Genomic DNA, 205,800 nt, shown 5'->3' on the forward strand with positions numbered 1-205,800 from the left:
GCCCCGGCCCCCCGCCCCCCCCCGCCCCCCCCCCCCCCCCCCCCCCCCCCCCCCCCCCCCCCCCCCCCCCCCCCCCCCCCCCCCCCCCCCCCCCCCCCCCCGCCGGGATCAGATGGGGAACTCGACGCCCTGCGCCAGCGGCAGCTCGCCGGAGAAGTTGACCGTGTTGGTGGCCCGGCGCATGTAGCCCTTCCACGCGTCCGAGCCCGACTCCCGGCCACCGCCGGTGGCCTTCTCGCCGCCGAACGCGCCGCCGATCTCCGCGCCCGACGTGCCGATGTTGACGTTGGCGATGCCGCAGTCGGAGCCGTCGGCGGCGAGGAACCGCTCGGCCTCGGCCTGGTCGGAGGTGAAGATGCTCGACGACAGGCCCTGCGGCACGTCGTTGTTGAGCGCCACCGCCTCCTCGAGCGTGCGGTAGGTGAGCACGTAGAGGACCGGCGCGAAGGTCTCCTGCCGCACGATGTCGGTCTGGCCGGGCATCCGCACGAGCGCCGGCTCGACGTACCAGGCGTCGGGGGCCTCCTCGGCCAGCCGCCGCCCGCCGCCGACGACGACCTCGCCGCCCTGCTGGCGGGCGGCCTGCAGCGCGTCCTGCATGCCCTTGTAGGCGGCGTCGTGGATGAGCGGGCCCACGAGCGTGCCGGCCTCCAGCGGCGAGCCGATCGGCAGGTTGCGGTAGGCCGCGGCGACCCGCTCGACGAGGGCGTCGGCGACGTCCTCGTGCACGATCACGCGGCGCATCGTCGTGCAGCGCTGCCCGGCGGTGCCGGCCGCGGAGAAGACGACGCCGCGGGTGGTGAGGTCGAGGTCGGCCGACGGCGTGACGATCGCGGCGTTGTTGCCGCCGAGCTCGAGCAGCGAGCGGCCGAAGCGGTCGGCCACCCGCGGGCCCACGGCGCGGCCCATGCGGGTGGAGCCGGTGGCCGACAGCAGCGCGATCCCGGGCGAGTCCACGAGCGCCTCGCCGACGTCGGCGCCGCCGATGAGCACCTGGCTGAGCCCCTCGGGCGCGCCGGTCTCGGCGATCGCCCGGTCGAGCAGCGCGGCCGACGCCAGCGCCGACAGCGGCGCGAGCTCCGAGGGCTTCCACACCACCGGGTCGCCGCAGACCAGCGCGAGCGCGGTGTTCCACGACCAGACGGCGACCGGGAAGTTGAAAGCGCTGATGACGCCGACGACGCCGAGCGGGTGCCAGTTCTCGGTGAGCCGGTGGCCGGGCCGCTCGGAGGCGATGGTGCGGCCGTAGAGCTGCCGGGACAGGCCGACGGCGAACTCGCAGATGTCGATCATCTCCTGGACCTCACCGGCCGCCTCGGAGGTGATCTTGCCGACCTCGATGCTCACCAGGGTGGCCAGGTCGGCCTTGTGCTCGCGCAGCAGCTCGCCGAGCCGGCGCACCAGCCCGCCGCGCACCGGCGCCGGCACGGTCCGCCACTGCCGGAAGGCCTCCCCCGCCCGCTCGACGGCGGCCTCGACGTCGGCCGCCGTCTGCCGGCGCACCGACAGCAGGTGCTGCCCGTTGACCGGGGAGGTCACCGGGTGGTCGCCGGCGACGGCGCCGAGGTCGACCCCGCAGCGGCGGGCGGCCTCCTCGGCGAGTCGGCGGAGCTCCTCGGCGGTGGGCAGGCTGGTCACGGAGCGGTTCTCCCTCAGGTCAGGATGCAGTTCGAGTGAGGTTCTCACGGCCGCCCTGCAGGGTCCCGCTGCGAGCGTGCGAGGAGCGGGGGGCAGGGTGGTCCTTCGTCTAGACGACGTTCAGCTCGGGCCGGACGGCCGCGCCCTCGAAGCGTCCCGCATCGAACACCGACACGTCGACGAGGGGCTCCCGGCCCAGGTACAGGTCGCGCACCACCTCCCCGACGGCCGGCCCCATGAGGAACCCGTGCCCGGAGAAGCCGGTGGCGTAGAGGAACCCCTCGACGTCGCGGGCGCGGCCGATGAGCGCGTTGTGGTCCGGCGTCATCTCGTACAGCCCGGCCCAGCCGCCGGAGACGCCGACGCCGGCGAGCGCGGGCGCGCGCCGCTCGATGGCCTCACCGAGCCGCGGCAGCCACGCGTCGGAGCGGGTGAGCCGGAAGCCGGGCGTCTCCTCGGGGTCGGACATGCCCATGAGCAGGCCCCGGCCCTCGCGGTGGAAGTAGAAGGAGGTGGCGAAGTCGATGGTGAACGGGGTGTGCGGGTCGAGGTCCGGCACCGGCTCGGTCACCAGGATCTGCCGCCGCAGCGGGGTCACCGGCAGGTCGACGCCGGCCCAGGCGCCCACCTCCGCCGACCACGGGCCCGCGGCGCAGACGACGGCACCGGTGCGGATGCTGCCCGCGGCGGTGTGCACCGCGGTGACCCGCCCGCCGGTGACCTCGATGCCGGTGGCCGCGCGGCCGGGCAGCAGCGTGGCGCCGGCCCGGCGGGCGGCCGAGGCGTACCCGAGCACCACCGACTCCGGGGTGCAGTGCCCGTCGGTGGGCGAGAACGCGGCGGCGAGCAGCCCGTCCGTCGCGATCAGCGGGGAGAGCCGCTGCGCCTCGGCGACGTCGACCATCCGGCTGGGCACGCCGAGGGAGTTCTGCAGCGCGACGGCCTCCTCGAAGGCGGTGACCGCCTCGGGCGTGGACAGCAGGAACAGGTAGCCGACCTCGGCGTAGTCGATCTCCTGGCCGAACCGGGCCGGGAAGTCGCGGAAGGTCTCCAGGCTGCGGGCGCCGAGGGTCACGTTCACCGGGTCGGAGAACATCGCCCGCACGCCCCCGGCCGCGCGGCTGGTGGAGCCCGACCCGAACGTGTCCCGGTCGAGCAGGACGACGTCGGGCACCCCGGCGCGGGCGAGCTCGTAGGCACTGGCCAGGCCGGTCAGCCCGCCGCCGATGACGACGACCGACGCCTCCTCCGGCAGCGCCCCGCTCACGCCGCACCCCCGAACGCCGCGACGACGTCGGCGGTGGAGCAGCGGTGGCCGAGCAGGCTGTGGTCCGGGCTCGCCAGGGACCGCCGTGCCGCGTCCTCGTCGACCACCCCGCAGGCGTCGTCGACCACCACCGGCAGCAGGCCGGGGTCGGCGGCGTGCCGCGCGGTCGGCTCGATGCCGATCTCGCGCACCGCGCCGACGACGACCAGCGTGGTGACGCCGCGGTCGCGCAGCGCGGCCTCCAGCGGGGTGCCGACCAGCGCCGACATGCCCAGCTCGTCGACCACCGGCTCGCCGTCGGCCGGCGCGAGCGCGGGGTCGAGCTGGGTGTGCGCGGCGTCGGGCGGGAAGGACGCGGGGACCTCGTCGGCCCGGTCCCCGCGCTGCCAGGCCATCGCGGTGCGCAGCGCGGCCACGCCCAGGTGCGAGGGCGGCAGCGACACGTGCCCCACGCAGGAGACGGGGACGCCGGCGCCGCGGGCCGCGGCGAGCACGGCGGCGGTCCGCGCGGTCCGCCCCTCCCGGTCGCGGACGGCGGCGAGGATGCCCACCTGGGCGTCGTGGACCAGGACCGCGGCCGCACCCGGGCGGCCCATCTCCGCCACGGACTCGGGCACGTCCGGGCCGAAGGCACGCTGCATGGCGGCAGCCTCTCAGCCGCGACGCGGTGCCACCAGGCCCGCCACGCCATGGCGTGGGGCCGCAGGCGACGGCCGGGGAAGCGACGTGCGGGCGGTCCTCATCGGGTCCACCGGCGGACCCGAGGTGCTCTCGGTGCGCGACCTGCCCGACCGGAGCCCGCCGAGGCTCAGGTGCTGGCGAGCTGCTGCTCCCCTGAGGCCGCTGGCGCCGGCCGGGCCGGCCGGGCCTCAGACCAGCCCGTGGGCGTGCACCGCCTCGGCCACCTGGAGGAAGCCCGCCACGTTGGCCCCGAGGACGAGGTCGCCGGGCGAGCCGTACTCCTCCGCGGTGTCGTGGCAGCGCCGGTGGATGCCGCGCATGATCTCCTCGAGCCGCGCCTCGGTGTGCTCGAAGGACCAGCGGTCCCGCGAGGCGTTCTGCTGCATCTCCAGCGCCGACGTCGCCACCCCGCCGGCGTTGGCGGCCTTGCCCGGCGCGAAGGCGGTGCCCGCCTCCCGGAAGACCCGGACCGCCTCCGGGGTGGCCGGCATGTTGGCCCCCTCGACGACGTAGCGGCAGCCGTTGCGGGCGAGCACGGCGGCGGCGTCGCCGTCGAGCTCGTTCTGCGTGGCGCTGGGGACGGCGACGTCGCACGGGACGTCCCAGATGCTCCCGCCCGGCACGAACGACGCGGACGGGACCCGCTCCGCGTACTCGCCGATCCGGGCTCGCTCGACCTCCTTGACCTGCTTGAGGACCTCGAGGTCGATGCCCTTCTCGTCGACGACGTAGCCGCTGGAGTCCGAGCACGCGACGACGGTCCCGCCGAGCTGGTGGACCTTCTCGATGCCGTACACGGCGACGTTGCCCGAGCCGCTCACGGTGACGCGCTTGCCGTCGAAGGACTCCCCCGCGGCCTCCATCATCGCCTGCGCGAAGAAGGCCGCCCCGTAGCCGGTGGCCTCGGTGCGCACCAGGGCGCCGCCCCAGCCGAGCCCCTTGCCGGTGATGACGCCGGACTCGTAGCGGTTGGTGATCCGCTTGTACTGGCCGAACAGGTAGCCGATCTCGCGCGAGCCCACGCCGATGTCGCCGGCGGGCACGTCGGTGTACTCGCCGAGGTGCCGGTAGAGCTCGGTCATGAAGGACTGGCAGAAGCGCATGACCTCGGCGTCCGAACGGCCCTTGGGGTCGAAGTCCGAGCCGCCCTTGCCCCCGCCGATGGGCATGCCGGTGAGCGCGTTCTTGAAGACCTGCTCGAAGCCGAGGAACTTCACGATGCCGAGGTTCACCGAGGGGTGGAACCGCAGGCCGCCCTTGTAGGGGCCGAGCGCGGAGTTGAACTCGACGCGGAAGCCGCGGTTGATCTGCACCTCGCCGGAGTCGTCCTGCCACGGGACGCGGAAGATGACCTGCCGCTCGGGCTCGCAGATCCGCTCGATCGTCTTCATCTCGGTGTACTCGGCGTGCCGGTCGAGGACCACCGCCAGCGACTCGAGGACCTCGCGGACGGCCTGGTGGAACTCCGGCTCCGCGGGATTGCGCCGCAGGACCTCCTCGTGGATGCGTTCCACCACGGCCGGGACGTCGGTGTGCACGCTGGCTCCTCGGGGTCGGCCGGATCCGTTCCGGATCCGGGCTGCCGTCATGATGCCCGCCGAGGTCCGGGTGCACGCCCGGCGGGAGGGTCCCAGCGGACGCACAGCCGGTGCCCAGGGCGCGCACCGGCGGGACACCGAGCGTGGACGGCGACCCCGCACCGCCGTCCGCCAGGAGTACCCGTGCCACTGCAGGACCCGCCCGTCCCCTCCTACGAGGGCCGCCCCCTGCCCCGCCCCGCGGAGGAGGTGGTCGACCAGGGGCTGGCCTTCGACATCGGCACCCTCGTGAGCCGCCGCCGGCTGCTCGGCCTGTTCGGGATCGGCGCGGCGACCGTCGGCCTCGCCGCGTGCGGCGGCTCCACGTCGTCGTCCTCCTCGTCGTCGCCCTCGTCGTCGTCCTCGTCGTCGTCCTCGTCGTCGACGGCCGCCGCGGCGGGCGGGGAGATCCCCGACGAGACCGCCGGCCCCTACCCGGGCGACGGCTCGAACGGGCCGGACGTGCTCGAGCAGTCCGGCGTCGTCCGCAGCGACATCCGGTCCAGCTTCGCCGACCACAGCGGCACCGCCGAGGGCGTGCCGATGACCCTGCGCCTGACGGTCACCGACCTCGCGAACGGCGGCGTCCCGTTCGAGGGCGTGGCCGTCTACGTCTGGCACTGCACCCGGGAGGGCGGCTACTCGCTGTACTCCGAGGGGATCACCGACCAGAACTACCTGCGCGGCGTGCAGGTGGCCGGGGCCGACGGCACGGTGACCTTCACCAGCGTCTTCCCGGCCTGCTACGACGGGCGCTGGCCGCACGTCCACTTCGAGGTCTACCCCGACCAGGCCTCGATTCCCGACTCCGGCAACGCCATCGCCACCTCGCAGGTCGCGCTGCCGCAGGACGTGTGCGAGGCCGTCTACGCGACCAGCGGGTACGAGGCCTCCGTCGCCAACCTGGCGCGGGTCTCGCTCGACGGCGACAACGTCTTCGGCGACGACGGCGGCGCGAGCCAGCTGGCCACGGTCACCGGCGACGTCACGAACGGCTACACGGTCACGCTGACCGCCGGCGTGGACACCACGACGACGCCCAGCGGCGGCGGGGCGGTGCCGGGTGGCGACGGCGCCCCGTCCGGTGCGCCACCCGGCGGCCCCGGGGGCACCCCGCCGGGCCCGCCGGCCTGACCCCCGCCGTCCTGACCGGGAAGGAGACCCCGTGAACCCGGGACCGGCCGAGATCGGCCTCGTCGTCCTCGCCGTCATGCTGCTGTTCGGCTACCGGAAGCTGCCCGACGCCGCGCGCTCGCTGGGCCGCTCGGTGCGCATCCTCCGGAGCGAGGTGCACGCCGCCCCGGAGCCGGCGTCCCCGCCGGAGGGCGTGCCGCTGCCTCAGGCGTCGACCGCCGCGTAGAGCCCGGCGTCGGCGCTGCGCCCGGTGGTGACCAGGTCGGCCACGACGCGGGAGGCCACCCACGCCTGCACGTGGCCCGTGCCGTTGTAGCCGCCGAGCGCCAGCACCCGCCCGTCGGTGCCGGGCACCGGGCCGCACCGGGGCAGGGGGTCGTCGGCGAACCCGACGACCCCCGCCCACCGGTGCGTCACCGGGGCGGTCACGCCGAGCTCCTCGGCCAGCCACCGGTCCAGCCGCGCCTGCACCGGCGCGGACACCTCGGCCCGGTCGGTCCAGCTCGCCGGCCCGTCGAGGTCGGAGAACCCGCCGAGCGCGATCCGGCCGTCGGCGGTCTGGTGGGCGTACTCGTAGCCGTGCCGCACGTAGACGGGGAACGGGAGGACCGTCTCGGCCAGGGGCGCGGTGGCCAGCATGTTGAGCCGGCGCGGCCGCACCGCCGCCGCGGACGGGACCAGCGCCGCGAGGTCCCCGTCGGCGGCCACGACCGCCCGGTCGCAGCGCACCTCGCCGGCCGCCGTCGGCACCCGGACGCCGTCGCCGTCCACCGTCGGCGGCGCGACGACCGGGGTGTGCTCGAAGAACCGCACCCCGTCGCGCTCCCGCGCGGCGGCGAGCGCCCGCAGCCAGCGGACGGGGTGCACCGACCCGTCGTGCGGGAATAACAGCCCCGCCCGGTCCGGCCGGGCCAGGCGGCCGGGGAGGTCCTCCCCCGCCACCGGGTCGCCCGGGAAGCCGTCCTCGGCGAGCGCCGCCGCGTCCGCGCGCACCTCGGCGGCCTCCGCCGCGTCGGCGGCGACCCGCACCAGCCCCTCGACCCGGAACGCGCCGCGGGCACCCACGGCCCCGGCGACGTCGAGCATCTCCCGCTGGGCGGCCAGCGTCGCCGCGTGCACGGCCGCGGCCCGCTCCCGGCCCCACAGTGCGCGGGTCTCGCCGTACGCCGGGGCCGCGCCGGCGAGGAAGAAGCCGCCGTTGCGCCCGCTGGCGCCGGAGGCGACCTCCGCCCGGTCGACGACGACGACCGACAGCCCGGCGGCCGACAGCCGGTGCGCGGTGGCCAGGCCGCCGGCGCCCGCGCCGACCACGCAGACGTCGGCGGTCACCGCGCCCTCCAGCGGCGGCCGGGGGCGGTACGGCTCGTCCTGCCAGAGCGGGACCGTGCTCACGGGCTCCTCCTCGGTCAGGCTCGTCCGTCAGGCGGCGGTCGGCGCCGGCTGCGGGAACAGCCGGCGCAGCACGTCGGCCAGGGTGACGACGCCGGCCACCGCGCCGCCGTCGGTGACCAGCGCGAGGTGGTTGCGGGTCTCGCGCATGGCCTTGAGGGCCGCGTGCACGGTGGTGTCGGCCTCGAGGGTGAAGACCGGCCGGGCGAACGGGGCGGCCGGGGCGTCGTCGGGCGCGGTGAGGGTGTCGCGGACGTGGACCACCCCGGTGACCTCCTCGCCGTCGACCGCGCCGAGCAGGATCCGCAGGTGACCGGAGGCCCGGGTGGCCGCGCGCACCTCGCCGGCGGTCGCGGCCGTCCGCACACCGGCCGGGCGCGAGCCGGTGCCGAGCAGCTCGCGGACGGTCAGCCGCTCCAGCTCCAGCGCGCCGGAGATCTGCGCGGAGAAGCTCGCGTCCAGCGCGCCCACGTTGGCCGAGTGCTCGACCAGGTGCCGCAGCGCGTCGGGGCTGTGGCCGACGGCGACCTCGTCGACCGGTTCCACGCCGACCCGGCGCACCAGCGCGTTGGCCGCGGCGTTGAGCAGCCGCAGCAGCGGCCGGAAGACCGCCAGGAAGGCCCGCATCGGCCCGGCGAGCAGCGTGGCCGAGCGCTCGGGGTGGGCGATCGCCCAGGACTTGGGCGCCATCTCGCCCACCACGAGGTGGATGAAGGTGACGACCAGCAGCGCCAGCACGAAGCCGGTGACGTCGGCGGCCACCAGCGGCAGCCCCCACGACTCGAACAGCGGCGTCAGCCAGTGGTGCACGGCCGGCTTGCTGACCGCGCCGAGGGCGAGGGTGGCCGCGGTGATGCCCAGCTGCGATCCGGCCAGCAGCAGGGTCAGCTCCGAGGAGTTGCGCAGCGCGGCGCGCGCCGAGCGGCTGCTCGGCGCCGCCTCCTCCAGCCGGTGCCGCTTGGCGGCCAGCGCGGCGAACTCGACGGCGACGAAGAACGCCGACAGCGCCACGATCAGGACGGTGACCGGGACGATCACCCACGGGTCGTCGGTCATCGGGAGGTCTCCTCGGCGGCGGGAGCGGCAGCGGGGCCGGCGGTCGCGCTGTGGTCGGGGGCCGCGCCCTCGGCGCGGCCGGGCAGCTCGAGGCGCACCCGGGAGGGCACGTGCCGCTCCACGGCGAGCACCTCGACGTCGAGCGCGCGGGCGGCGGGGGTGTCCTCGTGGACCAGGTCGCCGGGGTCGGGCGGGAGCTCGACCGTCAGCGTCGTGCCCGGCTCGGGCAGGTCGCCGTGGGCGGCGATCACCAGGCCGGCGATCGTCTCGTAGTCGCCGCGCGGCAGGTCCACCCCGAGGGCGCGCTCCACCTCGTCGACGTGCACGTCGCCGGCCATCTCCCACACGCCGTCGCCCTCGACCGGCACGTACTCCGGGTCGACGTCGGCGTCGTGCTCGTCGGTGATCTCCCCGACCAGCTCCTCGGCGAGGTCCTCGAGCGTGACGACGCCGGCGAACCCGCCGTACTCGTCGACGGCGCAGGCCAGCTGGTTGCGGGACTCGGTCAGCTGGCGCAGCACGTCGGGCAGCGAGGCCAGCGTCGAGACCACCAGGGGCGGGCGGGCGATGGCGGTCACCGGCGCGGTGTCGGGCACGGACGTGGTCAGCAGGTCGGCGAGGTGCACGACGCCGACGACGTCGCCGGTGCCCGACTCCAGCACCGGGTAGCGCGAGTGGCCGGAGGCCATCAGCCCGCGCAGCCGGCCGACCGTGTCGGTGTCGGACACGGTGCCCACCCGGGGCCGCGGGATCATCGCGTGCTCGACGTCGCGGTCGGGGAAGTCGAGGATCCGGTCGACCATCATCGACAGCTCGGCCGGCAGGTCACCGCTCTCCCGGGACTCCTCGACGATGTGCTCGAGGTCGCGGGCGGTGGCGGCGTGCTCGACGTCGTGCACCGGCTCGATGCGCAGCGCGCGCAGCAGCAGGTTCGAGGCCTGGTCGAAGACCCGGATGAGCCAGCCGAGCACCGTCAGGTAGGCGGTGGTGGAGGCGGCCAGCCGGCGGGCCACGGGCTCGGGCCGGGCGATGGCGAGGTTCTTCGGGAACAGCTCGCCGAAGAGCATCTGCACCAGCGTGGAGAACAGCAGCGCGAGGACGGCGCCGACGCCGATGCCGACGGCGGTCGGGACGCCGACGCCGCCGAGCAGCGTGCCGAGCGACTCCCCGATCAGCGGCTCGGCGACGTAGCCGACCAGCAGGCCGGTGACGGTGATGCCGAGCTGCGCGCCGGACAGCATGAACGACGTGCGGCGGGTGACCGCCAGCGCACGCTTCGCCGCACCGTCACCGGCCTCGGCGCGGGCGGCCAGCGTCGAGCGGTCGACCGCCATGTAGGCGAACTCCTGCGCGACGAAGTAGCCCGTGGCGGCGGTGATCGCGAGGACGACCAGGACGCCCAGGAGCAGAGACAGGACCTCGGTCACCGGCCACGCACCCCCTCAGCGGATCCGGGGGACGTGGCCTGGGGACTGTGATACGGGCTCATGGCTCTCTTCGACGGCGGGGATCGGCGCACCGATGCTGTCCCCGGGCAACGGAGCAGCCCCCGCGAGCGTTCCGGGGGCTCCCCGCCGGGGCGGGTCAGAGCGCGGCGTACAGGGCGCCGAGGTAGGCCTCCGACCGCGGCGAGCCGACGATCCCCGGCGCCATCCGGTTCATCATGTAGCTCGTCGTCACCCGGCGGTCGAGGTCCATCACGATCATCGAGCCGCCCCAGCCGCCCCAGAACGCGACCCGCCCCTCCGGCAGGTAGGGCACGGCCGCCGACGGCGAGAGCCCGAAGCCGATGCCCATCCGGAAGGGCACCCCGAGGACGAGGTCGACGCCGTCGGCCTGGACCTCGAAGACGCGGTCGACCGTCTTCTCCGACAGCAGCCGGACCCCGCCGGCCTCCCCGCCCAGCGACAGCACCCGCATGACGTCGAGGACGCCGCGGGCGTTGGAGTGCCCGTTGAGCGCGCCCATGTCGGCGGCCCGCCACTCGGGGGTGTTGGCCCGGCTCGCGTCGGCGACGGGGCCGGTGAAGCAGCGGACCATCGGGCTGGCCGGGTCGAGCGCGGCGAGGTCCATCGGCAGCGGCGGGGGCGGGACCACCGGCGCGATGCGACCCTCGTCCTCGGGCCGCGCGCCGATCTGGAAGTCGGCGCCCAGCGGCCCGGCGAGCTCCTCGGCCACGTACCGCTTGAGCGACCGGCCGTCGACGCGCCGCAGCACCTCGCCGAGCAGGTGACCCTGGTCCTGCGCGTGGTAACCCGATGCCGTCCCCGGCTCCCACCACGGCGCCTGCGCGGCCAGCCGGGCCACCGAGGTCTCCCAGTCGTACATGTCCTCGAGGGCGAACGGCGGGTCCCAGCCGGCGACCCCGGAGGTGTGGGCCATCAGGTGCCGGACGAGGACGCCGGCCTTGCCGTTGGCGGCGAACTCCGGCCAGTACTCGGCGACCGGCGCGTCGAGGTCGAGGCGGCCCTGGTCGGCCAGTGTGAGGACCGCCAGCGCGGTGATCGTCTTCGTCGTCGACCAGACGTTGACGATCGTGTCCCGCGTCCAGGGCGTGGTGCGGGCCTCGTCCCGCCAGCCGCCCCAGACGTCGACGACGGTCTCGCCGTCGACGTCGACGGCGATCGAACCGCCGAGCTCGTCGCCCTCCAGCTGGGCGGCGAACGCGTCGCGCACCCCGCGGAACCGGTCGTCGAACGTGCCGTGGACCTCGGCCATGAGCCCTCCCGGGGCGCCCGCGCGACCCCGGTGTCGCGCCGGCCGGATCACACCACGGTGCCCGCGGCGGGGGCAACGAGCGCGGGCACGAGGGCGTCGTCCGTGGTCATCCCACCGGCGGGGCCGTCCACACGACCCCGGACCGACGTCGACGACGGCGGGCACCCCGCCGCGCTGGAGCAGCCGGAGAGCCTGGTCGCCGACCTCCGCGCCTCCGTCCGGGAGCTCGGGCCGGCCCGACCGCGGCCCTCGTCGCCGGGAGGCCCGTCGTCGTGGGGGCCCGTCAGGCCGTGCTCGACGAGGGCGGCCTCCCCCGCCCCAGGACGTGCAGCAGCTGCTCGGGCCGGTCGGTGATGACCGCGTCCACGCCCAGCGACAGCGCGAAGCGCATGTCGTGCGGCTCGTTGACCACCCACACGTGCACCTGCGCGCCGGCCCGGTGCAGCCGCTCCACCAGGGAGGGGTGCTGGCGCAGCAGGGCCAGCGACGGCCCGACGATGCGGCCCGCCGGCCGCGGCCGCTGGGCGGACATCCACGGCCGCACCTGCCCGATGAGCTGCACGGTGGGGAGGTCGGGCGCCAGCAGGTGGACCCGCCGCAGCGCCGTCGGGGAGAAGCTCATGACGCGGACCGCGGCCTTCCCCGACCACTCCAAAGGACGGCCACCGGTCAGCAGGCCGAACCGCCGCAGGCTGGCCAGCAACGCCACCTCGACCTGCCCGGCGTGGCGCGTCGGGTGCTTGGTCTCGATCGCGAGCCGCACCCGCCCGGGTGAGGAGGTGACGTACTCCAGCAGGCGGTCCAGGGTCAGCACCCGGCCCGCGTCCTCGTCGGCCTCGACGTCGTCGTCCTCCACCGCGGCGGCGGTCGGCGCCGTGGCGCCGCGGCCACGTCGCGGGCGGCGGTGCACCACGCGGTGCTGCTCGAGCTCGGCCAGGTCGAGCGCCGAGACCACGCCCCGGCCGGTCGAGGTCCGGTGGATGCGGCGGTCGTGGACGCAGACGAGCACGCCGTCCCGGGTCATGCGCACGTCGCACTCGACGGCGTCCGCGCCGAGTGCCAGCGCCTGCCGGTAGGCCGCGAGGGTGTGCTCCGGCGCGGTCGCCGAGGCGCCGCGGTGGGCCACGACCTCGACGTCGACCTCGCGACGATCGGACGGCAGGGTGCTCAACTCGCCTCCGCCGGGACGCCGCTGGGAGCCGGGTCACTACCCGGCGCCCGCCCGGTCACACCCCGAGCCGGCGCCGGGGGGTCCGACCGGTCGGACGACCCCGGCACGGGTCCGCGACGACCCGTCGCTGCCGGGATCCGGTGGTCGTGAGGCGGTCGTGGCGCCCGGTGCGGGCGGCCTGCCGGCCCGCCGAGGAGCGGTGGTGCTCCCCCGATTGGACTCGAACCAATAACCCTGCGATTAACAGTCGCATGCTCTGCCAATTGAGCTACGGGGGACGGGCGGGTACGACCCGCGCGCCCGTCGAGAGTACCGCACGCCTCCGGGCGTCCCGCGGAGGCTCCTCCGATCGCGGACGACCGAGTCCGCCCGTAGCGTGATCACCCGGTCCGTGTCCGTCTCGAACCCGGAGGTCCCCGTGGCCAAGTTCTCCTTCCTGCTCGGCTTCGGCGCCGGCTACGTGCTCGGCGCGAAGGCCGGCCGCGAGCGGTACGAGCAGATCCTCGGGCTGTGGTCCGACGCCAAGGACAACCCGCAGCTGCAGGGCCTCGCGGGCATGGCGCAGGCCCGCGCCGACGACGTCGTCAGCTCGGTGAAGTCGAAGATGGGCCGCGACACCGGTGACGGCGACGGCGCGGCCGGCGCCCGCAGCACCGGCACGACGACGATCCCGCCGGCGACCACGACCGAGTCCCCCGACCTGACCGCGCTGCCCGCGGACCCGCCGCCCGTCGGCTGAGCCACCGCACCGGGCGGCCGGGCGCTCAGCCCGGCCGCTCGGCGGCGAGCGCCTCCTCGAGCTTGTCGCGCGCGGCCGCCCGCGCGCCCGGGTCGGCGCGGTCGGCGTCGTCGTCGAACACGACCGTCCACTCCCGCGCCGCCTGCCCGGGGACCCGGCGTGCCACCAGCAGCACCCCGCCCCCGCCCGGCAGCGGCGAGCGGCGGCTCGCGACCACCGTCTCGTCCACCCGGCGGCGCACCACGGCGGGCAGGTCGCCGGCGTCGGCGAGCGCGTACCGCTCGGCCGGCTCGCGCGCCTGCACCCCCGGCTCGACCTCGGTCAGCGCGGTCACGGTGAACGACCCGCCGCCGTCGTTGGTCGCCGCCCAGCGGGCCGCCCCGACCTCGTGCCAGCGCAGCATACCGACGTCGCCGGCCTCGGCCAGCGGCAGGCCGGCGGGGACCACGCGCAGGCCCCGGCTGGTGGCCACCAGCCAGCCCTCGTCGCGCACCAGCGCGCCCCACGCCAGCACCCGCTCGTCGGGGTCCGGAGAGGCCTGGACGACGGCGCGCACCGGCTCCGGCGGGCGGGTGAACCGGCGGCGCAGGTGCGCGGTCAGCCTCACTCGCCGAGCCCGCCGATCGCCCGCTTGCGCAGCGAGATGGCCTTCTGCTCGAGCTCCATCAGCGAGGAGAACAGGCGCATGTACTCGTCGCCCTGCTCGACCGGGTTCATCCGCTGCAACCTGCCCTTGATCCCCGCGACCTGCCGGTTGGTGTGCATCTCCTCCAGCCGGGCGAGCACCGCCGCCACGTAGCCGGCGTCGGCCTCCCCCACCGACCGCAGCGGCTCCACCGCCAGCGCGGTGAGCTGGGCGCGGGCGGTCTCCCGGTCGCAGTGCGCGGCCACCTCGTCGAGCCACGCCGGGCCGGTGACCGTGGCCGCCGCCGCTCCCCCGGCCTGCGCCACGGCCGCGGCGACGGCGGCGTGGTCGGGGTCGGTGAAGGCCTCCACCGGCACCGCGTCGAACGACGGGCCGGCGACCTCGGGCACCTGCAGCGCGGCCTTGACCGCCTCCCGCTCGACGGCGAGGGCGGCGTCGTCGGGCGTGCGCCGCGGCGTCCGCGGGCGGCGCGGGGGCGCGGTGTCGCCGCCGGTGACCCGGCGCACCCGCTCCAGCACGTCGGCCTCGTCGGTGTCGCCGATCAGGCCGGCCAGCCGCCGGGCGTAGGCCGGGCGCAGCGCGTGGTCCTTGACCTGGGCCAGCAGCGGCGCCGTCCGGTCCAGCGCGGCGACCCGCCCCTCGACGGTGTCGAGGTCGTACTCGGCGAGCGTGGTGCGCAGGACGAACTCGATCAGCGGCGTCCGGCGGGCCACCAGGTCGCGGACGGCGGCGTCGCCGTGCGCCTGCCGCAGCTCGCAGGGGTCGCGCCCGTCGGGCTCGACGGCCACGAAGGTCTGCGCGACGAAGCGCTGGTCCTCCTTGAACGTCTTCATCGCCGCGGCCTGGCCCGCGGCGTCGCCGTCGAACGTGTAGACGACCTCCCCGCGGAACTCGTCCTGGTCCATGAGCAGCCGCCGCAGCACGCTGATGTGCTCGGGCCCGAAGGCGGTGCCGCAGGAGGCGACGGCGGTGGTCACGCCGGCCAGGTGGCAGGCCATGACGTCGGTGTAGCCCTCGACGACGACGGCCTGGTGCTTCTTCGCGATGTCGCGCTTGGCCCGCTCGATGCCGTAGAGCACGGTGCTCTTCTTGTACAGCGGCGTCTCGGGGGTGTTGAGGTACTTCGGCCCGGGGTCGTCGTCCATGAGCTTGCGGGCGCCGAAGCCGATGACGTCGCCGGTGATGTCGCGGATCGGCCACACCAGCCGCCGGTGGAAGCGGTCGATGAGCGTGCCGCGCGAGCTCTCCTTGGCCAGCCCTGCGGTGACCAGCTCCTGCTGGCTGTAGCCCCGCGCGCGCAGGTGGCGGGTGAGCGCGTCCCACCCGGCGGGCGCGAAGCCGCAGCCGAAGTCGAGGGCCACCTGCCGGTCGAAGCCGCGGTCGGCGAGGAACTGGCGGGCCGGCGCGGCGTCGGGGCTGCGCAGCTGCTCGGCGTAGAAGGCGGCGGCCTCGGTGTTGGCCGCGACGAGCCGGGCGCGCTGGCCGGCCTGCGCGCGGTCGGGCGCCGCGGTCGGCCGGCCACCGTCGTCCTCGTACTTGAGGTCGATGTTGGCGCGCGCCGCGAGCCGCTCGACGGCTTCGGTGAAGCTCAGGTGGTCGATCTGCTGGACGAAGCTGATGACGTCGCCGCCTGCCCCGCAACCGAAGCAGTTGCCGGTCAGGATGTTGTCTTCCAGCGTGAAGGCGTGGGTGCCGGGCACCTCCGCGCAGTAGACCTCCTCCACGCGGTCGCTCCACTCGACCGACCGGACGACCCAGCGCTTGCGCTCGTACTTCTTCCGGTTCCCCAGGATCCGGTCACGGTGGTGCGAGAGGAGGAAGAACGAGTCGGGCAGACCCTTGGTCATGAAGCGGACGTTGTAGATGTCGCTCATGACGCCGTCGATGCCGAGCCGGGTCTGCTTGGCCACGCCGTAGGTGCCGATGCCGAGTCGCGTGCAGACCATGCGGACGTACTCGAGGTCGTCGACACGTGCGGAGTTGAGGATGGCGTCGCCGTCCTCCGCCACGCAGCCGTCGGCCGCGAAGTAGCCGGCCAGCCAGCCGAGCAGGTAGGAGGCGTCCTCGTCGAGCGACGGACGCTGCTCCTTGAAACAGGCCGGCAGGCCGTAGTAGCGCGTTCCCCGGTCCTCGGACCAGCTGCGGCATCCCTCGGAGAAGCCGGCCAGTTCGGCGTCCTTCTCGCCGTACAGGACCGCGATGGAGCCGGCTCCGGACCGGGTGCCGTCGCCGTAGACGAGACCACGGGCGATGCCGAAGGGGGATGGCCGGGTCGCCGGGTTGAGCACCCGGCTCATCGGGAACGACGCCGACAGCTGGTCACCCGGCCGCAGGTCCCTGGTCAGCTTCTCCCGGCGGTCCTGCCGCAGCTTCCCCCAGGGGACGAACCAGCGGTGCTCGTCGGTGGCGAAGAGCTCCTTCTCACGGCCGTTGCGGGACAGGACCACCCGCATGAGCCGCTGCACGCCGTAGGACCGGAACGGGGCCTCCACCCAGCCGCCGTCCCCGTTGAGCACCCGGACCGTCCGTCCCGCCAGCTCGGCGATCGGGACCACGCCGTCCTCGGTGAGGACGCCGGTCTCCCCTGCCAGGCAGTGGAAGAGGTTCCTCGCCGGCGTGACGTGGAACGACGGCGACTTCTCGTCGTGGAACGGGCACAGCCCCTTGAGGCTGCCGCCCCCGGCGCGCTTGAGCTGCAGGTGCTCGCCGACCACCTCGTCGATCCGGCTGCGCTCGCGCACCAGCGCGATGTCCGCTGCGCGGATGCGTCCCCGGCCGGCCATGGGCCCCCTCCGTCGTGCTGCTGCCGGGACGCCGGTGCGCGCCCCGGCACCGATCATCCCCTCCCGCGACGACGGGGCGGGAACCGTGTGGACTCAGCTGCTGCCCGCCGCCGCCCCGCCGGCGACCGCGGCCCCGATCGCCGCGCCGTAGGTGCGCCGCTGCAGCACCAGGACCAGCCACAGCAGGAACACCTGGGCGTCGAGGGGCAGGTCCTCGCCGGCGGTGAGCGTCGGGCGCGGCGACCAGCCGCCGGTCGTCCCGCTCTCGGCGACGGTGCGCTCCCCCGCCGTGAACCGGTAGGTGCCCCGCCACCACGAGGCGGGGGCGACGTCGACGGCGGTGCCCTCCAGGTCGGCGCGCCAGGTGCCCCGCCACACCGACACCTGCTCCGCGCGCAGGCGGGCCGCGTCCTCCGGCTCGGTGGCCCAGCGGCCGGCCAGCGCACCGCCCCGCCGCCGCTCGAGGACCCACTGCCGGTCCCCCACGACGGCGACCGAGCCCTCCTTCCAGAAGTCCGTGGACCGCAGCCGGCCGACCGGCTCGCCGTCGCGCAGGACGGGCACCTCGCCCTTCGCCGCGCCGGCGGTCCCGGCCCTCCCCAGCTCCAGCACGCTGCCTCCCGCGGTGTCAGCCGATGCCCGGCGCCCCGGCGACGCTCTCCCCGGTCACGCGGTAGAGCAGGTAGGCGGCGGTCTCCCTGAGGATGTACCGGAACTGCGTGCCGCGCGTCTGCACCGCCGGGCCCTGCCGGGTGGGCGAGCTCTCGGCGCTCATGCCGGCGTCCTCGGCCATCCGCTCGGCGCGCATCGCGTGCCACGGGTCGGTGACCAGCACCGCTCTGGACCACCCGCGGCCGGCGAACTCGGCACCGACGGCGCGCATGCTCTCCAGCGTGTCCACGCCCTCGGGCACGGCGAGCAGCGCGTCCCCCGGGACGCCGGCGCGCAGCAGGTAGTCGCGGCCGGCCTCGGCCTCGGTGAACTGGTCGCCGGCGGCCTTGCCGCCCACGGTGACGACGACGGGCGCGACGCCGTCCTCCCACAGCGACAGCGCGTGCTCCAGCCGCGCCTCGAAGATGGACGAGGGGACGCCGTTGTACTGCGCCGACCCCAGCACCACGATCGCGTCCGACGCCGGCCGCGCGTCCTGCCGGGCGGTCCACCAGATGGCCACCGCCGTCGACACGACCAGGAGCAGGCCGGCCAGGACGGCCGCGGCGAACACCCGCGTCACCAGTGCCCCGGCCCGTGTCACCGGTCGAGGATGACACGGCTCCCGCGACGCCCGTGGCAGCTGGGACAGGCGTGGCGCGCGGCTACCCCACCCCGGGTCGCACAGCCGCCAGCCGGACTCGTCGACGACGACGGCGAACAGCAGCACCGCGGCGCGGACGGCGATACCGACGTACAGGCCGGTGCGGTCGACGGGCGAGGGTGGCGGCGGGACGTGGCGCGGGAAGCCGCTGGCGAGCGGTCCTCGACCGGTCCGCTGCGGCGGCGCGTACTGCGGCTGCCGCGGCGCGGACTGCGGCTGCGGCGACGGCGGCTGCGACGACGCGGGTCCTCTCGGGACGGGCTCGAGGGGGCTCCGTCCGGGCGAGGCACGGCGTGCCGGCCCGGACGGCGCCTCGTCAGCCGACCGGTCGGCCGGACGGTCAGCCGACCAGCACGAACCCGATCACGGCGAACAGCACGGTCAGGACCACGACGAGGATCCCGACGTAGAGGCCGGTGCGGTTGACCGGCGACGGCGGGGGCGGGACGTAGTGCGGGAAGCCCGTGGCCGGCGCGGAGTGCCGGGCGGCCGCCTGCTGGGGCGCAGGCGCGTACTGCGGCTGCGGCGGCAACTGCACCTGACCCGGGTACGCGACCTGGGTGGGCGCGGCCGGGGCCGGGACGGCGGGAGGCGCTGCCGGGGCCGGGACGGCGGGGGGCGCGTACGGGGCCTGCGGGGCGGCGGGCGCGTACGGCGCGGGCGGCGGATACGGCTGCGACAACGGAGTTCCTCTCGAGCGGGCCCGGGCGGTCTCCCCCGGCCGGGCGGCGCACATCGTGGCAGCCCCGCCGCGGGCCGGGAAGGGATCCCGGCGCGGCTCGGAGGTCAGTCGCCGGAGCCGGTCCCGCAGACCCGCGGGCCGTCCTCGAGCACGACGAGGAGCGTGCTCTCGCTGCCGTCGTCCCAGCGCACGCCCACCTGCTGCGCGTCCTTGCCGTCGAGCTCGCCGGGCTCCACGCCGGTGACCTCGGCGCCGTCCCCGGCACCGCCGGCCGGGGCGTAGGCGACGGCCAGCTCCTCGGCGGTGCGTCCCTCGGCGTCGGCGCGGTCGCGCTCGGCCTCGCAGAGCAGGTCGCCGGCGGTCTCGGTGTCACCGGCGGCGAGCGCGGCGGTGAAGACGCCGACCGCCTCGCGCGCCTGCTCCTCGCCCGAGCCCTTCACCAGCGGCAGCGCGACGACCATGCCGACGCCGACGGCGAGGGTGGTGCCGAAGACGGCGAGGATGAGCCCGTTGCGGCGGCGTGGGGTGCCGGTGTGGAGGTCCTCGGGACCCTCCTCGTACAGGTACGGGCCGGTCATCCGCCGCTCGTCTCCAGCTCCGCGCCGGCCGGCGGCCGCGGGTCGTCCCGGTCGTCGAGCCAGCCCTCGGGCAGCGCCACGGGGCGGGGGCTGCTGGTGCGCCCGCGCGGGCCGCCGAGCACCGCCGTCGGGTAGGGCTGGTCCTCGATGCGGGCGAGCAGGCCGGCCAGCTCGTCGAGCGAGCTCACCATCGCCAGGGCGCGGCGGACGTCGGACCCGACGGAGAAGCCCTTGAGGTACCAGGCGACGTGCTTGCGGAAGTCGGTGCAGCCGTGCAGCTCGCCCTGCTCGGCCGACAGCAGCTCGGCGTGCCGGTACATCACCGCGGCGACCTCGCGCAGCGTCGGCAGCGCCCGCCGGGACCCGCCGCCGAAGGCGGCGGCGAGGTCGCCGAACAGCCACGGCCGGCCCAGGCAGCCCCGGCCGATGACGACGCCCGCGCAGCCGGTCTCGGCGACCATCCGCAGGGCGTCGTCGGCCTCCCAGACGTCGCCGTTGCCGAGGACGGGGATGTCGACGGTCTCCACGAGCCGGGCGATCGGCGCCCAGTCGGCGGTGCCGCTGTAGAGCTGGTCGGCGGTGCGCCCGTGCAGGGTGATCGCCGCGGCGCCCTCGTCCTGGGCGATCCGGCCGGCGTCGAGGTAGGTGACGTGGTCGGCGTCGATGCCGATCCGGGTCTTGACCGTGACGGGCACGTCGCGGGCGGCGCGGACGGCGGCCCGCACGATGTCGCGGAACAGCACCCGCCGCCACGGCAGCGCCGACCCGCCGCCCTTGCGGGTCACCTTGGGCACCGGGCAGCCGAAGTTGAGGTCGACGTGCGCCGGGCGGGTGCCGGCCACGCCCTCGTCGACGAGCATCTCCACCGCGCGCCCGACGGTGGCCGGGTCGACGCCGTAGAGCTGCACGGAGAACCCGGCGTCCGCCTCCTCGGGCGTGGCCCGGATCATCCGCAGCGTCTTCTCGTTGCGCTCCACCAGCGCCCGCGTGGTGATCATCTCGCAGACGTAGAGGCCGGCGCCGAACTCGCGGCACAGCGTGCGGAACGCGGGGTTGGTGATGCCGGCCATCGGCGCGAGCACGACGGCGGGGTCGACGGTGAGCGGGCCCAGCCGCAGCGGGGCGACCGCCGGCGCCAGGGTGCTCGTCACGCCGTCCAGGGTAGGTGGCCGCGCCCGGTGGCCGGGGTCACCCGGGCGGACGGCACGCACGGACACCGCGGTGAGGACACCGCGGCACGGACACCGCCGTCCCCGTGCGTGCCGGCCGCCGTGCTGGGCATCCCGGGTGCACCCGCCCACCGCCCGCGCCGGGACGCGGGCGGTCCCGACCCCGAGGAGGACCCGTGCGGATCACCGCAGCCGTCGTCGAGGAACTGCACGGACCCTTCGTCGTCCGGGAGGTGGAGATCGACGACCCCGGCCCCGGCGACGTGCTCGTCGAGGTGGCCGGCACCGGCTTCTGCCACACCGACGGCATCGCGCGCGACGGCGACCTGCCGTTCCCGCTGCCGGGGGTCCTCGGCCACGAGGGCGCGGGCACCGTCGTCGCGGTCGGCGACGGGGTGACCGGCGTGCGGGAGGGGCAGGCCGTCGTCCTCGGCTGGCCCTCCTGCGGCGCGTGCCGCAACTGCCAGGCCGGCCAGCCGCGCTACTGCCTGCGCATGGGCGAGCTGGTCGGCGGCGGGCACCGCCTCGACGGCGCCTCCGCGCTGCGCACGACCGGGGGCGACCCGCTGTCGAGCCACTTCTTCGGGCAGTCGTCGTTCGCCACGTACGCGATGACCACCGCGTCCTCGCTCGTCCCCGTGCCCGAGGGCCTCCCGGTCGAGCTCGCGGGCCCGCTCGCCTGCGGTCTGGCCACCGGCGCCGGGGCGGTGCTCAACACCGTCCGCCCGGAGCCCGGCACGTCGATCGTCGTGTACGGCGTCGGCACGGTCGGGCTGGCCGCCGTCATGGCGGCCCGCAACTCCGCCGCCACCACGGTCATCGCCGTCGACCGGCACGCCTCCCGGCTGCGGCTGGCGGGGGAGCTCGGGGCCACGCACACCGTCGACGCCACCGACACCGACGCCGTGCAGGCCGTCACCGAGATCTGCGGCGGCCCGGCCGACGCGGCGCTGGAGTGCACCGGCGTCCTCCCGGTCATCCGGCAGGCCATCGACTCGGTCGGGATGCTCGGCACCGCCGTCCTCATCGGCGGGGCGCCCGCGGGCGCGGAGTTCACCGCCGACCACCTGACGACCCTGTGGGGCAAGACCATCCGGGGGACCCTCGGCGGCAGCGGCCACGGTCAGGCGCTGATCGCGGCGCTGATGGACCTGCACCTGCAGGGCCGGTTCCCCTTCGACCGGCTCGTCGAGTTCTTCCCGCTCGAGCGCATCGAGGACGCCGTCGAGGCCTCCTACAGCGGCGCGGTGGTCAAGCCGGTCATCCGCATGGGCGGCTGAGGCCCGGCGCAGGTTCGGGGAACGGCGGGTGCGGGCAGGGAGGGTCGTCCCCACACAGCCCAGGAGGGTGCGCGTGCCCAGGTCGTCCCCCGTCGCGCTGACGGCCGGCGGTGCGCCGCTGCCCGGCGTCACGAGGATCGCCGTCCTGCGCGCCAACTTCCTCGGCGACCTGGTGCTCACCCTGCCGGCGCTGGAGGCGCTGCGGGCGGCCTACCCGGACGCGGAGATCACCGTCCTGGGCGCGCCGTGGCACCCCGTCCTGCTGGAGGGCCGGCCAGGGCCGTGGGACCGCGTCGTCGTCGTCCCGCCGTGGCCGGGGGTGCGCGACGAGCCGGGCGCCGACCGCGGGAGCCTCGCCGTCCGCCGCTTCCTCGCGGAGCAGCGGGCGGAGGGCTACGACCTGGCGCTGCAGCTGCACGGCGGGGGCGGCAACTCCAACCCGCTGGTCGCCGCACTCGGCGCGCGGGTGACCGCCGGCGCCCGCGACACCGGCGCCCCGCCGCTGGACCGCTGGCTGCCCTACGCGCACGACCAGCACGAGGTGCTGCGCTGCCTGGACGTCGTGGGGCTGGTCGGCGCCGCGCCGGTCACCCTCGAGCCGCGCCTCGCGCTCACGCCCGGTGACGCCGCCGCGGCCGCCGCCGTGCTGCCGGCCGGGCCCGCGCCGCTGGTGGCCCTGCACCCCGGCGCCCAGGACCCGCGCCGCCGCTGGCCGGCCGGCTGCTTCGCCGCCCTCGCCGACGCGCTGGCCGGCGCCGGCGCGCGCGTGGTCCTCGTCGGCTCCGGCGACGAGGACCGGCGGGCGGCCGACGCGATCCGGGCGGCGTCGTCGGCCCCGCTGCTGGACCTGGTCGGCGCGCTGTCTCTGCCCGCGCTGGCCGGCGTGCTGGCCCGCTGCCGGCTCGTGGTGGCCAACGACTCCGGCCCGCGGCACCTCGCCGGGGCGGTGGGGACGGCGACCGTCGGCATCTTCCTGGAGCGCAACCTGCTCAACGCCGGGCCGCTCACCCGGCACCGGCACCGGGTCGCCGTCTCGGCCCGCACCGACTGTCCGGTCTGCGGCACCGACCAGCGCGTCGCCCGCTGCGGGCACGACCGGTCACTGGTGGCCGGGGTGTCCCTGGAGGCGGTGCGGGCCGCCGCCCTCGATCTCCTCGAGGACGACGGCCCGGCGGTGGCGTGCGGTTCGGTGCCGGACCCGGTTCAGCAGCCGGGCAGGCGGGCGGCCAGGTAGGACTCGACCTGCGCCAGCCCGATGCGCTCCTGGCTCATCGAGTCGCGCTCGCGCACGGTCACCGCGTCGTCGGTGAGGGTGTCGAAGTCGACGGTGAGGCAGAACGGCGTGCCGATCTCGTCCTGGCGGCGGTAGCGGCGGCCGATCGCGCCGGCGTCGTCGAAGTCGACGTTCCAGTTGCGGCGCAGTGTCGCGGCCAGGTCCCGCGCCTTGGGCGAGAGGTCGGCGTTGCGCGACAGCGGCAGGACGGCGGCCTTGACCGGCGCCAGGCGTGGGTCGAGCTTCAACACCGTGCGGGTGTCGACGCCGCCCTTGGCGTTGGGCGCCTCGTCCTCGGTGTAGGCCTCGACGAGGAACGCCATGAGCGAGCGGGTGAGCCCGGCCGCCGGCTCGATGACGTACGGCGTCCAGCGGGTGTTGCTGGCCTGGTCGAAGTAGGACAGGTCCACGCCGGAGTGCTGGGTGTGCGTGGACAGGTCGAAGTCGGTGCGGTTGGCGATGCCCTCGAGCTCGCCCCACTCCGAGCCCTGGAAGCCGAAGCGGTACTCGATGTCGACGGTGCGCTTCGAGTAGTGCGACAGCTTCTCCTCCGGGTGCTCGAAGTGCCGCAGGTTGTCCGGGGAGATGCCGAGGTCGGTGTACCAGCGCGTCCGCTCGTCGATCCAGTACTGGTGCCACTCCTCGTCGCTGCCCGGCTCGACGAAGAACTCCATCTCCATCTGCTCGAACTCGCGGGTGCGGAAGATGAAGTTGCCCGGCGTGATCTCGTTGCGGAACGACTTGCCGATCTGGCCGATGCCGAACGGCGGCTTCTTGCGCGCGGCGCCCATGACGTTGGCGAAGTTGACGAAGATGCCCTGCGCGGTCTCCGGGCGCAGGTAGTGCAGCCCCGACTCGTCCTCGACCGGGCCGAGGTAGGTCTTCAGCATCATGTTGAAGTCGCGCGGCTCGGTCCACTGGCCGGTGACGCCACAGTTGGGGCAGGTTATCTCCGCCAGCCCGTTCTCCGGGAGCCGGCCCTTCTTCTCCTCGAAGGCCTCCTCGAGGTGGTCGGCCCGGAAGCGCTTGTGGCAGTTCTGGCACTCGGTCAGCGGGTCGGTGAAGACGCCGACGTGACCGGAGGCCACCCAGGTCTGGCGCGGCAGGATCACCGAGGAGTCCAGGCCGACGATGTCGTCGCGGCTCTGCACCACGGTGCGCCACCACTGGCGCTTGATGTTCTCCTTGAGCTCGACGCCCAGGGGCCCGTAGTCCCAGGCGGAGCGGGTGCCGCCGTAGATCTCGCCGGAGGGGAAGACGAACCCCCGGCGCTTGCAGAGGTTGACCACCTTGTCGAGGCGGGCGGGGTCGTGCGTGGTGCTGGCGCTCACGGGCGGGGTGCTCCATCCGGCTGGCGGTCGGCGGTCGACCCGTCAACGGTAGTCGCCGCCGCCCCGCCCTCCTGACGCCGGTCAGGGCTGGGTGTAGCCGCAGACGGTCGGGCCGTTCTCGTCGGCCACGGTGACCACGAACGTGGTCTGGCCGCCGGTGTCGAGCGTGACGTCGAAGGTGACCTCGTCGACGTCACCCGCGGGCGCCGCGTCGGTGGCGCTGCCCTCGGTGATCCGGCCGCCGAGGAAGGCGTCGAAGTCGGCGAGCAGCGCGTCGGCGTCGGCGAACTGGGTCCGCCCGTCGGCGCACAGGCCCTCGTAGGCGGCCGCGCCGTCACGGTCGACGACGGACTGCACCCACGACGCCGCGAACTCCGGGCTGTCGGGGAGGTTGAGCTCCTCTCCCCCGGTGCCGCCACCGCCGCCCCCGCCGGTGGGCGTGGACGCGCCGCCGCCGAAGCCGCCCTCGTCGCCGGGCTCCGCCGACGACGGCGCGGACGAGCTCGTCGACGACGAGGCCGAGGAGGACGCCGACGTGGACGGCGTCGGCGCGGCCACCGGCGCCTCGTCGTCGCGGCCGAGCAGGAGGAACAGCAGGACGCCGCCGCCGACGAGCAGGACCGCGAGGGTGGCCAGCGCCGCGATCAGCGGGCCCCTGCGGCGCTTCTGCGGCGGGGGTGCCGGGTAGCCGTAGCCGGGGCCGCCCTGGCCGGGGCCGCCCTGGCCGGGGCCGCCGTAGCCCGGTGCCCCATGGCCCGGTGCCCCGTAGCCCGGTGCGCCGTAGCCCGGTGCGCCGTACCCGGGCTGGCCGGGCGGGCCGTAGCCCGGGGCGCCCCAGGGCGGCTGCTGCCCGTACCCGGGCTGGCCCTGGCCGGGCTGCCCGTACGGCTGCTGCGGCTGCCCGCCGTACGGCGGCGGCTGCTGGGACGGCACCGGGCCGCCGAGGCGCAGGGTGGGGTCGCGCTGCTCGGGCGGGCCGCCGGCGAGCCGGTCGGTGGGCTGGTCCGGCGGCACCGGCGGGCGCCCCGCGGGCGGCGGTGGCGGGAGGCGCACCTCGCGGGTGCGGTCCGGCGGTGTCCCGTCCTGCGGCGGCTGGGTCATCGCGCCCGTCCTCCCTGCTGGTGCTGTCCGACGCAGGCTACGCACCCGGGCGCGGGCGGGCGCGGCGGTTCACCCGGGCGGCAGGAAGGCGCCGGGCTCGTCGACGGCGTGCACCCAGACCGGCGCCCCGGCGATCTTCACCTCGGCGGCCGACAGCGCCCGGCGGTAGGAGCCGACGCCGTCCCAGCGGGTCACCAGCGCCCACAGTCCCGGGTCGTCGGCGCAGCGGCCGGCCTCGCCGCCGAGCCAGCCGGGCCGGGCCGCGAGCGCGGCGAGCAGCCGGTCGAGCTCGGCGGGCAGTCCGGCCGCCGCCTCCGGGGACACCCGCAACCGGGTCACCGCGAACACCGGCCCATCGTGCCCGGGCCGGTGTCCGCGGTGCTCGTCAGTAGAAGTCGCAGACCGTCAGGGTCTGGTCGACCCACAGCTCGACGACCTGGGTGGCGCCGCTCTCCAGCGTCAGCTCGAAGGTGGCGACGTCGACGGCGTTGGCCGCGTCGTGCTCGAGGGCGACCAGGGTGCCCGCGGTGATGCCCTCGCCGCCGAGGGTCTGCGTGTAGAAGTAGTAGGTGAGGTACTCGTCGGGCGTGTAGTCGGTGCCCGCGGAGCCGGCGATCGCCGCGGCCTGCAGCGTCGAGCAGGACAGGTCGAACACGGTGGCGGTGTCGAGGTCGTAGACCGCCTGCACCCAGGCCAGGGCGACGTCCCCGGAGCCGGGGATCTCGCTGGTGTCGCTGCCGCCGCCGGTCTGCTCGGTCATCCCGCCGCCCGAGCCGGTGCCGCTCCCGGTGCCGCTGCCGGAGCCGCTGCCGGAGCCCGACCCGCTGCCGGAGCCGCCGGTTCCCGGGGTGCCGGCCCCGCCGGGGACCTCCACGGGGCCGCCCATCTCCATGCCGGACCCGCCCTCGGAGCCGGACTCCGACCCGCTCTCCGGAGCGGACTCCGACGCCGACGCCGAGGTGGTGGCCGAGGCGGCCTGCGGCTCGGCGTCGTCGTCGCGGCCGAGCAGCAGGAACAGCAGGACGCCGACGCCGGCCGCCACCACGACGATCGCGGTGATCACCCAGGGCAGCACGCTCTTCTTATGCGGCGGCTGCCCGTACCCGCCGGGGCCGCCCGGCCCGAAGCCGCCGGGGGCACCGTACTGACCGGGCACGCCGTACTGCCCGGGAGCGCCGTACTGCCCGGGGACGCCGTACTGACCGGGCGGCGCGGAGGGAGCAGGAGCGCCGTAGGGGCCGGGGGGCTGGGACATCGTGGGGTTCCGTTCCGGGAGGGTGCGGGCGCAGGGGCCCGTGAGCGGGAGCAAGCTAGTGACGCCCCGGCGTCCCGGCCACAGGTTCGCGCGCGCCTGTGGTCACGTCCCGGTCACGGATCGGAGCGGTCGTTCCCGCGCGGCGACGGCGCTGGTCGGGTCCGGTCGGCGTCCCTACACTCCGCCGACGACCCGCAAGCGCCGCCCGGAACCCGGCGGGCGCCCGCGCTGCGGCACACGGAGGACGACCGGTGGAGTTGCAACAGTTCGGCCCGTATCGCATCGAGGCGCTGCTCGGCCGCGGCGGGATGGGCGAGGTCTACCGCGCCTTCGACACCGAGCACGACCGCACGGTCGCGCTCAAGGTGCTCAGCGAGCACCTCGCCGCCGACAGCGGCTACCGCGAGCGGTTCCGGCGCGAGGCGCACCTGGCGGCGCGCCTCAACGAGCCGCACATCGTGCCCATCCACCGCTACGGCGAGATCGACGGGCGGCTGTTCCTCGACATGCGCCTCGTACCCGGCCGCGACGTCGCCGCCGCGCTCGCCGAGGACGGGCCGATGAGCCCCGAGCGCGCCGTGTCGATCATCAGCCAGACGGCCCGCGCGCTCGACGCCGCGCACGCCGACGGCCTGGTGCACCGCGACGTCAAGCCGTCCAACGTGCTGCTCAGCGGCAGCGGCGACGACGAGTTCGTCTACCTCGTCGACTTCGGCATCGCCCGGTCCACCACCGACGGACAGGGGCCGGCGCTCACCCAGACCGGCGCGGCCCTGGGCTCGTTCGACTACATGGCGCCCGAGCGGTTCCTCGAGAAGCCGATCGACCGGCGGGTCGACGTCTACGCGCTGGCGTGCGTGCTCTCCGAGTGCCTGACCGGCCGCCGCCCCTTCACCGGCGACGGCCTGGCCACGCTCATGTACGCGCACTTGAACACCACGCCGACCCCGCCGTCGCAGCTGCGCCCGGGCCTGCCCTCCGCGCTCGACGACGTGGTCCTCAAGGGCCTGGCCAAGGAGCCCGACGAGCGGTACGCGACGTGCGGCGAGCTCGCCGCGGCCGCCCGGGCCGCGCTCACCTCCGCCGGCGTGACGCCGCGCGCGGAGGCCGCGCCCCCGACGTCGGTGTCCCCGCTGTTCCGGCCGCAGACCGTCGGCTTCTCCAACCCCGGCCCGCCCGGCGGCTACGGCCCGCCGTCGAACCCGGGCGGCTACGGCCCGCCGTCGAACGCCGGCGTGCCCGCGGCCTACGGCCCGCCGTCCCAGCCCGGGTACCGGCCGCCGTCGCACCCGGGCGCGCCCGGGTACGGTCCGCCCTCGAACCCCGGTCCGCCGGCCGGCTTCGTGCAGGGCCCGCCCGGGGGCTTCCGCCCGCCCACGGGGCCGGCTCTCCCGCCGCCCGGCGGGGGCGCGACGCCGTCGGGGAACAAGCAGCCCAACCGGATCCCGCTGGTGCTGGCCGGCCTCGCGGTGCTGCTGGTGGTGGTCGTCGTCGGGGTCATCGCGCTGACCAGCGGGTCGGGTGGCGGCGACGTCGCCGACGACACGACGTCGTCCTCGTCCTCCTCGTCCTCCTCGTCCTCCTCGTCGTCGAGCGGCACGACCGGGGACCCGGTCTCGCCGGAGGAGCAGCTGCGCGCCGCGCTGCCGGCCGGCTTCGACGCGGCGTCGTGTGTGTCCGAGCCGCTGGCCGGCGACGGCGACCTCGCCGCCCTCGAGTGCGGCCCGGCCACCTCGCAGCCCGGCCCCCAGGTGGCGTTCTTCTACCTGTACGAGGACGCGGCCGCCGTCGACGGGGTGTTCCTGTCAGACGTCAACCGGATCGGCCTGGCGCCGCTCACCGGCGAGAACGGCTGCCCCGGCACCCAGGGGCACCAGCCCTACCGCGACGGCGACGGCCAGCAGGCCGGCCGCGTCGCCTGCTGGGTGGACACGGAGGGCGACGCGAACGTGGCCTGGACGCAGGACGACGTCGGCGCCGAGGCCGTCGTGTCGATCCCCGGCGGGGGCGAGGCCGGGCTGGCCGACCTGTACACCTGGTGGCGGGACCCGGCCAAGAGCGACTTCCAGACGCCCTGACGGGGCGCCGCCCCACATGGCCCCGACATGCGACGGGCCCCGTTCCTCCGGCTGGAGGAACGGGGCCCGTCGTGTGTGGTGCGGTCAGGCGGTGGCGGCCAGCCGGTCGAGGCGCTCGGCCACCTGCAGCGCGGTCACCGGGCGCTGACCGACCGGGGCGAGGCAGGCCGACACCAGGGCGGCCTCGTCGTCGGTCAGGCCGGGGCTGATCGCGGGTTCCGCGCTCATCACCCGGCGGATGGCCAGCAGCGGTTCGCCGTCGGGCAGCTCGCCGTAGAGACCCGTGCCGGTGAGCGCCCGGTTGAGCGTGGCGCCCAGCGCGAAGACCTCGGTGGCGCGGGAGGGCCGGTCACCGCGCAGCAGCGCCGGGTCGAGGTACTCCACCGATGCGGCGCTGGCCATGCCGGTGAGCGTGACCCCGGGCGCCAGGTAGCGGGCGAGGCCCAGGTCGGAGAGCTTGCCGCCGTCCTCGGTGAGCAGGATGTTGGCCGGCTTGATGTCGCCGTGGGTGAGGCCCGCCTCGTGCAGCGCGTGCGCGGCGTGGGCGGCGTGCGCCACCGCGCGCAGCACCTCGCCGCGGCTCAGCGGCCGGGCCGGGGCGGCGAGGCTGCCGAGCGGGCAGTACTCCATCGCGTACAGGAAGCTGTCCTGCAGGACGGCGTCGTACACCTTCACCAGGTACGGCGAGGCCACCTGCGCGAAGGCCCGCAGCTCGCGGACACCCCGCTCGTACGCCTGCTCGCTGTGCGTCCCCGTGAAGACCTTCACCGCCACGTACTCGTCGGGCAGGCCGAGCCGTGCCGGCGGCCGCGCCAGGTAGAAGCGGCCGTTGTTGCCCTCCCCGAGCACACGGACCACCTGGTAGTCCGCGATGGTGGCGGGCGCCGCGCCCACCAGGCCGACGGCATCCATCCTGAGTCCTCCTGAAGCTGCAGTTCCCCCCGGGCGACCCGGGACGCCGCCGGTGCGGCAGCGCGACAGTGTGCCCCCCGGCCCGCCGTCCGGGAACCCCGATCGCCCCCGTCGCACGCCGCGCGCGGAGGGGTCCCGCGTGGCGCGAGGCGCCGATACAGTCCGCGCCCGGTGCGGTGCCGGAAACGGCACGCACCCCATCCCCCGCGCTGTGCCGCGCGGCTCGCGACGAACCCGGAGACACCCAGTGGAAGCGCACTCCGTCGCGGAGATCACGGCCTACGTGTTCCTCGACCTCGCCGTGATCATCGTGATCGCCCGTCTCATGGGACGACTGGCGGTGATGGTCGGCCAGCCCGCGGTCATGGGCGAGATCGTGGCCGGCATCCTGCTCGGCCCGACGCTGCTCGGCGCCCTCCCGGGCGACCTGGACACCGCACTCTTCCCGCCCGACGTCCGCCCGTACCTCAACGTGCTGGCGCAGCTGGGCCTCGTGCTGTTCATGTTCCTCGTCGGCCTCGAGGTCGATCTGTCGTTCATCCGCGGTCGCGAGCGGATCGCCGTGTCGGTGTCGGTCGCCTCGATCGTCCTGCCGTTCGCGCTGGGCGTCCTGCTGGCCACCTACCTGCACGAGGCGCACGACGTCTTCACCGCCGACGACGGTGCCACGTCGACGATCTCCTTCGTCGGGTTCGCCCTGTTCATGGGCGTGGCCATGTCGATCACGGCCTTCCCGGTGCTCGCCCGGATCCTGGCCGAGCGGCAGATGCACCGGATCCCCACGGGCGTGCTGGCGCTGGCGTGCGCCGCCGTCGACGACGTCCTGGCGTGGGCGCTGCTGGCGGTCGTGGTCGCCGTCGTCTCGGCCGGGTCCTTCAGCGGGGTCCTGCTCATCCTGCTGTGGTCGGTCGTCTTCGCCCTGGTCATGTTCCTGGTGGTGAAGCCACTGCTCAAGCTGCTGGTCAGCCGCTACGAGCGCTTCGGCCAGCTCACGCCGGAGATGCTCGCCCTCGTACTCGTCGGCATCCTCGGCAGCGCCTGGGTGACCGAGGAGATCGGCATCCACTTCATCTTCGGCGCCTTCGTCTTCGGCGTGGTCATGCCACGGCAGGGCGCCGGCGCCCTGAACCACGAGATCATCGACCGGCTCGAGCAGGTGAGCGTCCTGCTGCTCCTGCCCGTGTTCTTCGTGGTCACCGGGCTCAACGTCGACGTCGGCGCGATCGACCTGACCGGCGTCGGCGAGCTGGGGCTCATCCTCCTCGTGGCCATCTCGGGCAAGTTCATCGGCGCGTTCACCGCTGCCCGCGCGCAGCGGGTGCCCCGCCGGCAGGCCACTGCCCTCGGCGTGCTCATGAACACCCGCGGGCTGACCGAACTGGTCATCCTGAACCTCGGCCGCGAGAACGGCGTGCTCGACGACACCATGTTCACGCTGATGGTGATCATGGCGATCGTCACGACGGTGATGACCTCGCCACTGCTCAACCTCGTCTATCCCAAGCGGGTCCTCGCCCGGGACATCGCCGCGGCCGAACGGGCGGCCATGGGGCTGACCGACGCCTACACGGTGGTCGTCGTCGTCGACGACCCGGTGCGCGACGCCGGGCTGGTCGACCTCGCCTGCGACCTGGCCGGCCGCGAGCGTCCCGCCCAGGTGGTGCTGACCCGGGTGGTGCGGCGCTCCCGGCCCAAGCCGGAGGTCGCCAGCGGCCTGGGTGCCGACCTCGCGCTCATGGCCACCGTGGCCGGTGAGCTGCGCGCCCTCGCCCGCCGTGTCGAGGAGCGGGGCATGCAGGCCTCGGTGGCCTCCCGTTTCAGCGAGGACCCCTGGGCCGAGGTCGCCGACCTGGCCGGCAGCAGCGAGGCCGACGTCGTCCTGGTGCGCAGCGGCTGGGGCATCGCCGAGGGAGCCCTCAGCGCCGACGACCCCGCGGGCACCCCGTGGCCGGCGTCCCTGCACGGGTCCGTGGTGACCGTGTCCGGGGAGCTCGGCGAGCCGGGTCTGGCGCCTCGCGGCGCGGTCGCGGTGGTGCAGGACGGCGGGGCCGACGGCCGGGCGGCGCTCCGGCTGGCCGCGCACGTCGCGCTGGGCCGTTCGGCGCCCCTGCAGCTGCGCGCCGGTGAGGGCCGGCGCGGCCTGCGCCGCGGGGTGGCCGACTCGCTGCGCAAGGCCGGGGTGAGCGTCGAGCCGGAGAGCACCGCGCTGCCCTCGCTGCTGGTGGCCCCCGCCGGCGCCGGCGCGCTGCCGCCCGCCGACGACCTGACGCCGATCCTGCTGGTGCACGCCGGCACCGCCGACGCCGACCGCGACATGGACGAGACGCTGGCCGGGCTCGCCGCCGGCAGCGCGGCCCGGCCGGGGAGCGCCTGAGCCGCCGGTCCTCCCCCGCGGCGGAGCCCGCGTCCCGTGCGAGGGGACGCGGGCTCCGTCGCGTCCGGGGCCCCGCTCCCCGTGGCGGGTCCGGGGGCACCTCTCCACCGCGGCGGCCCGTGCTCTGCCCCGCTCCGGTGGGCAGTGCACGAGCAGTGCCGGCGCAGGTCCTCGTGCTCTGCCCCGCTCCCGTGGGCAGAGCACGACCCGGCTCCCGAGGACACCTGTCCCCTCCAGGCGGGTCGTGCTCCGAGTCCGCTGCGGGCCCAGAGCACGAGACGGTCCCGGGACAGCCCACCGCTGCGGTGGAGACCCCGGGAACGCGACGGCGCCCGCCTCCCCGGAGGGAGACGGGCGCCGGAGGTGCAGCGGTCAGAAGCCGCCGTGCGGGGACTCGAACGCGAACTGGCGGCCGCCCATCCGCACGGCCATGCCCGGGGTCAGCCGCACCGGCTGGTGCGGCACGAGCGACGACCAGCCCGGCGCCCCGCGCGGGGCGACCAGGGTGCCGTTGGCCGAGCCCGTGTCGACGAGGAGCACGTCCCAGCCCTCGAGCCGGATCTCGGCGTGGTGCCGGCTGACGCCGCCGGTGTGGTCGACGACGAGCAGCGGCCGCAGCAGCCCGGACGCGACCCGCTCGTCGGTCTCGGGCTCGCGGCCGAGCAGGTAGTCCATGTCCAGGCTGACGGTGGCGCCGTCGTCGAAGACCAGCAGCCCCAGCGGTGGGCGGACGCCCTCCACGAGGACGGCGGTCTGCTGGGTGGTGCGGATGCCGCACAGCGCGCAGAAGCCGGCGCGGGGGTCGTTGAGGTGCCCGTTCTTGCAGAGGATCCCCTTGACCGTGGCGCGGCCGTCGTCGGGCTCCTCCGCCCCGGCGGAGGCGGGCTCTGCGCCCGGCGTCGGCAGCGGCTCGCGGGCGGGCTCGGCGTCCGCCGGCCCGCCGAAGAGCAGCGTGGACTTCTTCGGCGCCGGCAGCTCCACCACCGGGGCCGGCGGCTCGGCGGCCACCGGGGCGGGGTGCCCGTGCCCGGCGTGGTCGTGACCGGCGTGGTCGTGACCGGCGTGGTCGTGACCGGCTGCGGGCTCCGCCACCGGCGGGGTGGGCTGCGCCGTGCCCGCCACCGGGGTGCGCGCGGGGGCAGGCCGCGGCGGGACGAGCGGCAGGCCCGGCTTGGGGGCGTGCGGCGCGGGCAGCCGCACCATCGTCGTGCCCGACGGCGGCGGCGCGGGGGCCGCCGACGGCGCCGGGGCCGGCGAGAGCACCGCGGCCGCACCCGGGACCGCGCCGGCCTCGAGGTCGGCCAGCGGGTGCGGCGCGGAGTCGGGCGGCGACCCGGCCGACAGGTGCAGCGCCGCGGGCGGCCAGGTGACGAAGCGGTCGAGCACGAGGGTGCCGTTGTCGAGCTTCTCCCCCTGGGCCGGCGTCAGCCGCAGGCCCAGGTCGGGCACCTCGGCGGTCCCGCCGCCGGCCAGCACGAGCGCCAGCCCGTCCTCGGTCGCGGCGGCCACCGCGAACGACGGCGGGTCGGTGACCGTGCCGAGCCAGCTGCGCAGCTCCTCGTGCAGCCGCGTGCCGGGAGCCCGGCTGCCGGCCGCCGACACGCGGCGGCACAGCGCGACGAGCTCGCCGACCTGGGCGTCCCCGGCCGGGGCGGCCACCGGCGGCGCCGGCACCGGGGCGGGCCCCCAGCCGACCAGCGCCGGCCGCGCGGGCACCGGGGCGGCGCCGGCGGGCCGGGGCGTGACGCCGACGACCAGCAGCACGCCGGGCACCCGGACGACGAGGTCGGGGCCCGGGGCCACGCGGACGGCGACCTGGTCGAACGGCGGCACCGTGGCGGGCGCCCCGCTGGTGCCGGTGAGCGGTGGGGTCGGTGCCGACATCAGATGAGCCTCCCACCGTTGATCCGCCAGTGGATGAAGGGGACGCGCATCGGGCCGTTGGCCACCAGCCACACGATCAGCCAGGTGCTGGCGAAGTGGATGGCGAACGCCGGGCCGGGCAGGGAGTCGATCCAGGTGACCCCGCCGGCGAACAGGAACCACACCAGCAGGCCCTCGGGGATGCCGGTGAGCAGGCCGAACAGGGTGGGCCAGTCCTTCTCCCACCGGAACTGCTGGATGCCGTGGTAGAGGAACTCCCACAGCACGCCGAGCACGAGGGTGACCAGCAGGACGGAGAAGGTCGCGCCGTAGGACGCGGCGAGCGTCGTCCCGGTCGGCAGGACGGGCGTGATGATCAGGGTCCAGATCGAACCGACCACGGCCAGCAGGAAGACCCTGGTCTGGATGCGGCCGTTGAGGGTGGGCAGCACGGTTGTCTCTCTCGGTCGTCGCGGGTGTCGGGGGCGGGTGCGGTCAGATCTGCTTGTTGCGGACCCACTTCCACCACTGGCTGGTCGACCGGCCCGGGCCGAGCCTCTGCGCGAAGCCCTGCCGGATGAGGTCGTCGGCGATCTCCTGGGCGGCGATCTGCAGGCCGAAGAAGGTGTCGACGCCGGGGAAGGGGCCGCCCAGGGTGGCGCTGCCGGAGGCGTACATCTTGCCGCCGTTGCGGGTGCCGGTGACCTCGAAGTCGCGCTGGACGTCGAGCCGGCCGACCGGGTTGCGCTGCGCGTTGGAGTGGTCGAGCAGGTCGGCGAGCAGCCGGTGCTCGCGGATGTCGGCCTCGAGGCCGGTGCAGTCGATGACGGCGTCGAAGGTGCCCACGTGGCGGCCCTGGTCGGGCGTGGTGACGGTGACCTCGACCAGGTCGCCGACCGGCTTCATCTCGTCGATCTGGCCGATCATCACGCGGTACCAGCCCTCGGTGCGGCCGCGCTTGAGCTGCTCCTGCCAGTCCCGCCGGACCGGCGTGTTGGTGCCGCCCATCTCCTCGTAGAGCCTCTTGCGCTCGGCGCCCTCGCTCTTGCGGACCTGCTGCTTGAGCTGCCCGCCCCACACCGACTTCGGGTAATTGAAGCCCTGGTAGGCCCAGCCGTCGGCGCCCTTGCGGCGCTTGAGGATGCCGGTGCCGTGCGGCTTGTCCACGTAGGTGCGGAACAGGTGCACGATCTGCGTCTGCAGGCCGCGGGCGTCGCGGTCGTCGATGAGCCGCTGCAGCACGCGCGAGGCCACGATGCCGCCGCCGCGGATGAGGATCGTGCCGGGGCGCTGGTGCAGCCGCTCGTAGACGTGCTCGTGCCGCTCGTAGGCGTTGACCACCTTCGAGTAGTCGTTGTACTCGCTGCGGTAGCGCTGCAGGTCGGGCAGGAACTTCAGGCCCGGGTAGCCGACGGCGACGTGCACCCACTGGCTGCGGTAGGCGATCCGCTTGGTCGGCGTCGCCCCCTCCGGCGGGGTCAGGATCGTGAAGTACCCGCCGCCCGCGCGGCGCCGGACCATCCGGACCTGGCCGTGCACGACCATCTCCGGGTACCGGATCCGGTACATCTCCTTCTCCATCGACTCGAACGCGTGGCCGGCCTTCGGCGTGTAGTAGTTCGCGAAGATCGGCTCGACCAGCACGTTCCAGGCCTGCTTGACGTTGCCCTGCAGCGCCTCGCGGATGGCGTAGCTCGGGAAGCCCCAGATGTTGTCGGGGCACGACGAGGAATCCGACCGCAGCCGCTCACCCCGCGGGATCTGCGACACCGTCGTCAGGTACTCGTAGCTCTCCCACGGCGTGCGCAGCGGGGTGAGCACCCGCATGGCGCTGGTGGGGACGCCGCAGATGCGCAGGTAGTCGACGGTGACGAAGGAGCCGATGCCGCCGCCGACGGTCACGAACGGGACGTCGACGATCGGGATGCCGGCCTCGGCGAGCATCTGGTCGGTCCAGACGTCGGTGGCGACGAGGGCGTCGGTGAGGTCACCAGGCTGCGCCGGGGCGGGGGCGTGCTGGGGGGAGATGGTGCGCTCGCTCACGGGGGTTCTTCCGTCCTCTGTGGGGAGCCGCCACTGTCGGGGGACCTCGCGGCAGTGTCAACGGATTCCGGCGCGGGTCCCGCGGCCCGTCCGCGCAGGTCCGGGCGGCGTCCGCGGCGGCCCCGCGCAGGCACCCGCCGCCTACACTCCGCGACGTCCGTCGTGGCCGGCCCCGGGGGCCGCCACCGCCGCGGGGAGGCCAGGGTGGAGCAGCGCCAGTTCGGTCCCTACCGGCTCGAGGAGGTCATCGGCCGGGGCGGCATGGGCGAGGTCTACCGGGCCTTCGACACCGAGCACCGGCGGACCGTGGCGCTCAAGGTGCTCACCGAGAGCCTTGCCTCCGACCGCGCCTACCGCGAACGCTTCCGCCGCGAGGCGCACGCCGCGGCCCGGCTGTCCGAGCCGCACGTGGTGCCCATCCACCGGTACGGCGAGTTCGACGGGCGGCTGTTCCTCGACATGCGCCTGGTCCGCGGCCGCGACCTGGCCACCGTGCTCACCGAGGAGGGCCCGCTCGCGCCGGCCCGCGCCGTGTCGATCGTGGGGCAGGTGGCGCACGCGCTCGACGCCGCGCACGCCGAGGGCCTGGTGCACCGCGACGTCAAGCCGAGCAACGTGCTCGTCTGCTCCACCTCGGGCGAGCCGGCCGAGGACGACGACGAGTTCGTCTACCTGGTCGACTTCGGCATCGCCCGCTCCGTCGGCACCGACGGCGGCACGACCGCGCTCACCCAGGTCGGCTCGGCGGTCGGGTCCTTCGACTACATGGCGCCCGAGCGCTTCCTCGAGCGGCCGGCCGACGCCCGCGCCGACGTCTACTCCCTGGCCTGCGTGCTGTTCGAGACGCTGACCGGGCGCCGGCCCCACCTGGCCCGCGACCTCGCGCCGCTGATGTGGGCGCACCTCAACGACACCCCGCCGCCGGTGTCGCGGCTGCGGCCCGGGCTGCCGGCCGGCCTCGACGACGTCGTCGCCCGCGGGCTGGCCAAGGACCCCGACGACCGGTGGCCCTCCGCCGGCGCGATGGCCTCCGCCGCCCGGCGCGCGCTGGCCGCCCCCGCTCCTGCGCTGGCCGCCCCGCCCGCCGCCCCGCGCGCGGGCACCGCGCCGGTCCCGCCGCCGGCGCAGCGGCCCGTGCCGCCACCCGCCCCTCCGCGCGCGCAGCCGCCAGTGCCCCCGCCCGCCCCCCGGCCGCTGCCCGTCGCGGGGGCGGTACCCACGCCTGCGCCGGCCCGGCGCCGCCCGGTGCTGCCCGCCCTGCTGCTGACGGCGGCGGCGCTGCTGGCCGCCGCGGTGCTCGTCGTCGCGCTGGTCGCCTCGTCCGGGGGCGCGGCCGCGGCGGACCCGCCGCAGCGGCCGACCGCCGGGCCGCAGCACGACGCGCTGCTGGCGATCGTGCCCGCCGACTTCGACCCGTCCTCCTGCCGGCCCGCGCCGTCGGCCGGCGACGGCGACGTCGCCGCGGTCGACTGCGGGCGGGCGGCCAGCGAGACCGGCCCACGCACCGCCCGGTTCTTCCTCTACCCCGACGGCGAGACCGCCGACGAGGTCTTCACCGGCGACGTGACCGACCTGGGGCTGCCCGCGCTGGAGAACGGCGCGAGCTGCCCGGCGTCGCAGGGCTACCAGGACTGGACCGTCGACGACGTCGTCATGGGGCAGGTGGCCTGCTACGTCGACGAGACCAACACCGCGGTGCTCATCTGGACCGAGACCGACGACGCCACCGAGGCGGTGGTGACCGTCCGCAACGGCGGCACCGCGGGCCTCGCCCGGCTGGTCGAGTGGTGGAACGAGGCCGACCTGTCGGGCTTCGGCGCCTGAGCCCGCTGGATCAGGCCTTGCCGAACCGCCGCTGGCGGGAGGCGTACTCCTCGCAGGCCGCCCACAGGTGCCGGCGGTCGAAGTCGGGCCAGAGCGTGTCGAGGAAGACGAACTCCGCGTAGGCCGACTGCCACAGCAGGAAGTTGCTGGTGCGGTTCTCCCCGGAGCTGCGGACGAACAGGTCGACGTCGGGCATGTCGGGCTCGTCGAGGAACCGGGCGACGGTGTCCTCGTCGACCTTGCCCGGGTCGAGCCGGCCGGCGGCCACCTCGCGGGCGATCGCGGCGGCGGCGTCGGCGATCTCGGCCCGCCCGCCGTAGTTCACGCACATGGTGAGGGTGAGGACGTCGTTGTCGCGGGTGAGCTCCTCGGCGACCTCGAGCTCCTTGATGACGCTGCGCCACAGCCGCGGCCGGCGGCCGGCCCAGCGCACCCGCACGCCGAGCTCGTGCATCTCGTCGCGGCGGCGGCGGATGACGTCGCGGTTGAAGCCCATGAGGAAGCGGACCTCCTCGGGGCTGCGCCGCCAGTTCTCCGTGGAGAAGGCGTAGGCGCTGATGGCCTTCACACCGAGCTCGATGGCGCCCTCGACGCAGTCGAAGAGCGAGGACTCCCCCGCCTCGTGGCCGGCCGTGCGGGGCAGGCCGCGCTCCTTGGCCCAGCGGCCGTTGCCGTCCATGACGATCGCGACGTGGCCGGGCACCCTGTCGGCGGGGATCGCCGGCGGGCGGACACCGGAGGGGTGCGGGTTCGGGGCCTTCACCTCACGCCTCACGGAGCAGGTCCACCTCCCGCCGCGGGGCGACGTCGGAGCGGTCGACCAGCGGCAGCGAGCGCAGCCCGCGCTCGAGGTGCCACTGCAGCAGCGCGGCGACCAGGCCGCTGCCCTCACGGCGCTGCGCCTTCTCGCTGGCCTCGGCCGTCTCCCAGTCGCCGGACAGCAGGGCCTCCAGGTGCTCGATGGTGACCGGGTTGGGCATCGCCGACCCGGTGGGCCGGCACTCGCGGCACACCGAGCCGCCGGCGGGGACCGAGAAGTGCCGGTGCGGGCCCTCGACGCCGCAGCGGGCGCAGTCGCCGAGCGCGGGCTCCCAGCCGGCCACCGACATCGCGCGGAGGAGGAACGCGTCGAGCACCAGGCCGGCCGGGCGGGAGTGCTCCGACAGCGTCCGCAGCGCGCCGACGACGAGCAGGAACATCCGCAGCGAGGGCTCCTTCTCCTCCGCGGTGAGCCGGTCGGCGGTCTCCAGGACGGCGGTGCCGGCGGTGTAGGCCGGGTAGTCGCCGACGATCGCCGGGCCGTAGGAGCGGATGGACTCGGCCTGGCTGACGATGTCGAGGGTGCGGCCGGTGTAGAGCTGCAGGTCGACGTGGCTGAACGGCTCGAGCCGGGCGCCGAACTTGCTCTTCGTGCGGCGCACGCCCTTGGCCACCGCGCGCACCTTGCCGGTGCGGCGGGTGAGGACCGTGACGATCCGGTCGGCCTCGCCCAGCTTCTGGGTGCGCAGGACGATCCCCTCGTCGCGGTACAGCGACTTCGGCGTGGTGCTCACTCAGTACCCCAGCCGGTTGAGCTTCTTGGGGTCGTCCTGCCACTCGCCGAGCACGGTGACGTGCAGGTCGAGGTGGACGCGCGCGCCGAGCAGCTGCTCCAGGCCCGCGCGGGCCTCGGTGCCGATGGCCTTGATGATCGACCCGCCCTTGCCGAGCAGCATCGGCTTCTGGCTGGGCCGCTCGCAGTGCAGCAGGGCGTGCACCTCGACGAGCTCCGCGCCCGCCCGCTTGGGGTCGGGCCGGCGGTTGAGCTCCTCGACGGTGACCGCGAGGGAGTGCGGCACCTCCTGGAACACCTTCTCCAGCGCCGCCTCGCGGATGAGCTCGGCGATCTGGCGGTCGGTGTCCTCGTCGGTGACCTGCTCCTCCGGGTACAGCGGCGGGCCCTCGGGCAGCAGGCCGACCAGCAGGTCCTCCAGCAGCTCGACCTGGTCGCCCCGCACGGCGCTCACCGGCACGACCTCGGCGGCCTCGACGAGCTGGCTGGCGGCCACGAGCTGCTCGGCGACCTGCTTCTTGCTCGCGGCGTCGGTCTTGGTCACCACGACGACGACGGGCGCCGTCACCTCGCGCAGTTGCCGGGCGATGAACCGGTCACCGGTGCCCACCGGCTGGTCGGCCGGGATGCAGAACACCACGACGTCGACCTCGGACAGCGTGTCGCGGACGACGTCGTTGAGCCGGCGGCCGAGCAGGCTCTTGGGCTTGTGCAGGCCGGGGGTGTCGACCAGCACGAGCTGCCCGGCGGGCCGGTGGACGACGCCGCGGATGGCGTGCCGGGTGGTCTGCGGCCGGTTGCTGACGATGCCGACCTTCTCGCCGACCATGGCGTTGGTCAGCGTGGTCTTGCCCGCGTTGGGGCGGCCCACCAGACAGGCGAAGCCGCTGCGGTACGGCTGGTCCGGCGTGCTCACCGGACCAGTCTCCCACCGCCGACCGACAGGAGCGGCGCCCCGCACCGAGACCTGGCTCGCCTCCCCGCGCGGACGGCGGGTCAGACGGTGGCGCGCAGCGCGCCGTCGGGCCCGGCGAGGTGCACGGGCGCCGACGGGGTCAGGTCGTGGACCGCGGCCAGCCCGTCGGCCTCGACGGCGCCGGCGTCGGACACCACCGCCGCCGCCTCCAGGCCCTCGACGCCGCTGGACACCGCCGCGGCGACCGCGGCCTGCAGTGCGGACAGCCGCAGCGAGGGCAGCGCGACCGAGGCGGCGACGTACGTGCGCCCGTCGGTGTCGCGGACCGCGGCGCCCTCCGGGGCGCCGGTGCGGCCGCGCGCGGAGCGGGCGAGGGTGACGAGCTTGGCGTCCTCGGGCTGCAGGTCGGGCACGGGCGACGAGCTTTCCACGTCAGCTCTCGGCGCCGGCCGGGACCTCGGCCCGGGTGGCCCCTGACTGGGCGTCGGGATCGGTGTCGGGCACCTTCGTGACGACGATCGTGTCGATGCGGTTGCGCCGCCCGCCGGTGCTCTCGGCGACCAGCCGCAGCCCGGCCACCTCGGCCGACGAGCCCTCGATCGGCACCAGGCCGAGCTCGCGGGCGAGCAGGCCGCCGACGGTCTCGACGTCGTCGTCGGAGGGCAGCTCGACGTCGAACAGCTCGGCGAGGTCCTCGACCGGCAGCCGGGCGGTGATCCGCACCGAGCCGTCGTCGAGGTGCTCGACCGGCGGGCGCTGGACGGCGTCGTGCTCGTCGGCGATCTCCCCGACGATCTCCTCGAGGATGTCCTCGATGGTGACCAGGCCCGCGAAGCCGCCGTACTCGTCGACGACGATCGCGATGTGCGTGCGGCGGGCCTGCATGTCGCGCAGCAGCTCGTCGACCGGCTTGGACTCCGGCACGAACGCCGGCGGGCGCATGAGCTCCTCGACCCTCGGGCCGCGGCCGTCGCCGAGGTTCTGCGACCGGCGGACGAGGTCCTTGAGGTAGACGACCCCGACGACGTCGTCGACGTTCTCGCCGATGACCGGGATGCGGCTGAAGCCGCTGCGCAGCGCGAGGGCGAGGGCCTGCCGGACGGTCTTGGTGCGCTCGATCCACACGACGTCGGTGCGCGGCACCATGACCTCGCGGGCGATGGTGTCGCCGAGCTCGAACACCGAGTGGATCATGTTGCGCTCGCCGGACTCCACGACGCCGCGCTCCTCGGCGAGGTCGACGAGCTCGCGCAGCTCGACCTCGGTGGAGAACGGGCCGTCGCGGTAGCCGCGGCCGGGCGTGATGGCGTTGCCGAGCAGGATGAGCAGCGTCGCGACCGGGCCGAGCAGCCGCACCAGGAGCCGCACGACGCCGGCCGTGGCCAGCGCGATCGGGTAGGCGTGCTGGCGGCCGAGCGTGCGCGGGCCGACGCCGACCAGCACGTAGCTGACCACCACCATGACGCCGGCCGCGGCGAGCACCGCCTGCCAGCCCGTGCCCAGGGCCCGGACGAACAGCACCGCGACCAGCACCGCCGCGACCATCTCGCAGGCGATCCGCAGCAGGAGCAGCAGCGCCACGGCGCGGGCGCGCTCGCCGAGCACCTGCTCCAGGCGCGGCGCGCGGCGGACGCCGTCGCGCCGCAGCTCCTCCACGCGGGCCAGCGACACCCGCTGCAGCGCGGCGTCCATGGCGCCGAAGGCACCCGCCAGCGGCACCAGGCAGACCGCGACCACCAGCAGGGTGACCGCGCCGGCGCTCATCGGGACCCGGGGCCCCGTTCCGCCGGCTCGCCGGTGACCGGCTGCCGCGGGGCCGAGCGCCAGCCCTCGAGCAGGCGGGTCTGCAGGCCGAACATCTCCCGCTCCTCCTCCGGCTCCATGTGGTCGTAGCCGAGCAGGTGCAGCACGCCGTGCGTGGCGAGCAGCAGCAGCTCGTCGTCCATGGAGTGGCCGGCGGCGCGCGCCTGCCGGACGGCCACCGAGGGGCACAGCACGACGTCACCGAGCAGCGCGGGACCGGGCTCGGGGTCGTCGGGCCGGGCGGTGTCGAGCTCGTCCATGGGGAAGGCCAGGACGTCGGTCGGGCCCTTCTCCCCCATCCAGCGCTCGTGCAGCACCGACATGTAGTCGGGGTCGACGCACAGCACCGACAGCTCGGCCATCGGGTTGACGCCCATCTCGGCGAGCACGTACCGGCAGATCCCGGTCAGCTCCGCCTCGTCGACGGCGATCTCGGACTCGTTGGCCACCTCGACCGGCACGGCGCTCAGCTCCCCTGCCGGCGCGTCGGCCGGCCGGGCCGCGCGGGGACGGCGGGACGGCCGGCGCCCTGCTGGTGCGCGGCGTCCCAGCGCTCGTAGGCGTCGACGATGTCGCCGACCAGGCGGTGGCGGACGACGTCGGAGCTGGTCAGGTTGGCGAAGTGCACGTCCTCGACGCCGTCGAGGATCTCCCGCACCACCTTGAGGCCGCTCTGCGCGCCGCCGGGCAGGTCGACCTGCGTGACGTCACCGGTGACGACGATCTTCGAGCCGAAGCCGAGGCGGGTGAGGAACATCTTCATCTGCTCGGCGGTGGTGTTCTGCGCCTCGTCGAGGATGACGAACGCGTCGTTGAGCGTGCGCCCGCGCATGTAGGCCAGCGGGGCGACCTCGATCGTGCCGGACTGCATGAGCCGTGGGATCGACTCCGGGTCGACCATGTCGTGCAGCGCGTCGTAGAGCGGCCGCAGGTAGGGGTCGATCTTCTCGCTGAGCGTGCCGGGCAGGTAGCCCAGGCGCTCGCCGGCCTCGACCGCGGGCCGGGTGAGGATGATCCGGTTGACCTGCTTGGTCTGCAGCGCCTGCACGGCCTTGGCCATCGCCAGGTACGTCTTGCCGGTACCGGCCGGGCCGATGCCGAAGACGATGGTGTGCTGGTCGATCGCGTCGACGTAGCGCTTCTGGTTCAGCGTCTTGGGCCGGATGGTGCGGCCCCGCCGGCTGATGATGTCGAGGCTCAGCACGTCGGCCGGGCGCTCGGAGCCGCCGGTCTTGAGCATGCCGATGACGCGGCGCACCGAGTCGGGCCGCAGCGCCTGGCCGGTGCCGAGCAGCGCGATCAGCTCGTCGAAGACGCGCACGGCGAAGGCGTTGTCGGCCGGCTGGCCGGTCACGGCGATCTCGTTGCCGCGCACGTGCACGTCGGCGTCGAGCTCGCCCTCGACCAGGCGCAGCAGCTCGTCGCCGGAGCCGAGCAGGGCGACCATCGAGACGGAGTCCGGGACGGTGATGGTGGCGCGGACCGCGGCGGGGGCGGCGCTCGCGAGGGTGCTGGCGCTGTCCGCGGCGACGGCCTGGGCGGAGGCCTCGCGGGACGTGGGGGCGCCCGGCACGGGGACGTTCGGGGAGGTGTCGGGCAAGAACCCTCGACCCTGCCTTCCTGGCACGGGGATGAGACCCCTGGACTCTACCCGCGCGCGTCGAGCGGGAATCCCGCCCGGACGGGCGTCACCGCCCGCGGTAGGTGGCCTTCCCGGGGCCGTCCTCGAGGAAGGAGACGACGGCGCCGCGCAGGTCCTCGGTGGCGAACAGCGGGCCGGAGACCTGCGGCGTCACGTCGTCGGCGGCGCGGGCGCCGTGGCGGACGGCGGTGGCCACCAGCCGCTTGGTGGCCGCGTGCGCGAGGGTCGGGCCGGCGGCGACCCGGGAGGCGTACTCGCGGGCGGCCTCGGCGAAGCCCTCGTCGGGCAGCACCCGGTTCACCACGTCCCAGCGCTCGAGCACCGCGGCCGGGTAGCGCTCGCCGGTGAAGACCAGCTCCTTGGCCCGCGCGGGGCCGGCGCGCTCGGCCAGCCGCTGCGGCCCGCCCATCGACGGCGTCAGCCCGACGACGATCTCGACCAGCCCGAACGACGCCCGCTCGGCGGCCAGCAGCACGTCGCAGGCGAGCGCCAGCTCGAACGCGGCGGTGAGGGTGAGGCCGTGCGCGGCGAACACCGTGGGGACGGGGAGGTCCTCGACCGTCTGCGCCACCCGCAGCAGCCGGGCCCACAGCGCCGCGCCCTCCCCGGCCGGGTCGGGGCCCTCGGCGATGGCCCGGAAGGCGGTGACGTCGACCCCGCCGGAGACGACCTTCCCGCGGGCCTCGACCAGCACGGCGCGGGCGCGGTCGGCGCGGCCGGGGGCGGTGAGCGCGACCAGTTCGGCGGCCACCTGCTCCAGCGCGGCGAACACCGACTCGTCGAACAGGTTCAGCGGCGGCCGGTCCAGCACGACGACGGCGACGTCGCCGTCGCGCTCGATCCGGACGGGGGCGACGGCGCTGTCGGTCATGCCCGCCACCCTGCCAGCCCCGGCCGGGGCCCTCTCCGGCGGCTCAGCCGGGCGGCCAGCCCAGGGAGCGGCCGCCCAGGACGTGGAGGTGCAGGTGGTGGACGGTCTGCCCCGCCGCGGGGCCGGTGTTGGCCACCAGGCGGTAGCCGGGCTCGGGTCCGTCCTGCGTCGCGAGGCCCTCCTGGACGGCGACGGCGTGCGCGGCCGCCACGACCTCGGCCAGCAGCTGCGGGTCGGCGCCCACGAGCAGCCCCGCGGTCGCGTGGTGGTCCTTGGGGATGACCAGGACGTGCGTCGGGGCCTGCGGGTTGACGTCGCGGAAGGCCAGCGTGCGGTCGGTCTCGTGCACGACGTCGGCCGGGATCTCCCTGGCGACGATCCGGCAGAAGAGGCAGTCGCTCACCTCCCCGACCCTAGGGGGCGGGGGCGGGCACCGCGGGCCAGGATGGGCCGGTCAGCGACCCGGCGGGGCGCCGTGCTCTGTGGCCGCGCACGATCAGCCGGGATCAGCGCACCGCGTCCTGGCTCAGCGCGGGAGGTGAGCCAGGACGCGGCACGACCAGGCAGCCTGATCGTGCTGCGTCGCTCAGGCCCAGCGGGTGCGGACCGACAGGGCGGCGAGCGCGGCGGCGCCGGCGGTGGAGGTGCGCAGCACCTCGGGGCCGAGCCGCACGGGCTGGGCGCCGGCGGCGCGCAGGGCCACCACCTCGCCGTCGGTGAGCCCGCCCTCGGGGCCCACCACCACGGCCACCGTGCCGCTCTCCGGCACGGCGACGCCGGACAGCGGGCGGCGGGCCTGCTCGTGCAGCACCAGGGCGAGGTCGACGTCGGCCAGCTCGCCGCACACCTGCCGGGTGGTCATCAGCTCGCCCACCTCGGGCACCCGCGGCCGGCGCGACTGCTTGGCCGCCGCCCGCGCCGCCGCCCGCCACTTGGCCAGGCCCTTGTCGACCCGGTCCTCGCGCCAGCGGGTCACGCAGCGGGCCGCGGCCCACGGGACGATCCGGTCGACGCCGAGCTCGGTGGCCAGCTCCACGGCCAGCTGCCCGCGGTCGCCCTTGGGCAGCGCCTGCACGAGCAGGAACTCCGGCTCCGGCGCGGGCACCTCGTGGCGGGCGGTCACCTGGACGCGCAGGCCGCGCGCACCGGCGTCGAGGACGGTGCCCTCGACGACGGTGCCGCGCCCGTCGCCGACCCGCACCGGCTCCCCGGCCGCCAGCCGGAGGACGTCGACGGCGTGCCGGCCCTCGGCGCCGTCGACGAGGACCTCGGCCGCCTCGGGCAGCTCGTCGAGCAGGAACAGCGGCGAGCCGTCCTGCACCGGGTGCTGGTCGTCGGTGGCCGGGGCCGTCACCGGAACGGCTTCCGGACGCGGGAGAACAGGCCGCCGTGGCCCTCCGCGGCCGGCTCGCGGCGGTCCTCCCCGCGCAGGGCGGCGAGCTCGCGCAGCAGCTTCTCCTGCTCGGCGTCGAGCTTGGTCGGGGTCTGCACGTCGACGTGCACCTGCAGGTTGCCCCGGCCGGTGGCGCGCAGCCGCGGCGCGCCCTTGCCGCGCAGGGTGAGCACGGTGCCCGCCTGCGTGCCCGGGCGGACGTCGACGTCGGTCTCCTCGCCGTCGAGGAGCGTCAGCGGCAGCGTGGTGCCCAGTGCCGCGGCCGTCATCGGCAGCGCCACGTGGCAGTGCAGGTCCTCGCCGTCGCGGGTGAAGACCTCGTGCGGGCGCTCCCGGATCTCGACGTAGAGGTCGCCGGCCGGGCCGCCGCCGGGACCCACCTCGCCGCGGCCGGTGAGCCGGATCCGCATGCCGTCCTCGACGCCGGCGGGCACCTTGACCGGGATGGTCCGGCGGGCGCGCACCCGGCCCTCGCTGCCGCACTCGGGGCACGGGTCGGGGATGACCTGGCCGGTGCCGGCGCAGGTCGGGCACGGACGGGTGGAGACGACCTGGCCGAGGAACGAGCGCTGCACGCTCTGCACCTCGCCGCGGCCGGAGCAGGTGGTGCAGGTGGTCGGGTGGGTGCCCGGGGCGGTGCCGGCGCCGCTGCAGGTGCCGCACAGCACCGCGGTGTCGACGGTGATGTCCTCGGTCGTGCCGAAGACCGTCTGCTCCAGGTCGAGCTCGAGCACGATGAGCGCGTCGTCACCGGCGCGCACCCGGCTGCGGGGGCCGCGGCCGCCCACCCCGCCGCCGAAGAAGGCGTCCATGATGTCGCCGAGCCCGCCGAAGCCGGCCCCGCCGAACGGGGAGCCGGCGCCGGCCCCGGCGCTGCTGTCGAACGGGTCGCCGCCGAGGTCGACGATGCGGCGCTTGTCCGGGTCGGTCAGCGCCTGGTAGGCGCGGCTGACCTCCTGGAAGCGCTCCTTGGCCTCGGGGTCGGGGTTGACGTCGGGGTGCAGGTCGCGCGCCAGCCGCCGGTAGGCCTTCTTGATATCGGCGTCGGACGCGCCCCGGGCGAGCCCCAGGACGCCGTAGTAGTCGGTTGCCATCAGGTGTACTGACCTCAGCTCTCGGCCAGCAGGTGGCCGACGTAGCGGGCCACGGCGCGCACCGCGGCCATGTTGCCCGGATAGTCCATGCGGGTCGGGCCCACGATGCCGAGCCCGCCCAGTGCGCGGTCGCCGGTGCCGTACCCGACGGAGACGACCGACGCACCCGCGAGCGCCTCGTGGGCGTTCTCCTCGCCGATGCGCACGAGCACCGTGCCCCCGGCGTCGACCTCGCTGATCAGCTTGAGCACCACGACCTGCTCCTCGAGCGCCTCGAGCAGCGGCCGCAGGCTGCCGGGGAAGTCGACGGCGACCCGCGCGAGGTTCGCCGTCCCGCCGACCACCAGCCGGTCCTCCCCCGGCTCCACCAGCGTCTCCACCAGCGCGGCGCTCACCGCGGCGACCAGGGCGCGCAGGTGCGGCGGGGCGGTGTCGAGCAGCTCGGGCACCTTGCCGCCCGCGTCGGCCAGGCGCGCGCCGGTGAACGCGGAGTTGAGCAGCGCCCGCAGGTCGGCGACGTCGTCGCGGGCCACGTCGGCGGGGCACTCGACCACCCGCTGCTCGACCCGGCCGGTGTCGGTGATGAGCACCAGCAGCAGCCGCGAGCCGGTCAGCTGCACCACCTCGAGGTGCCGCACGGCGCTGCGCGACAGGGTCGGGTACTGGACGACGGCGACCTGGTGGGTCAGCTGCGCGAGCAGCCGCACCGTGCGGCCGAGGACGTCGTGCAGGTCGACGGCGCCGTCGAGGAACCGCTCGATCGCCTTGCGCTCGGCGCCCGACAGCGGCTTGACCGACGACAGCCGGTCGACGAACAGGCGGTAGCCCTTGTCGGTGGGCACCCGGCCGGCGCTGGTGTGCGGCTGGGTGATGTAGCCCTGCTCCTCGAGCACCGCCATGTCGTTGCGGATGGTGGCGGGCGAGACGCCCAGGTCGTGGCGGTCGGCCAGCGCCTTGCTGCCCACCGGGTCGTTGGTGGAGACGTAGTCCTGGACGATGGCCCGCAGGACCTGGAGCCGGCGTTCGTCGTGCGCCACGGTGACACCTCCCCGTACCGGTCGACGTCTGCCGTGCGGGCCGCCGCGGGGAGCCCCGGCGGCGGCGCCGGCGGCCCGGAGGGCTGGCACTCGCACGGACTGAGTGCCAGCCCAGCATACGACCGGCGGGGCGTTCCGTCGCGGAGCCGGACGCACGCCACACCCTCCGGGGGGCGGCGGCGGGCTCCCCCGGCGGTGGATAGGGTGGCCGCGGACGGTGCCGGTGCGGGGTGGTCGGACGGAGGTCGGGCCCTGATCTTCAAAGCGGTGCGCAACGGGCGTCCCTATCCCGAGCACGGCCTGTCCACCAAGGACTGGGCGATGATCCCGCCCCGTCAGATCCGGCTCGACACGCTGGTCACCACCAAGAGCGAGCTGGCGCTGGACACGCTGCTGGCCGACGACTCCACGTTCTACGGCGACCTGTTCCCGCACGCCGTCCAGTGGCACGGCGACCTCTACCTCGAGGACGGGCTGCACCGGGCGCTGCGGGCGGCGCTGCAGCAGCGCACCGTGATCCACGTGCGGGTGCTGGACCTCGACGCGCTGATGCCCGCCGACCCGGGCCGGCCCCTCTGAGCGCTCCCCTGGCCGACCTCGGCAGCGGCGTCGTGCTGCGCCGCGCGGTGGCCGCCGACCTGCCGGCCGTCGTCGCGCTGCTGACCGACGACGTGCTCGGCGCCGGCCGGGAGAGCACCGACCCGGCGCCGTACGAGCGGGCGTTCGCCGCCGTCGACGCCGACCACGCGCACCTGCTCGTCGTCGCCGACGGCGGTGGCACGGTCGTCGGCACGCTGCAGCTGTCGTTCCTGCCGGGGTTGTCCCGGGGCGGGGCGCTGCGCGCGCAGGTCGAGGGCGTGCGGGTGGCCGCGGCGGCCCGCGGGCAGGGGCTCGGCGAGGCGATGCTGCGCTGGTGCGCCGCGGAGGCCCGCCGCCGGGGCGCGGCGCTGCTGCAGCTCACCACCGACGTCCGCCGTCCGGACGCCCGCCGCTTCTACGAGCGGTTGGGCTTCGAGGCCTCGCACGTCGGGATGAAGCTGGCGCTGTAGGCCGGCCCGGGCGGGTCCTCCTGCTCTGTCCGGCGGGGTCGGCCGCTCCTAGCGTCGGCGCATGAGTCGCAGACCACTGCGGTGCCGGTTCGGGATGCACTCCTACGTCCGGCGCCACCCCGACGGTGAGCGGCCCTCCGGGCCGGACGACGAGGTCTGCCGGCACTGCGGGAAGCAGACCGGCGCCCCGTTCGGCAGCGCCCCGTGGGTCCTCCCCGGCTGACCGTCTAGAGCCAGCCCTTGTCCGCGGCGACGCGGGCGGCCTCCACCCGGGTGCGCGCGCCGGTCTTGCCGATCGCCGAGGACAGGTAGTTGCGCACCGTGCCCTCGGACAGGAAGAGCCGCCGGGCGATGTCGGCGACGGTGGCGCCGTCGGCGGCCTCCCGCAGCACGTCGGCCTCCCGCCCGGACAGCGGCGTCGCCCCGATCGCCAGTGCCGCGGCGGCGAGGTCGCGGTCGATCACCCGCTCCCCCGCGACGACGGCGCGGATCGCCTTCGCCAGCTCCGCCACGGGGGCGTCCTTGACGAGGAACCCGGCGGCGCCGACCTCCATGGCGCGGCGCAGGAAGCCCGGCCGGCCGAAGGTGGTGAGCACGACCGCGCGCACGCCGGGCAGCTCGGCGGCGAGCTCGCGCGCGGCCTCGATGCCGTCCTGCCCGGGCATCTCGATGTCGAGCAGGGCGACGTCGGGCCGGTGCGCGCGGGCGGCGGCCAGCACCTCGTCGCCGCGGCCGACCTCGGCGACGACGGTGAGGTCGGGCTCGAGCTCGAGCAGCGCCCGCAGCGCGCCGCGGACCATCGACTGGTCCTCGGCCACCAGCACGCGGATCACCCCGCCGGTCGTCCCGCCGCTCCCTCCGTCGCTCACCCCGTCGCTCACGAGGCGGTCCCGGCCGGGACGGGCGCCAGCGGGAGGACGGCGCGCAACTCGTAGCCGCCGTCGCGCCCGGCGCCGCCGGTGAGCGCCCCGCCGAGCTTGCCGACCCGCTCGGCGAGGCCGGCCAGCCCGGAGCCGGGCTCGGTGTCCTCGGCCGGGCCGCGGCCGTCGTCGGTGACGGTCAGGACCGCCTCGACGCCGTCGTCGGTGAGCGTGACGGCGACCGCGCGGGCGCCGCTGTGCCGCAGCACGTTCGTCGTCGCCTCGCGGACCACCCAGCCCAGCGCCGCGTCGACCGGCCCGGGCAGCGCGGGCACGCGGGAGGGCGACCGGACGGCGATGCCCGCGCCGGACAGCGCCGACCGGGCCTCGGCGAGCGCCTGGGCGCAGCCGACCTGCCGGTAGCCGCTCACCGCGTCGCGCACCTCGGCGAGGGCCCGGCGGGCCACCCCCTCGACGTCGGCCATCTCGGTGCGGGCGCGCGCCGGGTCGGCCTCGGCCAGCCGGCCGGCGAGCTCGCTCTTGAGCGCGATGAGCGACAGGCTGTGGCCGAGCAGGTCGTGCAGGTCGCGGGCGAAGCGCAGCCGCTCCTCGGCGACGGCATTGCGCGCCAGTTCCTCGCGCGCGGCGGCCAGCTCGGTGTTGACCGAGATCAGGTGCCGGGTGCCGCGCATCGCGAACGCGGTCAGCAGGCACATCACCGGGAGGATGAACAGGTTGGCGAGCATGCCGTCGGCGGCGACGACGGCGGCGCACACCGCGGCCGCCGCGAGCACCGCCGGCCACACCCAGCGCTCCGGCAGCGCCGCCGCCGAGGCCGCCGAGACGTAGATCATCAGCCCGGCCCAGGACGGTCCCATCCAGACGGCGAGCGCGACGCCGAGCGCCGCGACCACCACCAGCCGGCCCAGGGTCGGCTCGGTGCTGCAGCTCGTGAACGACCGGCGGAACACGTCGAGGTAGACGACGGTGAACGCCAGCAGGGCGGCGCCGGCGACGACCTCCACCACCGCGGGCCGGTCGGTGGACACGAGGTCGGCGACGGGGAAGAACTGGAACAGCAGCCAGGGCAGGGACCAGCCGATCTGCCGCCACCGGTTGCGCACGTCCACGGGGACGGACCGTAGCCGGATCAGCCGGCGACGGCGGTCAGCGGGCGACGGCGCGCGACCCCGACCGCGAGCGCGGCGAACGCGACGGCGAAGCCGGTGAGCAGCACCAGCGGCAGCGGCGCGGGCACTCCGCCGGCGGCGACGTCCCGGCCGGCCTCGGCGTACCAGTACGAGGGCAGGACCTGCGCGAACGCCCGCAGCCCCGACGGGAACAGCTCGACCGGCACCCACAGCCCGCCCAGCGCGGCGAGCACGGTGGTGAGGATGCCGATCGCGCCGCCGGCCGCCTTCTCCTCCAGCGCCCAGCCGAGCAGCAGGCCGAGCGCGACGAACACCGCCGAGCCGAGCCACAGCACGCCGACCAGCCCGGCCCACTCCGCGGCGCCGAGCCGCACGCCGTTGACGAACCGGCCGACCCCGGCCACCACGAGCAGCGGCGGGAGGGTGAGCAGCATGCCGACGGCCACGTCGACGGCGACCACGGTCGTCTGCGGCACCGGCGTCACCCGCAGCTGGCGCAGCCATCCCGAGGCGCGGTCGAACGACAGCCGGACCGTCGCGCCGAGGGCCGCCCCGATGGCGCCGTAGGCCATCATCGAGACCATCGTGGCGGCGGCCTGCTCCTGGCTGACCCCGCCGGGCGCCCCGGCGAAGACCTGCGTGAAGAAGACCGTGAACGCCGCCGGCAGGACGACGGTGAACAGCAGGTACTGCCGGTTGCGACCGACCCGGCGCAGCTGGAAGGCGAACAGCGGGCTCATCGGGCGGCTCCCGTCGTGAGGCTGAGGACGGCGTCCTCGAGGCTGGCGCCGCGGACCTCGAGGTCGGTCAGCGGGATCCCGGCGTCGAGCAGGCCGCGCAGGGTGGCCTCGACGTCGGTGGTGGCGAGGGTGACGACGCCGCCCTGCCGCGTGGTGGCGGTGACGCCGGGGACGTCGCCGGGCAGGTGAGCGGCGGTCAGCCGGACGCTGCGGCCGGACACCGCGGAACGCACGGCCGCCGAGGACCCGTCGGCGACGACCCGGCCGCCGGCGAGGACGACCACGCGGTCGGCGACGGCGTCGGCCTCCTCGAGGTGGTGGGTGGCGAAGACGACGGTGGTGCCGCGCGCGGCGAGGTCGCGCATCGTGGCCCAGAACGCGCGGCGGCCCTCGACGTCCATGGCCGAGGTGGGCTCGTCGAGGAGCAGCAGCGGCGGCTGGCCGGCGAGCGCGAGGGCCAGCATCACCCGCTGGCGCTGACCGCCCGACAGCGCGTCGACCGGCCGGCCGAGCAGCCCGTCGATCCCGGTGGTGGCGACGAGGTCGTCCAGCGGCCACGGGTCGGGGTAGCTGCGGCGGACCAGGTGCACGACCTCCCCGACGCGCGCCTCGCCGGGCAGCCCGCCGTGCTGCAGCATCGCGCCGACGCAGCCGGCGCGGACGGCGTCGGCCGGGGCGCGGCCGAGCACGCGGACGGTGCCGGCAGCCGGGCGCACCAGCCCGAGGACGGCGGAGACGGTGGAGGACTTGCCGGCGCCGTTGGGGCCGAGCAGCGCGACGGTCTCGCCCCGGCCGATGCGCAGGTCGAGGCCGTCGACGGCGAGCACGTCGCGGTGGCGGACGGTGAGACCGGTGACGTCGAGGGCGTTCGGGGGCATGCGGCGAGCCTGGCCGCGGCGCCCGGGTGCGCAGTAGTGCGGGACGTCGCCGGTCCGCCCTGACATCCGTCAGACCGGCCCTCGGGGAAGCCCCCTGTCAGTCCGTGAGGTCGCGGACGACGGCGTCGGCGAGCAGGCGGCCGCGGTCGGTGAGCACCGCGCGCCCGGCCTCGTGGGCACCGGGCTCGAGCAGGCCGCGGGCGACGGCGTCCGCGGCGCGCAGCCGGCCGGCGTCGGACAGCGCGGTCAGCGGCAGGCCGTCGCGCAGCCGCAGGCCGAGCATGACCGTCTCGAGCACCCGGTCGGCGGGCTCGAGCACCTCGCGGTCGGCGATCGGGCTCTCCCCTGCTGCCAGCCGCTGCGCGTAGGCGGCCGGGTGCTTGACGTTCCACCAGCGCACCCCGCCGACGTGGCTGTGCGCGCCCGGGCCGATCCCCCACCAGTGGGCGTTGGCCCAGTAGAGCTCGTTGTGCCGGCAGCGGGCGGCGTCGCCGCGCGACCAGTTGCTGACCTCGTACCAGTCGAACCCGGCGCCGCGCAGCACGGTGTCGGCCTGCACGTAGCGGTCGGCGAGGACGTCGTCGTCGGGCACGGGCAGCTCGCCGCGGGAGATCCGGCGGGCGAGGCGGGTGCCGTCCTCGACGATGAGCGCGTAGGCACTCACGTGGTCGACCGGCGCGGCGAGCACGGCGTCGAGCGAGGCGGCCCAGTCGGCGTCGGTCTCGCCCGGGGTGCCGTAGATGAGGTCGAGGTTCACGTGCTCGAAGCCCGCCGCGACCGCCTCGCGCGCGGCCTGCACGGCCCGGCCGGGGGTGTGCCGGCGGTCGAGGACGGCGAGCACGTGCTCGGCCGCGGACTGCATGCCCAGGCTGAGCCGGGTGAAGCCGGCCGCGCGCAGCGTCGCGAGCGACGCGGGGGTCACCGACTCGGGGTTGGCCTCCGTGGTCACCTCGACGCCGGGGGCGACGGGGAACAGCTCCCGGACGGCGGCCATGACGGCGGCGAGGTCCTCGGCGGGCAGCAGGGTCGGGGTGCCGCCGCCGACGAAGACGGTGGAGACCGCAGGCAGGTCGGGGCCGAGCACCTCCGCGGCGCGGCGCAGCTCGGCGATCGCGGTGCCGGCGTACTCGGCGCGGTTGGCGCCGGGGCCGAGCTCGTCGGAGGTGTAGGTGTTGAAGTCGCAGTAGCCGCAGCGCGTCGCGCAGAAGGGCACGTGCACGTAGAGGCCGAAGGGCGTCGTCGTCAGGTGCTCGCGGGCGTCGTCCGGCAGCGCGTCGTCCGCCGGCGGCCGCGCCGGCAGCAGCGGCAGGGTGGTGGTCATCTGCTCCCAGTGTGCCGCGCCGCCGCCACCCCGGGCAGGATGCCCGGGTGAGCTCTGCACCCGTGGGTGAGGACCGGCTGCTGCAGGTGACCGTCGCGGGGGGCGTGGCCCGGCTCGTCCTGGACTCCTCCGCGAACCGCAACGCGCTGTCCCGGGCGATGCGCGCGCAGCTGCGCACGGCGCTCGACGACGCGCTGGCCGACGACGCCGTCCGCGTCGTGGTGCTCGACCACACCGGGCGGGTCTTCTGCTCCGGGATGGACCTCTCCGAGGCGGCCGGCGCCGGCGCCGGCGACCAGGGCGTGCGCGAGCTGCCCGACCTGCTGGAGACGATCTGGACGTCGCCCAAGCCGGTGCTGGCCGTCGTCCGCGGGCCGGCGCGGGCCGGCGGGGTGGGGCTCGCGGCGGCCTGCGACGTGGTGGTGGCGGCGTCCTCGGCGACGTTCGGGATGTCGGAGGTGCGGCTCGGGCTGGTGCCCGCGGTCATCTCCGCGGTGGTGCTGCCGCGCATGCTGCCGCACGTGGCGCACCGGCTGATGCTCACCGGCGAGGTGTTCGACGCGCCGACCGCGGCCGCGGGCGGGCTCGTGGACCTCGTGGCCGCCGACGACGAGGTCGACGCCGCCGTGGACGTGCAGGTGCGGGCGCTGGCGGCCGGCTCGCCGTGGGCGCTGGCCGAGACCAAGCGGCTGCTGCGCGCCGGCGGGCTGCGCGGCTCGTTCGACGACCTGCTCGAGCTCTCGGCCCGGGCCTTCGCCGGGGAGGACGGGCAGGAGGGCATCGCGGCGTTCCGTGAGAAGCGCCCGGCCCGCTGGGTGCCCTCGCTCTAGCGCCCGGGCCGTCGCCGCGGGACCCTGCCGCCATGACCATCCCGCCACAGGGTCCGCCCGAGGACCCGCGCGAGCGGTTCCGCACCCTGCCCGAGCCGGTGCGCCCCGAGGACACCGTGACCTCGCTCGACACCGACGCGCGACCGCTGCTCGACGACGGCGACGCGCGTGACGTGCTGCTCCGCGAGGCCGGCGGCTGACCTCCCCGGCGGGTGTCCTCCCCGGCTGGCTCGTGCTCTGCCCCGCCCCCGTAGGCAGAGCACGACCGCCCGCCGGACACCGGTCGCCCTCTCCTTCGTGCTCTGCCCCGCCCCCGTGGGCAGAGCACGACCGCCCGCCGGACACCGGTCGCCCTCTCCTTCGTGCTCTGCCCCGCCCCCGTGGGCAGAGCACGACCGCGCTCGGGACAGCTCAGGCCCTCCGGGCGCGGGGATCAGCGCAGCCGGCGTGAGGCGTCGGGCAGCCGCTCGGTCACCCCGCGGGCGTCCAGCCACTCCATGAGCGGCACCGCCACCCGCCGGGTCGTGCCCCACGCCGACCGCGCCTGGCTCAGCGTGAACGGCGACGGCACCGCCGCCAGCCGCTCCCGCGCCACCGCCTCCACCCCCGGCGCCAGGTAGACCCCCTCGGCGATCCGCACCAGCTGGCCGTCACGCACCGCCGCCGCCAGCTCGCGGGGGCCGAGGCGCGCGGTGCGGAGCTCCTCGGCGTCCGGCGCGGCGAACGGGTCGGCGGCCAGCCGGGCGCGGATCCCGTCGACCGCGCGCTGCACCGCCGGCGGCAGCCCCGCCGCGGCCACCACCACCCGGCCCTCGCGCAGGGCCAGCGGCGGGCGCACCACCAGCGGCACCAGGTCGTCGGCCGGCAGCTCCAGCTCGCGGCGCACGACGGCGATCGGCGGCCCGGGCTCCAGCGGGTGCGCCTGCCGGTGCGCCGCGACCAGCCCCGGCACCCGGCGGGCCAGCGTGTCCACCAGGCCCGGCGCCAGCAGCCAGGGCCCGGCCCGCACCGCGTCCTCGGGCACCGGCCAGCCCATCGCGGTGAAGTCGCCGGCCCGCACCACCCGGCGGCGGGCGAGGTCGGCCGCCGCACCGTCCGGCCCCGCGGACTGCGCGGAGAGGTCGGCGGCCCGCTGCCGCGCGGCACCGCGGCGGCGCAGCTCCGGTGGGGCGACGTCGCGGACGTCGGCGCCGAGCACCCGCCGGGCGCCGGGGTCGCGCAGCAGCACCCGGTCGCCCACGCGCAGCGGCAGCGGCGCGGCCAGCCGCAGGCGCACCGCCGTCCCCTCGAGCGGCCGCAGCCGCACGGCCACCGCCGCCGACCCCACGTGCAGCACCGCCTCGGCGGGCAGCCGGTCGGCGGGCTCGCGCGCCAGCGTGACGTCGACCTCGGCGGTGTCCCGGAACGCGCCGGGCGTGAGCAGCGCGTCGCCGCGGGAGAGGTCCTCGACGGCGACGCCCCGCAGGTTCAGCGCCACCCGCGCGGTCGCGCGGGCCCGCTCCACCGGCCGGCCCAGCGACTGCACCCCGCGCACCGTCACCTCCCGGCCGCCCAGCGCCAGCCGGTCCCCGGCCGCCACGGAGCCCGCGGCCAGCGTCCCGGTGACCACCGTGCCCGCCCCGCGGATCGGGAACGCCCGGTCGATCCAGAGCCGCACCGGCGCCGCGGGGTCGGGCGCGGGCAGGCGGGCGAGCAACGCCTCCAGCGCGGCCGCGAGCTCGGGCACGCCCCGGCCCGACGGCGCGCTCACCGCCACCCCCGGCACGGCGCCCATCGACGTGGCCGCCAGCCGCTCGGTGGCGTCGGCGAGCACCGGCTCCGGGTCGGCGAGGTCGGCCTTGGTGACGGCGAGCAGCGCGTGCCGCACGCCGAGCGCGTCGAGGACGGCGACGTGCTCAGCGGTCTGCGCCGACCAGCCGTCGTCGGCCGCCACCACCACGAGCGCCGCGGGCACCGACCCGACGCCGGCGAGCATGTTGCCGACGAACCGCTCGTGTCCCGGCACGTCGACGACGGCCAGCACCCGGCCCGACGGCAGCGTCGTCCAGGCGAACCCGAGGTCGATGGTCAGCCCGCGGCGGCGCTCCTCCTCCCACCGGTCGGGCTCCATCCCGGTGAGCGCGCGGACCAGCGTGGACTTGCCGTGGTCGACGTGCCCGGCGGTGGCGATCACGTCCATGCCGCTCACGTCCGTACCGCTCACGTCCGTACCGCTCAGGTCCGTGCCGGTCAGGTCCACCGGCGGGCCACCTCCAGCACCGCGGCGGCGAGGTCGTCGTCGGCCGACGGCGGGACGCTGCGCACGTCGAGCAGGGTGCGGCCCTCGGCCACGTACCCGACCACCGGGCGCGCGCCGAGCCGCAGCGGCTCGGCGAAGGCCTCCGGCAGCGAGACGGCGGCGCTGCTCAGCGGGTGCTCGGGCGCTCCCCCGCCGCCGACCCGCGCGGCGGAGTCGACGGCGCGGGCGTCGATCCCCGCGGCGGCCAGCCGGGCGGCCAGCGCCTCCGCCCGGGCGCGCAGCCCGGCGACGTCGGCGGCGAGCATCCGCGGCACCGGCGGCAGCGGGCCGCGCAGCGTCGCCTCGAGGGCGGCCAGCGTCGTCTTGTCCACGCGCAGCGCGCGGTAGAGCGGGTGCCGGCGCAGCCGCTGGACGAGGTCGGCGCGGCCGAGGACCAGCCCGGCCTGCGGGCCGCCGAGCAGCTTGTCGCCGCTGGAGAGCACGAGGTCGGCGCCGTCGGCGAGGGTCGTCTGCAGGTCCGGCTCGTCGGGCAGCGCCGGGTGCGGGCGCAGCAGCCCGGAGCCGACGTCGGCCACCAGCGGGACGCCGGTGCCGGCCAGCCCGGCAGCGAGGTCGGCGACCGGGACGGCACGGGTGAAACCGCGGACGACGAAGTTCGACGGGTGCACCTTGAGCACCGCGCCGGTGCCCGGTCCGACCGCGCGCGTGTAGTCCTCGAGCGCGACGCGGTTGGTGCTGCCCACCTCGCGCAGCCGGGCGCCGGTGGACTCCAGCAGCTCGGGGATGCGGAAGCCGTCGCCGATCTCGACCAGCTCGCCGCGGGCGATGACGAGCTCACCGCCGAGCGCGGTCGCCACGAGGGCGAGCGCCGCCGCGCAGTTGTTCACCACGAGCGCGCCCCCGGCGGCGGGCACCGCGCCGAGCAGCGCCGCCAGCGCCGCCTCCCCGCGCGGCCCGCGGCGGCCGGTGCGCAGGTCGAGCTCGACGTCGGTGGTGCCACTGGCGGCGACCACCGCCTCGACCGCGGCCGGCGACAGCGGCGCCCGCCCGAGGTTGGTGTGCACCAGGACGCCGGTGGCGTTGAGCACCGGCCGCAGCGACGCCGCCGTCGACGGCAGGCCGGCCAGCACCGCGGCGACGGCGTCGTCCGGCGCGAGGTCGCCCGCGCGGACGCGGGACTGGACGGCGCGGACGGCGTCCTTCACCAGGTCGCGGCCCAGCCGGTCGGCGGCCTCGGCCAGCGCCGGGTCGGCCAGCAGCGTGTCGGTGCGGGGCACTGCCCGCCGCGGGTCGGCGCTCATCGCTGTCGCAGCGTATGCGCGCCGGCCCGCGGGGCGGCTGGCGGAGGCGGACGGGAATCGAACCCGCCTGACCGAGCTGCTCGGCCACGTCGGCTTTAGAGGCCGCGGGGGCCACCAGGCACCCTGACGCCTCCGCCGGGCAGCCTACGGCCCGCTCACTCCCCCGCGCAGATCGCGGCCATCTCCTCCAGGTAGTGCGCCCAGGGGTCCAGGCCGGCGTCGGCCCGCAGCTGCTCGACGGCGGCCTCGTCGGCCAGCGGCACCGCCGGCTCGGGGCCCTCCGGCGTGCACGCCACCTGGGTGCCGTAGGTCTGCGGCTGCCCGGTGTTCGCCGCCACCCGGTCGGTCAGGTGGGCGAGATCGCCCGGCGAGGCCCGCCCCTCCGCGACCGCCGCGCGCAGCAGCTCCAGCGCCCGCTGCTGGAAGGCCGGGTCGAGGTCGGAGTGCTGGGCGATCGCCCACGCCGCCTCCGCGCCGTCCTCCCCCACCAGGTCGCGGCCGGGCCAGCCGTGCTCGTCGAGGATCTGCGCGAGCCGCTCGGTGCGGGCGGCGTCGCCCTCCGGGTCCGGGCCGCCGCTGCGCCCGCTCTGATCGCGTTCGAGCATGGCCAGCAGCTCCGCGCGCAGCGCCGGGTCCGAGCCCGTGGGCGCCGGCGTGGCCGCGGTGGGAGCGGCGGACCCGGTGGCCGAGGCCGCCGCGGCGGCGGGCGGCGACGCCGTGGCCGCCGCCGGGGAGGGCCCGGCGTCCGTCGCGCAGCCGGCCGCGAGCAGCACCAGCAGCGCGGCGGGCAGCAGGCGGGTCACGGGCGGCCTCCCGGGGTCTGCCGCGAGCGTCCTCGCGCGCGCCCGACGTGTCCACCCGCGGCGGACTAGCGTCGGCCGGGTGACCAGCGCGCCCGCCACCGTCCGCCTCACCCAGTACGCCCACGGGGGCGGCTGCGCCTGCAAGATCCCGCCCGGCGAGCTCGAGGCCGTCGTCGCGGGCCTCACCCGCACCGGCCCGGCCGACCCCGCCGCCGAGCTGGTCGTGGGCCTCGACGACGGCGACGACGCGGCGGTCGTGCGGATCCCCGGCGGCCAGGGGCTGGTGCTCACCACCGACTTCTTCACCCCGGTCGTCGACGACGCGTACACGTTCGGCCGGATCGCCGCGGCCAACGCGCTCTCCGACGTCTACGCCATGGGCGGCACCCCCGTCGTCGCCGTCAACCTGCTGGGCTGGCCGCGCGACGTGCTGCCCGCCGAGCTCGCCGCCGAGGTGCTGCGCGGCGGGCTGGAGGTGGCGCAGGAGGCCGGCTGCCACGTCGGCGGAGGGCACTCCATCGACGACCCCGAGCCCAAGTACGGCATGGCGGTCACCGGACTGCTCGACCTCGACCGGGTCATCCGCAACGACGCCGCCGTCGCCGGCACGCCGTTGTCGCTGACCAAGCCGCTGGGCGTCGGCGTGCTCAACAGCCGCATGAAGGCCACCGGCGAGGTGAGCGAGGAGGCAGTCGCCTCGATGACGGCGCTCAACCGGGACGCCGCGCGGGCCGCGGTCGCCGCGGGCATCCGCGCCGGCACCGACGTCACCGGGTTCGGCCTGCTCGGCCACCTCTACAAGATGGCCCGGGCCAGCGGGGTGACCGCGGTGGTGGACGCCGCCGCCGTCCCCTACCTCGCCGGCGCGCGGCAGGCGCTGGCCGACGGGTTCGTCTCCGGTGGCACCCGGCGCAACCTCGACTGGGTGCGGCCGCACACCGACCTGTCGGCGGCCGGCGAGGACGAGGCGCTGCTGCTGGCCGACGCGCAGACCTCCGGCGGGCTCCTGCTGGCCGGCGAGGTGCCCGGTGCCCCGGTGATCGGCGAGTTCGTGCCGCGGCAGGACGCGGTCGTCGTCGTCCGCTGACCCCGGCGCGTCCCCGGCGACGCGCCGTCCCCCGTCGGTCCCGCGCCCGGATCCGTTCCGCCCGCCGCGCGCCGCTGCCACCCTGCCGCCCGCGCCGGACCCGGAGGGCCCGGGCGGCGCCGAGGAGGACGGGATGAGGACGAGGACGGCCGCGGCACTGACCCTGCTGCTGGCTGCGGGGACCCTGGGCACGCTGACCGGCACGGCGACGGCGGCACCGCCCGGGAACACGACGACGGGGTCGGCCAACGCCTTCCCGCTCGTCGGGGACGCCGGGGTGTTCCTGAGCGCGTGGGCGCCCGACGGGGAGGCCGCCTTCGCGGTCCCCGAGGTCTTCGCCGGCGCCTACGAGTGCCTCACGGAGGAGCGGCTCCCCGCGGACTTCCGCGGGCTCGGCTCGGTCAGGACGTCCGGGACCGTCACCGTGACCTGCGGTGGGGATGGGCTGCCGGAGGCCACCGGAACGGTGACCGTGGACGTCGAGTGGCGTGGGGAGGGACGGGCCACCGAGCAGCCGGAACCTCCGTTCCCGACGCAGTGCGACCTCCGCGTGCTCATCCGCCAGGCCGTGCTCACCGGCTCGATCCGGCTCGACGTCCCGGCCCTGGGGATCGACACCACGGCCACCCTGGCGGACGTGCCGGGCGACATCCGGACGGCTCTGTCGAACTGCGCGGCACCGCACTGACCGCGTGAGCGCTCCGTCCGGCGGGCGCGGTGTCGCCCGCCGGACGGGGGTGTCCTAACGTCCGGTCATGCGCGCCGTCTTCGTGTCCTCGCCCTCGTCCGACGACCCGCTCTCCGTCCTGGAGGTCGGCGACCGCCCCGAGCCCGAGGTCCCCGACGGCTGGACGACGGTGCAGGTCAAGGCCGTCTCGCTCAACCACCACGACCTGTTCAGCCTGCGCGGCATCGGCCTGCCGCAGGAGCGGATGCCGATGGTCCTCGGCACCGACGCGGCCGGCCTGGACGAGGACGGCAACGAGGTCGTCGTCCACGGCGTCATCGCCAGCCCCGGGTGGACCGGTGACGAGACGATGGACCCGAAGCGCTCGCTGTTCTCCGAGGTCCACCAGGGGACGATGGCCGAGCGGGTCGCCGTCCCCCGGCGCAACGTGCTGCCGAAGCCCGCGGAGCTGTCCTTCGCCGAGGCGGCCTGCCTGCCCACCGCCTGGCTGACCGCCTACCGGATGCTGTTCGTCCGCTCCGGCCTGCGCCCCGGCCAGACCGTGCTCGTGCAGGGGGCGAGCGGCGGCGTCGCCACCGCGCTGGTCGTGCTCGGCCGGGCCGCCGGCTACCGGATGTGGGTCACCGGGCGCAGCGAGGAGAAGCGGGCCGCCGCGCTGGAGCTCGGCGCCGAGCAGGCCTTCGAGACCGGCGCCCGGCTGCCCGAGCGGGTCGACGGCGTCATGGAGACCGTCGGCAAGGCGACCTGGAGCCACAGCGTCAAGTCGCTGAGGCCTGGTGGCGTCATCGTGACCTCCGGCGCGACCACCGGCTTCGACCCCGGCGCCGAGCTCAACCGGGTGTTCTTCACGCAGCTGTCGGTGGTCGGCTCCACCATGGGCACCCGCGACGAGCTGGAGTCGCTGATGCGGATGTGCGCGGTCACCGGCGTCCGCCCGGTCATCGACGTCGAGCTGCCGCTGGCCGAGGCCCGCGAGGGGTTCGCCCGCATGCTCGAGGGCCGCACCGCCGGGAAGATCGTCTTCACGCTCTGACGGGGCGCTCCCGCAGCAGCACCAGCGCCGCGAGCGCCGCCAGCCCGGCGGCGACCGCGGCGCCGGCGAAGACCGTGTGCAGCTGGGTGAGGACGGCGGCGTTCGCGGCCGCGTCGTACGCCGGGCAGTCGGCCGGGGTGTCCGGGCAGACGGTCAGCGGTGAGCCGATCGCCTCCACCTCCGCGGTGAACCGGCGCAGCGCGACGGCGGTGAGCAGCGACAGCCCGACGAGCATCCCCACGGTCCGGGCGACGACGGCGAGCGCGCTGGCGCTGCCGTGGACCTCCGGTCCGGTGACGGCGAGCAGCACCGCGTTGACCGGCGCGATCGCCAGGCCGAAGCCGAGGCCCGCCGCCAGCAGCACGACGGTCGACCAGGCGCCGTCGAGGGAGGTCTCGCCCCACCCGGTCATCGCCCACAGCGCCAGCGCGGCCAGCGCCATGCCGGCCGCGGCGACCAGCCGGGGCGCCACCCGGCGGCACAGCCACCCGCCGGCCACCGCGCCCACCGGGACGGCGACCAGCAGCCGCAGCAGCACCAGCGCCGCGCCGAGCTGGTCGCCGGGCGTGGTGGTGGCCCGGGCGAACAGCGGGACGTCGACCAGCGCGGCCACCAGCGCCACCCCGGCCAGCAGGTTCACCAGCAGCGCACCCCACGCGCCGGCCGGGCGCAGCGCCCCCAGGGGCAGCACCGGGTCGGGTGTGCGCCGCTCGTGCAGCCAGAACGCGACGGCGGCGGCCGCGGCCACCGGCAGCAGCACCGGCCCGTGGGCGACGATCTCGGTGGCGGGGTCGGCCGCGGCGAAGGACCACACCAGGGCCCCGAGCGCGACGACGGCCAGCAGGGAGCCGCCGACGTCGACCTCGCGCACCAGCCGGGGCACCCCGCGCAGCGGCAGCACGGCGCCGTCGGGCGCGGCGAGGCTGCGGGCCACCAGCGCGGCCCCGGCGACGACGGCGGCGAGGACCAGCGGCGTCGTCGCGGGGACGCCGTCGAGCAGCGGCACCCAGGCGAGCCCGAGGGTGACGTCCTCGGCCAGCGCGGCGGGCTCGGCGAGCTGCAGGCCTCCCGCGGCCCCGGCCACGGCGAGCAGCGCCAGCCCCAGCGGGTCGGGCCGACGTTCCCCGGTGGCCACGACCCCGGCGGCCAGCGCCAGCCCCAGCAGCAGGTTGAGCCAGAAGACCGCGCGCCAGTCGGCGACGGCGAGCACCGCGGCGCCGGCCAGCGGCCCGAGCACGGCGCCGGCCTCCTGCACGGCGCCGACGACGCCCAGCGGGACGGCGCGGCGCTCCGGCGGCCACCGGTCGGCGACCAGCGCGAGCGTCGCGGGCACCAGCCCGCCGGCGCCCACGCCCTGCAGGCCGCGGCCGGCGACCGCGAGCCCGAGGCCGTCCGCCGTCGCGGTCAGCAGCGAGCCGAGGGCGAACAGCAGCAGGCAGCCGGCCAGCACCGGGACGCGGCCGCGCAGGTCCGCCAGGCGGCCCAGCAGCGGGAGCGTGGCCGTGTAGCCGAGCAGGAACCCGCCGATGATCGGCGTCGCCCGCTGCAGCTCGTCGATGCCGACGCCGACCCCGACGAGGATGTCGGGCAGGGCCAGGACGACGACGTAGGTGTCGGCCGCGGTGACCAGCACCGCCAGCGTCGCGAGGACGACCAGCGGCAGCCCCGGGACCGGGCGGGCGGCCTCCCGCGGCTCAGCCGGCAGGCGGTGCGGTGATCTCGACATCGGCGCCGAAGTCGGACAGCTCGATCGTGAAGGTCGCGTCCTGGCCCGAGGCGTAGAAGGGGCCGGTCAGCTCGGCGCGGCGCAGCTCGCCGCTGTCGGTGGCCACGGAGAAGCGTGCGGCGACCGGCTGGCTCGGGTCCTCGCTGGTGAGCACCTGCTCGACCAGCTCGCCGGGCAGCTGCGCGGTCACCTCGCGCACCACCTCGCCGTCGACCCGTCGCTCCTCCCCCAGCTGCGCGGAGTCGGCCTCGGCGAGCAGCTGGGAGATGCCGGTGTCGGGGTCGAGCAGGGCGCCGGGGTCGCCGAAGCCGAACTGCGCGGGGTCGACCTCGCTGTAGCCGCTGGTGAACGGCAGCTGGGCGTAGACGGTGCCGTCGACGGAGACCACGGCCAGGTCCAGCGAGGAGCCGGCGGCCAGGACCTGCAGGGTGCCCTCGAAGGAGGCCGGGCGCAGGACGTCGCCCTCGCCGCCGGTCAGCGCGGTGCCGGTGGTCGGGGCGCCCTCGCTGGTGAGCACGAAGTGCAGGCTGCTGGTCTCGTCGAGCGTCGTCTTGGCGCGCTGCAGCAGGTCGCCCGCCGACTCCTCGGGCTCACCGCCCCCGCAGCCGGCCAGCGCGACCACCAGCCCGGCCCCCAGCGCGGCGCCGAGCGCGGCAGAGCGGCGCATCCCCATCCCGACCTCCCCGTTCGTGCCGGGTGCGCCCGGCGCGGGCACGGTAGCGCGCCGGTCGGCTCAGCTCCGGACGGCGGCGGCCGTGGCGCGCGCGATCCGCTCGGCGAGCTTCGGCCGGTCCTTCACCGGGAACGACGCGAGCGCCGGCTCCAGCTGCGCGATGCGGTACCGCTGGGTGGTCAGCGCGCGGAACGCGAGGCCGGTGGTGACGCCGTGGCCGGGCCGGGAGACGACGGTCACCTCGTCGCCCGCGCCGACGCCGCCGGTCCCGAGCACACGGAGGTAGGCGCCGGTGGCGCCGCGCGCGGTGAAGCGCTTGACCAGGTCGGGGACGTCCCAGAAGCGGGCGAAGTTGGCGCACGGGATGCGCGGCGCGGTCACCTCGACCAGCGCCGTCCCGATCCGCCAGCGCTCGCCCACCTCGGCGGCGGTGAGGTCGACGCCCGCCGTCCGCAGGTTCTCCCCGAACCGGCCCGGCGGCAGGTCGCGGCCGAGTTCGGCGGCCCAGACGTCGGCGTCCTCCTGGGCGAAGGCGTAGACCGCCTGCCCCTCCCCGCCGTGGTACTTCCGGTTGACCTGGACGTCGCCGTCGAGCCCCAGCTCGTGCACGGCGACGCGGCCGGGCACCGGCCGCTTGTCGATGCCGCTGCGGTCGGGTCGGCGCCCGGGCAGCGGCAGCAGGTCGGGGCCGGAGACGCAGACGGCGAGGAGCCGGCCGCTCACTTCTTGGCGGCGGAGGGCTCGTTGGTGGACAGCGCGGCGACGAACGCCTCCTGGGGGACCTCGACGCGGCCAACCATCTTCATCCGCTTCTTGCCCTCCTTCTGCTTCTCCAGCAGCTTCCGCTTGCGGGTGATGTCACCGCCGTAGCACTTGGCGAGGACGTCCTTGCGGATGGCGCGCACCGTCTCGCGGGCGATGACCCGGGAGCCGACGGCGGCCTGGATGGGCACCTCGAACTGCTGCCGCGGGATGAGCTCGCGCAGCTTCCCGGCCATCATCACGCCGTAGCTGTAGGCCTTGTCCTTGTGGACGATGGCGCTGAACGCGTCGACGGCCTCGCCCTGCAGCAGGATGTCCACCTTGACCAGCGAGGACTCCTGCTCGCCCGCCTCGGCGTAGTCGAGGCTGGCGTAGCCGCGGGTGCGCGACTTCAGGGCGTCGAAGAAGTCGAAGATGATCTCGCCGAGGGGCAGCGTGTAGCGCAGCTCGACGCGGGACTCGCTCAGGTAGTCCATGCCGCCGAGCTGGCCGCGCCGGCTCTGGCACAGCTCCATGATCGCGCCGGTGTAGTCGCTGGGCGCGATGATCGTGGCGTTGACGATCGGCTCGAAGACGCGGTCGATCTTGCCCTCGGGCCAGTCGCTGGGGTTGGTGACGGTGTGCTCGGTGCCGTCCTCCATGACCACCCGGTAGACGACGTTGGGGGCGGTGGAGATGAGGCTGATGCCGGCCTCGCGCTCGAGCCGCTCGCGCACGATCTCCAGGTGCAGCAGGCCGAGGAAGCCGACGCGGAAGCCGAAGCCGAGCGCGGCGGAGGTCTCCGGCTCGTAGGTGAGCGCGGCGTCGTTGAGCAGCAGCTTGTCGAGGGCCTCGCGCAGCAGCGGGTACTCGCTGCCGTCGATCGGGTAGAGCCCGGAGTAGACCATCGGCTTGGGGTCGCTGTAGCCGCCGATCGGCTCGGCGGCCGGCTTGTGCTGCAGCGTGACGGTGTCGCCGACGCGGGACTGGCGCACGTCCTTCACGCCGGTGATGAAGTAGCCGACCTCGCCGACGCCGAGGCCGTCGACCGGCTTGGGCTCGGGCGAGATGACGCCGATCTCGAGCAGCTCGTGGGTGGCCCCGGTGGACATCATCTTGATGCGCTCACGGCTGGCGATCCGGCCGTCGACGACGCGGACGTAGGTGATGACGCCGCGGTAGATGTCGTAGACGGAGTCGAAGATCATCGCGCGGGCCGGGGCCTCGGCGTCGCCGACCGGGGCGGGGATCTGGGCGACGATCGCGTCGAGCAGCTCGGGCACGCCCTCGCCGGTCTTGCCGCTGACCCGCAGCACGTCCTCGGGGTCGCAGCCGATGATGTGCGCGATCTCGGCGGCGTACTTCTCCGGCTGGGCGGCCGGCAGGTCGATCTTGTTGAGGACCGGGATGATGGTGAGGTCGTTCTCCAGGGCCAGGTAGAGGTTGGCCAGGGTCTGCGCCTCGATGCCCTGCGCGGCGTCGACGAGCAGCACCGCGCCCTCGCAGGCGGCCAGCGACCGGGACACCTCGTAGGTGAAGTCGACGTGGCCCGGGGTGTCGATCATGTCGAGGACGTACTCGGCGTCGCCGACCTTCCAGGGCAGTCGCACGTTCTGCGCCTTGATGGTGATGCCGCGCTCGCGCTCGATGTCCATCCGGTCGAGGTACTGCGCGCGCATCTGCCGCGCCTCGATGATCCCGGTCACCTCGAGCATCCGGTCGGCCAGCGTCGACTTGCCGTGGTCGATGTGGGCGATGATGCAGAAGTTCCGGATCCGGGCGGGATCGGTGGCAGCGGGAGTCGTCACAGTGCCGCCATCGTCCCACGACCTCGCCGCCCTGCCGAGCACCCGCCCCGGTCCGGGTCCGACGCGGGTTGGGGTGCCGGTCCCGGCGCTGGTAACCTGGCAGGCCGGTCCGCCGACGCATGCCGTCCGGACGCACTGACAGACTCCCTTCCTGCGAGACACCGAGGCTCACGCGTGGCGAACATCAAGTCCCAGATCAAGCGGAACAAGACGAACGAGAAGGCGCGGCAGCGCAACGTCGCCGTCAAGTCCGCCCTGAAGACGGCCGTCCGCCGCTTCCGCGAGGCCGCCGCTGCCGGCGACACCGAGGCCGCGACGACCGCCCTGCAGAAGGCCGGCAAGGCCCTCGACAAGGCCGCCAGCAAGGGCATCATCCACAAGAACCAGGCCGCCAACCGCAAGTCGGGCATGGCCAAGCAGCTGACCAGCCTCTGAGCTGCGCCCAGCGCTCCTGCGACGAGCCCCGTCCCCGTGAGGGACGGGGCTCGTCGCGTCCCGGGGCTCGTCGCGTCCCGGGGCTCGTCGCGTCCCGGGGGCCTCGCGCCCTGGCTCCTCGTTCCGGACGGGTCCGTGCCCGCGGTCGTCGGCGCCGGTCCGCGGCCGGTGCGGTCAGCGCCGGCTGCGGGCCCGGGCGTCGCGGCCGGTCGTGGCGCGGATGTCGACGATCCGGCGCACCGCCCGCTCCAGGGCGTAGTCGGCGCTGGCGGCGACGCCCTTCACGTCGGCGTTGAGCTCGGCGGCCACGCCGATCGCCTGCTGCAGCCCGTCGATGCTCCAGCCGCGCGCCTGCGTCTGCGCCTTCTTCACCTTCCACGGCGGCAGCTTGAGCGCGCGGGCGAGGTCGCCGGTGTTCGTGGTGTTCAGCGAGGTCACCCGGGCCGCGGTGCGGATGCCGTCGGCGATCGCGTCGGCGATGAGCACGTGGGCGACGCCGCGGTCCAGCGCCCAGCGCAGCATCTCCAGCGAGCCCGTGCGGTCGCCCACGAGCACCCGCTCGGCCACGGTGAAGCCGGTGACCTCGGCCTGGCCGCGGTGGAAGCGGGCGACGGCGTCGGCGTCGATGGTGCCGCCGAAGTCGGCGACGAGCTGGGTGGCCGCCGACGACAGCGCCCGCAGGTCACCGCCGACCGCGTCGACCAGCGCGGTGATCGCGTCCGGGGTGATCCGCCCGCCCGCCGACCGCACCTCGTTGCGCACGAACGTCGCCCGGTCGCCCGGTGAGGAGATCTTGGGGCACTCGTCGACGGCCGCCCCGGCGGCGGTGAGCGCCTTGATGAGGGCGTCGTTGCGCTTGCCGCCGTGGTGGACGACGACCAGCGTCAGGTCCGGGTCGGGGTCCTTGCAGTAGGAGGTCAGGGCGTCGACCAGCGCGCCGGCCGCCTCGTGCACGCCGGACACCACGACCAGGCGGTGCTCGCCGAACAGCGAAGGCGCCAGCACGTCGGCCAGCTGCCCGACCGGCAGGCCGAGCGCGGTCAGCTCGTGCAGCTCGGCCTGGGGGTGGCGCTCGAGGACAGCGGTGCGCACCGCGGCCACGGCGCGGGAGCGCAGCAGCTCCTCCTCGCCGACGACGGCCCGCAGGCGGGAGGTCGGTGCCGGGGGTGCCGCTGCCACGTCCCGATGGTGTCACGCGGTGCCGACGGGACCGGCTCCCCGGCGGGGCGTGCCGGGCGGCGCCGTCCCCGGCCGGCCCGCTCCCGTTCGCCTCGGCCGCCGAGGCGCCGGCACCCGGGGCGCCCCGCGCCGCGACGCCCCACTCCCCCGCCGACCCGACGACGGCCAGGTCGCCCTCCCGGTCGGTGCGGTGCACCTGCATGCCGGCGCGGGCCAGCCAGGTGAGCAGCCGCGGCGCCGGGTGCCCGTAGGTGTTGTCCGCGCCCACGCTGACCAACGCCACCCGGGCACCCGACGCGGCGAGGAACGCCGGGTCGGCGTCCGCGCTCCCGTGGTGCGGCACCTTGAGGACGTCGGCGCGCAGGTCGACCCCGCGGTCGAGCACCCGCGCCTCGGCCGCCGCGCTCAGGTCGCCGGTGAGCAGCACACGCACCCCGCGCACGGTGACCCTGACGACCAGCGAGAGGTCGTTGGGCTCTGCGGCCGCCGACGCGATCTCCGCCGGCGGCGCGAGGACCTCCAGTGTCGCGTGGCCCACGGTGCGGACGTCACCGGGGACGAGCACCTCCCGGTCCGCGCCGGTCCGGGCGGTGAGCGCGTCCAGGGCGGACAGGCGGTCGTCGGCCGGCGACAGCGTGCCGGTGGCGACCGTGCCGACCTCCCGGCCCGCGAGCGCACCGGCCAGCCCGCCGGCGTGGTCGGCGTCGAGGTGGGACAGCAGCACCAGCGGCAGCGCGTCGATGCCGAGCCGGTCGAGGCAGCGGTCGATCGGCCCGACCTCGGGGCCGGCGTCCACGAGCACGCCCTCGCCGGGCCCGGTGGGCACCACCAGCCCGTCGCCCTGACCGACGTCACAGGCGACGAGGACGGGATCGGCCGGTGGCCAGCCGTCGGCCGCCTGGCGCAGCGGCCAGCCGAGCACCACCAGGCCGACCGCCGCGGCGAGAGCCAGGGCGCGCAGCCGCCGGAACCGCCACAGGAGCAGCCCGGCGGCCAGCAGCAGCACGGTGAGCAGCAGCGCGCCGCGGGCGCCGGCGGGCCAGCCGACCGCCCCGTCGGGGAGCCCGGCGGCCACCCGGGCGACGGCGACCAGCCACCGCACGGGCCAGCCGGCGAGCCAGGTGAGGGCGTCGCCCATCGGCGGCACGACCGCACCGGCGAGCGCCGCGAGGAGGCCGAGCACCGTCGCGGGCGGCACGGCCGGCGCGGCGAGCAGGTTGGCCGGCAGCGACACCGGGCTCACCAGGCCCGAGAGACCGGCGACCAGCGGTGCGGTCGCCAGCCCCGCAGCCCCCGCGACGGCGACGGCGTCGGCGACCGGCCCCGGCCAGCCGCGGTCGCGCAACCGGCGGGACCAGCCCGGCGCGAGCAGCACGATGGCCGCGGTGGCGCCCACCGACAGCGCGAAGCCGGCGTCGCGGGCCAGCCCGGAGTCGAGCAGCAGCAGGACGGTCACCGCGGCCGCCAGCGCCGGCACCGCGACCCGCGACCGTCCCGACGCCAGCGCCAGCAGGCCGACCCCGCCCATCGCCGCGGCCCGGACGACGCTCGCGCTCGGCCGGGCCAGCAGCACGAAGCCGGCGAGCGCGACCAGTGCCACCACCGCCTGCACGCGCCGGTCGACCGCCCGGCGGCGCAGCGGCGCCAGGACGCCGGCCAGCACGATCGCCACGTTGGCCCCGGAGACCGCGGTCAGGTGGGCCAGCCCGGCCCGGCGGAAGTCCTCGGCGAGGACCGGGTCCATCGCCCGGGTGTCCCCCACGACCAGGCCGGGCAACAGCCCCGCCGCCGGGTCGCCGAGCACGCGGGCGGCCGAGCCGGCCAGGCCGTCGCGGAGGCCGCCGGCCCACTCCTGCACCGGCGGCACCGCGCCGACGGTGTCCGGCGGCCCGCGCGCCGACAGCCGGGCGACCACCCCGTCGACCGCCGAGGCGGCACTGACCGCTGCGCGGGCGCGTACCTGCTGGCCGGGCAGCAGCCTCTCCCAGCCCTCCACCGGCGCGAAGACGACCACATCCGCGTCCAGGTGCACCCGGCGGTCGGCGTGGTCGAGGACGAGGACGGTCGCGTCGAGCGCCAACCGCGGGGACGCGGTGGCACCTACGCGCCGCGGATCGCCGTCGAGCTCCAGGACCACCGCCACCGGGCCCTCGCCCGCCACCTCCAGCAGCGGCGAGGCCGCGCGGGCGGCGCCCCGGACCGTCGCCGCACCGGCCGCCGTGGCCACCGCGGCGAGGACGGCCAGCGCCACCAGGACCCGCGGCCGGTCGCGGGCGCGCAGCAGGACGCCAGCGGTGAGGACCGCGCCCGCGGCGACCAGTGCCGGCACGAGCGGCGGCAGCGGCCCGGCGGCCAGCGTCACCGCCCAGACCGCGACCGCGACCGGCACGAGCCGGAGGTCCACCCACGTCCAGCGGCCCTGCGGCGCCCCGCTCACACCCGCACCCGGTCGGCGAGGTCGGCGTAGATGGCCGGGCCGATGCCCGGGACGTCGTCGAGCTGCTCGACGCTGCTGAACCGGCCGGCGCTCTGCCGGTGGTCGACGATCCGCTGCGCCAGCACCGGGCCGATGCCGGGCAGCGCGTCGAGATCGGCCACGGTGGCGGTGTTGAGGTCGACGGGACCGGCGGGTGCGGTGTCGCCGGCCGGCGCGGCCGCGGGCGCGGCGCCCGGCACGCCGACGGCCACCTGCGCCCCGTCGGCGACCAGCGCGGCGAGGTTGACCGACGCCGGGTCGGCCTCCGGGAGCAGGCCACCGGCGGCGGCGACCGCATCGGCGACGCGCGAGCCCGCCGGCAGCGTGACCAGGCCGGGACGCGCGACGAGCCCGACCACGGAGACGACGACGGTGGGCTGCGCGTCGGCGGCCTCCCCTCCCGGCCCGGCGGCGGGCGACGGGGACGAGGGCGACGGGGACGAAGGCGCGGACGAGGGCGCGGCCGACGCCGTCGGCGGCGCGAGCTCGACGGCCGGCCGGTCGAGCCACGTCCAGCCGGCGAGCGCCATGGCGGCCAGCAGCCCGGCGGCCCACAGCGCCCGGCTGCCGCGCCGCCCGGGGTCGACGCGGACCGTCCGCGCCGGTGCGCGGTGGCGGCCGAGGCCGGGAGGCAGCCCGTCGGAGGGGTCGTCGTCGGGGGCGGCCGCGGCGGCCCGCTCGGGATCCTCCTCGGGCTCCTCGTCCCAGCGGTCCCCGTCGGAGACGTCGTCCGGGTCGTCGAGGTCGTCGGGGTCATCGGGCAGCCAGCCCGACCGCCGGCCCTCCGCCAGCAGCACCCGGAGGCGGGCGCGGATGACGTCGGCGTCGTCGTCGCGGCGGGAGGTCAGGCGCACGCGGCGGACGCTAGGTACGCAGCCCGGCCAGCGAACCGGTCCCGGCGGGGCTGTGGACACCGAGCGGCCTGTGGACGCGCGGAGCCGCTCCAGAGGTCCCCGGGTGCACCCTGCGCCCGTGCCCGCCCTCCGCTCAGTCCTCCCCGGGAGCCTCCCGGGCGTCCTCCGCTCGCTCCGTCGCCGCCTCGGCCGGCGCCACGTGGGCCGTCGCCGCCTCGGCCGGCGCCACGTCGGCCGGCGCCACGTCGGCCGGCGCCACGTCGGCCGGCGCCACGTCGGCCGGCGCCACGACGACGCCCACCGCCCCGGGTCCCACGTGCGCGCCGATCACCGCGCCCAGCTCGCTGACGTGCATCTCGCGGATCCCGGGGAGGGCGTCCCGCAGCTGCCCGGCCAGCTTCTCCGCGCGCTCGGCGGCGGCCAGGTGGTGCACGGCGACGGACGCGCCGGGCCCGCCGGCCGCCTCCACGGCGCGCTGCACCAGGCGGGTCATCGCCCGCCCGGTCGTGCGGACCCGCTCGAGCGGCACCACCTTGCCGTCGACGACGTGCAGCAGCGGCTTGATCGACAGGGCGGTGCCGAGCAGCGAGGCGGCGGGGCCGATGCGCCCGCCGCGGCGCAGGTGCTCGAGGGTGTCGACGACGAACAGCGTGCGGGTGCGGGCAGCGGTGCCGTTGGCGACCGCGGCAACCTCCTCGGCGGTGGCCCCCTCGGCGGCCGCTCGCGCGGCCGCGAGGACGGCGAAGCCGGTTCCCATGGCGGTGGAGCGGGTGTCGACGACGGTCACCACGTGCTCGCCGACCTGCCCGGCGGCCAGCCGCGCGGCGTCCCAGGTGCCCGAGAGGTCCGCGGACAGGTGCACGGACACCACCCGGTCGGCGCCGTCGGCCAGCCGGCGGCGGTAGGCGGCGACGAAGTCCCCGGGCGTGGGCCGCGACGTGGACACCCGCTGCCCGCGGGTGCCGAGCGCCCGGGCGACGTCCTCGGGGGTGATCTCCTCGCCCTCGCGTCCCGACCGGCCGGCCAGGACGACGTAGCAGGGCACCACCTCGATGCCGTACCGGGTGACGACGTCCGGGGGCAGGTAGGCCGTGGAGTCGGTGACCACGGCGACGGACACCAGGCGAGGCTAGACCGCCCGCCGACGCGGGCGTGTCGCGGAGGGATCCGCCGGGCGTCCGGCGGGTGTCCTCAGGACAGCGCGTCGGCGTCCGAAGCGGGCGGCGGTGCGCCCTCGGGGGTAGCGCCGTCGGCGGGCCGGGGAGCACGGCCGTCGCCGTCGGCCGCGGGCACGGCGGCCACCGTGCTGTTGTGGCGCATCAGCCGCCAGCGGTCGCCCTGCCGCACGACCTCGCTCCAGCCGCAGTTCGACAGCGGGCCGAAGACCCGGCGGTGCTCGGGGCCGAGCCTCAGCAGCGCCTCGATCAGCCGTCCGGCCGTGCCACCGTGGGTGACGACGACGGCGACCTCGACGGGCGGGAGGTCGGCGAGCGCGGCGAGCGCCCGGGCGACGACCGCCGCGTTCTCCTCCCCGCCGCGGCCGTGCACCGGCCGGCCGGCGAGCCAGTCGGCGAACTGCTCGGGGTACCGCTCCGCCACCTCGTCGCGGGTCAGGCCCTCCCAGCAGCCCAGCCCGTGCTCGCGCAGCCGTTCGTCGATCCGCAGGTCCACACCGAGCAGGCCGGTGAGGGCCAGGGCGGTGTCGGAAGCGCGCACGAGGTCGCTGGAGACGACGACGACCGACCCAGCGCGCAGCCCGCCGGCCACCAGGTGCGGCGCGGTACGGGCGGCCTGCGCGCGCCCCTCGGCGTCGAGCGGCGGGTCCATCTGCCCCTGGAAGCGGCCCGTGGCGTTCCACTCGGTCCGGCCGTGGCGCCAGACGACCAGGCGCGGGACGGGCAGGGCCGGCGGCTCGGGCGGCGTCATCGGGAGTGGGTGGCCGTCACCGGCCGGACGCCTCCGGGGCCCCGGTCGCGCCGTCGCCGCCGGACTCCCCGTCCAGCAGCGGGTCGGCCTCCAGCAGGTCGTCGTCGAGGAGGTCCTCGTCGGTCGCGCCGTCGGCGTCCGTCCCGGCGTCCGGGTCGGGTGCGAGGAGCACGGGCGAGCTGCCGGCCGGGTCGACGTCGTCGCCGGAGACCACACCACCACCGGCGGTGCCGCCGTCGGCGGGCAGCGCCCGGTCGACGAAGGGGATGGTCGGGCAGTCCTTCCACAGCCGCTCGAGCGCGTAGTACGCCCGCTCCTCGGTGTGCTGGACGTGCACCACGACGTCGACGAAGTCCAGCAGCACCCAGCGCGCCTCGGCGACGCCCTCGCGGCGCACCGGCTTCACGCCGTGGCGGCGCAGCCGCTCCTCGACCTCGTCGACGATCGACTGCACCTGGCGCTCGTTGGGCGCGGAGGCGAGCACGAAGGCGTCGGTGATGGCCAGCCGGTCGCTGACGTCGACGATCGAGACGTCGGTGGCGAGCTTGTCGGCGGCGGCCTGGGCCGCGAGCAGTGCGGTCTCCCGCGCCTCGGCGGAGGCGGTCATCGGGGCACCTCCCGGAGGTGGTCAGTGGGTGGGTCGGCGGGGCCGGCGGCGGGCCGGCCGGTGCGCGGGGCGCCGGGACGGCGGACGGTCTGCCCGGTCCGGTACAGCCCGCGCTTCTCGATGTACTGGACCACCCCGTCGGGCACGAGGTACCAGACCGGCATGCCACGGGCGACGCGGTCGCGGCAGTCGGTGGAGCTGATGGCCAGGGCCGGGATCTCGACGAGGCTCACCGCACCCTCGGGCAGGTGGCCGTCGGCGAGCGCGTACCCGGGCCGGGTCACCCCGACGAAGTGCGCCAGGCGGAGGAAGCGGTCGCTGTCGCGCCAGCTGAGGATCTGGGCCAGCGCGTCGGCGCCGGTGATGAAGAACAGCTCGGCGTCGGGGCGCTGGGCGTGCAGGTCGGAGAGGGTGTCGATGGTGTACGTCGGCCCCTCGCGGTCGACGTCGACCCGGCTGACGGAGAACCGCGGGTTGGAGGCGGTGGCGATGACGGTCATAAGGTAGCGGTCCTCGGCGGGACTGACCTCGCGCTCGGTCTTCTGCCAGGGCTGGCCGGTGGGGACGAAGACGACCTCGTCGAGACCGAAGAGGCCGGCGACCTCGCTGGCGGCCACCAGGTGGCCGTGGTGGATGGGGTCGAACGTCCCACCCATCACCCCGATCCGCGTCCCGGCCACCGATCGAGCCTAGCCGGGCGCGGCGATCCGGGCCGGACCGGTCCGGCCCCGCGGCGGCACCCGCCGGAGGGCCCCCGCCCCGGACGGCCGGGCGCGGTCGTCGCCGCACCCGGCCGCCGGGGCCGGGGTCCGGTCACGACCGGCACCCCCGTGCCGTCGGTCGCTCCCCCGGCCCGCCGCCGGGGCGGAGGAGCCGAGGTGGCGCCGGACCGGACCCGGCACCGCGCTGACCAACGGAACGAGCGCGATCCGGTTACGGCCAGGGCGCCGATCTGCGACCCCGGGCGTGTCGGACGCGCGTGCCGCCACGGAGCGCGCCGCGGCGGTCACGGGGTCAGAGGGTGGTGACGAAGTCCGCGAGCTGGGTGGCGTTGCGGCACTCGACCATGTCGATGACCTCGCCGTAGCGGTCGGCGGCCGAGTCCCCGCTCCCCCACAGCCGCCGCGGCTCGGGGTTGAGCCAGTGCGCCGAGCGGGCCCGGCGCACCAGGTCGGCGAGCACCGGCAGGCCCGGCTGGCGGTAGTTCGTCCGCCCGTCGCCGAGCACCAGCAGCGACGTCTTCGGCCCGACGGCGGTGGGCCACCGGTCGGCGAAGACCTCGAGGGCGTTGCCGTAGTCGCTGTGCCCGTCGAAGGCCACGACGTCGGCCTCCCGGCCGATCCGCGCGATCGCCCCCGTGACGTCGGCGCCGGGGCGGAAGAAGCGGGTGACCTCGTCGGTGGCGTCGACGAACGCGAACGCCCGCACGCCGGAGAAGTGCTCGCGCAGCGCCTGGGTGAGCATCAGCGTGAAGTGGCTGAACCCGGCCACCGACCCGCTCACGTCGCAGAGCACGACCAGCTCCGGCTTGTGCACCTTGCGCGGCCGGTGGTGGGTGACCACCGGGACGCCGCCGGTGCCGAGCGAGGCGCGCACCGTCTTGCGGAAGTCCAGCCGGCCCTCGCGGCCCATCCGGCGCCGCGCCGACAGCCGCACCGCCAGCCGGCGGGCCAGCGGGGCCACCGCCCGCCGCAGCTCGGCGAGGTCGGCCTGCTGCGCGCGGAGGAAGTCGACCTGCTCGGCCAGCGGCCGCACCGCGCTCTTCGCCACGCGCTCCCGGCCGCGCTCGGCCGCCGCCCGCCGGCGCACCTCGGCGTCGACGGCGGCCCGGAACGCCTCCAGCCGCTCGCGCACCGTCTGCCGCGCCACCTGCTCGGCGAGGCCGCCGCGGCCGCCGTCGCCGAGCAACCCGGCGAGCAGCTGGGCGACCAACGTGTCCGGCGAGAGCGCCCGCATCACCCGGTAGCCGAAGAAGGACTGCCCCGACGGCGACGCCGGCGCCCGGCCGAGCTGCTCCACCGCCTTCCGGGCGAAGCGGCGCAGCGCCTCGTCGTCGCCGTCGGCGAGCAGCCGGGCCAGCTCGGCGCGCATCCGCTCGGCGATGTCGCGCTCGTCGCCGTCGCCGTGCCCGTCGGGCAGGTCGAGCGTCGAGCCGTCGTCGGCGTCCTCGGCGGTGTCACCGTCGAGGTCCCCGCCGGCGTCGGCACCGGAGCCGGGGCGGTCGGACAGCGGCCACCACAGGTCGAACAGCACGTCGTAGGCCGGCCGCTGCGACGCCCGCTGCAGCAGCACCGCCGCCAGGCCGTGCCGCAGCTGCTCGCGCTCGAGCAGGTCGACGACGGTGAGGATCTCGGCGGCGTCGACGGCCTGGCTGATCCCCACCGGGATGCCGGCGTCGCGCACCGCGCGCACGAACCCGTCGAGGTGCCCGGCCAGGCCGCCCGGGGCGGCCGGGCCGACCGACGGCGTGCTCATCAGTTGAGCCGCAGCTCGGCGGCGGCCCGGTCCTGGTCGCTGGCGTGCTTGAGCACCACGCCGAGCGTCGCGCGGACCGCCGTCTCGTCGAGGGTGTCGAGGCCCAGCTCGAGCAGGGTCTGCGCCCAGTCGAGGGTCTCCGAGATCGACGGCGACTTCTTCAGCTCCATCGCCCGCAGCGCCCGGATGGTGCGCACCAGCTGCTCGGCCAGCGCGGGCGCGAGGTCGGGCACCCGGGAGAGCACGATCTCCCGCTCCCGCTCGGCCGACGGGTAGTCCAGCGACAGGTACAGGCAGCGCCGCTTGAGCGCCTCGGACAGCTCACGCGTGGCGTTGGAGGTGAGCACCACGGTGGGCCGGCGGGTGGCCGTGACGGTGCCGAGCTCGGGGATGGTCACCTGGAAGTCGCTGAGCACCTCGAGCAGCAGGCCCTCGACCTCGACGTCGGCCTTGTCGGTCTCGTCGATGAGCAGCACGGTGGGCTCGGTGCGCCGGATCGCGGCCAGCAGCGGACGGGAGAGCAGGAACTCCTCGCCGAAGATGTCGTCGTGGACGGTGTCCCAGTCGGCGCCGCCACCCGAGGGCCCGCCGCCCTGCGCCGCCTGGATGCGCAGCAGCTGCTTCTTGTAGTTCCACTCGTAGAGCGCCCGCGCCTCGTCGAGGCCCTCGTAGCACTGCAGCCGGATCAGCTCCGAGCCGGTCGCCGCGGCCAGCGCCTTGGCCAGCTCGGTCTTGCCGGTGCCGGCCGGCCCCTCGACCAGGAGCGGCTTGCCCAGCCGGTCGGCGAGGAAGACCGTCGTCGCGATCCGCTCGTCGGGCAGGTAGCCCGCCGACGACAGCCGCTTCCCGACGTCGCTGACGGAGGAGAACTGCGGCAGTTGCGTCGGAGGGCGGGGCATGGGCGCTCCTGGCTGGGGCGGTGGGGTGGGGGAGCTCGGGGGTGCCGGGGTCAGCGCGTGTGGCCGTTCCCGGTGACGACGTAGGTGGTGCTGGTCAGCTCGGGCAGGCCCAGCGGCCCGCGCGCGTGCAGCTTCTGCGTGGAGATGCCGATCTCGGCGCCGAACCCGAACTCGCCGCCGTCGGTGAACCGGGTGGAGGCGTTGACCAGGACGGCGGCCGCGTCGACCCCGGCGGTGAACGCGGCGATCGCGGTCGCGGAGTCGGCGACGATCGCCTCGCTGTGCCCGCTGCCCCACCGCGCGATGTGGTCGAGGGCCTGCGGCAGGTCGTCGACCACCCGCACGGCCATGTCCATCGACAGGTACTCGGTGGCCCAGTCCTCGTCGGTGGCCGGGACGACGGCGTCGTGCGCCGCCCGGGCAGCGTCGTCGCCGTGCAGCGTCACACCGGCGTCGGCGAGCGCGGCCAGCAGCCGCGGCAGGAACGGCGCGTCGCGGTGCACCAGCAGGGTCTCCGCGGAGTTGCAGACGCTGACCCGGTGGGTCTTGGAGTTCAGCACGACGGCCTCGGCCATCGCGGCGTCGGCGGAGGCGTCGACGTAGACGTGGCAGTTGCCGACGCCGGTCTCGATGACCGGGACCTGCGCCTCGCGGACCACCCGCTGGATGAGCGAGGCGCCGCCGCGCGGGATGACGAGGTCGACCAGGCCGCGCGCGGAGAGCAGTTCGCCCACCGAGGCGCGGTCGGCCGGCAGCAGCTCGACGGCGCCCTCGGGCAGCCCGGCCTTCTGACCGGCCTCGGACAGGACGGCGACCAGCGCGGTGTTGGTGCGGAAGGCCGATGCCGAGCCGCGCAGCAGCGCCGCGTTGCCGCTCTTGAGGCACAGGCCCGCGGCGTCGACGGTGACGTTGGGCCGCGCCTCGTAGACGATCCCGATCACACCGAAGGGCACCCGGACCTGGCGCAGCTCCAGCCCGTTGGGCAGCCGGGAGCCGCGGACGACGTCGCCCACCGGGTCGGGCAGCGCGACGAGCTCGCGCAGCGCCGCGGCCACCCCGGCGACGCGGCCGGCGTCGAGGCGCAGCCGGTCGAGCACCGACGCCGGCGTGCCGTCGGCGGCCGCGGCCTCGACGTCGAGCGCGTTGGCGGCGAGCACCTCGTCGGTGCGCTCGACCAGCGCGTCGGCCATCGCGGACAGTGCGGCGTCCTTGACGTCGGTGGGCAGCGTGCGCAGCACCCGGGAGGCGGCGCGGGCGCGCGTGACGGCGGCCCCGATCAGCGGCAGCTCGGCGGCGTCGGACACGGCGCTCACGCTACCCGCCGCCCCTCCCTGCCGGGCGTGTCGCCGGTGTGTGAGAATGGTTCTCATGCCCACGATCTCGACGCGCGTGCTCGCCGCGACCGCCGCCTCGGCCACGGCCCTCCTGCTGACCGCCTGCGGCTCCGGCGACGACGCGGCCGCGGCGTCCGACGGCGTCGGCGTCGTCGCGGCCTTCTACCCGCTGCAGTGGGCGGCCGAGCGGGTCGGCGGCGACCGGGTCGACGTCACCTCGCTGACCCCGCCGGGCGCCGAGCCGCACGACCTCGAGTTGACCCCGCGCGACGTCGCCTCCCTCACCGAGGCCGACCTCGTCGTCTACCTCCAGGGCTTCCAGCCGGCGCTCGACGACGCCGCGGCCGAGGCCGGTGACAACACCTGGGACGCGGGCCAGGCGGCCGACCTCTCGCTGACCACCGAGGAGCACTCCCACGAGGGCGAGACGGAGGAGGAGCACGCCGAGCACGCGGAGGGCGAGGAGGAGCACGCCGAGGAGGAGCACGCCGAGGGCGAGGAGGTCACCGACCCGCACTTCTGGCTCGACCCGACCCGGCTGGCCGACGTCGGCGACGCGCTGGCCGAGCGGCTGGCCGAGACCGACCCCGACGGCGCCGCCACCTACGAGGAGAACGCCGCCGCGCTGCGCGCCGACCTCGAGGCCCTCGACGCCGAGATGCAGGAGGGCCTGGCCGACTGCGCGGTGAGCACCCTGGTCACCTCCCACGACGCCTTCGGCTACCTCGCGGACCGGTACGGTCTGGAGGTGGTCGGCATCAGCGGCCTGAGCCCCTCCACGGAGCCCAGCCCCGAGCAGCTCGCCGAGATCTCCACCCTGGTGCGGGAGACCGGCGTGACCACCGTCTACACCGAGACCCTCGTCGACCCCGCCGTCGCCGAGACCGTCGCGCAGGAGGCCGGCGTGCGGACCGCCGTGCTCGACCCGCTCGAGGGCCTCACCGACGAGTCGGCCGGCTCGGACTACCTCGAGGTCATGCGCGCCGACCTGGCCACGCTGCAGGAGGGACAGGGCTGCGCATGAACGACCCCGCGCTACGCCTGGCCGGCGCCACCATCGGCTACGGCGACGTCGCGATCGTCCGCGACGCCGACCTGACCGTGCGGCGCGGCGAGGCCCTCGCGGTGCTCGGCTCCAACGGGTCGGGCAAGACCACCCTGTCCCGCGGGGTCCTGGGCCTGGCCACGGTGCTCGGCGGCACCGTCGAGGTGCTCGGCGCCCCGGTCGGCCGGCTGCGCGAGCGCGGGCGGGTCGGGTACGTGCCGCAGCGGCACACGGTGAGCGGCGCGATGCCGGCGACCGTCCGCGAGGTCGTCACCGTCGGCCGGCTGCCCCGGCTCGGGCTGTTCCGCCGACCCGGCCCGCGCGACCGCGCCGCCGTCGCGGAGGCCGTGGACGCCGTGGGCCTCGCCGACCGGCTCGAGGACCCGGTCGCCGCCCTGTCCGGCGGGCAGCAGCGGCGGGTGCTCGTGGCCCGCGCACTGGCCGCCGAGCCCGAACTGCTGATCATGGACGAGCCGACCGCCGGCGTGGACGCGGCCAGCCAGGCGGCGCTGGCCGGCGTGCTCGCCCGGGTGTCCGCGGGCGGCACGACACTGGTGGTCGTGACCCACGAGACCGGCCCGCTGGCGGGGGTGCTCACCCGCGCGGTCGTCGTCGACTCGGGGCGGCTGACCTACGACGGGCCGCTCGCCGGCGCCGGCGCCCCGGCCGGGCCGGACTGCCACCACCCCGCGGAGGCCGCCGAGCGGCCGGCCCGGGGCTACTCCCTCGACCAGCCCCGCCCGGCGCCCGACGCCGTCCGGGTCCGCGACGGGAGCCGCTGACGTGGAACTGCTCGAGTACGGCTTCATGCAGCGGGCGCTGCTCGCCTCGCTGATGGTCGGCCTGGTCGCGCCCGCCGTCGGCGTCTTCCTCGTCCAGCGGCGGCTGTCGCTGCTCGGCGACGGCCTCGGCCACGTCGCGCTCACCGGCGTCGGCGTCGGGGTGCTCACCTCCAGCGCGCCGGTGGGCACCGCGCTGGTGGCCGCCGTGCTCGGCGCGGTGCTGATCGAGCTGGTCCGCGCCCGCGGGCGCACCAGCGGCGACGTCGCCCTCGCCGTCCTGTTCTACGGCGGCATCGCCGGCGGTGTGGTGCTGCTGTCGCTCGCGCCGCGCGGGCAGGCCACCAACCTCGACGCCTACCTGTTCGGCGCGATCACCACGACGACGGCCGCCGACGTCGCGGTCTTCGGCGTCATCACCGTCGTCGTGCTGGGCGTCGTCTGGCTGCTCGGGCAGCGGCTGTACGCGGTGAGCGACGACGAGGAGTACGCCCGCGCGGTCGGCCTGCCGGTGCTGGCGCTGAACACCGTGCTCGCGGCGCTGGTCGCCTCGACGGTCGTGCTGTCGATGCGGGTGGTCGGCCTGCTGCTGATCAGCGCGCTCATGATCCTGCCGAGCGCCGTCGCGCAGCTCGTGGGCCGCAGCTTCCGCAGCACGCTCTACCTGGCGTGCGCGATCGGTGTCGTCGTCAGCGTCTCCGGCACCGCCGGCTCCTACTACACGGGCACCCCCTCGGGCGGCACCATCGTGCTGCTGGCGATCGCGCTGTTCCTGGCCGTCACCGCCGGGGTGGCCCTGCGCGACGCGACGGCGCGGCGGCGGCACGGGCGTAGGGTCGTCGTCCACGCCGCCCACCCGCACGAGCACGGCACCGGCTGCGGGCACCGGGCGGTGCCGCACGGCGACCACGTGGACTACGACCACGACGGCCACCTGCACGCGCCGCACCGGACCGGCAGCGGCGTGCACTACGACGAGCACACGGACGAGCACACGGACGAGCACACGGACGAGCACACGGGCGACCCGGTGGGGACGCCCCCGGCGGGGAGGACGGAGCGCGCGTGAGCAGCCCGGAGACGACCGAGGTGCCCGCCCGCCGGCAGACGCGCCAGCGGACGGCGGTGCTCGCGCTGCTCGAGCAGCAGGACGGCTTCCGCAGCGCGCAGGACCTGCACGCCCTGCTGCGCGAGCGCGGCGACGCCGTGGGTCTCGCGACCGTCTACCGCGCGCTACAGGCCCTGGTCGACGACGGCCTGGTCGACGTCCTGCGCAACGACGACGGCGAGGCGTCCTACCGGCGCTGTTCGCCGGTGCACCACCACCACCTGGTCTGCCGCTCGTGCGGGACGACGGTCGAGGTCGCCGACGCGCCGGTGGAGCGCTGGGCCGCCCGCGTCGCCGCCGAGCACGGGTTCGCCGACGTCTCCCACCAGGTCGAGGTCTTCGGCACCTGCGCGGCCTGCGCCGCCGCTCAGCGGTAGGGGTCGGTCACCTCGCGCAGCCGGGTGAGGGCCGCGCGCAACTGCGCGGTGGCCTCCTCCCCCAGGTGGGCGGTCCACTCGGCCTCCACCTGCGCCTCCACCTCGCGGGCGAGCGCGATGACGGCCCAGCCCCGCTCGGCCATCTGGACCAGCCGCGCCCGGGCGTCGGTCGGGTCGGGGACGCGGCGCACGTAGCCGGCACGCTCGAGCTGGTCGACGAGGTGGCCCGCCGTCTGCTTGGTCACCAGCGCCTGCTCGGCCAGGTCGGTCAGCCGCGTCCCGTGCGGGCCGATGCGTGCGGCGATGCGCCCCTGGGCGGCGGTGATGTCGCCGAACCCCTTCTCGGCCATCGCCGCGAGCAGCCGGGCCTCCATGGCGCGGTGCGGGTAGAAGCAGAGCAGGCCCAGGTTCTGGGAGTCGGGCTCGGTCACGGGACCCCTTGACGATGGTCAGATGCTCTGACTGAATGGTCAGGACATCGTACCAACTCCGCGGAGACCGCCATGGACACCGACGACGTCTGGCGCACCATCGACTCCGAGCGGGCGAGCCTCGCCGACCTGCTCGACGACCTCTCCCCCGCCGAGTGGGAGACGCCCTCTCTCTGCGGCGGCTGGCGGGTCCGCGACGTCGCCGCGCACCTCACGCTGGCGCAGATGGGGCCGTGGCCCGCGACGGTCGCCGCCGTCCGCGCCGGGGGCAGCTTCAACCGGATGATCCGCGACACCGCGCTCCGCCTGGGGCCGCTGCCCGACGCGGAGTACGGCCGCCGGATCCGGGCGATGGTGGGCTCCCGGCGGCGGGCGCCGTTCGTCTCCCCCGTCGAGCCGCTCACCGACGTCCTGGTGCACGGCCAGGACATCGCGCTGCCGCTGGGGCGCACGCGGCCGGTCCCGCCGGCCGCCGCGGCCGTGTCGGCCCGGCGCGCGTGGGCGATGAGCTTCCCGTTCGGCGTGCGGAGGCGGCTGGCCGGCCTGCAGCTGCGGGCCACCGACAGCGACCTCGTGCTGGGCGAGGGCGCTCCCGTCGAGGGCGCGACCGGCGACCTGCTCCTGCTGGTCACGGGGCGCACCGCGACGGTGCACCGGCTCTCCGGCGAGGGCCTGCGACGGCTGCCGGCGGCGCAGGGCCGCCGGCAGGACACGAGGAGGACGCCATGACGTTCGCCGTCACCATGGACGTGGCCGAGCCGGTGGAGCTCTACGACGCCGTCCACCGGGCGCTGCTCGAGCGCACCGGTGGCGTCGTGGACGGACTCCTGGTGCACCTGGCCCGGGCGACCGACGCCGGCTTCCAGGTGGTCGAGGTGTGGGAGTCGCGCGAGGACTTCGAGCGCGTCAGCGCTCAGGTGGTCGGACCGGCGGCAGCCGAGGTGCTGCAGGGGCGCCCCCGCACCCCCACGGTGCTGACCGAGTTCGAGGTCCGCGGCCTGGTGCTCCCCCGGGCCGGCGTCACCGTCTGAGCCCGGGCGCCCGCCTCAGCCCCCCCAGGCGCATCGGCGGGCCGAGTCCCGCGACGGCGGGCACGAGCGGGACCGGGAGGCCGGCGTCGGGGTCCTCGTCCGGCGCCGGCCCTCCCGCGCCGATCCAGCCGGCCAGCGCGTCGGCCCGCTCGCCCTCGTGGACGCCGGCGAGCCAGACGGTCCGCCCGGAGCACCCGTTCTCGCCGTCGCGGTGGGCGACCGCGCCCACGGCGGCCAGGGCGCACGGGCCCAGGCAGCCGGCGGTCACCAGCACGGCGCCGCGGGTGCCGGCGACGGCCGCCCCCAGCGCCTCGACGGTGCCGGACGTGCCGGAGAGCGCGCGCAGCGCGGAGCAGCGGCGCCCCAGGCACAGGGCCAGGACCGGCCCGCCGGGGTCGGGCCCGCCGGGGTCGGCGACGCGCGGCCGGACCGGGGCGGCCACGTCAGCCGCGCCCGTGGTCGCCGTAGCGGCGGCGGAACCGCTCGACCCGGCCCGCGGTGTCGAGCACCCGCTGGTTGCCGGTCCAGAAGGGGTGCGAGGCCGCGCTGGTGTCGACGACGACCAGCGGCAGCACCTCGCCGTCGACCTCGACGGTGGCCGACGACGTGATCGTCGACCGGGTGCGCCAGGTGGTGCCGGTGGAGGCGTCGCGGAAGACGACGGTGCGGTACTCGGGGTGGATGCCGGGACGCATCAGGAGTGCTCCTCTCGGGTGGTGGCGTGGGTGCTGTCGTCGTCGGCCGGGGTGGACGCCTCGCAGGGGTCCTCGTGCCAGCCGCCGAAGGGGTCGGGGAGGTCGCGCCAGCCGTCGGGGCCGAGCGCCAGCTCGTCGTCGGTCAGCTCCGCCGCGGCGAGCGCCGCGACGATCTCCTCGCCCGGCTGTCGGTGCGTGAGCACGACGACCTCGGTGTGCCGGTCGCCGAACAGCGGGTGCCAGCGCAGCGCGGCCGCCACCCGCCGTTCGGCGTCGACCTCGTCCCAGGCAGGGTCGTCGAGCGCGGCGAGCCACGGCCCGGCGTCGGCCACGCGCAGGCCCTGGCCGGCCGACTCCAGCCAGACCGCCCGGTCGTGCCGGGTGGCCAGCCACAGGCGGCCGCGGGAGCAGACGACCCCGTCGAGGAGGACGTCGAGGGCGTCGTGGAGGCGGCCCGGGTGCAGCGGGCGGCGCGGCGTGAAACGCACCAGCCGCACGCCGGCGTCCTCGTGCAGCGGCGGCTGACCGGACAGCAGCGGGTCGTGCGCGGAGGTGATCCGGCCGCGCCGGGCACCGTCCGGGACGGCCGCGAGCAGGACCTCCGGCGAGGTGTCCAGCCCCGCCCGCGGGACGCCGGGTACGAGGCGGTCGAGGACGGCGGCCAGCCGCAGGTCGTCCCACGGGCCGGCGGCCTCCCCCGCGACCAGCACCGCGTCGGCGAAGGCGACCTGGTCGACGGCGACCTGGGCGAGGGTGCGGTCGTCCTCCGCGGTGGCGGCGAGCCCGCGGTCGGCGAGCTGCTCGCCGCCCGTCGCGTCGTCGAGCCAGGTGGCGGCGTCGACCACCGCGAGGACGGCCTCGACCCGGACCGCGTCCCCGGCCGTTCCCGACCCGTCCTCGAGCACCACCTGCTCGATCGCCCAGCACAGGTGCTCGGGCTCGAGCGCCGGGTCGAGGTGGAGGACCACCCGGTCGACGTCGGGGCGACCGGCGAGGTCCCGCAGCAACGGCAGCAGGTCCAGCCGCAGCGTGCACGACAGGCAGCCGTGGGCCAGCTCGAGCGCCGTCGTGGCCCCGCGCCCGGGACCCGGGCCGAGGACGGTGCGGATCACGACGCCCTGGCCGAGCTGCCCGACGTCGTGGTGCACCACGACCACCCCCGGCCGGTCGAGCAGGGCCCGCGCGGCGGTGGCCCCGAGGTGGCGGGACAGGGACGGCACCAGGACGACGGGGGTGCGGCGGTCGCTCATGCCCCCACCCTAGCGCTAACGACAATCGTTCTCGTTAGTGTGCTCCCGTCCACCCCCGACGAGAGGACCCCATGGCCACCTACTGCGAGGTGACCGGCCGCCGCCCCGGCTTCGGGAAGGCCGTCAGCCACTCCCACCGCCGCACGTCGCGCCGGTTCGACCCGAACCTGCAGGACAAGCGCTTCTTCCTGCCCGGCGAGAACCGCTGGATCCGCCTGACCGTCTCGGCCAAGGGCATCAGGACGATCGACGCCCGCGGCATCGAGTCGGTCGTCGCGCGGATCCGCGCCACCGACCCCGAGGCGCGCCGGCGCCTCGGCCCGGGGAGGCGCGGCTGATGGCCCGCGCCACCGACATCCGGGCGGTCGTGCGCCTGAAGAGCACGGCGGGCACCGGCTACACGTACGTCACCCGCAAGAACCGCCGCAACGACCCGGACCGCCTGGTCCTGCGCAAGTACGACCCGGTCGTGCGGCGACACGTCGACTTCCGCGAGGAGCGCTGAGATGGCCAAGACGTCGAAGGTGGTCGCCGACCGGCGGCGGCGCGAGGTGGTCGCCCGGTACGCCGAGCGACGCGCGGAGCTGAAGGAGGCGGCCCGCACCGCCCCCGCACCCGAGGAGCGCGACGCCGCGCGCGCGGCCCTGCAGCGGCTCCCCCGGGACGCCAGCCCGACCCGGCTGCGCAACCGCGACGCCGTCGACGGCCGACCGCGCGGCCACCTGCGCGACTTCGGCCTGTCCCGCGTGCGGTTCCGGGCGATGGCGCACGCCGGCGAGCTGCCGGGCATCCGGAAGTCCAGCTGGTGACCCCGCAGCGCCGCACCCGGTCGCGCCGGCCCCGCCGGATCGAGGGGCCGGTCTCCTACCGCGACGTCGACCTGCTGCGGACGTTCCTGTCCGACCGGGGGAAGATCCGCGCCCGCCGGGTCACCGGCCTGTCCGCCCAGCAGCAGCGGCGCGTCGCGCGGGCCGTCGCGACGGCGCGGGAGATGGCCCTGCTCCCGTACCCGTCGTCGCGACGCCGCTGAGTCGCCCGGGACGGGGACCCGTAGGCTCCCGCCCGATAACGATTGTCGTTAGCGTTACACGGGAGGCCGGATGTCCGAGCACGGGAGCACGACCAGCAGGCGCACCGGGGGCACCGCCCACCTGCTCCGCAAGGCCGCCGGCACCGTCGGCACCGGCGTGGTCGGCGTGCTCGTCGTCCGCGCCGCCGAGCGCGGCGAGCCGGGGAGCCTCCCGCGCAAGGCTGCCGTCGCGCTGACCCGCTGGGGCATCGTCGGCTCGCGGCGGGCGAACGCGGCGGTCGAGCGGATGCGGCTGTCGGCCGGCGACGTGCGCGCCGAGGCCTACGCCGGGCTCGGCGAGCAGGTGCCCCCGCCGGCCGACCGCTCCGCGGACGGCCACGACCACAGCCACTGATGCCGGCGACCGTCGTCGCCGACGCGGCGGGCCGCCTGCGGCTCTCCGCGCCGGCGCTCACCGGGTCCCCCGCCCGGGCGGTCCTCGCCGAGGAGGCCCTCGACGAGCTGCCCGGCGTCCTCGCGGTGCACGCCTTCCCGGTCACCGGGCACGTGGTCGTGTGGCTGTCCGACGACGCCGACCGGACGGCGGTCCTGGCCGCGGTCGACGCGGCCGGGCAGCGGCCGGCCGACGCGGAGGTGTCTCGCGCTCCCCGCTCGGCCGACGTCGCCAACGCCGAGCTGGTGCGCATCGTCGTCGGCGGGGCCGCGCTGGTCCTGCTCGGCGTCCGACGCCACGGCCTCGGCCGGCCGCCCGTCCTCTCCGGCCGCAGCCGCCTGGCCGTCACCGCCCTGACGGTCTTCACCGGCTACCCCTTCGCCAAGGGCGCCGTCGGCACGCTCGCGGGCCGACGGACCGCGGGCACCGACGCGCTCGTCACCGCGGCCACGTTCGCCAGCCTGCTGCTGCGGGAGAACGTCGTCGCGCTCACGGTGCTGTGGCTGCTCAACATCGGCGAGTGGCTGCAGACGCTCACCCTGCGCCGCACCCGCCGGGCGATCTCCGACCTGCTCGCCGGCAGCGGGACCAGCGCGTGGGTCCGCCAGGACGACGGCAGCGAGCTGCAGGTGGACCTGCGACGGCTGCGCGTGGGCGACCTCGTCGTCCTGCACGAGCAGGTCACCGTGCCCGTCGACGGCGAGGTCGTCGAGGGCGAGGGCGTCGTCGACCAGGCCGCCATCACCGGCGAGCCGCTGCCGGTCGCCGTCGCGCCGGGCGCCCGGGTGCACGCCGGCTCGATCAGCCTCCGCGGGCGGATCGTGGTGCGCGCGTCGGCCACCGGCTCCGACACCGCGATCGGCCGGATCGTCGCCCGCGTCGAGAAGGCGCAGGACGACCGCGCGCCGATCCAGACCGTCGCGGAGAACTTCTCCCGCCGCTTCGTGCCCGCCTCCTTCGCGCTGGCCGGCCTCACCTGGCTGGTCACCGGCGACGTGCGCCGGGCGATGACCATGCTGCTCATCGCCTGCCCGTGCGCGGTTGGGCTGTCGACGCCCACGGCCGTCAGCGCCGCCATCGGCAACGGCGCCTCCCGCGGCGTGCTGGTCAAGGGCGGCGCCCACCTGGAGGCGGCCGGCCGGGTCGACGCCGTCGTCTTCGACAAGACCGGGACGCTGACCGTCGGGCGCCCCGTCGTCACCAACGTCGTCTCCTTCTCCCCCGCCTGGGAGCCCGAGCAGGTGCTCGGCTACGCCGCCAGCTCCGAGATCCACTCCCGGCATCCGCTGGCCCAGGCGGTGATCCGCTCCACCGAGGAGCGGCACGTGTTCATCCCGCCGCACGAGGAGTGCGAGGTGCTGCTCGGCCTCGGCATGCGCACCCAGGCCGACGGCCGGGTGCTGCTCCTCGGCAGCGAGGCGCTCATGGCCGCCGAGGGCGTGGCGGTCGGGCCCGAGGCGCTGGCCTGGCTGGCCGATCTGCGCGCGGCCACCGAGACCCCGCTGCTGCTCGCCGTCGACGGCGACCTGGTCGGGCTCGTGAGCCTGCGCGACGAGATCCGCGCGGAGTCGCCGGAGGTGCTGTCCGCGCTGCGCACCTCCGGGGTCCGCCGGATCGTGATGCTCACCGGCGACCACGCCGTCACCGCGGCCGCCGTCGCCGGCCGGCTGGGCATCGACGAGTGGCGCGCCGAGGTGCTGCCCGACGAGAAGCAGGACGTCGTGACGGCGCTGCAGGCCGAGGGCCACACCGTGGCCGTGGTCGGCGACGGCACCAACGACGCCCCGGCGCTGGCCGCGGCCGACATCGGCGTCGCCATGGGCGTCTCGGGCACCGACGTCGCCGTCGAGACCGCCGACGTCGCCCTGGTCGGCGACGACCTGCGACGCCTGCTGGACCTGCGTGATCTCGGCGACCGCACGCTGCGCGTGGTGCGCCAGAACTACGGCGTCTCCATCGCGGTCAACGGCGTGGGCCTGCTGGTCGGTGCCGGCGGGGCGCTGTCGCCCGTGCTGGCCGCGGTGCTGCACAACGCCTCGTCGGTGGCCGTCGCGCTCAACTCCGCGCGGCTGGTGCGCACCCGCGGCGTGCCGCGCGGCAGCGGCGACGCCGCGAGCTGACCGGGCAGGATCCACGGTCGTGACCGGCCCGACCACCACCGCGGAGGCGCCCGCCGCGCCGCCGCGACGCCGGCTGCTGCCCACCGACGTCCTGGTCGCCGCTTGCCTGGCCGTCGTGGCGGTGCGGTTCCTCGCGCCGGGGGCGTTCACCGCGCCGGCACTGCAGGCGTGGTCGACGGTGTTCGTCGCCGTCTGCCTGCAGGCGCTGCCCTTCCTGGTCCTCGGGGTGCTGCTGTCGGCGGCGATCACCGCGTTCGTCCCGGCCGACTTCTTCGAGCGGGCGATGCCGCGGCGGGCCGGGCTGGCGGTGCCGGTGGCGGGGCTCAGCGGCGCGGTGCTGCCCGGCTGCGAGTGCGCGGCGGTGCCGGTCGCGGGCAGCCTCGTGCGGCGCGGGGTCGCCCCCGCCGCAGCCCTCGCGTTCCTGCTGTCGGCGCCGGCGATCAACCCGGTCGTCCTCGTGGCGACGGCCGTGGCGTTCCCGGACGAGCCGTTCATGGCCGCCGCCCGTTTCGCCGCCTCGCTGCTCGTCGCGCTCGTCATGGGCTGGCTGTGGGCGCGGTTCGGCCGCGGTGAGTGGCTGCGGCTGCCCGCCCGCGCCGGCGCCCCCGCCGGAACGCCCCGGGCAGCGGTCTTCCGGGAGGCGGCGCAGCACGACCTCGTGCACGCCGGCGGCTACCTCGTCGTCGGCGGCCTGACGGCGGCCACCCTCAACGTCGCCGTCCCCCGCGAGTGGCTGGACTCGGTGGCGGGCTCCGCGGTGCTGTCGGTGCTCGTGCTCGCGGTGCTCGCGGTGCTGCTGGCCGTCTGCTCGGAGGCCGACGCGTTCGTGGCGGCGAGCCTGACCTCGTTCAGCCTGACCTCGCGGCTGGTCTTCCTCGTCGTCGGCCCGGTCGTCGACGTCAAGCTCGTCGCCCTGCAGTCGGGGACCTTCGGCCGGCGGTTCGCGCTGCGCTTCGCGCCGGTCACCTTCGCCGTCGCCGTGCTCGCGGCGCTGGCCGTCGCGGAGGTCGTGTGGTGAGGAGCCGGCCGTGGACCGCCTGACCGCCTCGCTCGTCCTGCTGCTGCTCGGCGGCGTGACGCTCCGGGTGTCGCTCACCGACGCCCACCTCGCCTACGTGCAGGCCGGCTTCCGGCCGTTCCTGCTCGCCGCCGCGGTCGTGCTGCTCGTGCTCGGCGTGATCGGGGCGGTCCGGGAGCGGCCCGGCCGCCCCCGGACCCCGGGGACCGACGACCACGGGCACGACCACGACCACGACCACGGCCACGGCCACGGCCACGGGCCCCGGGTGGCCTGGCTGATGCTGGCCCCGGTCGCCGTGCTGCTGCTCGTGGCCCCGCCGGCCCTGGGGTCCTTCACCGCCGCCCGGCAGCCGCAGCAGGTGGTGGCCGACCAGCCGGTCGCGGTGGGCATCGGCCCGGACGACCCGGGCGAGGACTTCCGGACGCTGCCCCTGTCGGCCTACGCCATCCGCGCGCTGGCGCAGGACACGTCGGCGTTCGAGGGCCGGCGCGTGCGGCTCACCGGCTTCGTCACCCCGCGCGAGGGCGGCGGCTGGTACGTCACCCGCATCGCCATCCAGTGCTGCGCCGCCGACGCCGTCGCCCACACCGTCGTGGTCGACGGCCCGCAGGGCGACCTCGCGGCCGACCAGTGGGTCGACGTCGTCGGCACCTGGGCGCCGCCGCTGCCCCACCCCACCCGCGGCTGGCCCGAGCCGGTCATCGCGCCGGAGTCGGTGACGCCGGTCGACCCGCCGGCCGACACCTACGCGGACTGACCCCTCCCGGTGAGGTGCTGGAACGGCCCCCGTGCAGGGGCCCGCCCCGAGCCTGCGAGGGAGCGTGGGGCACGGGGGTCCTCCCTCAGTTGAGCGCGCGGGTGCCGGGCGGGAGCACCCCGCCGCCGACCATGTCGACGACGGCGTCCTGCAGCGCGGTGAGTGCCACGCGCTGGGTGAACGGGCCGGTCGAGACCCGTGCGACGCCGAGCTCCTGCATCTCGCGGGCCGGCAGCGCGGCACCGGGCGGGCTGATCAGCGTCAGCCTGTTCGGGCCGAGCCCCTCGACCACCTGCGCGATCTCGTCGCGGTCGACCAGGCGCGGCACGAAGACCACCGGGGCACCGGCCTCGAGGAACGCCTTCCCGCGGCGGACCGCCTCGGCCACCAGCTCACCGCGGTCGGCGCCCTCGGCGGCCTGCAGGAACACGTCGGTGCGGGCGTTGAGCACGAAGTCGATGCCGGCGTCGCGCCCGGCGCGGACCACGGCCTCCACGGCGGCGACGGCGTCGTCGAGCGGCTTCATCTGGTCCTCGAGGTTGCCCCCGACGACGCCCTTCTCGATGGCCCGGCGCGCGGTCTCGCCGGCGTCGCCGTAGCCGGCCTCCATGTCCATGCTCACCGGCAGGTCCACGGCGGCGGTGATCCGGCCGACCATGTCCAGGTGCAGGTCGAGCGGGATGTTCTCGCCGTCCTCGTAGCCGAAGGTCGCGGCGATGCCGTGGCTGGCGGTGGCGAGGGCCCGCACGCCGTCGGTGGCGGCGACCACCCGGGCGGAGGCGACGTCCCACACGTTGGTGAGGACGAGGATCTCGGGGGCGGTGTGCAGGTCGAGGAGGGTGCGGGCGCGGGTCGCGAGGTCGGTCACGAGACCTGACCGTAAGGCCTCGTCCAGGGGCTCGCCCCCGAGCTCGCGAGGGGTGAGGAGGACGAGGTCCTCCATCAGCGGTCGCGCAGCGCCCGCAGGGCCGCCTTGCGGGCGTCCCCGGTGAGCCGGTCGAGGAAGACCTTCCCGTCGAGGTGGTCGACCTCGTGCTGCAGGCAGCGCGCCATCAGCCCCGAGCCCGACAGCCGCAGCGGCTCGCCGTGCACGTCGAACCCCTCGACGACGGCGTGCATCGCCCGCACCGTCGGCGCCCAGATGCCCGGGATCGACAGGCAGCCCTCGTCGCCGTCCTGGGTCTCCTCCGACAGCTCCACGACCCGCGGGTTGACCAGGTGACCGATCTCGCCGTCGACGTTGTAGCTGAACACCCGGGCGCTCACGCCGATCTGCGGCGCGGCCAGCCCGGCGCGGCCGGGGTGGTCGACGGTCTGCTCGAGGTCGCGGACCAGGGCGGCCAGTTCCCGGTCGAAGGCCCGCACCTCGTCGGCGGGGGTGCGGAGCACGGGATCGCCGAGCTCGCGGATGGGGCGGATCGTCACCCGGGCAGTCTCCCAGCCGCCCGCGGGCGCCCGACCAGCACCATCTCGTCGCGGTGCACCACCTCGCGGCGGTACTCCGGGTCGAGGTCGGGCGTGCGCCGGCCGAGCAGGCCGGGCAGCTCGCGGGCGTCGTAGGCGACCAGCCCGCGGGCGACGACGGCGCCGTCGGGGCCGACCAGCTCCACCGGGTCGTCGGCGAGGAAGTCGCCGTCCACCCCGGTGATCCCCGCGGCCAGCAGCGACGCCGACCGCTCCCGCACCGCGCGGACCGCGCCCTCGTCGAGCTGCAGCCGCCCCCGCGGGCGGCTGGCGTAGCGCAGCCAGAACTGGCGGCCCGACGGACGGCGTCCCGAGGGCTCGAACAGCGTGCCCACCCGCTCGCCGGCGAGCGCGGCGGCGGCCTGCGGCGTGGACGTGACGACGACGGGCACGCCGGCGCCCGACGCGATGAACGCCGCCTCCACCTTCGTCGCCATGCCGCCGGTGCCCACGCCGTTGCGCCGGGCGGTGCCGAGGGTGACCGCGGCGAGGTCGGCCGGGCCGGTCACCCGGTCGACGAGCTGCGCCGGGCCGGTGCGCGGGTCGCCGTCGTAGACGCCGTCGACGTCGGAGAGCAGCACCAGCGCGTCGGCGGCGGCCACGTGCGCGACGAGCGCGGCGAGGCGGTCGTTGTCGCCGAAGCGGATCTCCTCGGTGGCGACCGTGTCGTTCTCGTTGACGATCGGCAGCGCGCCCAGGGTGAGCAGCCGCTCCAGCGTCTGGCGGGCGTTCCGGTAGTGGCCGCGCCGGGTGAGGTCGTCGGCGGTCAGCAGCACCTGCCCGACGGTGATGCCGTGCCGGTCGAAGGCGTCGGCGTAGGTCTGCACCAGGCGCAGCTGGCCGACGCTGGCCGCCGCCTGGGCGGTGGCGAGGTCGCGCGGCCGGCCCTCGACGCCGAGCGGCGCCAGGCCCGCCGCGATCGCGCCGGAGGACACCAGCACGACCTCCCGCCCCTGCGCCCGCACCGCGGCGAGGACGTCGACCAGCGCGGTGAGCCGGGCGGGGTCGAGCCCGCCGGGCAGCGTGGTGAGCGAGGAGGAGCCGACCTTGACGACGACGCGGCCCGCCCCGGCGATCCCCGGGCGGGCGGTCACGCGTCGTCCTCCTCGCCGGGCAGCTCCTCGTCGGTCCAGGTCTCGGTCATCTCGTAGGGCACCCGGCGGGCCTTCTTGGCCGCGAGCCGCTCGGCGGCGCGCACGCGGTGCGGCGCGTCGATCCGGCTGTCGGTGCCGCGGCCACCGAGGCCCGCGGTCTCCTCCGCCAGCGGCGTGCCGGCGGGCAGGCTGGGCTGGAAGTCGAAGGCGACGTCGCCGATGACCACGGTGTCGCCCTCCTGCGCGCCCAGGCGGGTGAGCTCCTCCTCGACGCCCAGCCGGTTGAGCCGGTCGGCGAGGTAGCCCACGGCCTCGTCGTTGGTGAAGTCGGTCTGGCGCACCCAGCGCTCGGGCTTGGCGCCGCGGACGACGAAGGTGTCCTCGTCCTCCGCCGTGACGGTGAACCCGGAGTCGTCGACGGCGCGCGGCACGATCGTCACGCGGGCGGGCTCCGGCGCCGGCAGCGCGGCCCGGTAGTCCTCGACGGCGGCGGCCAGCGCGTAGCCGAGCGCGTCCAGCCCCTCCCCCGTGGCGGCGCTGACCGGGAACACCTGCAGCCCGCGCGCCTCCAGCGCCGGGCGCACCAGGTCAACCAGCTCCCGCCCGTCGGGGACGTCGATCTTGTTGAGGACGGCGACCCGCAGCCGGCCCACGAGGTCCAGCTCGTGGCCGCCGGCCGTGTCCTCCGAGTACATGGCGAGCTCGTGCGTCAGGGCGTCGATGTCGGTCTCGGGGTCGCGGCCGGGCTCGAGGGTGGCCATGTCGACCACGTGCACCAGCACCGCGCACCGCTCGACGTGCCGGAGGAACTGCAGGCCCAGCCCCTTGCCGGTGGCCGCGCCGGGGATGAGCCCGGGCACGTCGGCCATCGTGAAGACGGTGTCGCCGGCCCGCACGACGCCGAGGTTGGGCACGAGCGTGGTGAACGGGTAGTCGGCGATCTTGGGCCGCGCCGCGGACATGGCGGCGATCAGCGAGGACTTGCCGGCCGAGGGGAACCCGACCAGGCCGACGTCGGCGACGCTCTTGAGCTCCAGCACGGCGTCGAACGCCTCGCCCGGCTCGCCGAGCAGCGCGAAGCCCGGCGCCTTGCGGCGCGGGTTGGCCAGCGCCGCGTTGCCGAGGCCGCCCTTGCCGCCCTGGGCCAGCACGACCCGGGTACCGGCGCCCACGAGGTCGGCGACCACCTCGCCGTCGACGCTGACCACGGTGCCCTCGGGGACGCGCAGCACGCGCTCCTCGCCGTTGGCGCCGTGGCGGTGGCTGCCGGCGCCGGGGCGGCCGTTGCCCGCCTTCTGGTGGGGGCGGTGGTGGAAGTCCAGGAGGGTGTGGACGTTGGGGTCCACCTCGAGGACGACGTCGCCGCCGTTCCCCCCGTTGCCGCCGTCGGGGCCACCGAGGGGCTTGTACTTCTCGCGGTGCACGGACGCGACGCCGTGACCGCCGTTGCCCGCGGCGACGTGCACGACGACGCGGTCGACGAACGCGGCCATGTCTGCTCTACCTGCTCACTGCCTGCTCAACGCCGACGAGCGCACGGGCCGTGCGGCCCGTGCGCTCGTGGCGGTACGTGTCTGTGGTGGCGACCTGAGGTCGGCCCTGCCGCAGGGGCCCGCCGCGAGCGTGCGAGCGGTGGGGAGCGGCGGGGTCCTCCGTCAGGCGTCGACCGTCGTGATCGAGACGGTCTTGCGGCCACGGCTGGTGCCGAAGGTGACCGCGCCCGGGGTCAGGGCGAACAGCGTGTCGTCGCCGCCACGGCCGACGCCGAGACCCGGGTGGAAGTGGGTGCCGCGCTGGCGCACGATGATCTCGCCGGCCTTGACGACCTGGCCACCGAAGCGCTTGACGCCGAGGCGCTGGGCGTTCGAGTCGCGGCCGTTGCGGGAGGACGAGGCGCCCTTCTTGTGTGCCATGTCGTCGTCAGCCCTTCGTGATGTCGCGGACGACCACGTCGGTCAGCGGCTGACGGTGGCCCTGACGCTTGTGGTAGCCCGTCTTGTTCTTGAACTTGTGGATGCGGATCTTCGGGCCCTTGCCGTGCCCGACGATCTCGCCGGTCACGGTCACGCCGGCCAGCGCCTGCGCGTCGCTGGTGACGGTGTCGCCGTCGACCAGGAGCAGGGCCGGGAGGGTGACGGAGTCGCCCGCCTCACCCGCGAGACGGTTGACCGTGAACCGGTCGCCCACGGCCACCTTGTGCTGCCGGCCACCGGCCTTCACGACTGCGTACACCACTGAACTCCTCGATCGCTGCTGTCTGTCCCGCGATGCGTCCCGGTCGCACCCCGGCGCGGGCTCCGGGTGCTGGACGGGCCGCACCGCCTCATCGGCCCCGGGAGGGAGCCCGGTCCGGGGCGGTGCAACCCGACCAGCGTACCCGAGCGCCCGGGGCCGGGTCGAACGCGGCCCCGGGCGCCCGGCGGTCAGCTGGCGGGCGGGCCCGCCGGGCGGCTGGCGGCACGGCGACGGCGCGGCCGGGGCGCCGGCACGGCGGCGTCCGCGGGGCCGGTGGTGTCCCCGGTGCCGTCGACCGCGACGCCGTCGGCGGGCACCGGCTCGTCGTCGCCGGGACCCGCGTCGTCCGGCCCGGCACCCGGGGGCACGTCCTCGTCGTCCCCGGCCGCGGCGGCCTCCGGCTCGGGCCCGGTCGCGGCGGGCTCGGGCTCGGGCTCGGTGACCTCGGCCCCCGGGACCTCCGCGCCCAACTGCACCGTGACGTCGACCTCGGCCGGCCCGGCGACCGCGTCGGGCGCGGGCAGCTCCGGGGTGGCGTCGTCGGGGACGGTGACCTCGGTGGCGACGTCGGCGGGCGTGGGGTCCTGGGCCGGAGGGTCCTGGGCCGGGGGGTCCTGGGCCGGAGCGTCCTGGACCGGGGGGTCCTGGGCCGGGGCGTCCTCGGCCGGCGCGACGTCCTGGGCGGCGTCGGCGGCGGTGTCCTCGGCAGCGGTCACGTCGGCCGTGTCCTCCGGGGCGTCGTCGCCGCTGGAGGCCGCGGCGAGCACGGCGGCGTCCTCGGCGGCCCGCTCCTCACCGGACTGGCCGCGGTTGCGCCGTCCGCGGTTGCGGCGGCCACCCGTCCGCTGTCCCTCCCCCGGGGCGGAGCCGTCGCCTGAGCCGTTGCCCGAGCCGCTGCCCGGAGCGTTGTCGGCGTCCGCGGCCGGCTGCTCGGCCACGGCGGTCCCGGCGCGCTCGGCGTCCTTCCGCTCGGCGTCCTTGCGCTGGTCCCCGCGCTGGTCGTCCTTGCGCTGGTCGCCACGCTGGTCCCGCCGGCCGTTGCCGCCGTTGCCCCCACCGGAGCTCCCGGAGGCGGAGCCGCCGCGGCGCTTGTCGTCCACCGGGTCGGTGTGCACGAGCACCCCGCGGCCGCGGCAGTGCTCGCACGGCTCGGAGAACACCTCGAGCAGGCCCTGGCCCACGCGCTTGCGGGTCATCTGCACCAGGCCCAGCGAGGTCACCTCGGCCACCTGGTGCTTGGTGCGGTCGCGGCCCAGGCACTCGGTGAGCCGGCGCAGCACCAGGTCGCGGTTGCTCTCGAGCACCATGTCGATGAAGTCGATGACGATGATGCCGCCGATGTCGCGCAGCCGGAGCTGGCGGACGATCTCCTCGGCCGCCTCCATGTTGTTGCGCGTGACGGTCTGCTCGAGGTTGCCGCCGCTGCCGGTGAACTTGCCGGTGTTGACGTCGACGACGGTCATCGCCTCGGTGCGGTCGATGACCAGCGAGCCGCCCGAGGGCAGCCACACCTTGCGGTCGAGCGCCTTGGCGAGCTGCTCGTCGATGCGCAGGTCGCGGAAGACGTCGCCCTCGCCGGTGTGCCGGGTCAGCCGCCCGGTCAGCTCCGGGGAGACGTGCGCGACGTAGGCCTCGACGGTGTCCCAGGCCTCGTCGCCCTGGACGACGAGCTCGCTGAAGTCCTCGTTGAAGACGTCGCGGATCACCCGGATGGCGAGGTCGGGCTCGCCGTAGAGCAGCGCCGGGGCGTTGCTCGTGGACTCCGACTTCTGCTTGATGACCTCCCACTGCGCCTGCAGCCGGGCCACGTCGCGGGTGAGCTCCTCCTCGGAGGCGCCCTCCGCGGCGGTCCGGATGATGACGCCGGCGTCCTCGGGGACGATCTTCTTGAGGATGTCCTTGAGCCGCTGCCGCTCGGTGTCGGGCAGCTTGCGGCTGATCCCGGTCATCGAGCCGCCGGGCACGTAGACGAGGAACCGGCCGGGCAGGTTGACCTGCTGGGTCAGCCGGGCGCCCTTGTGGCCGATCGGGTCCTTGGTGACCTGGACCAGCACCTTGTCGCCGGACTTGAGCGCCTGCTCGATGGAGCGCTGCTTGCCGGTGAGGCCGGCGGCGTCCCAGTTGACCTCGCCGGCGTAGAGGACGGCGTTGCGCCCCTTGCCGATGTCGACGAACGCCGCCTCCATGCTGGGCAGCACGTTCTGCACCCGGCCGAGGTAGACGTTGCCGGCGAAGGACGTCGCCTGCGCCTGGGTGACGTAGTGCTCGACGAGCACCCCGTCCTCGAGGACGGCGATCTGGGTGCGCTCACCGCGCTGGCGGATGACCATGCGGCGCTCGACGGCCTCGCGGCGGGCGAGGAACTCGGCCTCGGTGAGGATCGGCGCGCGGCGGCGGCCGGTGTCGCGGCCCTCGCGGCGGCGCTGGCGCTTGGCCTCCAGCCGCGTGGAGCCGGCGACGCCCCGGACGTCGTCGTCGCTGGTGGCGCGGCCGTTGCGGCCGGCGCGCTCGGGACGGTCGTCGTCGTCCTCGGTCGCCGTCTCGCCGGCGGACTCCCCGCCCCGGCGGCGACGACGGCGGCGGCGCCGGGTGGTCGAGCCGCCCTCGGCGTCGTCGCCGTCGGCGTCCTCGCCGGTGTCGGCGTCCTCGTCGGTGTCGTCGGCGTCCTCGTCGGCGGCGCGCTCACCGGCGCGGTCGGCGTCGTCGTCCGTGTCGGCGTCACCGTCGGCGTCGGCGGACTCCTCACCGCTGCGGCCCCGGCCGCGGCCGCGGCGCCCGCGGCGACGGCGGCGGCTCCCGCCGGCCTCCTCGCGGTCGCCGTCCTCGGCGTCGTCCCGGTCTGCCTCGTCGGCGGTCTCGTCGGCGTCCTCGTCCCGGCCCACGTCCCGGCCCGTCTCGGGGGTGTCCTCGAGCGGGGCCTCTTCGGCGGGCGCCTCGGCGTCCGCGCCGCCACGGCGGCGGGAGCGGCTGCGGCGGGAGCGCGGCGCGGGGGTCTCCTCGTCGTCCTCCACCGGCGCGGCGACGTCCTGCAGGTCCTCGACGTCGGGCGACTCGGGCAGCGGCCGGCGGCTGCGGCGGCGCGGCGCGGGTGCGACCTCGGCCTCGGGCGGGGCCACGAAGCTGACGAAGGCCGGCCGCACCGGAGGCGGCGGCGGAGCCGGGACCTCGACGCTGCCGGGGTCGGCGGCGCCGGCCGGGCGGGTGGCCCGGCGGCGGGGCCGCGCGATGACGGCGGTGGGCTCCGGGGAGCTGAACTGGGCGCCGAAGCGGGGGCCGACGGGCTCCTCCTCCTCGGCGGGCTCCTCGGCGGGCGGGGCCTCCGCGACGGGGGCCTCCGCGACGGGGGCCTCCGCGACGGGGGCCTCCGCGACGGGGGCCTCCGCGACGGGGGCCTCCCCGAGGGAGGCCTCGTCGGCGGGGGCGTCGGCCTCCGGCTCGGGGTCCGGCTCCGGCAGCGGCTCGCCGCCGCTCGCGCCGGTGGCCGCCTCCCCGGTGAGGACCTCCGCGGCCGCGGCGTCGCCGGGCGGGAGGTCGGGGGTGCCGCTGCCGGCTCCCCCGGGCGTGGTGGTGGTGTCGTCGTCCTGGTCGGCCACGAGGGCTCGCCTCCTGTGTGGTGCTCCCGGGCGCCGGTCCCCGGTGGGGACAGGCGGCCGCGCAGGAGCACGGGTTGGGCGGGCCGGGCGGCCGCACTGGGTACGGCGGGCACGCCCGGCCTGCGAAGTCTGTGGGTCGGTCCCGGTCGGCGGTCGCCGTGGCCGGGGCCGGACTGCAGGTGGTGCGGACTGCAGGTGGTGCGGTGGTGCCGGTGGTCTCGGGTGGTGCCGGTCGGGTGCGGCACGTCTGGCAGCCGTGTCGCGCGGCGGCGGGTGGCTCCCGGGCTGCTCCGGTCAGACCGGGGCGTGCTCCCCCTGGCAGCGGGTGCGCGCCTCTCGGTCGGGACCGAGCGGATCGGCCACGGTCCCGCTGCCGTCGAGCCGGCCCTGCGCCTCACGCACGGCCCGTGGGGGCGACGGCGGGCGCAGGTCGGCGACGGCAGCCAGAGCGGCCACCACGTCGTCGGGTCGAACGGCGGGCGTCACCTGCCGGACGACCACGTGCAGTATGGCACGTCCCGCCGCACCGCCCACGGACGCCGACGCCACGGGGCCGCGCGCATCGACGTCGCGCAGGCCGTTCTTGGTGCGCTTGGCCACGGTCACCTCGTCGCGGGCGAGGAACTCCGCGACCACCGCGGACAGGTGCTCCGGCTCGATCCCGGGCAGCTCGATGCTCCACCGCGCGGCGTCGATCCGGTCGGCCAGCGACCCGCCGCCCTCGGCCGCCTCGACGCACTCGAGGACGTCGATGCCGGGCGGCAGCGAGGCGTCCAGCGCCGCCCGGACCTCCTCCGGGTCGCGCCGCTCGGCCAGGCCGATCTCCAGGTACTCGGCCTCGCTGGCCGCCCCGGTGGGCGCCGCCCCGACGTAGCTGATCTTCGGGTGCGGGGTGAACCCGGCCGAGTAGGCCATGGGCACCCGCGCCCGCCGCAGCGCCCGCTCGAGCGCGCGGGCGAGGTCGCGGTGGGAGGCGAAGCGCAGCGGGCCGCGCTTGGCGTAGCGCAGCCGCAGCTTCTGCACGGTCGGCGGCGGGGGCGGGCCCTCCGGGGAACGGGCCACGGTCAGCGGCCCATCTCAGCGGCCATCTCGGCGGCCATTTCAGCGGCCATCTCAGCGACCCACGACGGTGAGCGGCAGCAGGCTGCGCCCGGTCGGGCCGATCTGGATCTCGGTGCCCATGGTCGGGCAGACGCCGCAGTCGTAGCAGGGCGTCCACCGGCAGTCGGCGACCTCCTCCTCCGAGAGGGCCTCCTGCCAGTCGTCCCAGAGCCACTCCTTGTCCAGCCCCGAGTCCAGGTGGTCCCAGGGCAGGACCTCGTGCTGGGTGCGCTCGCGGGTGGTGAACCAGTCGAGGTCGACGCCGAACGCGGCCAGCTCCTCGGCCGCGGCGGCCGTCCACCGCTCGTAGGAGAAGTGCTCGCTCCAGCCGTCGAAGCGGCCGCCCTCGCGCCACACGCGCTCGATGACCCGGCCGACGCGGCGGTCGCCGCGGGACAGCAGGCCCTCGATCACGCCGGGCTTGCCGTCGTGGTAGCGCAGGCCGATGGAGCGGCCGATGCGGCGGTCGGCGTTGATGGCCTGCCGCAGCACCCGCAGCCGGTGGTCGATCGTCTCGGCGCTGGCCTGCCCGGCCCACTGGAACGGGGTGTGCGGCTTGGGCACGAACCCGCCGATCGAGACGGTGCAGCGGATGTCCTTGCGCCCGCTGGCCTCGCGGCCGGCGCGGATGACCTCGACGGCGAGCTCGGCGATCTCGAGCACGTCCTCGTCGGTCTCCGTGGGGAGGCCGCACATGAAGTACAGCTTCACCTGCGTCCAGCCGTTGGCGTACGCGGTGGTGACCGTGCGGACCAGGTCCTCCTTGGACACGGTCTTGTTGATCACCCGGCGGATGCGCTCGCTGCCGCCCTCGGGCGCGAAGGTCAGCCCCGAGCGGCGGCCGTTGCGGGACAGCTCGTTGGCGAGGGTGACGTTGAAGGCGTCGACGCGGGTGGAGGGCAGCGACAGGCCGGTGTTGGTGCCCTCGTAGCGGTCGGCGAGCTCCTTGGCCACCTGCGCGATCTCCGAGTGGTCGGCGCTGGACAGCGAGAGCAGCCCGACCTCCTCGTAGCCGGTGGCGCGCAGCCCCTGGTCGACCATCGAGCCGATGCCGGTGATCGTCCGCTCCCGCACGGGGCGGGTGATCATCCCGGCCTGGCAGAACCGGCAGCCGCGGGTGCAGCCGCGGAAGATCTCCACGCTCATCCGCTCGTGCACGCTCTCGGCGAGCGGCACCAGCGGCGTCTTCGGGTACGGCCACTCGTCGAGGTCCATGACGGTGCGTTTGCCGACGCGGGCCGGGACGTCGTCGCGGGTGCGGGTCACCGACGCGATCGTGCCGTCGGCGCCGTAGGAGACGGCGTAGAAGCGGGGCACGTAGACGCCGTCGACGCGGGAGAGGCGGGCGAGCAGCTCCTCGCGGCCGCCGGGGCGGCCCTGCTCCTTCCACGCCCCGACGACGTCCGTGACGTCGCCGACGACCTGCTCGCCGTCGCCGAGGACGGCGCAGTCGACGAAGTCGGCGATCGGCTCGGGGTTGAACGCGGCGTGCCCGCCCGCGACGACGACGGGGTGCGTCTCGTCGCGGTCGCGGGCGTGCAGCGGGACGCCGGCGAGGTCGAGCGCCTCGAGCAGGTTGGTGTAGCCGAGCTCGGTGGCGAAGCTGACGCCGAGGACGTCGAAGTCGCGCACCGGGCGGTGGGCGTCGACGGTGAACTGGCCGACGCCGTGCTCGCGCATGAGGGCGGCGAGGTCGGGCCAGACGGCGTAGGTGCGCTCGGCGAGGGCGTCGGGGCGCTCGTTGAGCACCTCGTACAGGATCATGAGGCCCTGGTTGGGCAGCCCCACCTCGTACGCGTCGGGGTACATCAGCGCCCAGTGCACGGCCACGTCGTCCCAGGCCTTGACCTGGGCGTTCAGCTCACCGCCCACGTACTGGATGGGCTTCTGCACCTGGGCCAGCAGGGGCTCGAGACGGGGGTACAGGCTCTCTCCGCTCATGACCGGTCCAGGGTAGACGCCGTCCGGCCCGGTTCCGGCCGCCTCCGTCGGGAGGCGGCGATGCGTGATCGCCTCTACACTGACCGTGACCAGCGGGGGCGGTTCCGAGGGGGAGCATGACCCAGCCGGCCGGGATCACCGGTACGCAGACCGACGCCGGGAGCGGCGTCCCGACCCGACCCCGCGGCTGGGTCCGGGCGGCGCTCTCCTCCCTCCCGCACGGCCGCGCGATGCCGGCCGAGCAGTGGGACGCCCACCACGCCTTCGTCCTGCGCGCGCTGGCCGTCCTCGTCGCCGCGGTGCCGGTGTACGCGCTCCTGCGCGGCGCCGGGCCGGGGCCCGCGCTGCTGGGCACCGCTCCCCTCCTGGCGCTCGTCCTGCTCGCCCGGCTGCCGTCGCTGCACCGCAGCACCCGCGCGGGCGCCGCCGCCCTGGCGCTCATGGCCACCGCGGCCGTGGTGGTGTACCTGTCCGACGGCGCCACCGAGGCGCACTTCCTGTTCTTCGCGCTGCTGCCGCTGGCCGCGCTGTACGCCGCGCGGGCGCCGTTCTTGCTCGCCGTCGGCTTCGTCGCGGCGCACCACCTCCTGCTCGGCACCCTCGCGCCGCACGCCGTCTTCTCGCACTCCGCCGCGCCGCTGCCGATGGCCGCCCTGCACGCCGGGTTCGTGCTGCTGGAGAGCTGGGCGTGCCTGGCGGCCTGGCGCCGCTTCGACGACCGGCGGGAGCAGATCGAGCAGGTGGTCGCCGAGCGGACCGGCGAGCTGCGCGCCCAGCGCGACGAGCTGGCCCGGCTGGCCGCCGTCGTGCAGTCGACCGACGACGCCGTCGTCACCACCACCGTCGACGGGACGATCACCAGCTGGAACCCCGGTGCCGAGCGGCTGTACGGCTGGCGGGCCGAGGAGGTGCTCGGACAGCACGCCTCCCTGCTGTCCGGCGGCGCCCCCCTGCCCGCCGACCTGACGACGCTGCCGTCCGGCGCCCAGGAGCGGGTGCACCGCCGCCGCGACGGCTCGGTGTTCGACGCGCTGGTGACCTTCTCCGTCATCCGCGGCGACGACGGCCGAGCCACCGGCGTGGCGGGCATCAGCCGCGACATCACCGGCGCCAAGCGCCGCGAGGCCGAGGCCAGGGCGACCGCCCGCCAGCTGGAGGCGCAGGCCGGCGAGCTGGCCCGCCGCGCCCTGCACGACCCGCTCACGGGCCTGGCCAACCGCGCGCTCATGCAGGACCGGCTGGAGCACGCCCTCGCCGACCGGCGGGTGCGCCGGCACGCCGTGCTGCTGCTCGACCTCGACGACTTCAAGACGGTCAACGACGAGTTCGGCCACGAGGCCGGCGACGCCGTCCTGGTCGCCGTGGCCCGGCGGCTGGAGTCGCACGTGCGCCCGGCCGACACCGTGGCCCGGCTCGGCGGCGACGAGTTCGTGGTGCTCATGGAGGACGTCGAGGGCCGCCGCGACGTGGTGACCGTGGCCGAGCGGCTGCTCGCGGCGCTGCGCGAGCCGGTGCCGTGGGGCGGCGAGCGGTTCACCGTCGGCGGCAGCGTCGGCGTCACGCTCACCGACCCCACCGACCGCCGCGGCATGGACGCCCTGCTGCGCGACGCCGACCTCGCGATGTACGTGGCCAAATCCGGCGGGAAGAACCGGGTGCGGGTGTTCGAGCGCGGGATGCGCGAGGAGGTCGCCGCGCAGGACGAGCTGGTGCGCGACCTGCGCGCCGCCGTCGACGGCGGGGAGCTGCGGGTGCTCTACCAGCCCCAGGTGGACCTGCGGACCGGCGCGGTCACCGGCGTCGAGGCGCTCGCCCGCTGGCAGTCCGGCAGCCGCGGCCTGGTCGAGCCGGCCGGGTTCATCCCGGTCGCGGAGGCCACCGGCGTCATCGACGCGATCGACGACTGGGTGATCGGCCAGGCCTGCGGTCAGCTGCGCGCCTGGGACGACGCCGGCCTGCCCGAGCTGCGGATGGCGGTCAACGTCTCGCCGCGGCGGCTGGCCACCGGCGACCTCGCCGTCACGCTGGCCGCGGCCACCCGCGCCTCCGGCGTCGACCCCGCCCGGCTGGAGATCGAGGTGCCCGAGGCGGTGGCGTCCGGCCCCGACGCCGCGGCCGGCATCCGCGACGTCCGGGCGCTCGGCGTGCACGTGGCGATCGACGACTTCGGCACCGGCTCCTCCTCGCTGGCCCGGCTGCAGGACCTGCCGCTGGACCGGCTGAAGATCGACTCGTCGTCGGTGGCGCTGCTCGCGGCGGGCCAGGCGGCCGGGTCGCTGGCCGACGCCGTGATCGCGCTGGGCAACAGCCTGGGTCTGCAGGTCGTCGCCGAGGGCGTGGAGCAGCCGGGCCAGCTCGCGGCGCTGCGGTCGCTGGGGTGCGACGCCGCCCAGGGCCACCTGTTCGGCTCGCCGGTGCCGGCGTCCGCCGTGGAGCACATGGTGCGCTCGGGCCGGCCGCTCATCGCGGTCGCCTGATCAAGGACCCCCTCGCCCCCCGCCACTCGCGAGCTCGCGACGGGCCCCTGCGAGGGGGCCTTCTCACCGGAACACCACCTCCCTACCGGAGCAGCAGCCGCTCCAGGCGGCGGGCGCCGACGGCCAGCCCGGCGACGCCCATGACCACCAGGTAGGCCGCCGAGCCGAGCAGGCCCCAGCGGACGTCGCCGGTCACCAGCCCCCGCACCAGCTCGATGCCGTGGTACAGCGGCGTGCACTCCACCAGGGCCTGCAGCGGCCGCGGGTAGGTCGACAGCGGGTAGAAGGTGGTCGAGAACAGGAACAGCGGCAGGACGGCGACCTGCACGAACTCGAAGTCCTGCCAGCCGCGCAGCCAGGTGGTGGCGGCGAGGCCCACCGCGGCGAAGGCGAAGCCGATGAGCACCGCGGCGGGCAGCGCGAGCAGGGCCCACCACGAGCCGACCAGGCCCATCGCGAGCATCACCATCAGGAACGCCGTCGAGTAGACCGCGCCGCGCAGCAGCGCCCAGACCGTCTCCCCCACCGCCGTGTCGGCCGCCGACAGGGGCGTGGCCAGCACGGCGTCGTAGGTCTTGGCGTGCCTCAGCTTGAAGTAGAGGTTGAACACGGCGTCGTAGACCGCGCCGTTCATCGCCGCCGAGGCGAGCAGGGCCGGCGCGACGAACTCCTGGTAGGTCAGCGCCGCGCCGGTGTCGGTGACGACGTCGCCGACCAGGCCGCCGATGCCCACGCCGATGGAGAGCAGGTAGAAGAACGGCTCGAAGAAGCCGGAGACGAACACCAGCCAGCTGCGCCGGGCCACGAGCAGGTTGCGGTACACGAGCTGGCCGGCCCGGCGGGGCGAGAGCGGGTACAGCGGCACGACCCGCAGCAGCAGGGCGACCGGGGCGGGGATCGCGGGGGTCGGGGGCGCCGTCACCGGACCAGCCGCCGCCGCAGCGCCCGGGCCGCCAGCGCCGCCCAGGCCGCCGTCCACACCAGCAGGTAGCCCAGGTGCAGCAGCGCCGAGCCGCCGTCGACCGTGCCCAGCGCCAGCTCCCGGGCGAGGGTGACGCCGTGCCACAGCGGGGTGGCGTACGCGAACCACTCCAGCGCCGCCGGCAGCTGGCTCACGGGGAAGAACGTGCCGCTGAACAGGAACAGCGGCACGACGAGGAAGCGCTGGAGCGCGGCGAACGCGGCGTCCTCCTCCAGCCGGGCGGCCATGGCGGTGACCGGCGCGGCGAACGCCAGTCCGGTCAGCAGCGCGACCGGCACCGCGAGCACCACCAGCGGGCTCTCCGCGGCGCCGAACAGCAGCAGGACGACGAGGAATGCGGCGGCCGACGTCGCCACCCGGAACGCGACGTAGAGCAGGTGCCCGGCGAGCAGGTCGACGGCGCGGGCCGGGGTGGCCAGCACCGCCTCGTAGACCCGGTCCCACTTGATGGCGCCGAGCACCGGGTAGCTCGACTCGCCGGTGGCGGTCTGCATGGCGGCGGCCACGAGCAGGCCGGGCGCGAGGAACGCGAGGTACCCGGCGCCGCCGGGCACGCCGGGGCCGCGGTCGACCAGCGAGCCGAGGGTCAGGCCCATCGCGGCGAGGAAGAGCACCGGCTCCAGCACGCTGCCGATCGCGCTGCTGCGCCAGTAGTGGCGGTGCGCGGTCAGGCGCTGGCGGAAGAAGGAGACCGCGGCGGCGCCGGGCACGGTCAGTCCACCAGGCTGCGGCCGGTGAGGCGCAGGAAGACGTCCTCCAGCGAGCTGCGCCGCACCAGCGAGGAGACCGGCTGCAGCCCGTGCGCCAGCACCGCCGACAGGGCCGCGTCGCCGTCGGCGGTGTAGAGCAGCAGCCGGTCGGGCAGCACCTCGACCCGCTCGGCCAGCCCGCGCGCGACCAGCGGCGCCAGGGCGTCGGCGTGCGCGGCCGGCCCGGGGCCGCCCTCGGTCAACGGGAAGCGCAGCTCGCACACCTCGCGGGTCGACCAGGTGGCGATGAGCTCCGCGGGGCTGCCCTCGGCGGCGATCCGGCCGCGGTCCATGACCACCAGCCGGTCGCAGAGCTGCTCGGCCTCGTCCATGTAGTGCGTGGTGAGCACGAGGGTGACCCCGCGCTGCTTGAGCCGGTAGAGCCGCTCCCAGAGCACGTGGCGGGCCTGCGGGTCCAGGCCGGTGGTGGGCTCGTCGAGCAGGACGACGTCGGGGTCGTTGACCAGCGCGCGGGCGATCGTCACCCGCCGGCGCATGCCGCCCGACAGCGGCTCGACGCGGTCGCCGGCCCGGTCGGTGAGCTGGACGAAGTCGAGCAGCTCCGCCGTCCGCTCGCGCACCACGGCCCGCGGCAGGCCGAAGTACCGGCCGTAGACCAGCAGGTTCTCGGCGACCGTGAGCTCGAGGTCGAGGTTGTCGGTCTGCGGGACGACGCCGAGTCGGGCGCGGATGGCCGGACCGTCGACGGCCGGGTCCATCCCGAGGATGCGCAGCTCGCCCGCGGTGGGCGGGGAGACCGCACCCACCATCCGCATGGTCGTGCTCTTGCCGGCGCCGTTGGGCCCGAGGAAGCCGAAGGCCTCCCCGGGCGCGATGTCGACGTCGATCCCGTCGACGGCCGTGTACGTGCCGAAGCGCTTGACCAGCCCCCGGGCCCGGACGAGCGGCTCTCCCATGCTGCCCATGCTCACCCGGGCCCCAGGGGCGCGGTCCACCCGATCACAGGTCGGGGAAGAACAGCCCGATCTCGCGCGCGGCGGACTCGGCGGAGTCCGAGCCGTGGACGATGTTCGACTGCACCTCGAGGGCGAAGTCGCCGCGGATGGTGCCGGGGGCGGCCTTCACCGGGTCGGTGGCGCCGGCCAGGGCGCGGAACGCCTCGACGGCACGCGGCCCCTCGACGACGAGGGCGAGCAGCGGGCCGCCGGTGATGAACTCGACGAGCGAGCCGAAGAAGGGCTTCTCGCGGTGCTCGCCGTAGTGCTCCTCGGCGACCTCGCGGGTCAGGGTGCGCAGCTCGGCGGCCACCAGGCGCAGGCCCTTGGCCTCCAGCCGCGAGACGACCTCTCCGACCAGGCCGCGGGCGACGCCGTCGGGCTTGACGAGGACCAGGGTGCGATCAGTCACGAGGCGGCACCCTACGGGACGCGGCGTGTCAACTCGGGTTGACATCGGCCGTGGTGTCAACGATGGTTGACACATGGCCACCCACACCGACGTCACCACCGCCGCCGCGGCCGACGACCCGGACACCGGCCTGCGCGCCGTCCGGGCGCTGCGCGAGCTGGCCGAGCGCCTCGAGGTGCTGCAGGTCGGCAACGCGCGGGCGCGCGGCTGGTCGTGGCAGCAGATCGCCGGGGCCCTCGGCGTCAGCCGGCAGGCCGTCCACAAGAAGCACGCCCGGAGCAGGAAGGACGTCTGAGGTGTTCGAACGCTTCGCCCAGGAGGCCCGCACCGCGGTGGTCGTGGCCCAGCAGGAGGCCCGCGACCTGCGGGCCGGGCGCATCGAGCCGGTGCACCTGCTGCTCGCGCTGGCCCGCGACCCCGGCCGCGGCGGCACGGCCCTGCGCGCCGCCGGCCTCGACCACGCCACCGTCCGCGACGCGCTGGGCCGGACGGCCTGCCCGCTGGACGCCGACGCCCTGGCCGCGGTCGGGATCGACCTCGACCGGGTGCGCGCCGCGGCGGAGTCCGCCTTCGGCCCCGGCGCGCTCGACCGCGGGCGGGGGCGGCGCACCGGGCACCTGCCCTTCGCCGACGGCGCCAAGGGGGCACTGGAGGGCGCGCTCCGGCACCTGCTGGCGCAGCCGCGCCGGCGCCGCGAGCGGGTCATCGACACCGGGCACCTCGTCGTCGGCGTCCTCGCCGTCGCCGACCCGGTGGTGGGGCGCGTGCTGCGCTCGCTGGGCACCGACGTCGTGCGGCTGCGGGAGGAGCTCGAGGCTCGCCCGGCCGCCTGAGCTCAGGCCCCGCGGGACTCGGCCACCCGCCGCATCCAGTAGCGGAACCAGTCGGCGCCGTACGGCACGTAGACGCGCGTCGGGATCCCCCGGCCGGCCAGGTCGTCGAGGACCTCGGGCCGCACGCCGAGGAGCTGCTCGACGGTCACCGGGCCGCCGGTCAGCAGCAGCGCCTCGCGCAGCCGCCCGTCGTGGGTGGCCATCGACCAGGCCGCGCCCCGCTCCGCCAGCTGCACCCCCAGCCGCAGGTAGGCGACGTCGGTGGGCTCCCCGTAGCGGTGCACCCCGGCCCGCTCCACGTAGGCGCCCTTGACCAGCCGGACGTGGACGCGGGCGGCGACGAGGGCGTCGGCGTCGGCGGGTGAGCGCAGCAGGTTGGCCTGCACGGTGGCGCCGAGCCGGTCGGCCAGGCCGCGGCCGGCGACGTCGAGGACGCAGGACAGCACCGCGTCGGTGCGCCCGGCCTCCTCGGCGCCCACCTGCACCCGCCGCCCCGGGGGCAGGGCGCCCGCGATCGCGGCGAGGCGGTCCGCGGTCCCGGCCGGGTCGGTGTCGAGGGCCAGGTGGCTGAGGTCGACCGAGAGCCAGGCGTCGGCCGGCGGCGGGGGCAGCGCGGCGGCGAGCGACCGGTACTCCCCGGTGACCGCGTCGGCGGTGCCGACATCGGTCACGTGCTCGCCGAAGAGGTCGACGCTCACGCCCCGCCCGGCGGCCAGCAGCCGGCCGGCCACCGCCAGGGCCTCGGCGCGGCTGCGGCCGGCCACGTAGCGGGACGCGGCGGACCAGGTCAGCGCCTCGCCGCCGGGCACCGCGCGGACGGCGCGCTCCAGGCGCGTGCTCGTGGCCAGCCGGAACAGCACCGCGCGGTCGAGGCCCACCGGGCCACCCTGGCAGAACCGGGGCTCAGGCGGGCGGGGCGTCGCGGTCCGGGGGCGCGGTGGGCTCGCGGAACGGTGAGCCCAGCAGGTCCTTGCGGATCTGCAGCATGTACAGCCAGATCAGCACGAACACGCCGCCGACGAACCACATCGAGGCGTCGATCAGCCCGGTCAGCAGGAGCGGGACCTGCAGCGCGGTGCCGATCTCCAGGCCGCGCGGCCGGCGCTGGACGCCGCTGGCGAGCACCAGGAGGAGCGCCAGGACCAGCAGGAGCGCGAGCCGGACGCCGCCGAGCCCGGCCTCGGTCTGCGCGATGGCCCGCGGGACGAACAGCACCGCGATGCCCTCGAGCAGCAGCACGGCGGCGGCCGCGCCGCGCAGCGCCCGCGCGGCGCGGACCGGATCGGGTGCCGTCACGCCGAGCCGCCGAGCACGGTGCGGGCCTCCCCCGCGGTGATCACGCTGCCGGTGACCAGCACGCCGGAGCCGCCGAGGGCGTCGTCGGGACCGGCCTCGGCCAGCTCGATCGCCTCGGTGATCGCCTCGGGCAGCCGCGGCGAGACGCTCACCCGGTCGGCGCCGAAGACGTCGACGGCGAGCGCCCCGAGCTCGTCGGCCGGCATCGACCGCGGCGAGCTGTTCTGCGTCACCACCAGCTCCGCGCAGACGGTCTCCAGCTCGCGCAGCATCCCCTCGACGTCCTTGCCGCGGACGCAGCCGACGACGCCGACGAGCCGGGTGAAGTCGAAGGACTCCCGGATCGCCTCCACGGTGGCGGCCATCCCGGCCGGGTTGTGCGCGGCGTCGACGAGCACGCTGGGGCTGGTGCGCACGCGCTCCAGCCGGCCGGGCGAGCGCACCGCGGCGAACGCGGCGCGCACCGTCTCGACGTCGACCGGCCCGGTGGCCGCGCCCGCGCCGAGGAACGCCTCGACGGCGGCCAGCGCGGTGGCGGCGTTCTGCGCCTGGTGGGCGCCGAACAGCGGGAGGTAGACGTCCTCGTACTCGCCGCCCAGGCCCTGCAGCCGCAGCTGCTGCCCGCCGACGGCGACCTTCCGGTCGAGCACGCCGAACTCGGTGCCCTCGCGGGCCACCACGGCCTCGACCTCGACGGCTCGGCGCACCAGCGCGTCGAGCGCGCCGGGCTGCTGGCGGGCGAGGACGGCGATCGCGTCGGGCTTGATGATCCCGGCCTTCTCGCCGGCGATGGTGGTGACGTCGGGTCCGAGGTACTCGGCGTGGTCCAGCGACACCGGCGTGACGACGGCGACCCGCGCGTCGACGACGTTGGTGGCGTCCCACGTGCCGCCCATGCCGACCTCGATGACGGCGACGTCGACCGGCGCCTCGGCGAACAGCGCGTACGCCATGCCCACCGTGACCTCGAAGAAGCTCATCGGGTGCTCGCCGGCGGCGTCGACCATCTGCACGTAGGGCGCGATGTCGTCGTAGGTCTCGACGAACCGCTCGGCGTCCACCGGCTCGCCGTCCAGGACGATCCGCTCGCGCACCGACTGCAGGTGCGGGCTGGTGAACCGGCCGACGCGCAGGCCGAACCCGCGCAGCAGCTCGTCGACCATCCGCGCCGTCGTCGTCTTGCCGTTGGTGCCGGCCACCTGCACCACCGGGTAGGCCCGGTGCGGGCTGCCGAGCAGGTCGACGAGGGCGGAGATGCGGCCCAGCGAGGGCTCCAGCCGCGTCTCCGGCCAGCGTGCCAGCAGCTCCTTCTCCACGCGTGACAGGTCGCTGCTCATCCTCCCCAGGATGCCAGCCGCCGGGTTCCTAGGATGGAGGCCATGGTCGCCGATCCCCTCACCCCGGTCAGCACCGCTCCGGGAGCCGGAGCGGGCGTACCCGACAAGCCCACCCTCGACGGTCTCGAGGACACCTGGGTGGCCCGCTGGGCCGAGCAGGACACCTACGCGTTCGACCGCGCCGCGGCGCTCGCCGCCCCGCGCTCCCGGGTGTACTCGATCGACACCCCGCCGCCGACCGCGAGCGGCTCGCTGCACGTGGGCCACGTGTTCAGCTACACCCACACCGACATCGTCGCCCGCTACCAGCGCATGCGCGGCAAGCACGTCTTCTACCCGATGGGCTGGGACGACAACGGCCTGCCCACCGAGCGGCGGGTGCAGAACTACTACGGCGTCCGCTGCGACCCGGCCCTCCCCTACGACCCGTCCTTCGAGCCGCCGGCGAAGCCCGGCAAGGACCAGGTCCCGGTCTCGCGGCGCAACTTCGTGGAGCTGTGCGAGCGGCTGACCGAGGAGGACGAGCGCGCCTTCGAGCAGCTGTGGCGCCGGGTGGGCCTGTCGGTGGACTGGTCGAACGTCTACCGGACCATCTCGGCCACCTCCCGGGCCACCGCGCAGCGCATGTTCCTGCACAACCTGGCCCGCGGGGAGGCCTACGCGCAGGAGGCGCCGACCCTCTGGGACGTCACCTTCCGCACCGCCGTCGCCCAGGCCGAGCTCGAGGACCGCGAGCGGCCCGGCGCCTACCACCGGATCGCGTTCGCGGGCCCCGAGGGCCCGGTCTTCATCGAGACCACCCGGCCCGAGCTGCTGCCGGCGTGCGTCGCGCTGGTCGCCCACCCCGACGACGAGCGGTACCGGCCGCTGTTCGGGCAGACGGTGCGCACGCCGCTGTTCGGCGTCGAGGTGCCGGTGGTCGCCCACCGCCTGGCCGAGCCGGACAAGGGCTCGGGCATCGCGATGATCTGCACCTTCGGCGACCTCAACGACGTCACCTGGTGGCGCGAGCTGCAGCTGCCCACCCGCGCCGTCGTCGGCTGGGACGGCCGCTTCGTGGCCGACGCCCCCGACGGCGTGCCCGCCGACGTCTACGCCGAGCTCGCCGGGAAGACGGCGTTCAGCGCCCAGCAGCGGATCGTGGAGCTGCTGCGCGAGTCCGGCGACCTGCAGGGCGAGCCGAAGGCCATCACCCACCCGGTGAAGTTCTTCGAGAAGGGCGAGCGCCCGCTGGAGATCGTCACCACGCGGCAGTGGTACATCCGCAACGGCGGGCGGGACGCGTCGCTGCGGGACGCGCTGGTCGCCCGCGGCCGGGAGATCCAGTGGGTGCCCGAGCACATGCGGCACCGCTACGAGAACTGGGTCGAGGGCCTCAACGGCGACTGGCTGATCAGCCGGCAGCGCTTCTTCGGCGTCCCGTTCCCGGTCTGGTACCGGCTCGACGAGGCCGGTGACCCGGTCTACGACGAGCCGATCCTGGCGCCCGAGGCGTCCCTGCCGGTGGACCCGGCCTCCGACGTGCCCGAGGGCTACGACGAGTCGCAGCGCGGCGTCCCGGGGGGCTTCATGGCCGACCCCGACGTCATGGACACCTGGGCGACGTCGTCGCTCTCGCCGCAGGTGGCGTCGGGCTGGGACACCGACCCGGAGCTGTTCGCGCACGTCTTCCCGATGGACCAGCGCCCGCAGGCGCACGACATCATCCGGACCTGGCTGTTCTCCACCGTCGTCCGCTCGCACTTCGAGTTCGGCGCGGTGCCGTGGACGCACGCCACCATCTCCGGGTTCGTCGTCGACCCCGACCGCAAGAAGATGTCGAAGTCCAAGGGCAACGTCGTCACCCCGGTCGACGTGCTCGAGCGCTACGGCACCGACGCCGTCCGGTGGCGCGCCGCCGGCGCCCGCCCGGGCGCGGACTCGCCGTTCGACGAGGCACAGATGAAGGTCGGCCGCCGGCTGGCCATGAAGATCCTCAACGTCGGCAAGTTCGTGCTGGGCCTCGGCGTGACGGCGGGCCTGTCGGCCGAGCAGGTGACCGAGCCGATCGACCTCGGGCTGCTGCGCCGGCTGGCCGGCGTCGTCGACGAGGCCACCGCGGCGATGGAGGCCTACAACTACACCCGCGCGCTCGAGGTCACCGAGTCGTTCTTCTGGTCGTTCTGCGACGACTACGTGGAGCTGGTGAAGTCCCGCGCCTACGGCACCGGGGCGGCCGCCGAGTCGGCGCAGGCCACGCTGGCGCTGGCGCTGTCGGTGCAGCTGCGGCTGTTCGCGCCGGTGCTGCCGTTCGTCACCGAGGAGGTCTGGTCCTGGTGGCAGGCCGGCTCGGTGCACCGCGCCTCCTGGCCCGCCGCCGACGAGCTGCCCGCGGGCGGCGACCCGGAGGTCGTGCCGGTGGTGGCCGCCGCGCTGGCCGGCGTCCGGAAGGCGAAGTCCGACGCGAAGGTGTCGATGCGCGCCGACGTCGAGTCGGCCACGGTGACCGCGCCGGAGGCCCAGCTGCCGCTGCTGGAGGCCGGCCGCGCCGACCTCGTCGACGCCGGGCGGATCGCGTCGCTGTCGCTGGTCGCCGGTGAGGGCCCGCTGGCGGTCGACGTCGTGCTGGCCCCGCCCGCCGAGGGCTGATCCCGCTCCGTTCGAGGCCCCGTCCCGGTCCGCCGGGGCGGGGCCCCGTCGTCTCCGGGCGGCGTTCCCAGGGCGACGGCTCCAGGGCGACGGCTCCAGGGCCACGGCTCCAGGGCGACGGCTCCCGGGCGACGGCCGCGCCGCCGCTAGGCGGCGTCCTCCTCCGCCCAGGCCGGCGCGGGTCCCATCCCGAGCCGCCAGCGGGCCGCCTCCTCCGACGGGCTGTGGCTGCCCAGCGCCAGCCGCAGTCCGCGCAGCTGTGCCCGGGCGACGGCGATCTGCGCGGCGCCGCCGCGCCCGCGGCCGGGGACGCCGGCGCACCCGGCGAGGGCCGGCGACACCAGGTGCGCCGCGGCGCCGGACAGCCCGCGGTAGAAGACCCGCTCCGGGGTGCTGAGCCCGGGCGGGGCGGCGAGGAAGGCGCGCAGCGAGTCGGGGACGGGCGCGAGCTGCGGGCGGTACGCGGCGAGCGCCTCGGCGAGCTCGGCGGCGCTGCGCGGGAGGTCGGTGGTGCCGAGCCGCTCGGCGCTGCGGGCCCAGTCGCGGACGTAGGCGTCGGGCCAGCCGCGGCCGAAGCGGGCGGTGAGGTCGGTGCCGACGGCCTGTTGGGCGGCGAGGAAGGCGTCGGTGAAGGCCAGGTGCACCCAGCGCAGCAGCGCCGGGTCGGAGGCGGAGTAGGGGCGCCCGCGCACCCTGCCGCGGACGGTGGCGTGCATGCCGCGCACCCGGGCGGCCTCGCGCTCGGCCAGCTCCTCCGACCCGAAGGTGCTCACCACCAGCCAGCGGGCGGTGCCGGCGAGGCGCTTCCACGGGTCCTCGCGGTAGGCGGAGTGCTGCTGGACGCCGGCGAGCGCGAGCGGGTGCGCCGCCTGGCCCAGCAGCGCCGCGACGCCACCGACGAGGGTGGACAGGTCGCCGTGCACCCGCCAGACGACGCCGTCGGGCTCGAACCAGCCGGGGCCGCTGCCGACGCGAGCGATGTCGCGCACCCAGTCCGGCGCGCCGGTCGGGTCCCCGGAGACCCGGGAGCGGAACGCCTCGCGCGCCATCTCCGGCAGGGACGTCAGCGCGCGCACCCCTCCGAGGGTGCCAGCCGCGCGCTCCCCCGGCCCGCCGGACGCCTCGACCTCGACCTCGACCGGCGTCGGTGTTGTGCGGTGCCGGCGCATTCCCGCGCCGAGGTGCGCCGCAGGTGCACATCACCCCCGCGCTTCCACAGTCCGCCGGACCCTCCACAGACCGGCGGACGGCGCCCGAGCCCCTACCGGTGGTCGGCCACCGTGACCGGATGACCCGAGACCTGCGCCCGCTCCTCGGCCCGTTCGGCGTCGGCCGCACCGCCGACCTGGCCGGCCGGGTCGACCGCCACACCCTGTCCCGGCACGTCGCCGACGGTCGGCTGCTCCGTCCGCACCGGGGCGTCGTCGCGGTGCCGGACTCCTGGAACGACTGGCGCACCCGGGCACTGGCGGGCGCGCTCGCCACCGGCGGAACGCTCAGCCACGGGACGGCGCTGACCGTCTGGAGGGTGCTCCCGGACGACGGTGGCCCGGTGCACGTGTCCGTCCGGCCCGGCCGGCGCGCCCTGCGGAGCGGCGGCCTCGTGGTCCACCGCGTGCACGACCTCGAGTCCGACCGGCTCGGCCCCTTTCCCGTCACGCCGCTCCCCCGGTCACTGGCCGACGGCTGGGGCTGGGCGTCCGGGCTGCACGGCACGCGTCGGGAGGTCGACCGGCTGCGCGGCGCGGTGATCGCGACGCTCCGGGACCGCCGGGTACGGACAGCGCAGCTGCGGGAGGAGGCGGCCCGGCGGCCCGCGCTCCCCGGCCGCCGCGCCCTGGAGGAGCTGCTGGGACTCATCGACCAGGGGTGCCGGAGCGAGCTGGAGATCTGGGGCGTCCGGCACGTCCTGACCGGAGCGGGGATGCCGCGCTTCGTGCAGCAGCACCGCGTCACGCTCGGGTCGGGCCGGACGGTGTACCTGGACGCCGCCGTCCCGGAGCTGAAGATCGCCGTCGAACTCGACGGCGCCGCCTTCCACGGCAGTGCCGAGGACCGCGAGCGGGACACCCGCCGCGACGTCGAACTGGCCGCCCTCGGCTGGGTCGTGCTCCGCTTCAGCCACCTGCGGCTGACGACCGAGCCGGATGTCTGCCGCCGGGGGATCCTGCGCGTCTGCCGGGCGAGGGAGCCCCAGGCGCTCCGGTGATGTGCGCCCGTGGCGCATCCTTCGGCGGGAGTGCGCCACGACTGCACATCACCGCGCGGCGCAGCAGTTCCACGGCCCTGGGAACGGCGACGGCCCGCCCCCTTCGTCGGGGGCGGGCCGTCGGCCGGACTGTCAGCGCTTGGTCAGGCGCTCTTCTCGCGACGCTCGCGGGAGGGCTTGCGCGGCACGATCGTCGGGTTGACGTGCTCCAGCACGACCTCCTTGGAGATCACCACGGAGGCGACGTCCTCGCGGCTGGGCACCTCGTACATCACCGACTGCAGCACCTCCTCCATGATCGCCCGGAGCCCGCGGGCGCCGGTGCCACGGAGGATCGCCTGGTCGGCGATCGCCTCGAGCGCGTCGTCGGTGAACTCCAGCTCCACGCCGTCGAGCTCGAACAGCCGCCGGTACTGGCGCACCAGGGCGTTCTTCGGCTCGGTGAGGATCTGGATCAGCGCGTCGCGGTCCAGCGCCTGCACGCTGGTGATCACCGGGAGCCGGCCGATGAACTCGGGGATCATCCCGAACTTCAGCAGGTCCTCGGGCATGACCTCGGCGAACGCGCTGGAGGCCTCGATCTCCTTCTTGCCGCGGATCTCCGCGCCGAAGCCGATGCCCTGCTTGCCCACCCGCTGCTCGATGACCTTCTCCAGGCCAGCGAAGGCACCGCCCACGATGAACAGCACGTTCGTCGTGTCGATCTGGATGAACTCCTGGTGCGGGTGCTTGCGGCCACCCTGCGGCGGCACCGACGCCGTCGTCCCCTCGAGGATCTTCAGCAGCGCCTGCTGCACGCCCTCACCGGACACGTCGCGGGTGATCGACGGGTTCTCGCTCTTGCGGGCGATCTTGTCGACCTCGTCGATGTAGATGATCCCGGTCTCGGCGCGCTTGACGTCGTAGTCGGCGGCCTGGATCAGCTTGAGGAGGATGTTCTCGACGTCCTCGCCGACGTAGCCGGCCTCGGTCAGCGCCGTGGCGTCGGCGATCGCGAACGGGACGTTGAGCATCCGGGCCAGCGTCTGGGCCAGGTGCGTCTTGCCGCAGCCCGTGGGGCCCATCAGCAGGATGTTGGACTTCGCCAGCTCGACGGAGTCGTCACGGCTGGACCGCTCGCCGCCGGCCTGGACCCGCTTGTAGTGGTTGTAGACGGCGACGGCGAGCGTGCGCTTGGCCTTCTCCTGGCCGATGACGTACTGCTCGAGGAAGTCGTGGATCTCGCGGGGCTTCGGCAGCTCGTCGAACTTGAGGTCCGACGACTCCGAGAGCTCCTCCTCGATGATCTCGTTGCAGAGGTCGATGCACTCGTCGCAGATGTAGACGCCGGGGCCAGCGATGAGCTTCTTGACCTGCTTCTGGCTCTTCCCGCAGAACGAGCACTTGAGCAGGTCACCGCTCTCACCGATTCGTGCCACCTGCTGACCTCCACCTCGGGGGGGATGCAGGCCCTGGGGAAGCGGACCTGCAGATGATGTGTCACTGATGTGCCCGTGCTCGGTCCCGCTGGTGGCGGGTGCCGCGAGGACGGTCCTCCCGGCGTTGCCGGCCGGGGATCGGGCGCTCGCCGACGGTACCCGTCACCGCCGACGCCGCGGGGCTCCGACGCCCCGGTGCGCCGGGGGTGCTCGACTCGCTCGTCACTCCCGGCACTGCCCCCCGAACGGTACGGGTTGCGGACGCGACACGCGCGAACTCTTCCCGCCCCGTCCGGGGGACGACCGGCTCACGCCGTGGCGAACGCGTTGAGCTTCCGGCTCTGCACGACCTGGTCGACGAGGCCGTACTCCTTGGCCTCGTTGGCCGTCAGGATCTTGTCGCGGTCGATGTCGGCGCGGACCTGCTCGGCGGTGCGGCCGGTGTGCCGGGCGAGGATCTCCTCCATCTGCGTGCGCACCCGCTCGATCTCGGCGGCGTGGATCTCCAGGTCGGAGACCTGGCCGCCGGCCTCACCGGAGGGCTGGTGGATCAGCACGCGGGAGTACGGCAGCGCCAGCCGCTTGCCGGGGGTGCCGGCGGCGAGCAGGACGGCGGCGGCCGAGGCGGCCTGGCCCATGCACACGGTCTGGATGTCGGGCCGGACGAACATCATCGTGTCGTAGATGGCCATCAGCGACGTGAAGGAGCCACCGGGCGAGTTGATGTAGATGGTGATGTCGCGGTCCGGGTCGGCCGACTCCAGCGTGATCAGCTGGGCCATGACGTCGTTGGCCGACGCGTCGTCGATCTGCACCCCGAGGAAGATGATGCGCTCCTCGAAGAGCTTGTTGTACGGGTTGGACTCCTTCATGCCGTAGCTGGTCCGCTCCACGAAGGAGGGCAGCACGTAACGGCTGGAGGGCATCTGGGGGTTGCTCATCGGGATCCCTCCGGACTCAGTTGTCGGTGACCGGGTTGGCGCTGTCGGTCATGGTGGCGCGGCTGACGACGTGGTCGACGAAGCCGTACTCGAGCGCCTCCTGCGCGGTGAACCAGCGGTCGCGGTCGGAGTCGCGCTCGATCTGCTCGACCGACTGGCCGGTGTGCTGGGCCTGCAGCTCGTTGAGCTCGCGCTTCGTGCGGCGGAACAGGTCGGCCTGGATGGCGATGTCGGCCGCGGTGCCGCCGACGCCGGCGGAGGGCTGGTGCATCATGATCCGCGCGTGCGGCAGGGCGTAGCGCTTGCCCTTGGTGCCCGCGGTGAGCAGGAACTGGCCCATCGAGGCGGCCAGGCCCATGCCGTAGGTGGCGACGTCGCAGTCGATGAACTGCATCGTGTCGTAGATGGCCATGCCCGCGCTGACGGAGCCGCCGGGCGAGTTGATGTAGAGGTGGATGTCGCTCTTCGGGTCCTCGGCCGAGAGCAGCAGCATCTGCGCGGCCAGCTGGTTGGCGATCACGTCGTCGACCTGGGTGCCCAGGAAGATGATGCGCTCGCGCAGCAGGCGCTCGTAGACCGAGTCGTTGAGGTTCATCCCACCGGCGCCGCCCCGCAGGAGCGGGGAGTACGTCGGGTTCGGGTCGGTGCTCACGGGTGTGGTGACCTCCGTTGGCGGTGGTTCGAGTCGGTCTCGGTGGGCGGGAGCGGGGCCGGCGGCCCTGGCGGGCCGTACCCCCGGCCTCCACCCCGAGTCACGTCGACCCTAACGCGCACCCCCGGGCCCGGAGTCCCGGCGCGGGGGCCTGTTCGCCGTCGGCGCAGCGGTGCCCGGCCCCGGACGCGACGACGCCGCCCTCCCCCGCGCGTGCGGGGCAGGACGGCGTCGTCGGACGGTGCGGCGCGTCAGCTCTTGGTGACGTCCTCGGTGTCCTCGGTGGCACCCTCGGTCGCCTCGACGGCGGCCGCGTCGGCGACCTCGGCGTCGGGCGCCTCGTCGCCGGCGGCGTCGGCAGAGTCCTCGGCAGCTTCCTCGGCGGAGTCCTCGGACTCCGCGCCGGCCCGGACGGTCTGCGGGCGCAGCGCGTCGAGGTCGACGGTGTTGCCGGAGGCGTCGGTGATCGTCGTCTGCTCGAGCAGCTGGGCCAGCGCCTTGGTGCGGCGCACGTCGGCGACGAACTCGGCGATGTTGCCGCCCTGCTGCAGCTGCTGGGCGTACTGCTCCGGGCTCACGCGCTGGCGGGAGGCCTGGGCCATGATCTGCGCGGAGAGGTCGTCGTTGTCGACGGTGATCTCCCGGGCGTCGGCGACCGCGTCCAGGATGAACTGGGTGCGGACGGCCTCCTCGACCTGCTTGGCGAGGTCGGCGTCGTAGGCCTCACGGCTCTCGACGCCGCCGGCCTGCAGGAAGGTCTCCCAGGTCATGCCGGCGCGCTGCAGCTCCTGCGACAGCGACTGGTTGCGCCACTCGACCTCGCGGGCGACCAGGCCCTCGGGCACCGGCACCTCGGTGGCCTCGAGCAGGTGCTCGACCAGCTTGTCGCGGGCCTGCGCGCCCTGCTGCATGGTCTTGGCACGGCCCAGCCGGGTGCGGACGTCGTCGCGCAGCTCGGCGAGGGTGTCGAACTCGCTCGCGGTGGAGGCGAACTCGTCGTCGAGCTCGGGCAGGTCCTTGGCCTTCACCGAGCGGACGGTGACGGTGACGTCGGCCTGCCGGCCGGCGTAGGCGCCCTGGTGCAGGTCGGTCTGGAAGGTCGCCGACTCGTCGGCCGACAGCCCGCGGACGGCGTCGTCGAGGCCCTCCATGAGCGAGCCGGAGCCGACCTCGTAGGACATGCCGCTGGTGGTGCCGTCCTCGAGGACCTCGCCGTCGACGCGCGCCTCGAGGTCGAGGGAGACGTGGTCGCCGTCCTGGGCGGCCCGCTCGACGGCGGTGAGCATCGCGAAGCGCTCGCGCATGACCGCGATCTGCTCGTCGATCTCCTCGTCGGTGACCTCGACGTCGTCGACGGTGACCGACAGGTCCTCCAGCGAGGGCAGCTCGATCTTCGGCGCGACGTCGACCTCGGCGGTGAAGGCGAGGGTGTCGTTGTCGTCGAGGCGGGTCACCTCGATGTCGGGCTGGCCCAGCACGCGGACCTGGTTCTCGCGGACGACCTCGGAGTAGACCTCGGGGATCGCGTGCTGCACGACCTGCTCGAGGACCACGGGGCGGCCGACGCGCTGGTCGAGCACGCGCTCGGGCACCTTGCCGGGGCGGAAGCCGGGGACGCGGACCTGCTTCTTGAGCTCCTTGTAGACCTCACCGAAGGCGTGGTCCAGGTCCCCCCACGGCACCTCGATCGCCATCCGGACCCGCGTGGGGCCCAGTTCCTCGATGGTGCTCTTCACAGCGGCAGTGCTCCTCGGTACGACGGAAGGGGACGCCGGGGACGGCGCCGGGTCGACCCCCGAGTCTAGAGACGCCGGGGGCGGGGTCGGGGTGGCGGGATTCGAACCCACGGCCCCCCGCTCCCAAAGCGGGTGCGCTACCAAGCTGCGCCACACCCCGTGGCGCCGTCGAGTCTAGGCGGGCAGCACCGGGCGCCGTCCCGCCCACGGCGCGGCCTCCTCCAGCGCGGCTGCCACGCGGACCAGCAGGTCCTCCCGCCCGGCCGCCGCGACCACCTGGACGCCGACGGGCAGGCCGCCGTCGGTGGTGTGCAGCGGCAGGCTGACGGCGGGCTGGCCGGTGACGTTGAGCTGCGCCGTCCAGGGGATGAAGGAGGAGACGCGGCGGCCCTCCTCGCGCGGGCCGGCCGCGGTGAACCAGCCGAGCTCCGGAGGCGGGGCGCCCACGGTCGGGGTGACCAGCAGGTCGAAGCCCTGGCCGCCGTCGGGGGCCGGCGTCCAGAAGGCGGCCATCCGGCGGGACCAGGAGCCGAGCCAGGCGCGGGCGGCGAGGTAGTCGGGGGCGGTCAGCCGGCCGCCGGTGACGCGGTAGCGGGCGTTGCGCGGCTCGATCTCGTCGTCGGGGATCGGACGGCCGACCACGCGCTCGAGGTCGGTGAGGGTGCGGGCGGTGTCGGCGGCGACGGTGGTGTTGAAGTGCCGGGAGAAGTCGTCGTCGAAGAAGGCGGCGGGGTGCGCCTCCTCGACGGCGACGCCGAGGCCCTCGAGCAGCCGCCCGGCGACGGCGACGGCCTCGCGGCAGGCCGGGTCGTCGAGCCACCGGTCGTCGGGCGGGGAGGGGCAGAGGCCCGCGCGCAGCCCGGCGACCGGGGCGCCGAGCTCCTCGAGCAGGAGGCGCGGCAGCGGCGGGGCGGCGTAGGGGTCACCGGGCATCGGGCGGCCGATCAGGTCGAGGACGGCGGCGGTGTCGCGGACGGTGCGCGTGACGACGCCGTCGACGGTGGCGCCGGCCCAGCCCTCGCCGACGTCGGGGCCCTGGCTCACGCGGGCGCGGGTGGGCTTGAGGCCGACCAGGCCGCACTCGCTCGCCGGGATGCGGATGGAGCCGCCGCCGTCGCTGGCGTGCGCGACCGGCACCATCCCGGCGGCCACCGCCGCGGCCGAGCCGCCGCTGGACCCGCCGGTGGAGCGGGACGGGTCCCACGGGTTCCGGGCCGGCGCGTTGGCGGCGGGCTCGGTGGTGACGGTGGTACCGAGCTCGGGGACGTTGGTGCGGCCGAGGACGACGAACCCGGCGGCGCGGAAGGCGGCGGCGAGGTGGCTCTCGCGCCGCCAGCGGATCCCGGCCTGCTGCAGGGGCGCCAGCCCGTAGGCGGTCTCCTCCCCCGCCATGTGGGCGCCCATGTCCTTGAGCAGCAGCGGCACGCCGCGGAACGGGCCGTCGGGGAGGTCACCCGCGGCCTCGGCGCGGGCCGCGTCGAAGCGGCCCCGGAGGACGGCGCCGAGGCCACCGTCCAGCGCCTCGATCCGGGCGATGGCGGCGTCGACGAGCTCGGCCGGGGACGCCTCCCCGCGGCGGACGAGGTCGGCCTGCGCGGTGGCGTCGAGCTCCGTGGTCTGCGTCACGTGGCGGACGCTATCGAGGGTGCCGCTACGCTGGACGGGCACCTCGCGGGTGTAGCTCAATGGTAGAGCCCCAGTCTTCCAAACTGGCTACGCGAGTTCGATTCTCGTCACCCGCTCCGCATCCGACACGACCGCTGACGGTCCGTCCCGGCACGCGGCCGCGCCGCGGCCCGCCCGGCGCGGCACCCCCCGGCGCGCCCCCCGTGCCCCACAGTCGCCGTCCTCGGCGTGACTCGATCCTCGGGGGCGGAGCAGTCATGGACCTGGTGGTCACGGCGCTGGCGGTGGGTGCGGCCGTCGGCGGGTACGTGGGGTACGAGATCGGCAACTGGAAGGCGGCCCGACGGGCGGCGAAGGCCACCTACCGCACCCAGCGGGGCCTGCGCTCGGCTCCTCCTACTCCGCGATCCCGCGGGTGAGCAGCACGACGGTGACGAAGGTCCGGTAGAGCTCCACCGGGTCCGCGCCGGTGATCGTCACCGCGAGCGTGCCGGCCCGCCGCACCCCGACGATCCGCGTCGCCATCTCCGCGAGGTCCGCGTTGCGGAAGGTGACCTCGAGCGTGGCGGGCAGCTCGATCGCCGGCAGCCGCGCGGCGCCGAGCCCGCGCAGCGCCGCGGCCGCCCCCTCGCGGATCAGCCGGCAGGCCTCCTCCGGGTGCAGGCTGTCGGCGGCGAACCGGCTCACCGACCGCTTCACCACGACGGCGGTCACGCCCGGGCAGATCGCCCCCGCCTCGGCGGCCGTCGTGTCGTCGCCGGTCACCAGCACCACCGGCACGCCGTGGCCGAGCGCCACCAGCGCGTTGATCCCCGACTCCCCCACCTCGACGCCGTTCAGCGTCACCCGGGCGATCGCCCGCGGGTTGTAGGTGTGCGACAGCGTGGAGGGCTCCGCGGCCATCGAGCCGTGGTAGCTGACCAGGAAGACGGCGTCGAAGGACGCGTCGAGGCCCTCCATCATGTACATCGGCTTGTGCCGGCCCGACAGGTAGCGCGCCCGCCCGAGCAGCTCGCCGGGCCGCAGGTTCTGCATCGTGGAGTGCGAGTCGTTGACGAGGAACTGCGTGGCCCCGGCGTCCAGGGCACCGGCGATCGCCGCGTTGACCTCGTCCTGCAGCAGCCGCCGGTAGTGCTCGTACTCGCCACCCGGGCCGCGGCACTGCTCCCAGTCGACGACTCCGGCGGTGCCCTCCATGTCGGAGGAGAGGTAGACCTTCACCGGCCCATCCTCGACCGAGGGGTTGACTGTCCCCGTGACCACCCTCAGCACCGGGGTCGTCGAGGCCCTCCGCGCCGCCCTCCCCGCCGACCGGCTGCTGGTCGACGACGACGTCGTCGCCTCCTACGTGCACGACGAGGCCGAGTGGGCGCCGCACGGCCGCCCGGTCGCCGTCGTCCGGCCGCGGACGTCGGCCGAGGTGCAGGCCGTGGTGCGCGCCTGCGTCGAGCACCGGACGCCGGTCGTGACCCGCGGCGCCGGCACCGGCCTGTCCGGCGGGGCCAACGCGGTCGACGGCTGCGTGGTCGTCACCACCGAGGCCATGCGGGAGATCCGGGCCATCGACCCGGTCGAGCGCTACGCCGTGGTCCAACCCGGCGTGGTCAACGACGACCTGCGCGCGGCCTGCGCGGCGCAGGGCCTCTGGTACCCGCCGGACCCGGCGAGCGCGCCCTGGTCGACCATCGGCGGCAACGTGGCCACCAACGCGGGCGGCCTGTGCTGCGTGAAGTACGGCGTCACCCGCGACTACGTCCTCGAGCTCGAGGTGGTCACCGGCACCGGCGAGCTGGTGCGGCTGGGCCGGCGGACGGCGAAGGGCGTCGTCGGCTACGACCTGGCGGGGCTGGTGGTCGGCTCGGAGGGCACCCTCGGGATCGTCACCGAGGTGACCGTGCGGCTGCGTGCGGCCCGCCCGGCCGAGCGCACCGTGGTGGGCTACTTCGCCTCCGTGGTCGACGCCGGCCGCGCGGTGGAGGCGGTCGGCGCGGCCGGCATCGTGCCCTCGGCGCTCGAGCTCGTCGACCGGCACTGCCTGGCCGCGGTCGACGCCTGGAAGAACATGGGCCTGTCGGTGGACGCCGACGTCGTCCTGCTCGGCCGCTCCGATGCCCCCGGCCCGGCCGGGGACGCCGAGGCCGACGGCATGCTGCGCTGCTTCACCGACGCCGGTGCGACCTGGGCCGCCGCCTCCACCGACCCCGCCGAGGCCGAGGCGCTGTTCTCCGCCCGCCGGCTGGCCTACCCGGCCGTCGAGCGGCTGGGCCCGGTGCTCACCGAGGACGTCTGCGTGCCCAAGGCGGCGGTACCGGAGATGCTCGGCCGGGTGGAGGCCGCGGCCCGCCGCAACGACGTCCTCATCGCCAACATCGCGCACGCCGGCGACGGCAACCTGCACCCGCTGATCATCACGCCGCCCGGCGACGACGCCGCCCGCGAGCGCGCCCAGGTGGCGTTCGCCGAGATCATGCGCGACGCCGTCGAGCTCGGCGGCACGGTGACCGGCGAGCACGGCGTGGGCCTGCTCAAGCGCTCGGGCCTGGCGCTCGAGCAGTCCCCCGCCGTGGTGGCGATGCAGCGCGCGGTCAAGGCGGCGCTCGACCCGCTCGGGATCCTCAACCCCGGCAAGGTGCTGCCCGACGAGTGAGGCCCGAGCGGGCCGGCGGCCGGCTCAGTGCAGGGCGTGGACGACGGCGTGCCCGCGCCCGCGGCCCATCAGCCAGCGGTTGACCGGCGTCGTGACGACGAACGCGACCGCGAGGGCGACGGCGAGGGCGCCCCAGAAGAACGCGGAGTCCAGGCCCGCCTCCATGGCGCCCGGGACGCCGAGCATGACGCCGTTGTCGACGAGCTCCATGACCGCGATCGAGACGGTGTCGGCGGCCAGCGCCACCCGCAGCGCACGGCGGAACGGCAGCCCGGCGCGCAGCACGCCGCGCATGGTGAACGCGTAGCCGAAGACGAACGCGAGGCCGACGGCCAGCGCGACCGTGGCACCGGCGGACCAGCCGAGCGCCGTGCCGATCACCATGCCGAGGACCTCGCCGATCGCGCAGCCGACGAGGCAGTGCAGCGTGGCCTGCGCGGCCATGGCCCAGCTGACCGGGCCGTGCCCGTGCCCTGGCGCCGCGCGCCCCGCCGTCGTGGGGCCGCCGTGGGTGTGTACCTCGTGAGCGTGTGCCTCGTGGGCGTGGGTGTCGTGGACGTGGTCGGTGTGCATGTCCCCTCCTCCGGTCGACACCCACCGTTGTACCCCCGGGGGGTATACAGCGCAAGTACCCCGGACACGGGACCGCCGCCCCACCCGGGCGGGCGGAGCGGCGGTTCCGGGAGGCGGCCGACGTCAGGGGACGGCGACGCGCTCCGGGGCCTCGAGGGGCAGCCCGAGCCGGGCGAAGAGGTCGTTGTCGAGGTCGAGGAAGCTCGTGATGTGCCGGATCCGGCCGTCCTCGATCTCCAGCACGTGCAGCGCCCAGGGCACGTGGCCGCCGTCGTCGGTGGGCCGCCACTGCGCGACCGCCGGCGAGCCGTTGGCCTCGGTGAGCATGAGCCGGGAGTTCCGGCAGCCGCTGCCCGGTCCGAGCATCCAGGTGCCGATGTCGGCGGCGCTGCCCAGCCACATCTCGAACGGCGGCATGTGCTGCGTGGCGTCCTCGTGCAGCAGCTTGACGAACGCGTCGATGTCGTAGCGCTCGAACGCGTCGAGGTAGCGGGTGAGCAGCTCGCGGTGGTCGGCGTCGAGCGGGCGCTCCTCGGGGTCGCCGCCCACCGCCGCGAGCGTGGCGCGGGCCCGCTGCAGCGCGCTGTTCACCGAGGCCACCGTGGTGTCGAGCAGCTCGGCCACCTCGTCGGCGCGCCAGCGCAGCACGTCGCGCAGCAGCAGCACCACGCGCTGGCGCGGCGGCAGGTGCTGCAGCGCCGCGACGAACGCCAGCCGCACCGACTCGCGGGCCACCGCCCGCTCGGCCGGGTCGCCGTCCTCGGGCAGGACCTGCCGGTCGAGCACCGGCTCCACCCACGCCTCGGCCGGCCGCTTGGCGGCCAGCGACGCCTCCACCGGTGACCACGACTGGCCCGAGAGGTCCATCGGCAGCGCCCGGCGCTGGCGGCCGGAGAGCTGGTCGAGGCAGACGTTCGTGGCGATCCGGTACAGCCACGAGCGCAGCGACGAGCGGCCCTCGAAGTCGCCCAGGCTCTTCCAGGCGCGGACCATCGTCTCCTGCACCGCGTCGTCGGCGTCGAAGCTCGACCCGAGCATCCGGTAGCAGTAGCCGGTCAGCTCGCGCCGGTGCTCGAGCAACCGTGGGTCGAGCTCGTCGGACACCCCGCGCAGCACGCTGGTCACCGCAGACCACCCCTCCTCGTCGACATCCCCGTCGGCGGGCGTCAGTCCACCACGGGGCACCGACCGAACGGGAGTCCCCGGCGGGCTACTGGTAGGTGACCAGCTCCGGGCGCGGGGAGACCTGCGCGATCGTCTCCTCGGGCGTGAGCATCGGGGCGTCCTCGTCGTAGAAGTTCTTCCAGCCCCAGGTCAGCCCCTCGGGACCGATGCCGTGCAGCACCCGCCAGGTGTCCTGCTTGCTGGGCTGGGGCCCCTGCCCGTCGGCGTGCACCATCACCGAGAGCTCGTCGCGGGAGAGGTCCACCCGCTCGCGGCCGGGGATCATGTCCACCCGGAACTGGTGCAGCACGAGCAGCTTCTGCGGCAGCCGGTTCTCGCGGGTGAGGTCGGCCAGCCACGTGACCACGCGGTTGACCTCCTCGACGTCGACCGAGCCGATCTGGGTCAGGTGGACCTCGTTCGGGCCCAGCCGCCACTCGGGGTCCAGCGCCAGCCCGACGTGCGGCAGCTCCAGCAGCGGCCGGTAGATCTCGGCCTGCGTGACGAAGTCGGTGCGGCCGGGCTGCAGGTCCAGGACGACGTAGATCCCGGCCTCGCCGGCGGCCTCGACCAGCGGCCGCAGCTCCTCGACCGGCGCCTCGTAGGAGTAGTCGTTGCCCTCGGTCGGGAACTCCGAGGCGACGGTGGCGATGATCTCGAAGGCCGGGACGACGGTGGCGTCGGGCACCAGCGCCTCGTAGGGGGCGGCGGTGTCGCGGGCGCGCTGCACGGTGGCCGGCACGTCCTGCTCCCCCAGCACGCCGAGCGCGCCGGTGCCGGGGTGGCCGTAGAGGGCGACGAGGAAGTGCTGCGGGAACAGCACCTGGCCGCCACCGGGCAGCTGGGCGCCGGTGGCCGCGGTCTCGACCTTCCAGTCCAGCCCGTCCTCGGCGCCGAAGCCCGCGCCGAGCGCGACGACGGTGTCGGCGCCGGCCACCGCGTCGACGACGTCGGCCGAGCCCCGCGGGTCGGTCTGCCCGTCGGTGACCCGCACGGTGGCGCCGGCGGCCCGCGCGGTGGCGACGCCGGCCAGGGCCGCGGCGTCGCCGTCGGCGAGGACGACGGTGCCCTCCAGCGGCTCGGCGCGCTCGACCTCGGGGAGCTCCCCGGAGGCCTCCCCCTCGGCGGCCTCGTCGCCGTCCTCGGGGCGCAGCGCGGCGGGCGCGTCCGGGTCGAGCCCGGCGACCGCGGTGGCCTCGCCGCCCTCGGCCACGGGGTCGGCGTCGGCGAGGTCGAGGCCGGTGGCCGCGGCGACCGCGTCGGCGGTGGCCGGCACGGAGACGACGTCGGCGTCGCCGGGCGCGGTGTCGGCGCCGACGGCGAGCACGGTGGTGGCGCCGAGCCGGTCGAGCTCCCCGGCGACGGCGTCGTCGCCCTCCTCGCCCTCCGGGTCGAGCAGCAGCGGCACGCCGAGGCCGACGGCGGCTGAGGCGCCGAGCAGCGTGGCGGCGTCGTCGCCGTCGGGGGCGACCACGACGACGCCGGACTCCTCGAACAGCGCCCGGCTCGTGCTCACCGCGGCGGCGACGGGCTCCGCGTCGGCGACGACGGTCAGCCGCTCGCCGGGCGCGGCCGCGGTGACGGACGCGCTCCCGGCGTCGCCGTCGCCGCCGGACGAGGAGGAGGTGCAGCCGGCGGCCAGCAGCAGGGCGCTGACGGCCAGGGGCGCGGCCCTGTGTCGCACGCGGGCACCTCCGTCCGCCGGGCGCCCGGTCGCGGGGGACGCGACGACGGCGGCTCGCCCGGCCCCGACGACCCTACGAGGTCGCTGGACACCGCGGGCCGGGTGCCGGGAGCATCGCGCCCGACATGGACGCTGCAGCGCGAGGTGTCGGGCCAGCCCGACAGCGGATCGACCGGCTGACGGGATCGGCCGGGCGCCGCCGCGTCGCCAGGCTCGGGACATGACCACCGACACGCTCGTGATGCCCGCCGACACCGCCCCGTCGCACGCCCGGTCCCCGCGCGTGCGCCAGCTGCTGGTCGACTCCGGCTACGCCCTGCTGTCCTTCCCGCTCGGGATCGCCGGCTTCGTCCTCACCGTCACCGGGATCGCCCTCGGCGTCGGCACGCTGGTGATCTGGGTCGGCGTCGCCGTCCTCGCCGTCACCCTGCTCGCCGCCCGCGGCCTGGCCGGGGTCGAGCGGGCCCAGCTGCCCGCGGTGCTCGGCCGCCCGCTCCCCCGCCCCGCCTACCTGCGGCCCGAGGGCGGCCGGGTGCGGAGGGTGCTCACGCCGCTGCGCGACCCGCAGTCCTGGCTCGACGTCCTGCACGCGGTGCTGCGCTTCCCGCTGGCGGTCCTCGCGTTCTCGGTCACCGTCGCGTTCTGGGCGCTGGCGCTCGGCGGGCTGACCTACGGCCTGTGGGACTGGGCGCTGCCGCAGGGGGACAACGAGGACCTGTTCGAGCTGCTCGGGTTCGAGGGCGGCAGCCTGCTGCGGATCACCGGCTACACGCTCATCGGCCTGCTCGGCGCGCTGGTGCTGCCGTTCGCCGTCCGCGCCGTCGCGGTGCTGCAGGCCTCCCTCGGCCGGGTGCTGCTCACCTCCCGCGCCGCCACGCAGGCCGAGATCGGCCGGCTCTCCCGCGGCCGTGACGCCGCCGTGGCCGCGGAGGCGGTGGCGCTGCGCCGGCTCGAGCGCGACATCCACGACGGCCCGCAGCAGCACCTCGTGCGCCTGGGCATGGACCTCTCCCGCGCGCAGCGGCAGCTCGACCGCGACCCGGCCGCCGCCCGCACCACGCTCGCCGAGGCCGGCGTGCTCGCCCGCGAGGCGCTGGAGGAGCTGCGGGCGCTCTCCCGCGGCATCGCCCCGCCGGTGCTCGCCGACCGCGGCCTGGCCGCCGCGCTCGCGGCGCTGGCGGCCCGCTCACCGGTGCCGGTGGAGCTCGCCGTCGACCTGCCCGAGGGCCGGCTCGCCCCGGTCACCGAGAACACCGCCTACTTCGTCGTCAGCGAGGCGCTGGCCAACGTGGCCAAGCACAGCGGCGCTGGCGCGTGCCGGGTCGAGGTGGCGCGGGCGGGGGACGCGCTGCGGGTCGTCGTCGAGGACGACGGCGTCGGCGGCGCCCAGCTCGTGCCCGGGCACGGCCTGGCCGGGCTCGCCGACCGGTTGCGCGCCGTGGACGGCGTGCTGACCGTCGACAGCCCGCGCGGCGGCCCCACCCGGACCACCGCGGAGCTGCCGTGGGCCTGACCCCGGAGGGCCGGCCGCTGCGGGTGGTGCTCGCCGAGGACTCGGTCCTGCTCCGCGAGGGGCTGGTCCGGCTGCTCGAGGAGGCGGGCACCACCGTGGTGGCCGCGGTCGGCGACGGCCCGTCGCTGGTGCGCGCCGTGGGCGAGCACCGGCCCGACGTGGCCGTCGTCGACGTGCGGATGCCGCCCACGCACACCGACGAGGGGCTGCGCGCCGCCGTCGAGGTGCGCCGGGCGGTGCCCGGGACGGCGGTGCTGGTGCTGTCGCAGTACGTCGAGGTGGCCTACGCCGACGAGCTGCTCGCCGACGGCCGCGGCGGCGCGGGCTACCTGCTCAAGGACCGGGTCACCGACCTCGACCAGCTGCTCGCCGCCCTCGCCGAGGTGGTCGCCGGCGGCACGGTGCTCGACCCGCAGGTGGTGGCCCAGCTGTTCGCCCGGCGCCGCGGCGACGACCCGGTGCGCCGGCTGACCCCGCGCGAGCGCGAGGTGCTCGGCCTGATCGCGGAGGGCCACTCGAACACCGCGATCGCCCGGGCGCTGGTGGTCACGCCGGGCGCGGTGGAGAAGCACACGCAGCGGATCTTCGCCAAGCTCGGCCTCGCGCCCGACGAGGACCGCAACAGCCGGGTGATGGCGACGCTGGCCTACCTGCGGAGCTGACTGGCCTCCGACGGCCCGGGGCACCACGGTGGTGCCTGTGACCCGCCGTCCGGTGCTCCTGCTGCTCACCGCCGTCCTGCTCGCCGGCTGCGCCGACGTGGCCACCCGCGACGACGAGGAGCTGCCGGGCGCCGCGCCCTCGTCGACGTCGGCCTCGCCCTCCACCTCGGTCCCCCCGGCCGCCGGCGACCCGGGTGGCTGCCCCGTCGACGGCGCGGCCGGCGTCCCCGACGGCGCGGTCTCCCGGCCGACGGTCGACGTCGACGGCGACGACCGCCCCGACACCGCCTGGATCGCCGACGCGGGGAACGGCGAGGTGCGCTTCGGCGTCGCGACGGCGTCCGGCGGCGGGGGGTCCGCGCCGTTCCCGTCGGCGAGCCCGGTGTCGCGCTCGGTCCTGGTCGCCGACGTCACCGGCGAGGGCGAGCTCGTGGCCCTGGCCGACGACGGCCGGCAGGTGCTGCTGTTCGCGCTCAGCGGCTGCGAGGTGGTGCCGGTGACGAACCCCGAGGGCGCCCAGTACGCCTTCGACCTCGGGTTCACCGGCTACGGCACCGGGGTGGGCTGCCTCGACGTCGACGGCGACGGCGTGCGCGACCTCGCCGGCCTCGACGCCGCCGACGACGGCACCGGCTACACCGCCACCGCCGTGCGCCTCGACGGCCCGCGGGCCAGCAACACCGACACCAGCGTCACCGTCTCCGACGCCCCGCCGGCCCAGGTCGAGGCGGCCCGCTCGGTCACCTGCGGCGACCTGACGCTGCTCGACGACGGTGTCGCGCTGCCCGGCTGAGCGGAACGCGGTCGCGGGCCGTCGGCCCCGCCCGGTAGACAGCGGGGGTGACCGATCCCGCTGACCTCCGCCCCGTCACCGCCGAGGAGTGGCCCGCGTTCAGCCGGGCGATGCTCGAGGTCTTCGGCGACGAGCCGATCGACGACTTCACCGAGCGGGTGCCGGCGACGGCGGAGCTCGACCGGACGCTGTCGCTGTGGTCCGACGACGGCCGGGTCGCCGCCACCGCGGGCCTCTACAGCCGGCAGCTGACCGTGCCCGGCGCCGTCGTCCCGTGCGCGGGCGTCACCTGGGTGACCGTCTCCCCCACCCACCGCCGCCGGGGCGTCCTCACCGCGGTGATGCGCCGGCAGCTCACCGAACTGCACGAGCAGGAGCGCGAGCCGCTGGCGGCGCTGTGGGCCTCGGAGGGCTCGATCTACGGCCGCTTCGGCTACGCGCCGGCCACCCTGCGGGGCAACTGGCGCGGCCGCACGCGGCAGCTGGGCTTCCGGCCCGGGGTCGACACCGGCACCGGCACCGTCGTGCCGGCCGACGCCGACACCTACCTGGCCGGCGCCGCGGGCGTGGCCGAGGCGCTGCGCCGGTGGGTGCCGGGCAACCTCGACCGCGACGAGCGGTGGTGGCGGCGCTCCCTGCGCGACCCGGCCGGGCGCCGCCACGGCGCGAGCGCCCTGCGGTTCCTGCTGCACCGCGAGGCCGACGGCGAGGTCACCGGCCACGCCGCCTACCGGGTGCGCTCCCGCTGGACCGACGACGGCGAGCCCGACGGCACCGTCCTGGTCGACGAGGTGCGGGCGCGCAGCACCCCCGCCTACGCGGCGCTGTGGCGGTACCTGCTCGACCTGGACCTCGTGCGCTCGGCCGAGTACGGCTACGGTCCCGTCGACGACCCGCTGCGCCACCTGCTCGCCGACCCGCGCGCCCTGCACACCCGCCCGCTGGACGGGATGTGGCTACGGCTGGTCGACGTCGGCCGGGCGCTGTCCGCCCGCCGCTACCCGGCGCCGATCGACATGGTGCTCGAGGTGCGCGACCCGTTCTGCCCGTGGAACGACGGGCGCTGGTGGCTGCGCGGGCACCCGGCCGGGGCGTTCTGCGCGCCGACCGACGGCGACCCCGACCTGGTGGTCGACGTCGACGCCCTGGCCGCTGCCTACCTCGGCGGCACGTCGCTGGGCACCCTGCAGGGGGCCGGGCGGGTCACCGAGGTGAGCCCCGGCGCGGTCACCCAGGCCGCGACGGCGTTCTCCTGGCCGGTGAGCCCGTGGTGCCCCGACCAGTTCTGAGGGGTCGCCGTGCCGGCGGCGGGTCCTAGACGACGTCCTCGCGGGTGGGCAGGCCGCCCGCGGGGCGGTGCCGGTTCTGCTCGTAGTCGTGGATCAGTCCGATCCGGCGGACGTGCCGCTCGTCCTCGCTGAACGGCGTCCGGAGGAACTCGAGCACCAGCTCGGTGGCCTCCTCCACGGAGTGCTGGCGGGCGCCGATGGACACGACGTTCGCGTCGTTGTGCTGGCGGGCGAGCTGGGCGGTCTCGGTGTTCCACACCAGGGCGGCGCGCACGCCGGGGACCTTGTTGGCCGCGATCTGCTCGCCGTTGCCGGAGCCGCCGATGACCACGCCGAGGGTGCCGGGCTCGACGACGACGCGCTCGCCCACCTCGAAGCAGAACGGCGGGTAGTCGTCGACGGGGTCGTAGTCGAAGGCGCCGCAGTCCACCGGCTCGTGGCCGGCCTCGGTGAGCGCCCGCTTGAGGTGCTCCTTGAACTCCAGGCCGGCGTGATCGGTGCCCACGAAGACGCGCATGGCCCGAGTCTGTCAGGGTCGGTGCGTGGCGGTGCTCGGGGTCGACGGCTGGCGCGGGGCCTGGGTCGGGGCGCTGCTCGAGGGCCGCACGGTGCGGCTGCTGCACCTCCGCGACGCCGGGGCGGTCCTCGCCGTCCCCGACGCCGAGGTGGTCGCGGTCGACATGCCCATCGGCCTGTCCGACGACGGCCCCCGCGCCTGCGACCAGCAGGCCAAGGCCCTCCTCGGGAGCGCGGGGAGCTCGGTGTTCGCCTCACCCGTGCGGCCGGTCCTCGCGACGGACGACTACGCCGAGGCGCGCCGCATCTCCGTCGCCGCCACCGGCGGGACGTCGCTGTCCGCCCAGGCCTTCCGGCTGGTCCCGTCCATCCGCGCGCTCGACGACGCCCTCGGCGAGCCGCCGCCCGGCCACGTCGTCGAGGTGCACCCGGAGCTGGCCTTCCGCGTCGGCCTGGGCGGCGTCACCGACCCGAAGGCCACCGCCCGCGGGATGGCGCAGCGGCTCGCCGCGCTGCGCGCGGTGATGGACGTCGAGGAGGCGCTGCTCGCCGCGCCGCCGCGGGTGCCGGCGATCGACGCGCTCGACGCGTGCGCCGCGGCGTGGTCGGCCCGGCGGGTCGCCGACGGTACGGACGAGTGCGTCGGCGACGGCTCGCTCGACGCCCGCGGCCGGCCGATGCGGATCCGCTGGTGACCTTCCGCGAGGTCGGCGACGGCGTCTTCGTCCGCCGGCACGCGTCCCTGGACCTCAACTGCGGCCTGGTCGTGGGCGACGGCGCCTGCCTCGTCGTCGACACCCGTTCCTCCCCCGCCGAGGCCGCCGACCTGGCCGCCGCGGTGCGCCGGGTGACGCCGCACCCGTGGACCGTGGTGAACACCCACGCCCACTACGACCACTGCTTCGGCAACGCCGCGTTCCGGCCGGCTCCCGTGTGGGGCACCCGCGGCTGCGCGGCGGACCTCCGGGCCACCGGGGAGGCGCAGCGGTCCGCGCGGGTGGCCGAGCTGCTGGCCGCCGGGGACGCCGGGGCGGCGGCAGAGGTCGCGGGGGCGCCGCTCGACCCGCCGGACGCGCTCGTCGACGACGTCGCGGTGCTCGACGTCGGCGGCGTCGAGGTGGTCCTGCGGTTCCTCGGGCGCGGGCACACCGGGCACGACCTCGTCGTCGAGGTGGAGGACGGGACGGTCTTCGCCGGGGACCTGGTCGAGCAGGGCGCCCCGCCGGCGTTCGAGGACGCCTTCCCGGCCGAGTGGCCGGCGACGCTGGGCCGGCTGCACGCGCTGGCCCGCGGCGCCGTCGTCCCGGGGCACGGGGCGGTGGTCGACGCGGACTTCGTCGGCGCGCAGCGCGCGGAGCTGCTCGCCGTCCTGTCCGCCGTGCGGGCCGGCCTGCTCGACCGCGGCCCCTACGACGCGGCGACGATGCGCGTGGCCGCCTCGCGGCTCAGGTGAGGCGGCGGACCACCGGCAGCGGGAGCACCCGCAGCAGCGCCGACACCGGCCGCCACGGCCACTCGGGCACGTAGGCGCGGACCGGCTCGCGCTCGATCGCGGCGACCAGCGCGTCGACGCCGGTGTCGAGGTCGACGGTGAACGGGCCGCGGCGGCCCACGTTGATGTCGGTCTCGATGTAGCCGGGCAGCACGGTGGTCACCCGGATGCCGGTGCCGAGCAGGTCGGACCGGATGCCCTCGGCCAGCGCGTTGAGCGCGGCCTTGCTGGCGCCGTAGGCGGTGCGGGTGCCGCGCATCCCGCGCACCGAGGCGACGGAGCTGATGACGACGAGGTGCCCGGAGCCCTGCGCCCGGAAGAGCTCGACGGCCGCCTCGCACTGCGCGTGGGTGCCGAGCACGTTGGTGAACAGGGTGGCCCGGTTCGCCCAGTCGGCGCCGGTGCCCACCGAGGCGCCCTTGCCGATGCCCGCGTTGGCGACGAACCGGTCGAGGCCGCCGAGCTCCGCGGCGAGCGCCGGGACGCCGCGGGCGACCGCGGCCGCGTCGTCGACGTCGATCGCGGCGGTGACGACCCGGATGCCGGGGGAGGCGGCCAGCAGCTCGGCGCGGAGCTCCTCGAGCAGCTCGCCGCGGCGGGCGACGAGCGCGAGGTCGCGGCCGCGCGCGGCGAAGCGGCGGGCCATGCCCCGGCCGAGGCCGGAGCTGGCGCCGGTGATCAGGATGCGCTGGCGGACGGGTCGCGGCACGCCGTCAGCATGCCGCGCCCGTCCGGACCGGCTCAGCGGCGGGTGATCTCCAGGGCGTCGGCCGGCACCGAGGACATGTCGGGGTCGGACGTGCGGGTGCGCTTGAGCTCCCAGAAGTCGGGGAGGTTGGCCAGCAGGACGGCGCCGTCGAAGGCCCGGCCCGCGTCCTCGCCGGTGGGCACCTTGCTGATGACGGGGCCGAAGAACGCGACGCCGTCGATGTGCATGACCGGGGTGCCGACGTCGTCCCCGACGGGGTCCATGCCCTCGTGGTGGCTCTTCTCCAGCGCCTCGTCGTACTCGGTGGAGGTGGCGGCCCCGGCCAGCTCGGCCGGCAGTCCGACCTTCTCCAGCGCCGGGGCGATGATCTCGTCGAGCTCGCGGCCCTCGTGGTGCCGCAGGGTGCCCATGGCGGTGTAGAGGTCGCCGAGGACCTCGTCGCCGTGCTGCTGGGCGGCGGCGATCGCCACCCGCACGGGGCCCCACGCCTGCTCCATCATCCGCTGGTACTGCTCGGGCAGGTCGCGCCCGCGGTTGAGCACCGCCAAGGACATGACGTGCCAGTGCAGGTCGATGTCGCGGACCTTCGCCGCCTCCAGCACCCAGCGGCTGGTCAGCCAGGCCCACGGGCACAGCGGGTCGAACCAGAAGTCCACCCGGGCCTTCGTGGGGGCGCTCTGCACTGCCTCGGTCATCCGTCGTCTCCCTCTCGTCGTCGGCGGCGCGGGGCACTCGGCACCCCGCGTCCCTGCCGGCTGCCAAGTGCCCCGGACCTGCGCTTGTTCCCCGTGCCCACCGGGCGTGTCGGCCGTCCGTGGGAAGCTGCCGGTCGTGGCCGTACCCAACCTGACCCGCGACGACGCCGCCGCACGCGCCCGCCTGCTCGCCGTCGACGCCTACGACCTGCAGTTCGACCTGACCGACGGGGACGGTCGCCCCGGCGCCGGCACCTTCCGCTCGACGACGACGGTGACCTTCACCTGCCGCGAGCCCGGCGCGGACACGTTCATCGACCTGGTCGCCGAGACCGTCCGCTCGGCCACGCTGAACGGGGTGGAGCTCGACGTCTCCACCTACACCGAGGAGGGCGGCCTGCCGCTGCCCGGCCTCGCCGCCGAGAACACCCTCGTCGTCGACGCCGACTGCCGGTACTCCAACTCCGGCGAGGGCCTGCACCGCTTCGAGGACCCCGAGGACGGCCAGGTCTACCTGTACACGCACTTCGAGCCGGCCGAGGCCAAGCGCGTGTTCGCCTGCTTCGACCAGCCCGACCTCAAGGGCACCTACACCGTCCACGTCGTCGCGCCGTTCGACTGGCAGGTCGTCTCCAACACCGGCGGGCGCACGATCGAGGCCGGTCCGCAGGGCAGCCAGCTCGTGCACTTCGAGCCGACCAAGCGCCTGTCGACCTACCTCGTCGCGCTGATCGCCGGCCCGTACGCCCGGGTGACCGACGCCTACGAGGGCATCCCGCTGGGGCTGTACTGCCGCGCGTCGCTGGCGAAGCACCTCGACCCGGGGGAGCTGTTCCGGGTGACCAAGCAGGGCTTCGAGTTCTTCCAGCGGGTGTTCGACTACCCGTACCCGTTCGACAAGTACGACCAGCTCTTCGTGCCGGAGTTCAACGCCGGCGCCATGGAGAACGCGGGCGCCGTCACCGTGCTCGAGGACTACGTCTTCCGCTCGCGCACCAGCCGCGCCCGCTACGAGCGGCGCGCCGAGACGGTGCTGCACGAGCTCGCGCACATGTGGTTCGGCGACCTCGTGACCATGCGCTGGTGGGACGACCTGTGGCTCAACGAGTCCTTCGCCACCTACATCTCCACGCTCTGCCAGGCCGAGGCCACCGAGTACGAGACGGCGTGGACGACGTTCGCCAACGCCGAGAAGGCCTGGGCCTACGCGCAGGACCAGCTGCCCTCCACCCACCCGATCGCCGCCGACATGGTCGACGTGGCCGCCGTCGAGGTGAACTTCGACGGCATCACCTACGCCAAGGGCGCCTCGGTGCTCAAGCAGCTGGTGGCCTACGTCGGCCGCGAGGAGTTCCTCGCCGGCATCCGCCGCTACTTCCGCACCCACGAGTACGGCAACACCACGCTCGCCGACCTGCTCGACCCCCTGTCGGAGGCCACCGGCCGCGACCTCACCGAGTGGTCGCAGCAGTGGCTGCAGACCAGCCAGGTCAACACCCTGCGCCCGGTCTTCGAGCTCACCGACGACGGCCGCTACGCCTCGTTCGCCATCGAGCAGACCGCCGTGCCCGAGCACCCCGTGCTCCGCCGGCACCGGCTGGCCGTCGGCCTCTACGACCGCGGCCCCGACGGGCTCACCCGCACCACGCGGGTGGAGCTCGACGTCGACGGCGAGCGCACCGAGGTGGCCGAGCTGGTCGGGCACCCGGTGGCCGACCTCGTGCTGGTCAACGACGACGACCTCACCTACGCCAAGCTCCGGCTCGACGAGCGGTCGCTGGCCACGCTGCGCACCGACATCGGCGCGCTGCCCGACTCGCTGCCCCGCGCGCTGTGCTGGTCGGCGGCGTGGGACATGACCCGCGACGCCGAGCTGCCCGCCCGCGACTGGGTGCAGCTGGTGCTCGCCGGGATCGACGCCGAGACCGAGATCAGCGTGGTGCAGTCGCTGCTCGTGCGGGTGCAGTCCGCGCTGACCTCCTACGCCGACCCGGCCTGGGCCGACACCGGCTGGACGGCGCTGGCCGACAAGGCGCTGCAGGCGCTGGAGGCCGCCGCGCCGGAGAGCGACGAGCAGCTGCAGTGGTCCCGGACGTTCGCCGCCGCCGCGCGCACCGAGGAGCACGCCGCCGTGCTGCGCGGCCTGCTCGACGGCTCCCGCACGGTCGAGGGGCTGGCCGTCGACGCCGACGCCCGGTGGGCGTTCCTCAACGGGCTGGTGGCCATCGGCGCGGCCGGCGACGCGGAGATCGACGCGGAGGCCGAGCGCGACGCCACCGCCACCGGTGTGCGCCGGGCCGCCACCGCGCGGGCGCTGCGCCCGACGGCGGAGGCGAAGGAGGAGGCGTGGCAGCGGGCCTTCCACGACGCCGACGTGCCGAACGCGGTGCACGAGGCGCTGGTGGCCGGCTTCTGGCACGCGGCGCAGCGCGAGCTGACCGCGGGCTACGTCGACCGCTACTTCGCCGAGATCGGCCCCATGTGGGACCGCCGCCCGGGTGAGATCGCGAAGAACGCCGTCCAGTACCTGTTCCCGCCGGTGGTCGAGGAGCGCACGGTGCAGGCGGCCGACGCGTGGCTGTCCCGTGGGGAGCACCCCGCGCCGCTGCGCCGGCTGGTGAGCGAGGGCCGCGACGGCATCGCCCGCGCGCTGCGCGCCCGCGAGCGGGACGCCGCCGCCGGCTGAGCCCGGGCACGAGAGAGGCCCAGGACCCCGCGGGGTCCTGGGCCTCTCTCGTCGGTGGGGCCGGGCGCCCGGTGGCGCCCTGTGGATCGCGCTCAGTGGGCGCGGCTGCTCCGGGGGTGGCCGGCCTGGTCGGACAGCTGCCGCAGGCCGTTGACGATGCCGCCCACCAGGTCGCCGGCGGCGAAGGAGTTGGTCATCGACAGCACGGCCAGGGCGCACGCGCGGTCGGGCAGCCGGCGGGCGGCGGAGGCACCGGTGACCACCTCGATCACGCGCTGGCCGGGCGAGACGGCCAGCAGCACCGAGTCGGCCGGGTCGCCGCCGCGGGCGTGCAGCTCCTCGGCGCGGACGCGGGTCCTCGGGCCGAGGTCGCCGATCCAGAGGGTGAACCGCAGCCCGGTCTCGCGCGAGGACATGGTCAGCGCCTCGTCGAGGCGGGCCAGCTCGCGGTAGCTGAAGATCGTGTCGTAGCCCTCGTCGGCCCTGTTCGGCGCGGTGTCGACCGTTCCGGTGTCGTGGGCGTCGGCATCCAGCACGCGGGTCATCGCGGGTCTCCGGGAGAGGTCGTCGGGGAGGTCGGGGTCACCGGGTCACGGGTCCGCGGGTCACCAGGTGCCGCGGGCGCCGCCGAGCGGGCCGCCCGCCGAGGGGACCGGCGCGCCGGCGGAGACGGCGGTGGCGCCGTGGGAGTCGCCGCCGGCGATCATCCGGGAGCCGACGGCGCTCGAGCCGTGGCCGCCGCCGTGCCCACCGCCGTGGCCGTCACCGGAGCCGATGGACGCGGTCTCGCCGTACAGCGAGGAGCCGACGGCCTGGGTGTCGCCCTGCCCGGCCGCGTGGGTCGGGGCGCCCGTGGGCTGCGGCTCGTACCAGACCGGCTCGTGGTCCCACGCCTGGCCGGGCTTGTACCGCACGCCCTGGCGCTTGCGGCCGCCGGGCAGGTAGGTGAGGGCCCACAGGAGGAGGTAGACGGCCAGCGGCGCGACGAGGAAGACGAGCAGGGTCTCGACGACGGTCACGCCCCGGAATCTACCGCCCACGGTGATCAGCTATGCGTCGGCATGCCAGCCCGGCGGGTGGCGGTGCGCCCACGGGCGGGCCTGCTCCAGCTGCGCCGCGAGGGCGACCAGCGTGACCTCGTCGGCGGGGCGGCCGACGAGCATCGTCCCGACCGGCAGGCCGTCGTCGGTCCAGTGCAGCGGCACGCTGACGGCCGGCTGCCCGGTGACGTTGTAGAGCGCGGTGAACGCGGCGTACGCCTTCTGCCGCTCGAAGTCGGCCGCGCCGTCGCCGTCGGCGTCGAACCAGCCCAGCGGCCGCGGCGTCATCGTCGTCACCGGGGACAGCAGGACGTCGAAGGCGTCGGTGGCCTCGACGTAGCGGCGGGAGAACAGCCGCAGCGCGGTGAGCGCCTCCATCGCCGCCTGCGCCGACAGCGCCAGGCCGCGTGCGCGCAGCTCGCGGGTGAGCGGCCGCAGCTCCCCCACCCGGTCGGGCGGGACGGGCAGCAGCGTCCCCGACAGCGACCACACCCGCTCGAAGGCGGCCAGCACGTCGGGGGTGAGCAGCCCGCCGGGGACGTCGACCACCTCGTGCCCGAGCGACTCCAGCAGCGCGGCGGCGTCGTCGATGGCCGCCGTCACCTCCGGCTGCAGGACGGCGCCGGGCATCGGCGACTCCAGCGCCCGCCCGATCCGCAGCCGGCCCACCGGGCGGTCGGCCGCGGCGAGGAACGTCTCCCCCGGCGGCAGCGGCGGCGCCCACGCGGCGTCGCCGGTGACGGGGCCGGCCATCGCGTCGAGCACGGCCGCGGCGTCGCGGACGGTGCGGGCCAGCGGGCCGTTGGTGCCGAGGCCGGTCACGTCGCTGCCGAACGGCGCGTTGCTCACCCGGCCGCGGGTGGGCTTGATGCCGAACAGGCCGTTGATGCTCGCCGGGATGCGGATGGAGCCACCGCCGTCGCTGCCCTGCGCGAAGGGCACCATCCCGGCGGCCACCGCCACGGCCGCGCCGCCGCTGGAGCCGCCGGCCAGCCGCTGCGGGTCCCAGGGGCAGCGGGCCGGGCCGACGAGGTCGTTGTCGGTGTAGCAGGGGAAGCCGAACTCGGGGGTGTTCGTCTTGCCGAGGCTGATCGTCCCGGCGGCGGCGAGCTTGGTGACGACGGCGTCGTCGGTGGTGGGCACGAAGTCGGCGAAGACGGTGCAGCCGAAGGTGGTGCGCACGCCGGCGGTGTTGTTGAGGTCCTTGATCGCCGTGGGGACGCCGAGCAGCGGCGGCAGCTCCCCGCCGGCCCGCACCCGCGCCTCGGCGGCGGCCGCCGCGGCCAGCGCCCGCTCGGGGGTGACGGTGACGAACGCGCCGAGGCCGGCGTCGAGGGCCTCGACCCGGGCCAGGGCGTGCCGCACGAGCTCGCTCGGGGAGACCTCCCCGGCGCGGACGGCGGCCGCCTGCTCGAGCGCGGTGAGGTCGTGCAGCTGCGTCACGGACGGCGACGCTAGCCCCGGCGGGTAGAACCGGCGCCGTGGACCTGACCCGCGCCGCCGCCGAGGCGCTCGACGACGCCGACCCGCTGGCCGGCTGCCGCGCCCGCTTCGCCGGGGCCGGCGAGGACGGCCTGCTCTACCTGGACGGCAACTCGCTGGGCCGCATGCCGCGCGACACCCCCGCCGCCCTGGCCCGGGTGGCCGAGGAGGAGTGGGGTCGCGGGCTGGTCGGGTCGTGGGCGTCGTGGATCGACGTCGGCACGCGGGTGGGCGACCTGATCGGCACGGGCGTGCTGGGCGCGCGGCCCGGCGAGGTGCTGCTGTCGGACTCCACCTCGGTCGACCTCTACAAGCTGCTGGTGGCCGCCGCCGACGCCCGGCCGGGCCGCGACGTGCTCGTCTGCTGCGCCGACGACTTCCCGACCGACCGCTACGTCGTGGCCGGGGTGGCCGCCGCGCGCGGGATGACCGTGCGCGAGGTGCCCGCCGACGTCGACGAGGGCCTCGACCCGGCGGTGCTCGCGGCCGCGCTGGACGAGCGGGCTGCCGTCGTCGTGCTGTCGGCGGTGGCCTACCGCTCGGGCGCGCTGGCCGACGTCGCGGCGGTGACGGCGGCCGCCCGGGCGGCCGGGGCCCTGGTGGTCTGGGACCTGTCGCACGCGGCCGGCGCGGTGGAGCTCGACCTCGCGGCGGCCGGCGCGGACCTCGCCGTCGGGTGCACCTACAAGTACCTCAACGGCGGGCCGGGGGCGCCGGCGTTCCTCTACGTGCGGCGCGAGCTGCAGGAGCAGCTGCGACAGCCGATCTGGGGCTGGTTCGGCCAGCGCGACCAGTTCGCGATGGGCCCGGCCTACGACCCGGTGCCGGGCATCGGCCGGTTCGGCGTGGGCACCCCGCCGGTGCTGGCCGCGGCGGCGGTCGAGGTGGGCGTTCGCCTGGTCGCCGAGGCCGGCGTGGACCGGCTGGCGGCCAAGGGGCGCGCGCTGACCGGGCTGCTCCTGGACCTCGCCGACGCCTGGCTCGCCCCGCACGGCGTGGCGCTGGCCAGCCCGCGCGACCCCGCCCGCCGCGGCGCGCACGTGACGCTGGCCCACCCGCGCGCCTGGCAGCTGACACAGGCGCTGGTCGCCCGCGGCGTGGTGCCCGACTTCCGCACGCCCGACCGGGTGCGGCTCGGCCCGGCGCCGCTCTACACCCGCTTCGTCGACGTGTGGGACGCCCTCGACGTGTTCCGCCGCGTGCTCGAGGACCGCTCGTGGGAGGCCCACCCCGAGGAGCGCGCCCGCGTCACCTGAGCCCGGTCAGGCGTGCGCGACGACGACGAGGTTCTCGGTCGAGGCCTGCCCGGCGCGCTGGAAGCAGGTGATGAGGACGAGCCGGCCCGGGACCGCCGCCCAGATGTCGGCGGCGCCGGCGAGCTCGTCCTTGTCGTAGCGCTGGGTGCGCTCGACGGTGTAGTCGACCGTGCCCTGGGGCGTGCTGACCTCGACGACGTCGCCGGCGCGCAGGCCCTCGTCGTCGGCCTCGGCGTCGACCAGGGCGTCGAAGCCGTACTCGCCGGTGCCGGTGGCGTGCGCGGCGATGTACACGGTGTTGTCGGCCTGCGCGGCGTCGCCGACCGGGTCCCCGTAGGAGTCGATCCAGTAGGCCGCGGTGAGCAGCGGCGGGTTGATGACCCCGCCGCTCGGGGTGAGCGGCAGGACCGGCAGGTCGAGACCCAGCGCCGGCACCGCCACGTGGACGTCCGACGCAGGCGTCGGGAGGACCGTCCCCTCGGGGGGCAGCGTCGGCTGGGCGGGCTCCCCCGCGGGGGCCGCGGCCACCGGGTCGAGGGACCCGGTGGCCGCGGCGGACCGCCCGTCGGGGGCGACGCCGACAGCGAGCAGTGCGCTGCCGGCGACGCCCAGGGCGGCGACCGCCGTGATCGCGGCGGTGCGCCGCCCCGGTCGCATCAGGCCTGGTCCGTGCCGTCCTCCACCGCGGGGCGGCGGCGGGTGCGGGCGAGGGCGAGGCCACCGGCGCCGGCGAGGACCAGCAGACCCGCACCCGCGGCGGCGAAGCCGGTCGCGCCCTCGGCCGCCGGGGCGGTCACGCCGGTGTTCGAGCGGAGGCCCGTGTTCCCGGTGACGGCCTGGGTGGTCGGCGCGGCCGGCGGCACGACGGCCGGGGTGTCCGCGGCGACGACGGTGACCTCGACGAGGACCACCGAGACGGCGCCGGACGGCGCCTGCTGGGCGACGACCACGCCGTACTGGCCGGCGGCCGTGCCGGCCGGCAGCACGAAGGTCGCGCGCGACCCGGCGACCTGCGTGGCGAGCGGCGCGGCGGCGCCGGTCGGGTCACCGGCCGCGTCCAGGTTCACGAGGCCGACCTCGACGCCGGTGAGGTCGGTGAGCCCCAGCTCGCGCAGCGGCGAGGCGGCGGTGAGGTCGAGCGTCACGGTCGAGCCGGCCGTCACCGGGGTCGGGAAGGGGCACCGGACGCCGGAGGTCACGTCACAGGGCACCTGCGAGAAGGCGAGCAGCTCGGGGGTGACCGTCACCGAAGTGGACGCGGCGGGGACGAAGGTCAGCTCGTAGGCGACCGGGTCGTAGTACTCCAGCGCCGCGCCGAGCGTGTCGGTGAGCGGCGCGAGCACCAGGGAGGCGGCATCGCCGGCGGCCGGGTCGTCGGCGGGGAGGGTGACGGTGATCGTGCTGGTGCCGCCTCCGGTCACGGTCAGCGGCTGGGGGTCCCCGGGTGCCGACGACCAGGTCGACTCCGGGACGCCGTCCCCCTCGTCGTCGAACACGAGCTCGGCCACGACGCCGGTGCTGTCGAGCTCAGCGGGCAGCTCGACGGTGATCTGACCGGAGTACCGCACCTCGACGGGGGTGAAGACGCCACCGGCGCTGGGGTCGGCCATGGTCATGGGGTCCATGGCGCCGAAGTTCTCGACCGGGAGGGCGCTCAGCACGACCTCGGAGGGCTGCAGCGGGATGACGACGTCGGTCGCCGCGGCGGCGGGGCCGGCGATGGAGACGAGGAGCACGGCCGAGCCGATGCCGGCGAGGCCGAAGCGCTGGACCTGGCGGCGCACGGGGGTGGAGCTGGTCACGGGGACACCTCTGTCGACCGCAGCGCCCGGGCGGCGCCGATTGCCGCGGAACGTAGCGTCACCGGATCGTGCGTCCGGGTAGAGGACACGCGGCGTGGGACGCGTGGGACGGGGCGGACGGATGGGGCAATCGGGTGGCGCCGGCCTCGACACGATCTGCCGTCCGGGAGCCCCGGGCGGCGCCGCGGAAGGGCGCGACTTGCCGAAGCGCGCCGCTGCACGACGTCGGGACCTGATGGTGCGCTCCGGCCGTCGGGCCGGTCGGGGGCGAGGCCCTCCGGACGGCGCCGCGGTGACCCCTCGTCACCGCGGCGCCGTCCGTGGTGGTCAGCCTCCGGTCGGGGTGCGGTACACGTCGACGGAGGAGCCACGGCTGATCGTCCCCGCTCCGGTCGCGGTCACGTCGCCGAGCTCCAGCCCCACGTCGGCGGTCCGCGAGGCGTCGCGCCGGAGCGAGTTGAGACACGGTGAGCTGCCGTCGCCGCACTGCTCGCCGTGGTAGACGTCCCGCGCGACGGCGCCGGTCCCGGTGAAGGCCAGCGACACGGTGACCTGCTGCTCGGTCGTGTGGAACCCGTCCGGGCCGGACGACCACGACGAGAGCGTCAGGGGGACGTCGGAGACGGAGGCGCCGGCGAGCCGCTCGTCGATGACGGCCTCGCCGCCGAGGTCGGCGTATCCGGTGGCCATGCCGCTGCCGCAGGCGAATCCCGTGCACTCGCTCCTCACGTAGACGGAGAGGTAGGACGACCAGTCGTCGGTGGCCGAGGCGCGGAACTGGCCCAGGTAGACGTCCGCCGTCCGGCCGTCGCCGAGCGGGAGCGTGGCCGAGGCCGCGTAGCTGGTGGAGCGTCCGGCGGTGACCGGCGGGTCGGCCGGCGCCGCCGAGGCGGCGCCCGGCACCGCGGCGACCGCGGCGGTGAGCAGGGTGGCGGACAGCAGGCGGCGCAGCATGGGGGTCCCTCCGGTCGACGGCCCGCGGGTGTCGGGCAGCGGGACGCTAGCGAGCCGGATCCCCTCCGCCGGGAAGGTGCGTCACACGACGCGCCGACCTGGTGACGTCACGTGACGGTGGCGTCCGGCGCTCCCGTTCAGGCCTCGTCGGGGGCGACGCCGATCGGGTTGCGGTCGGGGAACAGGCCCGCGGTGACGACGGCGCGGCGCACCGGCACGAGCAGCTCGCCCAGCCGGTCGCAGCCCGGGTCGCCCAGCGCGCGCCACGGCGCGAGGGCCAGGCGGTCGGTGTCGGCCTCGATGGCGGTGGTCATGGCCAGGCCCTCGGCCGACAGCTCGTCGCCGTCGAGCCAGCCGCGGGTCCGGAGCTCCTCGGCCGCGGCGGTCCACGCGTCGTCGTCCCAGCCGCGGGCGCGCTGCAGCCACTCCCGGTCGACCCGCCCGGCGGCCGCGACGAGCACGTGAGCCCCGGCGCCGGAGACCTCGCGCCCGAGCAGCGCCGCGGTGTGCCCGTCGCCGCGGTGCTCGCGCAGGGTGGTCAGCGCCTGCCACAGCGTCAGGTGCGGCTCGTCGGGGACGGGCAGCCCGGCGTTGGCCGCCCCCAGGGGGCGGCCGGGCAGGTCGACGGCGGCCGCGGCGGTGGACGCCAGGGCGGCCGCCTCGGCCGCCTCCGGGGACGCCGCCCACTCCCCCAGCACCCGGCGCACGGCGGCGTCCACCCCGGCCAGCCGCGCCTCGAGCGCCGCGGCCGGGGTCAGCGCGTCCCACACCGCCGGCACCCGCCGGGCGACGAACGACGGCGCGAAGTTGTAGAAGACCGCCGTCACCACCTCCGGGCCGACCGGGCCCAGCGGGGCCGCCCGCAGCGCGAAGTAGGTCGACCAGAAGCCGGTGGTGCCGGCCGCCTCACCCGCCGCCCGCGCCTCCTCGGCGAAGTAGGTGAGCGCGTGGAACGGCTCGGCCAGCGCCCACAGCCGCCGGGCGGTGCCCGCCGACGTCATGCCGAGACGCTCTCGGGCACGCCGAGCCACTCGCGCCAGCGCGGGTCGACCGTCCGGGCGCCGAGCAGCCGCCAGGCCGCGCCGCTCGGCGTCCGCGGCGGGTGCGGCAGCTTCCAGCCGAGCTCGGCCAGCGACCGGTCGGCCTTGGTGTGGTTGCACTTGCGGCAGGCCGCCACGACGTTGTCCCAGGTGTGGGTGCCGCCGCGGCTGCGCGGGACGACGTGGTCGATGCTGGTGGCCGAGCTCCCGCAGTAGACACAGGTCTGCCCGTCGCGGGTGAACACCGCCCGGCGGGACAGCGGCACCTGCGCCGGGTAGGGCACCCGGACGTAGCGGGTCAGCCGGACGACGACGGGCACCGGCAGGCTCACCCGTTCGGCGTGGACCACCTCGGCGGCGGCGTCGACCGGCACCGCCTTCTCCGCGAGCACGAGCACGATCGCGCGGCGGCTGGAGACCACGCACAGCGGCTCGTAGGTGGCGTTGAGCAGCAACGTGGCGGCCGTCGTGCCGGACGAGGGCACGGGCAGCCGGGGGACGGGGACGGGGTCGCGTCGCGGACCTGGGTGGCCCACCGGCGACGACCCGGACGCGGAACGCGACACGGAGCACCTCCGACACCCCGGACCGCCGTACCGGGGCGGCCCGCAGGGCTGTGCCCATCCTGCCCTGACGAGGGGGAACGGCGCTCGGGGGAAATCCACAGCCCGGTTACGGTCGGGCGGTGCGCTACCCCGACGCCGAACGGCTCGACCTGGTCGAGGACCTGCACGGCCACCGCGTGGCCGACCCCTACCGCTGGCTCGAGGACCCGGCCGACCCGCGGACGCGGGCGTGGACGGAGGCCGAGGACGCGCTGACCGCCGGGGTCCTCGGCGCCCTCCCGCTGCGCCCGGACCTCGCCGCCCGGCTCGAGCGGCTGGTGCACGCCGGCGCCGTCGGCGTCCCGGTGCACCGGGGCGGCCGCGCCTTCTCCACCCGCCGCGACCCCGGCCAGGAGCACGCCGTCCTGCGGGTCCGCGAGCCCGACGGCACGGTGCGCGTCCTCGTCGACCCGATGGCGCTCGACCCGTCGGGCACGACGACGCTCGACGCCTGGTCGCCGTCGTGGGAGGGCGACCGGCTGGCCTACCAGCTGTCCACCGGCGGCGACGAGGAGTCGCGGCTGTACGTCCTCGACGTCGCCACCGGCGAGCAGCTCGACGGGCCGGTCGACCGCTGCCGCTACTCCCCCGTCGCCTGGCTGCCCGGCGGCGAGGAGCTCTTCTACGTCCGCCGGCTCGCGCCGGACCAGGTGCCCGCCGGCGAGGAGCAGTTCCACCGCCGGGTGTGGCGCCACCGCGTCGGCGCCGACCCCGACGGCGACGTCCTCGTGCACGGGGAGGGCCTGGACCCCACCAACTACTACGGCGTGCGCACCAGCCGCGACGGCCGCTGGCTGGTCGTCTCGGCCTCGGCCGGCACCGCCCCCCGCGACGACGTGTGGCTCGCCGACCTGGGCGGGACCGGGGAGCTCCGCGACCTGCAGGTCGGCGTCGACGCGCAGACCGCCGCCTGGGTCGCCCGCGACGGCCGGCTGTGGCTGATGAGCGACCGCGGCAGCCCGCGCTGGCGGCTCGCCGTCGCCGACCCGGCCGACCCCGCCACCTGGCCGGTGGAGGCGTGGGCCGACGTCGTCCCGCAGTCCGACGACGGCGTGCTCTCCGACGTCGCGCTGGTCGACGGCGCCGACGGCACGCTGCAGGTGCTCGCCGTCCATTCGGTCGACGCCACCGACCGCCTGTCGGTCTGGGCCGGGGACGGCTCCGGCCGCCTGGCCGAGGTGACCGGCCTGGGCGTCGGCAGCGTCTCCGGCGTGAGCGCCCCGCCGGAGGGCGGGACGACCGCCTGGGTCGGCTACACCGACCACTCGACCCCGCCGTCGGTGCTGCGCTGGGACGCCGCCGAGCCCACCGCGCTGGCCGAGGACGAGCGCGCCCCCGTGGCAGGCGAGGTGCCGGACGTGACCGTCGTCGAGACGCACGCGACCTCGCGCGACGGGACGCCGGTGCACCTGTTCGTCCTGTCGGCCACCGGCGCCCCGGACACCCCGCGTCCGGCCGTCCTCTACGGCTACGGCGGGTTCGACGTCGCCCTCACCCCCTCCTACTCGGCGCAGGCGCTGGCCTGGGTCGCCGCGGGCGGGGTGTGGGCGGTGGCCAACCTGCGCGGCGGCTCCGAGCACGGCGAGGAGTGGCACCGCGCCGGGATGCGCGAGCGCAAGCAGAACGTGTTCGACGACTTCGCCGCGGCCGGCGAGCACCTGGTCGCGCAGGGCTGGACGACGCACGCGCAGCTCGCGGTCATGGGCGGCTCGAACGGCGGGCTGCTGGTCGGCGCGACGCTCACCCAGCGCCCCGACCTCGCCGCCGGCGTCGTGTGCAGCGCGCCGCTGCTGGACATGGTCCGGTACGAGCGCTTCGGCCTCGGCCGCACCTGGAACGACGAGTACGGCACCGCCGAGGACCCCGAGGAGCTCGGCTGGCTGCTGGGCTACTCGCCGTACCACAACGTGCGCGAGGGCACGGCCTACCCGGCGACGCTGTTCACGACCTTCGAGTCCGACACCCGGGTGGACCCGCTGCACGCCCGCAAGCTCGCCGCGGCGCTGCAGGCGGCCACGAGCGGCGAGGCGCCGGTGCTGCTGCGGCGGGAGACGTCGGTGGGCCACGGCGCCCGGGCGGTGAGCCGCACGGTGGGCCTCGCGGCCGACCAGCTGGCGTTCCTCGCGGCGGCCACCGGGCTGTCCGGATGGGGCGCGGCGGGTGGCGGGGACGGCGCCGCGACCTGAGACGATGGGCGGTGATGACTGCCCTACCCTCCGTGACCGCCGCCGACTCCGGGCTGGCCGACTCGATGCCCGAGTGCGTCTCGGACCCGACGACGCTGTGCGCGAAGGTCTACGACCTGTCGGGGATCGACTGGCTGGCGAACAACGCCGAGGCGCTGATCGAGAAGCCGGCGCGGATCCTGCTGGTCCTCGTCGTCGCCTCCGTCGCCCGGTTCATGCTGCACCGCGCCATCCGGCGGCTCACCGACCGCACCGCCACCGGCGGGGTGCCCACGCTGCTGCGCCCGCTGCGCAACCGCGGGGCCGCCGGCCAGGTCATCGAGCAGGTCGCCGCCCGCCGCACCCAGCGCGCGGAGGCGATCGGCTCGGTGCTGCGCAGCGTCGCCTCGTTCGTGGTCATGGGCATCGCCGTCGTGCTGGTCCTCGGTGAGCTCGGCCTCGACCTCGCGCCGATCGTGGCCAGCGCCGGCGTCGTCGGCGTCGCGCTCGGCTTCGGCGCGCAGAACCTGGTCAAGGACTTCATCGCCGGGATCGGGATCATCCTCGAGGACCAGTACGGCGTCGGCGACGTCGTCGACCTCGGCGAGGCCAGCGGCACGGTCGAGGCGGTGGGCCTGCGCATCACCCGGCTGCGCGACGTCAACGGCGTCGTCTGGTACGCCCGCAACGGCGAGATCCTGCGCGTGGGCAACAAGAGCCAGGGCTTCGCGCAGGTCGTCATCGACATGCCGGTCGCGCACGACACCGACCTCGAGCGGTGCCGCACGGTGATGCAGGAGGTCGCCGACGCGATGTACGCCGAGGAGGAGTGGTCGGCGGTGCTGCTGGCCGAGCCGGAGTCGCTGGGCGCCGAGCAGATCACCGCCGCGGGCGTCACGATGCGGCTGCAGGTCCGCTCCACCAGCGCCGACCAGTGGCGGGTCGCCCGCGAGCTGCGGATGCGGCTGCAGGAGCGGTTCGCCACCGAGGGCATCCGCACGCCTCCCCCGCTGCTGGGCGCCACCACCGCGACCGGGACGGGCGTCCCGTGACCGGGGAGCCCGCCGCAGGGGACCGGCCCTCCTTCCGTGCGGTCTTCGCCGTCCGCGAGTTCCGGCCGCTGTTCGGCACCTACACGCTGTCGACGATCGGCGACGAGCTCGCCCGCGTCGCGCTGACCGTCCTCGTCTACCAGCGCACCGAGTCCCCGCTGCTCGCGGCGGTCACCTTCGCGCTGAGCTTCCTGCCCTGGGTGGTCGGCGGCCCGGTGCTCGCCACGGTCGCCGACCGCTTCCCGCGCCACCGCGTGCTGATCGTGAGCGACGTCGTCCGCGCCGTGCTGGTCGCGCTCATGGCCGTCCCGGGCATCCCGCTGTGGGCCCTGCTGGCGCTGCTGCTGGCCGTCTCGCTGTGCGCGCCGCCGTTCGAGTCGGCCCGCTCGGCGATCATGGCCGACGTCCTCGACGGCGAGCGCTACGCCGTCGCGACCTCGCTGACCAACACCAGCCTGCAGCTGGCCCAGGTGATCGGGTTCGTCGGCGCGGGCGCCCTCGTGGGCCTGCTCGACCCGTCTGCGGTGCTGCTGCTCGACGCCGCCACCTTCGCCGTCTCCGCGGTGTGGCTCTCGGCCGGCCTCGAGCGCCGCCCCGCGCCGGGCGGCTCCCCGGAGGGGCCGACGTCGGTGTGGCGGGAGACCGCCGAGGGCCTGCGGCTCATCCGCCGGATCCCGCGCCTGACGGCGATCATCGCGCTGCTGTGGCCCGGCGTGCTGTTCACCAACGTCGCCGAGGGCATCGCCGCGCCGCTCACCGACGACCTCGGCGGCGCGGCCCTGCAGCTCGGCGTCCTGCTCGCCGCCAACCCGCTCGGCCAGACCGTCGGCGGGCTGGTGGTGGCCCGCTTCCTCGGCACCGAGCGGGCCGGGCGGATGGTGCCGGGGCTCGTCGTGGCGTCCCTGGTGCCGGTGCTGCTGGCCGGGCTGGTCGCGCTGACGGCAGCGCCCGGCCGTGCGGCGTTCGTCACGGTCGTCGTCCTGCTGTTCGTCGGCGGGCTGGGGTGCAGCTGGCTGATCCCGCTCAACGTCGCCTTCGTGCAGGCGGTGCCGGCGGAGTTCCGCGGCCGCGCCTTCGGCGTCGCCGTCAGCGGTCTCTACGGCGTACAGGGCCTCGGCGCGCTCGGCGCCGGGCTGGCCGCCGAGCGGGTGCCGCCCGCCGCGGTCGTCGCCGTCGCCGGCGGGCTGGGCCTGGTCGCGGTCCTCCCCGGGCTGCTCGGGCTGGTCCGCACCCGACCCGGCGTGGCGGGCAGGCACCGGGCTGCGGGACCATCGGTGTCATGAGCGAGGCGAGCCGGTCCCTGCCCTCGGCGCGGACCTTCTACGACGAGGTCGGCGGCGAGCCGGTCTTCCGTCGGCTGGTCGCCCGCTTCTACGCCGGTGTCCGCAGCGACCCGGTGCTGGCGCCGCTGTACCCCCAGGACGACTGGGAGGGGGCCGAGACCCGGCTCCGCCGCTTCCTGGAGCAGTACTGGGGCGGCCCGACGACGTACTCGCAGGAGCGCGGCCACCCTCGGCTGCGCATGCGGCACGCCCCGTTCGCCATCGGCCCGGCCGAGCGCGACGCGTGGCTGCGGCACATGCGCGACGCCGTCGACTCCCTCGACCTGACCGCCGAGCAGGACGCGGCCCTCTGGGGCTACCTGACGATGGCGGCGCACAGCATGCAGAACCGCTGGCCCGACGACGCGCCCGGCGACCTCTCCCCCGCCTGAGCCCCGCCTCAGACCCTCGCCGCCCGCCGTCACCGACGCCGGTCAGGAGCGCGCCCGCACCCCCCGAGGAGTCCCGGTGACCTCCCCTGCCCCCGCCCCGTTCCGCCGCACCGACGCCGACTGGTGGCGCGACGCGGTCTTCTACCAGGTCTACATCCGCAGCTTCGCCGACGGCACGGGCGACGGCGTCGGCGACCTCGCCGGCATCCGCGCCCGGCTGCCGCACCTGGCCGACCTCGGCGTCGACGCGCTGTGGATCACGCCCTTCTACCCCTCGCCGATGGCCGACCACGGCTACGACGTCGCCGACCCGCGCGACGTCGAACCGGTGTTCGGCGACCTCGCCGAGTTCGACGCGCTGCTCGCCGAGGCGCACGCCGCCGGCATCCGCGTCACCGTCGACCTCGTGCCCAACCACACCTCCGACCGGCACGCCTGGTTCCAGGCCGCGCTGGCCGCGGGCCCCGGCTCGCCGGAGCGGGCGCGCTACCTGTTCCGCGACGGCCGCGGGCCCGACGGTTCCGAGCCGCCGAACAACTGGCCCTCGGTGTTCGGCGGGCCGGCGTGGTCGCGGGTCCCCGACGGCCAGTGGTACCTGCACATCTTCGCGCCCGAGCAGCCCGACCTGGACTTCACGCACCCGGAGGTCGTCGCCGACCTCGAGGAGACCATGCGGTTCTGGCTCGACCGCGGCGTCGACGGGTTCCGCATCGACGTCGCGCACGGCATGGCCAAGCCCGCGGGCCTGCCGGACATGCAGCCGATGGAGGACACCGGCCTGCTCGACGACCACGGCCCCGGCGACCTGCGCTTCGACCAGGAGGGCGTGCACGAGGTCCACCGCCGCGTCCGCGCCGTCCTCGACGGGTACCCGGGCACGATGGCCGTGGGCGAGGTCTGGGTGTCCGACGACGCCCGGCTGGCCCGCTACCTGCGCCCCGACGAGCTGCAGCTGGCGTTCAACTTCAAGCTGCTCACCGCCGACTGGGACGCCGACGACCTCCGCGACGCCGTCGTCCACTCGCTGGAGTCGGTGGCCGGGGTGCCCGCCCCCGCCTGCTGGGTGCTGTCCAACCACGACCGGCCGCGGCACGTCACCCGCTACGGCGGCGGCGGGACAGGCACCCGGCGCGCCCGGGCGGCCGCGCTGCTGCAGCTCGCGCTGCCCGGCGCGGCCTACGTCTACAACGGCGACGAGCTCGGCATGCCCGACGTCGACCTGCCCGACGAGGCGCTGCAGGACCCGATCTGGGAGCGGTCCGGGCACACCGAGCGCGGCCGCGACGCCTGCCGGATCCCGGTGCCGTGGTCGGGCGACGCGCCGTCCTACGGCTTCTCCACCTCCCCCGACACCTGGCTGCCGATGCCGGCGGGCTGGGCGCCGCTGACCGCCGAGGCGCAGGCCGCCGACCCCGGCTCGGTGCTCTCCCTGTACCGGGCGGCGCTGGCGCTGCGCCGCACCTCCCCCGCGTTCGACGGCGAGGCGCTGGAGTGGCTGCCGGCGCCCGAGCGGTGCCTGGCGTTCCGCCGTCCGGGCGGCCTGGTGTGCCTGGTGAACCTCTCCGCGGAGGCGGTCCCGCTGCCCGAGGGACGGGTCCTGCTGGCCAGCGAGGACGTCGCCGGGGGCAGCCTGCCGACGGACGCGGCGGTCTGGCTGGTCGCCTGAGGAAGGACCTCCCTGCCCCCCACCACTCGCGAGCTCGTGGCGGGCCCCTGCAGGGAGGCCGACTCGCCGTCCCGGGAGGCGCCCCCGGCCCACGCGGGTAGCATCCGATCCGGAACGGAGCGTCACGGGGGACGCTGTCACACGGTCCTCGACCCCTGGTCGGGTGACCTTCTCCGGGGGAGGCTCGCCCAGCCATGGCGCTGCTGCAGGTCGAGGGTCTGCGCAAGTCCTTCGGGGCCCGCCGGGTCCTGCGGGACGTCTCCTTCAGCGTCGACGAGGGCGAGGTCGTCGGGCTCGTCGGCACCAACGGGGCCGGCAAGTCGACCCTCGGCGACGTGCTGGCGGGCATCACCGCCGCCGACGCCGGCGCCATGACGCTGATGGGTCACCCGTACGCCCCGCTGTCCCCCGACGACGCCCGCCACCTCGGCGTCGGCGTCGTCCAGCAGCTCGTGCGGATCGACCCCGGGCTCACCGTCGCCCAGGCCGTCTTCCGCGGCACGCCGCAGGCCGGCCGGCCCCAGGCCGAGCTGCGCCGGCAGGCGCAGGTCCTGCTCGGCGAGGTGGCGCTCGACGTCGACCCCGACACCCTCATCGGCGACCTCCCGCACTTCGTGCACGGCCTGGTGGAGACCGCCCGGGTGCTCGCCGAGGACACCCGGATGGTCGTGCTGGACGAGGTGTCCGCGGCGCTGCTGCCGCTGGAGGTGTCCAGCCTGCACGCCGTCACCGGCCGGCTCAGCCGCCAGGGCCGCGGCGTCCTCTACATCAGCCACCGGCTGCCGGAGATGCTCGAGGTCGTCGACCGGGTGCTCGTGCTGCGCGACGGCCGGATCGCCCTGGACCGCCCCGCCGCCGACCTCGACCCGGTCCGCCTGGCCGCCGAGACCGTCGGCGAGCCGGTGTCCCTCCCGGCGCCCCGCGCGGCGTCGGCGGCCGCCCCGGAGCCGGCCGGCGCCGAGCCCGTGCCGACCGCCGCGGCGCCCGCGCGCACCTCCTCGCGGCTGGCGCCGTCGGACGAGGTGGCGCTGCGGGTGCGCAACCTGCGGGTGCCCGGCGCGGTGGAGGGCGTGGACCTCGTGCTGCGCCGCGGCGAGGTCATCGGCCTGACCGGCCACCGCTCCTCCGGCGTCCGCGAGATCGCCGGCGCCCTCAGCGGGGAGCTGCCCGCGATCACCGACGAGCTGGTGCTGCACGGCGAGGAGCGGTGCCTCGGCGAGGACGAGGCCGCGCTGCACCTGCCCGCCTACCGGCCCGACGACGACGCCTACGGGGTCGACCCGGGCGAGACGATCGCCCGCACCCTGAGCCAGGAGGCGTGGGGCGCGCTCACCGACGTGCGCAGCGAGATCGCCACCCTGCGCGGCGTCATCCGCACCGTGCACCAGCTCGACGTGAAGACGCTGAGCATCAGGACGATGTTCGGCGCGCTGTCCGGCGGCGACCAGCACAAGCTCGCGCTGGCCCGGTGGATGTCCTCGGCCCCGCGCGACGTCGTCGTGCTGCACGAGCCCACCCGCGGCCTCGACGTCCGGGCCCGCACCCAGGTGCGCAAGCTGCTCGACGAGGCCACCGCGGACGGCACGTCGGTGGTCGTCGTCTCGGTCGACCCCGACGAGCTCGCCGAGTGCTGCGACCGCGTCGGCATCGTCTCCGGCGGCCGCGTCGCGCGGTGGATCGACACGAACGAGCTCGCGCTCGACGCCGTCCGCGACCGCATCGTCGAGGCCGCCACCGCCGCCTGAGCGGCCGGGTCACCCCGCCCCGGCCGTCCCCTGCCCGGCGCCCTCCCCGGCCCCCGTCCGGGGAGAGCGCCGGTGGCGGGTCAGACGGCGACGGCGCCCGCGACGGCGCGCAGCTTGTGCCGGGCCAGCGCCAGGTTCCCGGTGACGCGGTTGAGCACCAGGTAGATGAACAGGCCGGCGTTGCCCTGGCCCTTGAGCACGTTGATCAGGTGGTACTGGCCGGCCAGCGTGATGAGGATGTCCTCGATCTCGTCCTTGAGCTCCAGGTCGGCGATCGTGCGGAGCTTGGCGCGGACCACGTTGGAGTTGCCCGCGGCCGCGACGTTGAGGTCGAAGCCGGGGGTGCCGCCGAAGGCGAGGGCCATGCCGCTGTCGATGTCGACGATGGCCGCGCCGCTGGCGCCGTCGATGGAGAGCAGGTCGGCGATGACGTTGTCGAGCTGTGCCACGGATGGGGCTCCTGTCGTTCTCGGAGGGGGACGCAGCGGAGCGCTGCGCACCGGGTCGGGGTGGGACCCGGGCCGGCCGGGAGGGCCGGCGGGGTGGTGCTGCGGGCCGGGCCGGGGCGGTGCCGCCGTCCCGTTCCGCGCCGCCCCGGCCGGAGCCGGGTGCGGAGCCTGACGCCTGGCCGGTACGGCGACGGCGGGACGGGCCGGTGCGGGGTCCCGGGACGGGGGTCCCGGCTGCGCCGCCGGGGCCGCCGGGGCCGCCGCCGGAGCCGGTGGCGGGCCCGGTGCCGGGGCCGCCGGCGGGAGCCCCTGCGGTGGTGCCGCCGGGCGCTCCTCCGGGACGGGCTGCGGGTCCGGCTCCGGCCGCGGGTCCCGGTCGGGGACCTGCGACCGCTCCGGCTCCTGCGGGTCCGCCGGGTCCACCAGGTCATGGCGTCCCCACGACCACAGCGATGCCCACCACCCGGTTGCCATGCCTGTGTTCCGCCTTCGCCGAGGGCCTTGCACCTCCCAGACAACACGTCCCGGGAGGGCCGGGCAAACCGGCGGGAGTATCTGCAGGTGAGCGCGCCGCCACCCACCGCGACGGCTCCGGGGACCCGCCGGAGGCCGTCCGCAGACCCCGCGGACACGCCCGCCCGGCCGCCGCCGCGGCGCCCTCCGGTACCTTCCGCCGGGAACTCGCGGGCCCGCCCGCCGCCTGTGGAGGAGACGCCGTGAAGACCCGGGACCTCGCCTACGTCGCCCTCTTCGCCGCGATCATCGCGGTGCTGGGGACCCTGCCGGCCATCCCCGTCGGCGCCGTGCCGATCACCGCCCAGACGCTCGGCGTGATGCTCGCCGGCGCCGTCCTGGGGGCCCGCCGCGGGTTCCTCGCCGTGCTCCTGTTCCTCGTGCTGGTCGCGGTCGGCCTGCCGCTGCTGTCCAGCGGGGCCGGCGGCCTCGCGCCCTTCGCCGGCCCGACGGCGGGGTACCTCTTCAGCTGGCCGTTCGCCGCGGCGCTGATCGGCTGCCTCACCGAGCGCCTGTGGGACCGCTACAACGTCGCCTGGGGCATGGCCGTCAACGTCCTGGGCGGCATGGTGCTCGTGTACGCGGTCGGCATCCCGGTGACCGCCGCCGTGCTGGACGCGCCGCTGTGGACGACGGCCGTCCAGGCCGCCGTCTTCCTCCCCGGCGACCTGCTCAAGGCGTTCGTCGCGGCCGCCATCGCCGACGTCGTGCGGCGCAGCTACCCGGTGATCGAGCGTCCGCGGCGGGCCGTCGGCAGCCGGTGAGGTTCCGCCGTCCCGGCGCGACCGGGGCGCCCGGCACCGCCGCCCCCGACGTCGCCGAGCCCGGCCGCGGCATCGAGCTGCGCGGCGTCGGCCACCGGTACGGCGAGCGGGTGGTGCTCGACGGCATCGACCTGACGCTCACCGAGGCGCGCGTGGGCGTCGTCGGGGCCAACGGGTCGGGCAAGTCCACGTTCGCCCGGCTGCTCAACGGGCTCGTGCTGCCCACGGCGGGCAGCGTCACCGTCGACGGCCTGGACACCCGCACCCAGGTGCGGGCGGTGCGCCGGCGGGTGGGCTTCGTGTTCCAGGACCCCGACGCGCAGATCGTGCACCCGACGGTCGCCGAGGACGTCGCCTACGGGCTGGAGAACCAGGGCGTGCCGCCCGCCGAGCGGGCCGCCCGCGTGGCCGAGGTGCTCGAGCGGTACGGCCTGGCCGGGCACGCCGACCACCCCGCCCACCTGCTGTCGGGCGGGCAGAAGCAGCTGCTGGCGATCGCCGGGGTGCTCGTCATGCGCCCGGCCCGGATCGTCTTCGACGAGCCCACGACGCTGCTGGACCTGGTGAACGCGCGCCGCGTGGCAGAGCTCATCGCGGGACTCGAGCAGCAGGTGGTCGTGGTGACCCACCAGCTCGACCTGCTCGCCGGCTTCGACCGGGTGCTCGTCGTCGACGGCGGGCGGGTGGTCGAGGACGCCGGGCCGGGCCCGGCGGTGGCCGCCTACCGCGCGCTCATGGCCGACCGGTGACCCTCGCCCTCTACGTCCCGCGGGGCAGCGTCGTGCACCGGGCGCCGGCCGGCGTGAAGCTGCTGTGCCTGGCGGCGCTCGCCGTCGCGCTGTTCCTCCTGCCGACGCTCCCCGCCGCCGGCGCCGCACTGGCGGCCGTGCTGGTCGTGGGGCTGGTCGTCGCGCGGCTGCCGGTGCCCGTCCTGGCCCGGCAGGCGTGGGCGGTGCGCTGGTGGCTGCTCGCGCTGCTGGTCGTGCACGCGCTGACCACCGACCTGCGCACCGGGGCGCACGTGGCCCTGCGGCTGCTCGCGCTCGTGCTGGCGGCGGCGGTGGTGACCGCGACGACGCGGGTGAGCGCGATGGTGGCGGTGGTCGAGCGGCTGTGCGGCCCGCTGCGCCTGGTCGGCGTGCGACCGGCGCGGATCGGGCTCGTGGTCGCGATGGCGCTGCGGTTCATCCCGGTGCTCGTCGAGCGCGCCGACCGGATCCGCGCCGCGCAGGCCGCCCGCGGCGGCTCGCCCCGCGGGCTGCGGGCGCTGCGGACGACGGTCGCCCCGCTGCTGGTGCAGGTGCTGCAGATGGCCCACGACGTCAGCGAGGCGCTCGACGCCCGCGGCGCCGACGACGACCCGCCCCGGCGCCGCCGGCGCCCGGCCCCCGCGGAGGCATCCCCGTGACCGTGACCGACATCTGGCTGACCGCCGAGGCCGCCGCCCCGATGCGCCGGGTGCCCGCCGCGCGGCTGGTCGTCGGGCAGGGGCTGGAGGGCGACCGCTACGCGCTCGGCGGCGGCACGTGGGCGCGCTACCCCGACCTGGAGAAGCAGCTGACGCTGATCGACGGCGCGGACGTCGCGGCGGTGGCCGCCGAGGTGGGCGTGCCGCTGACGCCGGGCGACACCCGCCGCAACCTCGTCACGGCCGGCGTCGACCTGCCCGCGCTGGTGGGCCGGTGGTTCACCGTGGGCGACGCGCTGCTGTTCGGCATGAAGCGCTGCCCGCCGTGCGCGCACCTGGAGCGGCTGACCGGCGCGCGGCTGGTGAAGGCGATGGTGCACCGGGGCGGGATCAACGCCGCGGTGTTCGCCGGGGCGGAGATCGCCGAGGGCGCCGACGTCCGGCCGGTGTCCGAGGAGGAGGCCGCCCGCCGCGGCGCGCCGACCGGTGCCGGCCGTCCGGTCCCGCGGCTGGTCGCCGGCTGAGACCTCGGCTCGGCGGCCGGCTCGGCGGCCGGCTCGGAACCCCGGTGCGCGCCGGTCCGTGGAACCGGTGTGGACACCCTCCGCACGCTGCTGAACCTGGTCTGGCTCGTCCTGCACGGCTGGGTGCTGGCGCTGGCCTACGCGCTGGCCGGCCTGATCGCCTGCGTCCTCGTCGTCACCATCCCGTTCGGCATCGCCGCGTTCCGGCTGGCCGGCTTCGTGGTCTGGCCGTTCGGGCGGACGACGGTGCGCGCACCCGGCGCCGGGGTGGTGTCGGCCGTGGGCAACCTGCTGTGGTTCCTCGTGGCCGGCTGGTGGCTGGCGCTGGTGCACCTCGCTGCGGGCGTCGTCTTCTGCCTGACGGTCGTCGGCATCCCGTTCGGCGTGGCCTCGTTCAAGCTGGCCGCCGTCGGGCTGTTCCCCCTGGGTAAGCGGGTGGTGGAGACGGCGCCGCCGCGCGACTGGATGCACGCCGGCGGCGGGGTGGTGCAGGCCGGCGCGTACCGCTGAGGCCTACTCCCCCGCCGCGGCGCCCGCCTCCGGCTCGTCGGCCCAGCGGAGCAGGAACTCCTTCTCGTCGGGGCTGAGCCGGCGCGGCCGGTCGATCGTGAAGTCGAACGGCACGAGCAGGGTGCTGCCGGTGACCGCCAGGCGCTCGTGGTCGAACACCTCGTAGTGGCAGGTGAAGGCGGCGGCCCGGATGCCCGACACCCAGATCTGCACGTCGAGCGGCCGGGCGGAGTACACCACCGGCCGCTTGTAGGAGATCTCGTGCGCGGCGACGACGGTGCCGCGGCGCAGCCCCGTCCGCTCCTCCAGCGAGGCCCGCTCGAAGAACAGCGCCACGCGGGCCATCTCGAAGTACTGCAGGTGGACGACGTTGTTGACGTGCCCGTAGGCGTCCATGTCCGACCAGCGCATCGGGACCTGCACCGTGAACCGCACGGTCCGACACCCTGCCGCACGGCGGGCGGCCCGTCGACGCGGCACCCCGCTCTACCGTCGGGAGCGTGGCCCCCTGGGACGACGGCACGCCGGGCGTGCTGGTGCTGCCGTCGGGGCGCCGCGCGCGCGGCCGCGGGCTGCGCCGCCCCTTGCCGGCGGGACCGGTGCCGCAGGTCGGGCTGTCCCTGCTCGGCCGGCCGCCGCCGGTCCTGCCCTGGGAGACCCGCTGGGTGCGCTGGCCGGACTTCCGGCTACCGGCCGACCCCGGCGCCCTGCGGGCGGCGCTGAGCGAGGTGTGGGAGCGGTCGGCGGCCGAGCGGGTGGAGGTCGCCTGCGGCGGCGGGACGGGCCGCACGGGGACGGCGCTGGCGTGCCTGGCGGTGCTCGACGGCGTCCGGCCGGAGGAGGCGGTGGCGTTCGTCCGCCGCGGCTACCGGGCCCGCGCCGTGGAGACGCGCCGGCAGGCCCGCCTCGTGGCCGCCTTCCGCCCCTGACCGGGCACGGGAACGCCGACGGCCCGGCCGGAGCACGTGCTCCGGCCGGGCCGTCGGTGAGGGACTGGAACGGCCCCGCTGCAGGGTCCCGCGCCGAGCGTGCGAGGCGTGGGGGGCAGTGGGGTCCTTCGTCAGTCGCGGGTGAGCTTGCGGTAGGTGGCCCGGTGCGGGCGGGCGGCCTCGGGGCCGAGCCGCTGCACCTTGTTCTTCTCGTAGTCGGCGAAGTTGCCCTCGAACCAGAACCACTTCGAGTCGCCCTCGTAGGCGAGGATGTGGGTGGCCACGCGGTCGAGGAACCACCGGTCGTGGCTGACCACCACGGCGCAGCCGGGGAACTCCAGCAGCGCCGACTCGAGGCTGGTGAGCGTCTCGACGTCGAGGTCGTTGGTGGGCTCGTCGAGCAGCAGCAGGTTGCCGCCCTGCTTGAGCGTCAGGGCCAGGTTCAGCCGGTTGCGCTCACCGCCGGACAGCACGCCGGCCGGCTTCTGCTGGTCCGGGCCCTTGAACCCGAAGGCCGCCACGTAGGCCCGGGACGGCATCTCGACGTTGCCGACCTTGATGTGGTCCAGGCCGTCGGAGACGACCTCCCACAGGGTCTTCTTCGGGTCGATGCCGCTGCGGCTCTGCTCGACGTAGGAGACCTTGACGGTCTCGCCGACCTTGATCTCGCCGTCGTCCGGCTTCTCCTCGCCGACCAGCATCTTGAACAGCGTGGTCTTGCCCGCACCGTTGGGGCCGACGACGCCGACGATGCCGTTGCGCGGCAGCGTGAAGGTCAGGTCGTCGATGAGGAGCCGGTCCCCGAAGCCCTTGGTGAGGTCGTGGGTCTCGACGACCACGTTGCCCAGCCGGGGGCCCGGGGGGATCTGGATCTCCTCGAAGTCGAGCTTGCGGTACTTCTCGGCCTCGGCGGCCATCTCCTCGTAGCGCTGGAGGCGGGCCTTGCTCTTGGCCTGCCGGGCCTTGGCGCCGGAGCGGACCCACTCGAGCTCCTCGGCGAGGCGCTTCTGGCGCTTGGCGTCCTTGGCGCCCTCGACCTTGAGCCGCGCGGCCTTGGTCTCGAGGTAGGTCGAGTAGTTGCCCTCGTAGGGGTAGGCCCGGCCGCGGTCGAGCTCGAGGATCCACTGGGCGACGTTGTCGAGGAAGTACCGGTCGTGGGTGACGGCGACGACGGTGCCGGCGTACTTCTCGAGGTGCTGCTCGAGCCACGCGACGCTCTCGGCGTCGAGGTGGTTGGTGGGCTCGTCGAGCAGCAGCAGGTCGGGCGCCTCGAGCAGCAGCTTGCACAGCGCGACGCGGCGGCGCTCACCACCGGAGAGCACGGTGACGTCGGCGTCGCCGGGCGGGCAGCGCAGCGCGTCCATGGCCTGCTCGATGCGGTTGTCGAGCTCCCAGCCGTCGTTCTGCTCGATGACCTCCATGAGCTCGCCCTGCTCGGCCAGCAACGCGTCGAAGTCGGCGTCGGGCTCGCCCATCGCCGCGCTGACCTCCTCGAAGCGGGTCAGCGCGTCGCGCAGCGGCTTGACCGCCTCCTCGACGTTGCCGCGCACGTCGAGCTCCTCGTTGAGCGGCGGCTCCTGCAGCAGGATGCCGACCGTCGCCTCGGGCGCCAGCGACGCGTCGCCGTTGGAGGGCTGGTCGAGGCCGGCCATGATCTTGAGGACGGTCGACTTGCCGGCGCCGTTCGGGCCGACCACGCCGATCTTGGCGCCGGGCAGGAAGGACAGCGTGACGTTGTCCAGGATGACCTTGTCGCCGTGCGCCTTGCGGGCACGGGCCATGGTGTAGATGTACTGAGCCACTGGGCGTTCGAGCCTTCCGTCGGTGCGCGGGTGTCCATTCGCGGCAAGCGCGCGGAGGGGCGGGCCGGCGCTCCGTCCGGCCCGGCCCCCGTGCGTTCTCGGTCCCGATCCTCCCAGTTCGCGGGCGGCTAGTGGAGAGCCGGTTCCGGCAGGGCGTCGGGCGCCGCGCCGGCCGCGGACGAGTCGGGGTCCAGCTCGTACAACGGCTCGGAGGGGCCGGAGTAGTCCCGGCCGTCCGTCTCCTCGTCGGGCACCTCGTCGAGCTCGTCCCGCAGCGCCTGGTCCAGGGGCTCCTCCACCGGGAGCGCGGCGGGTGCACTGCGCTGCGTCTTGCGGAACTCGGCCGTGCCCCGGCTCAGGTCGAGGCCGACGGCCCGGGCCTTGATCCGCGGTCGACTGCCCCGGCCCTTCTCGGTCTCCCACTCCTCGGTGCGCAGGAGGCCGCGGACGACGACCGGGTCGCCCTTGCTGACGCTGGCCGCCACGTTGGCGCCCAGCTCGTTCCAGCACTCGACGTCGACGAAGAAGCTGGACCCGTCGACGTAGGTCCCGGTGGCCTGGTCGTAGCGGCGCTCGGTGGCGGCGACGCGGAAGTTGGTCACGGCCCCGCCCTGCGTGCGGACGCGGCTGGGCGAGGCGACGACGTTGCCGGTGACGGTGATCTCGGTGGCGCTCACGGTGCTCCTCGGGGGTCTCGTGGCCGGCGCGGTGCCGGTCCGCCGACGACCCTGGGCCCGGTGGCCGCCCACGGACGGCGACCGCGGCCGGCTGTGGACGCGGCGGCGCCTGTGGACGCCGCATCCGCGGAACGTCACCCCGCCGTGCCGCGGCGCACACGGGCACCGCGGGAGGTGTCATCATCGGCGACCGAGCGCCCGTAGCTCAGCGGATAGAGCAGGTGCCTTCTAAGCACTTGGTCGCAGGTTCGATCCCTGCCGGGCGCGCGATCCCTCGAGAGTGGGGTCCCCGCTTGCCCTCCCCTCAACTCCGGAACCACATCGGCCGATGTCCTGGGCGACGACGGACCGGCGCAGGAGGCACGGGGATGACGACGGCGGAGCGAACCGACATGACTGGCAGCTGGTTGCCCTGGTGGCGTCGGGTGCTCTGCCAGCAGGACTTCGTGAAGGCGGTCGTACTCGGCGCACGCAAGACGGGGAAGACGACGTTCTTCCGGGCGCTCGCCGAGCAGCCCGCCACCACCGACCCGGTGCCGCACAAGGTCGTGTACTGGCCGGTCAGGCGTGTGGCCCGCCGCCAGACCACGACCGAGGTGCGTGCCGCCCTCTGGCGCCTCCTGGGCGTCGACGCGACGCAGGAGCAGGAGGTCGCGGACGACCCCGGGTTCCTCTACGAGTACATGCTCAACGAGGCGATGCAGGCGGCCGGTGCCCCGATCACCCTGGTCGTGGACGACTGGGACGGTGCACTCGACGCCGGTGGTAGCGCAGTGCCCGACGCCTGCTACGAGGTCCTCGACGAGTTGTGCCGGTACGTCGCGCTGACCCAGCGCTCGGTCCGCGGCGAGGGCCCCCGCTTCGGACTCGTCCTGCTGACCTCCCTTCCCGAGGCCGAGGACCTGAAGGTGTTCGCCCGCGAGGTCCAGCGACCGGCGTTCGAGCGCCTGTCCGGACTGGTCTGTCGCAACTTCGACCCGGAGGTCTTCCCCCACCTGACCGACGGCGACGCCCGAGGCCTCCTCCGTGACCGGGGACTGACGGACGAGGACGCCGACCGGGTCCTCGTCGACTGCGGCGGATGGCTGGGCCTGCTCGAACTCGCCGCGGAGGCGGCCGAGGCGGAGGGCGGCTGGACCCCTGAGGCGCGCCGCCGCGTCTCCGAGGAGACGCTGCCGTCCCTCCTGCGGACCTCGCTGTACCCGGTGCTCGCCCGCCGCGCCGCGACAGGCAGTAGCCGTCAGTCCGGCGCTGACTACCTGGCCAGGCGACTGGGCGCCGAGCAGGGTGACCGTTTCGGTTTCCCGCACGGTGTGGACGGCTCCCGCTTCCCGGCGGTCATCGCAGGCCACCGCCTGCGGAGGTACCTGGTCGTGGACACCGAGAACCTGATCATGGCCTATGAGCGGGACATGACCGCCCGTCCGGCCGTCTACGGGCACCAGCGCCTGCGCACGTGGTTGCCGGCGGCACTGCGGCCGGTGATCGAGGAGCTGGCTGCCGGTGACCCACGGACCGGGATCCCGACCGCCGAGGTCGTCCTCGTGGGACGCAGCCGGGAACGGATCGCCGAGGGATTCGGTGCAGATGCGCCCGGTCGGCGACTGTACGTGGACGCCGGCAGTCAGCGCCCGTCCAGGAAGGACGGTACCGACGACCTGCTCCTGAGCTCCTGGATCGCGCAGCGTGAGGTGGAGGCGCCGCACACCGAGTTCTTGCTCCTCAGCGGTGACCAGGACGCTCCCGTGGCCCTGCGTTCCCTGGTGCGGAATCTCGTGATCTGCACGCCCTGGAGAGCTGCTGGCGTGCTGACGGACAACGACCTGCCGGAGGGGTGGTCGCTGCGCCAGCGCTGCCTGTACGGGCTGCCCGAGCCCGAGCGCTGGGACAGCTGGGCCGACGCCCAGGCCGCCCGCCGGCAGGGTGCGGGAGCCCGCGCGTGACCCCGCCCAGGCGTGGCAACGGATTCAGCTACAAGATCCCGTTGGCATCGGCGATGGGGGGCACGGGACATGCAGTCGCCCGGGTCACGGACGGCGTCGTCACCGTCGTCTCCCCCTGGCACCCCCGCTTCGAGGGACAGCCCACATCCGCGCTCAAGCCCTGGCAGGTCACCCAGGTCGTCGACCGGGCGCCGCAGCTGCCCGAGCTCCCGGTGGGGACCTGGATGGCCACCGGCCGGCGCCCCGACCGAGAGCTGACCTGCGCAGAGCCCCTGTCCCGGTTGCTCGAGGACCCTGCGTGGCGAGAGCCCGGGCCGACCACCGCCGTCCACGCGGCGGTACGTCGTGGCTCTGCCCGAGGGGTGGTGTACGACCGCGGTGTCCCTGCGGCATCCGCAGCGGACGCTGCCCTGGAGCTCGTGCAACTCCTCATGGCGCTCGCACCCAAACACGAGACGGTCCAGCGCCTGCTCGGTGCTCTGCTCGACGGGATGCACCTGTCGGGGAGTTCGACGGCCACGGGCCAGGTGGCACCGCGCCTCTGGGAGCGGTCGGCGGCGCTCTGCGAGCCGGACGACTGGTTCGCCCTCCACCGGACGGCCGACGGCGAGACCGTCCTGCTCCCCGGCGCCGCCATCCCCGCCCGACGCGACGACAAGATCCCCACGGCGGGAGCGCTGGCGGCGTTGCTGGAGGCCAGCCGGGACGACGCGCCCGACGAGGACGGCGTCTGGGCCCGTACGTCTGACGGCGCCTGGTCCAGGGTCCAGGACGCCACGGCCCGGATCGCGCGCAATAGCAAGGGCTGGGAGGTCACCGGACCCGATCGGCGCGAACCGGTGGACGGCCTGGTCCTCGTCGACGGCGACCGCCGGCTGCGTTTCCCCGCCCACACCGATCTCGGCGACCTGTTCGGTGAGCTCAACCGGCGTACGACCGGGATGCCCGAGCCGATGCGGGTCCGCACCGTACGACTCGGTCCGGTCGACGCGACCAACTGGGTCGGCATCCGCGGTGCGGAGGCGCGGACCCGGGACCGCGCCGTCGCACTCGTCGGCGAGCGGGCCGGGACCCCGGACGAGTCAGCCGCCCGCACCGTGGTCGGCGAGATCACGCGGCCCGGCAGCTGGGCCTTGCGCCGCGACACCCTCCGCCGGCTGGCAGGTCGCGTGGGCGTGGCCGACCTCGAGCGCGTCCGGCACGGCCGGCAGGCCGTGGCCCTCCTGCTCGTCGAGAACGAGATCGAGCGGCGGGTCGCCGGCGAGCCCGGCGACACGGTCTGCTTCGCCGACGCCCTCACCGCCTTCGCTGCCGACCGTGCGCGGGCCACGCGAGAGACGAACGCCATCGCCGTCAACCGGATCCGGAACCTCGTCGAGAGCTGGCTGACCGGTCAGCCGCGCGGGGTGAACGACACCGGCCTGCGCCTGCGGGAGTCGGCCGTCGCGGCGGACGCGGACGCCTGGGAGCAGTTGTGCACCGCCGCGCCCTGGGTGGCCTGGCTGGCGCCCGAGGACGACGGGCTGGCGGTCGCCCTCACGGCCGCTGGGATGGTCGACGTCCTCACGGTGCTGCGTCCCCGCCAGGTGCTGGAGCGCATCCAGACCGCGGGGACCGTGGGGTGGCGGCTCGTGGTGGCGCCACTCCCCGCGCGCTGGTCGGCGGTGTACCGGATCACGGACGCAGCCCCGTCCCTCGCCGAGCTCGACGGCCTCGCCGCGAGCGTCGAGACGCTGCTCGGCGACCCCGCAGAGACCGCTCGGCGCGCGCAGGAACACCGGCTGAGCCCTCCTCTCCAACACGTCCTCGACGAGCGAATGGGTCAGGAGAGCGCCGACCAGGCCGGCCTCGACGACCTGCTGGTCGTCCACGACCAGGGCGGCACTGCACGGGTCGTGCTGGTCAACCGGTCCCCCCGCGGACGGCTGCCCCTCGTGGTCGACGGGGAAGCGGTGACGCTCGGGCCGTTCGCCGCGGGCCACGCGCGAGCCACCGGCTACGTGTCCCTGCCGTTGGCGACGGCCGCGACGCTCGAGGTCTCGGTCGGGGCTGACACCCGCACCCTGGTGCTGCCCGACACGCGTCTGGACCCGCCGGTCAGCGTGACGGCGAGCGACATCCCGACCGAGCTGTTCCGGGGCAGGGCCGAGGAGCTGGCGGTGCTGAGCTCGACGCTGGAGGGACCGGGACCGCGGGTCGGCAGCCTCGTGCACGGCACGCGCCGGGCCGGGAAGTCGACGCTGGCGAACGAGTTCAGCAGGCGCGGGGAGCGCGGCGCCGTCTGGCTCGACCTCGGGGACACACCGACCACGGTCGCCGACTTCGGCGGCTGGCAGGCATCGGTCACGCGGCAGCTGCGCCGCAGCGTCCGGCGCCACCTGGGACTCACCCTCCCCGCGGAGACGACCGACCTGGTCGAGCTCCTGCAGGACCTCGACGACGCGCTCGACGGCGGTCCGCCGGTCCCCGTCGTCCTCGACGAGCTCGATGTGCTGCTGCTGCCCGAGCAGGGCAGTGACGGCCGCCGGACGGCCGGCCGGCTCGGGGCACAGACCTTCACCAACCTGGCGCTGGTGGGCACGGTGCAGCGGTTCCACCGCAGCGTCCACGAGTTCAAGATCTGGCAGTCGGTGCACTGCCCGGCCGACCTCACGTGGTCCGACGGCGTCAGCTACTTCCTCGGCCCACTCGCCGACGACGGCGAGGGGCTGACCGTCCGGGGACTGTCGCGCGCCGCCGTCTCGCCGCGCGACTTCGCCGAGCAGGTGCACCCCGTCACCGGTCTGCGGCCCTACTTCTGGGCCCAGCTCCGCTACCGGCTCGAGGGCGAGGTCCGCGCGGACCCCGGGGCGCCCCGCCTGTGCGGAACCGGGTCGATCCGGCGGCACCTGGAGACCCTGGCCACCGCGGACCCGCACCTGTCGCTGGTCCTCGACACCGACACGGAGCTGACGGCGGAGGAGCGCCGACGTCAGGACCGCTTCAGCGAGGGCGAACGACGCATCCTGTGCCTGTTCGCGCAGACCACCGGCGCCCGGCTGGACATCGGCCTGGAGTCCGCGCTGGAGGCCGGCGGCCAGGCAGCGGTGGACGAGCTGCTGGACCGGGACTACCTGACCTGGGGGCGGCCGGGCCACGAGCTGCGGACCGCGGTCCCGGTGTACCTGCAGTACCTGCGGGCCCACGTGACCGACCTGCTCGCCGTGACGCCGGACGCCCCGAGGCTGGTGCCGGTGGAGGCCTGAGCCGGGCCACTTGTCGTCGCGTGCAAGTGACGCCGAAGGTCGCCGCAAGTGGCGCGCGGCACCGTGCTCCCGAGCACCCGGGAACGGTCCCGGGCCCGATCGAGGAGCCGGACATGACCCAGGTCCACGACCCCCGCTACAGCGCCCAGCCGTACGCCGCCCAGGCCCCGCAGGGACACGGTCCCTACGCCCCGCCGCCGTTCCCGGCGCCCGGCTTCGGCGCCCCGGCCCAGCAGCCGAGGAAGAAGCGCACCGGCGCGATCGTCGGCAGCGTCGTCGCCGTCCTCGTGCTCGCCGGCCTCGGCATCGGCGCCTTCCTGCTCTTCGCCCCGCGGGTCCTCGACACCGCCGAGGCCGAGCGCGAGATCGCCTCGCTGGCACAGGAGCAGGTGGGCGTCACGCTGACCGACGTCAGCTGCCCCGACGACGTCGACCTCGCCGCCGGCACCGTCACCACCTGCACCGGCTCGCTCGAGGGCCAGGACGTCACCTTCACCGTCGAGCAGACCGACGACGAGGGCAACGTGACCATCGAGAGCGACCAGGTCTACGTGCCGGTGGCCGACGTCGAGGCGCTGCTGACCGACCAGTTCGCCACCGAGGCCGGCCTGACCGTGACCTCCACCTGCGACGCCGGCGAGCGCACCGTCCTGGTCGCCGCCGACGGCCTCCAGCTGACCTGCACCGTCGCCCTCACCGACGACCCGGCCGACACCGGCGAGGTCCTCGCCAACGTCGACGCCGCGGGCAACGTCACCTTCGACGCCTCCTGACCGGCCGCCCACCCCGGCGCCCCCTGACCCCGGGCACCGCGACACCTCCTCCCACACACGAGTGGCCCGGGACCGCACAGGTCCCGGGCCACTCGTCCGTGCGCAGGCTCAGCGGGAGGGCGTCCAGCCGATCGCCGGGGCGACGTGCCGGGCGATGTTCTCCAGCAGCGCGGCGTTGTACTCGACGCCGAGCATGTTCGGCACGGTGATGAGCAGGGTGTCGGCCTCGCGGACGGCGGCGTCCTTGGCCAGCTCCTCGGCGACCTGGTCGGGCTCGCCGGCGTAGCTGCGACCGAAGCGGGCGCGCACCCCCTCCAGCAGGCCGACCTGGTCGGAGGAGCGGCGCTCGTCGCCGAAGTAGACGCGGTCGAGGTCGGACACGATCGGGACGACGCTGCGGCTCACCGAGACCCGCGGCTCGTGCTCCCAGCCGGCCTCGGCCCAGGCGGCGCGGTAGCGGGCGATCTGCTCGGCCTGCAGCTCGTCGAAGGGCACGCCGGTGTCCTCCGACAGCAGCGTCGAGCTCATCAGGTTCAGGCCCTGGCGGGCCGCCCACTCCCCCGTGGCGCGGGTGCCGGCGCCCCACCAGATGCGCTCGGCCAGACCGGGCGACTGCGGCTGCACGGCCAGCCGGCCGCGGGCGCCGCCGGTCATGCCGGGGTCGGCGTCGACGACGGTCGCGCCGCGCACCGCGGCGAGGAACAGCGCCGTCTTCTCCCGCGCCAGGTCGGCGTCGGTGGCGCCGTCGGGCGGGACGTAGCCGAACGCCTCCGAGCCGCGCAGCGCCGTCTCCGGTGACCCCCGGCTCACGCCGAGCTGCAGGCGACCGTCGGCGAGCAGGTCGGTGGCCGCGGCCTCCTCGGCCATGTACAGCGGGTTCTCGTAGCGCATGTCGATGACGCCGGTGCCCAGCTCGATGCGCGAGGTCCGCGCCGCCATCGCCGACAGCAGCGGGAACGGCGAGGCCAGCTGCCGGGCGAAGTGGTGCACCCGGACGAAGGCGCCGTCGAGGCCGAGCTCCTCGGCGGCGACGGCGAGCTCGACGGTCTGCACCAGCGCGTCGCGCGCGGTGCGCACCCGCGAGCCGGCGATCGGCTGCCAGTGACCGAAGCTCAGGAACCCGATCCTCTTGTCCACGCCCCGCACCAGCGCGAGAGGCGGGGCGGATGTTCCCGATGGGACGGCGTCGTCACCCGATGTGACCAGGCGACCACGACATTCCGAGGGCGGGTTCCGTCACTCCGGCGGCGACGTCGGAGAGGCTGTCCGGGTGACTCTCAGCGCCCCCCACGTGCCGCGGCCCCGGGCCGACCAGCCCGGCGAGCGCGGCAGTGCACCGGCGGGGACGAGGCTGCGGGCCATCGACACGCTGCTGGCCGACCGCGGCCAGATGTTCCGGGCCCTGTTCCTCTCCTCCCCCGTGCCCAAGGCCCTCGTCGACCTCGACGGGCACCTCCTGGTCGTCAACGACGCGCTGTGCGCGCTGGCCGGCCGCGGGATGGACGACATGGTCGGCCGGCACGTCGACCTGCTGGCCCACCCCGACGACGCCCCCCTGCCCGACGCCCCGGCCGCCGGCGAGGACGGCGCCCTCGACCCGTGGCTGCGCCAGGACGGCGAGCGCCGCCTGCGCCGCGCCGACGGCACCGAGCTGTGGGTCCAGCAGAGCCACGACGTCGTCCACCGCAGCTCCGGCGAGCCGCAGTTCGCCGTCCTGTCGCTGGTCGACGTCACCGACCGCCGCCGGGCCGAGGAGGACCTGGTCCGGCGGGCGTTCACCGACCCGCTGACCGGCCTGCCCAACCGGCGCGCCCTCACCGACCGGCTCGCCCACGCCCTCGCCCTGTCCCGCCGCCGCGGGCTGCAGGTGGGCCTGGTGCACCTCGACCTCGACCGGTTCCAGGCGGTCAACGACACCCTCGGCACCGAGGCCGGCGACCAGCTGCTCAGCCAGGTCGCCGACCGGCTGCGCTGGAGCACCCGCGTCGAGGACACCGCCGTGCGCCTCGGCGCCGACGAGTTCCTCATCCTCGCCGAGGACGTCGAGGACCTCGACGGGCTGCGCGCGCTCGCCGACCGGCTGCTCGCCGTCCTCGACGACCCGTTCCAGCTCGGCGGCCGGGAGATCGTGCTGTCGGCCAGCGTCGGCCTGACGCTGGGCTCCGACGTCGCCCCCGACGACCTGCTGAAGCAGGCGCACAGCGCGATGACCCGCGCCAAGCGCGACGGCAGCCAGGGCCGCATCGAGGTGCACGACGGCGGCCTCACCGAGGACGAGGTCGACCTGCTGCAGCTGGAGACCGACCTGCGCCGCGCGCTGGAGGAGGACGAGCTCCGGCTCTTCTACCAGCCGATCGTCTCCCTCGCCGACGAGACGCTGCTCGGCTACGAGGCCCTCATCCGCTGGCAGCACCCCACCCGCGGGCTGCTCCCGCCGGGCGCCTTCCTCGACGCCGCGGAGAACAACCGGCTGACGTCGAAGCTGGGCGCCTGGGTGCTCCGCCGGGCCTGCACCGACGCCGCCGGCTGGCCGGCCGGGCTGCGGGTGCACGTCAACGTGTCCGCCCGGCACCTGGCCGAGGAGGGCTTCAGCGCGCTGGTGGCCGACGCCCTCGACGAGTCGGGCCTGCCGCCGGAGCGGCTGGAGCTGGAGATCACCGAGTCGACGGCGCTGTTCGCGGCCGAGGCCACCCTGCAGGCCGTGCAGGAGGTGACCGAGCGGGGCGTCACGCTGGCGCTCGACGACTTCGGCACCGGCTACTCGGCGATCACCGCGCTGCACCGGCTGCCCATCCATACGGTGAAGATCGACCGGTCGTTCGTCGCCGGGGTGGTCCGCGAGCCGTCGTCGGCGGCGCTGGTGCAGGGCCTGCTGCAGCTGGGCCAGGGCATGGGCCTGCAGGTCATCGCCGAGGGCATCGAGGACCTCGACCAGGCCGAGTGGCTGCGCCGGCACGGCTGCGCCATGGCCCAGGGCTACGCCTTCGGCCGGCCCGCGCCGCTGCCCAGCCGCGCCGACACCACGTCCGCCGAGGTCATCGTGGGCAAGGCCGCCGAGGAGGCCGCCGCGGTGCTCGAGGCGGTCACCGGTGAGCTGGAGGCCGTCGTCGCCGAGGACCTGCCGGTGGCCGGGAGCGACGGCATCGACCTCATCGCGCTCGAGGACGACGACCTGCCGTTCCCGCCGCGCCCGTTCCTCAAGGTCGTCGACGACACCGACGAGCCCGAGGACGAGCCCCGCGCCTGAGGCTCAGGCGCGGGGCAGCGCCAGCGGCACCGGCCGCTTGGGCGCACGCCCGTCCCCGGAGGACCGCCCGCGCACCCGGCGGGCGATCCACGGGGCGACGAACCCGCGCACCCACGCCGCCTCCTCGGCCAGCGCGGCCCGCAGCGCGCGCGGCGGGGCCGGGGGCAGCGGGGTGCGCCAGTCGTCGTCGCCGGTCACCGGCACGCCGAGGGCGGCGGCCGCGGCCCGGGCGATCCGGCGGTGCCCCTCGGCGGTGAGGTGGATGCGGTCGCTGTCCCAGAGGCGCCAGTCGAGCAGCCAGCCCGCGCCCCACTGGTCGAGCACGACGGCGCCGTGCCGCGCCGCGATCGACCACAGCGAGGCGTTGAACACCGCGACCCGGCCGCGGGTGCGCCGGATGATCGGCGTGAGCCGCGGGTCGACGCCGGTGGCCAGCAGCACGTCGGCGCCGTCGGCGCGGAAGCCGGCCACGGCCTCCTCCAGCGCGGCGGCCAGCCGGTCGGGGTCGGCGCCCGGGCGGAGCAGGTCATTGCCGCCGGCGACCAGGCTGACCAGGTCGGGCCGGGCGGCGCGGGCCACCGGGACCTGCTCGGCGAGCACCTGGGGCAGCAGCCGGCCGCGGATGGCGAGGTTGGCGTACTCGACGTCGTGCGGCGCCGCCGCGGCCAGGTGCCCGGCCAGCCGGTCGGCCCAGCCGCGGTACTCGCCGGGGCGGTCGGGGTCGGGGTCGCTCAGCCCCTCGGTGAAGGAGTCGCCGAGGGCGACGTAGCGGCGCCAGGAGGTGCGGGACGGTGCGGGCACGCCCCCACCTCAGCACGCGCCCCCGGCCTCACCCGCGCCAGGTCTCGAGCAGCCGCAGCCAGATCTCGCTGACCGTCGGGTAGGCCGGCACCGCGTGCCACAGCCGGGCGATCGGCACCTCCCCGACGACGGCGATGGTGGCCGCCTGCAGCAGCTCGGCGACCGCCGGGCCGACGAAGGTGACGCCGAGCAGCACCTCGCGCTCGGTGTCGACGACGGCGATCGCGGTGCCCTCGTAGCCGTCGGCGAACAGCGAGGCGCCGGCGACCGAGCCGATCGGGTACTCGACGACCCGGTGCGGCAGGCCGGCCTCGCGCGCCTGCGCGCTCGTCAGCCCGACGCTGGCCACCTGCGGGTCGGTGAAGACGACGGCGGGGGTGGCGGCCCGGTCGGCGGTCGCGGTGTACGGCGACCAGTCCTCGACGGCCACCTGCTCGCCGCGGGCGCGGGCGACGATGGCCGCCGCGGCCTGGCGGGCCTGGTACTTGCCCATGTGGGTGAGCTGGCGGCGGCCGTTGACGTCGCCGACGCCGTAGAGCCAGGGCAGCCCGCGCACCTGCAGCGTGTCGTCGACGTCGAGGTACTCCCCCGGCTCCAGGCCGACGGTGTCCACGCCGATCGCCGTGGTGCGCGCCTGCCGGCCGGTGGCGACCAGCACCTCCTCGCCGCGCAGCTCCTCGCCGCCGACGGTGAGCACGACCTCGTCGCCGTCGCGGCGGGCGGCGGTGACGTCGGCGTCGAGGCGGACGTCGACGCCGCGGTCGCGCAGCGAGGCGAGCACCGCGTCGCCGGCCTGCGGCTCGGCGCCGGGCAGCAGCCGGTCGCCGCGCTGCAGCAGGGTCACGGTGGACCCGAGCGCGTTCCAGGCGAAGGACATCTCGCAGCCCACGTAGCCGCCGCCGATCACGAGCAGCCGGCGCGGGGCCTCCTTGGCGCTGGTGGCCTCGCGCGGGGTCCACGGCTGCACGTCGGGCAGGCCCTCGACCGGCGGGACCGCGGCCTCCGAGCCGGTGCACACGGCGACCGCGTGCCGGGCGGTCAGCCGGGTCTCGGTGCCGTCGTGGCCGGTGACGACGACGGTGCGCTCGCCGTCGAGCCGGGCGGTGCCGCGCAGCAGGTCGATGCCGGCGCCCTCGACCCACCGGACCTGGCCGGCGTCGTCCCAGTTGCTCGTGAAGGAGTCGCGGCGCTCGAGGGTGGCGGCGACGTCCTGCTCGCCGGTGACCGCGGCGGCCGCGCCCTTGACCGCGCGCGCCTCCTCGATCGCCTCCGTGCCGCGCAGCAGCGCCTTGCTGGGCATGCACGCGTAGTAGGAGCACTCACCGCCGACGAGGTGCTCCTCCACCAGCACCGCGCGGAGCCCCCCGCGGACGACGACGTCGGCCACGTTCTCGCCGGTGGACCCGGCACCCAGCACGACGACGTCGTAGGTCTTCTCATCTGCGCTGCTCACGGGCCCATCCTGGCCGGTGTGGTCGACTGGCCGCATGCCCGTGTCGCCCTCCGAGTTCAGCGCCGCCCTGCGCCAGTACGCGGCGGGGGTGGGGCTGCTGACCGTCCGCGACGACATCGACGACGTCGGCACGACCGTCACGTCGGTGACGAGCGTGTCCGCCGAGCCGCCGCTGGTAGCCGTCGGGCTCACCGCGGACGGGTACCCGGCGGAGGTGCTCGAGGCGGTCGGCACGTGCGCGCTCACCGTGCTCGCGGCCGGGCAGGCGATCCTCGCCAGCCGGTTCTCCTCGGCCGGCCGGCCCTCGGCGCGCCACCTGCTGGAGGGCGTGCCGTGGTCGCGGGCGCCGCACAGCGGGGCGGTGGTGCTCGACGGCGGCGTCGTCGGCCTGGACTGCCGGCTCGACCGGCTGGTGGAGGCCGGGGACCACGTGCTCGCGCTGCTCGCCGTCGAGGGCGTGCCCGTGCTGCGGGAGGACGCCGCTCCCCTGCTGCGGCTGCGCGGCCGGTACGTCGACGCCCCTCCGGGCCACTAGCGCTACAAGGGCCCTGACGAGTCGCGTGACCTGGGACACAGGCGCTCTCCGGCGCGGGCAGGTCTAGCGTCGGGGGCGATGAGCGAGCCGCAGACCACCGTGCCGTCCGCGCTCCGGCGCGCCCTCGCGCGCGCCGAGCGGGGGGTGACCCTCGACGCCGGCGAGGCGGAGACGCTGCTGTCGGCGAGAGGCCTGGGGGACGGCGAGCCGCTCGACCGGCTGCTCGCCGCCGCCTCCCGGGTGCGCGACGCCGGCCTGGCCTCGGCCGGCCGCCCCGGCGTCGTCACCTACAGCCGCAAGGTGTTCATCCCGCTCACCCACCTGTGCCGCGACCGCTGCCACTACTGCACGTTCGTGACCACGCCGGGGCAGCTGCGCCGGGAGGGGAAGGCGCCGTTCCTCTCCCCCGACGAGGTGCTCGACATCGCCCGGCAGGGCGCGGCGCTGGGCTGCAAGGAGGCGCTGTTCACCCTCGGCGACCGCCCCGAGGACCGCTGGCCGGTCGCCGCGGAGTGGCTGGAGGCGCACGGCTTCGACTCCACGCTCGGTTACCTGCGGGCCATGGCGATCCGGGTGCTCGAGGAGACCGGGCTGCTGCCGCACCTCAACCCCGGCGTCATGACCTGGGAGGAGATCCAGCGGCTCAAGCCGGTGTCCGCGTCGATGGGGATGATGCTCGAGACGACGGCGACCCGGCTGTGGTCCGAACGCGGCGGCCCCCACTTCGGCTCCCCCGACAAGGAGCCGGCGGTGCGGCTGCGGGTCCTGGAGGACGCCGGCCGCTCCGCCGTCCCGTTCACCACCGGCGTGCTGCTCGGCATCGGCGAGGACGCCGCCGAGCGCGTCGACGCCGTCCTGGCGATCCGCGCCGCCCACCAGCGGCACGGGCACGTGCAGGAGGTCATCGTCCAGAACTTCCGCGCCAAGCCGCGCACCGCGATGGCCGCGCACGACGACCTCGCGCTGCAGGAGTACGTGGCCGCCGTCGCCGTCACCCGGCTGCTGCTCGGCCCGCGGGCGCGGGTGCAGGCCCCGCCGAACCTCTCCGACTCCACCGAGCTCGGGCTGCTGCTGCGCGCCGGCGTCGACGACTGGGGCGGGGTCAGCCCGCTCACGCCCGACCACGTCAACCCCGAGCGGCCCTGGCCGAACATCGACAAGCTGGCCGCGCTCACCGCCGAGGGCGGGTTCACGCTGCGCGAGCGGCTGGCCGCCCAGCCGCGCTACGTGCTGGAGCCCGAGCCGTGGCTCGACCCGCGGGTGCGCCCGCACGTGGCCGCGCTCGCCGGGCCCGACGGCCTCGCCGTCGAGGGCCGGGTGCCGGCCGGGCTGCCGTGGCAGGAGCCCGACGAGGCGTGGGTGGCCACGGGTCCGGGAACCGGTCGCACCGATCTGCACGTCGAGGTGGACACCGTCGGGCGCACGTCCGACCGGCGCGGCGACTTCGACGCCGTCTACGGCGACTGGGCCGACCTGCGGGACCGGACGACGGCCGCCCGCGACGGCTCCTCCACCGCGCTGGCCGTCGGCGACCCCGAGGTGCACGCCGCGCTGCGCGCCGCCGAGCGCGACCCCGCCGGCCTTCGCGACGCCCAGTACCTGGCGCTGCTCGGTGCTGACGGCGCCGACCTGGAGGCGCTCACCGCGCTGGCCGACGGCGTGCGGCGCGACGTCACCGGCGACGACGTCACCTACGTCGTGAACCGCAACGTCAACTTCACCAACGTCTGCTACACCGGCTGCCGGTTCTGCGCGTTCGCGCAGCGGCGCACCGACGCCGACGCCTACACGCTCTCGCTGTCCGAGGTGGGCGACCGGGTGGACCGCGCGTGGGCGGCCGGCGCCACCGAGATCTGCATGCAGGGCGGCATCCACCCCGACCTGCCGGGCTCGGCCTACCTCGACCTGATCGGCGAGGTGAAGCGCCGGCAGCCCGGCATCCACCTGCACGCCTTCTCCCCCATGGAGATCGTCAACGCCTCGGCGCGGACCGGGCTGTCGTTCGAGGACTTCCTGCGTGCGGCGAAGGAGGCCGGGCTCGACAGCGTCCCCGGCACCGCGGCGGAGATCCTCGACGACGACGTCCGCTGGGTGCTCACCAAGGGCAAGCTGCCCGCGGCGACCTGGCTGGAGATCGTCGGGACCGCGCACCGCGTGGGCATCCCGACGACGTCGACGATGATGTACGGCCACGTGGACACCCCGGCGCACTGGGTGGCGCACCTGCGCACGATCGCCCGCCAGCAGGACGAGACCGGCGGGTTCACCGAGTTCGTCTTGCTGCCGTTCGTGCACCACAACGCGCCGATCTACCTGGCCGGCGTCGCCCGTCCCGGGCCGACGGTGCGCGAGAACCGGGCGGTGCACGCCGTCGCGCGGCTGCTGCTGCACGGGCGGATCGGCAACATCCAGACGTCGTGGGTCAAACTCGGCGACGTCGGCACGCAGGCGGTGCTGCAGGGCGGGGCCAACGACCTCGGCGGCACGCTGATGGAGGAGACGATCAGCCGGATGGCCGGCAGCGAGAACGGCTCGCTCAAGACCATCGCGGAGCTCGAGGCGATGGCCGCGGCGATCGGCCGGCCCGCCCGGCAGCGCACCACCGAGTACGGCACCCCGTCCGAGGAGCGGCTCGCCACCGCCCGCTCGGAGGAGGGCCGCCGGGCGCTGACCCTCTCGATCACCCCGGCCTGAGGCGGACGGGCACCCCCGGGCGGGGGTGCCCGCGCGCTCCGCGGCCGCCCTACGGTCCGCGCCATGCCGGTACACCCCCAGGCGCAGGCCTTCCTGGACATGGTGGCGGACGCGCCACCGCTCGACACGTGCACGGTGGAGGAGAACCGGGCGCAGCTCGCCGCGGTGGTCCCGCTCACCGGCGAGCCCGCGCCGCTGGCCGAGGTCCGCGACGCGACGGTGCCGGGGCCCGCCGGCGCGGTCCCGGTGCGCGTCTACCGGCCCAGCGACGAGGACGGGCTACCCGTGGTGGCCTACTTCCACGGCGGCGGGTGGGTCCTCTGCGACCTGGACACCCACGACACGACCTGCCGGGACATCGCCCGGTACGCAGGCGCGGTCGTCGTCGCGGTGGACTACCGGCGAGCACCGGAGGCGCCGTTCCCGGCCGCCTACGAGGACTGCCTCGCCGTCACCCGCGCCCTCCTCGACGGCTCCGCCGGCTTCGGGACGGACCAGGCGCGGGTCGCCGTGGCCGGGGACAGCGCCGGCGGGAACCTCGCCGCCGGGATGGCCCAGGCGCTGCGCGGCAGCGAGCCACCCCTGGTCCACCAGGTGCTGGTCTACCCGCTCGTCGACGCCCGGCCCGCGCCGACCGAGAGCTACCGCACCTACGGCGAGGGGCATTTCCTCACCGCCCGCGACATCGACTACTTCCTGGCCGCCTACGGCGGTGACGCCGATCGGACCGACCCCCGACTGTCGCCGGGCCTCGCGCAGGACCTCATCGGGCTGGCGCCGAGCACGGTGATCACGGCGGAGTGCGATCCGCTCGTCGACGAGGGCGCCGCCTACGCCGCGGCGCTCTCGGACGCCGGCGTCCCGACGGAGTACGTGCGCTTCGCCGGCATGGTGCATCCCTTCGTGCTCCTCGGGAGCCTCGTCGACGACGCGCACGAGGCCCGCAGGCTCATCGGCGCGCGCCTGGCCGCGGCCTTCGGCACGCGTCCCACCGGCACCTGACGGAGGAGGACCGGGGTGGGCCGCAGGCGCGACCCACCCCGGGACCTCAGGGGTACTCGACCACGTAGGACGGGGTGCCCGCCGGGTCGTTGTCGACCGGTGCCCCGACGTCGTTGACCACGTGCTCGATCACGCCGGCCGTGGACGCGTCGAGGTGGACGGTCAGCACGTGGTACAGCCGCACCCCGGGCGTCTCGGGCACCTCGAAGCCGCTCTCGGTCACGATCGGCCCCGCGTTGCGCAGGTAGTCGTAGACCCCGCCGCCGTACAGCTCGTGCCGCTGCACGTCGTCGGCGACCTTGTAGCCCGGGTAGCCGAGCGTGCCGTCGGGCTGGGTCCAGTCCGCCTGCGACGGCGGGTCGTAGGGCAGCTCGTTCTGGTACAGCACCGTGGTGCCGTCCTCGCCGTTCCAGATCGTGTTGTACGTCTGGAAGTGCTCCACGAACAGCCCGGTCGCGGTCACCCGGTCGCCGTTGATCTCCGCGCCCACCCGGCCGGTGTTGGTGCGCCACCGGTCGGTGTCCCCGAGGTAGCCGGCGGTGAAGGGCTCGAGGCCGTGGTCGGCGCGCCAGACCCAGGTGTGGTCGATGAGGACGTCGTCGCTGTTGACCTCGAGCGCGGTGTCCACCTTGCCGACGTGCGGGCCGCCGACGCGGAAGTAGACGTCGGACAGCGTCGTCGGGTCGGCCGCGTCGGACCGCCCGCCGTCGCCGTTGGGCTTGCCGACCTGCAGCAGTGCCGGCGACTCGACGGTGCCGGCGTCGATGGTCACGCCGGCCACGACGACGCCGGGGACGTCGGCGATCGTCATGGGCACCGCGCCCCGGGCGGCGGTCAGGGTGGCGTGCCCGATGCCGAGCACCACGGTGCCGGCGCGCTTGACGTCGATGCTGCGCGCGACGTCGTGGACGCCGGGCGTCAGCAGCAGGTGCCCGCCGCGGGCCAGGTGGTTGTCGATCTGCTGCACCGGGGTCGACGGCGTGGCCACGAGGAACTCGGTGAGCGGGATGGTCCGCCCGGCCGTCGCCCCCTCGTCCCAGCTCACCCCGCGGGTGTCCTGCCGCGCGGCGGGCACGCGGACGTTCCACCGGCCGTCGTCGCCGACGAACAGGTACGGCTTCTCCCGGCTGACCGGGGTGGTGTCCAGCGTCGTGTACGGCGGGGTCGGGAAGGTCGCGTCGTCGGGCGCACCCTCGACGCCGGAGAACACCTGGTTCCACACGCCGTTGGACCAGGAGCCGACCGAGCTGTTGCGGGTCAGCCACTGCTGCTGCGAGCCGTTGACGACGTCACCGAACGCCGAGTCGGCGATGAACCCGCCGCTGGCGTACTGCGGGCCGGCGGTGCAGTAGTCCATCAGCGACGTCGTGCCGCCGGTGACCTGCACCCGGCGCAGCGAGACCGCCTGGGAGACCGCCCAGAAGTTCGCGGTGGACCGGCAGCCGTCCTGGCCCCTGGCGTTGACGTCGATCGTCAGGTTGGACACGGTGCGCCAGAAGTTGTTCAGCGCGATGCAGTTGCTGGTGCCGCCGTCGCCGAGGCAGCGGTTGTAGCTCTCGACCTTGCCGTTGATGACCACGTCGGAGGGCTGGTCGCCCAGGCCGGCGATCTCGGTGTAGTAGCCGACCTTGATCTGCAGCGGCTGCTCGTCGGTGCCGTAGGTGCCGGGGCGGAAGAGGTAGGCGTAGCGCTCGGTGCCCATCTCGTTGTCGCGCTGGCGCTCCCAGGTGGCGTCGAGCGTCGCCTGGATCTGGCCGACGGGCATGGACGGGTCGAAGACGGTGACGTTCGGCCCGAGGGCCGGCGCGGTCGGGCTGGTGGAGGGCGGCGGGGCGGCGGTGGCCACGCCCGCGGCGAGCGGGGACACGGACAGGGCCGTCGCGACCGCGAGAGCGGCGCCGAGGCGGCGCCGGGCGGGTGAGTGGGATGCTGGCTGCACGGACGTCCTCATCGTCGAGGGTGTACGCACGGTGTGACTGGTGTCACGGTGCGGTCACAACGTAGACGATCCCGTCTCGCCTGCCACAGCCGTCCCCGGGTCAGGTGGCGGGCAGCAGCCGCCGGCCCGAGGGGGACGCAGCGGGCAGCGGCCCGTGGTCGTGCGCCGGGGCCGGCTGCGGGCGGCCGAAGAGGTAGCCCTGCGCGTGCGAGCAGGCCAGGTCGCCCAGCAGCGCGTGCTGTTCGCGGGTCTCGACGCCCTCCGCGACCACCTCCAGGCCGAGGCTGCGGGCCAGCTCGATCATCGAGGCCACGAGCGTGGTGGACCGGCCGTCGCTGCCCAGCTCGGCGACGAAGCTGCGGTCGATCTTCAGCACGTCGGCGGGCAGCCGCCGCAGGTAGGCCATGCTCGAGTAGCCGGTGCCGAAGTCGTCGATCGCGATCCGCACGCCGAGCTCCCGCAGCGCCGCGAGCCTGCCGACGACGCGGTCGACGTCGCGCAGCAGGACCCCCTCGGTCACCTCGAGGGTCAGCTGGCCCGCGGGCAGGCCGGCGTCGGCCAGGGTCGCGGCGACCAGGGCGACGACGCCGTCGTCGTCGAGCTGGCGCGGCGAGAGGTTGACCGCCATGCCGACCGGCCGCCCGGCCTCCGCCGACCAGGCCGCCGCCTGGCGCACCGCGCGGTCGAGCACCCAGGCGCCGATCTCGACCACCTGCCCGCCGGCCTCGGCCTGCGGGATGAACTCCGCCGGCGGCACCAGCCCGCGGGCGGGGTGCTGCCAGCGCACCAGCGCCTCGTAGCCGGTGGTGCGCCCGTCGGCGAGGTCGACCGTCGGCTGGTAGTGCACCTCCAGCTGCCCGGCCGACGCCGCCAGGGACAGGTCGGCCAGCAGCTCCACCTCGTCCTGGGCCGCCTCGGCCATGCCCGGCACGTAGCGGACCAGCCGGTTCTTGCCGAGCGCCTTGGCCCGGTACATCGCGAGGTCGGCGTTGCGCAGCAGCGTGCCGGGGCGGCGGTCGCCCGCGGTGCGGGTGTCGGCGACGCCGATGCTGACGTGCACGGCCAGGGGCCGGCTCCCGACGTCGATCGGCTCGGCCAGCGCCGCGAGCACCCGTTCGCCGATCCCGGCCGCCTCGTCGGCGTCCCCGTCGACCACCACGGCGAACTCGTCGCCGCCCAGGCGGCCCACCTCGTCGTCCTCGCGGGTGCACGCCCGCAGCCGCTCGGCGATGGCCACGAGCAGCTCGTCGCCGGCGGCGTGACCGCGGGTGTCGTTGACGTCCTTGAAGTCGTCGAGGTCGAGGAACAACACGCTGACCTGGCCGCCGCGCCGGGCCAGCCGCGCGACGATGCCCTGCACCAGGCGGGTGCGGTTGGCCAGGCCGGTCAGCGGGTCGTGCAGGCCCTGCCGCTCGTTGAGCCGCCAGGAGGCGAGGTTGGCGAGACTCGCGGCCAGCACGAAGCCGCCGTGCACGCACGCCCACAGCCACGGGTCGCGGAAGGCCGCGTCGTGGTCGAACACCGCGTGCGGGAAGAGCGTGCCGACGGCGCCGTGGTGCAGCACGACGACCGCCAGCGCGAGGCCGAACGGGAGCCGGTCCTGGTACAGCGACACCAGGCCGACCACGACGAAGAAGTGGAAGTGCGCCTCGGTCAGCCCGTCCGAGACGTGCACCAGCAGCACCGACGTGGCCAGCAGGCTCGCCGTCGTCCCGGCGGCGCGCAGCGTGCGGGACGCCCCGGGGAGCAGGCAGAACGCCAGCGGGTAGGCGGCCGCCACCGACGCCGCCAGCGCCGCCCCCGGCGACCGGTCCCGGACCAGCGCGAGGACGCCGATCGCCACCGCCTGTACCGCGGCCAGCCGCAGCAGCACCGCGTGCCGCCGCTGCCAGACCTCGTCCGGCAGCGGCCGCCCCTCGGGGAGCCAGCGGCGGAGGCGGCCGAGCACGGGTACGTCCATGCCGCGGGTATCGGCCACACATCCGTACCGGATCAGTTCCGCTCGGCCGTGCTCACCCCGCGGGGTGAGCGGAGCGGAACGAGGCCGTGCGCAACGGCGGGCCGGCAGCGGGTAGGACGGCGCCGTGCGTGCCATCACCTACACCCGGCCCGGCGGTCCCGAGGTCCTCGAGCTCACCGACCGCCCCACCCCGCAGCCAGGCCCCGGCGAGGTGCTCGTGCGCCTCGCGCGGGCCGGGGTGAACCCCACCGACTGGAAGTCCCGCACGAACACCCAGCCCGGCCCCGAGGGGCAGGTCCCGGGCCAGGACGGCGCCGGCACCGTGGAGGCGGTCGGCCAGGGCGTCGACCCCGCCGTCACCGGACAGGCCGTGTGGGTGTGGGAGGCCGCCTGGCAGCGCCCGTGGGGCACGGCCGCGGAGTACACGGTCGTGCCGCTGCGCCAGGCGGTGCTGCTCGGCGCCGACCCCTCCTTCGAGCTCGGCGCCGCACTCGGCATCCCGTTCCTCACCGCGCACCGCTGCCTGACCCTCGGCGAGTCCGTGCCCGACCGGATCGGCCCCGGCTCGCTCACCGGACGCACCGTGCTGGTGCAGGGCGGCGCCGGCGCGGTGGGCAACGCCGCCATCCAGCTCGCCCGCTGGGCCGACGCCACGGTGATCGCCACGGTGAGCAGCCCGCGCAAGGCCCAGCTCGCCGCGGCGGCCGGCGCCTCGCACGTCGTCGACTACCGGCAGCAGGACGTCGTCGCCGAGGTGCGCAAGGTGGCACCCGGGGGCGTCGACGTCGTCGTCGAGGTGTCGGCGGCCCGCAACGCCGCCGTGGACGCGCAGGTCGTCGGGATGCACGCCGCGGTGGCCATGTACGCCGACGACGGCGGCGCCGAGGTGACGATCCCGGTGCGCGCGCAGATGGGCCCCAACGCCCGGTGGAACTTCGTGCTCGTCTACACCGAGCCCGAGCGGGCCAAGGTCATCGGCGTCGAGGACGTCAACGCCGCGGTGCTCGACGGCGCGGTGCGGGTGGGCGAGGACGCCGGCCTGCCGCTGCACGTGTTCCCGCTGGCCGAGACCGCGCAGGCGCACCAGGCGGTGCAGGACGGCGCCGTCGGGAAGGTGCTGGTCGACGTGACCGCCTGACCGGGCGGGGTCAGGCGGGGGTCATGGAGGGCAGGTGCTCGGTCCGCTCGGCCACCCGCCAGGCGGCGTGGGCGGGCAGGCCACGACTCCACGCCTCGCCGTCGTCGGTGCGCCGCCCGTCGCCGTGCAGCGGGGTGCCGCCACGGGCGTGCTGCACCCCGTAGCCGACCTGGACGAGCTTGGTGCCCACGCCCCGCCGGCGGTGGGCGGGGCCGACGTAGACCTGGTGCACCAGGCCCGTCCCGGTCCACCAGCGCAGCGCGGCCACCTGCTCCTCGCCGCGCACGCCGGCGCGGTGGGCCTCCGCGGCGGTGAGCACGGTGCCGTCGGGGAAGCGGGCGTCGGAGAAGGCGACGAGCGTGGTGGCCGGCGGGGCGGCCGTGGGCTCGGGGAGCTCGACGTACCAGAGCAGCGGCGCGGTGGGCATCGCCACCTGCACCGACCGCACCCGGTCCCCCGCCGCGTCGGCGCGCACCAGGAGCTGCCAGTCCCCGGGCAACCGACCGTCGGGCAGGTCGACGACGCTGCCGGCCGGGAAGGCGTCGCCGAGGACGGCGGCCAGCACCCGCTGCGCGGGCGAGCCCGGCTCCCCGTCGACGGGGAGCCGGGCCCACCAGCCGGTGCGCGGACCGTCAGGCACGGCGGGCGCGGCGCCGCAGCGCCCCGACGAGCACCACGACGACTGCCACGAACAGGAGGGCGGAGCCCCAGAGGGTCAGCTCCGACCCACCGCCGGTGGTCACGAGCGCGGGCTCGTCGACGGCGTCGGCGACCGGCGCGGGCGAGGTGCCGCTGCCCGTGCTCGTGCCGGCCGCGGGTGTCCGCCCGGCCGTGGTCACCGCGCCGGGGGCGTCCTCCGCCGCGTCGCCGCCCGCGCCCGCGGTGCCGCCGGTGGTGCCGCCGGTCGCCGCCCGGCCGGTCCCCGCCGGCGCGGCGGCCGTGCCGGTGCCCGTCGTGTCGGTGCCCGTCGTGTCGGTGGGGCCGGTGGACGTGCCCGTGGTCGGCACCGACCCGGTGGTGGTCCCGGTGCCGCCCGTCGTCGGGGTGCCGCCGGTGCCGGTCCCGCCCGGGGAGCCGGTGCCGCCGGTGGAGCCGGGGTCGTCGCCGGTCGAGCCCGTGCCGCCGGTGTCCCCGCCCGTGGTGCCGGTGCCGCCGGTGTCGCCACCCGCCGGGCCGCTGCCCCCACCGCCCGGCACGGAGACCGCGCCGCCGTCGCCACCGGTCTCCCCGCCGGAGGACCCCTCCTCCGCGACCCGCGACAGCGACCGCGTCACCTCGACCGCGACGTCGCCTGTCACGGCGCCGCCGGCGACGGGCACCGTGTACTCGACGTCGGGCTCGAAGCCCTCGGGCGTGACCTCGGGCGTCAGCGTCCAGGTCGCCCCGGGGAGGAACCAGCCGTGGTGGACGAGCGCGCCGTCCTCGTCGCTGACGGCCCGCCCCAGGTCGACCTGCCCGGCCACGGGTGCCTGCGGGGACCCGTCGGTGTCGACGGGCGTCTCCTCGACCGTGAGCGCGACCGGCCCGACGCCTCCCGTGAGGTCGACGACCGGGTACGCGTCGCCGGTCAGCCGGTAGCCGGCACCCGCGACGGGGACCTCCCCGTCGTCGACGGGAGTCGTGACGGTGGTCTGCACCGAGGTGCGGAAGAGGGACCCCACGGAGACGCTGGCCAGCGTCGAGAACTCCTCGTCACCGGGGATGTGGACGTACGACCCGGCGAGGCCGACCGTCCCGAGGACCGTGACGTCCGGTGCCGCGAACCCGGTGGTCGTCCCGGTGCGGACGATCTCGTAGACACCGGCGGGGAGGTACGCGACGTCGTCGCTGCCGTCCTCGTCGGCGGTGGTCGAGGGCAGCAGCCGGCAGGAACCCCAGCCGTCGGTGGCGCAGGTGCCCGTCACGGTCGGGTCGAGGACGTCGGTGAACCGGAAGGTCACGCCCGACCGGTCCAGGTCCGGAGGCGTCGGGCCGCTCGCGTCCAGGTCGAGGTCGGCGAAGAACTTGCCCGTGCCGAACGACGGCGTGATCGCGTACTCGCGGACCGCGGGCTCCGCCGCGGGACCGGGCTCGGGCTCGGGGGCCGGCTCCGGCGAGGGCACCGGGGCGGGCACCGGGATGGGCGCCGGCTCCGGGGCGGGCTGGGTGGCGTTGCCGTTCCCGTTCGCCGCGCCGTTGCCGCCCGGGACCGAGCCGCCGACGCCCTGGCCGTTCTGCGCACCCTGACCCGAGCCCCCGGCCCCGCCGGTCCCCTGACCGTTCCCGTTGGCGTTGCCGCCCCCGTTGCCAGGCGTCGGGTTGAGCGGCGGCGCAGTCCCGGTCGGCTCGTCCTGCCCCGGTGCGTTCCCGTTGTTGGCATTGCCGTTACCGGCGCCCCTCTCCGGGCCCGCCAGGGCGGGGCCGGCGGTCGCGCCGGCCACCACCACCAGCCCCAGGCCGAGGGCGGCACCGCGGGCGGCGCCGCGGCGGAACGGGGAGCGAGGGAGCAGGGCGGGCACGGGGTCTCCTGACACGGTCTCCTGCGACCGTCGTCAGGAGCCGCACGGAGGGTGTCGCGCGCCGCCGCGCGAGGAGCCCGGGGAGAGCCGACACGCCGCCACGACCTGCGACGACGTCCCGCCGATCCCACCGGCCCCACGGGCCGGACGTGACCGTCCGGGTCCGGCGAGGGGCTCAGTCGGCGGAGGGCTCGGGCATCGGCAGGGCCAGCCCGGTGCCGGCGACGACGTCGAGATCGGCGGTGTCGCCGTCGCCGCCGTCGACCCACGAGGACTCCACGATCGTCACCACGGTGCCGGCGACGGAGCTGGCGTACTCGGCGCCGGAGAGCCCATCGGGCCCGCCGGCGTAGCGCACGCCCTCGCGCAGCAGGTCGCTCACGTTGCCGCTGCCGTTGGTGTCGGCGAGCGCCCGCAGCTCGCGCGCGGCCGCGGCGTCGCCCATGTCCACCCGCGAGACGGACACGACGACGTCGCGGCCCTCGACGTCGGTCGACCACAGCGCGCGGGCCAGCCCGGCGCAGTCGGTGGACTCGAAGAAGCTGGCGACGTCGCCGTAGGCGTTGCCGAGGCAGGTGTCGGCCGTCTGCACCTGCTGCAGGACGTAGGTGCGCCCGTCCTGCACGCTGGTCGTGCCCGGCGTGGGGCCGGCCGCCGTGGGGGTCGCCGGGGCGGTGGTGGGGGCCGGGGGCTCCTGCGCGGCGGCGTCGTCGTCCCCGCCGCCGGCGAGGCCCACGACGAGCCCGACCAGCAGGGCGACGACGGCCAGGCCCGCCACGGCCAGCAGGAGCAGGCGGCGGCGGTCGGCGGACGGGCGCCGGCGCGGGCCGACGAGCGGGACCGGAGCCGGCGCCGGAGCCGGCGCGGCGGGCGCCGGGACGGCGTGCGGCCAGCCGGCACCGGGCGGGCCGGTGGGGTCGTTCCCGAACAGGCCACCGAGCCCGCCGGTCTCGTCGGCGGGCGGCTCGGGCGCGGGCGCCGGGGCCGGGACGGGCGCCGGCACGGCCGCGCCGGACTGCACGGCGGGCGCGTCGAAGCGGGCGGTGGCCGGCGCCGCGGGGGGCGGGACCGGCACCGCGGGAGGGCCGGCAGGAGGCGCGGCGGGCGGCGGCACGGGCGCGGCGTGCGCCGGCGCGAGCCCCGCGGCGGCGGCGCGGGCGGCGGCCTCCTCGTCGGCGCGGATGGCGGCGGCGGCCACCGCGGCGGCGGCCACCGGGTCGACCAGCGGCCCGCCGGGAACCCGCCCGGGAGCGGGCGCCGGGACGGACGCAGGCGGCGCGGGGGTGTACGGGGCCGGCGCGGCCGCTGGGGCGGCGCCCGCGGCGGAGGCGGCCATCGCTGCTGGGGCCAGCAGCTCGCGGCGGCGCAGGACGTAGGGCGAGTACGGGAAGCCCTCGCCGTTGAGCTCCTCGACCGTGGGACCGCGGCCCTCGTAGCCCAGCGCGGACAGCGCGGCGCGCACGTCGGCGGTGGTCCACAGCCGCGGGTTGTCCACGCCGGCGTAACGGGCGGCGCGGGAGATGCCGAGCAGCAGCGAGCGCGACTCCGACAGGGCCACCTGGTCGCCGTCGCCGAGGTCGCCATCGGCGGGCACGAGCCCGGTCAGGTCGCCGACGAGCACCGTCAGCCGGGCGATCCGCCCCGGCTCGAGCCCCGCGCGGCGCAGCCGCACCGCGGCGTCCATCCCGGCGCGCATGAGGCCGTCGAGCGGCGTGGAGCCGCCGCCGGCGATCTGCAGCACCTCGCCGGGGCCGGCGCCCGGGCCGATCGTCCAGGAGCCCTCCGGGGTCGCGGTGACCACGCCGCTCTGGCGGACCTCCGCCACCCGGACGACGGCAACGCCCTCGGGCACGAACAGGACGGCGTCGGAGATGCGCCGCTCCATCGGCCCGTCGACGACGGGCAGCGAGGCGACGACGGCGCCGCGCACCGCGCCCCCGCGGTCCCAGCGGGCGAGCTCGGCGAACAGTGCGCGCTCCCCCGCCGTCTGCGGCGGCACGGGGGTCAGGGGCAGCACGGGGTCCTCCGGGGAACGGGTGGGGTGCGCGGGCGCACGGGCGCGGCGCGGACCGGGGACGGGCCCACACGGGCGTCCGTGCCCGACGCTACGTCATGTGACGGGTCGGTCCGGGACGTCAGCGGGCCGGCGTGCCGCCCAGGGCGGGGGCCGGCGCGGCGGTGCGGCCGGGCTCGACCGGCTCCCGCCAGGCGGCCAGCCAGCGGCTGCGGGCGACCAGGTCGACCGCCGTCCACAGCGCGGTGAACGAGACCAGGACCAGCGCGATCGACTCCCACGACCAGTTCCACGGCGGCAGCACCCCGGCGGCGTCCTGCACCCAGGCGGCGGCGTAGACGGCGGCCGCGGTGGCCGGGGCCGCGCTCCAGCCGGGCAGCCGGAAGGTGACCGCGAGGTCGATGCAGACGGCGCCGACCAGCAGCACCAGCGGCAGCACCGACGGCGGGAAGTCCAGCGCCACGAGGCCCAGCCACATCACCCCGCGGTAGGCGAGGTAGATCCCGGCGACGGTGGTGGCCGTCCACCGCAGGCCGACGACCCTGCGCGCCACGACCAGCGAGAGCAGGCCGGCGCACAGCAGCCACGCCGGGTGCACCCAGGAGGGCACCGGCAGCATGAACATCGTGGGCGTCTGGCCCTGCGAGGCGGCGAAGTCCAGGAGCTGCTGCTCGGCCGTCGTCCGCCCCGCCTCGTAGGCGCGCAGCGACAGGACGCCGTACTCCTGGTGCTGGTTGGGGAAGACGACGTTCTCGGCGAAGAACAGCCACAGCCCCAGCGACACCAGGCCGCGGACCCGGCCCGGCGCGGCGTACAGCCACCAGCCGCGGATCGCGCCGGCGAGCATGATCGCCGTCCCGATGTAGAGCAACGCGTGGCTCGGGCTCCAGCTGGTGATGTCGAGCCCGTTGATCCGGTGGTTGACGATGTCGATCGGGACGGCCACGAGGAACGTGGCGATGCCGACCTGCATCAGGCGCAGCGCGCGCCGGTCGACGCCGTAGCCGGTGTAGCTGTGGAAGACCACCAGCGCGATGACCACCGCGGTGCCCGCCGAGTTGAGCAGGTGCGGGGGCGCCAGGTCGTCGCGCAGCCACTTGAAGTGCCAGGACACGTCCCACGACGACCCGAGCATCTTGAGCAGGAACGCGCCGAGCCAGGCGGTGTAGATCCAGCGCAGCTCCTGCTGGGTGGTCCCGCGCCCGGGCCGGCCGGGCGTCATGTAGGCCAGCCACAGCCAGCGCAGCAGCGCGACCGGGTGCCGGAGCCCGGCGCCCAGGGAGCCCGGTGCCGGCGGCACGGTCCGGGCGGGCGCGGAGGGGGCGGGTCGGGGCACGCGGGACTCCCAGGCAGGCGGAACGGGATGGGCCGAGGCTACCGGCGCGAACGGCTGATTCCGACCCCCTGACTGGCGCCGGTGTGCCGCGTGCGGTAAACGGCGGACGCGCGGGGCGGCCGGGACGGACGGGACGCCGCGGCGGGAGCGACGTAGGGTCGGTCGCCGTGGCGGACAACGGCGGGCACCTGGTCTGGATCGACTGCGAGATGACCGGGCTGGACCTCGGCCGGGACAAGCTCATCGAGGTCGCCGTCGTCGTGACCGACTCCGAGCTCAACGTCCTCGACCCGGGACTGGACCTGGTGATCTCCGCCGACGACGCCGACCTGGAGGGCATGGCCGACGTCGTCACCGAGATGCACGCCAAGTCGGGGCTGACCGAGGCGGTGCGCGCCTCCACCCTCACCGTCGCCGAGGCCGAGCAGCAGGTGCTCGCCTACGTGAAGCGGTGGGTGCCCGAGCGGCGCACCGCTCCCCTGTGCGGCAACTCGATCGGCACCGACCGCGGCTTCCTCGCCCGCGACATGCCCGAGCTCGACGACCACCTGCACTACCGGATGGTCGACGTCAGCTCGATCAAGGAGCTGGCCCGCCGCTGGTTCCCGCGGGTGTACTTCGCGCAGCCGCCGAAGGGCCTCGCTCACCGGGCCCTGGCCGACATCATCGAGTCGATCCGCGAGCTGGCCTACTACCGGCGGACGCTGTTCGTCGACCTGCCCGGCCCCTCGACGTCGCAGGCGCAGCGCGCCGCCGGCGAGGTCACCGGCACCTTCGCCGACGTGCTGGCCGCCGCCGACGCCACCCCGCCGGCGCGCGCGCCCGGCGTCACACCCCCGGCTGCGTCGGAGGGCTGAGCGGCTCCGGTATCCTCGTCCGTGCTCCCCGGCTCCGCACGGTCCGGGAGGGCGCGCGGTGGGTGTAGCTCAGCTGGTAGAGCACCAGGTTGTGATCCTGGGTGTCGCGGGTTCGAGCCCCGTCACTCACCCTCCACCGAGAGGCCCCGGTCGGTTCGCCGACCGGGGCCTCTCCGTGTGCCGCCCCGTCAGCGCCGGCGCGTCTCGGGGAACAGCAGGTCGAGCACGCGCGCTGCGGCGGGCTGCGGCGCGTGCACCGACAGGTCCGGCCGGGCGTCGGCGGCGACGAGGACGTGCTCCGGTCCGCAGGGGTCCGGGACGCGCAGGTCGAGGGCGACCACCGGGGCGCCGAGCGCCTGCGCCGCCCGCAGCGCCGCCGCCGCGACGTCGGTGTGCAGCCCCTCGGTCACGTCCTCGGTGGTGCCGCCGGTCCGCGGGTCGGCCGTCGTGTCGTCCAGCGGGATCCGCGACCGTCCTCCGCTGGACCGCTCGCGGCGCCGGCCGGCCCGGCGGACCAGGGCCGCGACGTCGGACACGCCGTCGCCGACCACCGTGGGCGGGCGGCGCACCCCGGCGGCGACGACCGCGCCGTCGACCACGAGCACCCGGAGCTCCTGCCCTCCGGGGACCTCCTCGCCGTCGGGTACCCGGACGCCGGCGCGCGCCACCGCGCGGCGGGTGGCGCCGGCGTCGCCGCACCGGCTCAGGGCCACGGCGGAGGTCAGCTCCGACAGCGACTCGCGCGTCACGACGCTGCGGGCGCCGAGCGTGAGCCGCAGCTCCCCCGCCTCCGCGTCGGTGACCTCGACCCGCAGGCCCCGCAGCAGCGCCTCGTCGGCGAGCACCCGGGCGGCCGGCGCCAGCCGGCGCAGGCCGGGCGGGGCCGGGATGAACAGCCGCGCGTTGACCGCGGTGCAGCGCTTGACCACCAGCACCGGCACCTGCCGGAAGCCGAGCTTGCGATACAGCGCGATCGCGGGCGCGTTGTCGTGCAGCACCGAGAGGTCGAGGTAGCTGCGCCCCCGGGCGAGGTAGCGCTCGGCGAGCACCCGCGCCAGGGCCTCGCCCGTGCCCGGCGGCGCCTCGTGCGGGTCGACGGCCAGGCTCCACAGGCTGCTGCCGCCCTCCGGGTCGCCGAAGGCGCGCACGTGGTCGACCCCGGTGACCGTGCCGACGACCCGCCCGGTGCGGCGGTCCTCGGCCACGAGGTACCGCACGGTGCGGTCGGAGTGGCCCTGCCAGACGGTGGCCGGGTCCCCGGGCACCATCCCGGCGAGCCGGACGACGCGCAGCATGCCCGCGACGTCGTCGGGCGAGGTCACCGTCCGGACGAAGACGTCGGCGACCGGGTCCCGGCGGGGGCGGTAACGGTGCAGGTCCAGCCGGAAGGTCAGCGACGGGTCGAGGAACAGTTCCCCCGGCGCGAGCCCGAGCAGCACCTGCGGGTCGCGGGCGTAGACGCAGATGTCGCGCCGGCCCTGGGCCTCCCCGCGCAGCACCTCGACGAGCCGCTCGGGGTCGGGGAACGTCTGGCCGAAGACCAGCCGGCCCCAGCCGAGGTCCACCGCCGCCTCGGCCGCCATGCCGCGCAACTGGTGCGCGGACGGCTGCTGCCACGGCGTGCCGGTGATCGTCGGCACGGCGGCCAGCGCCCGCCGGCGGAGGTCGGGACGGGGTGCTCTGCTGCTCACGGTGCTGCCACCCTGGGGCCACGCGCGGCGAGGAGGGCGGCGTCGTTGCACCCGGCCGTGCCCGGGGACCCTGCCCCCGCGAGGAGCGGACGAAACCGTTCCGCCGGCGTCAGGGCACCGGGACGAGCCGGGCCGGGCCCGCCGGGGCGGCGGCCGTCCCGGCCCGCAGCAGCTCGTGCACCCCCTGCGCAGCCACCACCCAGCGCCCCGCGGCGGGCTCACCGCGCAGCCAGGTGGCCGCGGCGGTCAGCAGCTGCAGCCCGGCCGACGCCTCCAGGTTCAGGTGCACCGGCAGCGGGATGACGCGCACCAGCCCCGCGGGGTGGTCGGTGAGCAGCGTGTCGGCCAGCCCCAACGCGCCGAACCCGGCCAGCGGCAGCCGGGTCCGCCTCCCCCACGGCCGCGTCCACGGCACCGTCATCAGCGCCACGGTGGTGACCACGTCGAGCGCGGCGTGCACCGGTGCCGGCAGCGGCCGGGCCGCGGCCAGCGGGTCCCCCGGCCGCGACCGCGGGACGACGTCGCGCCCGGCCGAGGCTCGGTCGTCGTCCACCTCGCCGGCGAGGAAGGCGGCCACCAGCCGGGCCGACACGTCCGGCGCCGACCAGTGCGCGTTGTGCGCGGCGCCCTCGACGACGACCAGGCGGCCGTCGGGCAGCAGCCGGGTGACCTCCTCCGCCCACTCCTGCCGCAGCGTCCGGTCGTGCCGGCCGCGCACCACGAGGGTGGGCGCGGTGACGGCGGGCAGGCGCTGCTCGACCGGGTCGTCGGCGCTGCGCACCAGCTGCTGCACCATCCGGGCCACGCCCGTGGACAGGTACTCGGACTGGAGCACCGGCTGCAGCCCGGGCACCTCGAAGACCATGTTCCGGAGCACCTGGGGGTACTGCTGCCACGGCCGCCGGTACCGCGGGTCGGGGGTCGACCCGGACAGCACCAGCCGGTCCACCCGCTCCGGGTGACGGGCGGCGAGCTCGACGGCGACCTGCGCGCCGATCGAGTTGCCGAAGAAGGACGCCCGGCCGATGCCGGCGGCGTCCAGCCACTCGAGCAGCTGGCCGGTCTGCGTGGCGACGTCGGGACCGCCGGGCCGGCGCAGCCGCGGATCGCGGGGCGAGCGGCCGAAGCCGGGCAGGTCGGGCGCGACGACGTCGTGACCGAGCTCGGCCAGCCGCCGCCCGAGCGGGACGAGGTAGCGGCTGGACAGGCCGAGCCCGTGCAGCAGCACGACCGGCGTGCGGCCGGGCACCCCGCCGGCGCGCCAGGTGCGGGCGTGCACCCGGGTCCCGGAGGCGGGCACGTCGGTCCACTCGTGCAGCGGGGCCGGACCGGGCGGGCGGAGGGAGGACAGGAGGGGCACGGTGCCTCCGGACGGGAGTGCGGCGTCCCCGCGGCTCAGGGACCCGGCCCCTACCCACGGCAGGTGGAGCGCACCACACCGGTCGCGTTCCGGATTGGGATCGGCCGCCAGGGGGCATGGAGGCGGCGCGGCCACGGGTGAACAGCCACCCCGTCCCGCTCCTCCTCCCGAGAGTCCGTGATGACCTCTGCCCCCACCCGGGCGGCGGCCCCCGCCGTCGCCCTGTCCGAGCGCGCCCTCCCCCACCTCCCGTCGGGGGTCTCGGTGCCGACCTACGACCGCGCGGCCCTTCTCCCGGGCATCGTGCACATCGGCGTGGGTGGCTTCCACCGCGCCCACCAGGCCGTCTACCTCGACGAGCTCGCCCGTCGCGGGCACACCGAGTGGGGCCTCGTGGGCGTCGGCCTGCACAGCCGCGAGATCGGCGAGGTGCTCGCCGGCCAGGACCGGCTGTGGACCGTCGTGGAGCGTGCCGCCGACGGCGACCGCGCCACCGTCGTCGGCGCGCTGACCCGCTACCTGTACGGCCCCGACGACCCCGAGGCGGTCCTCGACGCGCTCGCCGACGAGCGCACCCGCGTGGTGACGCTGACGATCACCGGCACCGGGTACCGGATCGACGCGCACAGCGGCGAGTTCGACGCCGACGACCCGCACGTCGCGAGCGACCTCGAGGACCCGGGCCGGCCCGAGACCGTCTTCGGCCACCTCGTGGAGGCGCTGCACCGGCGGCGGGTGGCCGGTCGGGCGCCGTTCACGGTGCTCTCGTGCGACAACATGCCCTCCAACGGCACCGCGGCCCGCACCGCGGTGGTGTCGTTCGCGCGGCTGCGCGACGAGCGCGACGGCGGCGACCTGGCCGGCTGGATCGACGCGAACGTCGCCTTCCCGAGCAGCATGGTCGACCGGATCACGCCCACCACCACCCCGGCGGAACGGGACGCCCTCGCCGCGTCGACCGGCGTCGACGACCGCTGGCCGGTGGCCACCGAGCCGTTCCGCCAGTGGGTGGTCGAGGACACCTTCTGCAACGGGCGGCCGCCGCTGGAGGAGGTCGGCGTCCGGTTCGTCGACGACGTCTCGCCCTACGAGACGGTGAAGACGCGGCTGCTCAACGCCGGGCACAGCGCCATCGCCTACCTCGGGTACCTCGCCGGGCTCCGGACCACCGGTGACGTCATGGCCGACCCGGTGTTCCGCGCCTTCCTCGCCCGGCTGATGGCCGAGGAGATCGCCCCGCACCTGCCGGAGCTCCCGGACGTCGACCTGGCCGGGTACCAGGCCACCCTGCTCGACCGGCTGGCCAACCCACGGATGGCTGACCAGCTCGCCCGGCTGGGACGCCGGGGCTCGAGCAAGATCCCCAACTACCTGCTGCCGTCGGTGCGGGCGGCGGTGGAGACGGGGCGGCCCCACCGGCTGCTGTGCCTCGCCGTCGCCGGGTGGCTGCGCTACCTGCGCGGGTCCGACTACGCCGGCGAGGAGGTCCCGATCCAGGGCCCGCGTCCCGACCTGGTGCCGCTCGCGCAGGAGGCCGGTGGCGACGCCGGGCCGCTGCTGGCCGAGCGGTCGGTGTTCGACCACGTCGGCCAGGACCCGCGGTTCGCCGACTGCGTGCAGGCCGCGCTGTCCGCCCTGGACCGGCAGGGTCCCCGCGAGGTCATCGAGCAGTTCCTGGCCGGCGACGGGGCGCGCGCGTGAGCGCCGGGCTCCCGCACCGTCTCGACCCGGCCGCGGTGACGACTCTGCTCTGCGACGCCGACGGCACGCTGTTCCCCTCCGAGGAGCCCGCGTACGCGGCGTCGGCCGACGTCACCAACCGGTTCCTCGCCGGCCTCGGCGCCGGGCGCTCCTACGGCCCGGACGAGCTGCAGCGGATGACCAACGGGAAGAACTTCCGGGCCGCGGCCGGGCAGCTCGCGACCGCGCACGGGCGCGAGCTGAGCGGTGCCGACCTCGAGCACTGGGTGGTGGAGGAGAAGGATGTCGTCACCGCACACCTCCGCACGGTCCTGCGCCCCGACCCCGCGGTGCGCGGCCCGCTGGAGCGCCTGGCCCGCCGCTACGCACTGGCGGCGGTCACCTCCAGCGCCGCGTCCCGGCTCGCCGCCTGCCTCGAGGTGACCGGCCTGGCGCCGCTGTTCACCCCCGGCAGCCGGTTCAGCGCCGAGGACTCGCTGCCCGAGCCCACCAGCAAGCCCGACCCGGCCGTCTACCTGCACGCCGGCGCCACGCTCGGTGTCGACCCGGTCGAGGCGGTCGCCGTCGAGGACTCGGTCAACGGAGCCCGCTCCGCGGTGGCCGCCGGGCACCCGACGATCGGGATCCTGCAGTTCGTCCCGGAGGCGCAACGGCGCGACCGTGCCGCTGCGCTGCGCGAGGTCGGCGTCACCGCCGTCGCCGGGTCGTGGGAGGACGTGGCCGCGCTGCTCTGCTGAGCCGCCGGGCCCCGTGACGGAGCACGGGGCCCGGCGTGGTCGGATCGGGACTGCGGCAGGCGCCGCGGCTGTTGCACCAGGATGCCGCGGGGCGTGCGCGCCGCCGCCCCTCCGCCGTTCCGGCGACCACCGCACCACCCCGGGAGACCTCCGCATGACCACGACCGCCCCGCCCCGCCCCGACGACGCGGGGACCTCCCCCGGCGACGTCGTCGCCGAGGCCGCGCGGCGCCGGACGTTCGCCGTCATCAGCCACCCCGACGCCGGCAAGTCCACGCTGACCGAGGCCCTCGCCCTGCACGCGCGGGTCATCGGCCAGGCCGGCGCGGTGCACGGCAAGGCCGGCCGGCGCGGCACGGTGTCGGACTGGATGGACATGGAGCGCGCCCGCGGCATCTCCATCACCTCGGCCGCGCTGCAGTTCTCCTACCGGGACACGGTGGTCAACCTGCTCGACACCCCGGGCCACGCCGACTTCTCCGAGGACACCTACCGCGTCCTCACCGCCGTCGACGCCGCCGTCATGCTCATCGACGCCGCCAAGGGCCTCGAGGAGCAGACGATGAAGCTCTTCGCCGTGTGCCGGCACCGCGGCATCCCCGTGGTCACCGTGGTGAACAAGTGGGACCGCCCCGGCAAGGACGCGCTCGAGCTGATGGACGAGGTGGCCGAGCGGACCGGGCTCACCCCGACGCCGCTGACCTGGCCGGTGGGCATCGCCGGCGACTTCCGCGGCGTCCTCGACCGGCGCGACGGCAGCTACCGGCGCTACACGCGCACCGCCGGCGGGGCCACGATCGCCCCCGAGGAGGTCCTCTCCCCCGAGGCGGCGGAGGCCCGCGAGCCCGAGGCCTGGGCGCAGGCCCGCGAGGAGGTCGACCTGCTCGACGAGACCTCCGGCGCGCACGACCAGGAGCTGTTCCTCTCCGGCGTGACCACCCCGGTGCTGTTCGCCTCGGCGGTCTCGAACTTCGGCGTGGCCGCCCTGCTCGACGTGCTCGTGGACCTCGCGCCCGCCCCGGCCGGGCGGCCCGACGACGACGGCGTCGCGCGCCCGGTCGACGCCCCGTTCAGCGCCTTCGTCTTCAAGGTGCAGTCGGGCATGGACGCCGCCCACCGCGACCGGCTGGCCTACGTCCGCGTCTGCTCGGGCGTCTTCGAGCGCGGGATGGTGGTCACGCACGGCCCGACCGGCCGCCCCTTCGCCACCAAGTACGCCCAGCAGGTCTTCGGCCGGGAGCGGGAGAGCATCGACACCGCCTACCCCGGCGACGTCGTCGGGCTGGTCAACGCCTCCGCGCTGCGGGTGGGCGACACGCTGTACACCGAGCGCCCGGTCACCTTCCCGCCGCTGACCACGTTCGCGCCCGAGCACTTCGCCGTCGTCCGCAGCCTGGAGACCGCCAAGCACAAGCAGTTCCGCCGCGGCATCGAGCAGCTGGAGTCCGAGGGCGTGGTGCAGGTGCTGCGCTCCGACCGCCGCGGGGACGCCGCACCCGTGTTCGCCGTCGTCGGCCCCATGCAGTTCGAGGTGGCCGCCCACCGCATGGCGCAGGAGTTCTCCGCGCCGGTGCACCTGGAGCCGCTGCCCTACACGCTGGCCATGCGCACCGACGAGGAGTCGGTCGCGGGCATCACCGCCAGCTCCGGCACCGAGGTGATGCGGCGCAGCGACGGGGAGCTGCTGGCGCTGTTCACGACGAAGTGGGTCATGGGCATGGTGCGCAACGGCAAGCCGCACCTGACCCTCGAGCCGCTGGTGGCCGCCCAGCTGGCCTGAGGCGTCAGGGCACCCGCGCCGGCCGGTCCAGCGGGTGGGCCGCCTCGTCGGCGGGCATCCGCGCCAGCAGCACGGTGAGGACGGCGAGCACCGGCGGCGCGAGCCCGGCGACGAGGAACACCGGCCCCGCGCCGGCGGCCTCGCTGAGCGGCCCGGCCAGCGCCACCGACACGGGCACCAGCGCGCCGGAGACCACGAAGTCGAGGCTGGAGACGCGGCCGAGCAGCGCGGGCGGCACGCGGCGCTGCAGCAGGGTCCCCCACAGGACCATGCCGCCGTGGATGCCGGCGCCGGCCAGCACGGCCGCGCCCACCATGACCGCGACGCGCGTGGTGACGCCGAAGGCCAGCAGCGGCACGCAGCCGGCGGCCCAGAGGGCCATCGTCGCGGTGAGGTAGCGGCGCGGAAGCGGCCGGGAGGCGACGGCGAGCGAGCAGAGCGCCCCGCCGACGCCGAAGCCGGCGAGCACCAGCGCGTGCTCGAAGGGCCCGCCGCCGGCCCGGTCGCGCAGCGCGAACGGGGTGAGCACCTGCAGGGGTCCGGTGGTGGCCAGGAGCATCAGCGAGCCGAACAGCAGCGTCGCCAGCAGCCAGCGGGTGCGCACGAGGAAGGCCAGGCCCTCCCGCAGGTCGCCGAGCAGGGCCCGGGCCGGGTGCCGCGGTTCCCCCTCCCGCCCGCGCGCCACCGGCAGCAGCGGCAGGCCGAGCACGCACGCGGTGGCGGCCAGCGACGCGCCCGCGGTGGCCAGCAGGGCCGCCCCCGGCGACACGGCGGCCACCAGCAGCGCGGCCATCGCGGGCCCGGCCACCTGGAAGAGGACCGGCCGCATGGCGCCCTCCAGGCCGTTCGCGGCCAGCAGCTGGTCGGCCGGCAGCAGCGCGGGCAGCAGCGCCGAGTACGCCGGGTAGTGCAGCCCCAGCGCCACCCCGCCGAGCAGGCCGACGACGGCCAGCAGCCCCAGCGGCAGCGCGCCGGCCAGCGACAACAGGCCGGCCACGCCGACCGGCACCGCCGACAGCAGGGTCACCGCCACGAGCAGGTGCCGCTGCGGCACCCGGTCGGCGAGCACGCCGCCCGGCAGCGTGGCGGCGAGCGTCCCGGCGGCGGCCAGCCCGGTGACCAGCGACAGCTCCGCCGGCCCGCCGCCGAGCGCCACGACCTGCCACACCGCGGTGACCGCCCACGCGCCGTTGGCGACCAGGGACAGCCCCAGCGACAGCGCCAGCCGCCGGTAGGCCGCCGTCCGCAGCGGCACCAGCGCCCGGGGCAGCGTCACCGGTCCTCCTCCCCCGGCGGCGCGTCCGGCCGGTGGCCCCATCGTGACCCGCCGCCGCCCCGGGGCACCCGCCGGTCCGCGCAGGGCGCAACCGAGGACGCGCCCGACGTCCGCGACACGCCGGGGCGCCCGGCCCGCCGCATGCCCGGCGGGCCCGGCGGGCACCTGCTGTTCATGGCGGACTGGCGTGACTCCCTCGACGGACTCCCGCTGGAGAGCCGGCTCAAGGCGCTGCTCGTCTTCGAGCTCGCCTCCGACCGGGTGCCGGGCGCACCGCTGGAGGTGACGACGGCGGCCGTGCGGGCCGTCGCCACCGCGGAGGGTCTCGACCCCGGGCAGCCGTGGGTCGGCGCTGCGGCGGCGCACATCAGCGCCCTCCCGGCGGAGGCGCCGGTGCCGTCGCGGGTGTGACGACCGGTGCACCTGGGGCGGCTGCGCCCCGGCTGCCGGACACGCACCCGCCGGGTGCCGCCGCGGGCGCCTCCCGCCTCGGACGCTGGCGCCATGACGACTGCCTACGCCTACGGGACCGCCCACGCCGTCGTGATGGTCGGGTCGGTCGGCAGCCCGGAGGGCCTCCAGCCCCGGCAGATCGGGCCGGCGCACGCCACGATCGGCCGGGTGCACGGCCGCAGCCGCAAGTCGCTGTGCGGGGCCTACGTCGCCGTCGACGACCAGGTGGAGTGGCCGCCCTCCGAGCTGGAGGAGCACCAGCTGTGCGCCGAGTGCGCGGAGCTCGCGCGCCTCTGAGCGCTCAACCCCCGGCCACCGAGGGCAGCACCTGCACCACGGCGCCGTCGTGCACCGGGGTCCGCACGCCCGCGGAGAAGCGGACGTCGTCGCCGTCGACGTAGACGTTCACGAACCGGCGCAGCGCGCCGGTCTCGTCGCGGATCCGCCGCTCGAGGACGGGGTGCCGGGCGGCGAGCGCGTCGAGCAGGCCGGCGACGGTGGGCGCCGCGGGGTCGACCCGCAGCAGCCGCTCGCCGTCGGCGAGGTCGGCCAGCACGCCCGGCAGCACCACCTCGACGCTCACGGCAGCCGGGCCGCGCGCACGCAGAGGACGTCGGGCAGGTGCTGCGCCACCGTGGTGAAGGTGTCGCCCTCGTCGGCGCTGGCGTAGACGCAGCCGTCGCGGGTGCCGACGTAGACGCCGGTCGGGTCGCCCTCGTCGACGCAGGCGGCGTCGCGCAGCACCGCCGTCCAGGACGCCCCGGGCAGGCCGGCGCCGAGCTCGGTCCAGCTCTCCCCCGCGTCGCGGGTGCGGTGCACGCGCAGGCGCCCGCCCGGAGGCGTCCGGTCGGCGTCGGCGACCAGCGGCACCACCCAGGCCGTGCCCGGCGTGCGCGGCGAGGCGAGCACGGGGAAGCCGAAGTCGGCCGGCAGGCCCGCGGCGATCGACTCCCACTGCTGCCCCGCGTCGTCGCTGCGGAAGACGCCGAAGTGGTTCTGGGCGTAGAGCCGGTCGGGGTCGCCGGCGTCGAGGGCGACCTTGTGCACGCACTGCCCGTACTCGGGCGCGGGCTCCGGCAGGAAGGGGGCGGTGATCCCGGAGTTGCGCGGCGCCCAGCCGTCGCGGCCGTCCTCGCTGACGTAGACACCGCCCGCGCTCATCGCCACGACCACGCGGTCGCCGGTGGGGTGCGGCAGCACGGTGTGCACGGCGCCGCCGCCACCGCCGGGCTCCCAGGTGGGCCGGTGCGGGTGGTCCCACAGGCCGCGGACGAGCGCGAAGGTCTCGCCGCCGTCCTCGCTGCGCCACAGCGAGTGGGGCTCGCAGCCGGCCCACACGACGCCGGGACGCGCGGCGACGTCGGGGCGCAACTGCCAGACCCGGGCCAGCGCGGCGCCGGTGCCGGCCGGGAAGCGGATGGCGCCCTCGTCGGTCTCCGACCAGGTGCGCCCGAGGTCGTCGGACCAGGTGACGGTCGGCCCCCAGTGCCCGTACTGGACGCCGGCGAGCACGCGGGGCTCCGCGCCGCGGACGTCGACCGCGACGGCGGCCACCTCCTGGGCCACCAGGTGCGGACCGTCGAGGGTCCAGGTGCGGCGCTCGTCGTCGCTGCGGGCCAGCCACAGCCCCTTGCGCGTGCCGATGGCGAGCAGGTCGGCCACGGGTGTCCTCCCGGTCCCGGCGGGGCCCGGCCGGCCCCGCTCGGAGGACAGACCTTGCCGGCCGCCGGAACTGAGCGGTGGCCGCTCAGCGGCGGGTGGCACCCCCGGGCCCGTCGCCGGTCACGTGCGCGCGGCCGTTCTGGTCGGCCAGCCCGGGAGCGAGCTTCTCGGCCTCGGCGCGCAGCCGCTCGGCGGCGCTGGCGTGCTCCGCCGCGTGCGCGGCGCGCTCGCGCGCCTCCTGTTCGGCCAGCCGCGTGCGCTCCTCGACCTCGGCGCGCTCGCGACGGGCGCGGGCGGCCTGCTCCTCGGCCAGCGCCTGTTCCTTCTCCGCCTGCGCGCCGCGCAGGCGGGCCTCCTCGAGGTGCTCGCGCGCCTGCTGGCGCTGCTGCTCGCGGCGCCGGGCCCCGGCGACCCTGTTGCGCTTGGCCAGGGCCAGCGCCAGCACCGCCAGCAGCACGAGCGCGACGACGACGATGAGCACGATCAACCAGGTGTCCACGGTGGTCCCCCTCCTCGGGTCGAGCGGGGGGTGCCCGGGCGCGGACGCCCGGAAACGGAGATCACTTCAGCGCGGAACCGGCCTGCCACTCGTCCCAGGGGATGGTCCAGTCGGCGATGTCGGAGGTCAGCGTGCCGGCGTCGGAGTTGACGATCTCGACGACGTCACCGGGCTGGGAGAACTCGTAGAACCAGCGGGCGTTCTCGTTCGAGAGGTTGATGCAGCCGTGGGAGACGTTCTCCCGGCCCTGCTGCGCCACCGACCAGGGGGCGCCGTGGACGAACTCGCCGCTGTCGGACAGCCGCACGGCCCACTTCACCGGGGTGCGGTAGCCCTCGGGGCTGTCCACCGGGACGCCGTAGGTGCTGGAGTCCATGACCCGGTCGGCGTTGAGCTCGGTGACCACGTGCGGGCCGTTGTAGCTCGGGTTGTCGGGGCTGCCGGCGCTCATGGGGAAGTCCTGGACGAGCGTGTCGCCGTCGAAGACCTGCAGCCGGTGGGTGCTCGCGTCGGCGACGGAGACGTGCCGCTCCCCGACGCGGAAGCTGACCGTGCGGTCCTTCTCACCCCACACGCCGTCGCCGAACGGGACGCCGAAGAGGTCGGCGTCGAGGGTGACGTCGGTCTGCGCCGGCCAGTACTGCGACGGGCGGAAGTGCACCTCGGTGTCGTCGATCCAGCTCCAGACGCCGTCGGTCGGCGTGGAGCTGGTGACCAGCAGGTGGCTCTCGACGGCGGCCTTGTCGGTGACCGGCTCGTCGAAGTACACGCGGATGGGCATGCCGACGCCGACCGTCTGGCCGTCGAGCGGGCCGATCGAGGGCGTGCTCACCGAGGCCGGCGTCACCGTGGTGAAGGTGCTGGTGGCCTCCGCCTGCTCGTCGTCGGCGTTCGCGGCGGTGGCGGTCAGCGTGTACGTGGTGCCGTAGGCGAGGTCCTCGTCCGGCGTCCACAGCTCGGTGCCCTCGGCGGGGCCGTCGGTGACCTGCCCGGGCACGGCGGCGCCCGCGCCGTCGGTGACGGTGACCTCGGACAGCTCGCCGTCGGTGACGGAGATCTCCACCGGGGACGACGGCGCGACGTCGGCCGCACCGTCGGCGGGCAGCAGCGACACCCGCGCCGGCGGGGCGTCCTCGGTCGTCGGTGCGGCCGCGGACGACTCGCCGCCCGCCCCGGTGCACCCGCTCAGCAGGGCCAGCACCCCCGCCGTGACCAGCGCCGCTGTCCGTCGCACGCCTGCTGCCTCCTCGTCCCCGACCGCCCGCTGCCCGGTCGGGCACGGCGTGTCCGGGCCCAGTGTCCCCTCGATGTGCGGAACGGCACCGTCTCGGCGCCCCGCCCCCGCGGCGTCCGCCCGCGGGGCGCTGGTATCGTCTTCCCTCGGAGCCCGGCCAGCCGGGCGACACGCGCCATTAGCTCAATTGGCAGAGCAGCTGACTCTTAATCAGCGGGTTCGGGGTTCGAGTCCCTGATGGCGCACTCCACACGAGAGCGGCCCCTCCCACCCGGGAGGGGCCGCTCTCGTGGTCCGCGGGGTCAGTCGACGGCGGTGAGGGACGCGGTGTCCACCCGGCCGAAGACGTCGACCACCACGCCGGACACGTCGGCCGAGTACACGGACTGCGTGACCTGGAAGAACAGCGGGATGACGGGCATGTCCTCGAGCAGGACGTCCTCGGCCCGGTTGTAGGCCGCGATCGCCTGCTCGCTCGTCGCGGCGGTGTTGCCCTCGGCGACGAGGGCGTCGAACGCCGGGTTGGCGTAGAAGGCGACGTTGGCCCCCGCCGGCGGCTGGGCCTGCGTCGAGTAGAGCGGCTCCAGGTAGCTCTGCGGGCTCGGGTAGTCCATGGCCCAGCCCATGCGGAACGGCCCGGTCATGCCCTGCTCGTCCATGAGCGGGCCGTACTCGGCCGGTGCCAGGTCGCCGCGCAGGACGAACTCGATCCCCAGGTTCGCCCGCAGCTGGTTGCCGAGCGCTTCCACCCACGCGTCGTTGCCGGCGCCGGCGTTGAACCACAGCTCGATCGGCTCGCTGCGGTCGAAGCCAGCCTCGTCGAGCAGCGCGTCCGCGCGGGCGACGTCGAGCTCGCAGTACCCGCAGGCGCCGTCGCGGTGGCCCGGCACGACCGGCGCGACCACGGAGTCGGCGGGACGCCGGGTGCCCGCGAACAGCGCGTCGGCGATCGCCTGGCGGTCGATGGCCATCGACAGCGCCTGCCGGACCCGGGGGTCGGCGTAGCGCTCGTCGTAGAGCGGCAGTGCCAGGAAGGTGAAGGTCGAAGCATCGCTCTCCACGTAGCGGCCGGCGAAGTCCTCCTCCGCGGTCCCCGCGGCCTCGGCCGGGACGCTCGGGACGACGTCGAGCACGCCGGCGAGGGCGTCGGTGTACGCCGTCGTCGCGTCGGCGTACACCCGGTACTCGACGGCGTCCACCGCGGCCGCCCGCGGACCGGCGTAGTCGTCGTAGCGCGTGAGCGTGACGCCGTCCCCGGGGACGTAGTCCTCCGCGGCGCGGAACGGGCCGTTGCCGATCGGACGGACACCGAAGCCCTCCGGGTCCTCGAAGTAGGCCTCGGGCAGCGGGAGGAACGGGTTGTAGCCGACGGTCACCGGGAACTGGGCGAACGGCGCGGTCAGCGTGACGGTGAAGGTCCGGTCGTCGACGACCCGCAGTCCGCTCATCTCGGTGGCGGCCGGTTCGCCGAGCGGTTCGCCGTCCTCGCCGACCGGCGCCTGGAGTTCGCCGTAGCCCACCACGTTGGCGAAGAAGTAGGACCCCGCCATCGCGTTCGGGCCGTAGGCGGTGGCGTTCCAGGCGTCCACGAACGACGACGAGGTCACCGGCGAGCCGTCGTGGAAGGTCCAGCCGTCGCGCAGCCGGACCGTCCAGGTCGTGTTGTCGGGCGACTCGATCGACTCGGCCACCCCCGTGTACTCGACCGAGCCGTCGGGGGTGTACTCCACGAGCCCGGTCCAGAGGGAGGAGACGACCTGGGCGCCGTACTCCTCGACGGTGTTGCCCGGCACGAGCGGGCTCTCCGGCTCGCCGATCGCGATGCTGACGGCGTCGGGAGCGGCGCCGGCCGGCGCCGTCGGCGACCCGGCACAGGCGGTCAGCAGGAGACCGGCGGTGGCGAGGGCCACCAGTCCGGCGGAACGGCGGAGGGCACGCATCGGGTGTCCTTCTGTGGAGGGGGCGGGTCTCCACCGGAGACGGCGCACCGCACCGCGTCCCGGAGGGCCCGCGCCGTCCCGGTCACCCGGACGGGGGACCTCCGCGTCCCCGCCGCCGGCCGGGCCGGCGCATGACGCTGACGGCGCGCGGCCGGGCCGGCGCTCGCGGCCCCAGGAGGAGCCGGCCGGCGGTCGTCCGGGCCGACACCGGCGCGGCTCTCGCCCCGGGTGACCGGACCGGCCGGATGTGGCGGGACGGCGACCGGTCCGGCCGCACGTGGCGCGACTCCGCGTGGGAGGGGCGCACGTGGCGCGGCGGGGGCTCCGCCTGCGCCGGGTGGTTCTGGCGGTGCGGCGGACGTGGGCCGACCACGGCGTCCGCGGAGCACCCGTCCCGCTGAGCGCCCGGCCCCCTCGAAGGGATGACGGCGGAGCGGGGTGCGGCTCAAGGCCGCAG

191 protein-coding genes, 7 tRNA genes and 1 pseudogene are annotated in these 205,800 nt (G+C 75.9%); 76 read left to right on the forward strand and 123 right to left on the reverse strand.

Annotation, left to right across the window (positions count from 1 at the left end; all coding sequences use genetic code 11):
* Positions 1 to 108: 108 nt before the first annotated feature.
* From amaB to gdhA, 4 genes are all read right to left on the reverse strand, one after another.
* On the reverse strand, positions 109 to 1,638 hold the full coding sequence (gene amaB / locus ACI79X_RS05900) for an L-piperidine-6-carboxylate dehydrogenase (RefSeq protein WP_457024492.1): 1,530 nt from the start codon (positions 1,636 to 1,638) through the stop codon (positions 109 to 111).
* Positions 1,639 to 1,747: 109 nt separating this feature from the next.
* Positions 1,748 to 2,905, reverse strand: a complete 1,158-nt coding sequence (locus ACI79X_RS05905) for an NAD(P)/FAD-dependent oxidoreductase (protein WP_457024493.1) — start codon at positions 2,903 to 2,905, stop codon at positions 1,748 to 1,750.
* Positions 2,902 to 3,546, reverse strand: coding sequence for an isochorismatase family protein (locus tag ACI79X_RS05910; protein WP_457024494.1), 645 nt, complete (start codon positions 3,544 to 3,546; stop codon positions 2,902 to 2,904). Before ACI79X_RS05910 ends, ACI79X_RS05905 begins: the two co-directional genes overlap by 4 nt.
* Before the next feature lie 228 nt (positions 3,547 to 3,774).
* A complete protein-coding gene (gene gdhA, locus ACI79X_RS05915; protein WP_457024495.1) occupies positions 3,775 to 5,124 on the reverse strand; it encodes an NADP-specific glutamate dehydrogenase in 1,350 nt (449 codons plus the stop codon).
* 183 nt (positions 5,125 to 5,307) lie between these two features.
* Between gdhA and ACI79X_RS05920 the strand changes: the two genes are divergently transcribed.
* Positions 5,308 to 6,297: an intradiol ring-cleavage dioxygenase gene (locus ACI79X_RS05920; protein ID WP_457024496.1), complete on the forward strand. Its 990-nt coding sequence runs from the start codon at positions 5,308 to 5,310 to the stop codon at positions 6,295 to 6,297.
* A gap of 31 nt (positions 6,298 to 6,328) precedes the next feature.
* Positions 6,329 to 6,523 (forward strand): twin-arginine translocase TatA/TatE family subunit, encoded by a 195-nt coding sequence (locus tag ACI79X_RS05925; RefSeq protein ID WP_457024497.1) that lies wholly within the window; start codon positions 6,329 to 6,331, stop codon positions 6,521 to 6,523.
* Here the strand turns inward: ACI79X_RS05925 and ACI79X_RS05930 are convergent.
* The 6 genes from ACI79X_RS05930 to ACI79X_RS05955 form a co-directional block, all read right to left on the reverse strand.
* On the reverse strand, positions 6,502 to 7,689 hold the full coding sequence (locus tag ACI79X_RS05930; RefSeq protein ID WP_457024498.1) for an NAD(P)/FAD-dependent oxidoreductase: 1,188 nt from the start codon (positions 7,687 to 7,689) through the stop codon (positions 6,502 to 6,504). The genes ACI79X_RS05925 and ACI79X_RS05930 overlap by 22 nt on opposite strands.
* Before the next feature lie 27 nt (positions 7,690 to 7,716).
* Positions 7,717 to 8,742, reverse strand: a complete 1,026-nt coding sequence (locus ACI79X_RS05935) for a hemolysin family protein (RefSeq protein WP_457024499.1) — start codon at positions 8,740 to 8,742, stop codon at positions 7,717 to 7,719.
* Positions 8,739 to 10,169, reverse strand: coding sequence for a hemolysin family protein (locus tag ACI79X_RS05940; RefSeq protein WP_457024500.1), 1,431 nt, complete (start codon positions 10,167 to 10,169; stop codon positions 8,739 to 8,741). The genes ACI79X_RS05935 and ACI79X_RS05940 overlap by 4 nt, the downstream gene beginning before the upstream one ends.
* Before the next feature lie 157 nt (positions 10,170 to 10,326).
* Positions 10,327 to 11,460 carry a serine hydrolase domain-containing protein gene (locus tag ACI79X_RS05945; protein WP_457024501.1) on the reverse strand — a complete coding sequence of 378 codons (1,134 nt, stop codon included), beginning with the start codon at positions 11,458 to 11,460 and terminating at the stop codon, positions 10,327 to 10,329.
* Between the two features lie 283 nt (positions 11,461 to 11,743).
* On the reverse strand, positions 11,744 to 12,631 hold the full coding sequence (locus ACI79X_RS05950) for a glycerophosphodiester phosphodiesterase (RefSeq protein WP_457024502.1): 888 nt from the start codon (positions 12,629 to 12,631) through the stop codon (positions 11,744 to 11,746).
* Positions 12,632 to 12,836: 205 nt separating this feature from the next.
* Positions 12,837 to 12,909, reverse strand: a tRNA-Asn gene (locus tag ACI79X_RS05955).
* Between the two features lie 113 nt (positions 12,910 to 13,022).
* Between ACI79X_RS05955 and ACI79X_RS05960 the strand changes: the two genes are divergently transcribed.
* A complete protein-coding gene (locus tag ACI79X_RS05960) occupies positions 13,023 to 13,370 on the forward strand; it encodes a hypothetical protein (RefSeq protein ID WP_457024503.1) in 348 nt (115 codons plus the stop codon).
* A 25-nt stretch (positions 13,371 to 13,395) separates the two neighbouring features.
* Here ACI79X_RS05960 and ACI79X_RS05965 read toward each other — a convergent pair whose 3' ends face one another.
* The 7 genes from ACI79X_RS05965 to dusB form a co-directional block, all read right to left on the reverse strand.
* The gene (locus ACI79X_RS05965) at positions 13,396 to 13,977 is read right to left on the reverse strand and encodes a hypothetical protein (protein WP_457024504.1); all 582 of its coding nucleotides are present in this window, start codon (positions 13,975 to 13,977) and stop codon (positions 13,396 to 13,398) included.
* Positions 13,974 to 16,799 carry a DNA primase gene (gene dnaG, locus ACI79X_RS05970; protein ID WP_457024505.1) on the reverse strand — a complete coding sequence of 942 codons (2,826 nt, stop codon included), beginning with the start codon at positions 16,797 to 16,799 and terminating at the stop codon, positions 13,974 to 13,976. Before dnaG ends, ACI79X_RS05965 begins: the two co-directional genes overlap by 4 nt.
* Positions 16,800 to 16,892: 93 nt before the next feature.
* Entirely contained in the window at positions 16,893 to 17,411 is a 519-nt protein-coding gene (locus ACI79X_RS05975; RefSeq protein ID WP_457024506.1) for a hypothetical protein, read from the reverse strand.
* Between the two features lie 16 nt (positions 17,412 to 17,427).
* Positions 17,428 to 18,054: a YdcF family protein gene (locus ACI79X_RS05980; RefSeq protein ID WP_457024507.1), complete on the reverse strand. Its 627-nt coding sequence runs from the start codon at positions 18,052 to 18,054 to the stop codon at positions 17,428 to 17,430.
* 400 nt (positions 18,055 to 18,454) lie between these two features.
* Positions 18,455 to 18,652, reverse strand: a complete 198-nt coding sequence (locus tag ACI79X_RS05985; protein ID WP_457024508.1) for a hypothetical protein — start codon at positions 18,650 to 18,652, stop codon at positions 18,455 to 18,457.
* A 248-nt stretch (positions 18,653 to 18,900) separates the two neighbouring features.
* Positions 18,901 to 19,374: an Rv0361 family membrane protein gene (locus ACI79X_RS05990; protein ID WP_457024509.1), complete on the reverse strand. Its 474-nt coding sequence runs from the start codon at positions 19,372 to 19,374 to the stop codon at positions 18,901 to 18,903.
* Complete coding sequence (gene dusB / locus ACI79X_RS05995; RefSeq protein ID WP_457024510.1) at positions 19,371 to 20,525, reverse strand: tRNA dihydrouridine synthase DusB; 1,155 nt, start codon at positions 20,523 to 20,525, stop codon at positions 19,371 to 19,373. Before dusB ends, ACI79X_RS05990 begins: the two co-directional genes overlap by 4 nt.
* A gap of 194 nt (positions 20,526 to 20,719) precedes the next feature.
* Here dusB and ACI79X_RS06000 point away from each other — a divergent pair, with 194 nt between their 5' ends.
* Positions 20,720 to 21,823, forward strand: a complete 1,104-nt coding sequence (locus ACI79X_RS06000; protein WP_457024511.1) for an NAD(P)-dependent alcohol dehydrogenase — start codon at positions 20,720 to 20,722, stop codon at positions 21,821 to 21,823.
* 73 nt (positions 21,824 to 21,896) lie between these two features.
* A complete protein-coding gene (locus ACI79X_RS06005; RefSeq protein WP_457024512.1) occupies positions 21,897 to 23,057 on the forward strand; it encodes a glycosyltransferase family 9 protein in 1,161 nt (386 codons plus the stop codon).
* Here ACI79X_RS06005 and ACI79X_RS06010 read toward each other — a convergent pair.
* From ACI79X_RS06010 to ACI79X_RS06025, 4 genes are all read right to left on the reverse strand, one after another.
* The gene (locus tag ACI79X_RS06010) at positions 23,027 to 24,427 is read right to left on the reverse strand and encodes a glycine--tRNA ligase (RefSeq protein WP_457024513.1); all 1,401 of its coding nucleotides are present in this window, start codon (positions 24,425 to 24,427) and stop codon (positions 23,027 to 23,029) included. The genes ACI79X_RS06005 and ACI79X_RS06010 overlap by 31 nt on opposite strands.
* An 81-nt stretch (positions 24,428 to 24,508) precedes the next feature.
* Entirely contained in the window at positions 24,509 to 25,528 is a 1,020-nt protein-coding gene (locus tag ACI79X_RS06015) for a hypothetical protein (protein ID WP_457024514.1), read from the reverse strand.
* 69 nt (positions 25,529 to 25,597) lie between these two features.
* Entirely contained in the window at positions 25,598 to 25,876 is a 279-nt protein-coding gene (locus ACI79X_RS06020) for an antibiotic biosynthesis monooxygenase (protein ID WP_457024515.1), read from the reverse strand.
* Positions 25,877 to 25,913: 37 nt separating this feature from the next.
* Positions 25,914 to 26,783, reverse strand: coding sequence for a hypothetical protein (locus ACI79X_RS06025; protein WP_457024516.1), 870 nt, complete (start codon positions 26,781 to 26,783; stop codon positions 25,914 to 25,916).
* Positions 26,784 to 27,034: 251 nt separating this feature from the next.
* Here ACI79X_RS06025 and ACI79X_RS06030 point away from each other — a divergent pair, with 251 nt between their 5' ends.
* Positions 27,035 to 28,861 (forward strand): serine/threonine-protein kinase, encoded by a 1,827-nt coding sequence (locus ACI79X_RS06030; protein ID WP_457024517.1) that lies wholly within the window; start codon positions 27,035 to 27,037, stop codon positions 28,859 to 28,861.
* Positions 28,862 to 28,945: 84 nt separating this feature from the next.
* Here ACI79X_RS06030 and ACI79X_RS06035 read toward each other — a convergent pair whose 3' ends face one another.
* On the reverse strand, positions 28,946 to 29,773 hold the full coding sequence (locus ACI79X_RS06035) for a protein kinase domain-containing protein (protein ID WP_457024518.1): 828 nt from the start codon (positions 29,771 to 29,773) through the stop codon (positions 28,946 to 28,948).
* Between the two features lie 247 nt (positions 29,774 to 30,020).
* Between ACI79X_RS06035 and ACI79X_RS06040 the strand changes: the two genes are divergently transcribed.
* Positions 30,021 to 32,147: a cation:proton antiporter domain-containing protein gene (locus ACI79X_RS06040; RefSeq protein WP_457024519.1), complete on the forward strand. Its 2,127-nt coding sequence runs from the start codon at positions 30,021 to 30,023 to the stop codon at positions 32,145 to 32,147.
* Between the two features lie 372 nt (positions 32,148 to 32,519).
* On the opposite strand, the gene ACI79X_RS06045 is transcribed toward ACI79X_RS06040, so the two are convergent.
* The 3 genes from ACI79X_RS06045 to ACI79X_RS06055 are packed head-to-tail and all read right to left on the reverse strand — an operon-like array spanning position 32,520 to position 36,053.
* The gene (locus tag ACI79X_RS06045) at positions 32,520 to 34,031 is read right to left on the reverse strand and encodes an FHA domain-containing protein (RefSeq protein WP_457024520.1); all 1,512 of its coding nucleotides are present in this window, start codon (positions 34,029 to 34,031) and stop codon (positions 32,520 to 32,522) included.
* Entirely contained in the window at positions 34,031 to 34,462 is a 432-nt protein-coding gene (locus tag ACI79X_RS06050; protein WP_457024521.1) for a hypothetical protein, read from the reverse strand. Before ACI79X_RS06050 ends, ACI79X_RS06045 begins: the two co-directional genes overlap by 1 nt.
* A gap of 43 nt (positions 34,463 to 34,505) precedes the next feature.
* Positions 34,506 to 36,053, reverse strand: coding sequence for a hypothetical protein (locus tag ACI79X_RS06055; RefSeq protein ID WP_457024522.1), 1,548 nt, complete (start codon positions 36,051 to 36,053; stop codon positions 34,506 to 34,508).
* A gap of 204 nt (positions 36,054 to 36,257) precedes the next feature.
* Here ACI79X_RS06055 and ACI79X_RS06060 point away from each other — a divergent pair, with 204 nt between their 5' ends.
* Positions 36,258 to 37,877 (forward strand): serine/threonine-protein kinase, encoded by a 1,620-nt coding sequence (locus ACI79X_RS06060; protein WP_457024523.1) that lies wholly within the window; start codon positions 36,258 to 36,260, stop codon positions 37,875 to 37,877.
* Positions 37,878 to 37,887: 10 nt separating this feature from the next.
* On the opposite strand, the gene ACI79X_RS06065 is transcribed toward ACI79X_RS06060, so the two are convergent.
* The 12 genes from ACI79X_RS06065 to hrcA all read right to left on the reverse strand — a co-directional run bounded on the left by ACI79X_RS06065 (position 37,888) and on the right by hrcA (position 48,185).
* Entirely contained in the window at positions 37,888 to 38,652 is a 765-nt protein-coding gene (locus ACI79X_RS06065; protein WP_457024524.1) for an isoprenyl transferase, read from the reverse strand.
* Positions 38,642 to 39,430 carry a DNA repair protein RecO gene (gene recO / locus ACI79X_RS06070; RefSeq protein WP_457024525.1) on the reverse strand — a complete coding sequence of 263 codons (789 nt, stop codon included), beginning with the start codon at positions 39,428 to 39,430 and terminating at the stop codon, positions 38,642 to 38,644. The genes ACI79X_RS06065 and recO overlap by 11 nt, the downstream gene beginning before the upstream one ends.
* Complete coding sequence (gene era, locus ACI79X_RS06075) at positions 39,431 to 40,345, reverse strand: GTPase Era (RefSeq protein ID WP_457024526.1); 915 nt, start codon at positions 40,343 to 40,345, stop codon at positions 39,431 to 39,433.
* An 80-nt stretch (positions 40,346 to 40,425) separates the two neighbouring features.
* On the reverse strand, positions 40,426 to 40,776 hold the full coding sequence (locus ACI79X_RS06080) for a cytidine deaminase (RefSeq protein ID WP_457024527.1): 351 nt from the start codon (positions 40,774 to 40,776) through the stop codon (positions 40,426 to 40,428).
* Between the two features lies 1 nt (position 40,777).
* Positions 40,778 to 42,109, reverse strand: a complete 1,332-nt coding sequence (locus ACI79X_RS06085; RefSeq protein ID WP_457024528.1) for a hemolysin family protein — start codon at positions 42,107 to 42,109, stop codon at positions 40,778 to 40,780.
* On the reverse strand, positions 42,106 to 42,609 hold the full coding sequence (gene ybeY / locus ACI79X_RS06090; protein ID WP_073419188.1) for an rRNA maturation RNase YbeY: 504 nt from the start codon (positions 42,607 to 42,609) through the stop codon (positions 42,106 to 42,108). The genes ACI79X_RS06085 and ybeY overlap by 4 nt, the downstream gene beginning before the upstream one ends.
* A gap of 5 nt (positions 42,610 to 42,614) precedes the next feature.
* Positions 42,615 to 43,748, reverse strand: coding sequence for a PhoH family protein (locus tag ACI79X_RS06095; RefSeq protein WP_457024529.1), 1,134 nt, complete (start codon positions 43,746 to 43,748; stop codon positions 42,615 to 42,617).
* Positions 43,749 to 43,836: 88 nt separating this feature from the next.
* Positions 43,837 to 44,661: an enoyl-CoA hydratase/isomerase family protein gene (locus ACI79X_RS06100; RefSeq protein ID WP_457024530.1), complete on the reverse strand. Its 825-nt coding sequence runs from the start codon at positions 44,659 to 44,661 to the stop codon at positions 43,837 to 43,839.
* Between the two features lie 43 nt (positions 44,662 to 44,704).
* Positions 44,705 to 45,064, reverse strand: a complete 360-nt coding sequence (locus tag ACI79X_RS06105) for a histidine triad nucleotide-binding protein (RefSeq protein WP_457024531.1) — start codon at positions 45,062 to 45,064, stop codon at positions 44,705 to 44,707.
* 183 nt (positions 45,065 to 45,247) lie between these two features.
* Entirely contained in the window at positions 45,248 to 46,015 is a 768-nt protein-coding gene (locus ACI79X_RS06110) for a 16S rRNA (uracil(1498)-N(3))-methyltransferase (RefSeq protein ID WP_457024532.1), read from the reverse strand.
* On the reverse strand, positions 46,012 to 47,148 hold the full coding sequence (dnaJ, locus tag ACI79X_RS06115; RefSeq protein WP_457024533.1) for a molecular chaperone DnaJ: 1,137 nt from the start codon (positions 47,146 to 47,148) through the stop codon (positions 46,012 to 46,014). The genes ACI79X_RS06110 and dnaJ overlap by 4 nt, the downstream gene beginning before the upstream one ends.
* 14 nt (positions 47,149 to 47,162) lie before the next feature.
* On the reverse strand, positions 47,163 to 48,185 hold the full coding sequence (gene hrcA / locus ACI79X_RS06120) for a heat-inducible transcriptional repressor HrcA (protein WP_457024534.1): 1,023 nt from the start codon (positions 48,183 to 48,185) through the stop codon (positions 47,163 to 47,165).
* Between the two features lie 204 nt (positions 48,186 to 48,389).
* Between hrcA and ACI79X_RS06125 the strand changes: the two genes are divergently transcribed.
* From ACI79X_RS06125 to ACI79X_RS06135, 3 genes are all read left to right on the forward strand, one after another.
* Positions 48,390 to 48,764: a type II toxin-antitoxin system VapB family antitoxin gene (locus ACI79X_RS06125; RefSeq protein ID WP_457024535.1), complete on the forward strand. Its 375-nt coding sequence runs from the start codon at positions 48,390 to 48,392 to the stop codon at positions 48,762 to 48,764.
* Between the two features lie 32 nt (positions 48,765 to 48,796).
* Complete coding sequence (locus ACI79X_RS06130; RefSeq protein WP_457024536.1) at positions 48,797 to 49,234, forward strand: N-acetyltransferase family protein; 438 nt, start codon at positions 48,797 to 48,799, stop codon at positions 49,232 to 49,234.
* Between the two features lie 61 nt (positions 49,235 to 49,295).
* Positions 49,296 to 49,457 carry a hypothetical protein gene (locus ACI79X_RS06135; RefSeq protein ID WP_457024537.1) on the forward strand — a complete coding sequence of 54 codons (162 nt, stop codon included), beginning with the start codon at positions 49,296 to 49,298 and terminating at the stop codon, positions 49,455 to 49,457.
* Positions 49,458 to 49,461: 4 nt separating this feature from the next.
* Here the strand turns inward: ACI79X_RS06135 and ACI79X_RS06140 are convergent, their stop codons facing one another.
* The 5 genes from ACI79X_RS06140 to hemW all read right to left on the reverse strand — a co-directional run bounded on the left by ACI79X_RS06140 (position 49,462) and on the right by hemW (position 54,184).
* On the reverse strand, positions 49,462 to 50,103 hold the full coding sequence (locus ACI79X_RS06140; protein WP_457024538.1) for a response regulator: 642 nt from the start codon (positions 50,101 to 50,103) through the stop codon (positions 49,462 to 49,464).
* An 8-nt stretch (positions 50,104 to 50,111) separates the two neighbouring features.
* A complete protein-coding gene (locus tag ACI79X_RS06145; protein ID WP_457024539.1) occupies positions 50,112 to 51,224 on the reverse strand; it encodes a sensor histidine kinase in 1,113 nt (370 codons plus the stop codon).
* Between the two features lie 20 nt (positions 51,225 to 51,244).
* Positions 51,245 to 51,985: an ABC transporter permease gene (locus ACI79X_RS06150; protein WP_457024540.1), complete on the reverse strand. Its 741-nt coding sequence runs from the start codon at positions 51,983 to 51,985 to the stop codon at positions 51,245 to 51,247.
* Positions 51,982 to 52,863: an ABC transporter ATP-binding protein gene (locus ACI79X_RS06155; protein WP_457024541.1), complete on the reverse strand. Its 882-nt coding sequence runs from the start codon at positions 52,861 to 52,863 to the stop codon at positions 51,982 to 51,984. Before ACI79X_RS06155 ends, ACI79X_RS06150 begins: the two co-directional genes overlap by 4 nt.
* A gap of 97 nt (positions 52,864 to 52,960) precedes the next feature.
* Positions 52,961 to 54,184: a radical SAM family heme chaperone HemW gene (hemW, locus tag ACI79X_RS06160; RefSeq protein ID WP_457024542.1), complete on the reverse strand. Its 1,224-nt coding sequence runs from the start codon at positions 54,182 to 54,184 to the stop codon at positions 52,961 to 52,963.
* Between the two features lie 47 nt (positions 54,185 to 54,231).
* On the opposite strand from hemW, the gene ACI79X_RS06165 reads away from it, so the two are divergent.
* Both ACI79X_RS06165 and ACI79X_RS06170 read left to right on the forward strand, forming a co-directional pair.
* Complete coding sequence (locus ACI79X_RS06165; RefSeq protein WP_457024543.1) at positions 54,232 to 55,014, forward strand: enoyl-CoA hydratase-related protein; 783 nt, start codon at positions 54,232 to 54,234, stop codon at positions 55,012 to 55,014.
* A 32-nt stretch (positions 55,015 to 55,046) separates the two neighbouring features.
* Positions 55,047 to 55,214 carry a hypothetical protein gene (locus tag ACI79X_RS06170; protein WP_457024544.1) on the forward strand — a complete coding sequence of 56 codons (168 nt, stop codon included), beginning with the start codon at positions 55,047 to 55,049 and terminating at the stop codon, positions 55,212 to 55,214.
* A 233-nt stretch (positions 55,215 to 55,447) separates the two neighbouring features.
* Here ACI79X_RS06170 and selB read toward each other — a convergent pair whose 3' ends face one another.
* From selB to ACI79X_RS06190, 4 genes are all read right to left on the reverse strand, one after another.
* Complete coding sequence (selB, locus tag ACI79X_RS06175; protein WP_457024545.1) at positions 55,448 to 57,217, reverse strand: selenocysteine-specific translation elongation factor; 1,770 nt, start codon at positions 57,215 to 57,217, stop codon at positions 55,448 to 55,450.
* Positions 57,218 to 57,243: 26 nt separating this feature from the next.
* A complete protein-coding gene (gene selA / locus ACI79X_RS06180) occupies positions 57,244 to 58,554 on the reverse strand; it encodes an L-seryl-tRNA(Sec) selenium transferase (RefSeq protein ID WP_457024546.1) in 1,311 nt (436 codons plus the stop codon).
* 38 nt (positions 58,555 to 58,592) lie between these two features.
* Positions 58,593 to 58,688: transfer RNA gene (locus ACI79X_RS06185), tRNA-OTHER, on the reverse strand.
* A 21-nt stretch (positions 58,689 to 58,709) separates the two neighbouring features.
* A complete protein-coding gene (locus ACI79X_RS06190; protein WP_457024547.1) occupies positions 58,710 to 59,357 on the reverse strand; it encodes a DUF6624 domain-containing protein in 648 nt (215 codons plus the stop codon).
* Between the two features lie 79 nt (positions 59,358 to 59,436).
* Between ACI79X_RS06190 and selD the strand changes: the two genes are divergently transcribed.
* From selD to ACI79X_RS06205, 3 genes are all read left to right on the forward strand, one after another.
* A complete protein-coding gene (gene selD / locus ACI79X_RS06195) occupies positions 59,437 to 60,444 on the forward strand; it encodes a selenide, water dikinase SelD (protein WP_457024548.1) in 1,008 nt (335 codons plus the stop codon).
* A gap of 133 nt (positions 60,445 to 60,577) precedes the next feature.
* Complete coding sequence (locus ACI79X_RS06200; RefSeq protein ID WP_457024549.1) at positions 60,578 to 61,132, forward strand: hypothetical protein; 555 nt, start codon at positions 60,578 to 60,580, stop codon at positions 61,130 to 61,132.
* A gap of 67 nt (positions 61,133 to 61,199) precedes the next feature.
* Positions 61,200 to 62,165, forward strand: a complete 966-nt coding sequence (locus ACI79X_RS06205; protein ID WP_457024550.1) for a zinc-binding dehydrogenase — start codon at positions 61,200 to 61,202, stop codon at positions 62,163 to 62,165.
* Here ACI79X_RS06205 and ACI79X_RS06210 read toward each other — a convergent pair.
* The 4 genes from ACI79X_RS06210 to lepA all read right to left on the reverse strand — a co-directional run bounded on the left by ACI79X_RS06210 (position 62,155) and on the right by lepA (position 67,113).
* The gene (locus tag ACI79X_RS06210) at positions 62,155 to 63,891 is read right to left on the reverse strand and encodes an MFS transporter (RefSeq protein ID WP_457024551.1); all 1,737 of its coding nucleotides are present in this window, start codon (positions 63,889 to 63,891) and stop codon (positions 62,155 to 62,157) included. The genes ACI79X_RS06205 and ACI79X_RS06210 overlap by 11 nt on opposite strands.
* On the reverse strand, positions 63,860 to 64,558 hold the full coding sequence (locus tag ACI79X_RS06215) for an LppX_LprAFG lipoprotein (RefSeq protein ID WP_457024552.1): 699 nt from the start codon (positions 64,556 to 64,558) through the stop codon (positions 63,860 to 63,862). The genes ACI79X_RS06210 and ACI79X_RS06215 overlap by 32 nt, the downstream gene beginning before the upstream one ends.
* A gap of 66 nt (positions 64,559 to 64,624) precedes the next feature.
* Positions 64,625 to 65,287: an MOSC domain-containing protein gene (locus ACI79X_RS06220; protein ID WP_457024553.1), complete on the reverse strand. Its 663-nt coding sequence runs from the start codon at positions 65,285 to 65,287 to the stop codon at positions 64,625 to 64,627.
* Positions 65,284 to 67,113, reverse strand: coding sequence for a translation elongation factor 4 (lepA, locus tag ACI79X_RS06225; protein ID WP_457024554.1), 1,830 nt, complete (start codon positions 67,111 to 67,113; stop codon positions 65,284 to 65,286). The genes ACI79X_RS06220 and lepA overlap by 4 nt, the downstream gene beginning before the upstream one ends.
* 174 nt (positions 67,114 to 67,287) lie before the next feature.
* Between lepA and rpsT the strand changes: the two genes are divergently transcribed.
* Positions 67,288 to 67,548 (forward strand): 30S ribosomal protein S20, encoded by a 261-nt coding sequence (rpsT, locus tag ACI79X_RS06230; protein WP_073419169.1) that lies wholly within the window; start codon positions 67,288 to 67,290, stop codon positions 67,546 to 67,548.
* A gap of 174 nt (positions 67,549 to 67,722) precedes the next feature.
* On the opposite strand, the gene holA is transcribed toward rpsT, so the two are convergent.
* From holA to ACI79X_RS06280, 10 genes and pseudogenes are all read right to left on the reverse strand, one after another.
* The gene (gene holA, locus ACI79X_RS06235) at positions 67,723 to 68,727 is read right to left on the reverse strand and encodes a DNA polymerase III subunit delta (RefSeq protein WP_457024555.1); all 1,005 of its coding nucleotides are present in this window, start codon (positions 68,725 to 68,727) and stop codon (positions 67,723 to 67,725) included.
* Between the two features lie 331 nt (positions 68,728 to 69,058).
* Positions 69,059 to 71,164, reverse strand: a pseudogene (locus tag ACI79X_RS06240) (ComEC/Rec2 family competence protein); the annotation flags it as partial.
* Positions 71,161 to 72,057: a ComEA family DNA-binding protein gene (locus tag ACI79X_RS06245; protein ID WP_457024556.1), complete on the reverse strand. Its 897-nt coding sequence runs from the start codon at positions 72,055 to 72,057 to the stop codon at positions 71,161 to 71,163. The gene ACI79X_RS06245 and the pseudogene ACI79X_RS06240, both read right to left, overlap by 4 nt.
* A 133-nt stretch (positions 72,058 to 72,190) precedes the next feature.
* Complete coding sequence (locus ACI79X_RS06250; RefSeq protein WP_457024557.1) at positions 72,191 to 73,177, reverse strand: DegV family protein; 987 nt, start codon at positions 73,175 to 73,177, stop codon at positions 72,191 to 72,193.
* 71 nt (positions 73,178 to 73,248) lie between these two features.
* Positions 73,249 to 73,983 carry a histidine phosphatase family protein gene (locus tag ACI79X_RS06255; RefSeq protein WP_457024558.1) on the reverse strand — a complete coding sequence of 245 codons (735 nt, stop codon included), beginning with the start codon at positions 73,981 to 73,983 and terminating at the stop codon, positions 73,249 to 73,251.
* A gap of 16 nt (positions 73,984 to 73,999) precedes the next feature.
* Positions 74,000 to 74,590: a ribosome silencing factor gene (gene rsfS, locus ACI79X_RS06260; RefSeq protein ID WP_457024559.1), complete on the reverse strand. Its 591-nt coding sequence runs from the start codon at positions 74,588 to 74,590 to the stop codon at positions 74,000 to 74,002.
* The gene (gene nadD / locus ACI79X_RS06265; RefSeq protein WP_457024560.1) at positions 74,587 to 75,270 is read right to left on the reverse strand and encodes a nicotinate-nucleotide adenylyltransferase; all 684 of its coding nucleotides are present in this window, start codon (positions 75,268 to 75,270) and stop codon (positions 74,587 to 74,589) included. Before nadD ends, rsfS begins: the two co-directional genes overlap by 4 nt.
* A 334-nt stretch (positions 75,271 to 75,604) precedes the next feature.
* The gene (locus ACI79X_RS06270; RefSeq protein WP_457024561.1) at positions 75,605 to 77,065 is read right to left on the reverse strand and encodes a vWA domain-containing protein; all 1,461 of its coding nucleotides are present in this window, start codon (positions 77,063 to 77,065) and stop codon (positions 75,605 to 75,607) included.
* Positions 77,065 to 77,964, reverse strand: a complete 900-nt coding sequence (locus ACI79X_RS06275; protein ID WP_457024562.1) for an AAA family ATPase — start codon at positions 77,962 to 77,964, stop codon at positions 77,065 to 77,067. The genes ACI79X_RS06270 and ACI79X_RS06275 overlap by 1 nt, the downstream gene beginning before the upstream one ends.
* Positions 77,965 to 78,014: 50 nt before the next feature.
* Positions 78,015 to 79,268: a glutamate-5-semialdehyde dehydrogenase gene (locus tag ACI79X_RS06280; protein ID WP_457024563.1), complete on the reverse strand. Its 1,254-nt coding sequence runs from the start codon at positions 79,266 to 79,268 to the stop codon at positions 78,015 to 78,017.
* 64 nt (positions 79,269 to 79,332) lie between these two features.
* Here ACI79X_RS06280 and ACI79X_RS06285 point away from each other — a divergent pair, with 64 nt between their 5' ends.
* From ACI79X_RS06285 to ACI79X_RS06300, 4 genes are read left to right on the forward strand one after another with little or no spacing between them, the layout of a single operon-like run.
* Complete coding sequence (locus ACI79X_RS06285; RefSeq protein WP_457024564.1) at positions 79,333 to 80,322, forward strand: metal ABC transporter substrate-binding protein; 990 nt, start codon at positions 79,333 to 79,335, stop codon at positions 80,320 to 80,322.
* Positions 80,319 to 81,125: a metal ABC transporter ATP-binding protein gene (locus tag ACI79X_RS06290; RefSeq protein ID WP_457024565.1), complete on the forward strand. Its 807-nt coding sequence runs from the start codon at positions 80,319 to 80,321 to the stop codon at positions 81,123 to 81,125. The genes ACI79X_RS06285 and ACI79X_RS06290 overlap by 4 nt, the downstream gene beginning before the upstream one ends.
* A gap of 1 nt (position 81,126) precedes the next feature.
* Positions 81,127 to 82,191, forward strand: coding sequence for a metal ABC transporter permease (locus ACI79X_RS06295; protein WP_457024566.1), 1,065 nt, complete (start codon positions 81,127 to 81,129; stop codon positions 82,189 to 82,191).
* Positions 82,188 to 82,607, forward strand: a complete 420-nt coding sequence (locus ACI79X_RS06300) for a Fur family transcriptional regulator (protein WP_457024567.1) — start codon at positions 82,188 to 82,190, stop codon at positions 82,605 to 82,607. Before ACI79X_RS06295 ends, ACI79X_RS06300 begins: the two co-directional genes overlap by 4 nt.
* Here ACI79X_RS06300 and ACI79X_RS06305 read toward each other — a convergent pair.
* On the reverse strand, positions 82,598 to 83,038 hold the full coding sequence (locus ACI79X_RS06305; protein ID WP_457024568.1) for a MarR family winged helix-turn-helix transcriptional regulator: 441 nt from the start codon (positions 83,036 to 83,038) through the stop codon (positions 82,598 to 82,600). The two genes, ACI79X_RS06300 and ACI79X_RS06305, sit on opposite strands and share 10 nt — an antisense overlap.
* 72 nt (positions 83,039 to 83,110) lie before the next feature.
* Between ACI79X_RS06305 and ACI79X_RS06310 the strand changes: the two genes are divergently transcribed.
* Together ACI79X_RS06310 and ACI79X_RS06315 are read left to right on the forward strand one after the other, a co-directional pair.
* Positions 83,111 to 83,767: a maleylpyruvate isomerase family mycothiol-dependent enzyme gene (locus ACI79X_RS06310; protein WP_457024569.1), complete on the forward strand. Its 657-nt coding sequence runs from the start codon at positions 83,111 to 83,113 to the stop codon at positions 83,765 to 83,767.
* Positions 83,764 to 84,069 (forward strand): hypothetical protein, encoded by a 306-nt coding sequence (locus ACI79X_RS06315; protein ID WP_457024570.1) that lies wholly within the window; start codon positions 83,764 to 83,766, stop codon positions 84,067 to 84,069. The genes ACI79X_RS06310 and ACI79X_RS06315 overlap by 4 nt, the downstream gene beginning before the upstream one ends.
* Here the strand turns inward: ACI79X_RS06315 and ACI79X_RS06320 are convergent.
* The 3 genes from ACI79X_RS06320 to mrf are packed head-to-tail and all read right to left on the reverse strand — an operon-like array spanning position 84,059 to position 86,014.
* Positions 84,059 to 84,511 (reverse strand): hypothetical protein, encoded by a 453-nt coding sequence (locus ACI79X_RS06320; RefSeq protein ID WP_457024571.1) that lies wholly within the window; start codon positions 84,509 to 84,511, stop codon positions 84,059 to 84,061. The two genes, ACI79X_RS06315 and ACI79X_RS06320, sit on opposite strands and share 11 nt — an antisense overlap.
* A gap of 1 nt (position 84,512) precedes the next feature.
* The gene (locus tag ACI79X_RS06325) at positions 84,513 to 84,764 is read right to left on the reverse strand and encodes a type B 50S ribosomal protein L31 (protein WP_457024572.1); all 252 of its coding nucleotides are present in this window, start codon (positions 84,762 to 84,764) and stop codon (positions 84,513 to 84,515) included.
* Entirely contained in the window at positions 84,764 to 86,014 is a 1,251-nt protein-coding gene (gene mrf, locus ACI79X_RS06330; protein ID WP_457024573.1) for a ribosome hibernation factor-recruiting GTPase MRF, read from the reverse strand. The genes ACI79X_RS06325 and mrf overlap by 1 nt, the downstream gene beginning before the upstream one ends.
* Positions 86,015 to 86,085: 71 nt before the next feature.
* On the opposite strand from mrf, the gene rpmB reads away from it, so the two are divergent.
* From rpmB to ACI79X_RS06370, 8 genes are all read left to right on the forward strand, one after another.
* Entirely contained in the window at positions 86,086 to 86,352 is a 267-nt protein-coding gene (gene rpmB, locus ACI79X_RS06335) for a 50S ribosomal protein L28 (RefSeq protein ID WP_457024574.1), read from the forward strand.
* The gene (gene rpmG / locus ACI79X_RS06340) at positions 86,352 to 86,519 is read left to right on the forward strand and encodes a 50S ribosomal protein L33 (protein ID WP_457024575.1); all 168 of its coding nucleotides are present in this window, start codon (positions 86,352 to 86,354) and stop codon (positions 86,517 to 86,519) included. The genes rpmB and rpmG overlap by 1 nt, the downstream gene beginning before the upstream one ends.
* A gap of 1 nt (position 86,520) precedes the next feature.
* Entirely contained in the window at positions 86,521 to 86,823 is a 303-nt protein-coding gene (gene rpsN, locus ACI79X_RS06345) for a 30S ribosomal protein S14 (RefSeq protein WP_457024576.1), read from the forward strand.
* Positions 86,820 to 87,044, forward strand: a complete 225-nt coding sequence (gene rpsR / locus ACI79X_RS06350; protein ID WP_457024577.1) for a 30S ribosomal protein S18 — start codon at positions 86,820 to 86,822, stop codon at positions 87,042 to 87,044. The genes rpsN and rpsR overlap by 4 nt, the downstream gene beginning before the upstream one ends.
* A 70-nt stretch (positions 87,045 to 87,114) precedes the next feature.
* Positions 87,115 to 87,438, forward strand: a complete 324-nt coding sequence (locus ACI79X_RS06355; RefSeq protein WP_457024578.1) for a DUF1490 family protein — start codon at positions 87,115 to 87,117, stop codon at positions 87,436 to 87,438.
* Entirely contained in the window at positions 87,438 to 89,597 is a 2,160-nt protein-coding gene (locus ACI79X_RS06360; protein WP_457024579.1) for a heavy metal translocating P-type ATPase, read from the forward strand. Before ACI79X_RS06355 ends, ACI79X_RS06360 begins: the two co-directional genes overlap by 1 nt.
* A gap of 19 nt (positions 89,598 to 89,616) precedes the next feature.
* The gene (locus tag ACI79X_RS06365; protein ID WP_457024580.1) at positions 89,617 to 90,615 is read left to right on the forward strand and encodes a permease; all 999 of its coding nucleotides are present in this window, start codon (positions 89,617 to 89,619) and stop codon (positions 90,613 to 90,615) included.
* Positions 90,616 to 90,625: 10 nt separating this feature from the next.
* Positions 90,626 to 91,375, forward strand: a complete 750-nt coding sequence (locus tag ACI79X_RS06370; protein WP_457024581.1) for a TIGR03943 family putative permease subunit — start codon at positions 90,626 to 90,628, stop codon at positions 91,373 to 91,375.
* 85 nt (positions 91,376 to 91,460) lie between these two features.
* Here ACI79X_RS06370 and ACI79X_RS06375 read toward each other — a convergent pair whose 3' ends face one another.
* The 9 genes from ACI79X_RS06375 to ACI79X_RS06415 all read right to left on the reverse strand — a co-directional run bounded on the left by ACI79X_RS06375 (position 91,461) and on the right by ACI79X_RS06415 (position 102,803).
* Positions 91,461 to 92,243, reverse strand: coding sequence for an isocitrate lyase/PEP mutase family protein (locus ACI79X_RS06375; RefSeq protein WP_457024582.1), 783 nt, complete (start codon positions 92,241 to 92,243; stop codon positions 91,461 to 91,463).
* Positions 92,244 to 92,317: 74 nt separating this feature from the next.
* Positions 92,318 to 92,800 carry a peptide deformylase gene (def, locus tag ACI79X_RS06380; RefSeq protein WP_073419151.1) on the reverse strand — a complete coding sequence of 161 codons (483 nt, stop codon included), beginning with the start codon at positions 92,798 to 92,800 and terminating at the stop codon, positions 92,318 to 92,320.
* Complete coding sequence (proB, locus tag ACI79X_RS06385; protein WP_457024583.1) at positions 92,797 to 93,933, reverse strand: glutamate 5-kinase; 1,137 nt, start codon at positions 93,931 to 93,933, stop codon at positions 92,797 to 92,799. Before proB ends, def begins: the two co-directional genes overlap by 4 nt.
* Positions 93,930 to 95,426 carry a GTPase ObgE gene (obgE, locus tag ACI79X_RS06390; RefSeq protein WP_457024584.1) on the reverse strand — a complete coding sequence of 499 codons (1,497 nt, stop codon included), beginning with the start codon at positions 95,424 to 95,426 and terminating at the stop codon, positions 93,930 to 93,932. Before obgE ends, proB begins: the two co-directional genes overlap by 4 nt.
* 162 nt (positions 95,427 to 95,588) lie before the next feature.
* On the reverse strand, positions 95,589 to 95,846 hold the full coding sequence (rpmA, locus tag ACI79X_RS06395) for a 50S ribosomal protein L27 (protein WP_073419148.1): 258 nt from the start codon (positions 95,844 to 95,846) through the stop codon (positions 95,589 to 95,591).
* Between the two features lie 7 nt (positions 95,847 to 95,853).
* Positions 95,854 to 96,165 (reverse strand): 50S ribosomal protein L21, encoded by a 312-nt coding sequence (gene rplU, locus ACI79X_RS06400; protein WP_073419147.1) that lies wholly within the window; start codon positions 96,163 to 96,165, stop codon positions 95,854 to 95,856.
* Positions 96,166 to 96,356: 191 nt separating this feature from the next.
* Positions 96,357 to 99,761, reverse strand: a complete 3,405-nt coding sequence (locus tag ACI79X_RS06405) for an Rne/Rng family ribonuclease (RefSeq protein ID WP_457024585.1) — start codon at positions 99,759 to 99,761, stop codon at positions 96,357 to 96,359.
* 294 nt (positions 99,762 to 100,055) lie between these two features.
* Positions 100,056 to 100,823 carry a TIGR03936 family radical SAM-associated protein gene (locus ACI79X_RS06410; protein WP_457024586.1) on the reverse strand — a complete coding sequence of 256 codons (768 nt, stop codon included), beginning with the start codon at positions 100,821 to 100,823 and terminating at the stop codon, positions 100,056 to 100,058.
* Positions 100,824 to 100,874: 51 nt separating this feature from the next.
* Complete coding sequence (locus tag ACI79X_RS06415; RefSeq protein ID WP_457024587.1) at positions 100,875 to 102,803, reverse strand: TIGR03960 family B12-binding radical SAM protein; 1,929 nt, start codon at positions 102,801 to 102,803, stop codon at positions 100,875 to 100,877.
* A gap of 116 nt (positions 102,804 to 102,919) precedes the next feature.
* Between ACI79X_RS06415 and ACI79X_RS06420 the strand changes: the two genes are divergently transcribed.
* Positions 102,920 to 105,280 carry a putative bifunctional diguanylate cyclase/phosphodiesterase gene (locus ACI79X_RS06420; protein ID WP_457024588.1) on the forward strand — a complete coding sequence of 787 codons (2,361 nt, stop codon included), beginning with the start codon at positions 102,920 to 102,922 and terminating at the stop codon, positions 105,278 to 105,280.
* 82 nt (positions 105,281 to 105,362) lie between these two features.
* Here ACI79X_RS06420 and ACI79X_RS06425 read toward each other — a convergent pair whose 3' ends face one another.
* From ACI79X_RS06425 to ndk, 4 genes are read right to left on the reverse strand one after another with little or no spacing between them, the layout of a single operon-like run.
* A complete protein-coding gene (locus tag ACI79X_RS06425; RefSeq protein ID WP_457024589.1) occupies positions 105,363 to 106,202 on the reverse strand; it encodes an ABC transporter permease in 840 nt (279 codons plus the stop codon).
* Complete coding sequence (locus ACI79X_RS06430; RefSeq protein ID WP_457024590.1) at positions 106,199 to 106,972, reverse strand: ABC transporter permease; 774 nt, start codon at positions 106,970 to 106,972, stop codon at positions 106,199 to 106,201. The genes ACI79X_RS06425 and ACI79X_RS06430 overlap by 4 nt, the downstream gene beginning before the upstream one ends.
* Before the next feature lie 2 nt (positions 106,973 to 106,974).
* Positions 106,975 to 107,928, reverse strand: coding sequence for an ABC transporter ATP-binding protein (locus ACI79X_RS06435; protein WP_457024591.1), 954 nt, complete (start codon positions 107,926 to 107,928; stop codon positions 106,975 to 106,977).
* A 43-nt stretch (positions 107,929 to 107,971) separates the two neighbouring features.
* Positions 107,972 to 108,379 carry a nucleoside-diphosphate kinase gene (gene ndk / locus ACI79X_RS06440; protein ID WP_457024592.1) on the reverse strand — a complete coding sequence of 136 codons (408 nt, stop codon included), beginning with the start codon at positions 108,377 to 108,379 and terminating at the stop codon, positions 107,972 to 107,974.
* A 73-nt stretch (positions 108,380 to 108,452) separates the two neighbouring features.
* Here ndk and ACI79X_RS06445 point away from each other — a divergent pair, with 73 nt between their 5' ends.
* Positions 108,453 to 108,674 carry a helix-turn-helix domain-containing protein gene (locus tag ACI79X_RS06445; RefSeq protein WP_457024593.1) on the forward strand — a complete coding sequence of 74 codons (222 nt, stop codon included), beginning with the start codon at positions 108,453 to 108,455 and terminating at the stop codon, positions 108,672 to 108,674.
* A gap of 1 nt (position 108,675) precedes the next feature.
* On the forward strand, positions 108,676 to 109,212 hold the full coding sequence (locus ACI79X_RS06450; protein WP_457024594.1) for a Clp protease N-terminal domain-containing protein: 537 nt from the start codon (positions 108,676 to 108,678) through the stop codon (positions 109,210 to 109,212).
* Between the two features lie 2 nt (positions 109,213 to 109,214).
* Here the strand turns inward: ACI79X_RS06450 and ACI79X_RS06455 are convergent, their stop codons facing one another.
* The 3 genes from ACI79X_RS06455 to folC are packed head-to-tail and all read right to left on the reverse strand — an operon-like array spanning position 109,215 to position 111,845.
* Entirely contained in the window at positions 109,215 to 110,090 is an 876-nt protein-coding gene (locus tag ACI79X_RS06455; RefSeq protein ID WP_457024595.1) for a proline dehydrogenase family protein, read from the reverse strand.
* A gap of 25 nt (positions 110,091 to 110,115) precedes the next feature.
* Positions 110,116 to 110,508, reverse strand: a complete 393-nt coding sequence (locus ACI79X_RS06460) for a DUF4233 domain-containing protein (protein WP_457024596.1) — start codon at positions 110,506 to 110,508, stop codon at positions 110,116 to 110,118.
* Entirely contained in the window at positions 110,505 to 111,845 is a 1,341-nt protein-coding gene (folC, locus tag ACI79X_RS06465) for a bifunctional tetrahydrofolate synthase/dihydrofolate synthase (RefSeq protein WP_457024597.1), read from the reverse strand. The genes ACI79X_RS06460 and folC overlap by 4 nt, the downstream gene beginning before the upstream one ends.
* A 42-nt stretch (positions 111,846 to 111,887) precedes the next feature.
* Here folC and valS point away from each other — a divergent pair, with 42 nt between their 5' ends.
* On the forward strand, positions 111,888 to 114,473 hold the full coding sequence (gene valS / locus ACI79X_RS06470) for a valine--tRNA ligase (protein ID WP_457024598.1): 2,586 nt from the start codon (positions 111,888 to 111,890) through the stop codon (positions 114,471 to 114,473).
* A gap of 146 nt (positions 114,474 to 114,619) precedes the next feature.
* On the opposite strand, the gene ACI79X_RS06475 is transcribed toward valS, so the two are convergent.
* A complete protein-coding gene (locus tag ACI79X_RS06475) occupies positions 114,620 to 115,549 on the reverse strand; it encodes an oxygenase MpaB family protein (protein ID WP_457024599.1) in 930 nt (309 codons plus the stop codon).
* Positions 115,550 to 115,761: 212 nt separating this feature from the next.
* Here ACI79X_RS06475 and ACI79X_RS06480 point away from each other — a divergent pair, with 212 nt between their 5' ends.
* Positions 115,762 to 116,682: a DUF559 domain-containing protein gene (locus ACI79X_RS06480; protein WP_457024600.1), complete on the forward strand. Its 921-nt coding sequence runs from the start codon at positions 115,762 to 115,764 to the stop codon at positions 116,680 to 116,682.
* 143 nt (positions 116,683 to 116,825) lie between these two features.
* Here the strand turns inward: ACI79X_RS06480 and clpX are convergent, their stop codons facing one another.
* The 6 genes from clpX to ACI79X_RS06510 all read right to left on the reverse strand — a co-directional run bounded on the left by clpX (position 116,826) and on the right by ACI79X_RS06510 (position 123,055).
* A complete protein-coding gene (gene clpX, locus ACI79X_RS06485; RefSeq protein WP_073419135.1) occupies positions 116,826 to 118,100 on the reverse strand; it encodes an ATP-dependent Clp protease ATP-binding subunit ClpX in 1,275 nt (424 codons plus the stop codon).
* A gap of 308 nt (positions 118,101 to 118,408) precedes the next feature.
* On the reverse strand, positions 118,409 to 119,041 hold the full coding sequence (locus ACI79X_RS06490; RefSeq protein WP_457024601.1) for an ATP-dependent Clp protease proteolytic subunit: 633 nt from the start codon (positions 119,039 to 119,041) through the stop codon (positions 118,409 to 118,411).
* A 16-nt stretch (positions 119,042 to 119,057) separates the two neighbouring features.
* The gene (locus ACI79X_RS06495; protein ID WP_457024602.1) at positions 119,058 to 119,693 is read right to left on the reverse strand and encodes an ATP-dependent Clp protease proteolytic subunit; all 636 of its coding nucleotides are present in this window, start codon (positions 119,691 to 119,693) and stop codon (positions 119,058 to 119,060) included.
* Positions 119,694 to 119,944: 251 nt separating this feature from the next.
* Positions 119,945 to 121,429 carry a trigger factor gene (gene tig, locus ACI79X_RS06500; RefSeq protein WP_457024603.1) on the reverse strand — a complete coding sequence of 495 codons (1,485 nt, stop codon included), beginning with the start codon at positions 121,427 to 121,429 and terminating at the stop codon, positions 119,945 to 119,947.
* 86 nt (positions 121,430 to 121,515) lie between these two features.
* Positions 121,516 to 121,589, reverse strand: a tRNA-Pro gene (locus ACI79X_RS06505).
* 14 nt (positions 121,590 to 121,603) lie between these two features.
* Positions 121,604 to 123,055: an amidase gene (locus tag ACI79X_RS06510; RefSeq protein ID WP_457024604.1), complete on the reverse strand. Its 1,452-nt coding sequence runs from the start codon at positions 123,053 to 123,055 to the stop codon at positions 121,604 to 121,606.
* Between the two features lie 45 nt (positions 123,056 to 123,100).
* Here ACI79X_RS06510 and ACI79X_RS06515 point away from each other — a divergent pair.
* Positions 123,101 to 123,171: transfer RNA gene (locus ACI79X_RS06515), tRNA-Gly, on the forward strand.
* A 141-nt stretch (positions 123,172 to 123,312) separates the two neighbouring features.
* The gene (locus ACI79X_RS06520) at positions 123,313 to 123,474 is read left to right on the forward strand and encodes a hypothetical protein (protein ID WP_457024605.1); all 162 of its coding nucleotides are present in this window, start codon (positions 123,313 to 123,315) and stop codon (positions 123,472 to 123,474) included.
* On the opposite strand, the gene ACI79X_RS06525 is transcribed toward ACI79X_RS06520, so the two are convergent.
* Positions 123,452 to 124,276 carry a M55 family metallopeptidase gene (locus ACI79X_RS06525; protein WP_457024606.1) on the reverse strand — a complete coding sequence of 275 codons (825 nt, stop codon included), beginning with the start codon at positions 124,274 to 124,276 and terminating at the stop codon, positions 123,452 to 123,454. The genes ACI79X_RS06520 and ACI79X_RS06525 overlap by 23 nt on opposite strands.
* A 34-nt stretch (positions 124,277 to 124,310) precedes the next feature.
* On the opposite strand from ACI79X_RS06525, the gene ACI79X_RS06530 reads away from it, so the two are divergent.
* Complete coding sequence (locus ACI79X_RS06530) at positions 124,311 to 125,702, forward strand: FAD-binding oxidoreductase (RefSeq protein ID WP_457024607.1); 1,392 nt, start codon at positions 124,311 to 124,313, stop codon at positions 125,700 to 125,702.
* A gap of 24 nt (positions 125,703 to 125,726) precedes the next feature.
* Here ACI79X_RS06530 and ACI79X_RS06535 read toward each other — a convergent pair whose 3' ends face one another.
* From ACI79X_RS06535 to ACI79X_RS06545, 3 genes are all read right to left on the reverse strand, one after another.
* Complete coding sequence (locus ACI79X_RS06535; protein ID WP_457024608.1) at positions 125,727 to 126,275, reverse strand: DUF4396 domain-containing protein; 549 nt, start codon at positions 126,273 to 126,275, stop codon at positions 125,727 to 125,729.
* Positions 126,276 to 126,398: 123 nt separating this feature from the next.
* Positions 126,399 to 127,400, reverse strand: a complete 1,002-nt coding sequence (locus tag ACI79X_RS06540) for a sigma-70 family RNA polymerase sigma factor (RefSeq protein WP_457024609.1) — start codon at positions 127,398 to 127,400, stop codon at positions 126,399 to 126,401.
* 85 nt (positions 127,401 to 127,485) lie between these two features.
* Positions 127,486 to 129,123: a hypothetical protein gene (locus ACI79X_RS06545; RefSeq protein WP_457024610.1), complete on the reverse strand. Its 1,638-nt coding sequence runs from the start codon at positions 129,121 to 129,123 to the stop codon at positions 127,486 to 127,488.
* Positions 129,124 to 129,343: 220 nt separating this feature from the next.
* Between ACI79X_RS06545 and ACI79X_RS06550 the strand changes: the two genes are divergently transcribed.
* From ACI79X_RS06550 to ACI79X_RS06565, 4 genes are read left to right on the forward strand one after another with little or no spacing between them, the layout of a single operon-like run.
* Positions 129,344 to 130,636, forward strand: a complete 1,293-nt coding sequence (locus ACI79X_RS06550) for a sensor histidine kinase (protein WP_457024611.1) — start codon at positions 129,344 to 129,346, stop codon at positions 130,634 to 130,636.
* Positions 130,627 to 131,298, forward strand: coding sequence for a response regulator (locus tag ACI79X_RS06555; RefSeq protein WP_457024612.1), 672 nt, complete (start codon positions 130,627 to 130,629; stop codon positions 131,296 to 131,298). The genes ACI79X_RS06550 and ACI79X_RS06555 overlap by 10 nt, the downstream gene beginning before the upstream one ends.
* A gap of 37 nt (positions 131,299 to 131,335) precedes the next feature.
* Entirely contained in the window at positions 131,336 to 132,091 is a 756-nt protein-coding gene (locus tag ACI79X_RS06560; RefSeq protein ID WP_457024613.1) for a hypothetical protein, read from the forward strand.
* A gap of 47 nt (positions 132,092 to 132,138) precedes the next feature.
* Positions 132,139 to 133,380, forward strand: a complete 1,242-nt coding sequence (locus ACI79X_RS06565) for a GNAT family N-acetyltransferase (protein ID WP_457024614.1) — start codon at positions 132,139 to 132,141, stop codon at positions 133,378 to 133,380.
* Between the two features lie 25 nt (positions 133,381 to 133,405).
* Here ACI79X_RS06565 and ACI79X_RS06570 read toward each other — a convergent pair whose 3' ends face one another.
* The gene (locus tag ACI79X_RS06570; RefSeq protein ID WP_457024615.1) at positions 133,406 to 133,897 is read right to left on the reverse strand and encodes a ribose-5-phosphate isomerase; all 492 of its coding nucleotides are present in this window, start codon (positions 133,895 to 133,897) and stop codon (positions 133,406 to 133,408) included.
* Between the two features lie 25 nt (positions 133,898 to 133,922).
* Here ACI79X_RS06570 and ACI79X_RS06575 point away from each other — a divergent pair, with 25 nt between their 5' ends.
* Together ACI79X_RS06575 and ACI79X_RS06580 are read left to right on the forward strand one after the other, a co-directional pair.
* On the forward strand, positions 133,923 to 134,591 hold the full coding sequence (locus tag ACI79X_RS06575; RefSeq protein WP_457024616.1) for a DUF429 domain-containing protein: 669 nt from the start codon (positions 133,923 to 133,925) through the stop codon (positions 134,589 to 134,591).
* Positions 134,588 to 135,349: an MBL fold metallo-hydrolase gene (locus ACI79X_RS06580; RefSeq protein WP_457024617.1), complete on the forward strand. Its 762-nt coding sequence runs from the start codon at positions 134,588 to 134,590 to the stop codon at positions 135,347 to 135,349. Before ACI79X_RS06575 ends, ACI79X_RS06580 begins: the two co-directional genes overlap by 4 nt.
* Here ACI79X_RS06580 and ACI79X_RS06585 read toward each other — a convergent pair.
* On the reverse strand, positions 135,342 to 136,097 hold the full coding sequence (locus ACI79X_RS06585; RefSeq protein WP_457024618.1) for an SDR family oxidoreductase: 756 nt from the start codon (positions 136,095 to 136,097) through the stop codon (positions 135,342 to 135,344). The two genes, ACI79X_RS06580 and ACI79X_RS06585, sit on opposite strands and share 8 nt — an antisense overlap.
* A 32-nt stretch (positions 136,098 to 136,129) precedes the next feature.
* Positions 136,130 to 136,792, reverse strand: a complete 663-nt coding sequence (locus ACI79X_RS06590) for a DsbA family oxidoreductase (RefSeq protein WP_457024619.1) — start codon at positions 136,790 to 136,792, stop codon at positions 136,130 to 136,132.
* A 136-nt stretch (positions 136,793 to 136,928) separates the two neighbouring features.
* Here ACI79X_RS06590 and pepN point away from each other — a divergent pair, with 136 nt between their 5' ends.
* The gene (gene pepN / locus ACI79X_RS06595) at positions 136,929 to 139,478 is read left to right on the forward strand and encodes an aminopeptidase N (protein ID WP_457024620.1); all 2,550 of its coding nucleotides are present in this window, start codon (positions 136,929 to 136,931) and stop codon (positions 139,476 to 139,478) included.
* 92 nt (positions 139,479 to 139,570) lie between these two features.
* Here pepN and ACI79X_RS06600 read toward each other — a convergent pair whose 3' ends face one another.
* The 3 genes from ACI79X_RS06600 to ACI79X_RS06610 are packed head-to-tail and all read right to left on the reverse strand — an operon-like array spanning position 139,571 to position 141,961.
* Positions 139,571 to 140,023: a DUF5130 family protein gene (locus ACI79X_RS06600; RefSeq protein WP_457024621.1), complete on the reverse strand. Its 453-nt coding sequence runs from the start codon at positions 140,021 to 140,023 to the stop codon at positions 139,571 to 139,573.
* Positions 140,024 to 140,083: 60 nt separating this feature from the next.
* A complete protein-coding gene (locus tag ACI79X_RS06605; RefSeq protein WP_457024622.1) occupies positions 140,084 to 140,497 on the reverse strand; it encodes a hypothetical protein in 414 nt (137 codons plus the stop codon).
* Positions 140,498 to 140,527: 30 nt separating this feature from the next.
* Positions 140,528 to 141,961: an amidase gene (locus tag ACI79X_RS06610; protein ID WP_457024623.1), complete on the reverse strand. Its 1,434-nt coding sequence runs from the start codon at positions 141,959 to 141,961 to the stop codon at positions 140,528 to 140,530.
* A gap of 38 nt (positions 141,962 to 141,999) precedes the next feature.
* On the opposite strand from ACI79X_RS06610, the gene kynU reads away from it, so the two are divergent.
* Positions 142,000 to 143,256 (forward strand): kynureninase, encoded by a 1,257-nt coding sequence (gene kynU / locus ACI79X_RS06615; RefSeq protein ID WP_457024624.1) that lies wholly within the window; start codon positions 142,000 to 142,002, stop codon positions 143,254 to 143,256.
* 6 nt (positions 143,257 to 143,262) lie between these two features.
* Here the strand turns inward: kynU and ACI79X_RS06620 are convergent, their stop codons facing one another.
* From ACI79X_RS06620 to ACI79X_RS06640, 5 genes are all read right to left on the reverse strand, one after another.
* Complete coding sequence (locus ACI79X_RS06620) at positions 143,263 to 143,913, reverse strand: class F sortase (protein ID WP_457024625.1); 651 nt, start codon at positions 143,911 to 143,913, stop codon at positions 143,263 to 143,265.
* A complete protein-coding gene (locus ACI79X_RS06625) occupies positions 143,913 to 145,058 on the reverse strand; it encodes a hypothetical protein (RefSeq protein ID WP_457024626.1) in 1,146 nt (381 codons plus the stop codon). Before ACI79X_RS06625 ends, ACI79X_RS06620 begins: the two co-directional genes overlap by 1 nt.
* Positions 145,059 to 145,385: 327 nt before the next feature.
* Positions 145,386 to 146,012, reverse strand: coding sequence for a hypothetical protein (locus tag ACI79X_RS06630; RefSeq protein ID WP_457024627.1), 627 nt, complete (start codon positions 146,010 to 146,012; stop codon positions 145,386 to 145,388).
* 137 nt (positions 146,013 to 146,149) lie between these two features.
* Positions 146,150 to 147,013, reverse strand: a complete 864-nt coding sequence (locus tag ACI79X_RS06635) for an SCO6745 family protein (RefSeq protein WP_457024628.1) — start codon at positions 147,011 to 147,013, stop codon at positions 146,150 to 146,152.
* Positions 147,010 to 147,537, reverse strand: coding sequence for an HNH endonuclease (locus ACI79X_RS06640; protein WP_073419113.1), 528 nt, complete (start codon positions 147,535 to 147,537; stop codon positions 147,010 to 147,012). The genes ACI79X_RS06635 and ACI79X_RS06640 overlap by 4 nt, the downstream gene beginning before the upstream one ends.
* A 200-nt stretch (positions 147,538 to 147,737) precedes the next feature.
* Between ACI79X_RS06640 and ACI79X_RS06645 the strand changes: the two genes are divergently transcribed.
* The 6 genes from ACI79X_RS06645 (at position 147,738) to ACI79X_RS06670 (ending at position 155,999) form a co-directional block, all read left to right on the forward strand.
* Positions 147,738 to 149,843 (forward strand): prolyl oligopeptidase family serine peptidase, encoded by a 2,106-nt coding sequence (locus ACI79X_RS06645; protein WP_457024629.1) that lies wholly within the window; start codon positions 147,738 to 147,740, stop codon positions 149,841 to 149,843.
* Positions 149,844 to 149,875: 32 nt separating this feature from the next.
* Positions 149,876 to 150,874 (forward strand): mechanosensitive ion channel family protein, encoded by a 999-nt coding sequence (locus ACI79X_RS06650; protein WP_457024630.1) that lies wholly within the window; start codon positions 149,876 to 149,878, stop codon positions 150,872 to 150,874.
* Positions 150,871 to 152,157 carry an MFS transporter gene (locus ACI79X_RS06655; protein ID WP_457024631.1) on the forward strand — a complete coding sequence of 429 codons (1,287 nt, stop codon included), beginning with the start codon at positions 150,871 to 150,873 and terminating at the stop codon, positions 152,155 to 152,157. Before ACI79X_RS06650 ends, ACI79X_RS06655 begins: the two co-directional genes overlap by 4 nt.
* Positions 152,154 to 152,588: a globin gene (locus ACI79X_RS06660; RefSeq protein ID WP_073419110.1), complete on the forward strand. Its 435-nt coding sequence runs from the start codon at positions 152,154 to 152,156 to the stop codon at positions 152,586 to 152,588. The genes ACI79X_RS06655 and ACI79X_RS06660 overlap by 4 nt, the downstream gene beginning before the upstream one ends.
* Before the next feature lie 76 nt (positions 152,589 to 152,664).
* Entirely contained in the window at positions 152,665 to 154,254 is a 1,590-nt protein-coding gene (locus ACI79X_RS06665; protein ID WP_457024632.1) for a glycoside hydrolase family 13 protein, read from the forward strand.
* A gap of 194 nt (positions 154,255 to 154,448) precedes the next feature.
* Positions 154,449 to 155,999, forward strand: coding sequence for an ATP-binding cassette domain-containing protein (locus ACI79X_RS06670; protein ID WP_457024633.1), 1,551 nt, complete (start codon positions 154,449 to 154,451; stop codon positions 155,997 to 155,999).
* 80 nt (positions 156,000 to 156,079) lie between these two features.
* Here the strand turns inward: ACI79X_RS06670 and ACI79X_RS06675 are convergent, their stop codons facing one another.
* A complete protein-coding gene (locus ACI79X_RS06675) occupies positions 156,080 to 156,448 on the reverse strand; it encodes a hypothetical protein (RefSeq protein WP_457024634.1) in 369 nt (122 codons plus the stop codon).
* A 716-nt stretch (positions 156,449 to 157,164) separates the two neighbouring features.
* Between ACI79X_RS06675 and ACI79X_RS06680 the strand changes: the two genes are divergently transcribed.
* The 5 genes from ACI79X_RS06680 to ACI79X_RS06700 all read left to right on the forward strand — a co-directional run bounded on the left by ACI79X_RS06680 (position 157,165) and on the right by ACI79X_RS06700 (position 160,167).
* Positions 157,165 to 157,725 (forward strand): biotin transporter BioY, encoded by a 561-nt coding sequence (locus ACI79X_RS06680; protein ID WP_457024635.1) that lies wholly within the window; start codon positions 157,165 to 157,167, stop codon positions 157,723 to 157,725.
* A complete protein-coding gene (locus ACI79X_RS06685; RefSeq protein WP_457024636.1) occupies positions 157,722 to 158,474 on the forward strand; it encodes an energy-coupling factor ABC transporter ATP-binding protein in 753 nt (250 codons plus the stop codon). The genes ACI79X_RS06680 and ACI79X_RS06685 overlap by 4 nt, the downstream gene beginning before the upstream one ends.
* The gene (locus ACI79X_RS06690; protein ID WP_457024637.1) at positions 158,471 to 159,133 is read left to right on the forward strand and encodes an energy-coupling factor transporter transmembrane component T; all 663 of its coding nucleotides are present in this window, start codon (positions 158,471 to 158,473) and stop codon (positions 159,131 to 159,133) included. Before ACI79X_RS06685 ends, ACI79X_RS06690 begins: the two co-directional genes overlap by 4 nt.
* On the forward strand, positions 159,130 to 159,657 hold the full coding sequence (locus ACI79X_RS06695) for an MOSC domain-containing protein (RefSeq protein WP_457024638.1): 528 nt from the start codon (positions 159,130 to 159,132) through the stop codon (positions 159,655 to 159,657). The genes ACI79X_RS06690 and ACI79X_RS06695 overlap by 4 nt, the downstream gene beginning before the upstream one ends.
* 69 nt (positions 159,658 to 159,726) lie before the next feature.
* A complete protein-coding gene (locus tag ACI79X_RS06700) occupies positions 159,727 to 160,167 on the forward strand; it encodes a YccF domain-containing protein (RefSeq protein WP_457024639.1) in 441 nt (146 codons plus the stop codon).
* A 3-nt stretch (positions 160,168 to 160,170) separates the two neighbouring features.
* On the opposite strand, the gene ACI79X_RS06705 is transcribed toward ACI79X_RS06700, so the two are convergent.
* Entirely contained in the window at positions 160,171 to 160,602 is a 432-nt protein-coding gene (locus tag ACI79X_RS06705) for an acyl-CoA thioesterase (protein ID WP_457024640.1), read from the reverse strand.
* Between the two features lie 65 nt (positions 160,603 to 160,667).
* Between ACI79X_RS06705 and ACI79X_RS06710 the strand changes: the two genes are divergently transcribed.
* Positions 160,668 to 161,096, forward strand: coding sequence for a phosphatase domain-containing protein (locus tag ACI79X_RS06710; RefSeq protein ID WP_457024641.1), 429 nt, complete (start codon positions 160,668 to 160,670; stop codon positions 161,094 to 161,096).
* A gap of 131 nt (positions 161,097 to 161,227) precedes the next feature.
* On the opposite strand, the gene ettA is transcribed toward ACI79X_RS06710, so the two are convergent.
* Together ettA and ACI79X_RS06720 are read right to left on the reverse strand one after the other, a co-directional pair.
* Entirely contained in the window at positions 161,228 to 162,898 is a 1,671-nt protein-coding gene (gene ettA / locus ACI79X_RS06715; protein WP_457024642.1) for an energy-dependent translational throttle protein EttA, read from the reverse strand.
* A gap of 128 nt (positions 162,899 to 163,026) precedes the next feature.
* On the reverse strand, positions 163,027 to 163,575 hold the full coding sequence (locus ACI79X_RS06720; protein ID WP_457024643.1) for a single-stranded DNA-binding protein: 549 nt from the start codon (positions 163,573 to 163,575) through the stop codon (positions 163,027 to 163,029).
* Between the two features lie 194 nt (positions 163,576 to 163,769).
* On the opposite strand from ACI79X_RS06720, the gene ACI79X_RS06725 reads away from it, so the two are divergent.
* The 4 genes from ACI79X_RS06725 to ACI79X_RS06740 all read left to right on the forward strand — a co-directional run bounded on the left by ACI79X_RS06725 (position 163,770) and on the right by ACI79X_RS06740 (position 169,536).
* A tRNA-Arg gene (locus ACI79X_RS06725) sits at positions 163,770 to 163,842 on the forward strand.
* Between the two features lie 101 nt (positions 163,843 to 163,943).
* Positions 163,944 to 165,518 carry a hypothetical protein gene (locus ACI79X_RS06730; RefSeq protein WP_457024644.1) on the forward strand — a complete coding sequence of 525 codons (1,575 nt, stop codon included), beginning with the start codon at positions 163,944 to 163,946 and terminating at the stop codon, positions 165,516 to 165,518.
* 419 nt (positions 165,519 to 165,937) lie between these two features.
* Positions 165,938 to 168,763 (forward strand): hypothetical protein, encoded by a 2,826-nt coding sequence (locus ACI79X_RS06735; protein WP_457024645.1) that lies wholly within the window; start codon positions 165,938 to 165,940, stop codon positions 168,761 to 168,763.
* A gap of 113 nt (positions 168,764 to 168,876) precedes the next feature.
* On the forward strand, positions 168,877 to 169,536 hold the full coding sequence (locus ACI79X_RS06740) for a DUF4333 domain-containing protein (protein WP_457024646.1): 660 nt from the start codon (positions 168,877 to 168,879) through the stop codon (positions 169,534 to 169,536).
* A gap of 108 nt (positions 169,537 to 169,644) precedes the next feature.
* Here the strand turns inward: ACI79X_RS06740 and ACI79X_RS06745 are convergent, their stop codons facing one another.
* Positions 169,645 to 170,673: an LLM class flavin-dependent oxidoreductase gene (locus ACI79X_RS06745; protein ID WP_457024647.1), complete on the reverse strand. Its 1,029-nt coding sequence runs from the start codon at positions 170,671 to 170,673 to the stop codon at positions 169,645 to 169,647.
* Positions 170,674 to 170,806: 133 nt separating this feature from the next.
* Between ACI79X_RS06745 and ACI79X_RS06750 the strand changes: the two genes are divergently transcribed.
* Positions 170,807 to 172,783, forward strand: coding sequence for a putative bifunctional diguanylate cyclase/phosphodiesterase (locus ACI79X_RS06750; protein ID WP_457024648.1), 1,977 nt, complete (start codon positions 170,807 to 170,809; stop codon positions 172,781 to 172,783).
* Between the two features lie 3 nt (positions 172,784 to 172,786).
* Here ACI79X_RS06750 and ACI79X_RS06755 read toward each other — a convergent pair whose 3' ends face one another.
* Positions 172,787 to 173,584: an SGNH/GDSL hydrolase family protein gene (locus tag ACI79X_RS06755; RefSeq protein ID WP_457024649.1), complete on the reverse strand. Its 798-nt coding sequence runs from the start codon at positions 173,582 to 173,584 to the stop codon at positions 172,787 to 172,789.
* A gap of 28 nt (positions 173,585 to 173,612) precedes the next feature.
* A complete protein-coding gene (locus ACI79X_RS06760) occupies positions 173,613 to 175,037 on the reverse strand; it encodes a dihydrolipoyl dehydrogenase family protein (protein ID WP_457024650.1) in 1,425 nt (474 codons plus the stop codon).
* Between the two features lie 34 nt (positions 175,038 to 175,071).
* On the opposite strand from ACI79X_RS06760, the gene ACI79X_RS06765 reads away from it, so the two are divergent.
* The 3 genes from ACI79X_RS06765 to ACI79X_RS06775 all read left to right on the forward strand — a co-directional run bounded on the left by ACI79X_RS06765 (position 175,072) and on the right by ACI79X_RS06775 (position 179,268).
* Positions 175,072 to 175,572, forward strand: coding sequence for a flavin reductase family protein (locus ACI79X_RS06765; RefSeq protein WP_457024651.1), 501 nt, complete (start codon positions 175,072 to 175,074; stop codon positions 175,570 to 175,572).
* Between the two features lie 78 nt (positions 175,573 to 175,650).
* Complete coding sequence (locus ACI79X_RS06770) at positions 175,651 to 178,266, forward strand: bifunctional FO biosynthesis protein CofGH (protein ID WP_457024652.1); 2,616 nt, start codon at positions 175,651 to 175,653, stop codon at positions 178,264 to 178,266.
* 63 nt (positions 178,267 to 178,329) lie between these two features.
* On the forward strand, positions 178,330 to 179,268 hold the full coding sequence (locus tag ACI79X_RS06775) for an alpha/beta hydrolase (RefSeq protein ID WP_457024653.1): 939 nt from the start codon (positions 178,330 to 178,332) through the stop codon (positions 179,266 to 179,268).
* A 46-nt stretch (positions 179,269 to 179,314) separates the two neighbouring features.
* Here ACI79X_RS06775 and ACI79X_RS06780 read toward each other — a convergent pair whose 3' ends face one another.
* Both ACI79X_RS06780 and ACI79X_RS06785 read right to left on the reverse strand, forming a co-directional pair.
* A complete protein-coding gene (locus tag ACI79X_RS06780) occupies positions 179,315 to 181,207 on the reverse strand; it encodes a glycosyl hydrolase family 28-related protein (RefSeq protein ID WP_457024654.1) in 1,893 nt (630 codons plus the stop codon).
* Positions 181,208 to 181,307: 100 nt separating this feature from the next.
* Complete coding sequence (locus tag ACI79X_RS06785; RefSeq protein WP_457024655.1) at positions 181,308 to 183,167, reverse strand: putative bifunctional diguanylate cyclase/phosphodiesterase; 1,860 nt, start codon at positions 183,165 to 183,167, stop codon at positions 181,308 to 181,310.
* A gap of 124 nt (positions 183,168 to 183,291) precedes the next feature.
* Between ACI79X_RS06785 and ACI79X_RS06790 the strand changes: the two genes are divergently transcribed.
* Positions 183,292 to 184,305 (forward strand): NADPH:quinone reductase, encoded by a 1,014-nt coding sequence (locus tag ACI79X_RS06790; RefSeq protein ID WP_457024656.1) that lies wholly within the window; start codon positions 183,292 to 183,294, stop codon positions 184,303 to 184,305.
* A 10-nt stretch (positions 184,306 to 184,315) separates the two neighbouring features.
* On the opposite strand, the gene ACI79X_RS06795 is transcribed toward ACI79X_RS06790, so the two are convergent.
* The 4 genes from ACI79X_RS06795 to ACI79X_RS06810 form a co-directional block, all read right to left on the reverse strand.
* Complete coding sequence (locus tag ACI79X_RS06795) at positions 184,316 to 184,945, reverse strand: GNAT family N-acetyltransferase (protein ID WP_457024657.1); 630 nt, start codon at positions 184,943 to 184,945, stop codon at positions 184,316 to 184,318.
* Positions 184,938 to 186,803: a hypothetical protein gene (locus ACI79X_RS06800; RefSeq protein WP_457024658.1), complete on the reverse strand. Its 1,866-nt coding sequence runs from the start codon at positions 186,801 to 186,803 to the stop codon at positions 184,938 to 184,940. Before ACI79X_RS06800 ends, ACI79X_RS06795 begins: the two co-directional genes overlap by 8 nt.
* Before the next feature lie 175 nt (positions 186,804 to 186,978).
* Positions 186,979 to 188,820: a hypothetical protein gene (locus tag ACI79X_RS06805; protein ID WP_457024659.1), complete on the reverse strand. Its 1,842-nt coding sequence runs from the start codon at positions 188,818 to 188,820 to the stop codon at positions 186,979 to 186,981.
* 118 nt (positions 188,821 to 188,938) lie between these two features.
* Positions 188,939 to 190,153 (reverse strand): hypothetical protein, encoded by a 1,215-nt coding sequence (locus ACI79X_RS06810; protein WP_457024660.1) that lies wholly within the window; start codon positions 190,151 to 190,153, stop codon positions 188,939 to 188,941.
* Positions 190,154 to 190,320: 167 nt separating this feature from the next.
* Between ACI79X_RS06810 and orn the strand changes: the two genes are divergently transcribed.
* Positions 190,321 to 191,010, forward strand: a complete 690-nt coding sequence (gene orn, locus ACI79X_RS06815) for an oligoribonuclease (RefSeq protein ID WP_457024661.1) — start codon at positions 190,321 to 190,323, stop codon at positions 191,008 to 191,010.
* Positions 191,011 to 191,067: 57 nt separating this feature from the next.
* Positions 191,068 to 191,142, forward strand: a tRNA-His gene (locus ACI79X_RS06820).
* A gap of 56 nt (positions 191,143 to 191,198) precedes the next feature.
* Here the strand turns inward: ACI79X_RS06820 and ACI79X_RS06825 are convergent.
* Positions 191,199 to 192,701 (reverse strand): GNAT family N-acetyltransferase, encoded by a 1,503-nt coding sequence (locus ACI79X_RS06825; RefSeq protein ID WP_457024662.1) that lies wholly within the window; start codon positions 192,699 to 192,701, stop codon positions 191,199 to 191,201.
* Between the two features lie 109 nt (positions 192,702 to 192,810).
* Positions 192,811 to 194,061, reverse strand: a complete 1,251-nt coding sequence (locus tag ACI79X_RS06830; RefSeq protein WP_457024663.1) for an alpha/beta fold hydrolase — start codon at positions 194,059 to 194,061, stop codon at positions 192,811 to 192,813.
* A gap of 180 nt (positions 194,062 to 194,241) precedes the next feature.
* Here ACI79X_RS06830 and ACI79X_RS06835 point away from each other — a divergent pair, with 180 nt between their 5' ends.
* The 3 genes from ACI79X_RS06835 to ACI79X_RS06845 all read left to right on the forward strand — a co-directional run bounded on the left by ACI79X_RS06835 (position 194,242) and on the right by ACI79X_RS06845 (position 198,279).
* Complete coding sequence (locus ACI79X_RS06835) at positions 194,242 to 195,762, forward strand: mannitol dehydrogenase family protein (RefSeq protein WP_457024664.1); 1,521 nt, start codon at positions 194,242 to 194,244, stop codon at positions 195,760 to 195,762.
* A 35-nt stretch (positions 195,763 to 195,797) separates the two neighbouring features.
* The gene (locus ACI79X_RS06840) at positions 195,798 to 196,499 is read left to right on the forward strand and encodes an HAD family hydrolase (protein WP_457024665.1); all 702 of its coding nucleotides are present in this window, start codon (positions 195,798 to 195,800) and stop codon (positions 196,497 to 196,499) included.
* A 154-nt stretch (positions 196,500 to 196,653) separates the two neighbouring features.
* Positions 196,654 to 198,279, forward strand: a complete 1,626-nt coding sequence (locus tag ACI79X_RS06845) for a peptide chain release factor 3 (protein ID WP_457024666.1) — start codon at positions 196,654 to 196,656, stop codon at positions 198,277 to 198,279.
* A 4-nt stretch (positions 198,280 to 198,283) separates the two neighbouring features.
* Here the strand turns inward: ACI79X_RS06845 and ACI79X_RS06850 are convergent, their stop codons facing one another.
* Positions 198,284 to 199,555, reverse strand: a complete 1,272-nt coding sequence (locus ACI79X_RS06850; protein ID WP_457024667.1) for an MFS transporter — start codon at positions 199,553 to 199,555, stop codon at positions 198,284 to 198,286.
* Between the two features lie 141 nt (positions 199,556 to 199,696).
* Between ACI79X_RS06850 and ACI79X_RS06855 the strand changes: the two genes are divergently transcribed.
* Complete coding sequence (locus ACI79X_RS06855) at positions 199,697 to 199,966, forward strand: hypothetical protein (RefSeq protein ID WP_457024668.1); 270 nt, start codon at positions 199,697 to 199,699, stop codon at positions 199,964 to 199,966.
* Between the two features lie 93 nt (positions 199,967 to 200,059).
* Positions 200,060 to 200,305 (forward strand): hypothetical protein, encoded by a 246-nt coding sequence (locus ACI79X_RS06860; protein ID WP_454552936.1) that lies wholly within the window; start codon positions 200,060 to 200,062, stop codon positions 200,303 to 200,305.
* Between the two features lie 4 nt (positions 200,306 to 200,309).
* On the opposite strand, the gene ACI79X_RS06865 is transcribed toward ACI79X_RS06860, so the two are convergent.
* From ACI79X_RS06865 to ACI79X_RS06880, 4 genes are all read right to left on the reverse strand, one after another.
* Positions 200,310 to 200,591: a MoaD/ThiS family protein gene (locus tag ACI79X_RS06865; RefSeq protein ID WP_457024669.1), complete on the reverse strand. Its 282-nt coding sequence runs from the start codon at positions 200,589 to 200,591 to the stop codon at positions 200,310 to 200,312.
* Positions 200,588 to 201,670 carry a WD40/YVTN/BNR-like repeat-containing protein gene (locus tag ACI79X_RS06870; protein ID WP_457024670.1) on the reverse strand — a complete coding sequence of 361 codons (1,083 nt, stop codon included), beginning with the start codon at positions 201,668 to 201,670 and terminating at the stop codon, positions 200,588 to 200,590. Before ACI79X_RS06870 ends, ACI79X_RS06865 begins: the two co-directional genes overlap by 4 nt.
* Positions 201,671 to 201,755: 85 nt before the next feature.
* A complete protein-coding gene (locus ACI79X_RS06875) occupies positions 201,756 to 202,169 on the reverse strand; it encodes a hypothetical protein (RefSeq protein ID WP_457024671.1) in 414 nt (137 codons plus the stop codon).
* A 61-nt stretch (positions 202,170 to 202,230) separates the two neighbouring features.
* Complete coding sequence (locus ACI79X_RS06880) at positions 202,231 to 203,403, reverse strand: L,D-transpeptidase (protein ID WP_457024672.1); 1,173 nt, start codon at positions 203,401 to 203,403, stop codon at positions 202,231 to 202,233.
* A gap of 172 nt (positions 203,404 to 203,575) precedes the next feature.
* Here ACI79X_RS06880 and ACI79X_RS06885 point away from each other — a divergent pair.
* A tRNA-Lys gene (locus tag ACI79X_RS06885) sits at positions 203,576 to 203,648 on the forward strand.
* A 57-nt stretch (positions 203,649 to 203,705) separates the two neighbouring features.
* On the opposite strand, the gene ACI79X_RS06890 is transcribed toward ACI79X_RS06885, so the two are convergent.
* The gene (locus ACI79X_RS06890; RefSeq protein ID WP_457024673.1) at positions 203,706 to 205,343 is read right to left on the reverse strand and encodes a peptide ABC transporter substrate-binding protein; all 1,638 of its coding nucleotides are present in this window, start codon (positions 205,341 to 205,343) and stop codon (positions 203,706 to 203,708) included.
* Positions 205,344 to 205,800: the final 457 nt, after the last annotated feature.

The sequence above is a fragment of the Geodermatophilus sp. SYSU D01119 genome, assembly GCF_054049975.1.

Coding starts and splice junctions, on each gene's coding strand:
- rpsN (WP_457024576.1), top strand. CDS start 86,521: ATGGCCAAGACGTCGAAGGTGGTCGCCGACCGGCGGCGGCGCGAGGTG.
- ACI79X_RS06855 (WP_457024668.1), top strand. CDS start 199,697: ATGCCCGGCGGGCCCGGCGGGCACCTGCTGTTCATGGCGGACTGGCGT.
- ACI79X_RS06670 (WP_457024633.1), top strand. CDS start 154,449: ATGGCGCTGCTGCAGGTCGAGGGTCTGCGCAAGTCCTTCGGGGCCCGC.
- ACI79X_RS06420 (WP_457024588.1), top strand. CDS start 102,920: ATGACCCAGCCGGCCGGGATCACCGGTACGCAGACCGACGCCGGGAGC.
- folC (WP_457024597.1), bottom strand. CDS start 111,845: ATGAGCAGCGACCTGTCACGCGTGGAGAAGGAGCTGCTGGCACGCTGG.
- ACI79X_RS06590 (WP_457024619.1), bottom strand. CDS start 136,792: ATGACCGAGGCAGTGCAGAGCGCCCCCACGAAGGCCCGGGTGGACTTC.
- ACI79X_RS06775 (WP_457024653.1), top strand. CDS start 178,330: ATGCCGGTACACCCCCAGGCGCAGGCCTTCCTGGACATGGTGGCGGAC.
- ACI79X_RS06270 (WP_457024561.1), bottom strand. CDS start 77,065: ATGAGCACGCCGTCGGTCGGCCCGGCCGCCCCGGGCGGCCTGGCCGGG.
- ACI79X_RS06325 (WP_457024572.1), bottom strand. CDS start 84,764: ATGCGTCCCGGCATCCACCCCGAGTACCGCACCGTCGTCTTCCGCGAC.
- ACI79X_RS06445 (WP_457024593.1), top strand. CDS start 108,453: ATGGCCACCCACACCGACGTCACCACCGCCGCCGCGGCCGACGACCCG.
- rpmG (WP_457024575.1), top strand. CDS start 86,352: ATGGCCCGCGCCACCGACATCCGGGCGGTCGTGCGCCTGAAGAGCACG.
- ACI79X_RS06360 (WP_457024579.1), top strand. CDS start 87,438: ATGCCGGCGACCGTCGTCGCCGACGCGGCGGGCCGCCTGCGGCTCTCC.
- ACI79X_RS06570 (WP_457024615.1), bottom strand. CDS start 133,897: ATGCGCGTCTTCGTGGGCACCGATCACGCCGGCCTGGAGTTCAAGGAG.
- ACI79X_RS06035 (WP_457024518.1), bottom strand. CDS start 29,773: ATGGATGCCGTCGGCCTGGTGGGCGCGGCGCCCGCCACCATCGCGGAC.
- ACI79X_RS06660 (WP_073419110.1), top strand. CDS start 152,154: ATGAGCGAGGCGAGCCGGTCCCTGCCCTCGGCGCGGACCTTCTACGAC.
- ACI79X_RS06155 (WP_457024541.1), bottom strand. CDS start 52,863: ATGCCCCCGAACGCCCTCGACGTCACCGGTCTCACCGTCCGCCACCGC.
- dnaJ (WP_457024533.1), bottom strand. CDS start 47,148: ATGGCAACCGACTACTACGGCGTCCTGGGGCTCGCCCGGGGCGCGTCC.
- ACI79X_RS06630 (WP_457024627.1), bottom strand. CDS start 146,012: ATGCTGCGCCGCCTGCTGTCCGCCACCCTGCTCACCGCCGCGGTCGCC.
- ACI79X_RS06635 (WP_457024628.1), bottom strand. CDS start 147,013: ATGACGTCGGCGGGCACCGCCCGGCGGCTGTGGGCGCTGGCCGAGCCG.
- ACI79X_RS06275 (WP_457024562.1), bottom strand. CDS start 77,964: ATGCCCCGCCCTCCGACGCAACTGCCGCAGTTCTCCTCCGTCAGCGAC.
- ACI79X_RS06015 (WP_457024514.1), bottom strand. CDS start 25,528: ATGACCCAGCCGCCGCAGGACGGGACACCGCCGGACCGCACCCGCGAG.
- ACI79X_RS06860 (WP_454552936.1), top strand. CDS start 200,060: ATGACGACTGCCTACGCCTACGGGACCGCCCACGCCGTCGTGATGGTC.
- ACI79X_RS06310 (WP_457024569.1), top strand. CDS start 83,111: ATGGACACCGACGACGTCTGGCGCACCATCGACTCCGAGCGGGCGAGC.
- ACI79X_RS06890 (WP_457024673.1), bottom strand. CDS start 205,343: ATGCGTGCCCTCCGCCGTTCCGCCGGACTGGTGGCCCTCGCCACCGCC.
- ACI79X_RS06620 (WP_457024625.1), bottom strand. CDS start 143,913: ATGCGACCGGGGCGGCGCACCGCCGCGATCACGGCGGTCGCCGCCCTG.
- ACI79X_RS06415 (WP_457024587.1), bottom strand. CDS start 102,803: ATGAGCGGAGAGAGCCTGTACCCCCGTCTCGAGCCCCTGCTGGCCCAG.
- ACI79X_RS05945 (WP_457024501.1), bottom strand. CDS start 11,460: ATGGCCGAGGTCCACGGCACGTTCGACGACCGGTTCCGCGGGGTGCGC.
- ACI79X_RS06210 (WP_457024551.1), bottom strand. CDS start 63,891: ATGTCGAGATCACCGCACCGCCTGCCGGCTGAGCCGCGGGAGGCCGCC.
- selA (WP_457024546.1), bottom strand. CDS start 58,554: ATGAGCGCCGACCCGCGGCGGGCAGTGCCCCGCACCGACACGCTGCTG.
- ACI79X_RS06355 (WP_457024578.1), top strand. CDS start 87,115: ATGTCCGAGCACGGGAGCACGACCAGCAGGCGCACCGGGGGCACCGCC.
- ACI79X_RS06290 (WP_457024565.1), top strand. CDS start 80,319: ATGAACGACCCCGCGCTACGCCTGGCCGGCGCCACCATCGGCTACGGC.
- ACI79X_RS06740 (WP_457024646.1), top strand. CDS start 168,877: ATGACCCAGGTCCACGACCCCCGCTACAGCGCCCAGCCGTACGCCGCC.
- ACI79X_RS06200 (WP_457024549.1), top strand. CDS start 60,578: ATGAGGACGAGGACGGCCGCGGCACTGACCCTGCTGCTGGCTGCGGGG.
- ACI79X_RS06520 (WP_457024605.1), top strand. CDS start 123,313: ATGGACCTGGTGGTCACGGCGCTGGCGGTGGGTGCGGCCGTCGGCGGG.
- ACI79X_RS05990 (WP_457024509.1), bottom strand. CDS start 19,374: ATGACCGGCCCGTACCTGTACGAGGAGGGTCCCGAGGACCTCCACACC.
- valS (WP_457024598.1), top strand. CDS start 111,888: ATGGTCGCCGATCCCCTCACCCCGGTCAGCACCGCTCCGGGAGCCGGA.
- ACI79X_RS06785 (WP_457024655.1), bottom strand. CDS start 183,167: ATGGACGTACCCGTGCTCGGCCGCCTCCGCCGCTGGCTCCCCGAGGGG.
- ACI79X_RS06845 (WP_457024666.1), top strand. CDS start 196,654: ATGACCACGACCGCCCCGCCCCGCCCCGACGACGCGGGGACCTCCCCC.
- ACI79X_RS06835 (WP_457024664.1), top strand. CDS start 194,242: ATGACCTCTGCCCCCACCCGGGCGGCGGCCCCCGCCGTCGCCCTGTCC.
- ACI79X_RS06490 (WP_457024601.1), bottom strand. CDS start 119,041: ATGAGCAACCCCCAGATGCCCTCCAGCCGTTACGTGCTGCCCTCCTTC.
- ACI79X_RS06255 (WP_457024558.1), bottom strand. CDS start 73,983: ATGACGCCGCCCGAGCCGCCGGCCCTGCCCGTCCCGCGCCTGGTCGTC.
- ACI79X_RS06435 (WP_457024591.1), bottom strand. CDS start 107,928: ATGGGAGAGCCGCTCGTCCGGGCCCGGGGGCTGGTCAAGCGCTTCGGC.
- ACI79X_RS06205 (WP_457024550.1), top strand. CDS start 61,200: ATGCGCGCCGTCTTCGTGTCCTCGCCCTCGTCCGACGACCCGCTCTCC.
- obgE (WP_457024584.1), bottom strand. CDS start 95,426: ATGGCCGCGTTCGTCGACCGCGTCGTCGTGCACGTCGCCGCGGGCAAC.
- ACI79X_RS06170 (WP_457024544.1), top strand. CDS start 55,047: ATGACCATCCCGCCACAGGGTCCGCCCGAGGACCCGCGCGAGCGGTTC.
- ACI79X_RS06480 (WP_457024600.1), top strand. CDS start 115,762: ATGACCCGAGACCTGCGCCCGCTCCTCGGCCCGTTCGGCGTCGGCCGC.
- ACI79X_RS06765 (WP_457024651.1), top strand. CDS start 175,072: ATGCCCGTGTCGCCCTCCGAGTTCAGCGCCGCCCTGCGCCAGTACGCG.
- ACI79X_RS06535 (WP_457024608.1), bottom strand. CDS start 126,275: ATGCACACCGACCACGTCCACGACACCCACGCCCACGAGGCACACGCT.
- ACI79X_RS06285 (WP_457024564.1), top strand. CDS start 79,333: ATGCCCACGATCTCGACGCGCGTGCTCGCCGCGACCGCCGCCTCGGCC.
- mrf (WP_457024573.1), bottom strand. CDS start 86,014: ATGAGCGACCGCCGCACCCCCGTCGTCCTGGTGCCGTCCCTGTCCCGC.
- ACI79X_RS06550 (WP_457024611.1), top strand. CDS start 129,344: ATGACCACCGACACGCTCGTGATGCCCGCCGACACCGCCCCGTCGCAC.
- ACI79X_RS06085 (WP_457024528.1), bottom strand. CDS start 42,109: ATGAGCGCCGGCGCGGTCACCCTGCTGGTGGTCGCGGTCTGCCTGGTG.
- ACI79X_RS06770 (WP_457024652.1), top strand. CDS start 175,651: ATGAGCGAGCCGCAGACCACCGTGCCGTCCGCGCTCCGGCGCGCCCTC.
- ACI79X_RS06100 (WP_457024530.1), bottom strand. CDS start 44,661: ATGACCGACAGCGCCGTCGCCCCCGTCCGGATCGAGCGCGACGGCGAC.
- ACI79X_RS06135 (WP_457024537.1), top strand. CDS start 49,296: ATGAGTCGCAGACCACTGCGGTGCCGGTTCGGGATGCACTCCTACGTC.
- dnaG (WP_457024505.1), bottom strand. CDS start 16,799: ATGGCCGGCCGGGGACGCATCCGCGCAGCGGACATCGCGCTGGTGCGC.
- ACI79X_RS06315 (WP_457024570.1), top strand. CDS start 83,764: ATGACGTTCGCCGTCACCATGGACGTGGCCGAGCCGGTGGAGCTCTAC.
- ACI79X_RS06215 (WP_457024552.1), bottom strand. CDS start 64,558: ATGCGCCGCTCTGCCGCGCTCGGCGCCGCGCTGGGGGCCGGGCTGGTG.
- ACI79X_RS06730 (WP_457024644.1), top strand. CDS start 163,944: ATGACGACGGCGGAGCGAACCGACATGACTGGCAGCTGGTTGCCCTGG.
- ACI79X_RS06150 (WP_457024540.1), bottom strand. CDS start 51,985: ATGAGCCCGCTGTTCGCCTTCCAGCTGCGCCGGGTCGGTCGCAACCGG.
- rpmB (WP_457024574.1), top strand. CDS start 86,086: ATGGCCACCTACTGCGAGGTGACCGGCCGCCGCCCCGGCTTCGGGAAG.
- rsfS (WP_457024559.1), bottom strand. CDS start 74,590: ATGACCGCCTCCGCCGAGGCGCGGGAGACCGCACTGCTCGCGGCCCAG.
- ACI79X_RS06025 (WP_457024516.1), bottom strand. CDS start 26,783: ATGTCCCAGCCCCCCGGCCCCTACGGCGCTCCTGCTCCCTCCGCGCCG.
- rpmA (WP_073419148.1), bottom strand. CDS start 95,846: ATGGCACACAAGAAGGGCGCCTCGTCCTCCCGCAACGGCCGCGACTCG.
- ACI79X_RS05935 (WP_457024499.1), bottom strand. CDS start 8,742: ATGACCGACGACCCGTGGGTGATCGTCCCGGTCACCGTCCTGATCGTG.
- ACI79X_RS06600 (WP_457024621.1), bottom strand. CDS start 140,023: ATGACCCGCGTGCTGGATGCCGACGCCCACGACACCGGAACGGTCGAC.
- ACI79X_RS05910 (WP_457024494.1), bottom strand. CDS start 3,546: ATGCAGCGTGCCTTCGGCCCGGACGTGCCCGAGTCCGTGGCGGAGATG.
- hemW (WP_457024542.1), bottom strand. CDS start 54,184: ATGACCACCACCCTGCCGCTGCTGCCGGCGCGGCCGCCGGCGGACGAC.
- ACI79X_RS06045 (WP_457024520.1), bottom strand. CDS start 34,031: ATGTCGGCACCGACCCCACCGCTCACCGGCACCAGCGGGGCGCCCGCC.